This window comes from Pseudomonas sp. TE3899 (assembly GCF_056279105.1).
This window is the reverse complement of sequence record NZ_JBWBQR010000001.1, coordinates 4,645,154-4,857,500: the sequence shown is the minus strand read 5'-3', so window position 1 is coordinate 4,857,500 and position 212,347 is coordinate 4,645,154. Positions and strand designations below refer to the sequence as shown.

Sequence of the window (212,347 nt, the reverse complement as noted above, 5' to 3'; positions counted from 1 at the left end):
GAGGAAAAGAAATCAACCGAGATTCCCTTAGTAGTGGCGAGCGAACGGGGACTAGCCCTTAAGTGGCTTTGAGATTAGCGGAACGCTCTGGAAAGTGCGGCCATAGTGGGTGATAGCCCTGTACGCGAAAATCTCTTAGTCATGAAATCGAGTAGGACGGAGCACGAGAAACTTTGTCTGAATATGGGGGGACCATCCTCCAAGGCTAAATACTACTGACTGACCGATAGTGAACTAGTACCGTGAGGGAAAGGCGAAAAGAACCCCGGAGAGGGGAGTGAAATAGATCCTGAAACCGTATGCGTACAAGCAGTGGGAGCCCACTTTGTTGGGTGACTGCGTACCTTTTGTATAATGGGTCAGCGACTTATTTTCAGTGGCGAGCTTAACCGAATAGGGGAGGCGTAGCGAAAGCGAGTCTTAATAGGGCGTCTAGTCGCTGGGAATAGACCCGAAACCGGGCGATCTATCCATGGGCAGGTTGAAGGTTGGGTAACACTAACTGGAGGACCGAACCGACTACCGTTGAAAAGTTAGCGGATGACCTGTGGATCGGAGTGAAAGGCTAATCAAGCTCGGAGATAGCTGGTTCTCCTCGAAAGCTATTTAGGTAGCGCCTCATGTATCACTGTAGGGGGTAGAGCACTGTTTCGGCTAGGGGGTCATCCCGACTTACCAAACCGATGCAAACTCCGAATACCTACAAGTGCCGAGCATGGGAGACACACGGCGGGTGCTAACGTCCGTCGTGAAAAGGGAAACAACCCAGACCGTCAGCTAAGGTCCCAAAGTTATGGTTAAGTGGGAAACGATGTGGGAAGGCTTAGACAGCTAGGAGGTTGGCTTAGAAGCAGCCACCCTTTAAAGAAAGCGTAATAGCTCACTAGTCGAGTCGGCCTGCGCGGAAGATGTAACGGGGCTCAAACCATACACCGAAGCTACGGGTATCACTTAGGTGATGCGGTAGAGGAGCGTTCTGTAAGCCTGTGAAGGTGAGTTGAGAAGCTTGCTGGAGGTATCAGAAGTGCGAATGCTGACATGAGTAACGACAATGGGTGTGAAAAACACCCACGCCGAAAGACCAAGGTTTCCTGCGCAACGTTAATCGACGCAGGGTTAGTCGGTCCCTAAGGCGAGGCTGAAAAGCGTAGTCGATGGAAAACAGGTTAATATTCCTGTACTTCTGGTTATTGCGATGGAGGGACGGAGAAGGCTAGGCCAGCTTGGCGTTGGTTGTCCAAGTTTAAGGTGGTAGGCTGGAATCTTAGGTAAATCCGGGATTCTAAGGCCGAGAGCTGATGACGAGTGTTCTTTTAGAACACGAAGTGGTTGATGCCATGCTTCCAAGAAAAGCTTCTAAGCTTCAGGTAACCAGGAACCGTACCCCAAACCGACACAGGTGGTTGGGTAGAGAATACCAAGGCGCTTGAGAGAACTCGGGTGAAGGAACTAGGCAAAATGGCACCGTAACTTCGGGAGAAGGTGCGCCGGTGAGGGTGAAGCATTTACTGCGTAAGCCCATGCCGGTCGAAGATACCAGGCCGCTGCGACTGTTTATTAAAAACACAGCACTCTGCAAACACGAAAGTGGACGTATAGGGTGTGACGCCTGCCCGGTGCCGGAAGGTTAATTGATGGGGTTAGCTAACGCGAAGCTCTTGATCGAAGCCCCGGTAAACGGCGGCCGTAACTATAACGGTCCTAAGGTAGCGAAATTCCTTGTCGGGTAAGTTCCGACCTGCACGAATGGCGTAACGATGGCGGCGCTGTCTCCACCCGAGACTCAGTGAAATTGAAATCGCTGTGAAGATGCAGTGTATCCGCGGCTAGACGGAAAGACCCCGTGAACCTTTACTATAGCTTTGCACTGGACTTTGAATTTGCTTGTGTAGGATAGGTGGGAGGCTTTGAAGCGTGGACGCCAGTTCGCGTGGAGCCAACCTTGAAATACCACCCTGGCAACTTTGAGGTTCTAACTCAGGTCCGTTATCCGGATCGAGGACAGTGTATGGTGGGTAGTTTGACTGGGGCGGTCTCCTCCTAAAGAGTAACGGAGGAGTACGAAGGTGCGCTCAGACCGGTCGGAAATCGGTCGTAGAGTATAAAGGCAAAAGCGCGCTTGACTGCGAGACAGACACGTCGAGCAGGTACGAAAGTAGGTCTTAGTGATCCGGTGGTTCTGTATGGAAGGGCCATCGCTCAACGGATAAAAGGTACTCCGGGGATAACAGGCTGATACCGCCCAAGAGTTCATATCGACGGCGGTGTTTGGCACCTCGATGTCGGCTCATCACATCCTGGGGCTGAAGCCGGTCCCAAGGGTATGGCTGTTCGCCATTTAAAGTGGTACGCGAGCTGGGTTTAGAACGTCGTGAGACAGTTCGGTCCCTATCTGCCGTGGACGTTTGAGATTTGAGAGGGGCTGCTCCTAGTACGAGAGGACCGGAGTGGACGAACCTCTGGTGTTCCGGTTGTCACGCCAGTGGCATTGCCGGGTAGCTATGTTCGGAATAGATAACCGCTGAAAGCATCTAAGCGGGAAACTAGCCTCAAGATGAGATCTCACTGGGACCTTGAGTCCCCTGAAGGGCCGTCGAAGACTACGACGTTGATAGGTTGGGTGTGTAAGCGCTGTGAGGCGTTGAGCTAACCAATACTAATTGCCCGTGAGGCTTGACCATATAACACCCAAGCAATTTGCGTCGAAAGAGCAGATTGCGGTGTGTGAAGACGAAACGAACCGAAAGTTCGAAAGACTCACAAAACACCGAAAGCTATCACATACCCAATTTGCTGAAGCGAGGCCAGCTGGCCGCGACTCAGTACCCGAATTTCTTGACGACCATAGAGCATTGGAACCACCTGATCCCATCCCGAACTCAGCAGTGAAACGATGCATCGCCGATGGTAGTGTGGGGTTTCCCCATGTGAGAGTAGGTCATCGTCAAGATTAAATTCCGAAACCCCTATCTGCGTATGCAGGTAGGGGTTTTGTTTTAGTAGAAGTCACCTTTTTTGCTGGCACGTTGCTGCGGTAACGGGCTGGTCACAGAATTTCTTGACGACCATAGAGCATTGGAACCACCTGATCCCATCCCGAACTCAGCAGTGAAACGATGCATCGCCGATGGTAGTGTGGGGTTTCCCCATGTGAGAGTAGGTCATCGTCAAGATTGAATTCCGAAACCCCTGTCTGCTAACGCAGACAGGGGTTTTGTCGTTTTGGCGCCGACAAAATCTCAAGCGCCAGCAATGCCGATCCAGACGCTCAAGTACACCGTTCGGCGGGAAACTGGCGTGAATGTCATCCATTTCATACAAACCCCTAAGATTTCTCCTACTCGTGCCGAAAAACTGGTGAGACATGCGTGCACCAAAGTAGAGCGGCCTCAGAAAGCTGCCTGCGCTGTTACATGGAATGTTGCAATCCGGAACGCATCCCCACTTTTTGCATAAGAAGTCCCATGAAATGAATCTCAAGTTCAGCCATAAAATCCTGCTGGCCGCTTCAGGCGTCGTGGTGCTGGCTTTCGCGTTGTTCACTTTGTACAACGACTATTTGCAGCGAAACACCATCCGGCAGAATCTCGAATCCTCCGTGCAGCAAGCGGGCGACTTGACCGCCAGCAGCGTTCAGAACTGGATGAGCGGCCGCGTGCTGGTATTGGAGAACCTGGCGCAGAACGTTGCTCACCAAGGGGCGAATGCCGATCTGCCAGGACTGGTGGATCAACCCGCCTTCACCTCGAACTTCCAGTTCACCTACGTCGGCCAGGCCAACGGTGTATTCACCCAGCGCCCTGACGCGAAGATGCCGGATGGCTACGACCCACGTCAGCGTCCCTGGTACAAACAGGCCGTCGCTGCCGACAAGACCATGCTGACCCCGCCTTACATGGCCGCGGTCGGTGGCCTCGTTGTCACCATCGCCATGCCGGTGAAAAAGAACGGCGAACTGCTCGGCGTTGTCGGCGGTGACCTGAGCCTGGAAACCCTGGTGAAGATCATCAACTCGGTGGACTTCGGTGGTATCGGCCACGCATTCCTGGTCAGCACCGACGGTCAGGTGATCGTCAGCCCGGACAAAGATCAGGTGATGAAGAACCTCAAAGACATCTACCCAGGTTCCAGCGTACGCATCGAGAAGGGTAATCAGGACGTCACCCTGAACAAGCAGGACCGCATCCTCTCGTTCACCCCGGTGAGTGGCTTGCCGAATGCCGAGTGGTACATCGGTCTGTCGATCGATAAGGACAAGGCCTACGCACCACTGAGCCAATTCCGTACCTCGGCACTCATCGCGATGTTTATCGCCGTGAGCGCCATTGCCGTGCTGCTGAGCCTGCTGATCAACGTATTGATGCGCCCGCTGACCACTATGGGCCGTGCGATGAAAGACATCGCCCAGGGCGAAGGTGACCTGACCCGCCGCCTGGCCGTGGAAAGCAAAGACGAATTCGGCGAGCTGGGCGGTGCGTTCAACCAGTTTGTAGAACGGATTCACGCGTCGATTTCCGAAGTGTCGTCCGCAACCCGTCAGGTCCACGACCTGTCGCAACGCGTGATGGCCTCGTCCAACGCCTCGATCATCGGTTCCGATGAACAAAGCGCCCGCACCAACAGTGTGGCTGCCGCGATCAACGAGCTTGGCGCCGCGACTCAGGAAATTGCGCGCAACGCCGCCGATGCTTCGCAGCACGCCAGCGGCGCGAGCGAGCAGGCCGACGACGGTCGTCAGGTGGTGGAGAAAACCATTCTGGCCATGACCGAGCTGTCGCAGAAAATCAGCCTGTCCTGCACCCAGATCGAAACCCTGAATGCCAGCACCGACAACATCGGGCACATTCTGGATGTGATCAAAGGCATCTCCCAGCAGACCAACCTGCTGGCCCTGAACGCGGCCATCGAAGCGGCCCGTGCCGGTGAAGCCGGTCGTGGTTTTGCGGTGGTGGCGGACGAAGTGCGTAACCTCGCCCATCGCACCCAGGAATCGGCAGAAGAAATCCACAAGATGATCACCTCGCTGCAGATCGGTTCGCGCGAAGCGGTGACCACCATGAACGCCAGCCAGGTCTCCAGTGAAGAGAGCGTTGAAGTGGCGAACCAGGCCGGTTTGCGTCTGGTCAGCGTGACCCAGCGCATCGGCGAGATCGACGGCATGAACCAATCGGTTGCCGCGGCGACCGAAGAGCAGACCGCGGTGGTGGAAACCCTCAACGTCGACGTCAACCAGATCAACCTGCTGAACCAGCAAAGCGTGGCCAACCTCAATGAAACGTTGAAGGATTGCGATGCGCTGTCGTTGCAAGCCAACCGTTTGAAGCAATTGGTCGACAGCTTCAAAATCTGATCCAACGATGTACAAAAGCCCGCTGCGGATCATCTCCACAGCGGGCTTTTTCATGCCTTACGCAAACAGCTTCAGCACATTGTTCATCGCGTCATCGGCAAACCCCTGCACGAAGTCCTGGAACCCCGGCAGCGCCTCGGCGCCACCCTGGGCAGGTTCGGCGATGATGGTCCAGGTCGCCCGGGACTTGCCTGCCCCCAGGGATTCCACGTTCATCGCCGCCCACAAGTTGGCTACGCCTAGCGTGTTGTAGATGGTCGTCCAGGTCATGCTCAGCGCCTGGTCGTCCCGGGAGTTGAGTTGCTCGACCACCAGATTGCCGTCCTTGAAGACTTTCTTGCGCAGGGACGACACGCCTTCGCCGGTCATCTCGATGTGCGACAGCGCGGGGATGAATTTATCGAAGCCGGCAAAGTCGCCGACCACCGCCCAGACCTTCGAAGCGTCCGCCGGCACGTCCACCGAAGACGCCACGTGGCAGCCGTGTGGGTTTTGGATCAGGGTATCGGGTTGCAGGGTTTTCATGGTCTTGCTCCAGTTGGGTGGTTCAGATGAAGTTGATTTCTTTGAGGTAATCGCAGCCGCGACGCAGCAGCGCCGGGGACTTTTGCGGGTAGTGCGCGCCCATCTGCCGGACACCGGCCTGAGCGTTGTCGTGGCCGATCATCGAGATGTCGCCGATGTCTTCTTCAAAGCCGTTGAGGTAGAACCCCAACACACCGAACAGCGCGTTTTCGCTATCCACCCGGCCCAGTTGCTGCTGCCAGTCGGCGACGCTGACCATCGAGAACTCCCGACCGGCCTCGCGAAACGAATCCACGTAGGCATCCCAGCTCAGCGGTTCGGGGTTGTGCAGGTTGAACACCGCGTGTTCCGGCTGATAACGGCTGGCATGGAAGGCGATGAAGCGAGCGAGGAAGTCCACCGGCATCAGGTCGAAGTTCAGGGAGAACTCCGGCACCTGGCCGAGCTGGATCGAACCCTTGAGCATCAGCATCAAGCGATTCTTGTGCGGCTGGCAGACGCCGGTAAGGCTGTTGAAACTGATGTTGCCGGGGCGATACAGGTTGACCCGCACCCCCCGCTCCCGTGCCCGCTCCAGGATCCGCTCGCCAACCCATTTCGACAGGTTGTAGCCGTTCTTGATGTAGATCGGTGGCGTTTGCGCGGCGGGCAGTTCCAGCACCCGGCCATCGTCAGAAATCGTGCTGGAGGCCGAGAGCGTCGAGACGAAGTTGAAGATCTTCTTGCTGCGCCCTTCACACAAACGCAGGCACTCGAAAATCGGCTCGACGTTGTCCCGCGCCAGCGACTCGTAATCGAGCACGTGATTGACGTTGGCCGCGTTGTGCACCAGTGCGCCGAACTCTCGATCCAGGCGCTCGTAGACGTCCTGCGTAAGCCCCAGCAACGGACGCGTGATGTCCGCCGCGTAAACCCGCACCCGATGCAGGTCCAGATGCTCCAACCGGTTCTCGCGCAATGCTTGGGCGAAGCGCTCGGCCGCCGATTGCCCGCCGCCATCGCGCACCAGGCAAGCAACTTCAGTGGCGCCCCAGGCCAGCAACGCCTCGACGATGTGCACGCCGACAAAACTGTTGGCGCCGGTGACGATCACCTTGTGCACATCGCCCATGCGGCTGACTGGCAACGGCTGGATATCCAGTTCGCGGAAGGCATCGGCCATCGCCTGCTCGCTTAACACTTCTTCGGTGCCCGAGCCGCGCACCAACGTCGCCAACTTCGCAATCGTCGGCAACTCGATAAAGCGATTGATCGAAATGCTGCGCCCGAACTCCTCACGCAAACGCAGCAACATGCGCGACAGCAGGATCGAGTGGCCGCCGAGATTGAAGAAGCTTTCGTCGGTGGATATGTCGCTGGCCGGCAGCTCCAGCAACTCGGCCCAGATCTCCAGCAGCAACGCTTCATCGGCACTGGCCGGTAACCGACGCGCACTGTTCTCCAACACGGTCACCGGCAGCGCCAGCAGCGCCTTGCGATCAACCTTGCCGTTGCTGGCGAATGGCATGCTCGCCAGTTCGGTCCAGGCAACCGGTTGCATGTAGTCCGGCAGGAACTGCACGGCGTGGGCCTTCAACGCTTCGCGCGCGGCACCCGGTTGCTCTTCCTGCGGTTGGGCGAGGAACGCCAGGATCCGCCGCTGGCTGTCGATGACCACCGCCACCTGCCGGTACAGGTGACTGTCGCGCAGGCAGCGTTCGATCTCTTCCGGCTCGACCCGGAAGCCGCGGATCTTCACCTGATTGTCCCGCCGCCCACACAGCTCGATACCGTCGCCCGTCCACTTCGCCATGTCGCCGGTGCGGTAGGCGCGCAGGCTTTCACCGGTCGGCAGGCTCAGGTCCAGATAACGTTCGGCGGTCTGCTGCGGGTTGTTCAGGTAACCCAGGCACACGCCCGGGCCGACGATGTACAACTCACCGACGGTCTGTTCGGCGACGGGTTGAAAATCCTCATCGAGAATCAGCACCTGACTGTTGGCAATCGGGCCGCCGAGGGTGCGGTTGTTGTCGCCGGGCCGTAGTTGCCGCGCGGTGATCAGCACCGTGGCTTCGGTCGGGCCGTAGAGGTTGTAGAGGTTGCCCTGGCGGGTCAGTTGCTCGATGACGTAGGGTTCGCAGACGTCGCCGCCCGTCATGACATGATCCAGCACCTGCAACTGATCCAGCGGCAGAATGCTCAACAGCGCCGGCGGCAGGAAGGCGTGGCTCAGTTGCTGATGACGGATCAGTTCAACCAGTTGCAACGGATCACGGCGTTGATCATCGCTGGGCACGATCAGCTCGGCGCCCTGCAGCAGCGTCGGGAAAATATCGATCAGCGACGAGTCGAAACTCAGCGACGAGAACTGCAGCACTCGACTCTGTTCCGTCAGCTGCACGTAGTCGGCGTACCACGCGGTGAAGTGCGCGAGATTGGCCTGGCTGAGCAACACGCCTTTCGGGTGCCCGGTGGTGCCCGAGGTGTAAAGCGCCATGCAGGGCGCATCGAGGGAGGGTCGTCGGCGCATCAACGGTTGATCGAGATCCGCGTCAGCGATGTCGATACGGCTGATGTCCAGGCCTGGCACCTGACCCGCCAGGGGATGCTCGCCATCATGCAGCAGCAACACTGCCCCGGCGTTTTCCAGGATGTATTGCTGACGTTGCAGCGGATGGCTCGGCTCCAGCGGCAGGTACACCGCACCGCTGCCCAGAATCGCCAGGATCCCCGCGTACAACGCGCTGCTTTTCGGCAGGCAGATACCCACCACCAACGACCCTTGATGTTGATCGAGCAACGGCTGCAAACGCTGCTGGATCGCACGGCTATGGGCATGCAATTGACGATAGCTGAGCGAGGTGCCGGCGATGTTCAGCGCGGGGCGTTCGGCGCAGTGGATAAAGCGCTGTACAAGCCGCTCGATCATCGGGATCTGGCCCCGTTGCAGCAGCTCGGGATTCGTCGTGAGATTGAGTTGGTGGACGAAGGCCAAGTGCTCCAGAAACAGCAGGTTTTCCACGCGTTCGAAGTGCGCGGGTGCCGTCGTTTCGGCGAATTGAAAATACTCGGTATCCCGGGAAAAACGGCTGATCAGCAGTGCCACGTGGTCCACCAGATCCGCCACCGCACGCAAGCGTAACGCCTGTCCGTTACCGGAAGGTTCCTCGGCAATCGGTACGCGTGTGAACAGCGTCCTGCCGTAGGTGCACAGCAGGTCCAGAGTTGGCAGGCCCGAAGCCTCACCAACACCCAGCTGCAACGTCAATCGCGGCACTTCACCGAAGTCGGGAAAGGCCAGGCTGGCATCGTCGATCACCAAATCGACGCTGCCCAACCCTGGCTCGCCGACATCCGTCAGGCGTACCAGTGAATGTCCATGTTGTTCGAGCTCCAGCGCCAGGTCGGTCAAGGCCTGGCTCTGCCCTATAAGCACAATGTCGAGACGTCTCATGATGTTCTCCTCGTTAAACCAGGTAGTCGCTCAAGGCTTCTTGAACGCACGGCGAATCGAGCAGCGAACTGCTGCGGAAGAACCGCACGATGTTGGCGACCAGCGGGTGATGGCGATTGATCGGGAAGGCCAGCCCCGAAACTTCGCTCTTGAGTGCCCGGCGCGCGGCGTCACTGATCTGCAAGGACTCGATCAGGCGAAAGTCGAAGGACTTCTGAAGGTCGTTGGTCAGGTAATGGCCGATGAACACCGGCAGGATCCGGGCGATGCACTGGCGGTCGGCTTCGCTCGCGGTGTGCCAGTAGATGCGCACCAGACGCGCCCAAAAACTCGAGTGGCGACCCTCGTCCAGCAAGTGATCGGCCATCAGCCCCTTGATCGACTGCTTGACCGTGTCGTCCTTGGCGAACGCCGCCACGTCACCCGTCACGGTGTTCTCGGCGATGGCCACGCAGATCAGTTCCACGGCGCTGCGCAGGTGTTCCGGGGCCAGCGCCACCGCGGCCGGAATCGCCCGGCTCAGCTCGATTTCATCCGGCAATTCGATCGGCGTGATGCCGGTCATCGCCACGGTTTGCTGCATGAAATCCATCGCCACCAACGCGTGGTAATCCTCGTCTATCACCACAGTCATGGCGTCGTAGCGGCAGGCGAACGGGAAGGCCACGGTGAAGCGATTCTTGGCGATGCTGCGGGCAGTCTTGTCGACGATCTCGGTTTCGAAAATCACCACGTCGTTGATGAACTTGTAGAGCGTCTGCACCAGGGCGAAGTCCCGTTGTTCCGGGCATTCGCGCAGGAAGGTTTCGCTCAGCACCAAGGGTTGGCGGCTCAACGGATAGATCAGCCTGGTGTCGTTCTCCAGCACGCGCCGAGGGCGGGTGCGGATGGTGGCGCGGCTTTCCCAGGCGTCGGCGAAGGATTGGTAGTCGGCAGCGTTCATGCGCTCACCTCACCGACGGATTCACTCATGCTGACGCGCAAGCCATCCCACAGGGCGATGCGGCTTTCCACGGCGGCGATGGCGCTGGCGTACACGTCTTCCTGGCGTTGCGGGTCGCCATCGATCAGCCGGGCGAGGAGTTTTTCCGCTGCGGGGCCGTGGTCTTCGGAGTCGACTTCGATGTGGCGTTCCAGGTAGTAACGGAAGGTCGGCGCCTGTTCGATGCCAATGCCCCAGTCGTCGAGAATCCGCTGGAACATCTGCGGGATCACACTCTCGCGACCATGCAAAAACGCGGCAGCCACACTATGGCCGGGGGCATGCAGCGCGGTGTGCAAGGTGTCGCGCACAAACTGTGCGGCGGCGGGGTCGACGTCCACGCTTTGCAGGGCCACGTCGTAGCTCACGCCTTCCTTCTGCAGCGCCACGAAACGTTCCACCGCCGCGGTACTTGCACCGACTTCGCGCATCGCATCCAGGTACAACTCGAAATGGCTGTAGTGACCATTGGCGGGACGATCATCGGACTCTTCGCCGAGCACAATCTCGTTGATCAGTCGCGCTGCCTGCGGATCTCGCGGCGGCAGCCAGGGCAGTTGAACGCAGGTCAGTTCCTGTTGCAGGCGCTTGGTCAGCGACATGAAATCCCAGACCGCAAAGACGTGGGTTTCCATAAAGCGCTGCAGGATGGAAAGCGAATGTATTTCGCCAAAAATCGGGTGGGCGCTAAGTTCTGCTTTCTTTTGATTGAGACGGTCTTTAGTCGGTTTCATGGGCGAGCCTATAAGTTAGTGGGAATACCAAAGTGGGACGTAATCAATAAGCGACAGTGGGTTAATGTTTTCTGTTGGCGAGCGCGGGCCTCAATCGAATTGATGTGTTTAAGTAATGAAACAGTCTTTGCGGGCCTTGTGGAATCTGGCTTGCGCCTGGATCCAATGTCGGCGGAGAAAAACTAATACATCAATAAAGTTCCCGGCAAGTTATTTTTATATTATTTGAAAGCTCAACTTTCGCGGGCGCGACAAGTTCCGATAAAACTTCTGGCTCAAGTTTTATTTGGATGAAGTTGCTCCTTCCGGCTTATATAAGTCAGAATCGAATAAGAGAGTGAATGCCTCACTCAGAGCAACTTTAAAACTGCAATCGTTGGTGTGATCTGAGGGGATGGAAGTTGGCCGGGAGTACGCCGTTGACTTCCTTTCCCGTGGCAAGACTCCTTCCGTAGGTTCTTGGTGCGTTGACTGCGCCGTGGCTGCGGCGCGTCATCCGTCATTGTTGGGTTGGCAGGCCCAAGAGTGAGCGTAAATGGCGGCAGCCGCTATCGTTGGTGCGTCATTCGATGACTGCATTTATCGAGCTGGAAGGGGGCGTTGCAGGCGGGACTCAGGACTGGCAGGAACGGCATCGCACGGGCGATCAGAGATAAGTGAACAGGGGATTTGTAAGAAAGCTATTCGCCGAGTAACCCAGGACGGGTATCAGCCAGGCAAGGCGAGCGCAATGGCTCGCCCGCGCGCGGGGTGTCGTACTACTTCAAGGTTTTTTCTGGGCGACAGAGCTGGCGAGGTATTGGGTGATGACCTCGACACCGCGATTGAGGTGATGCTCCAGCAGTTTTACCGCGCGTTCGGTGTCCCGGTCTTCGACGGCTCGCAACAGGTCCCGGTGATCTTCCTGGGACAGCTTGCCCAGGCCCATCGCTTCGAGGTTGAAGCGCAGGAAGCGCTCTTCTTCGTTCAACCCGTCTTCCACCAGGCGCAATAACCGGCGATTGGGTGCCTTGTTGTACAAGGTCATGTGAAACAGCCGATTGAGCCGACCGAGCTCGGTGTAGTTGTGCTCGGTTTCCAATTCGTCGATGTAGCGGGCAGCCAGTTCGAAATCGGCGGCTTCAAGCAAGGGAATCGAGCGGCGCAGTGCTTCGGATTCAAGCAGGATGCGCAGTTCATAGGTTTCAGCGGCGTCGCCCTGAACCAGCGCGGCGACCACGGCGCCTTTGTGGGCGACCACATTGAGCAACGCTTGCGCCTCGAGCTGGCGCAACGCTTCGCGCACCGGCATGCGGCTGACACCGAACAGGTCGGCCAAGTCTTGCTGGCGCAGGGCGGTACCGCACGGGATGCGCCCGTCGAGAATGGCCGAGCGCAGGGTTTCTTCAATAACCGAACGCGCCAGATGAGCGGGTATCGGCCCGTTGACCTTGATGCTGTTTAACGGATTGGGCTTCTGTGTCACTACTACGCACCCTGAATGAATGAAGTTATTATTGGATCCAATGGACACTAGTGACTGTTATACACGTTGTCAAACCTTGTAAAAGAACGCTGCAACAATACCTCACGCCCGTCACTTTGTAGGATCTGTCTTGCGCGGCAATCTTTTTATGATCAGCCACATATCAAGTCTAGCGTGGCAACAGTGATTGCACCGTGCCATTGTCTTTTATCGAGCTAACCTTCACCATCAACCGATTCCCACCTGCCTACCCTGGATGCCTTGCATTGGCGGTACGTTTCGCGATCCCTCGGATGATGCGCTGGCTGTGCTGCGCGCTGCTGCTGGCCGGCGTCATGCTGGGCGGGTTGCATGCCGACTGGGATTTTTCCCTGATCAGCCGTCGCGCCCAGGCCATTTACGGGCCGTTGGGCGAGGGGCAGCAACGCATCGATGCCTGGCAGCGTTTGCTGGCGACCCAGAAGCAGGTCGGCGAGATGGAAAAGCTCAACGTGGTGAACCAGTTCTTCAACAAACAGATGCGCTACGAAGAAGACATCGACCTGTGGCACGAAGTCGACTATTGGGAAACCCCGATCGAAGCCTTGTGGAAAGGCGCCGGCGACTGCGAAGACTACGCCATCGCCAAATACTTCAGCCTGCGCCATCTCGGGGTGTCCAGTGACAAACTGCGCATCACCTACGTCAAGGCGTTGCGCCTGAATCGGGCGCACATGGTATTGACCTACTATTCGACGCCCGAGGCGATGCCGCTGGTGCTCGACAGTCTGATCAACGAGATCAAACCCGCCAGCCAACGAACCGATTTGCTGCCGGTCTACTCTTTCAATGCTGAAGGCTTGTACTTGCCCGGTGCCAAGGGCAACAAGAAAGTCGGCGACACCAAGCGCCTGTCCCGTTGGCAGGATGTGTTGAAGAAAATGCAGGCCGAAGGATTTCCGGTCGAGACGACTAACTAGGAGCACGCGCTCAGATGTCTTTGTTCAAACAGCTGTTGATCGCTATCTGCCTGTTCCTTGTGGTCGCCTTCACTGGCAGCTTCATGGTCAGCCTGGAGAGCTCGCGCACCCAGTACGTCAACCAGTTGCGCTCCCACGCCCAGGACGCCGCCACGGCGCTCGCATTGTCCCTGACGCCCAATATCGATGACCCGGCGATGGTCGAGTTGCTGGTCAGTTCGATCTTCGACAGCGGCTACTACGCGAGCATCCGCGTGGTCGACCTCAAGACCGACCAGACCATCGTCGAGCGCAGCGGTATTCCGGCGGTGAACAACGTGCCGGACTGGTTCGTCAAAATGATTGGCCTGGAGCCGGCCGGTGGTGATGCACTGGTCAGCCGGGGTTGGGAACAAGCGGCGCGGGTCGAGGTGGTCAGCCACCCGATGTTCGCCCTGGCCAAGTTGTGGCAGAGCGCGCTCGGTAGTCTCGGCTGGTTGCTGATCTGCGGCGCGGTGAGTGCGGTGTTGGGCGCGCTGCTGTTGCGTCGGCAATTGAAACCGCTGGACTACATGGTCCAGCAATCCCACGCCATTGCCCGTCGCGAGTTCCTCAGCCTGCCGGAACTGCCGCGCACCCCGGAACTGCGCCGGGTAGTGCAGGCGATGAACCAGATGGTCGAGAAGCTCAAGGCGCTGTTCCAGGAGCAGGCCGAGCGCAGCGAAAAACTGCGGGTCGAGTCGTATCAGGACAACCTCACCGGCCTCGCCAACCGGCGCTATTTCGAAATGCAATTGAACGCCCGGGTGAGCAACCCGGAGCAGGCCAGTTCCGGTTATCTGTTGCTGTTGCGAGTCAAGGACCTGGCCGGTTTGAACCAGCGCCTGGGCGGTCAACGCACCGATGATTTATTGAAAGCGGTGGGCGAGCAATTATCCCGCGAGTGCGCCAAGTACCCGGAAACCCAGAACCTCGTGACGCGGATTCGCGGCGGCGAATTTGCCGTGCTGGCGCCGGGCCTGGTGCGCGAAGAAGCGCTGCAACTGGCACAGAACCTCGACAGTGCATTGGCCAGTTTGCACGCGACCGGTGCCACCGATGTGGCGTCGGTGGCGTCCATCGGGTTGGCGCCGTTTGTTCATGGCGACTCGCCGCAAGCGGTGCTCGGCCTGGCGGATCAGGCGTTGGCGCAGGCCGAAGGCCAGGGCGAATCGAGCTGGGCGTGCCTGGACCACAGCGCCTCGGCCAGTGTCGGCGACGACCATCATGCCTGGCACAATTTGCTGGACGTGGCGCTGAATCAGCAGCGCTTCGAGTTGTACTTCCAACCGGTGGTGGCGGCACAAGACACCACACTGGTGCTGCATTACAAGGTGTTGTCGCGCTTGATCGATGATCAGGGTCAGACCATCCCCGCCGGACGCTTTCTGCCGTGGCTGGAGCGCTTTGGCTGGACCGCGCGGCTGGATCGGCTGATGCTGGAATTGGTGCTGGAGCAAATGGCCGGGCATGAAGAGTCCCTGGCGCTGAACCTGTCGTCGGCGACCCTGGCGGATCCGCAGGCGTTGAATCGAGTCTTCGAGATCTTGCGTCAGCACTCGAACCAGGGTGAGCGCCTGACCCTGGAAATCGGCGAAGAGCAATTGCCCGAACAAGCGGTGCTGGAACAACTGACCCGGCGTCTGCGCGAGCTGGGCTTCTCCCTGAGCCTGCAACGGTTTGGCGGGCGGTTCAGCATGATCGGCAACCTGGCACGGCTGGGGTTGGCGTATCTGAAGATCGATGGCAGCTACATTCGGGCGATTGACCAGGAAAGTGACAAGCGTCTGTTCATCGAGGCGATCCAGCGGGCGGCGCACAGCATTGATTTGCCGTTGATAGCCGAGCGGGTCGAGACAGAGGGGGAGCTGTCGGTGATTCGCGAGATGGGGTTGTATGGGGTTCAGGGGCAGTTGTTTGGTGAGCCCAAGCCCTGGAAGTAACCCGCTGATCGTTCCCGCGCTCTGCGTGGGAGTTCCTCCAGAGACGCTCCGCGTTCCAGCCTCACTGTCGGCATTGCGCCTGGCACCGTTGTGACGCAGAGCGTCACGGGCTGCATTCCCACGCAGAGCGTGGGAACGATCAACAAGGTTTGATTGCTTAGATCAACCCCGTCTCATCATCATCAATCAAATGGCTCAACCCACCCAACGCTTCCCGGGCCTGGGTCCGGTCCATCAGCTTGGCCTGGGCGGCGGCCGGCAGGTCGGTGACGCGGATCACGCCTTTGCTGGTCAGCACCTGGATCAAGTCGTCGAGTACCCGGATCATTTCCAGGTCGCTCTGCTTGAGCTGCTTGAGGCTGGTTTCCATCACTTCGTTGGCGTACCAGGCCTGAATCTCGTGATTGTCGGCCGGCAGTGTTTCCGTGGCCTCGGCGTAGGCCGCGGCTTCCACGCGCACCAATTGGCCTTGCGCATCGCGTTGCACGTAAAACATTGAGCATCCCTCAGAAATGGACCAGCGTCATGCTGTCAGCAGCATAGGCCAACTGGTGGCGAGTATGCGGTGCGGCGACGAAATCGTCACCGGTGACATAGGCGCAAACGTGACGGCCGCCCCATAAGGGCGGCCGTTTTACGTTGGATCAGCTGTTGTTGTGGTCGACTTTGATGGTCGGATCGCTGCCGGCAATCAACGAGTGCAGGTTGGCGGTGGACCAGTTGTTACCTTCCAGTTTGATCGTCACGTCCGGCGTCGCCGCCGCGGCATCCGCCGAGTTGAACTTGCCGGCCGAGCTGACCTGCAACGACGACACGCCGTCAACGGTGGAGATCTTCAGGAAGTTGTCGATGGTGCTGCCGGTTTCACCCTGCAACAGATCGCGCAGGTCGATACGGTCACCTTCGCTGGCCTTGAAGTCCTTGATCACGTCGCTGCCGGTGTCGCCCGCCTTCCACACGAAGGTGTCGGCACCCGAGCCGCCAATCAGGATGTCGTTGCCCGAACCGCCGATCAGCGTGTCGTTACCGGTGCCGCCGAGCAGGATGTCATTGCCTTTGCCGCCATCGAGCAGGTCGTTACCGCCCGAGCCGAACAGGATGTCATTGCCTGCGCCGCCCAGCAGTGTGTCGTTGCCGTCGTGGGCGCCGGACACGTCGAACGTGGTGTAGTGCTCGGTCACGAACTGATGCACGTTGCTGGTGGTGACTTTGCTGACGTCCACGCCGGTCTGCTGGGCGACGAATGCCTGCATGGCCTGGTAACCCTCGCCGGCGATGCCGTTGAAGCTCACCAGGTCGCCGAACAGGATGTCGTTGCCGTCACCGCCATTGACCGTGTCGGAACCTGGCAGCGTCGCTTCGGTGTGACCGATGATCGAGTTGGCCAGGTCATTGGGGTTGATGTTGGTTTGCGGCGTTTTGTCCGAGTCGTACGGCTTGAGGTCGTTGAGCGTGACATCGCTGTTCAGGCCAATGGCTTCGACGTTCGACAGGCTACCCAACAACGCGAAGCTGCTGCTGGCGTTGTCGATGGTGGTCTGGGTGGTGCTGCTGCCACTGCCCGCCAGCGCCGACAACTCGTAGGTGCCATCGCCCTGGGCGTGAACGGTGCCGAGGTTGCTGGAGTCCCAGCCACCCCACCAGTTGGCGGTTTTCAGCGTCGCGACGCCCGCACTGTTGATGTTCAGGATGTGCGTGCTGTCGATGGTCGTGGAGAACGTGTCGCCCGGTTTGTAGTTGCTGGTTTTCACCACGTCGTCGAGTTTCACGTTGCTGTACAGCGTCGGGTTGGTCTGCTCGCCGCTCTGGTAGTAGGTCGGCTTGCCGTCGGTGATGAAATACGTGAGGTTCTTCGCCCCGGTGTTGGCCACTGCATCGGCGCTCTGGAACCAGTTGGCCGTGGTCTTGAACACGTCCTCGTAGTTGGTGCCGCCGCCCGACGCCATCGAGTTCAGGACGGCCTTGAGCGAGGCCAGCGCGTTCGGGTCGTTCAGGTTGACCGACACCGACTTGTTGACCTGGGTATCGAAGTCCACCAGGAAGATGTTCACGGTGCCCGAGTTGCCGCCCATGCTCTGCTTGAGGGTGTTGAACACCGACGTCAGCGAGTCCTTGGCCGCGTTGATCGACGACGCGCTCATGCTGCCCGAGCTGTCGACCATGAAGGCGATGTTGTAGTTGGTGCCCGGCACCACGGTCAGGCCGCCGATGTCGGCGACGATGATGTCGTTGCCGTCGGTACCGGTGACGGTGTCGCTGGCCGAGGTGGCAGTGATCGCGTTGTACGTCGCCGGGAAAACGGTGACCGGGATCTGCGCCGTGCTGATGGCCGAACCGCCCAGGGCCTCGGTGGAGGTCGAGGTCACGGTCAGGTTGAACTGGCCGTTGTAGTACGGCGGCGGGGTCACGGTCAGGGTGCCGAGGTTCCAGCCGGTGACGTTGGCTTCGCCGACCGTCGCGGTGGCGGTGAAGGTGTGGCCGGCGCCATCGGTGAGGATCGAGCCTGCCGGGATGCCGCTGATTTTAACGCTCAGGCTTTCGGAGCCGTCGGTGTCGGTCAGTGCAGTCTTTATCGCGGACAGGTGAACGCTGGTGCCTTCGAAACCGGTATTGAGTTTGTAGCCGTCGTAGTAACCCTCACCGCCCGTGCCATGCAGGTCGGAGACGGTTACGCCGGACGCGGCCAGATCCGCCACGCCGGTGTACAACGGCACGCCCGCGCTGCTCAGATCGACCGGTGTCGCGCCATTGACCGACAGGTTGACGTCATAGCTGCCCGGGCCGCTCTGGTTGTGGTGGTAGATGTCGAGGGTGTAGTAGCCGCTGGCGGTCGGGGTGAACGAACCGCTCAAGCTGCCGCCCGCACCCCACAGGGCGGACGCGACGTTCTTGCCGCCAATGGTCACCAGCAGGCTGTCATCGCCAGAACCGCTGAAGGTGTAGGTCTTGCCGGCTTCGAGGTAGATCAGGCCGGAAGTTTTCGATGCCGTACCCGCTGCGACACTGCCGTCGGACTGCACGTTGGTCACGTTGGTGCTGGAGTTCGGTGTACCCGCCGCGTCGATCACCGACTTGAGCGTGCCAGTCGGCGCGCCGCTGCCGTCGGTGCCCAGGCCCGACAGACCGGTCCAGACTTCCTTGATCAGCCCGGTGGATTTGACGCTGTTGTCCGCAACGGTCAGGGACGGTGCATCGGCGACCGGCGTGATGTCGATTTTGATCGTGCCGGTGTTGCCCAGCAATTGACCGTCGGTTGGCTGGAACTTGATCTGCGCGTAGTCCGCCTGATTGTTACCCAGGCCGGTGCCGCCGTAGCCGTTGGTCCCGGATTCGTTAGCGTCCGGAGTGAAACGCAGCTTGCCGGCGTCAATGTCAGCCTTGGTGAAGGTCTGGTTGTTGGTGACGTCGGTCCAGGTCGAGCCATTCAGGTACTGCAACTTGCCTTCGCCCGGCAGGCCGGTGATTTTCACCCCCAGGCTCGCGGCCGGGCTGTCGACATCACTGACGCCGAAGGTCGACCAGCCGAGGATCAGCGGGGTGTCTTCGGTACCGGTGACATTGACTGGCGCAGCGGTCGGCGCATCGTTCACAGCGACCACGTTGACGGTGGTGGTTGCGACGTTCGAGTAGTTACCGCCATCGGTCACGGTCACGGTGATGATCCGCGGCACGGTGCTTGGGTCTTCACTGTTGTTGGTGAAGCTGATGTTCTTGATCGCCTGCATGTAGTCGGCCAGCGTCGCGTTGCCCGACAGGGTCAGCGTCACCGTGCCGTTGGTGCTGTTGGCATTGATGGTGATGCCGTTGACGCTGTTGCCCAGGTTCAGCGCATCGCCGTCCTGACGGTTGGTCAGTACCACGGTCGCGCCGGTCAGCATCGTGCTGTCCGGGTCGGTGATTTTCAGGTCGGTGTCGGCAATCGACACGCCCGCGCCCGGGGTGTTTTCGGTGAAGGTCACGTTGTAGTTGGCACCAGTGGCACCGCTGGAGTTGTTGGCATCCAGGTCGATGACCGGCGGCGCATCGTTGTCGATGATCGAGGTGCTGACGCTGCCATTGGTGGCGCTGACTGCGAGGTTCTCGAAGTTGCCGCCGGTGGCCGAGTCGATCTTGACCACGAAGTTTTCGGTGCCTTCGGTGATCTTGTCGTCAATGGTCGCCACGTTGAAGCTGGCGCTGCTGGCGCCGGCCGGGATCTTCACGGTGTACACACCGGTGAAGTCCGAACCGTCGGCGGCAGTGCCGCTGTAGACGATTTTCAGCGTCACGTCGGTTTGCGCCGGGTGCGTCAGACTGACGGTGTAGCTGGCGGTCTGGCCTTCGGTCACCGAGGTGCTGCCGGTGATGCTGACTTCGGTCTTGTCGATGGTGTCGGTGACAGTGGTCGAAACGACTGACTTGTTCGCGCCGATGGCTTCGAGGTTACCGCCGCTGGCGCTCTTGATCGAGTCAGTGACAGTCGGTGCGCCGATGTAGAAATCGTTGCCCGCGATGACCGGCAAGCTGCCGGAGCTCTGGCCAACGGCGATGGTGATCACTTTGCCGCTGTCCAGGGTGACGGTCACAGGCTCGTTGTGCGCGGTGACCAGGTTGCCTTTGGCGTCGGTCAGGGTCGCGGTGTAGGTGATGGTGCCGTTTTCATTCACCGTCGGTGAGGCGGTCAACGTCACGGTCGTCGTGTCATTGACGTCATTCACCGTAGTGGTGACCGGCGTTTTGTTCGGCGCAACGGCTTCGAGGTTGCCACCGGCCGCATCCTTGATGGATTCGGCCACGGTGGTCGGGCCTTTGTAGACGTCGTTGCCGGCCGCCACGGCCAAGATCCCGGCGCTCTGGCCGACGGCGATGGTGATCACCTTGCCGCTGTTCAGGGTGACGGTGACGGGTTCGTTGTGCGCAGTGACCAGGTTGCCTTTGGCGTCGGTCAGGGTCGCGGTGTAAGTGATGGTGCCGTTTTCATTCACGGTCGGCGAGGCGGTCAACGTCACGGTAGTCGCGTCATTGACGTCGCTGACGATGGTCGTGGCTGGCGTGGTGTTTGGCGCGACGGCTTCGAGGTTGCCACCGGCCGCTTCCTTGATCGACTCGGAAACGGTGGTTGGACCTTTGTAGACGTCGTTGCCGGCCGCCACGGCCAAGATCCCGGAGCTCTGGCCGACGGCGATGGTGATCACCTTGCCGCTGTTCAGGGTGACGGTCACTGGGTCGTTGTGCGCGGTGACCAGATTGCCTTTGGCGTCGGTCAGGGTCGCGGTGTAGGTGATGGTGCCGTTTTCATTCACCGTCGGCGAGGCGGTCAACGTCACGGTCGTTGCGTCATTGACGTCATTCACCGTAGTGGTGACCGGCGTTTTGTTCGGCGCGACGGCTTCGAGGTTGCCACCGGCCGCATCCTTGATGGATTCGGCCACGGTGGTCGGGCCTTTGTAGACGTCGTTGCCGGCCGCCACGGCCAAGATCCCGGAGCTCTGGCCGACGGCGATGGTGATCACCTTGCCGCTGTTCAGGGTGACGGTCACTGGGTCGTTGTGCGCGGTGACCAGATTGCCTTTGGCGTCGGTCAGGGTCGCGGTGTAGGTGATGGTGCCGTTTTCATTCACGGTTGGCGAGGCAGTGAGCGTCACGGTCGTTGCGTCATTCACGTCGCTGACGATGGTCGTGGCTGGCGTGGTGTTTGGCGCGACGGCTTCAAGGTTGCCACCGGCCGCTTCCTTGATGGATTCGGAAACGGTGGTCGGGCCTTTGTAGACGTCGTTGCCGGCCGCCACGGCCAAGATCCCGGAGCTCTGGCCGACCGCGATGGTGATCACCTTGCCGCTGTTCAGCGTCACGGTCACGGGTTCGTTGTGCGCGGTGACCAGGTTACCTTTGGCGTCGGTCAGGGTTGCGGTGTAGGTGATGGTACCGTTTTCATTCACCGTCGGTGAGGCGGTCAACGTCACGGTCGTTGCGTCATTGACGTCATTCACCGTAGTGGTGACCGGCGTTTTGTTCGGCGCGACGGCTTCGAGGTTGCCACCGGCCGCATCCTTGATGGATTCGGCCACGGTGGTCGGGCCTTTGTAGACGTCGTTGCCGGCCGCCACGGCCAAGCTCCCGGAGCTCTGGCCGACGGCGATGGTGATCACCTTGCCGCTGTTCAGGGTGACGGTGACGGGCTCGTTGTGCGCAGTGACCAGGTTGCCTTTGGCGTCGGTCAGGGTTGCGGTGTAGGTGATCGTGCCGTTTTCATTCACCGTCGGCGAGGCGGTCAACGTCACGGTAGTCGTGTCATTGACGTCATTCACCGTAGTGGTGACCGGCGTTTTGTTCGGCACAACGGCTTCGAGGTTGCCACCAGCCGCATCCTTGATGGATTCGGCCACGGTGGTCGGGCCTTTGTAGACGTCGTTGCCGGCCGCCACGGCCAAGATCCCGGAGCTCTGGCCGACGGCGATGGTGATCACCTTGCCGCTGTTCAGGGTGACGGTGACTGGCTCGTTGTGCGCAGTGACCAAGTTGCCTTTGGCGTCGGTCAGGGTTGCGGTGTAGGTGATCGTGCCGTTCTCGGCAACGCCTGGGGTCGCCGTCAGGGTTACCGTGGTGGCGTCATTGACGTCGCTGACGATGGTGGTTGCAGGCGTGGTGTTTGGTGCGACGGCTTCCAAATTCCCGCCCGAGGCATCCTTGATCGACTCGGAAACGGTGGTTGGGCCTTTATAGGCGTCGTTGTCCGCCGTGACCGGCAAGCTTCCGGAGCTTTCGCCCACAGCGATGGTGATGACTTTGCCGCTGTTCAGGGTGACGGTGACGGGTTCGTTGTGCGCGGTGACCAGGTTGCCTTTGGCGTCGGTCAGGGTTGCAGTGTAGGTGATGGTGCCGTTTTCATTCACGGTCGGCGAGGCAGTGAGCGTCACAGTCGTTGCGTCATTGACGTCGCTGACGATAGTGGTTGCAGGCGTAGTGTTTGGCGCAACGGCTTCGAGGTTGCCACCGGCCGCTTCCTTGATCGACTCGGAAACGGTGGTCGGGCCTTTGTAGACGTCGTTACTTGCCGTGACTGGCAGGCTACCGGAGCTTTCACCCACAGCGATGGTGATCACTTTGCCGCTGTTCAGCGTCACGGTGACTGGCTCGTTGTGCGCAGTGACGAGGTTGCCTTTGGCATCAGTCAGGGTCGCGGTGTAGGTGATCGTGCCGTTCTCGGCAACGCCTGGGGTTGCTGTCAGGGTTACCGTGGTGGCGTCATTGACGTCGCTGACGATGGTGGTCGCAGGCGTGGTATTCGGCGCTACCGCTTCCAAATTCCCGCCCGAGGCATTCTTGATGGATTCGGAAACGGTGGTCGGACCTTTGTAGACGTCGTTGTCCGCCGTGACCGGCAGGCTGCCGGAGCTTTCGCCCACAGCGATGGTGATCACCTTGCCGCTGTTCAGGGTGACGGTGACTGGCTCGTTGTGCGCAGTGACCAAGTTGCCTTTGGCGTCGGTCAGGGTTGCGGTGTAGGTGATGGTGCCGTTCTCGGCAACGCCTGGGGTCGCGGTCAGGGTTACCGTGGTGGCGTCATTGACGTCGCTGACGATGGTCGTGGCTGGCGTAGTGTTCGGCGCTACCGCTTCCAAATTCCCGCCCGAGGCATCCTTGATCGACTCGGAAACGGTGGTTGGGCCTTTGTAGACGTCATTGTCCGCCGTGACCGGCAGGCTGCCGGAGCTTTCACCCACGGCGATGGTGATGACCTTGCCGCTGTTCAGGGTGACGGTCACGGGCTCGTTGTGCGCGGTGACCAGGTTGCCTTTGGCGTCGGTCAGGGTTGCGGTGTACGTGATGGTGCCGTTTTCATTCACGGTCGGCGAGGCAGTCAACGTCACGGTCGTTGCGTCATTCACGTCGCTGACGATGGTCGTGGCTGGCGTGGTGTTTGGCGCAACGGCTTCGAGGTTGCCACCGGCTGCTTCCTTGATCGATTCGGAAACGGTGGTTGGACCTTTATAGACGTCGTTGTTCGCCGTGACCGGCAGGCTGCCGGAGCTTTCGCCCACAGCGATGGTGATCACCTTGCCGCTGTTCAGCGTCACGGTGACTGGCTCGTTGTGCGCAGTGACCAGGTTGCCTTTGGCGTCAGTCAGGGTCGCGGTGTAGGTAATGGTGCCGTTCTCGGCAACGCCTGGGGTCGCCGTCAGGGTTACCGTGGTGGCGTCATTCACGTCGCTGACGATGGTCGTGGCAGGCGTCGTGTTCGGCGCAACGGCTTCGAGGTTGCCACCGGCCGCTTCCTTGATCGATTCGGAAACGGTGGTCGGACCTTTGTAGACGTCGTTGTCCGCCGTGACCGGCAAGCTACCGGAGCTTTCACCGACCGCGATGGTGATGACCTTGCCGCTGTTCAGCGTGACGGTCACGGGCTCGTTGTGCGCGGTGACCAGGTTGCCTTTGGCGTCGGTCAGGGTTGCAGTGTAGGTGATGGTGCCGTTTTCATTCACGGTCGGCGATGCAGTCAACGTCACGGTCGTTGCGTCATTCACGTCGCTGACGATGGTCGTGGCTGGCGTGGTGTTTGGCGCGACGGCTTCAAGGTTGCCACCGGCCGCTTCCTTGATGGATTCGGAAACGGTGGTCGGACCTTTGTAGACGTCATTGTCCGCCGTGACCGGCAGGCTGCCGGAGCTTTCACCCACAGCGATGGTGATGACTTTGCCGCTGTTCAGGGTGACGGTGACGGGCTCGTTGTGCGCGGTGACCAGGTTGCCTTTGGCGTCGGTCAGGGTTGCGGTGTAGGTGATCGTGCCGTTTTCATTCACGGTCGGCGAGGCGGTCAACGTCACGGTCGTTGCGTCATTCACATCGCTGACGATGGTGGTCGCAGGCGTGGTGTTCGGCGCTACCGCTTCCAAATTCCCGCCCGAGGCATCCTTGATCGACTCGGAAACGGTGGTCGGGCCTTTATAGACGTCATTGTCCGCCGTGACCGGCAGGCTGCCCGAGCTTTCGCCGACCGCGATGGTGATCACCTTGCCGCTGTTCAGCGTCACGGTCACGGGTTCGTTGTGCGCGGTGACCAGGTTGCCTTTGGCGTCGGTCAGGGTCGCGGTGTAGGTGATCGTGCCGTTCTCGGCAACGCCTGGGGTCGCGGTCAGGGTTACCGTGGTGGCGTCATTGACGTCGCTGACGATGGTCGTGGCTGGCGTGGTGTTTGGCGCAACGGCTTCGAGGTTGCCACCGGCCGCTTCCTTGATCGACTCGGAAACGGTGGTCGGGCCTTTGTAGACGTCGTTGTTCGCCGTGACTGGCAGGCTGCCGGAGCTTTCACCGACAGCGATGGTGATGACTTTGCCGCTGTTCAGCGTCACGGTCACGGGTTCGTTGTGCGCGGTGACGAGATTGCCTTTGGCGTCGGTCAGGGTTGCGGTGTAGGTGATCGTGCCGTTTTCATTCACGGTCGGCGAGGCAGTCAACGTCACGGTCGTCGCGTCATTGACGTCGCTGACGATGGTGGTTGCAGGCGTGGTGTTTGGTGCGACGGCTTCCAAATTCCCGCCCGAGGCATCCTTGATCGACTCGGAAACGGTGGTTGGGCCTTTGTAGACGTCATTGTCCGCCGTGACCGGCAGGCTGCCGGAGCTTTCACCCACGGCGATGGTGATGACCTTGCCGCTGTTCAGGGTGACGGTCACGGGCTCGTTGTGCGCGGTGACCAGGTTGCCTTTGGCATCGGTCAGGGTCGCGGTGTAGGTGATGGTGCCGTTTTCATTCACGGTCGGCGAGGCGGTCAACGTCACGGTCGTTGCGTCATTGACGTCGCTGACGATAGTAGTTGCAGGCGTAGTGTTCGGCGCAACGGCTTCGAGGTTGCCACCGGCCGCTTCTTTGATCGACTCGGAAACGGTGGTCGGACCTTTGTAGACGTCGTTGTCCGCCGTGACGGATAGGCTACCGGAGCTTTCACCGACCGCGATGGTGATGACCTTGCCGCTGTTCAGCGTGACGGTCACGGGCTCGTTGTGCGCGGTGACCAGGTTGCCTTTGGCGTCGGTCAGGGTTGCAGTGTAGGTGATGGTGCCGTTTTCATTCACGGTCGGCGATGCAGTCAACGTCACGGTCGTTGCGTCATTCACGTCGCTGACGATGGTCGTGGCTGGCGTGGTGTTTGGCGCGACGGCTTCAAGGTTGCCACCGGCCGCTTCCTTGATGGATTCGGAAACGGTGGTCGGACCTTTGTAGACGTCATTGTCCGCCGTGACCGGCAGGCTGCCGGAGCTTTCACCCACAGCGATGGTGATGACTTTGCCGCTGTTCAGGGTGACGGTGACGGGTTCGTTGTGCGCAGTGACCAGATTGCCTTTGGCATCGGTCAGGGTCGCGGTGTAGGTAATGGTGCCGTTCTCGGCAACGCCTGGGGTCGCCGTCAGGGTTACCGTGGTGGCGTCATTCACGTCGCTGACGATGGTCGTGGCTGGCGTGGTGTTCGGCGCTACCGCTTCCAAATTCCCGCCCGAGGCATCCTTGATCGACTCGGAAACGGTGGTTGGACCTTTGTAGACGTCATTGTCCGCCGTGACCGGCAGGCTGCCGGAGCTTTCGCCGACCGCGATGGTGATGACTTTCCCGCTGTTCAGCGTCACGGTCACGGGTTCGTTATGCGCGGTGACCAGATTGCCTTTGGCGTCAGTCAGGGTCGCGGTGTACGTAATGGTGCCGTTCTCGGCAACGCCTGGGGTCGCGGTCAGGGTTACCGTGGTGGCGTCATTGACGTCGCTGACGATGGTGGTCGCAGGCGTAGTGTTCGGCGCTACCGCTTCCAAATTCCCGCCCGAGGCATCCTTGATGGACTCGGAAACGGTGGTCGGACCTTTGTAGACGTCGTTGTCCGCCGTGACCGGCAAGCTACCGGAGCTTTCACCGACCGCGATGGTGATGACCTTGCCGCTGTTCAGGGTGACGGTCACGGGTTCGTTGTGCGCGGTGACCAGGTTGCCTTTGGCGTCGGTCAGGGTCGCGGTGTACGTGATGGTGCCGTTTTCATTCACCGTCGGCGAGGCAGTCAACGTTACGGTCGTTGCGTCATTCACGTCGCTGACGATGGTGGTCGCAGGCGTGGTATTTGGTGCGACGGCTTCCAAATTACCGCCCGAGGCATCCTTGATCGACTCGGAAACGGTGGTTGGACCTTTGTAGACGTCATTGTCCGCCGTGACCGGCAGGCTGCCCGAGCTTTCACCGACCGCGATGGTGATCACTTTGCCGCTGTTCAGCGTCACGGTGACGGGCTCGTTGTGCGCAGTGACCAGGTTGCCTTTGGCGTCAGTCAGGGTCGCGGTGTAGGTAATGGTGCCGTTCTCGGCAACGCCTGGGGTCGCCGTCAGGGTTACCGTGGTGGCGTCATTCACGTCGCTGACGATGGTCGTGGCAGGCGTCGTGTTCGGCGCAACGGCTTCGAGGTTGCCACCGGCCGCTTCCTTGATCGACTCGGAAACGGTGGTTGGGCCTTTGTAGACGTCGTTGTCCGCCGTGACCGGCAAGCTACCGGAGCTTTCACCGACCGCGATGGTGATGACTTTGCCGCTGTTCAGCGTCACGGTCACGGGCTCGTTGTGCGCAGTGACCAGGTTGCCTTTGGCATCGGTCAGGGTCGCGGTGTACGTGATGGTGCCGTTCTCCGCAACACTCGGGGTCGCGGTCAGCGTTACGGTCGTGGTGTCGATCGAGTCGGTGATGGTGGTGACGGCCGCTACGTTGCTCGGCACCAGGTTCTCAAAATTCCCGCCGGTAGTGCCGGTAACGGTGATGCTGACGGTGCTGCCATTGTTGTAGACATCATTGGCTGGCGTTGGAACGTTCACGCTGCCGGTGGTCTGGCCGGCGCCAATAGTGATGGTCGAACCGTTGGACAGGGTCACAGTGACCGGCGTTTGTGCCGGGTTGGTCAATGTCGCGGTGTAGGTGATCTCGCCGCCCTCGACGACGGTGCCAGTGGCCGTGAGGGTCAGGTTGGTGGTGTCCACCGAATCGGTAATAGTCGTGACCGCTGGCGCTGGGTTTGGAGACAACTGTTCGAAGTTACCGCCGGTTGCACTGGTGATCGTGGTGCTGACAGTGCTGCCATTGTTGTAGACGTCATTGGCGGGCGTCGGAACGTTGACGGTGCCGGTGGTCTGGCCGGCGCCGATGGTGATGGTCGAGCCGTTGGACAGGGTGACGGTAACCGGCGTCTGCGCCGGGTTGGTCAATGTCGCGGTGTAGGTGATCTGCCCGCCTTCAGTCACGGTGCCGCCCGCCGTCAGGGTGACGGTGGTGGTGTCGATGGTGTCGGTGACTTGAGTCGTCGCCGGCACGGTCGGTGGGGTCACGATGATGCCGGCGCCGCCCGTGGTGCCGGTGACGGTCACGTCGATCTGGGTCGGGTCGTTATAGACGGTGTCGTTCGGCGCCAGCGGTACGTTGACGGTGCCGGTGGTTTGGCCAGCCTGAATCACGATCACCGCGCCGTTGGACAGGGTGATGGTCAGGTCGCTGGTCGGTGCCTGGGTCAGGGTCGCGGTGTAAACCAGAACGCCGCCGGCTTCGGTGATGGTTGGCGTGGCGCTCAGGCTCAGGGTCGAGGCCTGCACGATGTTGGCGTTGTTGGTGGTCTGGCCGCCGATGGTGTTCTGCGTGGTCGCTCCGGCAGCGCCGATGCCCGCGGTCGGGAAACCAATGGTCGGGTCTACCCGGCCAGCGGTGGCGTCCAACATCACGAAGCTATGGCCGCCACCGGCCGCGCCGCCTGTACCGGCAGCGGTCGGGCCGGCTGCGGTGGCTTCGAGGTCTGTGGTCGGGTCGGCGCCGGCAGCGATGGCCTGCTGCAGTTCTTCAACCGATGGCGCGGCTTGTGCAGTGGCTTCTGCCAGGTCGGTGCTGGAATCCGGAGCGCTGCCACTCCATTGAGTGTCGCGGCCCAGGTCCAGGGTCCGGCCATCAGCCAGTTCGAGCGTGACGGCGCCAGCGGCACCGGTGTCTACCTGATCGCCGACAAGCAGTCGATCGCCTTCAACGAGTACGCGGCGCACGCCCTCTGGGGACACCGCGAAAACCTGACCGACAATGCTTTTGACGATGGCAACAACACTGCTCATTGAAGACTCTCCGGGTGTCACGTTCAGTTGACTTCCATGGACCTGATGGCGAACTCGCCAAAGCAGTCTGGACGTACTTTTAAAAAATGTAGGGCATAAGCTTGACGCTGTAATCCGTCAACAATTTGGCTATATTTTTTCGCTATTTACTTTATGCCAAACTATTGACCTTATGGGTGCCATCCTAAACAATCGCCCCCGTAATGTCACATTGATATTTAAGCGGCGACCTGTCCTACAGCGTGTGATCCAGTTCCTGTTTTGAACTTTCCGACATACGGTCATTACTGTTGCCATCATCCGACGCAGCGCCCCTATTTGCTGTGACTCAAGACAAGAAGTTCTGGGAAATTTTCTTCATGCGTTCGTACTTGTTCAAAGCCTTACCCTTTGCCCTTGCCGCCAGTTTCGTACAAGCACAAAGCCTTCCAGAAGCCATGCAACAAGCGCTGGACGTCCATCCGGAGATCCAGGCAGCGGTTAATAGCCGATTGGCCGCGGATTATCAGTTAAAGGCAGCCAAAGGTGGATACCTGCCACGGGTCGATCTGCTGGGCGGTTACGGCCGCGAAGGCACGGATAACGTCACCACCCGCGCCGACACCGGCAGCAATCACTGGGAAACCCTGAACCGCAGCGAGTCAAGTTTGCGTCTGTCGCAAATGGTTTTTGACGGTTTTGCGACGTCCAGCGAAGTGGGGCGTCAACAAGCCACCGTTAACTCCCGCGCCTATTCCCTGCTGGGCACTTCCGAGCGCACCGCGCTGACCGTGGCCCAGGTTTACCTCGACGTGCTGACCCGCCGTGAATTCGTGCGCCTGGCCGAAGACAACCTCAAGAGCCACGAGCGCATCTTCGACCAGATCAAATTGCGCACCTCCCGGGGTGTCGGCAGCGGCGCTGACATGGACCAGGCCGAAGCCCGTATGGCCCAGGCCCGCAACAACCTGATCACCGAACAGACCAACCTGGCCGACGCCGAGACCAACTTCCTCAGCGCCGTCGGCCAGATGCCCGATCAGCTTGAGCGTCCTGCGCCATTCCTCGCCCTGCTGCCGGCCAACCTGAACGAAGCCCGCTCGCAGATGCTGGAAAACAGCCCGATTCTGCGCTCCGCCGAGTCCGACATTTCTGCGGCGGAAAAACAGTACGAAGCGGCCAAGTCGTCGTTCTACCCGCGTTTTGATGCCGAACTGGGCCGCTCTGCCGACAACGATGTCGACGGCCAGAATGGCCACAGCAACGAGTGGCAAGCCATGCTGCGCATGCGCTTCAACCTGTTCGCCGGTGGCAGCAACAAGGCGGACCTGGAATCCAAGTCGTACCTGTCAAACCAGGCGCTGGACATCCGCAACAACGCCTTGCGCGTGTTGAACGAAGAACTGGGCCTGGCCTGGAACGCCCTGAACAACGCCAACGCCCAGGTGCCGATCGCCCAGCAATATGTCGATCACAGCACCGCGGTACGCACGGCTTATCAGAAGCAGTTCAGCCTGGGTCAGCGCACCTTGCTCGACTTGCTCGACAGTGAAAACGAGTTGTTCACCGCTTCGCGCCGCCTGGCGGACATTAAAAACACTCAGTTATTTACTCAGTACCGAATCAAGGCGACCATGGGCGAGTTGCTCAAGAGCCAGGGAGTGGTCGCACCGTTGGCATCCGTTGTGCAGAACGACGTGAAGCCAAAGGTTCAATTGCCCGGTATGAATTGAGCAGGACCTTTATCGTTCAATTGTTAGCCAAGAGTGCCGAGCGTGGAATCAGAAGTCAGTCGAGTTCAACTCATTCATGATCCACGCGCGCTGCATGACGATCCGTTACTGGATGGTCTGCTGGCCCTGTGCACGCTGCACCAGAAACCCGCCAGCGCGGCGATGCTCACCACTGGCCTGCCGCTGCCCAAGCAACGCCTGAGCATCGAGTTGCTGCCCCGCGCCGCGGCTCGCGCCGGGCTGCAAGGGCGGGTGCTGCAGCGCAAGCTGGAAGATATTCCGACGATTGCGATGCCGGCGCTATTGCTGCTCAAGGACGGCCGCAGTGCGGTGCTGCTGGGCTGGCAAGGTGAAGACCAGGCTCGCGTGCTGCTCAGTGAAACCGATGGCGGCGAAAGTGTCGTCAACCGTGAACTGCTGGCCGACGACTACATCGGCAAAGTCTTCTTCGCCCAACCGCAACATAAATTTGACGTTAACCACGGCACGCTGATTCCCCGCGCGCGTTCGTGGTTCCGCGACACCCTCAAGCGTTCGCGCTGGCTGTACGCCGACGCCATCGCCGCCAGTTTCCTGATCAACATCATCGCCATGGCCGCGCCGCTGTTCGTGATGAACGTCTACGACCGCGTGGTGCCGAACCAGGCGGAATCGACCCTGTGGGTGCTGGCGATCGGCATCACTGGCGCCTACCTGTTCGACCTGATCCTCAAGAGCCTGCGCAGTCTGTGCCTGGACCTGGCCGGCAAGAAAACCGACCTGATCATCTCGGCCACGCTGTTCGAGCGCATCGTCGGCATGGCCATGAAGTACCGCCCGGCCCGGGTCGGCAGCTTCGCCCAGAACATCCATGAGTTTCAGAGCCTGCGCGACTTCCTCGCCTCGCTGACCCTGACCAGCCTGATCGACCTGCCGTTTACCCTGCTGATCTTCATGGTCATCGCCATTCTCGGCGGCCATCTGGTTTGGATTCCGGTGCTCGCGTTTCCGATAGCGCTGCTGATCGGCTACGCCTTGCAGAAGCCGCTGGTAGCGACCATGGAACGCACCATGGCTCTGGCCGCCGAGCGCCAGTCGAGCCTGATCGAAACCCTCGCCGGCCTCGATGCCGTGAAGGTCAACAACGCCGAAAGCGAACGCCAGTACCAGTGGGAACAGACCATCGGCACCCTCAGCCGCCTCGAGCTGCGAGTGAAAATGCTCTCCGGTCTGGCGATGAACATCACCCTGCTGATCCAGCAACTGGCCGGGGTGATCATGATTGTCTTCGGCGTGTACCAGATCATTGCCGGCAACTTGAGCATGGGCGGCCTTATCGCCTGCTACATGCTCAGCGGTCGTGCGCTGAGCCCGCTGGCCTCGCTTTCCGGCCTGCTGACCCGTTACCAGCAAGCGCGGGTGACCATGGTGTCGGTGGACCAGATGATGGAGTTGCCCCAAGAGCGCAACTTCGAAGAGCGCCCGCTGAGCCGCAAGGTCCTGCAAGGCGCCATCGAATGCCGTCAGCTGAACTTCACCTACCCGAACCAGCAAAACCCGGCGCTGAAGAACATCAACCTGATCATCAAGCCCGGTGAAAAAATCGGCATCATCGGTCGCAGCGGCTCGGGCAAAAGCTCCCTGGCCAAGTTGCTGGTGGGCCTCTATCAGCCGGACGACGGTGCCTTGCTGGTGGATGGCGTTGATATCCGCCAGATCGACGTCAGCGAACTGCGCCACAACATCGGCTACGTGCCTCAGGACATTCAATTGCTCGCCGGTACGCTGCGGGACAATTTGGTCTCGGGCGCGCGCTATGTAGAAGACGAACTGGTGCTGCAAGCCGCCGAATTGGCCGGCGTCCACGAATTCGCCCGTCTGCACCCGCAGGGTTATGAACTGCAAGTGGGCGAGCGCGGACAGAACCTGTCCGGCGGCCAACGGCAGAACGTGGCCCTGGCGCGTGCGCTGCTGCTCAACCCGCCGATCCTGCTGCTCGACGAACCGACCAGTGCCATGGACAACACCGGCGAAGAACGCCTCAAGCAACGCCTCGCCGCGGTGGTTGAAAGCAAAACCGTGGTGCTGGTGACGCACCGGGCGTCGCTGCTGTCGCTGGTGGATCGCCTGTTGGTGATCGACCGTGGGCAGATTCTCGCCGATGGGCCGAAAGCCGTTGTGATGGAAGCGTTGAAGAAGGGGCAGATCAGTGTTGCTTAAGTCGGGTTTCAAGGACTCTATCCGCCGCTACTTCAAAGGCTCTGCCTCGCTGCAAGGCCAGCCGTTGCCGGAAGTGAACAAGGCACTGATCGAAGATGCGCCGCGTGTGGTGCGGTTGACCATCTGGGCGATCATCGGCTTCTTCGTGTTCCTGATGCTGTGGGCCAACTTCGCCGTGATCGACGAAGTGACCAAGGGCGACGGCAAGGCGATTCCGTCGTCGAAGATCCAGAAAATCCAGAACCTTGAGGGCGGGATCGTCTCCGAACTGTTCGTCAAGGAAGGGCAGATCGTCGAGGCTGGCGCGCCGCTGATTCGCCTGGATGACACGCGATTCGCCTCCAACGTTGGCGAAACCGAGGCGGATCGCCTGTCGATGCTGCTGCGGGTCGAGCGCTTGAGCGCCGAGGTCGATGACCGTCCGCTGAATTTCCCGGCTGACGTGCTCAAAGCCGTTCCCGGCCAGGCGGCCAGCGAAGAGTCGCTGTACACCAGCCGTCGTCAGCAGTTGCACGATGAAATCGGCGGCTTGCAGGAACAGTTGATCCAGCGTCAGCAAGAGCTGCGCGAGTTCTCCTCCAAGCAGTCGCAGTACCGCAATGGCCTGGCGTTACAACGCCAGGAAATCAACATGTCCGAGCCGCTGGTGGCCCAGGGCGCGGTATCGCCGGTGGAAGTGCTGCGGCTCAAGCGTGCTGAAGTGGAAACCCGCGGGCAACTGGACGCGACAACCCTGGCCATTCCCCGCGCCGAATCGGCGATCAAGGAAGTGCAGCGCAAGATCGACGAGACCCGCGGCAAGTTCCGCAGCGAAGCCCTGACCCAACTCAACGAAGCCCGCACCGACCTGAACAAGGCCCAAGCCACCGGCAAGGCCCTGGAAGATCGCGTGAGCCGCACCCTGGTGACATCGCCAGTGCGCGGGATCGTCAACAAATTGCTGGTGAACACCATTGGCGGCGTGATCCAGCCGGGCGTCGACCTGGTGGAAATCGTGCCGCTGGACGACACCTTGCTGGTGGAAGCCAAAGTCCGCCCGCAAGACATCGCCTTCCTGCACCCGGGGCAAGAGGCGACGGTGAAATTCACCGCGTACGACTACACCATCTACGGTGGGCTCAAAGCCAAGCTGGAGCAGATCGGTGCTGACACCATTACCGATGAAGACAAGAAAACCACCTACTACATCATCAAGCTGCGCACCGATCGCAGTCACCTCGGGACCGATGAAAAGCCGTTGCTGATCATTCCGGGGATGGTGGCGTCGGTGGACATCATCACCGGCAAGAAGACGGTGCTCAGCTATCTGCTCAAGCCGATCATTCGGGCGCGAGCTGAGGCGTTGCACGAGCGGTAGATCTTCGCAGGGGCTGATGGCCTCTTCGCGGGCAAGCCTCGCTCCTACAAGGTTTGTGTCGTTCACATCATTTGTGTGCGACGCGGACCTGTAGGCGCGAGGCTTGCCCGCGAAGGCGTCCTCAAAAACACCACTTGCTGATCGTTCCCACGCTCTGCGTGGGAATGCCGCCATGGACGCTCCGCGTCCACCGTGACGCAGAGCGTCACGGGGTGTGTTCCCACACCGGGGCGTGGGAACAATCGGTGGCATATCGTTATTCATTAACGGTATTTAAATTTCAATTCTTATGACTATAAAGTCACTCTCCTGCGTACCTGCCGACCAATCGGCGCGCCGCACGACACGAACCAACACGGGACCTCCGTGAGTTTCTGATCGACGCGCGCGCCCTTGAGCGTGCCGTGCGTGGGAGTGATTTAAATGTCAGCCGTCTCTGCATCTCAAAGCATCGCGCCGCAAACCTTCGACATCCGCCCGTTCAGTGGTGCCGTCGGTGCCGAAATCATCGGCCTGGACCTGTCCCGCCCGATCAATGACCAGGACTTCGCCCGCATCCACCGCGCGCACCTGGATCATCACGTCGTTGTGTTCCGCGACCAGCGCATTACCCCCGAACAACAAATCGACTTCAGCCGCCGCTTCGGCGTGTTGCAGATCCATGTGCTCAAGCAGTTCCTGCTGGCCGGGCACCCGGAAATCCTCATCGTGTCCAACATCATCGAAAACGGCGTCTCCGTCGGCCTCGGTGATGCCGGCAAGTTCTGGCATTCCGACCTTTCCTACAAAGAGCTGCCGAGCCTGGGCTCGATGCTGCACGCCCAGGAACTGCCCTCCGAAGGCGGCGACACCCTGTTCGCCGACATGCACAAAGCCTGGGACGGCTTGCCCGGCGCGCTGCGAAAAGCCGTCGAAGGCCGCTCCGCCGCGCACTCCTACACGGCGCGTTACAGCGAAACCAAATTCGAAGGCAATTGGCGCCCGACCCTGACGCCTGAGCAACTCGCCCAGGTCGCCGAAGTCGTGCACCCGATTGTCCGCACCCACCCGGAAAACGGGCGCAAGGCGCTGTTCGTCAGCGAAGGCTTCACCACGCGCATCGTTGGCCTGCCTACAGATGAGAGCAAACAGCTGCTCGCCGAGCTCTACGCCCACAGCGTGTTGCCGCAAAACATCTACCGCCATCAGTGGCAGCCCCACGACCTGGTGTTCTGGGACAACCGTTCGCTGATCCACCTTGCCGCCGGCTGCCCCGGCTACCTGCGCCGCAAGTTGTATCGCACCACCATCCAGGGCGACGCGCCTTTCTGATTTGTCGGAGAACCACCATGTCCAAACGTCTTTCATTGGCACCGCTGGCTGCGGCCATCGGCCTGGGTTTCAGCCTGATCGCCAGCAGCCTGTTGGCGCCGACCGTGGCTCAGGCTGAAGGTGAAATCCGCATCGCCGAGCAGTTCGGTATTGTTTACCTGCTGCTCAACGTGGTCCGCGATCAAAACCTGATCGAGAAATACGGCAAGCAGGAAGGCATCGACATCAAGGTCGACTGGACCCAGCTCTCGGGCGGGGCGGCGGTCAACGATGCGTTGCTCTCCGGCTCCATCGACATAGCCGGGGCCGGCGTCGGTCCGCTGCTGACCATCTGGGACCGCACCCACGGCAAGCAGAACGTCAAAGCCGTCGCTTCGTTGGGTAACTTCCCGTATTACCTGGTGAGCAACAATCCCAAGGTTAAAACCATCGCTGACTTCACCGAAAAGGACCGCATTGCGGTGCCGGCGGTCGGGGTGTCGGTGCAGTCGCGCTTCCTGCAATACGCGGCCGCCAAGCAGTGGGGCGACAAGGAATTCAATCGTCTCGACAAATACACCATCGCCATTCCGCACCCGGACGCTACGGCGGCGCTGATCGCGGGCGGCACTGAGCTGACCGGGCATTTCTCCAACCCGCCGTTCCAGGATCAGGCGCTGGAAAACCCCAACGTGCATGTGGTGCTCAACACCTACGACCTGCTCGGCCCGAACTCGCCGACCGTGCTGTTCGCCACCGAAAAATTCCGCGACGAGAACCCGAAAACCTACAAGGCCTTCGTCGAAGCCCTGACCGAAGCGGCGCAATTCGCGCAGAACGATAAAGGCGCAGCGGCGGACACTTACCTCCGCGTGACCAAAGCTAAAATCGACCGTGCGGCGCTGCTGAAAATCATCGACAACCCGCAGTTCGAATTCAGCGTCACGCCGAAAAACACCTACCCGCTGGCCGAGTTCCTCTACCGCGTCGGCGCCATCAAAAACAAACCGGATTCGTGGAAGGACTACTTCTTCCAGGACGCCAAACCGCTGCAAGGGAGCTGATCGAGATGAATGCCCCTTTGCAAGGCCACACGGCCAGCAACCCGATCACGGCAGCCCAGGCGCTGCTGTCGGTCGATCATGTCAGCCTGGAATACCGCACGCCGCAGCGCGTTGTCCGGGCCACTCATCAGGTCAGTTTCGAGATCGATCCTGCGGACCGTTTTGTGCTGCTCGGCCCGTCCGGGTGCGGTAAGTCGACATTGCTCAAAGCAGTGGCCGGGTTCATCCAGCCTTGCGAGGGCGAGATTCGTCTGTTGGGGCAAACCGTCCACGCGCCAGGGCCGGACCGAATCGTGGTGTTTCAGGAATTCGATCAACTGCCGCCGTGGAAAACGGTGAAGCAGAACGTGATGTTTCCGCTGCTGGCCTCGAAAACCCTCAAGCGCAAGGAAGCCGAGGAGCGGGCGCTGCACTATCTGGACAAGGTCGGGTTGGCGGCGTTTGCCGATGCTTATCCGCACACCTTGTCCGGCGGCATGAAGGCGCGGGTGGCCATCGCCCGGGCATTGGCCATGCAGCCAAAAATCCTGCTGATGGACGAACCCTTCGCCGCCCTGGACGCGCTGACCCGACGCAAGATGCAGGAAGAATTGCTGCTGCTTTGGGAAGAGGTGCGCTTCACGCTGCTGTTCGTGACGCATTCCATCGAAGAGGCGCTGGTGGTGGGCAATCGCATCCTGCTGCTGTCGCCGCATCCGGGGCGGGTGCGGGCGGAAGTCCACAGCCATCAATACGACTTGCACAGCCTGGGTGGCGTGGCGTTTCAGGAATCGGCGCGGCGCATTCACCGGTTGTTGTTCGATGAAGGTCAATCGCCGGAAACCGAGCGCGAGCTGGATTTTTCTGACATCCGCATCGCTTATTGAGCCATTGAGAGGAGTGCCCGATGAGCCAGTTTTCATCCGCGCGTCAAGAATTCGAAACCGTATTAGAGCCCCTGACGAGCGTACCGCTGGAGCGAGAATTGCCCCTCGGCCAGCGTGTATGGCAACAAGGCTGGGTTCGCAAAAGCCTGATCCTGATCTTGCTCGCCGTGTTGTGGGAAGTGGTGGCCCGTCTCCAGAACAACGACCTGCTGCTGCCAAGCTTCCTGCAAACCAGCAGCGCGCTGTATGACGGCCTGCTCAGCGGCGAATTGCTGGGCAAAGTGTGGATTTCGCTGGTGGTTTTGCTCAAGGGTTACCTGATCGGCATCGTCCTGGCGTTTGCCTTGACCACCCTGGCGGTCTCCACGCAGTTCGGTCGTGATCTGCTGAGTACGCTGACCTCGATGTTCAACCCGCTGCCGGCGATTGCGTTGTTGCCACTGGCGTTGCTGTGGTTTGGCCTGGGGCAGAACAGCCTGATTTTTGTGCTGGTGCATTCGGTGCTGTGGGCCTTGGCCTTGAACACTTACGCGGGGTTCCTCGGTGTCTCGGAAACCCTGCGCATGGCCGGGCGCAACTATGGCTTGAAGGGTATGCGTTTCGTGCTGTTCATCCTGATCCCGGCGGCGTTGCCGTCGATTCTGGCCGGGCTGAAAATCGGCTGGGCCTTCGCCTGGCGCACGTTGATCGCGGCGGAGTTGGTGTTTGGTGCCACCAGCGGCAAGGGCGGGTTGGGGTGGTACATCTTTCAGAATCGCAATGAGCTGTACACCGACAAGGTGTTTGCCGGGTTGGCCGTGGTGATTCTGATTGGGTTGCTGGTGGAGAACCTGGTGTTCGATACGTTGGAGCGGGTGACGGTGAAGCGTTGGGGGATGCAACGCTAAAACACCCACCCCCGCCGTAGGAGCAAAGCTTGCTCGCGATAAACGATAACGCGGTCCACCTGATACACCGCGACGCTTCCATCGCGAGCAAGCTTTGCTCCTACAGTACGGATTCGCTGCTAGCATTGCGCCTGAATCAATCCTGATCAGCGATGAGTGCTCAGCATGCAACTCCCGGACATGAACCTGTTGGTCGCCCTCGACGCTTTGCTCGACGAGGGCAGTGTGGTGGGCGCCGCGCGGCGGATGAACCTCAGCCCGGCCGCCATGAGCCGAACGCTGACCCGCATCCGCGAAGCCATCGGCGACCCGATCCTGGTCCGCGCTGGCCGTGGCCTGGTGCCAACCCCTAAAGCCCTGGCGTTGCGCGAGCAAGTGCGTGATGTGGTCGAGCAAGCCGCATTACTATTTCGCTCGGCGGATGCGGTGGAACTGGGCACGTTACGCCGGCGTTTCAGCATCCGCGCCAATGACTTTTTCGTCGGCGTTTACGGCGGCAAGTTGTTCGACACCATGGAGCGCCAGGCCCCGCACTGCGAGCTGCGGTTCGTCCCTGAAGGCGATGGCGACGATGAGGCGCTGCGCGAAGGGCGAATCGACCTGAGCGTCAGCAACAATCGCCCGTCGATGCCGGAAGTGAAGATCCAGAACCTGTTTTCAACGCATTTCGTTGGTCTGGCGCGGGAAGATCATCCGTTGTTCGGTCAGGAGATCACCGCCGAGCGCTACGCCGGGTTTTCGCATATCAGCATGTCCCGGCGCGGGATTGCCCGTGGGCCAATCGACACGGCACTTGAGGCGTTGGGGCTGGAGCGTCGTGTGGCAGTGATTGCGCCGAGCTTTCATGCCGCGATGTTTGCCCTGCCCGATTCCGACCTGCTGCTGCCGGTACCCCAGGAAGCACTGCTGAGCGTACGGCGCCTGGGCCTGAAACTGCGCTCGTTCACGCTGCCGATTCCACTGCCGACGCTGATGCTGACCCAGGCCTGGCACCCACGCTACGACAAGGATCCGGCCCATCGCTGGATGCGTGAAACGCTGAAGGCGTGTTGCGATGAGACGTGGTTGGCCGCGCAGCCCATCTCAAGTTGATCACGGCCCCCTTGTAGGAGCGGGCTTGTGTGGTGAGGGGGCTTGCCCCCGTTGGGTCGCGAAGCGGCCCCAAAACCAAAGCACAGGGACTGCTGCGCAGTCCAACGGGGGCAAGCCCCCTCGCCACAAAAGCCTGATCCCGCAATTGTTGCGTCTGACGCACTTATAACCTGCCAACAAGTCAATTTTCGTAACGCCTCATCCTCCCTAAAATGCCCCGGTATTCACACCCCGGAGCTCGCAGTCCATGACTTCCCTCACGGCCCCGGCCCCTCTCGCCGTGGCCAGCCCTGCCGCCGTCACACCGCCGGTTTTCGGCCTGCGGATCATCATCGGTCTGGTGGGCGTGTTGCTGGCGGTGCTGGTGTCCGGTCTGAACGAGATGGTGACCAAAGTCGCCCTCGCCGACATTCGCGGCGCGTTGGCCATCGGTTACGACGAAGGCACCTGGCTGGTCGCCAGTTACACCGCGACGTCGGTGGCGGCGATGGCGTTCGCGCCGTGGTGCTCGGTGACGTTTTCCTTGAGGCGTTTCACCCTCTACGCCATCGGCGTTTTCACGCTGCTGGGCGTGCTGTGCCCATTCGCTCCGAGCTACGAAAGCCTGTTGCTCATGCGCATCTTGCAAGGTCTGGCCGGCGGGGCGTTGCCGCCGATGCTGATGACCGTCGCCCTGCGTTTCCTGCCGGCCAACGTCAAGCTCTACGGCCTGGCCGGGTATGCCCTGACCGCGACCTTCGGCCCCGGCCTCGGCACGCCGCTGGCCGGGTTGTGGACCGAGTACGTCGGCTGGCAATGGACCTTCTGGCAAATCATCGTGCCGTGTCTGATCGCGATGGCGGCCGTGGCTTATGGTTTGCCCCAGGACCCGCTGCGCCTGGAACGCTTGAAGCAATTCAACTGGCGCGGTTTGCTGCTGGGTTTCCCAGCGATTTGCATGTTGGTGATCGGCATCTTGCAGGGCAATCGGCTGGACTGGTTCGAATCGAGCCTGATCTGCTTTTTGCTTGGCGGCGGTTTGCTGTTGTTGGTGCTGTTTCTGATCAACGAATGGTCGCAACCGATCCCGTTTTTCAAGTTGCAGATGCTCGGCATTCGCAACCTGTCGTTTGCCTTGATGACACTCGCTGGAGTGTTGGTTGTGTTGCTGGCGGTGGTGATCATTCCGTCCAGTTACCTGGCGCAAGTCCAGGGTTATCGGCCGATCCAGACCGCGCCGATCATGCTGCTGGCGGCGCTGCCGCAGTTGATCGCGCTGCCGTTGGTGGCGGCGTTGTGCAACCTGCGCTGGGTCGATTGTCGCTGGGTGCTGGGGCTTGGCTTGAGCATGTTGGCGCTGTCCTGCCTCGGGGGTTCGCAGCTGACCTCGGTGTGGATTCGTGATGATTTCTACGTTCTGCAACTGCTGCAAATCTTCGGGCAACCGATGGCGGTGTTGCCGCTGTTGATGCTCGCAACCGGCAGCATCACGCCGATGGAAGGGCCGTTCGCCTCGGCCTGGTTCAACACCGTCAAAGGCCTGTCGGCGGTGATCGCCACCGGCGTCATCGACGCGCTGACCACCGCCCGCCTGCATTTCCACTCGACCATGTTGGTGGACAACCTCGGCAACTCGCCCCTGGCCGACAGCGACAGCGCCGGCCTTGCCCACCGACTGCACGAGCAGGCCGTGGTGCTCACGGCCTCCGATCTTTATCTGTGCATGGCGGGCGTCGCGGTCGCGCTGATCCTGCTGATTTTCTGGCTGCCGACGCGGATCTTCCCGCCCCGGGCGCCGACTTGAACGCTTCACTGAAACAGAAGGTTTTTATGACGACTTTTACCAAGCAAAAAGTGGCGGTTGGCGTGGCCGCCGCGATCGCGGTCGGCGTGCTGATTTACCTGGTCGCGCCGGGGCTGTTCGGCAAACGCACGCAACAGAGCACCAACGATGCCTTTGTCTCGGCGGACTTCACCCTGGTCGTGCCACGGGTCGCCGGGTTTATCAAAGAGGTGTTGGTGGAGGACAACCAGCAGGTCAAGGCCGGGCAGTTGTTGGCCTTGATTGATGACCGCGACCTGCGCGCCGCCGTCCAGGCTGCCGACGCCGAAACCCTGGTCGCACGGGCGCAACTGCAAAACGCTCGAGCGACTCTTGAACGCCAGACCTCGGTGATCGCCCAGGCCCAGGCCACGGTGGTCGCGGCCAAGGCGGAAATGGCCTTCGCCGAGCATGAATTGAATCGCTACGACCACCTCGCCGGCGTCGGCGCCGGTACGGTGCAGAACGCGCAACAGGCACGTACCCGCATCGATCAGGCGACCGCGCGGCTGGCCAACGCCACGGCGGTGCTGGCGGCGGAGCGCAAGCAAGTGGACATTCTCACCGCCCAGCGTGATGCCGCCGAAGGTGGACTGAAACGCTCGCAAGCGGCGCTGGAAATCGCCAGTTACGAACTGTCTTACACGCGCATCGTCGCGCCGCAGGATGGCATGGTCGGTGAGCGCGCGGTGCGGGTCGGCGCCTACGTGACGCCGGGCAGCAAGATTCTCGCCGTGGTGCCGTTGGCCCAGGCGTTTGTGGTGGCCAATTTCCAGGAGACTCAGCTGCGGGATGTGCAGCAGGGGCAGGACGTGCAGGTGCGCGTCGATAGTCTCGGCGGCGAGATGTTGAGCGGCCGCGTCGAAAGCATTGCACCGGCCACCGGGGTGACGTTTGCCTCGGTCAAACCGGACAACGCCACCGGCAACTTCACCAAGGTCGTGCAGCGGATTCCGGTGAAGATCGTCCTCGATCCGGGCCAGCCATTGGCGGATCGGTTGCGGGTGGGGATGTCGGTGGAGGCGCGGATTGATACGGCGACGCCAATGCATGAGGTGGCCAAGCGATGAACTCCGCTAATCACTCATCCCTGTGGCGAGGGGGCTTGCCCCCGTTCGAGTGCGCAGCACTCGCAGATTCTGGGTCCGCTTCGCGGCCCAACGGGGTGGTGCGGCATTCCGACAAGCCCCCTCGCCACAAAAGTTGCATGCAGCCAGTCGCTCTTGTGTTGAGCCTGTTTTTCCTGAGCGCCTGCACCGTCGGCCCGGACTTCCACAAACCCGAGCCACAACAGGTCACCGAATGGTCAAAACCGCAAAAGGCTGCCGAAAGCCAAGCGGTCACCCAAACCATGGACGAGAGCTGGTGGGAAGTGTTCCATGACCCGAAACTTTCGGCCCTGAGCCAACGTGCCCTGACCGATAACCTCGACCTGAAACTCGCCAGCAGCCGCTTGCAGCAAAGCCGCGCCGCACGCCAAGTCATCACCGCTGACCGCTATCCCACGACCGCCGCCACTGGCAGCTACGGGCGTGAACGCAACAGCGGCGAAGGCCTGAGCGATCCCTCAGGCAAAAACGGCAACTCAGCCTTCAACCTCTGGGACGCCGGTTTTTCCGCCTCCTGGGAACTGGATGTCTGGGGCCGCGTGCGCCGCGAAACCGAAGCTGCCGACGCCACCCTCGAAGTCGCCGAAAACGACCGTCGCGGCGTGCTGCTGTCGGTATTGGCCGAAACCGCCCAGGACTACATCCAGCTGCGCGGCGTGCAGAACACCCGCGCCGTCACCGAGCAGAACCTCGACGTCGCCCGGCACAGTCTGAAGCTCTCGCAACTGCGCCTGGCCGATGGCGTCGCCACGGACCTGGACGTCGCCGAAGCCGCCGCGCAAGTGGCGGCCATCGAATCGCGCCTGCCCGCGCTGGAGCAGCGCCAGTCACAACTGATCAACGCTCTGAGCCTGTTGATGGGCGAACCACCGCAAGCGTTGCACGCCGAGTTATCCACAGACGCGCCCGTGCCGCAGACCCCGCGCCAGGTCGCCATCGGCCTGCCGTCGCAACTGGCCGAACGGCGCCCGGACATCCGCCAGGCCGAAGCCCGCCTGCATGCCGCAACAGCGAGCATCGGTGTGGCCAAGGGTGATTTCTATCCGCGGATCACCCTGTCGGGCAACATCGGTTCCCAGGCCATGCAACTGAGCGATTTCGGCTCCTGGGGCTCGCGCTCGTTCGGCATCGGCCCGCAATTCAGCCTGCCGCTGTTCGACGGCGGCAGACTGCGCGGCATGCTCAACCTGCGCGAAGCCCAACAACAGGAAGCGGCCATCGCCTACCAGCAAACCGTACTGCGCGCCTGGCATGAAATCGACGACCAGTTGACCGCCTACAACGCCAGCCAACTGCGCCGCGACAGCCTCGCCGAAGCCGTGCGCCAGAACCAGATCGCGTTACGTACCGCGCAACAGCAATACGTGGAAGGCGTGGTGGATTTCGTCAACGTGCTGACGGTGCAAGGGGAGTTGTTGGCAACTCAGCAGCAGTGGGTTGAGAGTTCGACGGGCGTGTCGTTGGCGATGGTGGGGTTGTACAAGGCGTTGGGGGGAGGGTGGGAGTCGGTTTATCCGGTGGCGAAAGTCGCTACCAATAATCCGGTTTGATGGCTGGCGTCTTGCGGGTAGGGACCTTGTCTGGAAACTGGTGTGACTGGAGCTCTTCTGCGGAGATGGCGCGTCGCATCCAGTGTGAATGGTCTTTCAAGGAGCCGGGCGGAATTCGTTTGAGCCCTGTCCTGTAGGGAAGAACGATACCTATGGTTATGTGGGGAAAGTCTTCTCGGATAGCTTTCAGTGCGGGAGCCATGTCTGTATCCCCAGATACCAGAACGAGTTGCTGGATGCTTTCAGCTGCGGTGACCTTGGTTTGCCTGGCCGCTGTGCGGTACATGCTTATCGCGATATGGACGTCAGTTTCCTTTTCTTCCAGCTTCCAGATAGGCGTTGTGTCCTGCCGCGAGGCACCTATTTTCTTGTTGATGAAACGGGGCGCGCGCGCCGGTTCGAGTTGGTGGCGGCCATAGTGAACGTCAACTTTGTGAGCCCTCAGAGCCCGGACGTAAGTATCTTGAGCCTCCTTGGATGCGATGCCACGCGTAGCCAGTTCCGGTTTAACCGACGCAGTGAAGTAGTCGATTGAGGCGACAGCGCTTTGAGGGTTTTCAATGTGAGCGATATAGGCCAACAACTGCGGCAGGTTTAGCCATTTGTAAGGAGTATCAGCCAGCAACCCGTAGAACACGTTGTAGCCATCAACGAAGAACGCAGTGCGCACAAATCCAACCCTCAGAAACGAAAAAACCGGCCGAAGCCGGTTTTTTCACCCCAACTGCCAGAGAACTGAATCTCTGCGTACGGGGTTGAGTAGTGCGCAGATCCTAAATTGCATGTGTCATGCACGTCAACCATTGACGGATCAGGGCTCTACTCGACTGGATTCTTTCCAGCACCGGCAACCCAGTTTTGGACAGCTGCCAGGTTGAGGGTCAAGTCACAAATGGCTTCATCTGTTAACGATTGTTGCAACAGGCAAGCTGCGAAGAGGCGGATAGTGTGCAGGGGCGAAGCGTCCATCCCCCGCTTCAGTTTCGACTGAAGGCGAGTTCCCAATTTCGTGTGGGATTTTGTACCCGCCCTCATTAGGCGAGAGAGCAAACAAGCACTCTGAAAATTTTGTCCTTTTTGAAACAACACATTTCCACCCAATGCTGGCTATTTGCTTGACGCAACCCCCCGCTGTCGTAGACTCCGGTCATCCGTCAGGGAGTCACGGTTATGCCGCGTTTTGGAAGTTGGGTTATCGGATTGACCTTTGTAACGTGCGCAGTACAAGCGCAAACCCCTGCGCCAGACGATCCGTTGCTGGAGAACAGCGCGGCCGGTGGCACTGCCCAGGCCAGCAGTGAGGCCCGGGGTGTGTTGCGGGCGCGGGATCAGGCGGTGCTGGCCAGCGAGTTGCCGGGGCGGATTGTCGAGTTGCCGTTCAGCGAGGGCGAGTCGTTCAAGAAGGGCGATACCCTGGCCAAGTTCGATTGCTCGGGTTTTCAGGCCCAGCTCAATGCCGCGCAAGCCGCCAGCCGTGGCGCCAGTGAAGAGCTGTCGCACAACAAACAATTGGCGGCGTTGAATTCGGTCGGGCGTTTCGAAGTGGCGCGGGCCGAGGCCAAGGTCAGTGAGACTCAGGCGCAATCCCAGGTGTATCAGGTGCAGGTCAAACGCTGCAGCGTGCTCGCACCGTTCGATGGCCAGGTGGTCGAGCGCAAGGTCCAGCGTTATGAAAGCGTGGCGGCCGGTGCGCCGTTGCTGGATGTGGTCGATAACCGCACCCTGGAAATTCATTTGCTGATTCCGTCGCGCTGGATGGGCAAGCTCAAGCCCGGCCAGACCTTCAGTTTTGTCCCCGATGAAACCGGTCAACCGCTGAACGCCACGGTCAAGCGCCTGGGCGCGCGGATCGATGAAGGCAGCCAGACCTTGCTGTTGGTAGCGACGCTGCCGAACGCTGCAGGCCTGATGGCGGGTATGAGCGGTACGGCACGATTCGCGGAGCTTAAGTGAACGCCCCGGTGACCGGCGGGGCCGAGCAGGTCTTCGCCCGATTCCTCGACCTTGAACGTCAGACCCGCGCCGCTCGCAACCCGGCGCAACTGGCTTACAGCCTGGTCAATGACGGCCAGGCGTTGTTCGGTTTCCGCCACGCGGCGCTGTTGATTGCCGGCAAAGTGCAAGCCGTGACCGGTGTCAGCACCGTGGACCCGAACGCGCCGTTCGTGGCGTTTGTCGAGCAGGCGGTGGCGCAGTTGTTCAAGCTCGAGCTGTTGAAACAGGCGCGAGCGATTTCCCCCACGCTGCTAAGCGAACCGATTCAGGCCGATTGGAAAAGTCTGTCCAGCGCCCAGGTGTTTTGGTTGCCGTTGGTGGATCATCAGGGCGAGGTGTTTGGCGGTTTATGGCTGGCCCGCGACGTGGCGTGGAACCCACCCGAACAAATCCTGCTGTCGCAACTGGGCGACACCTACAGCCACGCCTGGCTGGCGCTGCAACCGCGCAAACCCTGGCGCCTGCGCTGGACCCGAAAACGTCAGGTCGCCTTGGTCGCCGTGTTGTTGCTGGGGTTGTTGATCCCGGTGCGCCAATCGGTGCTGGCGCCGGCGCAAGTGGTGCCGCTGGGTGGGCGCGTAGTGGCGGCGCCGCTGGACGGGGTGATCGCCGAATTTCTGGTCAAACCCAACCAAACGGTAAAAACCGGCGACCTGCTGCTGCGCTTCGAAAGCACCACCCTCAAGGCTCAGGCCGATGTGGCCGATCGTGCGCTGGGTGTGGCGGAAGCTGAGCTCAAGGCCAATTCCCAGCGCTCGTTCGCCGACACGGAGTCCAGTTCGAAGATTGATCTGTTGGCGGCGCGGGTCGAGCAGAAACGCGCTGAGCGTGATTACGCCCGCGAACTGCTCAAACGCAGCGAAGTCCGTGCCGAACGCGACGGCATCGCGGTGTTTGCCGACGCCGACCGCTGGACCGGAAAACCAGTGCAGACCGGCGAACGGTTGATGGAAATTGCCGACCCGAACCAGGCTGAACTGCGCATCGAACTGGCGGTGGGCGATGCGATTGCCCTGGCGCCGGGGGCGCAGGTCGCGTTGTTCCTCGACAGCGACCCCTTGCAGCGTCACTTGGCCAAACTCGAACGCTCAGCCTACGAGGCGCAGCCCACGGCGGGCGGGCAACTGGCTTACCGACTGGACGCCAATTTCGAAAATGCCCCGCCCCGAATCGGTTTGCGCGGCACCGCGAAAATCTTCGGCGACCGCGCGCCGCTCGCGTTGTACCTGTTGCGCCGGCCGCTGGCCGGGTTACGGCAAAGCGTGGGCCTCTAAATGACCTTGCCGAGCTTGCGGGCCGACCTGCAATTGTCGGCCGCCGCCCCAGCCCTCGACGGCTCGCCGCGCTGGACCCTGGCGGATCCGGTGCGCGGGCGCTATTTCAAACTCGGCGCGGCGGCGATGCGCTTGTTGCGGCATTGGTCCCTTGGCGATCCCGAGCAAGTGCTGCGTGCCGCCAACCGTGAGCCGGGTTTGCCGCTGGACGGTGCCGAGCTTGAGCAGTTGCTGGGTTTTTTGCGCAGCCACGATTTGATCACCGCACTCGATCCGCAACAACGTGCCAGCTACAGCCTGAAAGCCGCCGCTCAGCGCCGCAGCCTGTGGCAAATCCTGCTGCATCAGTACCTGTTTTTCCGCATTCCGCTGTGGCGCCCCGACGCGTTTCTCAATCGCGCCTGGCCGTGGCTGGAGCGGTACGGCCCGCGTGCATTGCGCTACGGGTTGCCGGCCACTTTGGGGCTGGGTGTGTTTCTGGTGTCCCGCGACTGGCAGCGCTTTATCGCGACGTTCCCGCACCTGTTCAGCCTCGGCGGCGCGCTGTCCTTCGGCGTGGCGCTGTTCTTCGCCAAGCTCTGTCACGAGTTCGGCCACGCGTTCATGGCCAAGCGCGCCGGTTGTCGGGTGCAGAGCATGGGTGTGGCGTTCATGGTGATGCTGCCGATGTTTTATACGGATGTGAGCGATGCCTGGCGGGTCAATGACCGTCGAGCCCGGCTGCTGATCGGTGCCGGCGGCGTGCTGGCGGAATTGCTGCTGGCCTGCATCGCGCTATTGGCTTGGTCACTGCTGCCGGACGGCCCGGCGCGCACGGCGGCGTTCATGCTCGCCAGCGCCACGTGGATGACCACGCTGGTGATCAACCTCAATCCATTCATGCGTTTTGACGGTTATTTTTTGCTCAGCGATTTTCTCGAAGTGGACAACCTCCAGGGGCGGGCCTTTGCCCTGTGCCGCTGGCGTCTGCGCGAGTTTCTGTTCGGCTATGGCGAAGCGGCGCCGGAGCCGTGGTCGCCGAAGATGCAGCGGCGTTTGTTGATTTGGGGGTATGGCTCATGGCTGTGGCGTGCGGTGTTGTTTTTCGGGATCGCGCTGGCGGTCTACCACTTGTTCTTCAAGGTATTGGGGGTTTTCCTGATGCTGGTGGAGCTCGTGTGGTTCATTTTTCTGCCGATCATGAGTGAATGGCGCCAGTGGTGGACCCGTCGTGAACAGGCCCACGGGTCGCGCGTATTGCTGAGTGGCCTGGCGTTGCTCGGGATGCTGCTGGTGCTGGTGTTGCCATGGCGCAGCGCGGTGGAGTTGCCGACGATGCTCGAGGCCGGACGCGCCAGTGCCTTGCATGCGCCGGTGGCATCGCGGGTCAAACGCGTGAATGTGCAGGACGGTCAGGTGGTTGCCGAGGGCGATGTGCTGGTCGAGCTGGAATCGCCGGACCTGGATTCGCGCCAGGCGATCGTGCGCCAGGAAATTCAGATCCAGCAGTTGCAGATGCGCCGTCAGGCCGGTCGCAGCGAAACCGCGGCGGACGCCACTATCGTTGAACAACGCCTCGCCGAAGCGGTGGCCGAATACCGTGGGCTGGCCGCTCAGCGCGAGCGCCTGCTGCTTCGCGCGCCCCACGCCGGCACAGTGCGCGATCTATTGCCGCAACTGGTGCCCGGTCGTTGGCTGGCCACCAAAGACGCGTTGGCGCGGGTGGTCGAAGACGGGGCGCGGTTGCGCGGTTATCTGGCCGAGGCTGATCTCTGGCGGGTGACGCCGGGCGCGCACGGGCGCTTTATCGCCGACGATCCGATGCACCCGGCCGTCGCCGTGCAACTGACCGACATCGATGCCAATGGCGTTGCTTATGTGGATCAGGAAGCGCTGACGTCCGACCATCACGGGCCGATTGCCGTGCGCCGTGATCAGTCGCAACGGGCGGAGCCGGTACAAGCGCAATACGGCGCACGGCTCAGCCTGCTCGACAATGCGTCGACACCGATGCAGCCCCTGCGCGGCATTGTGGTGTTGCAGGGCAGCGGTGAATCATTGCTGGGTAGGGCCTGGCGGCGCATGGCGGCGCTGGGTGTCAGGGAAAGCGGTTTTTAAGGGAGAGCAGCATGGCGAACAAGGGTGCAGTGGCGGCGGACGGTTTGGTGGTAAGGCCTTCGCGGGCCAGTGACGGACCTTTTCTGCAGAGCCTGTATCAGTCGGCCCGGCCGGATCTGCAATGGATCGACGGCGAGCCCGAGCGGGTCGAAGAATTGGTCGCCCAGCAGTTTCGGGTGCAGGAACAAGGCATTGAGGATGAATACCCCCACGCGATGCATTACGTGGTGGAAAAACTCGACACCCCCATCGGCGCGCTGACCACGGATTTCGGCCCCAATGAAATTCGCGTGTTGTACCTGGCGTTCATTCCTCAGGCGCGCGGCCAAGGGCATGGCCGCACGGTGCTGCAAGGGGTGCAGAAAGCCGCGCAGCAGATTCGCTGCCCGGTGGCGACGGTGGTGTGGGCGAGCAATCCGCATGCGCGTCGGCATTACCTGGCGTTGGGGTTTTCGGTTGAAGAGTGTAATCCGGCAGCGGAGCGGTTGGTCTGGTATCCGCGAGGTTAGAGCCCGAAAAAACGCTGCATAACCTGTGGGAGCGAGCAAGCTCCCACAGTGGAGATGTTGGCGGTTGGTCAATTAAACGCGATATAGAAATATCCCAACGCCGGATCCCGCCCCATCGCCGGCACGCGGGACACGAAAATATCCTGCACCGCCCCCAACCCCGGCAGGTCCAGCGCACATAATCCGTCCACAAACTCCGTCGGTTCGAGGCTGTTGAATCCCACACTAAACGGCACACGCTCGCTGTGGGGCAGTTGCGAGCGGGTTTTTTGTTCGAGGCTATCGATATGAATCGGCAGTTCACTGCCATCGGGCAGGCGCAACGTGGTGGTCTGGCCCAGCAGCGGTTGGAAGTGTTGGTCTTGAACCTGTTCCAGCATGGTGTCGCTCCAGCAAAGTGAGTGGCCGGGGGAGGCGAATCCCCCGGCGTGTTTTCAGTTGCGCGAAGGAAACAGGCCTTGCAGCGCGATGCTGAAGTTCAGCACCAGGAAGGGGTTCATGCTGGCCATCGGCAGGCCGGTGCCAGTGGGCGAAACGGTGCCGGACACGGTGGTGGTCGCACCTTTGAGCGCAACGGGCGATGCGCCCTGAGCGTCGGAATAGATCGTCGCCAGACCTGGCCCGCCACCCGAGGTGCCGAGATAGGCATTGGTCGCGGTCGGCACGCTGGCCGGGTTGCTTGCCGGGTTGGCCAATTGCAGGGTGGTGGTCGCGGTGATCCCGCTCAGGGTGTGGGTGTGGTTGGGCAGGTTGCTGAGGGTGGCGGTGATGTTTTCGGTGCCGGAGTTTTCCCCCATGACGCGGGTGGTCAGGCCCGGGCCGGTGCCTTGGCAGATCGGCAAGCGGCTTTGCAGGTTGGGCAGCCCGAATGTCTGGCTGCCGTTGCCGCCATAGACGGTCCCCAGCAGCGTAAACAAGGCTTGGTATTGCTGGATGTTCATGATCTGACCGTTACACAAAGCCCAACCGTTGGGCGCAAAGTTAAAGCCAAACGTCATGACGGTGCCCATAAATACGTCCATAAATCCTCATCCTTCAGGTAAATGTTCTGGCGGGCCCCGCGTCTGTGCGTGGCCAGGTCACGCCAAGGCAGAGCGTAGACCCGGATCGGCGGTGCTGCCGGATGTCGTGTCAGACAAGGCCAGCATCGACGGCTAACCCTGGCTGGCCTAAAGTGACGGCATGTTTCAGTGACCACACCGTCGTGAATTTACCGGCCCCGCAAGAGGAAGTAATGGAGGCGCGCAGAGAAACGCCGGTCGGCGACAGGCAAGATCCCCACGCAGCGCCAGGCGCCTGGATGGGCGCTCAACGATGGGTTCGCTGGGCCAAAGAACACTGGTTGTTGCCGATCATGGTGTTGGCGACGCTGGTGCGTTTCTACGACCTGACGGCCGCCGCGATCTGGGGCGACGAAGGTTCCAGCCTGCTGCTGAGTCAGAATTCGTTCAGCGACATCTGGGTCCATGCCGCCCACGACGTGCACCCACCGCTGTATTTCCTGCTGTTGCACGGCTGGATCGACTGGTTCGGCGACGGCATTTTTTCGATCCGCACCCTGAGTGCATTGCCGGGGATCATCACGGTCGGGCTGGGCGTGTGGCTGGTGGATTTGCTCGCCACCCGGCGCGCGGCGTTGCTGGCCGGGATCCTCCTGGCGCTGCTGCCCACGGCGGTGCGTTACAGCCAGGAAGTGCGCATGTACTCCCTGCTCGGCCTGCTCCTGATCGGCGCCACGATTGCGCTGGTTTACTGGGTACGGCAGCCCCGGCGTAACGGCTACCTGGTGGTCTATGCGCTGCTGATGGCGGCGGCGTTCTATACCCACTATTTCACTGCGTTGTGCGTGATCGGCCACTGGCTGTGGCTGGCCGTGGTGCGTCTGCAACCAGGTTATCGCCTGCGGCATGTCCAGCGTCCGGCCTGGTGGTTGGCGAACCTGGCGATTGTATTGTTGTACCTGCCTTGGGTGCCCAACCTGATCGATCTGGTGCAGCACATGGACGCGCTCAAGGCCAACGGTGATGTCGGCTGGGAAGACCCGGTCACGCTGAGCTCGTTGCCGTCGATGATCTGGTTGTTTTTTACTCAGGACGATGGAGGAACGTTACCAATCTGGTTGTTCATCACCTTGCCGCTGGCGTTGCTGGCGGTGATTGGCGTGGCGCTGGCACGGGATCGCAGCGTTTTCCGTGGCAGCGTGCTGTTGGCATTTTTCGGCGTGCTGCCGGTTCTGCTGGTCTTCGCGGTGTCGTTCATCTCGCCGGTGTTCATTGAGCGTTATTTGACCGCTTATGCGTTGGGCTTGCCGATGCTGGTGGCACTGGCGGTTGATCGCCTGTACGCCCACTTCCGGGTGCTGGCCCTGGCTATTCTGGTGTTGTTCATCGGCGTTGAACTGGTGGGGGTGAAGAACAACGCTTCGGCCAATCCGGATGAACAATTCAGCGTCATGGTCGACTACGTCAATCAGCACTTCGCCCCCGGTGACCAAATCGTGACGGGCGACATGCTCTGGTATCTCGTTTACGTCTATTACAACCGCACCGAGGCCAAGCCGCTGCTGTATACGCCGCCCCAGGCCGATGGAGCATCGAGCCGGCCGAATGCCTATGGCTTCGGTACATTGATGAGCAGCGATGTGTATGTAGACCGACTCGATGATGTGGTTAAAAACGGCGGGCGCGTCTGGTTGATTGGTTTGGCACAGATGCCGGATGAGTTCCCTTCGTTGCCTGCCGGCTGGAAAAACCTGAGCGAGAAGCGGGTGGGCGATATCCGGGCGAGGTTGTTTGTGCGGCCGTGAGGGGCATAGTGAAACCGCTGGTTGGCGGGTTGTGCAGGCGCCTCGGTAATCACGACGCAAGTCTCTGGACCAAGCTTTGATTCAACCCGTCGCTAAAAGTAAAGCCGCATGCCAACACAACCTACGAATCGAACCAGCATTACCGTTTGTCGGCCTCTTGAAAATCGCTTAAACGTTTCACCTGAAAAACAGTGACATTCACCGCAGTTCCCCGCCCGTTCAGCGCCAATTTGATATCAAAACACCACTAGTCGAAACCCCAGCCATAGACTACGCTTTGCCCTACAAATGGACTTATGACTAGGGTGAAGGGATTGCAGCAGTTCCACTTTATCTCCGGCTTGCCGCGCTCAGGCTCCACCCTGCTTTCTGCAATTCTTTTGCAGAACCCGCGTTTTCACGCCGGTATGACCAGCCCGGTCGGTTCTCTCTTCAGTAGTGTCCTTGATCAATGCAGCGCCGGCAGTGAGTTTGGCGCGGTAATCGATACCGACCTGCGCCGCCGTTTGCTTCGCGGGTTGTTCGACTCTTTCTATGCCGACAAGGCCGACAAACCGGTGGTGTTCGACACCAACCGGCTCTGGAGTTCGCGTCTGCCGGCCATCAACGACCTGTTCCCCAAAGCCAAGGTGATTGCCTGTGTGCGCAATGTCGCGTGGGTGATGGACAGCCTCGAGCGCATTTACCGCGCCAATCCTTATGAAAACACCAAGCTGTTTGTCGACGCCGCTGAGCGCAACACCGTTTACAGCCGTTGCGAAACCCTGGCCCAGCGCAATCGTTTGGTGGGTTTTGCCTGGGCGGCGCTCAAGGAAGCGTATTACGGCGAACAGGCCGATTCGTTGCTGCTGGTCGATTACGACCTGCTGACCCAGGCCCCGGAGCGAGTGCTGCGGCTGGTCTACGACTTTATCGACGAGCCGTGGTTTGAGCACGACTTCAACAACCTGGCGTATGACGCGCCGGAGTTCGATCAAGGTCTTGGGGTCGCGGGCCTGCACAAGGTCAAACCCAAGGTTGAACTGCAAACCCGACGCACCGTCCTGCCGCCGGATTTGTTCAAACAATACGCAGAGTTGTCCTTTTGGCTCGATGGCTCAGCCAGCGCCGCCAATGTCATTCGTATGAAAGCCGACGCCGCGATCAGTTGATCGCGGCGTTTTCAATGATGCCTCAAGAAAGTTCGAGTTCGGGTGAGCAGCATGTGGTGGAGCAAAGGCAAGTCACGGGTTACCGAAGGCGCACGGGCACTGGCTGCCCCCATGATCATTTCGCTGGAACCGCGCATGCTGTTCGACGGCGCGGTGGCAGCCACGGTGGCCGATGCCGCCCAGCCTGACAGCCATCCGACCACCGACGCCGCCAAAGCGCCGACTGCCGATCACCCGGTCGCCAGCAAGGACACCCACGGCCAGGCCGATGCGACACCTGCGCCGGCCGCCACGCCGGTTGCGGTGCCAGGGCAGACGGTGGTGTTCGTCGATTCGCGGGTCAAAGACTCGGACAGCCTGCTCAAAGGCGTCGCTCCCGGCACCCAGGTGGTGCAACTCGACGGCAGCAAGGACGGCTTGCAACAGATCGCCGATTACCTCGGCAGCCACCAAGGCATCAGCACGGTAGAAATCATTGCCCACGGCAACGCCGGGGATCTGTGGCTGGGCAGCACTTACCTGTCCGCCGATAACGTCGGCGAGCGCAGCGCGGTACTCGGGCAAATCGGCAAGGACATGAACGTCGGTGGCGACATCCTGATCTACGGTTGCTACACCGCCGAAGGTGATCGTGGCCTGAGTTTCGTCGACTCGATTGCCAGCATGACCGGCCGCGATGTTGCCGCGTCCACCAACCGCACCGGTGTGGGCGGCGACTGGAACCTGGAAATCGCAACCGGCAGCATCGAAAGCGTCAACGTGCTCTCGACCCAGTCCATGAGCGCCTACCAATGGGGCCTGGCGACCTGGACCGCGACCAATAACCTGGACAGCGGCGACAGTGCGTCCCTGCGCGGCCGACTGGCGCTGGCGCAGAACGGCGACATCGTCACGTTCAGCGCCAGCATGACCGTCAACCTGAACACCGAATTGCTGATCAATAAGAACGTCACCATCGACGGCGACCTGAACAACGACGGCGTGGCGGACGTGACCCTCAGCGGTCAATACAAAACCCGTGTCATCGAAGTCGCGTCCGGCAGCACCGTGTTACTCGACGGCTTGACCATCACCAAAGGCCTGGCGGCCGGCAATGGCGCCAACAGTGGTTTCACCGCTGCTGACGCCTTGGGCGGCGGGATTTCGAATGCCGGTAACCTGACCCTGAAAAACGTCACCGTGACGGCCAACGCGGCGTCCGGGGGCGGTGGCGGCGGTGGCGTGACGCCGATTTACGGCGGTGGTAGCGGTGGTGGTGGCGGCGGCGTTGGCGGAGCGGGCGGCGGTGCCGGCGGCAACACCACGGCACAGGGCCGGCCAACGTATTTCGGGACCGTGGGTGGTTCCGGCGCGGGCGGTATCGGCGGCAGTTATGACTCGATTCATCTCGGTGGTCGTGGCGGTGCCGTCAACGGTACCGGCGGTGCTGGCGGCACTTCCGGCACATCGGGCTACAGCGTTGGCGGCCATGGCGGTTCAGCCACCAACGGCACCATTACGGTCGGTGGCGGCGGTGGCGGCTCCGGTTGGGACAGGGTCGGCGGTATCGGCGGTTCAGCTGCGGGCGGCGTCTACAACTCCGGCACCTTGACCGTGATTGGCACCTCGCACATCACCGGCAACATCGCGGCCGGTGGCGGCGGTGGTGGTGGCGGCGGGATCGCCGGTGACGGCGGTAGCGCTGATCCCGGCGGTGCGGCCGGCCAAGGCATCGGCGGGATCTGGAACAAGGGCACGCTGATCATGACGGCGGCCAACTTCACGGCCCTGAACGGCAACGTCGGCGGCAGTGGCTCCGGCGGTGGTGCATCGGGCGGCGGCGCTGCGGGCAGCACGCCCTCGAACGTGACCAACCTGCGCAACGACGGCACCCTGATCAACAATTACATCGAGCCGCCCACCGCGACCATCGTCGTGGCCGACCCGACCTTAGGCATCGGCGAAACCTCCCTGGTGACCATCACCTTCAGCACCGCCGTGACCGGTTTCACCAACGCCGACCTGACCATCCCCAACGGGACGCTGAGCGCGGTGAGCAGCAGCGATGGCGGCGTGACCTGGACCGCGACGTTCACCCCGAGCGCATCGATCACCGACACCACCAACGTCATCACCCTGGACAACACCGGGGTGCAGAGCGTCAGTGGCAGTGTCGTGGGCATCGGCACCAGCGATTCCAACAATTACGTGGTCGATACCGTGCGGCCGACCGCGACCATCGTGGTCGCGGACAACGCGCTGACCGCCGGCGAAACCTCGCAAGTCACCATCACCTTCAGCGAAGCCGTGACCGGTTTCACCAACGCCGACCTGACCATCGCCAACGGCACGTTGAGCGCCGTGAGCAGCAGCGACGGCGGCGTCACCTGGACGGGCACGTTCACCCCGAGCGCCAGCATCAACGACACCACCAACGTCATTACCCTGGACAACACCGGGGTCAATGACTCGGCAGGCAATGCCGGCACGGGCAGCACCAACTCGAACAACTACACCGTGGATACCGTGCGCCCGAGCGCGACCATCGTCGTCGCCGACACCGCACTGGCCATCGGCGAAACCTCGCTGGTGACCATCACTTTCAACGAAGCGGTGACCGGTTTCACCACCGCCGACCTGACCGTGGCCAACGGCACCGTCAGCGGACTGAGCACCAGCGACGGCGGTATCACCTGGACCGCTACGCTGACCCCAACCAACGCGATAACCGACACCACCAACCTCGTCATCCTGGATAACACCGGGGTCAGCAGCCTGTCGGGCAACGCCGGCACGGGCACCACCAACTCCAACAACTACGGGGTTGATACCGTGCGGCCGACCGCCACCATCGTGGTCGCCACCTCCAGCCTCGCTATCGGCCAGACCTCGTTGGTGACCATCACCTTTTCCGAGGCAGTCAGCGGTTTCACCAACGCGGATCTGACCATTGCCAACGGCACGCTCACGGCGGTCAGCAGCAGCGACGGCGGCATTACCTGGACCGGCACGCTGACCCCGACCGCTTCGATCAACGACACCACCAACGTCGTGACCCTGGACAAAACCGGAGTCAGCGATCTGTCAGGCAACGCCGGCACGGGAACCACCAACTCCAACAACTACGTGATCGACACGGTTCGACCTACAGCGACCATCGTGGTCGCAAGCACCACGTTGGCCATCGGCCAGACGTCGCTGGTGACCATCACCTTCAGCGAGGCGGTCAGCGGTTTCACCAACGCCGACCTGACCATCGCCAACGGTACGCTGAGCGCGGTGAGCAGCAGCGACGGCGGCGTCACCTGGACGGCCACGTTCACCCCGAGCGCCAGCATCAACGACACCACCAACGTCATTACCCTGGACAACACCGGGGTCAGCGACTCGGCAGGCAATGCCGGCACGGGCAGCACCAACTCCAACAACTATGTCATCGACACGGTCCGACCTACGGCGACCATCGTCCTGGCCGACACGACCCTGAGTGCCGGCGAAACCTCGCTGGTGACCATCACCTTCTCCGAGGCGGTCACCGGTTTCACCAACGCCGACCTGACCATCGCCAACGGCACGTTGAGCGCTGTCAGCAGCAGCGATGGCGGCATCACCTGGACCGCGACCTTCACCCCGAGCGCGGGCGTCAACGATACGACCAACGTCATCACCCTGGCCAACGCCGGGGTGGCGGACCTGGCGGGTAATGCCGGCAGCGGCACCACCAACTCGGGCAACTACGTGGTCGACACCGTCGCGCCGAGCGCCACCATCGTGGTCGCCGACAACGCCCTGAAAATCGGCGAAACCTCGTTGGTGACCATCACCTTCAGCGAAGCGGTCAGTGGTTTCACCAACGCCGACCTGACCATCGCCAACGGTACGTTGAGCGCCGTGAGCAGCAGCGACGGCGGCGTGACCTGGACGGCGACTTTCACCCCGACCAGCGCGATCACCGACGCGACCAACCTGATCACCCTGGACAATACCGGCGTACAAGGCGTTTCCTCCGGCAACGTCGGCGTGGGTTCCAGCAATTCGAACAACTACGCCATCGACACCGTGCGGCCAACGGCTACCGTCGTGCTCGCGGATACCGCGCTGAAAATCGGTGACACCTCCCTGGTCACGTTCACCTTCAGTGAAGCGGTCAGCGGTTTCACCAACGCCGACCTGACGATTACCAACGGCACGTTGTCGGCGGTCAGCAGCAGCGACGGCGGCATCACCTGGACGGCGACCTTCACCCCGACCAGCGCCATCACCGACGCGACCAACCTGATCACCCTCGACAACACCGGGGTTCAGGATCTGGCGGGCAATGCTGGCAGCGGCACCACCGATTCCAACAACTACGCCATCGACACGGTCCGCCCGACGGCGACCATCGTCCTGGCCGACACCGCCCTGAGCGCTGGTGAAACCTCGTTGGTGACGATCACCTTCTCTGAGGCCGTGACCGGTTTCACCAATGCCGACCTGGCGATTGCCAACGGCACGTTGAGCGCCGTGAGCAGCAGCGACGGCGGCCTCACCTGGACCGCGACCTTCACGCCGAGCGTTGGCGTGAATGACGCGACCAACGTCATCACCCTGGCCAATACCGGCGTGGCTGACCTGGCCGGCAACGCGGGCACTGGCACCACTAACTCGGGCAACTACACCATCGACACCGTGCTGCCGACCGCCACCATCGTGGTCGCCGACAACGCGCTGAACATCGGCGAAACCTCGTTGGTGACGATCACGTTCTCTGAGGCCGTGACCGGCTTCAGCAACGCCGACCTGACGATTGCCAACGGCACACTTACGGGGGTGACCAGCAGCGATGGCGGCATTACCTGGACGGCGACGTTTACACCGACCAACGCCATCACCGACGCGACCAACCTCATCACCCTGGACAACAGCGGCGTGCAAAACGCCTCGGGCAACGCCGGCAGCGGCGTCACCAACTCAAACAACTTTGCCATCGATACCCAGCGTCCCACTGCGACCATCGTGGTCGCCGACGCGGCACTCGGCGTCGGTCAAACCAGCCTGGTGACCATCACCTTCAGCGAAGCCGTGACCGGTTTTACCAACGCCGACCTGTTGATCGATAACGCGACCCTGAGCAACGTCAGCAGCAGCGACGGCGGCATTACCTGGACCGCGACCCTGTCACCGTTGGCTGGCATCACCGACACCAGCAACATCATTCGCCTGGACAACACCGGCATTCAGGACCTGGCCGGCAACGCCGGTGCAGGCACCACCGATTCCAACAACTACGTGATCGACAGTCAGCGTCCGAGCGCCACAATCGTCATGGCTGATACCGACCTGCGGCCGGGCGAAACCTCGTTGGTGACCATCACCTTCAGCGAAGCCGTGACTGGTTTCGACAACAGTGATTTGAGCGTCGCCAACGGTACGCTGAGCAACGTCAGCAGCAGTGACGGCGGCATCACCTGGACCGCGACCTTCACCCCGACCGTGGGCGTGACCGATGCCACCAACCTCATCACGCTCAACAATGCCGGCATCAGCGACCTGGCCGGCAATGCCGGGACCGGTGTGACCAACTCAGCGAACTATGCGGTGGACACCGAGGTGCCAACGGCGACTATCGTGGTCGCCGACAACGCATTGAAAGTCGGGGAAACTTCAGGGGTGACCATTACGTTCAGCGAAGCGGTCAGCGGTTTCACTAACGCCGACCTCACCATCGCCAATGGCACCTTGAGCAACGTGACGTCGAGTGACGGCGGCATTACCTGGACCGCAACCTTCACCCCAACCGTCAACGTGACCGACACCACCAACCTGATCAGCCTCGACAACAGCGGCGTGACCAATGCCTCGGGCAACAGCGGCGTGGGCGTGACCGACTCCAACAACTACGCCATCGACACCGCGCGGCCGACCTCGACCATTGTTGTGGCGGACAGTCGCCTGGGCATCGGCTCGACCACCACGGTGACCATCACCTTCAGCGAAGCAGTCTCGGGTTTCGACCTGTCGGACCTCAGCGTGGCCAATGGCACCCTGTCCAACCTGCTCAGCAGTGACGGCGGAACCACCTGGACCGCGACCCTGACGCCGACGGCCAGCATCAACGACACCACCAACCTGATCATCCTCGACAACAGCAACGTGACGGACCTCGCCGGCAACACCGGCAGTACGATTGCGATCTCCAACAACTACATCCTCGACGCCACCCGGCCAACCGCGACCATCTCGGTCGCCAACCCGAACCTGGGCATCGGCCAGAGCACGCTGGTGACCTTCACCTTCAGCGAAGCGGTGAGCAATTTCGACCTGTCGGACCTGAGCGTGACCAACGGCGAGTTGAGCAACCTGGCGAGCACCGATGGCGGCAAGACCTGGACCGCGACCTTCAAGCCAACCGCCGGCGTGACCGACCCGAGCAACTTCATCGCACTCGATACCAGCAACGTCACCGACCTGGCCGGCAACACCGGCACGGGCGTGGCGGTGTCCAACAACTACGCCATCGACAGTGAACGGCCGACCGCCACGGTGGTGGTGGCCAACCCGAACCTGGGCGTGGGCCAGACCTCGCTGGTGACGTTCAGCTTCAACGAAGCGGTGAGCGGTTTCGACCTATCCGACATCAGCGTGGCCAACGGCACCTTGTCCAACCTGGCGAGCAACGACGGCGGCAAAACCTGGACCGCGACCCTGACGCCCACCAGCAACCTCAGCAACGCCAACAATGCGATCAGCCTCAACGTCGCGGGCGTGACCGATGGTTCGGGCAATGCCGGCAGCGGCACCAGCCAATCCAACGGCTATGCGATCAACACTGTGACCGCCCCGCCGACGACAGTCGTGGTGGTGCCGGCGGATCCGGAATTCCGCACGCCGGCACCGGTGATCGTCATCGATCAACCGCACCTGCCGCTGCAACCGGTGATCTTCGCCGCACCCACCGGCACGCTGGCCTCGCCACTGACCTTTGCGCCGTTGTTCGAAGATCGGGTGCTGGGCGACGGTATCCGGCCGCTGGGGGACATCTTCATCAACCGTGGCGCGCTGGCCCCGAGCTTCATCGCTCAGGTCTTTGCCAGCAGCGACAGTGCCGGCGATGGCTCGGGGCACGGTTTCCTCGGGTTTGGCGGCGGCGATGGCGGGGTGTTCGGCACCAGCACGTTGTCGAGCCTGTTCCATCAGGACAGTGGCGCCGAGCGCGATTCGCTGAATTCATTCGGCAATCATTCGATCCGTAGCGGCGATGTTTCCCAGGGACTGCGTGGCGTATTTGGCGCGCCGAGCCTGACCCAGCAATTACAAGAACTCAAAGACACCGAGCAGCGGCAGGTCAGCCTTCTGGCCGCAGCTTTGCAACAGGCCGGCATCAGCGAAATGCAGGCTTGAACACACACCTAATACAGTGCGGCACCTAGGGGCGATCCAGGGATGAAAAGAAGTCATAAGTTATTCGGCGCCAGCCTGCTGGCGCTTGCAATCAGCGGATGTGCCGTCAAAAGTGAGCCGATTGAACGCAGCGTGAGTGAGCAACGCGCCAAAAGCGATATGCAAACCATGTACACCGGCCAGGAGCCGCTCAATGGCCCGCTGACCTTGCACCAGGCCATGGCTCGCGCGGTGAAATACAACCTCGAAGGCCGGCTCAAGATCATGGAAGAGGCCCTGGCCAAGCGCCAACTCGACCTCGCCAGTTTCGACATGCTGCCGCGCATGGCCCTCGATGCCGGCTATGCCGGGCGCAGCAACCAGGGCGCCTCCAGCAGCCAAAGCGTGCTGACCGGCACCCAGTCCCCTGGAACCGTCGACCTCCCAGGACCGCGACCGTCGCGTCGCCGACCTGACCATGGTGTGGAACGTCCTCGACTTCGGCGTCAGCTACATCAGCGCCAAGCAGCAGGGCGACCAGCGTCTGATCGTGCAGGAACGCCGGCGCAAAGTGATCAACACCATCGTCCAGGACGTGCGCTCGGCGTATTGGCGCGCGGTGGCTGCCGAACGTTTGCTGACCCAGATCGACAGCCTGACGGCGCGGGTCGATACGGCGCGCAAAAACAGCCAGAGCATGAGCGATCAACGCATCGGCGATCCGGTGGTTGCGTTGGGTTACCAGCGCTCGCTGATCGAAGCGACCCGCCAGTTGCAGGAACAGCGCCGCGCGTTGTCCCTGGCCAAGACCGAACTGTCGACCCTGATCAACCTGCCGATGGGCACCGACCTGAAACTGGCGACCCCGGATGACTACACGATTCCGCAATTGAAAGTCGGCATGGCCAGCCTCGAGCACGAAGCCCTGGCCAGCCGTCCGGAACTGCGCGAGCAGGATTACCAGACCCGCATCAGCACCGCCGAAACCCGCAAAGCCATGCTGCGGCTGTTGCCAGGGTTGGAGTTTTCCGCTGGCGGGCATTACGACAGCAACTCGTTTCTGGTCAACGACAAGTGGGCCGACTACGGCGTGAAGCTGACCTGGAACCTGTTCAACGTGATCTCTGCCCCGGCGGCCATCAACGTGGCCAAGGCCGGCGAAGAAGTGGCCAAGGCGCGGCGTCAGGCGATGTCGATCGCCGTGCTGGCGCAGCTCTACGTGGCCAACGCCAACTACCAGGAAGCGCTGCATCAATTCCAGACTAACCAGGAACTGTCGAGCATCGACGGGCAGATTCTTGGCCAGTTGCGTAACCGCCATCAGGCGGCCGGCATCGGCGAACTGGATTTGATCCAGGGCGAACTCAACACCTTGCAGGCGGATTTGCGTCGGGACCTGTCCTACGCCGATCTGCGCAATGCGTACGGCCAGATCTTCGCCAGCGCCGGGCTCGACCCGATGCCGGACGAAGTGCAATCCACCGAAGTCCAGTCCATCGCCACCGCGTTGGCCAATCGTGAAGCCGCGTGGGCGTCGGGCAACATTGCGGTGCCGGTGGCGGCGCATGCCCCAGCTCAATAACCTGCGGGCGCCGACCGCCAGCATCAGCCGTGCCCAACGCGAGGCCCGCAACGGCCATCGCGGCACGGCGATTCTGCTCACCGGTTTGCCGGCGGCGGGCAAGTCGACCCTGGCCCAGGCGCTGCACGCCGAGTTGTTCGAACGCGGGGTGCAGAGCGTGGTGCTCGATGGCGACGGGCTGCGGGTCGGGCTCAATCGCGATCTGGGCTTTGCCGATAGTGATCGTCAGGAAAACATTCGCCGTGCCAGTGAACTCGCCGCGTTGCTGGTGGAGAACGGGCAGATCGTGATCCTGGCGATGATTGCGCCATTGGTGGAGTTGCGAGAAATGTTTGCCCAGCGCCTGGGCGAGGACTACCGCGAAGTCTGGTGCAGCGCCTCCCTGGCGGTGTGCGAACAGCGCGACCCGAAAGGTCATTATGCCCGCGCCCGGCGCGGCGATCTGGCGGGGTTCACCGGCGTTTCCGCGCCTTACGAAACACCACCGTGTGCGTCGCTGGTGCTCGACACCGGCGTGCAGTCGGTCGAGGCCTGCCTCGACCGCTTGCTGACCTGGCTCGGCGAATGCGCGGTGCTGCCAAAACGATGAGCCGAGCCGCGTTCTCGCGTTTGCCGGTGACGGTGGATTTGCCGTTGCTGTTGCAAGCGTTGGCGGCGGTTGGTGAGGACGAATGGCACGGGCATTTCAACACGGCTTACTTTGCGGGTGAGTGGAGTGGCGTGGCGCTGATTTCGGCGGCGGATGCGTTGACTGAATTGTCGCCGGGCCTGGGTGAGCCGCTGTTGCGCGCGCCGTGGTTGCGCGATGGCCGCTGGCAGCAAGCCTTGCGCGACCTGTCGTTGGAAATCATCTCGGCGCGCCTGTTGCGGCTCGGTCCGGGCGGGCACATTCATGAGCATCGTGACTATGACCTGGGCGCGCCGGGGGCGGATTTGCGTCTGCACATTCCGTTGCTGAGTCCGCCGCAGGTGGATTTTTTCCTCGATGGCCAGCGCATGCCGATGGCGGCGGGGGAATGCTGGTTTCTCGATTTGTCGCGGCCGCATCGGGTGGACAATCGCGACACTTCGGCGCGGGTGCATCTGGTGCTTGATTGCCGGCCCGGTGCGTGGCTGGAGCAGGCGATTATCGATGGGGGGCCGACGACGCCTGCGCCTGATGTTGGGGAGGGTGCTTTGCAGCAATTTCAGCGGTTGGTGGCGGGGGATGCCGGGCTTTCGAAAGCGTTGCAGGGCTTGGCCGACACCGAGGTTTTTATCGCTCGTACTTTAGAACTGGCGGCGGAGCGAGGCCTGGTGTTTTCCCGGGAAGAACTGCGGGCGGCGATGCGCAACGGCCGTCGCCAATGGAATGAACAATGGAACGCCTGAACCTGGAAGGGTGGTTGCCGATTCGGGTCTGGCAGCCGGCCGGCGAGTGGCAGGTGGATTGGTGCTGGTTTGGTGATACGCCGCTGCATCAGCCGTTTTTTCGCGAGGCCGTGGACGATGCGCTGCGGTTGCCATTCAACCAGGCGTTTCGTCGGCAAACGCCGTTGGCCGCTCTCGGTGAGTGGCAGGCCGAGAGTCCTGGGTTGGCGCCGAGTGCGTTTATTTTTCATGCGTCGCGGTGTGGTTCGACGTTGATCAGTCAGATGCTGGCCCGGCTCGATAATCACATCGTCATCAGCGAACCGCCGCCGCTGGATGCCTTGCTGCGCAGCGATTTGCCTGCCGTTGAACGGCGTGTCGCCATCGAAGGATTGCTGTCCGCCTATGGTCAGCGGCGTTGCGGTTCGGAGCAGCGGTTGGTGATCAAGCTTGATGCCTGGAACATTGCTGAATTGCCGTTGTTGCGGGCGTGTTTTCCTGAGACGCCGTGGATGTTTTTGTACCGCGATCCGTTGGAAATTGCCGTTTCACACCTGCGCCGTTCGGGCATGCACATGGTGCCGGGAATGATTGGCGCGAGTGGGCTGGATGACGAATTGCCGGTTGAGAGCCGCGAGGATTACATCGCACGGCGGTTGGGGCGGTTGCTGTCGACGGGGTTGGCGCATTGCCGGGAGTTTGGGGGATTGGTTGTTAATTACAGCGAATTACCGGACGCAATGGCGGGGCGGTTGGCCGGGTTTTTCGGGTTGGATGATGGGCAGCGCGAGCAGGTGTTTGCGGCGGTGGGGCGGCATGCCAAGCAGCCATCGGAAGTGTTTGTCGGGGACAGCGACAGCAAGCGTCGCGAGGCTTCGGCGTTGTTGATCGAGCGGGTGGAGCGTTGGGCGCGATCGCCGTACCAGGCGCTGGAAACGGGGCGTCAGGTCTGACGCCTTCGCGGGCAAGCCTCGCTCCTACGGGGCGGAGGTGTTTGCAAAATTTTCGTTGATCGTTCCCACGCTCTGCGTGGGAATGCCTCAAGGGACGCTCTGCGTTCCAGCTCCCGAATGGGACGCAGAGCGTCCCGGGCTGCATTCCTTTGCTGCGCGTGGGAACGATCAGGTGTAACGGCTAAACCTTGGCCTCAGCCTTCGCCTCATGGTGATCCAGCACCCGCTCCACCAACAACTGCACGCCATCGGTCAAACGGCTGATCGCCAGGGCCACCGAACGGAGTGAGCCTTCCACGTCGTCCGCCAGGCCGGCCGCGATGGCGCTGATGGACAGCAAGTCTTCGGACGCATTGGCCAGAAGGGCTTCGGGGTCGTCGATGTCCGGGGCGACGGTGAAGAGTTGGTATTTGCGGCGCTTGGCGGGTTTTGCATCCGCTGGGGGGAAGTAATGGGCGAAGGCGCGGTCGGCGGCTTCTTTCATTTTTATGGCGTCGAGTGCTTCGGGGGAATCGGTTCCAGAGTTATCTGGAGGATTCGGAGTAACTTTGTGCATATAAAAATCCTAAACAGTAAGTGGAGGCCGTCACCGTTCGCTTGCACGCGAATGGGGTGGCGGCCGAGCGCAGGTGTGCAAGACCGGGACTGTTTAGGACACCCAGCAGATCCGAGGATCTCCTGCGCGCAGCCGCCATAAAGCAGCGAACCGATAAAGGCTCGTTGGATACATAGCAGTTGCAACCTAAACAGTTTCGTCGGACTTGCACGTCCGTGTCACCGTTTATTCAGTGACAAAGCCAGACTAGACCTGGCTCCGGGCTGGAACAAGTTCACGAACACCACTACAACTTGAAGGAAATCTCCGACGGGATTGCCGGACGTTGGTGCCTGTAGGAAAGATCAGAAGATCGCAGCCTTCGGCAGCGCCTACGCGCCTGTGGGCGCCGCCGAAGGCTGCGATCTTTTAAGGTTTCGACGACAAATCCGCCATCCCCTTCAACAACTCAATCGGCAACGGAAAGACAATCGTCGAACTCTTGTCCCCGGCAATCGAACTCAACGTCTGCATGTACCGCAACTGCATCGCCCCGGGCTGACGCCCGAGCATTTCCGCGGCTTGCATGAGTTTTTCCGACGCCTGCAATTCACCCTCGGCGTGGATCACCTTGGCCCGCCGCTCCCGTTCCGCCTCGGCCTGTTTGGCGATGGCGCGGATCATCGATTCATTGAGGTCCACGTGCTTGATCTCGACGTTGGCGACCTTGATCCCCCAGGCGTCGGTCTGGGCGTCGAGTACTTGCTGGATGTCCACGTTCAGCCGCTCGCGTTCGGCCAGTAATTCATCGAGTTCGTGTTTACCCAACACCGCGCGCAGTGTGGTTTGGGCCAATTGGCTGGTGGCCATGAGGAAGTCTTCGACCTGGATAATTGCCTTCTGCGGGTCAAGCACGCGGAAGTACAGCACGGCGTTGACCTTCACCGAGACATTGTCCCGGGTGATCACGTCCTGGGGCGGGACGTCGAGGACGATGGTGCGCAAGTCCACACGCACCATTTGCTGCACCGCCGGAATCAACAGGATCAAACCGGGGCCTTTGACCTGCCAAAATCGCCCGAGCTGGAACACCACCCCGCGCTCGTATTCACGCAGGATGCGAAAGGTCGACCCCGCCAGTGCAATCGCCAACAGCAGTAGCGCGGCAAAACCCAGTTGCAAGCCCATGGTTATTCTCCACCCGGCGCCGCGTCAGCCGCGGCCACTTCCAGCAGTAATCCCTTGCGCGCCACCACCCGGACCCATTGCCCGGGTTGCAGCGGTGTGGCGCTCTGTACTTGCCACTGTTCGCCTTGCAGGTGCACCCAGCCGTTATAGGCACTGCCGGTCTGCAACGTCATCACCGGCGTGACGCTGCCCACCAGTCCGGCATCACCGCTGACGTTTTCGCGCGGTCGGGTTTTCAGGGCATGGATCACCAGGAACACCAGCAACAGCGCGCTGACCAGCCCCAGGCCGATCATCAACGGCACCGGCACGTCGGTGTTGGTCAGAATCACCGCGCCGGCCACAAACATCACCAGCCCGCCGAGGCCGATCACGCCGTAATTGGGCAACGTGGCCTCGGCCACCAGAAACGCGATGCCGAACACGATCAGCCACATACCGAGGGGATCGGGCACGAACAGCACAACGGCGTCCGCCGCGAAAACCGATCCGCTCAGGGCCAGCAGCAACGCCACCGCACAACAACGAATGTTCACGTGACCCTCCGGGAGAGTCGGGGTGCTCTGTCTACAGTCTAGCTGAGCCCTCAGTTGTACGAATTTTGACCAGTTATTGACGGTGTTCCGGCCAGCAGATTTCCCGCGCACTGACGCCAGCGGGCCTAGACTTTCAGGGGTGAGAAGCGGTTTAACCATCGTCCGCGAAACGTTGTTGCGGACACCGAGGTGCATCATGCGTATGGCAAGAACGGTGCAGGAGAGCCTCAACAAGGCTCACTGCGAATTCGACATCGTCACCCACCCGCACTCGGCCAGCAGCCTGGAAACGGCTCGCGTGGCGAATATTCCTGCCGAACGGGTGGCCAAATCGGTGATCCTCGACGACCACCACGGCCACTACCTGATGGCCGTCCTCCCCGCCAGCCGTCACCTGGACCTGAGCAAAGTGCGCGGCAGCGGCGAATGGCAAATCACCCGGGAAAGCACCCTGGCCCACCTGTTCACCGACTGCGAACGCGGCGCAGTCCCGGCGCTGGGCGAGTCCTATGGCATGGACATGGTCATCGACCCATTGTTGACCCGGCAGAAAGACATCTACCTGGAGGCCGGCAACCACAACAACCTGCTGCACATGAGCATGCCGGAGTATTTGAGGATGGTGCCGCATGCGGAGGTTTGTGAGTTGAGTCATTAGGTTTACGGTGTCAGTGATATCGCCTTCGCGGGCAAGCCTCGCTCCTACAGGGGACTGCGTTCTCCTGTAGGAGCGAGGCTTGCCCGCGAACAATTTTCCTACCACCCAGGAGCCCCACCATGGAATCCCCAACCCACAGCCTGCCGTCCCTGTTCAAACAACTCGGCCTGGACAACGATCCGGTCAGCATCGATAAATTCATCGCCACCCATTCACCGCTCAAACCCGAACTGCACCTGGCCGACGCGTTTTTCTGGAGCGAGAGCCAGGCGCAATTTTTGCGGGATGAAATTCTGGATGACGCGGATTGGGCGGAGGTGGTGGATCAGTTGGATGTGTTGATGAGGAAGGGGCGGGGGGTGTAAAAAAATCTGAGAGAAAATGGCGAAATGTAAAAAAAACTGGTGATTGGTAAAAAAATCTTAGGCTAAGGCTGTGCAGTAAGTTTTTTCTGAGTTGCTCGGCGGGGATCAATAGACCAGAATAACGACCTTAATTGAGGTCTTAATTATGCAAAATGTTCTGGCCGACATTGCTGTCAGCGTGTCCGAGTTGAAGAAAAATCCATCAGCGGTACTGAACGGCGCCCATGGCGGGCCCGTGGCAGTGCTGAATCACAATCGCGTCATGGGCTACATGGTTCCGGCCGATGTTTTTGAGTCCATGATGGAACGCCTCGATGATCTTGAGTTAGCCGAAATTGTTCGCTCACGCAGGCATGAAACCCCGATCCCGGTAAATCTGGATGACCTATAAGCTCGAATTCCTGCCGTCCGCACGCAAGGAGTGGGACAAACTGGGTCATACACTGCGCGAGCAATTCAAAAAGAAACTGGCCGAGCGACTTGAGCTTCCGCGAGTGTCGTCGGATTCGCTGCACGGCATGCCTGACTGCTACAAAATCAAGTTGCGGTCAGCGGGGTACAGGTTGGTGTACGAGGTTATCGATGAGCGTGTGGTGGTTTCCGTAGTGGCAGTCGGCAAGCGTGAGCGCAGTGCTGTCTACGACCGAGCAAAGCAACGCTAACAGGCCTGACCTATTGACTCTGCCGCTTGCGCCCGTCTCGCGGCAAATTCACTTTCGATTTCTTCATTGCTAAGGCCTTCGCCCTTCAACGATCGCCGTGCCGTGTCTACTTTCCGTTGCAAGAAGCTGACGTACTGCTTTGAAACTGCGAAATCCGAGGTGTTTTCGAGTTTTGATGCAGATCGTTTTGTCATTGATTCGATCCTCAGTCGGGTCGTAAAGCGTTACGGGATCCGAATGCTATGGCAATTTCTGACTAGGCCAGGCGTGATGCCCTCCCACGAATTTGTTTCAAAACTTGACCACCCTTTCCCTCGAATGCGATATTGATAGTTAGCAAACTAACAGTGTGTCATTCCCCCGTGCCAAAAAACCTCGACGCTCTCCAGATGAACATCAGCAGTGCCATGGTGGTGGCCGCCAGGCATTGGCGCAAGATCTGCCAGACCACGCTGGTCAATTATGGAATCTCCGAAGCCTGCGCCGTCCCGTTGTTGATGATCGGGCGTTTGGGGGAGGGTGTGCGGCAGGTGACGGTGGCGCAGGCGGCGGGGATGGAGAGTCCGTCGTTGGTGCGTTTGTTGGATCAGTTGTGCCATTCCGGGTATGTGCGCCGTACGGAAGACGCCCACGACCGCCGCGCCAAATGCCTGAGCCTGACCGACACCGGTCGCGAGTTGGTGCAAGCGGTTGAAGTCGAGTTGGTGCGTTTGCGTCATGAGGTGCTGGAAGGCATCGACCAGAATGATCTGGAAGCCGCATTGCGTGTGTTGCGAGCCTTTGAAGCCGCCAACCCACCGCTGGTGATCCACCCGTGAACGGTTTCTGGACAGGCGTTCCCCCGGCGCGGGACTGGTTCTACGGTGTGCGTACTTTCGCGGCGTCGATGATCGCGTTGTACATCGCCATGCTCATGCAGATGCCGCGCCCCTATTGGGCGATGGCCACGGTGTATATCGTTTCCAGCCCGTTTGTCGGCCCGACCAGCTCCAAGGCGTTGTACCGTGCGGTCGGCACGTTCATGGGCGCAGCGGCGGCGGTGTTTTTTGTGCCGATGTTTGTGCAGAGCCCATGGGTGCTGGTGGTGATCATCGCGTTGTGGACCGGGACGTTGCTGTTCCTGTCCCTGCATCTGCGCACCGCCAACAGCTACGCCTTGATGCTCGCCGGTTACACCTTGCCGCTGATCGCGTTGCCGGTGCTGGATAACCCGCTGGCGGTGTGGGACATCGCCGAGGCGCGCACCGAAGAAATCTTCCTCGGTATTGCCGTGGCGGCGGTGGTCGGTGCGATGTTCTGGCCGCGACGGCTGGCGCCGGTGTTCAACGATTCGGTGAATAAATGGTTCACCGACGCCTCGACCTACAGCCTGCGTTTCCTCACTCGCCAGGTGAAACCCGAAGAAGTCAGCGCCCTGCGCTCGGCGATGGTCACGACCTTCAACAGCCTTGAATTGATGATCGGCCAACTGCCCCACGAAGGCGCGCGGCCGCAAACGGTGCGTAATACCAAGGAACTGCGCGGGCGGATGATCCACTTGCTGCCGGTGATCGATGCTCTGGATGACGCGCTCTACGCCTTGGAGCGCCGCACCCCGGAGCTTGTGGATAAGTTCGCACCGCTGCTGACCGCGACCACTGAATGGCTCAATTACAAAGACGCCGACCTCAACCGCTGGCAAGCGCTGAAAGATCAACTCGAAGCCCTGCAACCGAGCGCCGAGGCGCTGGATGATCGCAAGCAGCTGCTGTTCTCCAACGCCCTGTATCGCCTCGGCGAGTGGATCGATTTGTGGCAAGACTGCCGCAGCCTGCAATACGCCATCCAGTGCGAAAACCAGGGCAGTTGGCGCGCGGTGTATCGGCACTGGCGCCTGGGTCGCCTGACGCCGTTTCTCGACCGTGGGTTGATGCTCTATTCGGCGTTGTCGACGGTCAGCGCGATCATCGTCGCCTCGGTGCTGTGGATCCTGCTCGGCTGGACCGACGGCGGCAGCGCGGTGATTCTGGCGGCGGTGGCGTGCAGCTTCTTCGCCTCGATGGACGACCCGGCGCCGCAGATTTTCCGGTTCTTTTTCTGGACCGCGATGTCGGTGTTGTTCGCCAGCCTCTATCTGTTTCTGGTGCTGCCTAACCTGCACGATTTCCCGATGCTGGTGCTGGCGTTTTCCGTGCCGTTTATCTGCATTGGCACCTTGACGGTCAAGCCGCAGTTTTACCTGGGCATGCTGCTGACGCTGGTGAACACTTCGTCGTTTATCAGCATTCAGGGCGCCTACGATGCGGATTTCCTCAGCTTCTCCAACTCCAACCTGGCGGGGCCGATTGGTTTGTTGTTCGCGTTTGTCTGGACCCTGATTGCCCGGCCGTTCGGCGCGGAACTGGCGGCCAAGCGCCTGACCCGTTTCAGTTGGCGCGACATCGTCAGCCTCACCGAACCGGCGACGCTCTCCGAACACCGCAAGCTGGGCGTGCAGATGCTCGACCGGTTGATGCAGCACTTGCCGCGTCTGGGTCTGATCGGCCAGGACACCGGCGTCGCCCTGCGGGAAGTACGCGTGGCGCTGAACCTGCTCGACCTGCTCGCCTACACCCCGCGGGTGCTCGGCGTGCCGCAAGTGCTGCTGCATCAAGTGGTGGCCGAAGTCGGCGAGTACTTCAAGGCCTGCCTCAAGGCCGGCGAGCGCTTGCCGGCGCCGAGCCCGTTATTGATGACCATGGACCGCGCCCGTCGCGCCCTCAACATCGAGTGCGATGACGGCGCCCGGCTACATTTGCTGCACGCCTTGAGCGGACTGCGCCTGGCGTTGTTGCCCGGGGTCGAATTCGTCGGCACACCACAACTTGAAGAACCACTGCCCCATGGCATCGATGGAGCGCCTTTATGATCGGTGATCTGGATATCAGCGGGGTGTTCCTGCCCACGCTGCTGGTGCTGATGGGCATTACCTACCTGTTTTACCTGTTGGTGCACGGGGTGCTCACGCGCCTGCACTTTTACCGTCTGGTCTGGCACCGGGCATTGTTCAACGTGGCTCTCTACGCTTTGCTGCTCGGCGCCGTGGACTCACTCAGTCGATACCTGATGACATGAAAAAACCTTTTTTGACCATTGGTCGCGTGCTGCTGACCTTACTGATCGTGTCCTTCGCCGTCGTCGTGGTCTGGCGCATGGTGATGTACTACATGTTCGCGCCCTGGACCCGGGACGGGCACATCCGCGCCGACATCGTGCAGATCGCCCCGGACGTGTCCGGGCTGATTCAGCAAGTGCAAGTGCGCGACAACCAGTTGGTGCAGCGCGGCCAAGTGCTGTTCAGCATCGACCAGGACCGTTTCAAACTGGCCCTGCGCCAGGCGAAAGCCGCCGTGGCGGACCGCGAAGAAACCCTGGCCCAGGCCCAGCGCGAGGCCAAGCGTAACCGTGGCCTCGGCAACCTGGTGCCCGGCGAGCAACTGGAAGAGAGCCTGTCGAAAGTCGCCCGGGCGCAGTCGGCCTTGGCCGAAGCGCTGGTGACCGTGGACAGCGCCCAGCTCAACCTCGACCGCTCGACCATCCGCAGCCCGGTGGACGGCTACATCAACGACCGTGCGCCCCGCGCCCAGGAATTCGTCACCGCCGGGCGCCCGGTGTTGTCGGTGGTGGACAGCAATTCGTTCCACATCGACGGCTATTTCGAAGAAACCAAACTGGACGGCATTCATGTCGGCCAAGGCGTGGATATCCGGGTGATCGGCGACCGTGCTCGCTTGCGCGGGCATGTGGAAAGCATCGTCGCCGGCATTGAAGACCGCGACCGCAGCAGCGGCAGCAACTTGCTGCCCAACGTCAACCCGGCGTTCAGTTGGGTGCGCCTGGCGCAGCGGATTCCGGTACGGATTGCCTTCGACGATGTACCGGCGGATTTCCGCATGATTGCCGGGCGCACCGCGACGGTGTCGATCATTGATGACAAAGACAAAACCGAGGAGCCCGCGAAATGAGCAAAGCCTCGGCTTTGGCGGTGGCCGGGTTAGGCCTGTTGCTGTCGGCGTGTCAGGTGGTCGGGCCGGATTATCACGTGCCGGACGACGCGGCCCTGCACCGTGAAGACTTGCAGGGCAACCTCGCGCCGAACGACAAAGACGTGGTGTCGGCGCCGGTGCCCAGCGACTGGTGGCGCTTGTATCAGGACCCGCGTCTCGACCAATTGGTGGAGCAGGCCATGGCCTCCAACACCGACCTGCGCGTGGCGGCGGCGAACCTGTCCCGGGCCCGGGCGCAGGTGGATGAAGCGCAAGCGGCGGGCGGCTGGAGCGGCGGCGTGAAGATGGGCGCCCAGCGTTTGCAGGAGTCCGGCGAAGCGTTCCTGCTGCCGGAAAAGGTGCCGGTGGCCAACGTCGGCGATATCGGCATTACCACGTCTTATCAATTCGACCTGTTCGGTACTTTGCAGCGCGGGATCGAAGCGGCCAAGGCCAATGCCGACGCCACCCAAGCCGCGGCGGACACGGCGCGCATCACCCTGGTGGCGGATGTGGTCCGGGCGTACACCCAGGTCTGCGCAGCGAATGAAGAACGGGAAATCGCCCAGCATTCCCTCGACCTGCAAGCCCAGAGCACCACGTTGACCCAGCGTCTGCGCGATGCCGGGCGTGGCGATGAAACCCAGGTCACCCGTTCGCAGACCCAGTTCAAATCCCTGCGTGCCGACATGCCTCGTTATGAAGCGGCGCGTCAGTCAGGGCTGTTCCGCTTGTCGATGCTGCTGGCCAAACCCCTGGATCAACTGCCGGCCGGCACTGACAGCTGCGCCGAACTGCCGAAGATTGCGCAATTGTTGCCAGTGGGTGACGGCGCCACGCTGCTCAAACGCCGTCCGGATGTGCGTCAGGCCGAGCGTCGTTTGGCTGCCGCAACCGCCGGTATCGGCATTGCCACCGGCGAGTTGTACCCGGACATCAGCATCGGCGCGACCGTCGGCACCGTCGGCCTGCTGGAAAACCTCGGCAAACCGTCGGCCAACCGCTGGGGCTTCGGCCCACTGCTGAGCTGGACCGTACCGTCCAACGGCTCCCGCGCACGAATCCGCGAAGCCGAAGCCTCGACTCAAGGTGCGCTGGCGCATTTTGACGGCGTGGTGCTCAACGCGATTCGCGAGACGCAAACCGGTCTGGCCCAGTACTCCGCGCTGCTGCAACGCCGGGATGCCCTGGCCGACGCCGAGCAGTCGGCACAACTGGCGGCGGACCAGACCCACCGCTTCTTCCAGGCCGGCCGCGCGTCGTTCCTGGCGGACCTGCAAGCCACCCGCACCTACACCGATGTCACCGCACAACTGGCCTCGGCCAACACCCAGGTCGCGATGAGCCAGATCGATTTGTTCCTGGCGCTGGGCGGCGGTTGGGAAAGCGGACGAACGCAAGCGTCACAACCCGGCAAACCCTGAGGCCGTTGCTATGCTTTGACTTGATGAGGTCGCGTGACGACTTCATCAGTCAAGGCTCGCGTTGGTCATGGGGACTCTAATAATGAAAAACCCTTATGCTCCCGGCTTCTGGTGCGCTATTGCGGCATTAGTCCTGCTGTCGGCCACCTATTTCTACGGCATCATGCTCGCCCACCAGATCGACAAGGCGCTGGTGTTCCTCGACAGCGCGGCGGCCTTGATTGCCGTGATGTCCATCGTCGTGGTCGCCTGGGCGTCGGTTCAGGGCACGCGCATCAAACGAAGACACCTCGAACAAGGCAAGACGCTGGTGCTGATTTGGGACACCAAAGTCGCGCTGCGTCGGGTCGAAACCGTGTTCGACCGCTATTTCTGGGGCAGCTACTGGCAACCGGGGCGCACGTTCCAGGAAGTCATGGGCGAACTCACCGGCACCCCGCTGGAAAAAAGCCTTGAAGCGCTGAAAACCCAATGCCTGGCGCTGGACAAGCAAGTCACCGAAGAAGGCTGGCACTGGCTCAACAACGCCCGCGAACTCTCCGACGTGGCCAACGCCATGGCCCGCGAACGCTATCAACTGGACTTCTGCGACCCGCGCGCGGAAATCACGGGCGGGGCGGTGATCAATCGGGATTTTGAAGTGTTGGTCTATACGTGGACGGCGCGGCTTAAGAGCTTTGATCATCAGTTGGATGAGATTGAAGTGCAGTATTCGTGAATCGTTGTTGTCTGGGCTGACGCCTTCGCGGGCAAGCCTCGCTCCTACAGGGGATCGCATCTCCCTTGTAGGAGCAAGGCTTGCCCGCGAAGGCGTTTTCATGAGCACTGAAACTCTCGACCCCCGCCACCTGTCCATAGACACTCTTTCACCTTTAAACATTGGGCCCTGCGCCCCCGCAAATGCTAATCTCCACCGCACTTTTGCGCAGTCGTGACCACGACCCGTCATGGGTTCAGGGAAGACGACCACTTTTTCAACAACGGACATTGATCGGGTAATTCATGAATAAATCAGCAGGCGTGCTTCTTGGAATTGTCGTCGCCATCGGTGCGATCAGCGCCGGCGGTGCCTGGTACACCGGCACTAAACTGGAAGGCGTGCTCAACGCCTCGGTTGCAGACGCCAACAAAGAACTGCAAACCGCGCTGGTAGGTTCCAATGGCACGGCGTCTCTGGAGCTGGTGTCCCTGGAACGTGGCGTGTTCAGCAGCACCGCGCATTACCGCCTCAAGGGCGAAGGCGAGATGTTCGGCGGTGCGCCGGTCGAGTTGCTCTTCGTTGATCGTGTCGAACACGGCCCGCTGCCGTTCTCGCGCCTGGCTTCGTTGAAATGGTTGCCGGTCATGGCCACCAACCACTTCGAGCTGGAAAAGACCCCGACCACGGAAAAATGGTTCGCCGCCGCCAACGGCCAGTCGCCGGTCAAAGGCGTGGTCAACATCGGTTACGACAACTCCACCAATGGCAATTTCGAATTGCTGCCGCTGGAAGTGGCGCTGGATGACAAGTCCAGCCTGAAGTTCTCCGGGCTGAACATGGACATCGCCGCCAACGCCCAGGCCCAGAAGGTCAAGGCCAACGGCTACATGGACAGCCTGAAGCTGACCACCGTGTCTGAAGATCAGGCGCCCGTGACGGTCGAGCTGAATGGCCTGACCCTGGCCAGCAACCTGGTGAAAAGCACCTATGGCTACTACACCGGCGAAAACACCCTCGAGCTGACCAGCAGCAAGACCACGTTCGGCGCCAAGCAGTCGATCGTCGGCGTCAACAAATTCGAAATGAAGAACCAGACCGAAGAATCCGGCACCAGCGCTTCCGGGCGTGCGGATTACAAGGTGGGCGAAATCTCGTTCAACGGCAAAACCGTCGGTTCGGCGCAGATGGCCATGAGCCTGAAGAACCTCGACATCCCGTCGACCATGTCGCTGATGCAGATTTACCAGACCAAGTTGCAGCCATATGAAAAAGCCGCCGCCGAAGCTGTCGCCGCCGGTCTGCCAGCCCCCGAGCTGAACCTGACGCCGGAAGAAGAAAAACAGGTCAAGGCCGGCCTGGAAAAACTGCTGGCCGCCGGTCCGCAGTTTGCGCTGGAGAACCTGTCGTTCAACACCGCCAACGGTGAAAGCCGCGCCAACCTGGTGGTCGACCTGACCAAACCAGCGTCCATGGACCTGCCACCGGATCAATTGGTCCGCCAGTTGATTGCGCTGCTGGACTTCAATCTGCAAGTGTCCAAGCCAATGCTCGTTGACCTGCTCAGCGTCCAGGCACAAGCCGATGGCCAGACCGACCCCAAGACCATCGTCGACCAGGCTACGGCTACCAGCGACATGTTCAGCAGCATGGCCGTTGGCACGCAATTGGCCAAACTGGACGGCACCAACGTCGTCACCAAACTGCATTACGCCAACAATCAGGTCGAATTCAACGGCCAGAAAATGACCGTTGAGCAGTTCGTCGGCTTCGTGATGGGCAAGCTCGGTGGTGCTGGGCAAGTCCAGTAACACCCCGGCAATACAGCGCAACGCCCGGCCTCTGTGCAACGCAGACGCCGGGCGTTTTGCTGTCTGGCGTTTGAGCGTGGCTGCAGCGTGACGCAGGGACCGTCACGAATCTGAATAAATATTGTGTTCTGAATAGTTGACCAAACTCGCGTGCAAGACTGCGCCCCGATTAACCGGATCTCCTCGATCCGGCCTTCCATTACGAATGGGCAAGGGGGCATCGCGACCCGGCTGGCCATGTAAGGATGCTGACAAATGCCGCGTTTTGCAGGTCCCTTTATTCATCGTGGTCTACGCCCCTTGTGGCGCGTGGCGTTGTGCAGCCAGTTGCTCTGGCCGACGCTGGCGTTTGCCGACACGCCGTACGACCAGATGGTTCGCGATGCCCGTGCGGGCAATTACGCGCCCGCGCTGACGGTGTTGCGCCAGGTGCCCGTGAGCCAGGCCACCACCGGCCAGGTCAGCGATCACTTGCAGATCGCCAGTTGGGCCGGGCTCGACGCCGAAGTGGTGCAGGTCTATGAAACCCAGGGCCGCAGCCGGGCGTTGCCGATCCAGGCGTTGACCGCCACGGCGCGGGCCTATCGCAACCTCAAGCGCTGGGAATCGGCGACCGAGGTCTACACCAAGGCCTTGGCGCTGGAGCCGCAGAACCCGGACCTGCAACTCGGCCTGGCCCTGACCCAGGCAGACGCCGGCAAACCCGACGACGCCGTGACCCGCACCAAAGCCCTGGTAGCCGCCAAACCGGACGATCCTGCCCGACGTCTGGCGCTGGCCTATGCCTTGACCCGCGCCGGCAAAAATTACGACGCACTGTTTGAATACGACCAGGCTTTCATCCGCTCCGGCAGCAAGCCGGACGTCGCCCGGGAATACGTGTTTGCCCTGCAACGTGCGCGCCTGCCGGAACCGGCCCTGCGCCTGGCCAAGCAGCGGCCGGGGCTGATCGATCCGGTGCATTTGCGCCTGATCGAAGGCGATCTGGCCGCCGAGCGTGTGCGTCTGGCGGAACTGGCCACCCGCAGCGAAAAAGAACGCTATGTCATCGCTGATCGAGCGCTGGCCGACTACGACCAATTGCTCGCCACCTGGACCCCGGACCCGGCGGCCCACGACGATGTCACCCGTTGGCGCATCGACCGCATGGGCGCGCTCAAGGCCCGGGCGCGCACCGCCGATGTGATCAGCGAGTACCAGAAGCTGATCGGCGAAGGCGGGAAGATTCCGACCTACGCCCTGCGCTGGGTGGCGTCGTCCTACCTGGACCAGCGCCAGCCGGAGATCGCCACGGACCTCTATCGCCAAGTGTTGATCGCGCCGGACGCCGATGTCGGTGATCGTCTTGAAGACAGCACCGCGCTCTATTACGCGCTGCTCGAAAGCGACAAGGCTGACGAAGCGCGCAAGGTCGCCGAGGACTTGGCCAAGGCCCAGAAACCACGGGTTGAACTCAAGGGTTTGCCGGTGGGCAATCCCAACGATGAGTGGATGGACGCGCAACAACTCGCCGCCCAGGCCGGGACCTACGGCGCCGATTTGCCGTCCGGCGAGCAGCGCTTGCAGACGTTGGTCGATCAGGCACCGGGCAACATCGGCTTGCGCCTGGCCCAGGCTGATCTGTACCTGGCCCGTGACTGGCCGCGCCGCGCCGAATTGCAGCTCAAGGAAACCGAAAGCATGGTCCCGCGAGACATGGGCCTGGAAGTGGCCCAGGCCCACACCGCCATGGATTTGCAGGAATGGCGGCAGATGGATGCGCTGACTGACGACGTGGCAGCACGTTTCCCGGACAACCGTCAGGTCCAGCGTTTGCAGCGCCAGCGCGCGGTGCATGACATGGCCGAGCTGCGGGTGCAGACCTACGGCGGCAAGAGTTATGGCGGTGGGGATAGCACGGCCGGTGCGGTCGCGGGCAGCAAGGATTTCGGGATCGAAACCGTGCTCTACAGCCCACCCATCGACGAAGACTGGCGGGTATTCGCCGGGGTCGGTTACGCCACGGGGGACTTCCAGGAAGGCACCGGGCGTGATCGCACGCAACGGCTTGGCGTGGAGCGGCGCACCCGCGACATGACCCTGGAAGCGGAAGTCTCCAATCACAACTTCGGCTACGGCAACAAGCAAGGCGCACGCCTGTCGATTGCCCGGGACATCGACGATCACTGGCAGTATGGCGGCAGCCTCGCTTACCTCTCGGCAGATACACCGCTGCGCGCGTTGAACAGCGACGTCACGGCCAACGGCGGCAGCGGTTTTATCCGCTGGCGCGCCAATGAAAGCCGCGAATGGAAACTGGCGGTCAGCCCCTCGCACTTCAGCGACGGCAACAACCGCGTCGAAGCGTTGCTGACCGGGCGCGAGGGCGTCTACACCGCGCCGAAGGTGCAAGTCGACCTCGGCCTGGAAGTCGGCACCAGCCACAACTCCGCGTCCGAGGACGTGCCGTACTTCAACCCCAAATCCGACTTCAGCGTGCTGCCGACAGTCAACGTCAACCACGTGCTGTATCGCCGCTACGAAACCTCCTGGAGCCAACAATTCCAGGCCGGCGCGGGCACTTACAGCCAACGCGACTTCGGCACCGGCGGCATCGGCCTGCTGGGCTACGGCCAGCGCTACAGCTGGAACGACGTGTTCGAGGTGGGCGGCTTGTTGACCGTGATCAACCGGCCTTACGACGGCGACCGCGAAACCGATCTGCGCCTGCTCGTCGACCTCACTTACCGCTTCTAGAAGAGTTTGAAGATGCCTTTTATCTCGCGTTTCATCCTTCTGCTGGGAGCGCTGCTGGTCAGCGCCTGCGCCCAGCAGGCCCCGGCGTTTACACCACCCGCCGAGCGCCCGGTGCCGGCCAACGAAAAACCGTGGCCGAAAAACCACGTGCTCGGCATCGCTTACCACGACGTCGAAGACCGCGACCCCGATCAAGCGGTGGTGGCGGTGCGCACCGAACGCATGATCGAGCAGTTGGCGTGGCTGCGGGAGAACAACTACAAACCGGTGACCGTCGACCAGATCATGGCCGCCCGCACCGGTGGCCCAGAGCTGCCGCCCAAGGCGATCCTGCTGAGTTTCGATGACGGTTATTCGAGCTTCTACACCCGCGTCATGCCGGTACTGCGCGCCTACAACTGGCACGCCTTGCTGGCGCCGGTCGGGGTGTGGATCGATACGCCGCTGAACCAACCGGTGGATTTCGCCGGCACACCGCGCCAGCGTTCGGACTTCCTGACCTGGGAGCAGATTCGGGAAATCTCCAAATCCGGGCTGGTGGAAATCGCCGCGCACACCGATGCCAGCCACAAAGGTGTACTGGCCAACCCGCAAGGCAACCTGCAACCGGCCGCCGCGACCCGTCGCTACGATGCGCTCGCGGGTCGCTACGAAACAGAAGCCGAGTTTCAGGCGCGGATGCGCGCCGACGTCGTGACCATCACCGAGAAAATCCGCAAGGTCACCGGTTACAAACCGCGTGTCTGGGTCTGGCCTTACGGCGCGGCGGACGGTACTTCGCTGCAAGTGGTGAGCGAGCAGGGCTATCAAATGGCCCTGACCCTGGACGACGGCCTCGATGCCCTCGACAACCTGATGAGCAGCCCGCGCTTCCTGGTGGCCTCGGACCCGGACGGTGAGCACTTCGCCAACAGCATCGTCTCGGTGCAGGCCGAATCGCCGATGCGCGTGGTGCATGTGGACCTGGATAACGTCTACGACGCCGACCCGGCGCAGTTGGAAATCAACCTCGGCAAACTGATCCAGCGCATGGCCGACATGGGCGCCAATACTGTGTTCCTGCAGGCGTTCGCCGACCCGAAAGGCGACGGCCTGGTGCATTCGTTGTACTTCCCCAACCGTCACCTGCCGGTGCGCGCCGATATCTTCGACCGCGTCGCCTGGCAGTTGCGTACCCGGGCTCACGTTAAAGTCTTCGCCTGGATGCCGGTGCTGAGTTTTGCCCTGGATTCCAAGCTGCCCCGCGTCACCCGTTGGGACCCGAAGACCGGGACCACGTCGGTGGACCCGGACCAATACAAACGCCTGTCGCCGTTCGACCCGAACGTGCGCCGGATCATCGGTGAAATCTACGAAGACGTGGCGCGCCTGACCTCGGTCGACGGCATCCTCTATCACGACGACGCCGTGCTGTCGGACTTCGAAGACGCCGGCCCCGAAGCGCTCAAGGTCTATGCCGCCAACGGCTTGCCGGGCTCGATAGCGGCGCTGCGCGATGACCCGGCCACGCTGCAACGCTGGACGCGGTTCAAGAGCCGTTACCTGATCGACTTCACCAAAGAGCTGACCGCCAAGGTCCGCGCCATTCGCGGCCCGCAGGTGCTGACCGCGCGCAATATCTTCGCCGAGCCGATGCTCAACCCCGAGAGCGAAGCCTGGTTTGCGCAGAACCTCGACGACTTCCTCGGCACCTACGACTGGACGGCGCCGATGGCCATGCCACTGATGGAAAAACAGAGCCTCGCGCAATCCGGGCCCTGGCTCGAAGCGTTGGTGGCGACGGTCAAGGCGCGTCCCGGTGCGCTTGAACGCACGGTGTTCGAATTGCAGGCCAAGGACTGGACCAAACAGACCGATGCCGACATCGACGGCGCGCAGCTGAGCGACTGGATGGGCCGCCTCAAGCGTCAGGGCGCCACCAGTTTCGGCTACTACCCGGACAATTTCCTAGAGAACCAGCCGGACCTGAAAACCGTGCGGCCCGCGCTCTCCAACAAGTGGAATCCATAACATGCTGGATAGACTGCTGGCCCTGCTGGTTCTGGCGATCGTCCTGGGGATTCCCCTGGGGCTGATCTTCCTGGTCACCGGGCAATTTCTGATGGACTTCGTGTTCTTTTATCCCCTGTTCATGTCCGGATTGTGGATCGCCGGCGGCCTGTATTTCTGGCTGCACTGGGAGCGGCACTGGCCCTGGCAGGACGATACTTTGCCGCCGCCGCTGGCTGGCGAGCCGCTGATTTCGATCCTGATCCCTTGCTACAACGAAGGTGACAACGCCGCCGACACCATCCACGCGGCGCTGGCCCAGCATTACCCGAACATCGAAGTGATCGCGATCAACGACGGCTCCAAGGACAACACCGCCGCTGTGCTCGACGCACTGGCCGCGCAAGACCCACGCCTGCGGGTGCTGCACCTGGCGGAAAACCAGGGCAAAGCCGTGGCCCTGCGCATGGGTGCCATCGCGGCGCACAGCGAATACTTGGTGTGCATCGACGGTGATGCATTGCTGGCGCCAAACACTGCGGCGTATCTGGTGGCGCCAATGCTCGATAACGCGCGCCTCGGCGCCGTGACCGGCAACCCGCGCATCCGCACCCGTTCGACGCTGGTGGGCCGGGTTCAGGTCGGTGAGTTCTCGTCGATCATTGGTTTGATCAAGCGCACGCAACGGGTGTTCGGGCGGATCTTCACCGTCTCCGGGGTGATCGTCGCGTTCCGCCGTTCGGCGCTGAACCGGGTCGGCTACTGGAGCCCGGACATGATCACCGAAGACATCGACATCAGCTGGAAACTGCAACTGGACCACTGGAGCATCTTCTACGAGCCCCGCGCCCTGTGCTGGATCCTGATGCCGGAAACCCTCGGCGGCCTGTGGAAACAGCGGTTGCGCTGGGCCCAGGGCGGCGCCGAAGTGTTGTTCAAGAACATCCGCGGCATCTGGCAGTACCGCCATCGCTACCTCTGGCCGCTGCTGTTCGAATACTGCTTGTCCACCGGGTGGGCCTTCACTTTCTTGCTGTCGGTGATCTTCTGGGGCGTGGGCAAGTTTGTCGAAATGCCTTCTGCAATCGCGGTGGACCATTTGCTGCCGCCCGCGTTTACCGGGTTGCTGTTGGCCATGGTCTGCCTGTTGCAGTTTGCGGTCAGCATCCTGATCGACCGGCGTTATGAAAAGGGCCTGGGCAAGACCATGTTCTGGGTCGTCTGGTACCCGTTGATGTTCTGGCTCATCAGTCTGCTGACGACGCTGGTGAGTTTTCCGAAAGTGCTGTTCGGCCAACATCAGAAACGCGCGCGCTGGGTCAGTCCCGACCGGGGCATCAAGCCGTTTGACGATGAGGAGGAAGTCATCAAATGAAAATCATCAGAACCCGGCAGCGACCGTTCCTGGTCGTGATCGATGCCTTTTTCACGGTGCTGGCCTGGATCGGCCTGCTCTATCTGCTGGTGCGCGGGTTGTGGCCGCTGATTGATACCCACGACGGGCCGCGTATTGATGCGTCGGTGTTCGACGCCCTCGGCACGTTGCAGATTTATTTGTGGGTGGCGGTGTTGAACGCGGTGATCCTGATTTCCTGGGCGCGTTATCAGCATCGCAAGAGCAAGAGCTTTGCCCAACGTCGCCTGCCTGCGCCGGTGGTGGATGACATCGGCTTGAGCAAAAGTTTCAAGTTGACCGGTGATCGTCTGGAGAAGCTGCGTACGCCGGGCTCGATGACCATTCACAACAATCAGGAGGGCGATGTGAGCCATGTGATCACTCACTACTTCCCGATTGAACCAGCGCTGCGATCGTCACCGCTGGCGCCGTTGGAGCATCCGTTGGTGATTCGATTGCCGGCCGAAGATGACGAAAACCGCGAACCGGTGATCCATCTCTAAATTCGACACAAATCCCTGTAGGAGCGAGGCTTGCCCGCGAAGGCGATTTTACGGACGCCATCGCGGGCAAGCCTTGCTCCTACCGATTTCAACGTCAATTCAGATCCCGCACCAACCGCCACGCCTCATCCACCGGCAACGGCTGTTTCATCCGCTCCGCCAACATCGCCATCGCTCGCTCCTCATCGCAGGCCACCGCCGCCACCACCACCCCGTGCTTGCCGAACAGGCCAATAAACGGCGGATGGTATGGATCACCCTTGAACTCCACCTCGTCCCAACTCTCGGCATGGCCCAGGTAGTCGTAGTTTTTGCCGAAATGCCAGGTCCAGAAATACGGCACATCGAGGTAATGCTCATCGCCACCGAGCATGTTCGCGGCCGCGATCCGCGCCTGTTGCTGCGCCAGGCGCCAGTGCTCGATCCGTTGCGGCTGACCGTTGAGCGGGAAGGTCGCGATATCACCGACGGCCCACAGTCCATCGCTCACGCGCATGCCGCCGTCGACTTTCAGCGACTGGTCTTTTTCCTTGGGCAGATCGGCAAACACGTCGGTGGCCGGGGTGACGCCGATCCCGACCAGCACCAGATCCGCCGGCAAGCGCTGGCCGTTATCCAGCAGCACTGCTTCGACCTTGCCCGAACCTTCGATGGACGTGGCTTCGCCATCGGTGTGAAAAACCACGCCGTGGGCCACATGCCGGGCGCGAATCGCCTTGCCGACGGTCTCGCCAAACTGCGCCGCGAACGGCACGGCGTGGCGGGCGAGCACGGTCACGTCCAGGCCATAGGTGCGCAGGGCCGAGGCCGATTCCAGGGCAATGAAACTGTCGCCGATGATCACGGCTTTCTGGCCGGGTCTGGCGGCTTCCAGAATCCGTGTTGCCTGGTCCTTCGAGCGCAGTAGAAACACCTGCGGCAGCTCGGCGCCGGGCAGTTCCAAAGGTTTGGGGAGGCCGCCGGTGGCGAGCAATGCGGCATCGTAGCTCAGGGTTTGGCCATCGGTCAGTTTCAAGGTTTTGTGTTGCGCGTCGAAGCTGGCGACTTCGCCGCGCAGGCGTTCGATGCGCTGTTTGCCGTAAAAAGCCTGGTCGCGCAGGGGCGGGACTTCGTCCGGCGGCATTTCCCCGGCGATCACGAATTTGCTCAGCACGGTGCGGTCGTAGCCGGCGTCGGCTTCCCGGTCGATCAGTTGGATTCGGCCGCCAAAGCCTTTTTCACGCAGGGCGGCCGCTGCGGCGGTGCCTGCGGCGCCCGCACCAATGATCACAAAGATGCGCTCATCGTCGGCGGGCGGCGTATGGGCGTCGACCATCGGCTGGTCGTCGACCCAAACCTCGTCGTCGCGCATTTCCAGCGGGTAGCGCATGAGACCATCCAGTGACGGTGGCTCGCACAGCGCACCGTCTTCGATGCGATAAGCAGCCTTGTGCCACGGACAGATCAGCCGCCCGTGACACAGCGCGCCCTCGGCCAGCGGCGCCCCGGCGTGGGGGCACTCGCCCTGGAAGGCGCGCAACTGATCGCCGACCCGCAGCAACACAATTTTGGTGTCGGCGATCTTGACTTCAAGACCCCGGTTTTCCGGCACATCGGCGAAACGGGCGACGCGATGCAGGGCCATGAGCGCTCTCCAGACAGGGGTTTCTCTATTGAGTTTGGCCCTTATCCCGAGGTTCAGCCCAATTCCTACTGCCACCGCGTCAACGGTACGGCTATAGTCTGCGAGCCGACGACGGCCTAATCCGCACAAGGTGCTCCGGTAATGACCCGATTGACCTCTCTGAACCCTTGGCTGGCGGCCGTTGCAGTCGCCCTTTGCGTGCAAATACCCGTGCAGGCCCAGGAGCGTTTCACCCTCAACATCCCCGGTGTCACGGACGATCGACTGTTTACGTCGGCGGCGGCCAGCGATGCGCCCAATTGTGGCGGGCATAACCAATCGCCGGCCCTGAACTGGAACGCCGGCCCGGCGGGCACCCTCAGCTACGCGATCGTCATGCACGACCCCGACGGCGGGAAAGGCCAGGGCGTCGATCATTGGGTGCATTACGGCATCAAGGCGAGCACCCACCAGATCCCGGCGGGTGTCGGCGCGAAAGGCGCCCTCGAAGGCGTCGGTGGCACCAACGTCAAAGGCACCACGACTTACGTCGGCCCTTGCCCGCCGGTCGGCGACAGCGCGCACCACTACATCATCCAGATCTACGCCCTGGACCTGGCCCCGGACGCCTTGCCCGCCGGCCTGACCCGCGCGCAACTGCTGGAAAAAATCAAGGATCACGTGCTGCGCAACAGCAGCGTGGTGCGGCGTTATCACCGCTGAAGATTTTTTTCTTAGCGGTTTAACCCGAATCTGGCGGGCTGCCCGTCTCAGAGGATGAATGGATCAATTTCCTCCTGAGGTCAGCCCCCATGTCCCTCCCTCTGCATTTTCTGCGTCCGGCCGCCCATGGTTTCGCCATCGGGTTGCTGCTGGCTGTTGCTGGTTGTGGTGTTTCGTCCAAGCCTGATTCCGCTGTAGTTGCGCCGTCGCCACCGTTGCCGTCATCGGCTCAAGGTGAGTTGAAGACTGAAGTCGCGGTCATGGCGGATGTCACGATGGCCAAGCGCAGTGTGCGTGCAGCGCCGATGGCCAGTTTTGCACCGATGTCTGAAGCCGCTCCGCCCGGCTATCAGGATGAGCAGCGCGAGCAGTATCAAGCGTTGGCCGATAACCCGATCCACAGCGTGGCCGAGGCGCCGGTCTCGACCTTCAGCGCTGACGTCGATACCGGCGCCTACGCCAACGTCCGCCGCTTGCTGAATCAGGGGCGCCTGCCGCCAGAAGGCGCGGTGCGGCTGGAGGAGATGGTCAATTACTTTCCCTACGATTACGCCTTGCCCACCGATGGCTCGCCGTTCGGCGTGACCACCGAACTGGCGCCGTCGCCGTGGAACCCGCATACCCGGTTGCTGCGCATCGGTATCAAGGCTTCGGATCGCGCAGTGTCGGAGCTGGCCCCGGCGAATCTGGTATTTCTGGTGGATGTGTCCGGCTCGATGGACCGCCGTGAGGGTTTGCCGCTGGTCAAAAGCACTCTGAAATTGCTGGTCGATCAACTGCGCGAACAGGATCGGGTGTCGCTGGTGGTCTACGCTGGCGAATCTCGTGTCGTGCTTGAGCCCACTTCCGGACGGGACAAAGCGAAGATTCGTACAGCCATCGACCAACTGACTGCGGGCGGCTCAACCGCTGGCGCATCGGGCATCGAACTGGCCTATCAAATGGCACAACAGGCCTTCATCCCCAAAGGTATCAACCGCATCCTGTTGGCCACCGACGGCGACTTCAACGTCGGCATCAGCGACTTCGACAGCCTCAAGCAAATGGCGGTGGATAAACGCAAGACCGGCATTTCCCTGACCACGTTGGGTTTTGGTGTGGATAACTACAATGAACACCTGATGGAGCAACTGGCCGATGCCGGCGACGGTAACTACGCCTACATCGACAACCTGCGTGAGGCGCGCAAGGTGCTGGTGGATCAACTCGGCTCGACCCTCGATGTAGTGGCGAAGAACGTGAAGCTGCAAGTGGAGTTCAACCCGGCGCAGGTCAGCGAATATCGGCTGTTGGGGTATGAGAATCGTGCGTTGAAGCGTGAGGATTTCAGTAATGACAAGGTCGATGCCGGGGAAATCGGTGCAGGGCATACGGTGACGGCGTTGTATGAAATTGTCCCTGTGGGCGAGAAGGGGTGGTTGGAGCCGTTGCGTTATGGTGATGCAGCGTCAGGCGCTTCCGGGAAATCCGCGGAAATGGCCATGTTGCGTGTGCGATATCAGTTGCCGGAAGGTGGGAATAGTCGCTTGATCGAGCGCCCGATTGCTTCGAGCTCGGCACCTGCCAGCGATGATCTGCGCTTTGCGGCGGCGGTGGCAGCGTTTTCACAGCAGTTGAAGGACGGCCGCTACACCGGCGATTTCAGCCTCAAAGACACCGAAGCCCTGGCCCGCGGCGCCCGGGGTGATGACCGCTTCGGCTTGCGCGCTGAGTTCGTGCAACTGGTCGAATTGGCCCAGAGCCTGCGGACTTCCACGGCCTCCAATCAACAAGCCCACGCCAACCGCATCGAGTGAAGGGGATCATCACCGATATGACCGCTCCTGAAATGAGCACCGACGCCAGCAGCGACGAATCGCTGCTGGCGCGCTATCGATCCGGCGACGGGCCGGCGTTCGAGATCTTGTACGCCCGCCACCGTCAGGGACTTTATCGATTCCTCCTCGGCCTCAGCGGCAAGGCTGAACTGGCCGAAGAGGTCTACCAGGACACCTGGCTCAGCCTGATCCGCAGCACCAGTCAGCCACAAGGCCGGGCGAATTTTCGTACCTGGCTCTACCAGATTGCCCGCAACCGACTGATCGACCACTGGCGCAAACATGGCATCCACAACCCCTTGCACGACAGCTACGACGAACAGGCCCACGCCGTGATCGACCACGCCGCCGACCCCGAACAACTGCTGAGCCTGAGCCGCGACACCCAGCGCCTCGAAACCGCCCTGCAAACCCTGCCCGCCGACCAACGGGAAGTCTTCCTGCTGCGCGCCCACGGCGACCTCGACCTGCCCCAAATCGCCACCCTCACCGAAACACCGCTGGAAACCGTCAAAAGCCGCTTGCGCTACGCCCAGCAAAAACTGCGTCGGCTGCTGGCCGAGGAGGTACTGACATGACTGACGCCCGCTCGAATAAAGAAGACGAAGTGTTGAAGCACTATCGTGAACACAGCAACGATGGCCCGCCGTCGCATCTCGACGCTTTCATCCTCGCCGCCGCCCATCGGGAAGCACCTGTACACAAACCGAACCTGTGGCAGCGCTGGGTCCAGGCCTGCCAGAAACCCCGTTGGCAGGTGGCGTTTGCCAGCCTGGTTGGCGTCGCACTGATGCTGGCACTGGTGCAACGCACGCCCGAGCAAGCGCCGCAATTCGACTCCGCCCCAGCGCCCAAAACGTCATCCTTTGCAGCCAAGAAAGAAGCCCCGGCACCGATTGCACGTTCGTTGTCCGCCCCGGCTGGCGCGTTATCCGCCCCTGCACCCGCCGCGCCGATGGCTGATTACGCCGCGCCCGCACAGAGCGAATCCATCAACGCGGAAATGGCTGACGAAGCCAAGGTCAGCAAACGCGCCGCTGCCCCGGTGAAAACCCTCGACGATCAACTGCATGAAGTCCTGCGCCTGCAAAACACCGGTCAAACCCAAGCCGCCGACGAACTGATGAAGACCCTGCACAAACGCTACCCCAACGAAAACCTCACCACCCGACTCAAGGCCCTGAAGAAAAACTGAGCCCCGGCCCTCCACCCATTTGGCAACCAGCCCCGAAAGCGCGCACTATCGGGGCATAGCCGATGCGTTGGAGGAAGCCGTGGCGAAAAAAATCGATCGCATCGCCCAAATGCTCAACTGCCCGAAGAAGGGGGAAGAGCTGAGGCGGGGGATAATTGAGAGTCGTAAGGAATTTCTGCTGAACAAGCAGGAAGCAGGCGTTCCCGAGGAAGACACCGTTGAGGATGAGGTGTTGGAGGATGGGGACGAGGATGATGAGGAATATGACGAGTTTGATTGGACGACTGAATGATAAAAAACCGCTTAGGCGGTTTTTTATTGGCTTCAGTTATTCGGCTAAGCCGAACAACTGAAACCTTCAGCATCTCGCTCATTCTGAGATTTACAGGACCCACAAAAAAGCCCCAAACCCTAAGGGCCTGAGGCTTTCTCGTTTCTTCTATATGGTGCCTAGGCGTCGTTTGAACTGGGCTCTGCGGGCCCCATTCTATAAGGGTTTGGTCAGTGGTGTTTCGGTTAGGCATACACGTGGGCATACACGGTCCATGCTGCTGGTAGGGTATTGGCTTGAAAACCTACCCCATGCAATGAGCTAGCACTGGTAGCGATCTTTAATGACTCTGTCGAAATACGACCCTTTGGAGCCTGCCGCCATCAAACCCTGATATACGCCTGATGGCACGCGGCAGAAGTCGTATGTGCGACCTTGTTTGAACGTGATTTTCATCCGTGCTGTGGTGGCGTCGTAGCCTACAGCCGTGATTGCCGACGAGTTCACACTAATCATATCCATAGTGCTTTCCCTAACTCTCACTGCCAACCGACCTGGTAGCTTGGCTTTTGATACTAGCCGATGACTGGCAGCTATGGGTCGAGAGGTACCCGTCATTCGGATAAAGATTGACCGCCAAATCTGTGTGCAATCGCCAAATGTTTGCAGACGCCTCCTATCCGCTGGTTTGTTCCCTCACTCACTATCAGTGGACTACTGACGCCTACGGCGACTACAGCAGTGAAGGGCGGGCAGGCTAAAATTTTGGGCAAGCGAGAGAAATAAGTTCAGATTTTTCCTAGAGACCGCCCACCATCACATGCGGTAACCTCGCGGCGCCTAAACAACGCTCTTGGCCTCCACTGACGGGGGTTTTTATGCACGACAAGGACGACGAATGATTTCCTCTGCTCGATTGGGTGACAAACATGTCTGCCCATTTACCGGGGCACGGTACTACCCCGATTGCCTCTGCCTCCGCTGACACAAACATCAACCTCATGGGTTCTGCTCGTGTGGGCGATACCTGTGGGTGTGGCGCTGTTATCACGACCGGGTTTCCGTCCATCCAAGTGAACGGGCGTCCTATGGTTCATTTGGGCAGTCCTACCAGTCACGGCGGAACCATCATTACTGGGTCAGGCGATGTCGGTGGCGGCTTTGTCATGGGGGATGCTGGCGGCGCAACAATCATCAACTTCATGGCACTCGGAGCATTTCGGCCCGACGGCACTGTGGACGATGAGAAAATGGCCACACTGCTGGCTGATCCGAAGCTGACAGAGAAGGCAACCGCTGCTAATGCTTTGGTAGATCCCAAGGCAGCTACTAAGCAGCCGGACGCGAAGCCCGGGCCTAAGCCAGAGGCGGAACCTGTTGCTTGCAACGACCCTGACGAAATGGAAGGGCTGGCTAACTATATCGCCGATGAGATGAACCGAAACATCTTGAGTTCGGAAGTTTTATCGATGCAAAGGCTTAATAACTATGATCCCGCCTCGCCGGACAGGACGCCCCGCTACTCAAAGGCTTGGGCGGGCCAGCTGCACGTGCGCTAAACAAGTACAGAGACATCGCTACATCGTGGGCAATCTGGACAAGTAAAGTGGGTCCCCAGATGGACTGGGATCATAAACCTAAGCTCCGTAAGCTGTTTGTTGGCGTCTACCACAAACAGGGGGCTTATGAATATTTCTACGACATCTGGTCGAACGTTCACTATGGATACGTTGGAATCATAGGGGGCATGTCGGAAAGCGAGCTACTGGATGGCGCAGGGGCTGCACAATTTTTGTGGGACGCTGCTACCAAAGGTGGACCACATAAAACGGCGAGCTCATGGACCGAACCGCGATCATGGGACGGTGTTGGCGATAGAGTATCGATTAAAATTGGGATGAAGCTCGCCAAACAGCACCCCACAGGTGGGGTAACCGCGAAGATGATCATGGACGAAGTGTTAGCAGTACCACCAGAGAACTGGGGAGAGGGAATCCGTGTCCACGAATGTAAGTAAGCGTCGGCCATGGTACATACGGCTACTGTGGTTACCTGTGCTGTATTTTGCGGTCACTCACTGGGATATAGCCCTGCCAACCGTAAATGTTCATTACTCTAAAGCAGGGAGAGATGAGTTTCGGTACATCTGGAACGTTCAAGACCGGATTTATAAAGGGGGAATGCTTCCCGGTGGTGGTGCGATTGATAATGGCGTGCTTTTTCCTGACGACGAGTTCTTCATGGAATTTTCGTGGTGGAGCAAAAAAGAAGGGCGTAATCATTGCATCAGCGTCACGCCGAAGTGGCCTAACACCGATATTTACCTAGACGCAGATGGCAACATTGATATGCGAAAAGAGAGCGGTACTGACGTAGACAGGTTGAAGGAGTGTCAATGGGACCGAGCCAAGCCTTAGACAGATGCCTGCGTTGCAGGCTAAATCATGCTGGTCGCGCGCTCACACCAAAGAACTGTCACTCTGCGCGGCGTAAAACGAACTGCGTGAACGAGTGACTTTTACAGTGCTGAATTTTTAGGTGGTTAAATATGAAGCTCAAGGCTGGCATGCGTAATTTTTTATTATGGGTTTTCATTCTTTTATTTATAGTCTCCACCAACACCTTGGTATACGTTTCATCGCTACTGAACTTCAAAGATAGTTCGCAGCTTATTTTCGTCTTTAGTTTGTATCTTCTTGTATATATTGTGGCTTTGATTTTATTAGTTTGGGTGTGGCAGTTTTTACATAAATTTCTAGCGGTTAAATCATTGCCAGGCCAAAAAATATTGGCCACTTATGAGGTGACTTTTGAAGAGTATGAAAAAATTAAAGTTTTTTTGGCTGAAGTCAGAGCCTAGATGTAACGCTCTAAAATAGGATTTTTTGCAGGTTTAACTGATGTGTTTGAGAACAGGGGGCGGGGAGCAATGGAGCCGAAGGTGCACTTGAGCCTAGCGCCTGCCCGCATACTCCTGTGGATTGTCGTTTCGGAAAAGAGGGACACGGAAAAGAGCGGAAAAGAGGGACAGATTTATTTTCTGAAAAGAGGGACAGATTTATTTTCTCGGAGCCCATCAGAATCCAAATGGATCATGGGTTTGCGCATAACTGAAACGAGACACCACAAATCCTTCTCTTCCGGATTTCCGAAAGCTGCTGGAAACTCGCGAGAGATGGTTCACGGCAGTTGTAAACTCTAAGTTGACAACTGCCCTACCGACCCAAGCCCCATTGATCAAACACCTGAATTGGCCACTTGGGATACCAGCACCCACAAAAAAGCCCCAGTCCCTACGGGCCTGAGGCTTTCTCGTTTCTTCTATATGGTGCACCAGGCGGGATTCGAACCCACGACCACTGCCTTCGGAGGGCAGTACTCTATCCAGCTGAGCTACTGGTGCAAGCGGGCGCCATGATACTCATAAGCGTTGCGGGCGTCCATGCTGCTGAATCGCCTGTGTTTTTCCAAGCTGTAACAGCCGTTTGCTACGTTGATCAGAAAAAATCCGCAAATGCGGCGTTTTCGTTCTTTTTTTCGAACGGGCTATTGTCCTTTCCCGGCATTGATCCTAGGATTCGTTCGAGATTTCAAACGCTCTTGTCTGGGTGCTGAACCGCACGAGTTTCGATCAGTGCGCTATTTATGTGCTTCAGCCCGGTGAATGATTTCCCTGACGGCAGCCTTTGAGGCGCCTTTCTACAATCATAATTCGCTCCGCGCTGGTCGCGGTGCTGTTAAGGAAAGCCGACATGCAGCTTAAAGACACCCAGTTGTTCCGCCAGCAAGCCTTTATCGATGGCGCTTGGGTCGATGCGGACAACGGTCAGACGATCAAGGTCAATAACCCGGCAACGGGCGAAATTCTGGGCACTGTGCCGAAGATGGGCGCTGCCGAAACCCGCCGTGCCATCGAAGCCGCTGACAAAGCGCTGCCGGCCTGGCGTGCACTGACCGCCAAGGACCGTGCGAACAAGCTGCGTCGCTGGTTCGAACTGATCATCGAGAACCAGGACGACCTGGCTCGCCTGATGACCCTCGAGCAAGGCAAGCCATTGGCCGAAGCCAAGGGCGAAATCGTTTACGCCGCTTCCTTTATTGAGTGGTTCGCCGAAGAAGCCAAGCGCGTCTACGGTGATGTGATTCCGGGTCACCAGCCAGACAAGCGCTTGATCGTGATCAAGCAGCCTATCGGCGTGACCGCAGCAATCACCCCGTGGAACTTCCCGGCCGCGATGATCACCCGTAAGGCCGGCCCGGCCCTGGCTGCCGGTTGCACCATGGTGCTCAAGCCTGCTTCGCAAACCCCGTTCTCCGCATTCGCTCTGGCTGAACTGGCCCAGCGTGCCGGTATTCCGAACGGTGTGTTCAGCGTGGTGTCCGGCAGCGCCGGCGATATCGGCAGCGAGCTGACCAGCAACCCGATCGTGCGCAAACTGTCCTTCACCGGCTCGACCGAAATCGGTCGTCAGTTGATGGCTGAATGCGCCAAGGACATCAAGAAAGTGTCCCTGGAATTGGGCGGCAACGCGCCGTTCATCGTGTTCGACGACGCGGACCTGGATAAGGCCGTCGAAGGCGCGATCATTTCCAAGTACCGCAACAACGGCCAGACCTGCGTCTGCGCCAACCGTCTGTACATTCAGGATTCGGTCTACGACGCGTTCGCCGAGAAGCTGAAAGTGGCGGTGGCCAAGCTCAAGATCGGCAACGGTCTGGAAGAAGGCACCACCACTGGCCCGCTGATCGACGAAAAAGCCGTGGCCAAGGTTCAAGAGCACATTGCTGACGCGATCAGCAAAGGCGCGACCGTTCTGGCGGGCGGCAAGGTCATGGAAGGCAACTTCTTTGAGCCGACCATCCTGACCAACGTGCCGAAAAACGCTGCAGTGGCCAAGGAAGAAACCTTCGGTCCACTGGCGCCGCTGTTCCGCTTCAAAGACGAAGCCGAAGTGATCGCGATGTCCAACGACACCGAGTTCGGCCTGGCTTCGTACTTCTATGCCCGTGACCTGGGCCGTGTGTTCCGTGTGGCTGAAGCCCTGGAATACGGCATGGTCGGCGTCAACACCGGGTTGATCTCCAACGAAGTCGCGCCGTTCGGCGGCATCAAGGCGTCGGGCCTGGGCCGTGAAGGCTCCAAGTACGGCATCGAAGATTACCTGGAAATCAAATACCTCTGCCTGGGCATCTAAGCTCGGCAGACGGGAATGCAATAAGCGGAAAGGGCACGAGAGCGCTGTCCCTTTCTGCGCTTCAAATGGAATTTTCTCTGTGGCCGGGAACGCTGTGACAGTCGATCATCGAATGCTGCCGTAGTTGCCTCCCCGCCGCATTTTCCTTGAACTACGCCGCCCGATGAGCGGTGAATGAGGACTTTATGAGCAAGACTAACGCTTCCCTGATGAAACGCCGCGAAGCCGCTGTACCACGCGGTGTTGGCCAGATTCACCCGATCTTCGCCGAGTCCGCGAAGAACGCCACCGTGACCGACGTTGAAGGTCGCGAGTTCATCGACTTCGCCGGCGGTATCGCCGTGCTGAACACCGGTCACCTGCACCCGAAAATCATCGCCGCCGTGACCGCGCAGTTGAACAAGCTGACTCACACCTGCTTCCAGGTACTGGCCTACGAGCCGTACGTTGAGCTGTGCGAAAAAATCAACGCCAAGGTGCCAGGTGATTTCGCCAAGAAAACCCTGCTGGTGACCACTGGTTCCGAAGCGGTAGAGAACGCCGTGAAAATCGCCCGTGCCGCCACTGGCCGCGCCGGCGTGATCGCGTTCACCGGCGCTTACCACGGTCGCACCATGATGACCCTGGGCCTGACCGGTAAAGTCGTGCCTTACTCGGCCGGCATGGGCCTGATGCCAGGCGGCATCTTCCGCGCGCTGTACCCGAACGAACTGCACGGTGTGAGCGTCGACGACTCGATCGCCAGCATCGAACGCATCTTCAAGAACGACGCCGAGCCGCGTGATATCGCTGCGATCATCATCGAGCCAGTTCAGGGCGAAGGTGGTTTCTACGTCGCGCCTAAAGAATTCATGAAGCGTCTGCGCGCCCTGTGCGACCAGCACGGCATCCTGTTGATCGCTGACGAAGTGCAAACCGGCGCTGGCCGTACCGGCACTTTCTTCGCCATGGAACAGATGGGCGTTGCTGCCGACCTGACCACCTTCGCCAAATCCATCGCTGGCGGCTTCCCGTTGGCCGGTGTGTGCGGCAAGGCCGAATACATGGACGCCATTGCGCCAGGCGGCCTGGGCGGCACCTACGCCGGTAGCCCGATCGCTTGCGCCGCAGCCCTGGCCGTGATGGAAGTGTTCGAAGAAGAACACCTGCTGGATCGCTGCAAGGCTGTTGGCGAGCGTCTGGTTACTGGCCTGAAAGCCATTCAAGCCAAGTACCCGGTGATCGGTGAAGTCCGTGCCCTGGGCGCCATGATCGCGGTCGAGCTGTTTGTTGATGGCGACAGCCACAAGCCGAACGCTCCAGCAGTGGCAGCGGTTGTGGCCAAGGCGCGCGACAAGGGTCTGATCCTGCTGTCCTGCGGCACCTACGGCAACGTTCTGCGCGTCCTGGTACCGCTGACTTCGCCGGACGAGCAACTGGACAAAGGTCTGGCCATCATCGAAGAGTGCTTCTCGGAGCTGTAATCGACCGAGTGTGACCTGATCGACAAAAAAACCCGCCTCGGCGGGTTTTTTCGTGTCCGCGGAACACATCGTGCTGTATCGAATGGCCAGCATTGACTAAGGTTCAGGCATTGCCATTGGAGTAGACGAATGACCGCTGTGGTGTTGCCCGCTGTTCCGCGAGTACTGATTGCCGAGGCCGATCCCTGGTCCCGCGACCTGCTCAAACAGGTGTTGTTGAATGTGCGCTGCGACGCACGGCTGGACCTGTGTGCCGACGGCCAGCAGGCGATGGAGCTGTTGGCAGAAGTGCCCTACGACCTGGTGATCGTTGACTGGGAGTTGCCGGGCATCGATGGCCTGACCGTTTTGCGCAGTGTCCGTCAGCGCAAACGTAATCCGCCGTTGCCGTTCATTCTGATGAGCAGCCGCAACGACAGCGCGAGCGTGCGCGAAGCCTTGCCCCTGGCGCCCACCGCGTACCTGACCAAACCCCTGGACATGGAAGGCCTGACCCATCGTCTGCAAGATTTACTGCTGAACGCCGGTGAAGAGGTGTCCTGCGAGGCGCCAACGCTGTCGCCGGGGATGACCTTGTCGGTGTACCTGGAGCGGCGACGTGAGTCGACAGACGGTGCGGCGTTGATGACCGACGTGCAGTTGGCGGTGAAACGCAGCCTCAACCCCAATGGCCTCGACCTGACGCTGCTGGAAGGCGAGATCCGCAATGACCCGCAAATCACGGCCGTGCTGATCGCCGCTGCCAACAGTGCGGCCCAGCATCACGGCGTGGCGGTGCAAACCCTGTCCCAGGCGTTGCATCGCCTCGGCACCGCGCAAAGCATGAACCTGATTTTGGGCTTGGCCCTCAAGCGTTGCGCGCGGCTGAGCGATCCGCAATTGGCGGACTACGCCGAACGTTATTGGGAACTGTCGCTGCGCACCGCCGAATATGGCCGGACTTTGGCGCGCTTGCTGGACCTGGATCAGGAGCGCTGCTATTGCGCGGGGATGTTGCATCGTCTCGGCGACTTGGCGCTGCTGCGCTGTTTGCAGGAGTGGAAGCAGGCCGGCGGTGAGCTGGATGAATGGGAAGAGGTGGGCGATGCGCTGGCCGAGTTTGGTGCCGGTTATGGTTCGGCGCTGCGCACGCGCTGGCGTCTGCCGCTGGAGTTGCGAGAACTGATTGCAGCGGTCTACCAGCTCGGTGGCGGGGTTTACTCCCGCGAAGCGCTGGTGATGAACATGGCTGCACAACTGGCGCGCCTGACCGAGCATGAGGGCATTGAGGAACTGTCCAAAAGCCGCACGGCGCGCTTGCTGAAGATTGGATTGCCGGAATTGATGCGCCTACGCAAAAAATAACGGTCCCTGTGGCGAGGGAGCTTGCTCCCGCTGGGGCGCGAAGCGGCCCCCTTTATCCCAAATGCTGAAGGGGACTGCTGCGCAGTCCAGCGGGAGCAAGCTCCCTCGCCACAGAGGTGCGTTGTCAGGCGGAGATGATGCGGTTCTTGCCCTGGCGCTTGGCTTCGTACATCGCCGCATCGGCGCGGGCGAACAGGCTGTCGAGGCTTTCGTCATCGTCGGTAAGGCTGGTGAGGCCCTGGCTGACGGTGATGCCGAAGGTCTGGTCATCATGGCTGAAGCTCAACCGCTGAATCTCCCGTTGCAGGCGCTCGGCCACTTGCATGGCCATGTCCGGCGCACAGCCGGGGAACACCGCGGCAAACTCTTCCCCGCCAATTCGCCCGAACAGATCCCCCCGACGCAGGGCCGCGCGACCGCTCTCGGCGATGCGTTGCAGCACGATGTCGCCGCCCTGGTGGCCGTAGGTGTCGTTGACCACTTTGAAGTCATCGATGTCCAGCAGCAGGAAGGCCATCGGCGCGCCTTGCAGCCGCGCCTGTTCGAATTCGCGATGGGCGCATTCGAAGAAGTGCCGGCGGTTGCTGCTCTGGGTCAATACGTCGGTGGTCGCCAGGCGTTGCAGCTCGGCTTCCATCTGCTTCTTTTCGGTGATGTCCTCGGCAATGCCGACGATGATCACCGGTTGCCCCGGTTCGGCCTGGCGGTTGATGAAGCATTTGTCGCTAAGCCAGCGCACTTGGCCGTCGGCCGCGATGATGCGGTATTCGCGGTCTTCGACGGCACCTTTGTCCAGTACTTCGGCCAGGCTGCGCTCGGCGTACTCCAGATCGTCGGGGTAGATGCTGTCGCGCCACTGGTTGTAGTCGGCCAGCAACAGGCCGGCGGATCGGCCGAAAATCCGTTCATAGGCGGGGCTGACGTACAGCACCTGACGGGTTTCCCAGTTGAAGGCCCAAAGCACGGCGTTGACGCTGACCAGCAGCGAGCTGAAGAGTTGTTCACGTTCGCTCAGGCGCGCGACTTCACCTTGGGCATGCATCAATGCCATCAGGGTTTGCGCGGCCTCGGGCCACTGCGGGTGGGATGAGTCTTGTAGGTTTTTGGTGACCATCGGCACAGATCTCAAAGGGCGTGCGCCGCTCGAGTGTCGAAAGCGGCCACTACGTGGGCCCCTTATCGATTATTTCTTGTGCCACAGCAGGCGCTGTCACGCTTTGGTGGGAAATAATTGATAACAGGTCTCGGCCCGCCTGGATGGCGAAGTGTCTTTGAGATAGGGGATTTGGAGCTTAGTTCCCGCTTGTGGTGGCGAGGGTGGTGGCTCCCGCCGGGCGGTAGTGGCGATTTGTCATTTCAGTTGAAACGTATTGCCCGGGGAAGCGACTGCTGCGCAGCCGAACGGGGCGGTGCGGCGATCCGACAAGCCCCCTCGCCACAGGCAGCGCCCTTGCCACAGGTTTGCCCCAATCCTGAGGCAAGCCTGTGATTGCAGGTCAGACAGCGGCAGCAGGACGCAGGGAGTAGGTTTTCAGCTGGTCGGCGAAGTCACGCAGGGATTGAATCCCGCTGGCTTCGGCTTCGTGTACCCAATCCTTGATGGCCGCGAGCATGTCGTGACCATTTGAGCTGGTCTTGACCCAGATCTGCTGCAAGGCCAGGCGTTTCTCGTAAATTACCTTCAGCGCCTGGCTGTGCTCGAGCATGTTCTGGATGCGGACATGGTGCTTGTCGTCCAGCAGGCTGGTTTCCCGGGAGAGCAAACGCTTGGCGCGGTGGAACTGGTGACGGACCGAGTGATCGACCTTTTCCAGCTCCTGCTTGACCAGCGGCGCGATGACCAATTTGCGGTACTGGGCCATGATCTGGAAGCGGTTGTTGAGGATGGCCATGGCGGTGTCCATGTCCAGGCTGCCTTTGCCTTCGACCCGGTGGGCGATCGGCGCAACACGCTGGACCTTGGCCAGGCGGAAGAAACTGAAGACTTGGATCCAGGCCCAGCCGAGGTCGAATTCCCACTTCTTCACCGACAGTTTTGCCGAGTTAGGGTAGGTGTGATGGTTGTTATGCAGTTCTTCGCCGCCGATCAGGATGCCCCAGGGCACCAGATTGGTCGCCGCATCGCGGCATTCGAAGTTGCGGTAGCCGATGGCATGGCCCAGGCCATTGACCACGCCGGCGGCCCAGACCGGGATCCACATCATCTGGATGGCCCAGATGGTGATGCCGATGGTGCCGAACAGCAGCAGGTCGATGACGCCCATGATCGCCACGCCCAACAGCGGGAAACGGCTGTAGAGGTTGCGTTCGATCCAGTCTTCGGGGCAGTTCTTGCCGTAGATGCGCAGGGTTTCCGGGTTTTCCGCTTCTTCGCGGTACAACTCGGCGCCCTTGCGCAGAACGGTGGAAAGGCCCTTGATGACCGGGCTGTGCGGGTCATCGACGGTTTCGCATTTGGCGTGATGCTTGCGGTGGATGGCGGTCCACTCGCGGGTGTTCTGCGCCGTGGTCAACCACAGCCAGAAGCGGAAGAAATGTTTCAGGCCGGCATTGAGCTCCAAAGAGCGATGGGCTGAATAGCGATGCAGATAGACCGTGACACCCACAATGGTCACATGGGTCATCAGCAGGGTGACTGCCACCAGTGACCAGGGCGACAAGCCGAGAAAACCTTCGTACCACATAGGCTATAGGGCCCTCGATTAATAAATAAACAGCCGATGCATTATCACTAAGCCCACAGATAAAACCAGTCGCCCTTTCAGATAAGAGTGGCCGGATGTTTCTTTGACCTATAATTCCAACCCTTTTGTAGGGACATGGACGGCCGAATGTCAGCCACATACCGCGATGCATTGCGTGCAGCGCTGCTTTACCTGGTGATTTCAGTAGTCTGGCTCCAGTTCAGTGGTTATTTATTGAACAGTTTCTTCGATAGCTCCCATGAACTGCTGCGATGGCAACTGATCAACGGTTACGCCTGGGTGCTGCTGAGCGCCGGATTAATCTTCCTCGCCCGGGCCAAGTTGTTCCGTTGCCTGGGCATCGGCGCCAAATTGCGTGAGCAAAATGACGACCGCGAACGCTTGCGCCAGGCCGCCGCCGTATTCGATTGCACCCGGGAAGGGGTGCTGGTCACCGACAGCCAAGGCCTGATCGTGCATGTGAACCGGGCGTTTATGGAAATCACCGGTTATCAGAGCGAAGAAGTCCTGGGGCAGCAGCCGAGCCTGTTCAAGTCCGGTCACCACCCGCCGGCGTTCTATCAGGCGATGTTCGCGATGCTCGGCAGCGTCGGCGAGTGGAGCGGGGAAATCTGGAACCGGCGCAAAAGCGGCGAGATCTACCCGCAATGGCAGACCATCCGCCTCATTCATGACGATCTGGGTCGGGTCAGTCATTACGTGGCGGTGTTTTCCGACATCAGCGCGATCAAGAACTCCGAACACGAACTGATGCACCTGGCCCACCACGACCCGCTGACCGACCTGCCCAACCGTCTGCTGTTCACCGATCGCGTCGAGCAAGCGCTGACCTCGGCGCAACTGCACAAGCGCGGCTGCGCCTTGCTGATGATCGACCTCGATCACTTCAAGATGATCAACGACAGCCTCGGGCACAACGTCGGCGACCAGTTGCTTAAAGCGGTGGCCGGACGTTTCCAGGGGCTGTTCGCACCGGGCGTTACCCTGGCGCGCCTGGGTGGCGACGAATTTGCGGTGCTTGCCGAAAACTGCCCGCAACTGGTGCAGGCGGCGGCACTGGCGCAGCGGATCATCGATGGCCTGAAGCAGCCGTTCGAGATCGACGGGCATCAGTTGTTCATCAACGCCAGCATCGGCATCAGCCTGTTCCCCAGCGACGCCTTGAGCGCCGAGCAATTGCTGCGCAACGCCGATTCGGCGCTGTTCAAGGCCAAGAGCACCGGGCGCGATGGTTACGCGCTGTACACCGAAGAATTGACCGCCCATGCCCAACAGCGGGTCGAGATCGCCTTTGAACTGCGTCGCGCGCTGGAGCTGCAGGAACTGCGGGTTTACTACCAGCCAGTCCATGACCTCAAAACCAGTCGCCTGATCGGCGTCGAAGCGCTGGTGCGCTGGGAGCACCCGCAACGCGGATTGATATCCCCGGCAGAATTCATCCCCGTCGCCGAACGCACCGGGTTGATTGCCGAGATCGACGCGTGGGTCATGCAACAGGCGTGTCAGCAGATGTGCCAATGGCAGCAGGCCGGGGTGGTGTTGTCGTTTGTCGCGGTGAATGTGTCTTCGCGCCTATTTGCCCGCCGCGAGTTGTATCAGCAGGTGGCGCACGTGCTGCACGAAACCGGGCTGGATCCGGCGTATCTGGAACTGGAAGTTACCGAAAGCGCGGTGATGGACGATCCGGAAGTGGCGCTGGAGCAGATGCACCGCTTGCGTGAGTTGGGCGTGCGCCTGGCTATCGATGATTTCGGCACCGGGTATTCGTCGCTGCTGCGGCTCAAGCGCTTGCCGGTGCAGAAACTCAAGATCGATCAGGGCTTTGTCGCCGGGTTGCCGTGGGATGAGGACGATGGCGCGATTGTGCGGGTGATTATTGCGTTGGCCAAAAGTATGGGGATGCAGGTGCACGCCGAAGGGATCGAGCAGGTAGAGCAGGCGGGGTTCCTGCTCGAACACGATTGCGATCTGGGGCAGGGTTATTGGTTTGGCCGTCCGGTGCCGGCTGAGCAACTGGATTGGGCACGGGCGCCGGTGATTGGCTGAGGCTCACGACCTGCTTTTGTGGCGAGGGAGCTTGTGTGGCTAGGGGGCTTGCCCCCGTCGGGTGGCGAAGCCGCCCCAAAATGTCTGATACACCGCGCTAGCAGAATTTACGACTGCTTCGCAGCCGAACGGGGGCAAGCCCCCTCGCCACAGGGTTTTGTGGGGAACGGGGGCAAGCCCCCTCCCCACAGGGGTTTTGTGGGGCTTTCGAAAATGTGAAAACCCCCGCAACCCCTTGTCCCATCAAATAATACTTTCTAGTTATATAAACATTCTTAAATAGTCTTTTTAAGAATATCAGCGCCTATCTACTATTGCCCTCACGCCGCAAGCAGTGTCGCCACTGCCAGGCAACCTCTCAGTCGAAGGAGCAGCACCATGAGCGCATCCCTACGTAGCGTTGACGGCCAGGACGAAGCAACCATTTTGCGTGAGATCCAGAGCGCCCTGCGCGATCTGCGTTTTGGCGCAGTGGAAATCACCGTGCACAACGCTCAGGTGGTCCAGATCGAGCGCAAAGAGAAATTCCGCTTGCAGAACCCGACCAACAAGCCGAGCTGAAAAGATCAAAAGATCGCAGCCTTCGGCAGCGCCTGCGGGGGATTGATGTGGGAGCTGCCGAAGGCGGCGATCTTTAAACAGGCAACCCGGTTTCAAACCATAAGAAAAGCCAACACCACCAGAATTCCAGGAGCTTTCACCATGTCGTCGATTCGTCATTTTGCTTTGGCCGCGCTGGCCAGCGCCCTTTTTGCGGGTTCCGCGGTTGCCAAGGATTACGAGCTGCTCAACGTGTCGTACGACCCGACCCGCGAGCTGTATCAGGACTACAACGCCGAATTCATCAACTTCTGGAAGAAAGACCACGCGGGCGACAACGTGAAGATCCAGCAGTCCCACGGCGGCTCGGGCAAACAGGGCCGTGCGGTGATCGACGGTCTGCGTGCTGATGTGGTGACCCTGGCCCTGGCCGGCGACATCGACGAAATCGCCAAACTCGGCAAAACCCTGCCAGCCGACTGGCAAACACGCCTGCCGGATGCGAGCACGCCTTACACCTCGACCATCGTGTTCCTGGTGCGCAAGGGCAACCCTAAAGGCATCAAGGACTGGGGCGACCTGGTCAAGAACGATGTGTCGGTTATCACCCCGAACCCGAAAACCTCCGGCGGCGCCCGCTGGAACTTCCTCGCGGCGTGGGCCTATGGCCTGAAAGCCAACGGCGGTGACGAGGCCAAGGCCAAGGAATATATCCAGACCCTGTTCAAACACGTGCCCGTGCTGGACACCGGCGCGCGCGGTTCGACCATCACTTTCGTCAACAACGGTCAGGGCGACGTGTTGCTGGCCTGGGAAAACGAAGCGTTCCTGGCGCTGAAAGAAGACGGCGGCGCCGACAAGTTCGAGATCGTCGTGCCTTCGCTGTCGATCCTCGCCGAGCCGCCCGTGGCCGTGGTCGACAAGAACGCCGAGAAAAAGGGCAACGAGCAGATCGCCGAAGCCTACCTTAAGCACCTGTACAGCCCGGCCGGCCAGGAAATCGCCGCGAAAAACTTCTACCGTCCACGGGATAAAGATGTAGCGGCGAAGTACGCCAAGCAGTTCCCGAAACTGGACCTTGTGACCATCGACAAAGACTTCGGCGGCTGGAAAACTGCCCAACCGAAATTCTTCAATGACGGTGGCGTGTTCGACCAGATTTACCAGGCGCAGTAACCTGCAGCAGCCATAAAACGAGCCCCGATTTAACCGTCGGGGCTTTGCGCGTTCTCAACCAAGGACTTTTATGTCGCGTCGTATCTCCCCCGTCATACCCGGCTTCGGGCTGACGCTGGGCTACACCTTGGTGTACCTCAGCCTGATTGTGCTTATTCCACTGGCGGCGATGTTCATCCATGCCTCCCAACTCACCTGGGATCAGTTCTACGCCATCGTCACCGCACCTCGGGTGCTGGCGGCGTTGAAGCTGAGCTTCGGCACGGCGCTGTATGCCGCGATCATCAACGGCATCATCGGCACGTTGCTGGCCTGGGTGCTGGTGCGCTACACCTTCCCGGGGCGCAAGATCATCGACGCGATGATCGACCTGCCGTTCGCCCTGCCCACCGCCGTGGCCGGTATCGCGCTGACCGCGCTGTATACGCCGACCGGCCTGGTCGGGCAGTTCGCTGCGGACATGGGCTTCAAGATCGCCTACACCCCCCTCGGCATCACCCTGGCGCTGACCTTCGTCACGCTGCCGTTCGTGGTGCGCACGGTGCAGCCGGTGTTGGCCGACATCCCGCGTGAAGTGGAAGAAGCCGCCGCGTGCCTGGGCGCCAAGCCGTTGCAGGTGTTCCGCTACATCCTGGTGCCCGCGCTGTTGCCCGCGTGGCTGACCGGTTTCGCCCTGGCGTTTGCCCGTGGTGTTGGCGAGTACGGTTCGGTGATTTTCATCGCCGGCAACATGCCGATGAAAACCGAGATCCTGCCGCTGCTGATCATGGTCAAGCTCGACCAATACGATTACACCGGTGCTACCTCCATTGGCGTGTTGATGCTGGTGGTTTCCTTCGTCCTGTTGCTGCTGATCAACTTGCTGCAGCGGCGCATCGAAACCCCATAAGGAGGCGCGAACCATGTCCCAATCGTCTATTGCAGCCGCCTCTTCGGCCAACGCCGCCCGCCGTGGCAGTGCTACGTCGCGGCGCATCCTGATCGGCTTGTGCTGGCTGGTCTTCACCCTGTTTCTGTTGTTGCCGCTGTTCATCGTGGTGTCCCAGGGCTTGAAAAACGGCCTGGGCGCGTTCTTCACCGCGATCTTTGAACCGGACGCCTTGTCGGCGCTGAAACTCACGGTCATCGCGGTGCTGATTTCGGTGCCGCTGAACGTCGTGTTCGGCGTCAGCGCGGCGTGGTGCGTGAGCAAGTACTCATTCCGTGGCAAGAGCATGCTGGTGACGCTGATCGACCTGCCGTTTTCGGTGTCGCCGGTGATCGCCGGTCTGGTCTATGTGCTGATGTTCGGCGCCCAGGGCCTGTTCGGGCCGTGGTTGCAGGATCACGACATCCAGATCGTCTTCGCCCTGCCGGGCATCGTGCTGGCGACGATTTTCGTCACCGTGCCGTTCGTGGCCCGTGAGCTGATCCCGCTGATGCAGGAACAAGGCACCCAGGAAGAAGAAGCCGCGCGGCTGCTCGGCGCCAATGGCTGGCAGATGTTCTGGCACGTCACCGTTCCCAATATCAAATGGGGCCTGATCTACGGCGTGGTGCTGTGTACCGCGCGGGCGATGGGCGAGTTCGGTGCGGTGTCGGTGGTTTCCGGGCACATTCGCGGGGTGACCAACACCTTGCCGCTGCACGTCGAGATCCTCTACAACGAATACAACCACGTGGCCGCGTTCGCCGTGGCGAGCCTGTTGCTGATCATGGCGCTCTTCATCCTGCTGCTGAAGCAGTGGAGCGAAAACCGTATTAACCGCCTGCGCGCCAGCGCCGCGGAGGAATAATTCATGTCGATCGAAGTGCGTAACGTCAGCAAGAATTTCAACGCGTTCAAAGCTTTGAACGACATCAGCCTGGACATCCACAGCGGCGAACTCGTGGCCCTGCTCGGCCCATCGGGCTGCGGCAAGACCACGCTGCTGCGGATCATCGCCGGCCTGGAAACCCCGGACCAGGGCAACATCGTGTTCCACGGTGAAGACGTCTCCGGCCACGACGTGCGTGATCGCAACGTCGGTTTCGTGTTTCAGCATTACGCCTTGTTCCGCCACATGACGGTGTTCGACAACGTCGCGTTCGGCCTGCGCATGAAACCGAAAAACCAGCGCCCGAGCGAAAGCCAGATCGCGGTGAAAGTCCACGAACTGCTGAACATGGTGCAACTGGATTGGTTGTCGGATCGCTACCCGGAGCAATTGTCCGGTGGTCAGCGCCAGCGGATTGCCTTGGCCCGCGCCCTGGCGGTGGAACCGAAAGTCCTGCTGCTCGATGAACCCTTCGGCGCTCTCGATGCCAAGGTCCGGAAGGAACTGCGTCGCTGGCTGGCGCGGCTGCACGAAGACATCAACCTGACCTCCGTGTTCGTGACCCACGACCAGGAAGAAGCGATGGAGGTCGCGGATCGCATTGTGGTGATGAACAAGGGTGTGATCGAGCAGATCGGCTCACCGGGCGACGTCTACGAAAACCCGGCCAGTGATTTCGTTTATCACTTCCTCGGCGATTCGAACCGTTTGCACCTGGGTGACGACAAGCACGTGCTGTTCCGTCCCCACGAAGTGTCGCTGTCGCGGCATGAGCTGGAGGACCACCACGCGGCTGAAGTGCGGGATATCCGGCCGCTGGGCGCGACCACGCGGGTGACGTTGAAAGTGGAAGGGCAGAGCGAATTGATCGAGGCGGAAGTGGTGAAGGATCACGACAGCCTGGTCGGGTTGGCCAAGGGTGAGACGTTGTTCTTCAAGCCCAAGGTTTGGCAGAAAGTCGCCAACATCTAAGGCAAAAGCTTCGCGGGCAAGCCTCGCTCCTACATTGGATTGTGTGATCCCTGTAGGAGCGAGGCTTGCCCGCGAATGCGATCTACGCAGCAGCACGCTTCGGATTGATTCTCACACCCCCGACCCGCGCCTCAATCTGCTCCTTGAGGTCGCGCCGCAACCCCAACAAAAACGCCAACTCCGCCACCACAAACAACGGCCCGACGATCAGCCCCGTCACATCATCGACAAACGCCGGTTTGCGCCCTTCGTAATGATGCCCGACAAACTGGATCGCCCAGCCAATCACAAACATTGCCACGCCGCTGCTCAGCCAGAGCATCGTGCTTTGCTGCGCGAGCACCTGCCCTGCCCAGACGCACAGGCCGAGCAACACCGTCATCAACACCCCGAGGCGCAGCTCCAGGCGCAGGTAAAACCACGCCGACGCCAGCGCCACCAGCACCGCCGGCGACACCCAGCCGCCGGCCCATTGCGGCCGCGACAGCAAAACCGCCACCGCCACCACAATCAGCGGAATACCGATAAAGTGGCTGACGATATTGCGCGGGTCACGGTGGTAGGCGGCGTATTGACTGAGATGGTCAACGAGGCTTTTCATTGTTATTCCTCCTGTAGGGTGAGGGATCATGCCCCGGGGCCGGCGTTCGCTCTGTCAGCCAGGCGACAATTTCCAGGAGTCTTCATGGACATGCAGGTTTGGCGTTCGCGCCTGATGAGCGGGCAGTGGTTCAGCCATTTACCTGTTCCTTTACAGGATAGTCTGCTGGCTGCGGCCCGGCTGCGGCGGTTGGCGCCTGGGCAGCGGCTGTTCAAGCGTGGCGATCCGCCGTGCGGGTTGTACGCGGTGCTTGAAGGTTCGGTGCGCATTGGCGCGGTGAGCGAGCAAGGCAAAGAAGCGTTGTTGAGCCTGGTCGAACCGCCGCACTGGTTTGGCGAAATCTGCCTGTTCGATGGCCAGCCCCGCACCCACGATGCGTTCGGCGCCGGGCAGTGCACCTTGCTGCACATCCCACAATCGGCGTTGCTGAAGCTGCTCGACGAACAACCGCTGTACTGGCGGCAACTGGCGCTGCTGATGAGCCACAAACTGCGCCTGACCTTCATCAACCTCGAACAACTGAGCCTGATGCCCGCCCCGGCGCGCCTGGCCCATCGCCTGCTGATGATTGCCGAAGGCTATGGCGAAATCGATCCGCCGCGCCGGGTGTTGCAACTGCCCCAGGAACAATTGGCGTCGATGCTGTCCTTGTCGCGCCAGACCACCAACCAGATGCTCAAGGAATTGCAGGGGCAGGGGATTATTGGCCTGGGCTATGGCGAGATCGAAATCCTCGATGCCGCGCGGCTCCGAGCATTAGCCACAATCTAACCTCCAACACAAACCCCTGTAGGAGCAGAGCTTGCTCGCGAAGAGGCCGGGCCAGTCAACAAACATTCGTCGACTGGCCGGGCCTCTTCGCGAGCAAGCTTTGCTCCTACAGGTTGTGCAGTCTTCGAAGTTTGTGGTGGGCAATCGACCCGAACACGCCTAGCCTGTACCCCTGATTAATCGAGGTGTGCCATGCGTGTCCTTTTAGTGGAAGACGAACCCGAAACCGCCAAACTCCTGGCCAACGGCCTGAACGAAGCGAGCTATTCGGTGGATGTGGCGCTCAACGGCATGGACGGCCGGCGCTTCATCGAGTCCGGCGAATACGACCTGATCATCCTCGACGTCATGCTCCCGGGCCTCAACGGCTGGCAGCTACAGCAACAAATCCGCAAACTCGGCGAAACCCCGGTGCTGTTCCTCACCACCAAGGACGGCATCGAAGATCGCCTGCGCGGGTTGGAATTGCATGAGGATGACTACCTGCTCAAGCCGTTCGCCGTAAGTGAACTGGTGGCGCGGGTGCGCAAGTTGTTGCGGCGGGATCGGGGGCGCTGAAAGATTTCTGTGGCGTCTGGGAAATCGCCTTCGCGGGCAAGCCTCGCTCCTACATTGGATCGCATTACCCCTGTAGGAGCGAGGCTTGCCCGCGAAGAGGCCTGTCCTGGCAACCCATTTCCAAAATCCGTCAGCGCAACCCATCCCGAAACTGCCCCGGCGTCATCCCCGTCCAGCGTTTGAACGCGCGGCTGAAGCTGCTTGTATCTGCAAACCCCAGCAGATAACTGATCTCACTCAACGAACACTGCGGATCACGCAGGTGCAGCAGCGCCAGGTTCTCGCGGCTTTCGTTGAGCAAGGTGTCGAAGCGGCACCCCTCGTCCGCCAGGTGCCGTTGCAGGCTGCGCAGGCTCAGGTGCAGGGTCTTGGCGATGTGTTCGGCGCTGGGTTCGCCTTCGGGCAGTTGTTCTTCGATGGCGTCGCGTACCTTGCGTTCCCAAGTCAGGGGTTTGAGCTGGGCGAGGGTGCGTTTGAGCACGGTTTCGTTGTGTTCGACCAGTTCCGGGTTGGCGTCGTCGAGGTGACTTTCGAAGTCCACCAGGGCGAATTCCAGTCGATCTTCGGCGGCGGCAAAGTACACCGGCGAGCGGAACACTTTGTGCCATTGGTGCGGGTCCGCCGGTTCCGGGCGGCGAAGGTACACCGCCAGCGGGGCGTAGTCGCGGCCCAGGCGATTGCGGCAGGTGCGCACGTAGATCGCGGCAAAGGCGTCGATGGCTTCGAAGGCCGGGGCCGGGTTGCCGGGCGGGACTTTCAGGCGAAAGCGGTAGCGGTCGTCGCTGCGGGTCAGTTCCAGTTCCAGGGCATCGCTGACCACTTGGTGATAACGCACGATGCGCTCGAACACCTCCCGCAGACTGCCGCTGGCCACCAGCGCATATCCGAGCGCATGGAAGGTGGTCGGGCTGACGAAACGCGACACCCGCAAGCCAATCGCCGGGTCGCCGCTGACTTGCACGGCGATTTCCCACAGGCGCGTGGTGCTGGACAACGGATAACGGGCGTTAGGGTCGTCCATCAACTGCGGGTCAAGCCCCGCCTGGTGGCACAGGGCGGTGCTGTCGAGGCCCAACGCATCGAGTTGCTTGCGCAGGGCGCGGGTCCAGCTGGCGAGGGAGGTCGGTTCAGTCATGCTGATTGGCGCTTCCGGTCAACAGGTTGGCGTTCACGGCTACCGTCTTGTGGGGCATCACAAGGCAGGATGTGACCATCAATAACCAGAGGATGGAAGCATGGACGGTACTTCTGCAAGTCCCCAGCGACTGAATGCAGCCCAACGATCAGCCCATATTCGCGAAGTGGTGCTGGCCAGAGGCGTTGAACTGCGAAAACGCTACCCGATTCTCAACCATCAAGACGCCTTGGGCGCCGGTATCCTGGCCTTCGCCCTGGCCGGGATGATCGGTTCGGCGGCGCTCTACATCACCGGGCACATGGCCGGGTGGGTGTGCTTGCTGCTCAATGCGTTTTTCGCCTCGTTGACCCACGAACTGGAACACGACCTGATCCACAGCATGTACTTCCGCAAACAACGCGTGCCGCACAACCTGATGATGGGCCTGGTCTGGCTGGCGCGGCCGAGCACGATCAACCCGTGGATTCGCCGCCATCTGCACCTCAACCACCACAAGGTCTCCGGCACCGAAACCGACATGGAAGAACGGGCGATCACCAACGGCGAGCCCTGGGGCATCGCGCGGTTGCTGATGGTGGGCGATAACGTGATGTCGGCGTTTATCCGCATGCTGCGGGCCAAGACCTGGGCGCACAAGTTCAGCATCATCAAGCGCACGTTGAAGGTCTATGCGCCGCTGGCGCTGGTGCATTGGGGCGCGTGGTATGTGTTTCTCGGCTTCCATGCCGCCAATGGCATCGCGTCCCTGATGGGCACGTCGATTGAATGGTCGGCGACCACGTTGTCGGTGATGCAGGTGATCGACATCGCGGCGGTGGTGATCATTGGGCCGAACGTGTTGCGCACTTTCTGCCTGCACTTTGTCAGCTCGAACATGCATTACTACGGTGATGTGGAATTGGGCAATGTGATCCAGCAAACCCAGGTGCTGAACCCGTGGTGGATGTGGCCGATGCAGGCGTTCTGCTTCAACTTCGGCAGCAGCCACGGGATTCATCATTTTGTGGTGAAGGAGCCGTTCTACATCCGCCAGATGACCGTGCCGGTGGCGCATAAGGTCATGCGCGAGATGGGGGTGAGGTTCAATGATTTCGGGACGTTTGGGCGGGCGAATCGGTTTGTGCGCAAGGAGGAAGTACAAGGGCAAACCGTCGAGGGTGTGCGGGTGTGATGATCGTTCCCACGCTCTGCGTGGGAATGCCTCACCGGACGCGTTGCGTCCGTATATGGACTCCTCCTCGTTGGGAAGCTTCCTTCGCTTTGGCGCCCGTGCCGACTGCACACGTATATTCGGCCTCTGGATACAGCATCGTTTCGATGCAGGGCCATGATGGGCTATTCGCGCGCCGGCTCCCAATCGCTTCTACGTGCTTCGCGCACTTGGACGCTTGAGGGGTTTGCCGACGCCGGTTCGACCGGTTTGCCATCGTTAGGGTTGCTTCGCAATCGTGGTAGGCAGTTTTTACTCGTTGGCGTTTAAGTCTGTGGGTCAGGCTGCGGCCCTGTCCGGTTGGTAATCAGTGTCATTGCGCAGCATTGCCCAAGCCATGCGTGCAGTTTTGTTGGCCAGCGCGATAGCGGCCACATTGGGATGTGATCGCTCGGCCAAACGGACGGCCCACTGGCTGAGCCGGTCGTCTTTGGATTTGGCCGTGCGCAGTGCTGATCGAGCACCATGGACCATCAACGTTCGCAAATAGGCATCTCCTCGTTTGCTTATGCCAAGTAATCGGTCCTTTCCGCCAGAACTGTGTTGTCTGGGTGTCAGCCCTAGTGAGGCCGCCAATTGTCGGCCATTGGCAAACTGGCGGGCATCACCGATAGCGGCGATGAGCGCGGTAGCGATCATTGGGCCTACACCGCGTAACTGCTGCAAGCGGACGGCCGTTGGTTCACTTGCCGCGATTGCAGATATCTCGCCATTGAGTTCGCTCACGCGCTCGTCAAGTGCGCGTAGGTCGTCCCACAAGCCATTCAGCAGACGACGAAAGCGTGCCGTCAAACCGTTATCTGCATCTTCCAGCCAGCAAGGTATTGCGCGACGCAGCATCAGTAATTCCTTCGGCGCAACGAGGCCGTACTCGGCGATCAGCCCACGAATCTGATTGGCTTTGGCCGTGCGCTGTTCGATTAAGCCGGCCCGGATGCGATGCGTCGCCTGAATATCCTGTTGTTCGATGGTCTTGACGGCGACGAAGCGCATGCTGGGGCGGCTCATGGCTTCGCAGATCGCCTCGGCATCGTTGGCGTCGTTCTTGTTGCTCTTGACGTACGGTTTGACGAACTGCGGCGCGATCAGCTTCACCCGAAATCCGCGTGCTTGTAGTTGCCGCGCCCAATGGTGCGCACCACCGCAACTTTCCATGCCGATCTCACAGCCGGGTTCGATCTTTTCCAGCACCGTTTGCAGCCAGCGATCGCGCGATAAACGCTGCCGCCAGACGGGTAGCTCATGACAATCCACGCCGTGGATCTGAAACACGTTCTTGGCCAGGTCGACCCCAATTCGCATAAGCTTCATGTGTGGACTCCTTCTCACCGTTGACTGTGGTTCGCACTTTCAGTCTGGCACTCAAGATGCCGAAGTGAGGAGGAGTCCATCCCATTGCTTCTGGGACGCGGAGCGTCCCTGGCTGCATTCCTTTGCTGCGCGTGGGAACGATCGGTGGTTAGTCGGGCTGAAACGGCGACTCACTCAAGATCACCCCGGTTTCATCCACATACCGCTGCCAATGCTCAATCAGCGCAGCCAGTTTGTCCGGCTGCAACAGCGCCAAATCATGAATCTCCCCCGGATCACTCCCCAGATCATAAAGCTGCCAGGTCGCCGGCCCCACCGGCCCGGGGATGTACACCGCTTTCCACTGCCCCTGCCGAATCGCCCGGCGCCCGAACAATTCCCACCCGGTCACCGTGTGTTCGTCATGCACTTGCGCCGTTTCACCGGACAGAAACCCCAGCCACGATTTTCCTCGCAGTTGCGCCACGTCCTTGCCACGCCAACGCTTGCCGGGATGGCGCACGCCGGCCAGGTCGAGAATCGTTGGCGTGATGTCCATCACCGTGCCAAACCCATGGCTGATCTGTCCCTTGAGCGGCAGTTGCGGGTAGTGCACCAGCGCCGGCACACGAATCCCGCCTTCAGTGGTGAAGGCCTTGAACAGCCGTGACGGTGCGGTCGCGACCTGGGCCCAACTCGGTCCGTACCAGACGTAAGAGTTGGCACGGCCAATGTTCTCCAGGCTGTTGTCGTAGTGCTGGTTCAGATAGGTCAGCAGCTCCGGACCGAATTTCGGAAAGGCTTCCAGCAATGCGCCTTCAGCGCCGTTATCGGACATGAACAGGATGAAGGTGTTGTCCAGTTGCCCCTGTTTGCGCAGGTAATCGACCACGCGACCGATGTTCCAGTCCATGCGCTCGACCATCGCCGCGTAAACCTCCATGGCCCGGGCGGACACCTGGCGTTGTTCTTCGCTCAAGGCATCCCATTGGGCGGTGAGCTGGATCAGCGGATGAGGTTCGACATCGGCGTCGATCAACCCCAATGCCTTGAGTTTTTCCAGTCGCTCCAACCGCAGCACTTCGGGACCCGCGTCATAACGACCACGGTATTTTTCAACCACATCGGCCGGAGCCTGCAACGGCCAATGCGGCGCGGAAAACGGCAGATAGGCGAAGAATGGCCGGGTCTGATCACGTTCCTTGAGGTACTGCAAAAGCTTGTCGCCAAAGGCATCGGAGGAATAGAAATCCTTCGGCAGTTCTTCGACAAAGGTGTCGTCTTCGATGTACAGCGCCGGGGTGGATTTCAGCAGGCCAGGCGTGTGTTCATCGTAGGTCGGCTCGAACCCGTAATGGTTGGCGGCGCCGGGCAGCAACGAGAACGAACGCTCGAAACCCCGTGCGTGCGGCGCCAGTTCAGCGGTCAGGCCCAGGTGCCATTTGCCGCTCATCAACGTCTGGTAACCGGCCTCGCGCAGCAACTCAGGCAACGCCACCACGCGGTCGTTGAGGTGACCCTCGTAACCCGGTTTGCCGATCAACTCCGGGGTCAGCGCTTCGGCCATGGTGCCGATGCCGGCGATGTGGTGGTCGGTGCCGGTCAGCAGCATCGAACGGGTCGGCGAACAGGTGGGTGCGGTGTGGAAATCGGTCAGGCGCAGGCCGTTGTTGGCCAGGGCATCGAGGTTCGGCGTGGCGATTTCACCACCGAACGCGCCGATATCGGAAAAGCCCAGGTCATCGGCCAGGATCACCAGAAAGTTGGGACGTTGCGGCATCAAAAATCTCCTGTTCAGCAGGCAATGAAGGACAGCGGCAGGTCACGGATCTGCACCGGCACGGTGGGTTGGTAGTGGTCGTCGCTGGTGAGTTCGTGCAGCAACTCTTCGCGCAATTGGTGGAAGTCGAAACTGCTGCGCTGGCGCGGATGGGGCAGGGCGATGTCGACCACTTGCTTGATGCGTCCGGGGCGCGGCTCCATCACCACCACGCGGTCGGCGAGGAAGATCGCTTCCTCGACGTCATGAGTCACGAGGATCGTGGTGATTTTTGCGCGACTGCGAATCGCCAGAAGCTCGTCCTGCATCTGCTGTCGGGTCAGAGCATCGAGGGCGCCGAAGGGTTCGTCCAGCAGCAGAATCCGTGGGCTGGCCACCAGGCCGCGCGCGATGGCGACTCGTTGCGCCATGCCGCCGGAGAGTTGATGCGGGTAGGCGCGGGTGAAGTCTTTGAGGCCCACCAGCTCGATGAAATCGTCGATGCGTTTTTGCTTTTGCTCGGCGCTCAAGGGTTCGTTGACCAGGCCCAGGCCGATGTTGTCGGCCACTGTCAGCCACGGGAACAATCGATGTTCCTGAAACACGATGCCGCGCTCGCCACCGATGCCGCTGACCGCTTTGCCGTCCACGGTAATCTGCCCGCGAAACTGCGTATCGAGCCCCACCAGCAGCCGCAGCAACGTCGATTTGCCGCAGCCGCTGGAGCCGACAATGGCGACGAATTCGCCCTCGGCAATTTCCAGGTTGAATTCGCGAATCGCCTCCAGTTCAAAGCCATCGACATCGAAGGATTTGCCCACGTGGTTGAAGCTGACAATCGGTGCGTTCATGCGTGTCTCCAGCGGGTCGCGCGGATTTCCAGGCGTTGGCCGATAAGGTTGAGCAGAGCGCCGGTCAGGCCCACCAGGAGCATGCCGGCCATGATCAGGTCCATGCGCAGCAGTTGTTGCGCGCCGATCATCTGGCTGCCGATGCCGCCGTTGGACGGCATGAAATATTCGGCGCCGATGGTGCCGAGCCAGGCGTAGATCAGGCTCAGGCGCAGGCCGGCGAAAATCCCCGGCGCGGCACCGGGCAGCACCAGACGGCGCAGGCGCTGGCCGAGATTGAGGCGCAGCACCTGCGCCGCTTCATTGAGCTGCGGCGAGAGGTTGGCGACGCTGCGTTGGGTGGCGATGAACAGCGGGAAGAACGCCGCGAGGGCGACGAACACCCACTTGGCCAATTCCCCCAGGCCAAACCACGCGGTGAGCAGTGGCACCCAGGCGAAAATCGCGATCTGGCGGATCGCCGCGAGGGTCGGGCCGAGCACCCGTTCACTGGTGCGCGACAGGCCCAGCAACAAGCCCAGCGCCAACCCGAGGCCGCCGCCCAGCAGCAGACCGCCGAGGGTGCGGCCCAGGCTCAGGGCCATACCGCCGAGCAACGTGCCGTCGAGCAAACCGTGCCAGGTGGTTGCCAACACGGCCAATGGGCTGACCAGAATATTCGCGTCGATCCACTGCTGATCCGTGGTCACTTGCCACAACGCCAGCAGCGCCAGCGGCAACAGCCACGGCTGTACCCGCTGCCACCCGGCATAGCGCGGGCCGCGACGAATTTCGGCAGTGGCGGGATGCGGCCAGTGCACGAGTTTTTTATCCAGCAGACCGATGCCGCGATCCATCGCCACACCGATAAAACCGATCACCACGATCACCACGAAAACGATGTCGAGCATGAACAACTGCCGCGCCCAGACCATCAGGTAGCCGATGCCTTCGCTGGAGGCCAGCAGTTCGACGGCCAGCAACGAGGTCCAACCGGCGGCCAATGCCAACCGTACGCCGGCCATGAAGGCAGGGAGGGCGGCGGGCAGGATGAGGCGACGGATCAACAAGCGAGTGGGCAGGCGCAGCACGGCGGCGGCTTCGCGCAATTTGGGTTGGGCATCCCGCACGCCAACCAGGGTGTGCAGGGTCACCGGCACCACGATGGCTTTGACCAGCACCACCAGTTTCAGCACTTCGCCGATGCCGAAAAACACCATGAACAATGGAATCCAGGCCAGGGTCGGCACTTGCGCCAACCCGGCGAACGTCGGGAATACCAGACGCTCCAGGCGCCGACTGAAACCCAGCGCCGCGCCGAGGATGGCGCCGGCGCTGACTCCGGCGAGCAAGCCCCAGAACAGGCGTTGCAGGCTGATCCACAGATGGCTCCATAACTCGCCCTGGGACAGTTCGACCGCGCTGCTCCACACCAGCGAGGGCGCCGGCAGGATCTGCTCGCTCATCCAGTGATTACGGCTGGCCAGCCACCAGAGGGCGAACAGACTGATGGGCAACAACCAGGGCAACAGGCGTTGGCTCAGGCTGGGCCAAAGTCGTCGACTGTTGAGCGGCGGAGCGGCCAGCGGCAGGCTGAGAAGGGAAACACGGGCCATGGATGACCTCCGTTTTTGACCTTTGTAGGAGCGAGGCTTGCCCGCGAAAGCGCAGTGTCAGTCACCATAAATGTTGGATGTACTAACGCCTTCGTGGGCAAGCCTCGCTCCTACAGGTCTTCGGTGTATGCGAAATCGATCTATAAAAAATTGAATCAATGCTATTGAGAGATAAGCCAAGCCATTTAAGGCTTCCAGCCCACACGCATCCAATGCATTCGAAGAATATTTTCGATGCTGTTTATGCATACCCGCCCAAGACACCCGCGTTGCCTGGCATAGATCTAAAAGCTATAAAAATGTGAATTTATAGTATTTAAGTGCTGGACCCGATTCAGCCTACGTTCTGCTCCTCAACGCCGTTACCACCAGGAGCCGCACCCATGAATCGTCCCTTCAAACGTGTCATCAGTCTGTTCGCCATCCCGGCCCTGGCGGGGTTGCTGGCGTTTACCGCCCACGCCGATGAACTCAAGGAAATCAGGATCGCCGTGCCCGACCTCAGTGCCGGTACCCAGCACAGCGGCGGCGGCATAGCGGATGTATTGCGCGACCAGCAGATCTACGAAAAAGCCTTCGCCGATCAGGGCATCAAGATTCAGTGGAGCTTCTTCAAGGGCGCCGGTCCCGTGATCAACGAAGCGTTCGCCAACGGTCAAGTGGACCTGGCTTACCTCGGCGATTTGGCAGCGATCATCGGCAAGTCCAACGGTTTGGACACGCGGCTGCTCAGCGCCTCCGCGCGCGGGGTGAAACAGTATCTGGGCGTGGTGCCCGGTTCGGGGATCAAGACCCTGCAAGACCTCAAGGGCAAACGCGTGGCGATCTTCCGTGGCACCGCCACGCAGTTGTCGTTCGATGCGGCGCTGGCCAGCCAGGGTTTGAGCGAGAAGGACGTGAAGGTGATCAACCTGGACTTTCAACGGTGCGGTGGCGGCGTTGGCGGCCAAGCAGATCGATGCGTCGTGGGGCAGCTCCGGGTTGACCGCGCTGCGGGCCAAGGGCTTGGCCGAGTTGCCGTTGAACACCAAAGATTTGGGCGGCGCCGGCAGTATCCAGAGTGTGCTGGTGGGCACCGGAAAGTTTGTCGACGAGCATCCCGACGTCGTCGCAAAACTGTTGAAAGCGCAGCAGCAAGCAGTGGAGTGGCTGACCCAGGACAGCAACAAGGACGCGTACATTCAGTTGGTGTCGGGGCTGGCGAGTTATCCACCGCTGATTCTGCAGCAGGATTTGCAGGATCAGAAATTGAGCGAAGTATTCCCCTCGACCCTGGACCCGGTATTCCTCGGGAAATTGCAGGATGCGGTGGATCTGGCTTCGCAACAGAAGCTGATTCGCAAGCCGTTCAAGGTGACGGATTGGGTGGTGCCGGAGTTGGCGGCTGCCGAGCTTTGATATGAACACCTGTGGCGAGGGAGCTTGCTCCCGTTCGGCTGCGTAGCAGTCGTATTCCGGTGATCGCTTTGCTTTGCGGGTCATCGCGTTGGCTGGTTTGGGGCCGCTTCGCGGTCCAGCGGGAGCAAGCGCCCTCGCCACAAATGCATTCAAACCGCGACGGCAATCTGCTGTTTATCCACCGCCACCAACGTCTCAATCATCGCCCGCGCCGCCGGCGACAACCGGAACCCGGTGCGGCTGACAATCCCGCATCGCGCGTTCATGCTCTCGACGTTCTGCGGCAAATTGCGCCAGTGCAGCAACACCAGCGAACCCTGGGCAATGTCCTCGACAAACGCCTCTTCGGTGCCAATGCCAATCGCATTCGACTGCAACACAATCTTCACCAGCGCCGGAAAGTGCTCGGTCTCGATGGTCGGTGAAAAATCCATCCGCCCACTGAGGTTCGCCAGCAGTTTGCGGATGCCCGGCGGGATCAATGTGGTCGCCAGCGGATAGTCGAACATGTCGTTGGTGGACAGGCTGTCCTTGACCAGCAGCGGATGCCCCGGCCGGCAGAAAAACACCCCGCGCTTAGGCGTCAGCGCCTGGGTCTGGAAGTTCGGGTCGGCCTCGAAATGACGGATGTCGGCGATGAAGAATTCGATCTCTTCCCGGGTCAATGCGCGGCTGAGTTTTTCCCAGTTATCCACCTGAAAACAGGTGCGCACTTTCGGGTGGGCGTTGATGAATTGCGCCACCGCATCCGGCACCAGTTTCACCGCCGGTGCCGGGCCGCAGCCGAAGCGCAGTTCGCCGGCGTCGAGCTTGGTCATCTGCGTCACTTCGGCGTTGAGCAACGCCGCGCCTTGCACCAGGGTCAGGGCATGTTGCAGCACCACCTGACCCTCGGGCGTGGGGCGCAGATCCTTGTTGCCTCGGTCCACCAGCACGCAACCGAATTCTTGCTCCAGCCCTTGGATACTGCGGCTGAACGCCGGTTGAGTGATGCCCATGGCGTCGGCCGCGCGGACAAAACTACGGTGCTCGTTAAGGGCGATGAAGTAGCGCAACTGGCGAAGATCCATATGCTTTTCCGGCATCCTAAAAATAGCTCGAAGGCATTTGCGACGAGGGTTGCTTGAGGTTTTAAATGCAAGCTCTTATTCCGTCAACGAAGCATGTGAATATCTATTAGACCTAAATTGAATATAGATAGAGCAATGTTTAGTTGCCGTTCAACCGTCAGCAGTCCGATCGAGGGTCTACCCATGAGCAATGCCGCTTTAGCTGTAAAACCTGCTGTTCACGCGCTTGAAATCCATCCGGTGGCCGGTCGGATCGGCGCCGAGATCCGCGGCGTGCAACTTTCCGGTGAGCTGGACGCCGGCACCGTCGAAGCGATCCAGCAAGCGCTGGTGCAGTACAAAGTCGTGTTCTTCCGCGAGCAGACCCAACTCGACGATCAGAGCCAGGAAGCCTTCGCCCACTTGCTCGGCGAACCGGTGGCGCACCCGACCGTACCGGTGCGCGACGGCACCCGTTACCTGCTGGAACTGGACGGCGCTGAAGGCCAGCGCGCCAACTCCTGGCACACCGACGTAACCTTCGTCGACGCCTACCCGAAAGCCTCGATCCTGCGCTCGGTAGTGGCCCCGGCGTTCGGTGGCGACACCTTCTGGGCCAATACCGCCACCGCCTACAACGAACTGGCGCCGGAGCTGCGAGAACTGGCGGACAAACTCACCGCCGTGCACAGCAACGAATACGACTACGCCGGGGCCAAGCCCGACGTGTCGGCGGAGAAGCTGGAGCGCTACCGCAAGATCTTCACCTCCACCGTCTACGAAACCGAGCATCCGGTAGTGCGCGTGCACCCGATCAGCGGCGAGAAGAGCTTGCTGCTGGGGCACTTTGTGAAGCGCATCAAGGGCTACTCCCAAGCGGATTCGGCACATTTGTTTGGCCTGTTGCAAAGCCATGTCACGCGCCTGGAAAACACCGTGCGCTGGCGCTGGAAGGCGGGTGATGTGGCGATCTGGGATAACCGTTCGACCCAGCATTACGCGGTGGATGACTATGGGACGCAGGACCGGATCGTGCGGCGGGTGACGTTGAAGGGTGAAGTGCCGGTGGGCGTGGCGGGGCAGCGGAGTCAGACCATCAAAGGGATTTGAGGCCGAGCACCTACTCTGTGGCGAGGGAGCTTGCTCCCGCTGGGCCGCGAAGCGGCCCCAAAAAAAGGGACTGCTGCGCAGTCCAGCGGGAGCAAGCTCCCTCGCCACAATATGGGTTACCACACGCCGATCTGCACCAACTTCTCGATCTGCGGCTCGCCATACCGAAACCGCTGCCCGCGCAGATCAATCTCCTGATGACTGATGGTGGTGCGCCGTTTCAACCCGCGCACCCACTCAAACAGATACCCCGCATGCTCTTCGCGAACGGCGGCAAACGCCGGGTCCGCGCCCAGATCGCGCAACTCCTGCGGGTCATTCAGCAAATCAAACAGCTGCGGCCGAAACCCGTCATACGCCAGGTATTTCCAGCGCTCGCTGCGCACCATGGTCATGCGGCAACGGTCGATGGGTTGCGCCAGACGCTCCCGCGCCGGGGCCTGGAAGGCGTAGTCGTATTCGCTGATCGCATAGCGGCGCCAGTCGGTTTCCACGCCATGCAGCAACGGGATTAGCGAGCGTCCTTCGAGCCGGTGATCCGCGCTCGGCAAACCCAGTGCCTCAAGAAAGGTCGGCAGCGCATCAATGGTTTCCACCAGCCGATCGTCCACCGATCCCCGGGTGCCATCCGCCGCCGCTCGCGGGTCGCGCACGATCAACGGAATCCCCACGGCCGGTTCCAGCAAAAACTCTTTTTCCCCCAGGTAATGATCGCCGAGGAAGTCGCCGTGATCGCTGGTGAACACGATCAGCGTGTCGTCCCAGCGCCCGTTGCTCTGCAGAACATCAAACAATCGCCCGAGCTGATCATCGACCTGTTTGATCAGCCCCATGTAGGTGGGCACCACGTTCAACCGCACCTCATCCCGGGAGAAATTCAGGCTCTCTTCGTGTTGGCGAAACGCGTTGTACACCGGGTGATCGCTCTCCTCGCCAAGCGCTGCGCGCACCGGTTCGATCACCTGCTCGGCGCCATACAGCGCGTGATACGGCGCCGGGGCGATGTAGGGCCAGTGCGGCTTGATGTACGACAGGTGCAGGCACCACGGCTGCTCGCCTTGCTCGGCGATGAAGTCGATGGCGCGGTCGGTGGTGTAGACGGTTTCTGAATGCTGCTCGGGGACGCGTGCGGGGAGATGGGCGTTGCGCATTTTCCAGCCGCTGAGGATTTCGCCCTTGGCGCCTTCGGCGGCGTTGGCCCAGTCGTGCCACGGATTACGACCGTCGAAACCGTGGTCGCGCAGGTAATGGGTGTAGGGCGCGGACTCGCGTTTGTCGTCGAACAGCGGGTCGTCGGGGAAGATGCCGTCGTGGCGGAAAAAGGCTTCGAAACCCACCTCGTTCAACACGTCGGCCTGCTCGCTGGAAGGATCGATCGCGAGCCGTTGCAAGGCATCCAGATTAGGTGTGGCGTGGGTCTTGCCCACCAGCGCGGTGCGGATGCCATGCGGGCGCAGATAGTCACCGATGGTCAGTTCTTCCAGGGGCAACGGCACGGCGTTCCACGCCACTTGATGGCTGCTGACATAGCGCCCGGTGTAGGCCGACATCCGCGACGGCCCGCAGATTGTGCCTTGGGTGTAGGCGCGGCTGAAACGCACGCCAGCGGCGGCCAGGCGATCGATATTCGGCGTGTGTAAATGCGGGTGGCCGTAGCACGACAGGTAATCGCGGCGCAGTTGATCGCACATGATGTACAGCACGTTGCGCACGGGGTTTTGGGTGTTGGGCATGGGGTTCACCGATCGGAAGACAGGCGAGGGTTTTCGCTGGTTGGACGGGGTAGAGGCAAGTGCATTTGAGGAATGGGTTTTATGCAGCGGGTGCATCAGGTCCGGGCGCGCCACAAACCCGTAGGAGCGAGTCTTGCCCGCGAAGAGGCCCGATCAGACAGCGAGATTCTCCAGCGAACACACCTCCTCATCCACCGCATCAATCGCCTTGATCTGCGCAATCATCGCCTCGGCCAACGGCGACAAGCGATACCCGGCGCGGCTGACGATCCCGTAGCGCGTGTACAACTCCTCCAGATCATCCGCCAGCCCATCGATCTTCAAACACACCAATTCACCTCTGGCCAAATGCAGCGCATCTGAATAAGCACCGACAATCCCGATGGCATCCGAACGCATCACCACGCTCAGCAAGCTGGAGCTGTTTTCACATTCCACATTCGGCGTGAAATCCGGGCGGCCACTCAGGTCGACGATGACTTTGCGCAGGTTTGGCGGGCGGATGGTCACGGCCATCGGATAGCTCATCAATTCCGCCGCGCTGACGCTTTCACGCCCCGCCAAAGGATGCCCGGCGCGGCAGCAGAAATGCCATTTGCGCGGGCGCAGGCGTTGAGTCAGGTAGTCCGGGTCGGCTTCGAAATAGCGGGTGTCCGCGACAAAGAATTCGAACTCCTCGCTCAGCAATCGCTTGCTCAGGCTCTGCCAGTCGTCCACCTGAAACTGCACCCGCGCTTTCGGATAGCGCCCGATAAAACTGCCGATGGCCCGGGGGATCAACCCCGCCGCCGGTGCAGGGCCGCAACCGAAGCGCAACTCCCCGGCCTCCAGGCCATTGAACTGGCTGATCTCGTTGGCCATCTGCTGCGCGCCGCTGACCAGGCGCCGTGCATGTTCGAGCAATACCTGGCCCTGTTTGGTCGGCGCCAGGTCCTTGCGGCCGCGATCCACCAACTGACAACCGACGCTGTGTTCCAGGGCCTGGATGCTGCGGCTGAACGCCGATTGCGAGAGGTTCACCGCCAAGGCGCCCGCGACAAAACTGCGCTGGTCGGCGAGGGCGATGAAGTGGCGGAGTTGGCGCAAATCGATATGCATTTTTCACATAAAAAATATCGGGCGAATGCATTGGATATGCATCGGGTGGACTCCTTATAAAGGCAATCTCTTATGCAGTAAATCTTTGTAAAAACATAAATAAATAACTTAAAAGAATATGCACTGCTGAATGTCACTGCGTGTTTTTTGACCAGGAGCCGCCCCATGAGTCCGTTGAACCTTGCCTCGCCCTTATCGCCCCGACGGCTCAAACGCCTGCCCCTGGCCCTGTTGCTGGCGGGCAGTGCCCAGGCCTATGCGGCCGACAGCACAACGCCCGAAGCGGCACCTGCCAGCAAACCCACTGCCGACAGTTCGCAACTGGAAACCGTGACCGTCACCACCCGTCGCCGCGAAGAAAGCTCGCAAGACGTGCCAACACCGATGAGCGTCGTCAGCGGCCAGGCCCTGGAAACCCAGCGGGTCTATCGCATTCAGGATTTGCAGCAACTGGTGCCCAGCGTCAACGTCGCCTACATGCATGCGCGCCAGTCCAGCGTGTCGATCCGGGGCCTGGGCAACAACCCGGCCAGCGATGGCCTGGAGGGCAGCGTCGGGCTCTACATCGACAACGTTTACCTCGGGCGGCCGGGCATGGCGGTGTTCGACCTGATGGACATCGAACAACTCGAAGTGCTGCGCGGTCCCCAGGGCACGTTGTTCGGCAAGAACACCACCGCCGGGGTGATCAACATCAGCACCCGCGCGCCCTCGTTTACCCCGGAACGCAGCATCGAAACTTCGGTGGGCGAGGACGGTTACTTCCAGACCAAGGGCACGATTTCCGGGCCGCTGAACGACGAACTCGCCGGGCGCTTTTCCGCGTATCGCACCCGCAGCGACGGCGACATCAAGAACGAATTCAACGGCCACGACTTGAACGGTGGTTCTCGCGAAGGCTTCCGTGGCCAGTTACTGTTCAAGCCCAACGAGTCGTTCAACCTGCGCTGGATCGGCGATTACAACGAAGAGGATTCCAGCGCCGGCACCCGCGTGCTGTACAGCACCGGGCCGACCATCAATGGCGTCAATCTCTACGAATCACGGGCCGCTGCGGCGGGGGCGACGCTGGTCAACGGCTCCCACCGCAAGGTCAACCTGGACAACGATCAACACGTCACGGTGCATCAGGGCGGTACGTCGGTGGAGGCTAACTGGACCTTGCCGAGCGACTTCACCTTGACCTCGGTCAGCGCCTATCGCTGGTGGAATTTCACCCCGCGCAATGACGACGGCTTGAACGTACCGGCGAGCTACAACGCCGGGGTCTCGGTGGAAGATAAGCAGTACTCCCAGGAGTTTCGTTTGGCGTCGCCCAAGGGCGAATTCTTCGACTACGTGCTCGGCGCCTACTACTTCGGCTCGGACCTGGACAACAAATCCTTCGCCTACTACGGCCCGCAAGCCGACATCTGGAACGGCACGCCACGGGGTGCACTGGCCAACGTCGACAGCGTCGGCAACGGTCATATCGAAACCAACAGCTTTGCGTTGTTTGCCCAAGGCACCTGGCACCTCACCCCACGGCTGGACTTCACCGCCGGGGTACGTGGCACCTACGAAGAGAAAAACGCCTGGGTCACTCGCGATGCACCGGTGGGTGGCGCGGCGGTGACCGGGGCGGCGGCGACGGCCAGACGTGGTCGCACTGGCGCCTACGATTCCGGCGATCTGAATCAGTACAGCTCCAGCCCTTCCGGCCTGCTGAACCTGAGCTACCGCTTTACCGATGATTTGCTCGGTTACGCGACCTTGTCCCACGGCGAAAAATCCGGTGGCGTGAACCTCGCGGTCGGCTCCGCACCCACCGCCGGCGCCGACTCGCTGTTGATCGGCACCGAGCGCGCGAACAACGCCGAACTCGGTTTCAAAAGCACCCTGTGGGACCGTCGTTTGCAACTCAACGCCAATGTGTTCTGGACCCAGGTCAACGCCTACCAGACCAACGCTTACGACGACGTCAACCGCGTGCAATACCTGACCAACGCCGGCTCGGTGCGTTCGCGCGGTGTGGAAGTCGAAAGCACGATCATCCCGTTGCGCGGCCTGACCCTGAACCTCAACGGCTCCTTCAACGACGTCAGCTACCTCTCCTACAAAGATGCCCCGTGCCCGCCGGAAGTCAGCCAGCGTCCAGGCGCACCGGCCTCTTGCGACCTCAGCGGCCACCAGGTGGTCGGCGCCTCGAAATGGATCGGCAACGCCAACGGCGAATACAAATGGAACCTGAGCAACGGCTTCGAAGAATACGTCACCGCCAGCTACGCGTTCCGCTCCAAAGCGGTGGGCACGGTGGAGGATTCCGACTACGGGCAGATCCCGAGTTACGCGGTGGTCAACTTATCCACAGGCCTGCGCGGCGACTTCAACCAGGGGCAGTGGGATGTGTCGCTGTGGCTGAAAAACGCCTTCGACAAAACCTATTACACAACGCTGTGGACGGGCGGCAATGGTGGTTATGAAGGGTTGCTCGGTACGCCGCGCACCCTCGGCCTGACCGGTCGCTACGACTTCTGATAAGCGACCTAAGGCTTCTAAAGCCATTCGGTTATTGCAGGACTCGATAGCAGTAGGGCGTCTCGCACTTTTGCCTATCAATCTGGATGACCTCCATTTGGCCTTTGACAGTGAAGCCTGAATCAAGGATGCCGTGGATTGTCGCTTTTCCATCTTTCGGGATCGTTACCCAGGACGAATCTCCTGCTTTGTGAACCGTAATATTGGAAGAGCTTGCGTTGAAGATTTCAAAGTCAGGGGTCGAGTGTGTGTTTTTGTCGGATTTTTTGCCGTCGGCGGCGTTAGCCGTTTCGGAGTCGGACATCGTGATACACATCTCTTTGGTGCAGCCTGTCATGGCAATAGAGACAAATTTGAATTTGTTGCTCGGTGAAGCGTTGAACAGGCCACCTGCTGTTGGGAAAGAAGTGACAGAAAACGTGCGTCCAGGGAGTAGTGAAGTGTCCGGCTGACCGTGAACGCGTATGCCCATTGTGATTGTCTTGGAATCATTCTTGATCTCGGTACTGTAATAGGGCGTTTTAATTTCTTCTGCTGCATAGAGGTGTGATGCACAAAGCATAACGAGCGCGGCAATAAGGGTTTTGGTGTTCATGGTGTTTCTCGCCATCCTGAATGGGTGTGCGACTAGTTGAAAGCTTTTTATAAAGAGGCGCTACTGTCAGAAATTACAGTTCCTTCGACTGTTTAATAGCATTTTTGAATTTTCAGGCGATTTTTAATCGCGATTAATCATGATTTTTCACGTTCGCAGCAATTGGGTAATTGTTGGTTGAGCGTAGGTATCACTGAGTGCCAACAGAAGCAGGAGTAAAGCTGTTTTGAATTATTTATAGTCACTCAACCAACCACCACCAAGCTCATCGGCTGAAGGGCAGCAGTGGTTTTCAAACAGGGTCGTTGTTTTCACCTGACCACAATGACAAAAAAGTTCGTGCGGTGGGTTCGAGCACCAACTTTGATGGCGAAGTAGTAGGTCTGGCTGGAGAGTTAATCAAGCAATAATCAGTGCTGTAACAAGCAACAGGCTAATGCATTGAACATGCATCAGCCTGTTTTTGTTTGTGGGCGATATACGCTGTAGTTAGTTGTAACTGCTATGACTTTCCCCCTGAATCGATGCCTTCCACGAATACTTTTGATGCTCGCAAAGCATCGTTTTTTCGATGCTGCGCTGTAAGCCTTGTACAGCGTGGCTTTGGCGAAATTGACCGTTTCACATATACGATCTGGGTCTATCCATAACTTCAAAGATTACTTTAAGAGATAAGCGTCTGGCCCAATGATTGGCCCATCGATACACCGCGCGGGGGATTCAGTGCGGGGTGTCATCGGGTTATTCGCAAAGAGACCGCAGGGAGTTAATCAATGGGCAATGTCCAGACCGCCGCCGGCGCACATGAGCTGCTCTGGCGCCAGGCGCCGAGTGGCGAGTTGGTCGACCTCGGCCGGGTGCATCGCGTGCCGTTGGGCCAGTTGCGTTTGCAGCGGGCGCCCAAGGGCATCCTGAGCCGGCGCGAAGCGATCCTGCTCGGTGTACTGGCGTTGCTGGTGCATGGCGCGGTGATCTATTGGGTCAACCAGCAGCCGATCAAGGAACTGCCGATCGTACCGCCGGAAATTCCGCCGATGACTATCGAGTTCTCGCGCCCGGCGCCGCCCGTGGTCGAGACGCCACCGCCACCACCTCCACCGGTTCAACAGGTGGTCGAGCCTCCGCCGCCGGTGGAAGACGAGCTGGCCGTGAAGCCGCCGCCACCGAAGCCGATTCCTAAACCAAAACCGGTCGCCAAACCTGTACCGAAACCGGCACCTAAAGCCGTTGAACAGCCACCGGCGCCGCCACAACCGACAGCGCCTGTTGCCGCTCCGGCACCGCCTGCACCACCGGCGCCCGCGCCAGTGACCCCGGCCTCGGCCAATGCCGCGTACCTGAAGAACCCGGCGCCGGAATACCCGTCCCTGGCCCAGCGCCGCGGTTGGGAAGGCACGGTGTTGTTGCGAGTGCATGTGCTGGCCAACGGCAAGCCCGGCGAAATCCAGATTCAGAAAAGCAGTGGTCGCGATCAGCTCGACGAGGCCGCGCTCAACGCGGTGAAGCGTTGGAGCTTCGTGCCGGCCAAGCAAGGTGATGTCGCCCAGGATGGCTGGGTCAGCGTGCCCATCGATTTCAAGATTCATTAAACCGAAACCAATTTCGCGCAAAAAATTTACACGAGGGAATACATCATGACGTTACTGGCCTCTCCACTTGAATCCATCGAAGGCGCGGTGATCTGGCTGCTGGTGGTTTTTTCCGTTGCCACCTGGGGGTTGGCGTTGCTCAAGGGCGTGCAGTTCGGTCGCCTGAAAGCCCAGGATCGCAAGTTTCATAAACAGTTCTGGGCGGCGTCGAGTCTTGATTCGGCGGCCGAGTTAAGCGAAACCCAACCGGGTGCTGCGGCCCGTGTGGCCCAGGCCGGTTATGCGGCGATCCAGGTGGGTGAAGCGCCGCAGGCCAATGATTTGAGCCAGGCGATCAATCATCAGGATCGTCTGGAGCGCGCCTTGCGTCAGCAGATCGTCCGCGAACGTCGTTCGCTGGAAACCGGGCTGGCGGTGGTCGCGAGTATTGGCAGCACCTCGCCGTTCATTGGTTTGTTCGGCACGGTGTGGGGAATCATGGAAGCGTTGAAAGGCATCAGCGCGGCGGGTTCGGCGAGCCTGGAAACCGTGGCCGGGCCGATTGGTGCGGCGCTGGTCGCCACCGGTGTAGGGATCGCCGTCGCGGTGCCGGCGGTGCTGGTTTACAACTACTTTTTGCGTCGCCTGAAACTGACGGCGGCGGACCTGGATGACTTCGCCCACGACTTCTACAGCCTGGCGCAGAAGAGTTCGTTCCGCCTGTTGATTCATCCGACCTCGCACAAGGTGGTGGCCCAGGGTGGCGCGCAGAAAGTGAAGGAGGCGTCCTGATATGGCCTTCTCCACGCAAGACAGCGATGAGGTGCTGAGCGAGATCAACGTGACACCGCTGGTGGACGTGATGCTGGTGCTGCTGGTGGTGTTTATCGTCACCGCGCCGCTGCTGACCAATGCGATCCCGATCAACCTGCCCAAGACCGAGGCCGTGGCCCCGGTGGAGCAGAAAGACCCGCTGGTGGTCAGCATCGACGGCGCCGGCAAGCTGTTTATCAACAAGGATGAAATCCAGCCGGACTTGCTGGAATTCAACCTGAAATCGGCGAAGGCCAAGGACCCGGAAGTGCGCGTGCAATTACAGGCGGACGACGGGGTGAATTATGGCGAAGTGGCACGGGCCATGGCCTCGATCGAGCGGGCGGGGATTACCAAGTTGTCGGTGATTACCGCGCGGTAGGTTTTCTACAGTTTTCCGGGGCCGTCTCCTTGGCAGGGTGCGGCCCTTTTTTTTGGCGTAAAGATCGTTCCCACGCTCTAACGATCGTTCCCACGCGCAGCAAAGGAATGCCGCCCGGGACGCTCCGCGTCCCTTCCAATGTCGTGACGCGGAGCGTCACAGGATGCATTCCTTTGCTGCGCGTGGGAACGATCAGTATCCGGCTTCATATTCTTTATAGGTCTTAATAAATAGCTTCTTATTCCTTAACGAATATAACTCTCGTCCCTATACTCGATCAGGAACAGACACGCAGCAGGAGAGCTCCCCCATGCGCAACGAATCAATTCGCTACCTGATTGTGCCGGGCTGGCAAGGATCGCCGGAAGATCATTGGCAAAGCCATTGGCAGAACAGTCTGCCGAACAGCGCACGGGTGGAGCAGGCCGATTGGCTGACGCCACGCCGTGAAGACTGGGTCGCGGCGCTGGCCGAGGCGATCGCCGCCGACAGCACGCCGGTGATCCTGATCGCCCACAGCCTGGGTTGCATCACCGTGGCCCATTGGGCCGCCACCGCGCCGGTGCAGTTTTTGCGGCAAGTGCGCGGCGCCTTGCTGGTCGCGCCGGCGGACGTCGAACGCCCGGCGTGCTCGCCAGCGTTGCGTAATTTCGCACCGATTCCGACCACCCTGTTGCCGTTCCCGAGCCAGGTCGTCAGCTCCGACAACGACAGCGCCGTCAGTGCTCCCCGTGCAATGGAGCTGGCCCGCAATTGGGGCGCCGAGGCGGGAATTCTCTCGGGTGCCGGGCACATCAACGTCAAGTCCGGTCACCAGCGTTGGGAGCAGGGTTTTGCCTATCTCTATCGCCTGCAAAACCGCATGGAGCATCACGCCCTGCGCCGCGCCTGATTTCTATTTTTTCAACGCCCCCGTCTCCCGGCGGTTTTGGGCGGGAGTCTGCCATGAGTTTTGAAGCCTTCGGTCAGCCGCTGCTGACCTTCCCCGACGCCGAAAAAAGCCCCCTGAGCATCCGCGCCAAAGCGCTGGTGTTCGTCGATCCACGCTCGCGGCAGTTGCGCCAGGAATTGGAGCAATTGGCCCCACGCGCCATTTCCGTATTGATTCGCGGCGAAACCGGCAGCGGCAAGGAATTGCTCGCGCGCCACATTCATCGCGCCAGTGATCGCGGCGGCTTGTTCGTCTCGGTCAATTGCGGCGCGATCAGTCCCACTTACGCCGACGCCGAATTGTTCGGCTACGCCGCCGGCAGCTACACCGGCTCGGCCAGCAGTCGCGCCGGCTGGTTTGGCTCGGCCAATGGCGGGACGCTGTACCTGGACGAGATCGGCGACTTGCCGTTGCCGATCCAGATCAAGTTGCTGTCGGCCCTGGAAAACCACGAAGTCACCCGCGTCGGCGCGCCCCAGCCGAGCCCGGTGGACGTGCGCCTGGTCGCCGCCACCAGCATCGACCTGGCCCAAGCCGTGGCAGCGGGAAAATTTCACGAACGGCTTTATCACTACCTCAGCGAAGGCCAGCTCGAATTGCCTGCGTTGCGTGAGCGGGTGGGCGACATTCTGTCCTTGGCGGAATATTTCCTCGGCATCTACAGCCAACGCCTGGACCTGCCCGTGCCGCTGATCAGCGAAGCCGCGCAACAGGTACTGGAGGCTCACAGCTGGCCGGGCAACACCCGGGAGCTGGAGAACGTCATTCACTTCGCGCTGCTGGTGAGCACCGGGGATGAGATCTTGCCGGAGCATTTGAATTTGCCGGAGGTGCCTATTTCATTGGTGCAGATTGAGAGTCAGATCAAACAGATTCTCGGCAATGGATCTGTGGCGGAACAAACAGCCTTGAAACAACTGCTAAAAAACGCCGCACTCCTGTAGGAGCAAAGCTTGCTCGCGAACCAGACGACGCGGTGTGTCAGAAAGAACGCTATCGCTGTAGGAGCAAAGCTTGCTCGCGAACCAGACGACACGGTGTATCAGGAAGAACGCTATCGCTGTAGGAGCAAAGCTTGCTCGCGAACCAGACGACACGGTGTGTCAGAAAGAACGCTATCGCTGTAGGAGCAAAGCTTGCTCGCGAACCAGACGACACGGTGTGTCAGAAAGAACGCTATCGCTGTAGGAGCAAAGCTTGCTCGCGAACCCAGACGACGCGGTGTGTCATGAAGGACGCCTTCGCGGGCAAGCCTCGCTCCTACAGGTAACGTGCGGGCTAGAGCTGTATGAACAAAATGGAATATCAAAGTGAATAAAAGATATTGTTCGGGAATAAAAAATCCCGGTATTGTCCGCTTCACGCCAGCGATAGCACTTCACTGGCACTCGTACTAATAGCCGTCGCCATAAGCGACCGTGATTTCCGATAAGGACACTGCATGAAAAAGGTTCTGTTGTTCACCGCATTGGCGGCTGCCCTGACTGCAAGCCTGGCCCAGGCTGGCGAGAAACTGGTGGTTGCGGCGACCCCGGTCCCACACGCCGAGATTCTGGAACTGATCAAACCGACCCTCGCCAAAGAAGGCGTGGATCTGGAAATCAAAGTCTTCACCGACTACGTTCAGCCGAACGTGCAGGTCGATCAGAAGCGTCTGGACGCCAACTACTTCCAGACCCTGCCGTACCTGAAAAGCTTCAACGAAGGCAAAGGCACTAACCTGGTGACCGTGATCGGCGTGCACGTCGAACCGTTCGGCGGCTACTCGAAGAAAGTCAAAACCCTGGCTGAGCTCAAGGACGGCGCCACCATCGCCATCCCTAACGAAGGCAGCAACAGCGGCCGCGCCCTGATCCTGCTGCAGAAGGCTGGCCTGATCGAGTTGAAAGACCCGAAAAACGCCCTGGCCACCCCGAAAGACATCGCCAAGAACCCGCACAACTTCAAGTTCAAGGAACTGGAATCGGCCATGCTCCCGCGTGTGCTGGACCAGGTCGACCTGGACATGATCAACACCAACTACGCGCTGGAAGCAGGCCTGAACCCGGCTAAAGACGCGCTGGTGATTGAAGGTGCCGATTCGCCGTACGTGAACTTCCTGGTGGCTCGTCCGGACAACAAGGACAGCGACGCTATCCAGAAACTGGCCAAAGCCCTGACCAGCCCGGAAGTGAAAGCGTTCATCGCCAAGAAGTACAACGGCGCGGTATTGCCAGCGTTCTGATTTGACGCCGCTTTAAACCCCTTCAAGGTTTCGAACGCCGACGGCTGATGCTAGCGTCGGCGTGATCGTTCCCACGCTCTGCGTGGGAATGCCTCAACGGACGCTCCGCGTTCGGCTTTGGATGTGACGCGGAGCGTCACGGGCTGCATTCCCACGCGGAGCGTGGGAACGATCAAAGCGCTCTTCAGGCCGCCTGCGCCTTCAACGCCCGGCGCAACGCCACCAACAACTTCACGATGTCCTGCGGGTCCAGCCGCTGCGGTGCTTTTACGTCAGCCATATTCTTCTCTTCCTTGTGATGGGTTTGGCCGGGAGTCTGGCCAAAAGCTGTGCGTCCTTGGAGGGGCTTTTTGAAAAAAAGATCCTTCCTACAGCGAAAAGGAAAATAGCCGTCATCCGTTGTTGCCGCAAATCCACGAGATAGTTTTTTGTGTGATATCAATATGCTTTAACGGTATTTAAATTCCTCTTTTTATACCTTTAAAGTCGGTGCCTGCCGGACGGTTATCCACCGTTCATGGACTGCACCACCGTCGCTTACCGAGCGACGTCCAGGATGTTCAATGAACTTCGATTACGCTTTTATCCTCAGCACCCTGCCGGCGTTTCTCAAAGCCGTGGGCGTGACGCTGCAGGTCGGCTTCATCGCCATCGGCACCTCGCTGCTGGTGGCGCTGATCAACGCGACGATCCTGGTGTTTCGCACGCCTTACTTGCAGCGCCTGGTCGGGTTGTATGTGGAACTGGCGCGCAACACCCCGTTGTTGATTCAGTTGTTCTTCGTCTACTTCGCCCTGCCAACGCTGGGCATTCGCGTTTCCGGATTTACCGCAGCGATCATCACCATGACCTTCCTTGGCGGCGCGTACCTCACGGAAGTGCTGCGTGCGGGTGTGGATGCGGTGCCGCACGCGCAACTGGAATCGGGCCGCTCCATCGGCCTGTCCCACGGGCAATTGCTGCGCTACGTGATCCTGCCGCAAGCCGGGATCCTCAGCCTGCCGTCGCTGTTCGCCAATTTCATTTTCCTGCTCAAGGAAACCACCGTGGTTTCGGCGGTGGCGGTGCCGGAGATTCTCTACACCACCAAGAGCTACATCGCGCTCTACTACAAAACCTACGAAATGCTCGCCGTGCTGACGCTGATTTGCGTGCTGCTGTTCTTGCCGCTGTCGCTGCTGCTCAGCCGTCTGGAAAGGAGGCTCCAGCATGGCCAGTTCGGGTCTTGAATTGCTGTGGGTGTCGTTGCCGCAACTGGGCAAGGGCGCCGCGCAAACCTTATCGATTTCCTTTCTGAGCATCGCCATCAGTACCGTCGGCGGCGTGCTCTACGGCGTGCTGCGCACGCTGAATTCGAAATGGCTGAACGCGTTCCTGCGGGTCTATCTGGAACTGTTCCGCGCGATCCCGGTGTTGGTCTGGCTGTACCTGATGTTTTTCGGCCTGCCGATTTTCTTTGGCCTGAGCATTCCGAGCTTCTGGTGCGCGGTGCTGGTGCTGTCGCTGTGGGGCGCCAGCGAGGTGGGCGAAGTGGTGCGCGGCGCGTTGTTGTCGTTGCCTCGCGGCCAGCGCGAAGCGGGGTTGTCGATTGGCCTGGATGGCCCGCAACTCTACGGCTACGTGCTGCTGCCCCAGGCGCTGAAACGCATGACGCCGCCGACCATCAACGTCTACACGCGAATCATCAAGACCAGTTCCCTGGCGGTGCTGATCGGTGTGGTGGACGTGATCAAGGTCGGCCAGCAGATCATCGAACGTACCTACGAATCGGTGCTGATCTACGGCGCACTGTTCCTGTTTTTCTTTTTCATCTGCTACCCGCTCTCGGCCGCCTCGCGCGTGCTGGAGCGGCGCTGGACGCAAGCATGAGCGCATTGATCGAGTTCAAGGGTTTCAACAAGTTTTTCGGCGAGCAGCAGGTGCTCAAAGAGATCGACCTGCAAGTAAAACCAGGCGAAGTCATCGTGATCCTCGGCCCCAGCGGCTGCGGCAAAAGCACCTTGCTGCGCTGTCTCAACGGCCTCGAAGTCGCCCACAGCGGCAGCCTGACCTTCAACGGCCGCGAGTTGCTGGACAAGGGCACCGACTGGCGCGACGTGCGTCAGCAGATCGGCATGGTGTTCCAGAGTTATCACCTGTTCCCGCACATGAACGTGCTCGACAACGTGCTGCTCGGCCCGGTCAAAGTACAGAAACGCGATCGCCGCGACGCCCGCGCCCAGGCAGAAGCGCTGCTCGAACGCGTCGGTCTGCTGGACAAGCGCGACGCCTTCCCACGTCAGCTCTCCGGCGGCCAGCAGCAACGCATCGCCATCGTCCGCTCGCTGTGCATGAACCCTAAAGTGATGCTGTTCGATGAAGTCACCGCCGCCCTCGACCCGGAGATGGTCAAGGAAGTGCTGGAAGTGATTCAGGGCCTGGCCCGCGAAGGCATGACCTTGCTCATCGTCACCCACGAAATGGCCTTTGCCCGCGCCGTGGCTGACCGCATTGTGTTCATGGATGCCGGGCGCATCCTCGAACAAAACCCTCCCGAGCTTTTCTTTACGAACCCGCAAACCGCACGAGCGCAGCAGTTCCTGGAGAAATTCTCCTACGTCGAAGCCCTGCCCAAAAAGACTCAAACAAAGGAACTGGAACCGCTATGAAAACTGCCAAGTCTTCACTCTTTTTACTGCCGCTGCTCGGCCTCGCACTGCTGGCCGGTTGCAACAAAACCGAAGAACCGCCGAAGCCGAAAGTCGCCAGCGAAAGCGCCGCGCCGGCCGGCTACCTGGACAAAATCAAGGCCCGGGACAAGCTGATCGTCGGCGTCTTCACCGATAAGCCACCGTTCGGTTTTGTCGATGAGGCCGGGCGCTACGTCGGTTTTGATACCGACATCGGCCGTCAATTCGCCAAGGATCTGTTGGGCGATGAGAACAAAGTCGAATTCGTCGCCGTTGAACCGGCGAGCCGGATTCCGTTCCTGCAAAGCGACAAGGTTGACCTGATCCTGGCCAACATGACCGTCACCCCGGAGCGCAAGGAAGCGGTGGAATTCACCAACCCGAACCTCAAGGTCGCGGTGCAGGCCCTTGTCCCGCAGGGCAGCTCGGTGAAAAACCTCGATGACCTCGCGACCCGCACCACCATCGTGACCACCGGCACCACCGCCGATATCTGGCTGACCAAGAATCACCCGGACTGGAAACTGCTCAAGTTCGAGAAAAACTCCGAGTCCCTGCAAGCCCTGGCCAATGGTCGTGGCGATGCTTATGCACAAGACAACCTGGTGCTGTTCAGCTGGGCCAAGCAGAATCCTGGCTACCGCGTGCTGGCCCAGACCCTGGGCGCCGAAGCACCGATTGCGCCGGCGGTGAAGAAGGGCAACCTCGAACTGCGGGACTGGGTGAACACCGAGTTGGCGAAGTTGGGTGAAGAGAAATATCTGCTCAAGCTGTACGACCAGTACGTGCGTAAAGAACTGAGCGATGACACCAAGCCTGAGAGCGTGATTGTTGAAGGTGGGAAGTGGCAGGGGTGATTCGCTGACCTGATCGTTCCCACCTGTGGCGAGGGAGCTTGCTCCCGCTGGGGTGCGCCGCACCCCCAAGACCTGAGTATGCGATTTGTCTGAGTTAACGCATCGATGGTTTTACGGCTGCTGCGCAGCCGAGCGGGAGCAAGCTCCCTCGCCACAAAGCGTGGGAACGATCGGTGTACTTCAATCCGGCCAATTCCACGCCGGCTCATCCAGCACCCGTTGCCCGACGATCCCGGTCTGGCCCAAGGTCTTCTCCAGCACAATGCAATTGCACTCCAGGTCTTCCTGCAACGCCGAGATCAAGCGCCGGGCATGGGACACCACCCACACCTGACATTGCTCGGACGCACGGATGATCAACCGCGCCAACGCCGGCAACAGGTCCGGGTGCAGGCTGGTTTCCGGCTCGTTCAGCACCATCAGCGTCGGCGGTCGAGGCGTCAGCAAGGCGGCGACCAGCAGCAGATAACGCAGCGTGCCATCCGACAACTCCGCCGCCGACAACGGCCGCAACAACCCTTCCTGATAAAACTCGATGGCGAAGCGTCCACCCTGCAACGGTGCGATGTTCAAGCGCGCGCCGGGGAACGCATCGCTGATGGCGGCCTGCAACGCTTCGGGATCGCCGATTTCGCGGATGGTCTGCAACGCTGCCGCGAGGTCGCGACCGTCGTGGTGCAGCACCGGCGTGCGCGTACCCAACTGCGGTTGACGCACCGGGGCGTCGGCGTCACTGCGAAAGTGATCGTAGAAGCGCCAGCGGCGGATGAACTCGCGCAGGTGCATGACTTCCGGGGAGGTGCGAAAACTGCCGACCTGATCGAACAGGCTGTCGAAATTCGGCGTGTGTTGAGCCAGTACATCCCAGTTGCGGCCCTCGCGGGCGCGGATCATCGGGCCTTCGCGATCCACCAGCAGGCTGGCCGGGCGGTAGAGCGGCCCGGCCCAGATGCATTCTTTTTTGATTTCCGGGTCGAGGGCAAAGTAAGACTCGGTCGGCGCCGGCAAACCCAGGGCAATCGAATAGCTGAAGTCTTCGCCGGCAAACCCCAGGCGCAGGCGTTTGACGCCCTGGCGCACGGTGGCTTCGATCGGCACTTCGCCGTTACGCATGCGCCGGCTGATGTTCTCCGGCCCGGCCCAGAACGTTGAATCCAGCCCGCCCTCACGGGCCAGCGCATTGACCACGCCGCCCTGGGCCGTTTCCGCCAACAGGCGCAAGGCGCGATAGAGGTTGGACTTGCCGCTGCCGTTGGGGCCGGTGATCAGGTTCAACCGACCCAGCGGGATCACCAATTTATTGATTGAGCGGTAATTGGCCACCGCGAGGGTTTTGAGCATGGGGAGCTTCCTGCTGCGTAGGCGGCCAGTTTGCCTTATTGTCGGCCATGAGTAGATCCCTGTGGCAAGCGAGCATTTGTGGCGAGCGAGCTTGCCTGTGGCGAGGGGGCTTGCCCCCGTTGGGCTGCGAAGCGGCCCCGCTGTTTTCTCAGATACACCGCATCTGCAGCTATTGCGACTGCTGCGCAGTCGAACGGGGGCAAGCCCCCTCGCCACAGGTTATTCACTGGGCCCCAGGGTTTGCAGCAAACCTGCACGCCCGTTGAACCCTGTTCTAAGCTCACAGTCGTATCGTCACTTGCACGTTCGTACAAGGAAAAGGAGTCTGCATGGCGGGTACCGGGTTGAAAATAATAGTGGGGCTGGGCGTCTTCGCCCTGCTGACCGCCTGTGGCGATAAAAAACCGGTCGAGAAAGACCTGCCGCGCGTCTTCGTGCAAGCGGTCAAGCCTGCGGATTACGCCGCTTCCGTGACCCTTACCGGCGACGTCCAGGCCCGGGTGCAGACCGAGTTGTCGTTCCGCGTCGGCGGCAAGATCATTCAGCGCATGGTCGATGTCGGTGACCGGGTTTCGGCCAAGCAGGTACTGGCCAAACTTGACCCGAAGGACCTGCAGACCAACGTCGATTCCGCCCAGGCCCAGGTCACCGCCGAACAGGCCCGGGTCAAGCAGACCGCCGCCGCGTTCGTGCGCCAGCAAAAACTCCTGCCCAAGGGCTACACCAGCCAAAGCGAATACGATGCGGCCCAGGCTGCACTACGCAGTAGTCAAAGCGCCCTGACCGCCGCCCAGGCGCAATTGGCCAACGCCCGGGAACAACTGAGCTACACCTCACTGATCTCCGAAGCGCCGGGGGTGATTACCGCGCGCCAGGCCGAAGTCGGCCAGGTCGTGCAGGCCACCGTGCCGATCTTCAGCCTGGCCCGGGACGGCGAACGCGACGCCGTGTTCAACGTCTACGAATCGCTGCTGGCCGAGCCGCCCTCGGACAAATCCGTGGTAGTCAGCCTGCTCGACAACCCGGCGATCAAAACCACCGGCACTGTCCGGGAAATCACGCCAGCGGTGTCCGCGCAGACCGGCACCGTGCAAGTCAAAGTCACCCTCAACGGCCTGCCCGACGGCATGCAACTCGGCTCGGTGGTCAGCGCCACGGCCAAGGCGCCGGGCAAATCCGCCGTGGAATTGCCCTGGTCAGCGCTAACGAAAAACCTCAACGAACCCGCCGTGTGGCTGGTGGACGCCGACGGCAAGGCGCAACTGCACAACGTCACCGTCGGCCGTTACCTGACGGGCAACGTCATCATCAGCGACGGCCTGGACGGTGGTGAAAAAGTCATCATCGCTGGCGGCCAGTTATTGCACCCGGGAATGAAAGTGGAAATCGCCGAGAACACCTACAAGGATCTGGCGCCGGGAGCTGAACAATGAAGCGCCTGATGCTGTTGACCACCGGTTTGCTACTGGTCGCCTGCTCGAAAAAAGAACCGCCGCCGGAGCCGGTGCGCCCGGTGCTGTCCATCGAGGTCAAAGCGTTGAGTCAGGAAGACCTCGGCCGTTTCGCCGGCAGCATCCAGGCGCGCTACGAAAGCAATATCGGCTTTCGGGTGCCGGGCCGGATTGCCAGCCGTAACGTCGATGTCGGCGCCGAAGTCGAGAAGGGCGCCTTGCTCGCGACCCTCGACCCCACCGATCAGCAGAACCAATTGCGCTCGGCCCAGGGCGATCTGGCGCGGATCCAGGCGCAGCTCATCAACGCCCAGGCCAGCGCTCGCCGGCAGCAGGAATTGTTTGATCGTGGGGTCGGCGCCCAGGCGCAACTCGACATCGCCCAGACCGACCTGAAAACCACCCAGGCGTCCCTCGATCAGGCCAAGGCTTCGGTGGATCAGGCCAAGGACCAACTCAACTACGTGCAATTGCGCACCGATCACAAAGCCATCGTCACCGCGTGGAATGCCGAAGCCGGGCAAGTCGTCACCGCCGGCCAGCAAGTCGTGACCCTGGCGCAACCGGACATCAAGGAAGCGGTGATCGACCTGCCCGATACCCTGGTCGATCAGTTGCCGGCGGACGTGGTGTTTCAGGTGGCCGCGCAACTGGACCCGAGCATCACCAGCACCGCGACGATCCGTGAAATCGAGCCCCAGGCCCAAAGCGCGACCCGCACCCGTCGCGCACGCCTGACCCTGACCGACACGCCAGCGGGCTTTCGCCTCGGCACCGCGATCAGCGTGACCCTCAGTTCCGCGATCAAACCGCGTCTTGAATTGCCGCTCAACGCCCTGCAAGAGGTCGATGGCAAAACCCGGATCTGGGTGGTCGACCCGCAGACTCAAACCGTTTCCCCTCGGGATGTGAGCCTGATCAGCCGCACCGATTCAACGGTGGTGCTGGCCGACGGCGTGAAGTCCGGCGAGCGCGTGGTCAGTGCCGGTGTAAACAGCCTGAAACCCGGGCAGAAAGTCAAAGTCGATGAGGGCAGCCCGCAATGAAAGGGAGTTTCAACTTATCCGAATGGGCCCTCAAACATCAGTCGTTTGTCTGGTATTTGATGTTCGTCGCGCTGCTGATGGGCGTGTTCTCCTACATGAACCTGGGCCGCGAGGAAGACCCCTCGTTCACCATCAAAACCATGGTCATCCAGACCCGCTGGCCCGGCGCGACCCAGGAAGAAACCCTCAAGCAGGTCACGGACCGCATCGAGAAAAAACTCGAGGAACTCGACTCCCTCGACTACGTGAAAAGCTACACCCGACCCGGTGAATCAACCGTGTTCGTGTACCTGCGCGACACCACCAGCGCCAAGGACATCCCGGAAATCTGGTACCAGGTGCGCAAGAAGATCAACGACATTCGCGGCGACTTCCCCAAGGGCCTGCAAGGGCCGGGGTTCAACGACGAATTCGGCGATGTGTTCGGCTCGGTGTATGCCTTTACCGCTGACGGCTTGTCGATGCGTCAGTTGCGCGACTATGTGGAACAAGTGCGGGCGGCGATTCGCGATGTGCCGGGGCTGGGCAAGGTCGAGATGATCGGCGAGCAGGATGAAGTCCTGTACCTGAATTTCTCCACGCGCAAACTCGCCGCGCTCGGCATCGATCAGCGCCAGGTGGTGCAGAGCCTGCAATCGCAGAACGCCGTGACCCCGGCGGGTGTGATCGAGGCAGGTCCCGAGCGGATTTCCGTGCGCACCTCGGGCCAGTTTGAGTCCGAGAAAGACCTGGCCAACGTCAACCTGCGGCTCAACGACCGCTTCTATCGTCTGGCCGACATCGCTGAAATCAGCCGTGGCTATGTCGACCCGGCCACCCCGCAATTCCGTTTCAACGGTCACTCGGCCATTGGCCTGGCGATTGCGATGAAGAAGGGCGGCAACATCCAGGAGTTCGGCAAGGCCCTGCACCAGCGCATGACTGACCTGACCGCCGATTTGCCGGTGGGCGTCGGCGTGCACAACGTGTCCGACCAGGCCGCGGTGGTGGAAAAAGCCGTTGGCGGCTTCACCAGTGCGTTGTTCGAAGCGGTGGTGATCGTGCTGATCGTCAGCTTCATCAGCCTTGGCGTGCGCGCCGGGCTGGTGGTGGCGTGCTCGATACCGCTGGTGCTGGCGATGGTTTTCGTCTTTATGGAATACAGCGGCATCACCATGCAGCGGATTTCCCTCGGCGCGCTGATCATCGCCCTCGGCCTGCTGGTGGACGACGCGATGATCACCGTGGAGATGATGGTCACGCGCCTGGAAATGGGCGAGACCAAGGAGCAGGCGGCGACGTTCGCCTACACCTCGACTGCATTCCCGATGCTCACCGGTACGTTGGTGACGGTGGCCGGTTTTGTGCCGATTGGCTTGAACGCCAGTTCCGCCGGTGAGTACACCTTCACCCTGTTTGCGGTGATCGCTGTGGCGATGCTGGTGTCATGGGTGGTCGCGGTGCTGTTCGCCCCGGTGATCGCCGTGCACATTCTCAGCACCAATGTGAAACCGCATTCCGCCGAGCCGGGTCGCATCGGTCGGGCGTTCAATGGCGGCATGTTCTGGGCCATGCGCAACCGCTGGTGGGCCATCGGCATCACTGTCGCGTTGTTTGTGGCGTCGGTGTTTTCCATGCAGTTCGTGCAGAACCAGTTCTTCCCGTCCTCGGACCGGCCGGAAATCCTCGTCGACCTCAACCTGCCGCAAAACGCCTCGATCGACGAGACGCGCAAGGCGGTGGACAAGCTCGAAGCGACGTTCAAGGACGACCCGGACATCGTGCGCTGGAGCACCTACATCGGCGAAGGCGCGATCCGTTTCTACCTGCCCCTCGACCAGCAATTACAGAACCCGTATTACGCGCAATTGATCATCGTCAGCAAAGGCCTGGAATCGCGCACCGCGCTCAGCCAGCGCTTGCGCGAGCGGCTGCGCAAGGACTTTGTCGGCATCGGCAGCTACGTCCAGGCCCTGGAAATGGGCCCGCCGGTGGGGCGGCCGATCCAGTACCGGGTCAGCGGCAAGGACATCGATCAGGTGCGTAAACACGCGATAGAACTGGCCACCGAACTGGATAAAAACTCGCACATCGGCGAGATCATTTACGACTGGAACGAGCCGGGCAAAGTCCTGCGCATCGACATCGCCCAGGACAAGGCGCGGCAACTGGGGCTGTCCTCGGAAGACGTGGCCAACCTGATGAACAGCATTGTGGTGGGTTCGCCGATCACTCAGGTGGACGATGACATCTACCTGATCAACGTGGTTGGTCGTGCTGAAGACGCCGAACGCGGTACGCCGGAGACCTTGCAAAACCTGCAAATCGTCACGCCGAGCGGTACGTCGATTCCGCTGCTGGCCTTCGCCACGGTGCGGTATGAGCTGGAGCAGCCGCTGGTCTGGCGCCGCGACCGCAAACCGACGATTACCATCAAGGCTGCGGTGCGCGACGAAATCCAGCCGACCGATCTGGTGAAACAACTGCAACCGACCATCGACCACTTCGCCGCCGGTTTGCCGGTGGGCTACAAAGTCGCCACCGGCGGCACCGTCGAGGAAAGCGGCAAGGCCCAGGGGCCGATTGCCAAGGTTGTGCCGCTGATGCTGTTTTTGATGGCGACGTTCCTGATGATCCAGCTGCACAGCGTGCAGAAGCTGTTCCTGGTGGCCAGCGTCGCGCCGCTCGGGCTGATCGGCGTGGTGCTGGCGCTGATCCCCACCGGCACGCCGATGGGCTTCGTGGCGATCCTCGGCATCCTGGCGCTGATCGGCATCATCATCCGCAACTCGGTGATTCTGGTGACGCAAATTGAGTCGTTGGAGAAGGAAGGCCTTGAACCGTGGGACGCGGTGGCGCAGGCGACGGAACATCGTCGCCGGCCGATTCTGCTGACGGCAGCGGCGGCGAGCCTGGGGATGATCCCGATTGCGAGGGAAGTGTTCTGGGGGCCGATGGCTTACGCGATGATTGGCGGGATCATCATCGCGACCTTGCTGACGCTGCTGTTTTTGCCGGCGCTGTATGTGGCCTGGTACAAGATTCGCGAGCCGAAAAAAGAGTCCGCTTAATGATCGTTCCCACGCTCCGCGTGGGAATGCCTCCCGGGACGCTCCGCGTCCCTACGGCGGTGACGCAGAGCGTCACGGGCTGCATTCCCACGCAGAGCGTGGGAACGATCAGTCGGCGCGGCGCCAAACGCTGGCCAACCAAGGCTGCTGCTCCCGGGGCAACCCCGCTGGTCGGTAGTAATGCTCCAGCTCCACAAACCCCGCCTCGGTCAGCAACGCCTGCCACGCCTGCAAATCGTGATACGCGCCATAACGCGGCCCGTTCCAGCCTTCCTGATTCTCCCCGCGCGGATTGGAACTGAACAACACCCCGCCCGGTTTCAACGCGGCGTACAGCTCCTTCAACACCCGAGGCAATTCCTGGCGCGGGATGTGAAACAGCACCGCGTTGGCAAAGATCCCATCGAAGCGTTCTGATGGTAAATCGAGCTTCAGGAAGTCCTGCTGCCACACTTCGCAACCACTGTCCTCCCGGGCCATCTGCGCAAACTTTTCCGAGCCATCAAGCCCGACAGCGATGTGCCCCATGCGCGTGAAGGTCTGTAGATCCCGGCCGGGACCGCAGCCAAAATCGAGAATGCTGAACGGCGCCTCACCCTGGATGTGCCGCAGCAGCGCGTCGATGTTCTGGCTGACATCGTGATCGCGCGTCCCCTCGCGAAAGCCCTCTGCCACGGAGTTGTAATGGCCCAGGGTGGTGGCGGTGATCTGCTGGAGGTCGTCGGGGGTCTGTTTCATGGTGGGCTGCGCAGGCAATGGGGATTTGCCGAATATACGCCATGAGCCTAAGGACGGGGTGGCAACGTGGGTGGCGGCTGTACGCAGGTTAGTAGGCCGGTCAATAGGAAAACCGGTGCACCCGAGAGTGCCCTGTGTACAGCCGCCAAATCTTCAGCCCTGCTTCATCCCCAGGCAATCAATCGAACGATCAACCATGGCTTTGGCGATCTCCAGCAAATGCCAAACCGAAAACACCATGGCGCGGTCCGCCCCTTTGAGCTGATCGCCACACTGATACGCCGTGACTGAGGCACAACGCAGCAAGTCAGCTACATAGAGTTGGGTGTCTTCAAAGCTCACATCGTCACTGACGTTGTAGAAACGCAGTTCATCGGGCGCCGAAGGCTGTTCGCCAGTGAGGTAGAAATCGATTGCCCGATAGAGCGCGGATCGGTCTCTGAGCGGGGCGTCGGCTTCAGGTGCGTTGGAGGGTGGATCGGGAACGGATCTTTTCATGGGTAAAACTCCTGATATTGATTGGAGCCGACCGATATCGCGACTAAACGAACAGAGGTGGCGGCTGCGCGCAGGTTAGTCGACCGGTCACCAGGCAATACCGGCGCACCCGAGGGTGCCCTGCGCACAGCCACCATAAATTACAGGCGATAAAACACCTGAGATGAGGTGGCGCTGTGCGCCCGGTAATCCGGGCGACTAAACCCGATCACTGATAAGCAGTGACGGGCCGAAGACTAGCCACGGGATTTGGCAGGCGCAAGCGTGCGAAATGATCTAGGAAATGTCCTGCAAATGAAAGGGAACGGGCCTGCTGGCACTCTGATTTTCTTGTACGAAAACTTCCCTTCACAGGTCGGTGATGACTTACGGCAGACGAGCTTTTGTGGCGAGGGGGTTTACCCCCGTTGGGCTGCGAAGCAGCCCCCAGCCATTCAAAGAGGTGTGTCAGGCAAAACAGGTCGGCAGGTTTTGGGGCCGCTTCGCAGCCCAACGGGGGTAAACCCCCTCGCCACAAAAGCCCCTTCCCCCGCATTAGGTGTTCGCAACTTGCCTAGCGTTTGTTGAGGCCCCGTGCGAGGCGATCCCCACCCAATTGGATGATGGCCACCAACACCACCAGCAACACAATCACCGTCAACATGATCTGGCTGTCAAAGCGCTGATACCCGTACCGATACGCAATGTCCCCCAGCCCACCGGCGCCAATCGCCCCGGCCATGGCCGATGAGTTGATCATCGTCACCAAGGTAATGGTGAAACCGCCGACAATCCCCGGCAACGCCTCTGGCAACAGCACATGCCAGACGATATGCCAGCGCCGGCAACCCATCGCCTGCGCCGCTTCGATCAAGCCGTGATCGACCTCGCGCAAACTCACCTCGGCGATGCGCGCAAAGAACGGTGTCGCGGCAATGGTCAGCGGCACGACCGCCGCCCAGACACCGTAAGTGGTCCCAACGATCAGCCGCGTGAACGGGATCAGCGCCACCATCAGAATCAAAAACGGAATCGAGCGGAACAGGTTCACGAACGCCCCCAGTGCACGGTTCAGCACGGGCGCCTGGTAGATGCCGCCCTTGTCGCTGGTGACCAGAATCACGGCCATCGGAATCCCCGCCAGCAGCGCGATGAGCGATGAGACACCCACCATCAAAAACGTGTCGATAAAGCCCTGCAGCAAGCGATCAAACCACATAACCCAGCACCTCCACCTGTTGCGCCCAGTGGCCGGCGCGCTGACGCAGTGCCTCGGCGCCCAGGGACGAACCTGTCACCGCCAACAGCAATTGCCCCAGCGCATGCCCCTGAATCCGTTCCACGCCGCCCTGAAGCAACCTCACGCGGCCACCGAGGGCGGCAAACAATGCCGCCAGGTCCGGTTCGTCGGTGGCGCTGCCGGTGAATTGCAAACGCAGCACCACCGCGGCGTCCGAGGATTGCGGCTGTGCCTGTAGGCGACTCTGCAATTCCTCCGGCAACGCGTGTTGCAGCGGCGCGAGCAACGTCTTGCTGACCTCATGCTGCGGATTGCCGAAGACTTCCCACACCGGCCCTTGCTCGACGACACGTCCGTGCTCAAGCACCACGACCCGGTCGCAGATATCGCGGATCACCGCCATCTCGTGGGTGATCAGCACGATGGTCAAACCCAGGCGCCGATTGATCTCGCGCAACAGGCCGAGGATCGACTGGGTGGTCTCAGGATCCAGCGCCGAAGTCGCTTCGTCACACAGCAGGATTTCCGGGTCATGCACCAATGCGCGGGCGATGCCGACGCGCTGCTTCTGCCCGCCGGAAAGCTGTGCCGGGTAGGCTTTGTGCTTCTCTTGCAGGCCCACCAGTTCCAGCAGTTCGCGGACCTTTTTCTCGCGCTTGTCCTTCGGTACTCCGGCCACTTTCAGCGGCAACTCAACGTTCTGCCAAACCGTCTTGGCCGACATCAGATTGAAGTGCTGGAAGATCATGCCGATCCGCCGGCGCAGCGCCACCAAGCGGTCTTCATCGAAGTCGCCGATGTCCACTTGATCGATCAATACCCGCCCGGTGCTCGGTTGTTCCAGGCGATTGATCGTGCGGATCAGCGACGACTTGCCGGCGCCGCTGCGGCCGATGATGCCGAACACCTCACCGCGCTGAATCGCCAGGTCGATGCCGTGCAACGCCGCCACCGGGCCTTGCTGGCCGTTGTAGGTTTTGCCCAGGCCGATGAAGCGCACATGGGCGCGATTGAGGTCCGGGCGCAGTTCGGTGTGTTCGGCTTTCTGGGGCTCTGGAATCTCCAGTCGCCGTTGGATCGCGGCCGTCATGCTTAGCTTTCCCAGCCGGCTTGATAGAGCTTGCCGTGGGCTTTATCCAGCGCTGCACGAACGGCGGGCGAGTGCTGGTAGATGTCGACGAATTTGATCAGGCGCGGGTCGGTTTTGCTCTTGGGCTGGATCACGAACTGAATCACGTATTCCTTGTGATCGAGGCCGTCGAACAGCAACGCCGAGCCGGCATCGAAGGTCTTCGACAGACGAATGTAGGCCGGGTAGCCCTGGACCAGATCAGCGTCGTCGTAGGCGCGAACCAGTTGCACGGCTTCAACCTGGAGGATTTTGATTTTCTTCGGGTTGGCGATGATATCTTCTTCGGTGGCCTTGTAGCCCACGCCCGGCTTGAGGGTGATCAGGCCCGCCTTGGCCAGCAGTTGCAGGCCGCGCCCGCTGTTGATCGGGTCGTTGGCGATGGCCACGCTGGCACCCTCTGGCAGCTCGTCGAAGCTTTTGTATTTCTTCGAGTAGAGGCCGACGTTGTTGATGATCCCCGGCGCGAACGGCACCAGGTCAAACCCGGCGGCGGCCTTGGCGTTTTCCAGGAACGGGATGTGCTGGAAGTAATTCACGTCGATGTCGCCGGCGGCGAGGCTGACGTTCGGGGCGATCCAGTCACTGAACTCGACGAGTTCGACTTTCAGGCCTTGCTTGGAGGCCTCTTCGACGGCGGCTTCCAGCGGGATTGCGAACGCGGCGGTGGTGCCGACTTTCAGCGGCGCGTCGGCGGCGAACACCACCGAGCTGAAGAGGCCGAGGGCCAGGGCCAGTGCTTTGACTGGGTGAGAGAGGTAGTGCTTGGTCATGATGGTTATTCCAGTCAGGGCATTGAAGTTTGTGGATCGTTCCCACGCTCTGCGTGGGAATGCCTCCCGGGACGCTCCGCGTCCCTGCGGCTGTGACGCAGAGCGTCACTGGCTGCATTCCCACGCGGAGCGTGGGAACGATCAGGTATGGGGTTGGTATCGGTAGTGGGCGCCGGTGTGTTGCTCCGGCAAGTGCGCTTCACCGTGAAACAGCTTCTCGCGCAGGCTGCCGCTGTCGTAGGCGGTTTTGTACGACCCGCGACGCTGCAACTCAGGAATCACCAGGTCGATGAAATCCACATAGCTTTCCGGCGTGACAATCCGCGTCAGGTTGAAGCCATCCAGCCCGGTTTCGGCGATCCAGGATTCCAGTTCATCCGCCACTTGCTCAGGCGAACCCACCACGGTGATGTAGCGGCCACCGAGGGCGTGTTGTTCGAGCAATTTGCGCCGGGTCCAGTCGTTGTTTTGCAGGTTCTTGGTCGCCGACTGGATCGCGTTGCTTTTCACGTACTGGATCGGCTCGTCGATTTCGTACTGGGAAAAATCGATCGCCGTGGACGCCGAAAAATGCGCGACACCGGCCTCGGCGCTGGCGTAGCTCAGGTACTCGGCGTGCTTCTTCCAGGCAAGCTCCTCGGTGGCGCCGACGATCACGTTCAAACCCATGAACACCTTGATGTCCTCAGGATTGCGCCCGGCCTCGACCGCGCTGGCGCGGACCTTGTCCACCTGGACTTTGGTCGACGGTTTGTTCTGGCCGCTGATGAACACGCACTCGGCGTGACGCCCGGCGAACAGCAAGCCGCGATCCGAACTGCCGGCCTGGAACAGCACCGGCGTGCGCTGCGGCGACGGCTCGCAGAGGTGATAACCCTCGACCTGATAGAACTCGCCCTTGTGCTCGACCTTGTGCACTTTCTCCGGTTGGGCGTAGATCCGCTGCTTGGGATCGTTGAGCACCGCGCCGTCCTCCCAACTGCCTTCCCAGAGTTTGTAGAGCACTTGCAGGTATTCATCGGCCTGGTCGTAGCGGCGGTCGTGCTCGACTTGCTCGCTCAGGCCCATGGCCTTGGCCGCGCTGTCGAGGTAGCCGGTGACGATGTTCCAACCGACCCGACCGCGACTCAAATGGTCGAGGGTCGACATGCGCCGGGCGAACAGGTACGGCGTTTCGTAAGTCAGGTTGGCGGTGAGGCCGAAACCGAGATTTTTCGTCACCGCCGCCATCGCCGAGACCAGCAGCAACGGGTCGTTGACCGGCAGCTGGATCGACTCTTTCAGCGGCACGTCCACCGAGTTTTGATAGACGTCATACACGCCGACGATGTCGGCGATGAACAAGCCGTCGAACAGTCCGCGCTCCAGCAGTTGCGCCAGTTCGGTCCAGTATTCGATGGTTTTGTACTGGGTGGACGTGTCCCGCGGATGGGTCCACAGGCCATGGTTGATGTGCCCGATGCAGTTCATGTTGAACGCGTTGAGCAGGATTTTTTTCTTCGCGTCGGCCATCAGAGGGTCCCCCGCAGCGGCGGGTTTTCATCGTTGAGGTAGTAATTGCCTACCGCGTGATACTTCCAGCGCACCGGGTCGTGCAGGGTGTGCACCCGAGCGTTGCGCCAGTGCCGATCCAGACCGTGTTCGATCAGGGTGGCCTGGCTGCCGGCGAGTTCGAACAGCGTGCTGCCGGCGGCGAGGGAGATTTCGGTGCTGATGGCCCGGGCTTCGGCGACGGCAATCGACGCAGCGGCGACGGTCTCGGCGTTCATCTCGGCCTGGGCCTTGTCGAGAAATTCGCCGGAGCGTTCGAGCAAGGCTTCGGTGGCGTGCAGGCGAATCGCCAAATGGCCGAAGCTCTTGATGGTCAGTGGGTCGTCGACGGCTTTTTCATGGGTGGCGTCGATCCACGGCCGGGTCTTGGTGCGCACGAAGTGCAGGGCATCTTCGTAAGCGGCGCGGGCGATGCCGGTGTCGATGGCGGCGTGAAGGATCTGCGCCAGCGGGCCGACGGTGGTCGGGCGTTCGAAAGCGCTTTGGAACGGGATCACGTCTTCGGCGGCGACGTACACGTCTTCAAACACCACCGAACCGCTGCCGGTGGTGCGCTGGCCGAAGCCGCTCCAGTCGTCGATCACCGTCAGGCCTTTGCTGTCACGCGGCACGAAGGCGAGTTGCTGCACGCCGTGTTCATCCACCACCGAAGTCGGGATGCGCTGGGCATAGATCGCGCCGGTGGCGTAGAACTTGCGACCGTTGATGCGATAGCCATCACCGTCGCGTTTGAGGCTGGTGACGCGGTCATGGGCGGTTTTGGTGCCAAGTTCGGCCAGGGCATTGCCGAAACGCTGGCCGGCCAGGACTTCGGCGTACAGGCGCTTTTTCTGGTCTTCGCTGCCATTCACCCGCAGCACTTCGAGGGCGTAGAAATGGTTCTGCGGGATTTGCCCGAGGGAGCCGTCAGCCTGGGCAATCAAGGCAATGACCTTGGCCAGGGTGACGTTGGACACGCCAGCCCCGCCGTATTCTTTTGGCACGCTGATGCCCCAGAGGCCCGAGCGGGAAAACACTTCGAGTTCCGGGTGTGGCAAACGGCGTTCGCGGTCGCGCAGGGCGCTGTCGCGTTTGAAGTCGTCGGCCAGGTCACTGGCGACGATCAGGGCTTGCTCATCGCTGGTTATGACCGCGACGTGGTGAGAAAGAGTCATGTGTTTCTCCAGAGATCTGGTCAAAAGTGTTCTGGTCGTTAGATCCAGGAGTGACGAGCGGGTAGCGTGCCGTTCAGGTGATAAGCGCCGACAGCGTGGTACTTCCAGCGAACGGGGTCGTGCAAGGTGTGCACGCGGGCGTTGCGCCAGTGACGGTCGAGGTTGAATTCGGCGAGGGTGGCGCGGCTGCCGGCCAGTTCGAAGAGCTTTTCGCTGGCCAGCAACGAGATCTCGGTGGTCAGCACTTTGGCTTCGGCCACGGCAATCGAGGCGCGAGCGGCGGATTCGGCGGTGAGCGGCGCGGCGTTGACCTGATCGAGCACTTGCCCGGCCTTGCGCAGCAGCGCTTCGGCGGCGTGCAGTTCGATTTTCAGTTTGCCGATGTCGGCGATCACATACAGGTCATCGCTGGCCCGTTCGACCTTGGCGTCGATCCATGGGCGGGCGCGGGTTTTGACGAATTCGATGGCGTCGTCGATGGCGCCACGGGCGATGCCGGCGTCGATGGCCGCCTGGATCAATTGCGACACGGCGCCCTGGATGTTCGGGCTGTCGTTGATCTTCCAGTTATCCACCACCAGCTCGGCGTCGACCCGCACGTTGTTGAGCAAAATGGTGCCGCTGGCGGTGGTGCGCTGGCCGAAACCGGACCAGTCATCGACGATGCGCAGCCCCGGCGTACCACGGCGGACGAAGGCCAGCACTTGCTTGCCGTCATCGTTCAAGGCCTTGACCGCGACCCAGTGGGCGAACAGCGCGCCGGTGGAGTAGAACTTCTGGCCGCTGATGACAAAACCGTCACCATCCGCCGTGATCCGCGCCTTGAGTTCGAGGGTGTTCTTGGTGCCGCGTTCCGGCCCGGCATTGCCGATGCGCCAGCCTTCGAGCACGCTTTTGAACAGCTGCTTTTTCTGCGCTTGCGTGGCGCTGCCGAGCACCAGATTCAGGATGCCGAACTGGTTCTGCGGGATTTGCCCGAGTGCCGGATCGGCCGCGGAAATGATCGCGAACACATCGGCAATGGTGACGAACGAAACCTGCGGGCCACCGTACTCGCGCGGGATGGCAATGCTGCCCAGGCCGCTACGGGTGAACTGTTCGATTTCCGACCACGGCAACTTGCGCTGCTGGTCACGTTTGGCGGCTTGCAGGCGGGCGACTTGCGCCAGCTCATGGGCGGCCTTGATGGCTTGTGCGTCGTTGCGCAAAACCTGCGCGGGCAACAACAGGGGGGCGATATCCAGGTCACTCTGGATAGTAGCTTCTGCCAGACTGGACATCAGTGCCGCTCCTTGGCTGCACGCAATGCCCTGGCGATCTGCACTGGGGTGATTGTGTTCCGGACCATACCTACCTCACATCTCATGAAAAACGCCGCGAGGGTGGCGGCGAGCGAAAAACAAGAATGTCCGGTGGTCCGGTGCATATACCCTAAGCGTGTATAAAAAATTAATAAACTAACTTTTGGGAATATGTATAGAAGGGCGTCTGTCCGTGGGGCAACAGTTGTTTGTGGAGCAACAGTCGACGCGTGGGCTGGGGTGGAGAGGGGCTCCTTTGGGAGGGGGCTTGCTGTGGTGAGGGGGCTTGCCCCCGTTCGACTGCGCAGCAGTCGCCAACCCCTTCACCGCGATTAATAGATAAATCGCAGTTGTAGATTTGGGGGCGCTTCGCGCCCCAACGGGGGCAAGCCCCCTCGCCACAAAGGCCCTCCAGCCACAACGGTGGCTTCACTTCTTGCGGGGTTCTGCGGCTTTGAGTTCTTCTTTCAACGCCACTTTCAGGTAGGGATTGGCGCAGCCGATCCTGAGCATTCGCGGCGGCGCCCAGCGCGAGTTATTGCCGACCCGGTCGAGGATGCAGTAGGTCACTTCCAGCCTCAGGTCTTCGCCGGCTTCAAGAATGATCGCCGGCGGCACCCAGACCTGGATCGGCTGGCCAATATCTCCGGCCTTGAGCTTGGGCAGGTCCATGCGCACATCGCCCCACTGCAGGGTGATTTCGTCGTCGACGGCCATGTTCAGGTAGGGCTCGATGGTCAGCGGCACACCGCGTTTGATCTGGTTCGGGTTGACCCCGTGACGGCGAATGGTATCGGGGAGGTTGACCGGGGCCAGCCCCTGGTTTTCGTCACCGGACACCGCGGGCGCCTGGCCGCCGGGGCAATCGAGTTTGATCTGCAACCGCGTGGTCAGCGACAGCGCCGGGTCCTGCCCGACCTGCATGACGCGGTAGTGGACGTGGGAGGTGCCATTGACGACAAAGCTCTCGGGCACGCGCAGTTGCACGGTTTGATTGACGTCGTCGACGATCAGGGCTTTTGAAGCCACGTAGCAGTCGTCCCAGTACAGTTCGATCAGATCGCCTTCGTCCATCCCGGGGTAGGGCGCTACAGCGATCAGCAAGTGGGCGGCCGAGGTGATGTTGATGCCACTCCTGTGGGATTGCGCCAGGGTCGGGGCCGCAAGTTCGGGTTTGTTCGAGGTGCTTGTCATGGTTCTCTCCTTGAAGCCTTGCAGCGAAGTCCGTTTCTGGAAGTTCAATAGGCGTGAATTACCGGGCAACAAAAAGTTCGTAGTGATAACGAATGCGTCGGGATAATTGGCGTCTGTTGCAGACTAGATAAGAGCGCGCCGGAATAGGTGTCAATAGAGTTTGTTAGTTGGATGATGGATTCAGTGTTATTCAGAAATTTCCTACACGGTGCAGTTAATAAGCTGCAGCGTGCTGTCGAACTTTACCCACGTTTTCTCCCGGTTTGACCCGTCGGGTACGCAGACCCGTTGAGCCGGGTGGTTCGGGTTAATGGCGAATTTTAGGCAGGAGGATTCTGTTGCAGAACATATATATGTACCGCATTCAGGCCGGCGAAGTTATATAGGCTTGATTCGAGAGAGGGGTGTTTGAAGCGGAAGGTAACTGTCACTTCCATCCATGGAAGTTAACAAGTTTTAAATCATCTTTCAGTTGTGCGAGTTGTTCAGAAACTTGCTGAGGAACTGTTGGGTCCGTTCTTCTTTAGGATTGGCAAACAGCGCCTTCGCGTCACCTTGCTCGACGATCACACCCTTGTCGAAAAACACCACGCGGTTCGCTACGTCACGGGCAAAGCCCATTTCGTGGGTGACGATGACCATGGTGCGGTTCTCTTCGGCGAGGCTGCGGATGGTCGACAACACTTCACCGACCAGCTCGGGGTCGAGCGCAGAAGTGGGCTCATCGAACAGGATCACTTCCGGCTCCATCGCCAGCGCTCGGGCAATGGCCACGCGCTGTTGCTGACCACCGGAGAGGCGTCGCGGGTAAGCGTCTTCCTTGCCCGCCAGGCCAACCCTGGCCAACAGCTTTTTACCCAGGGCCACGGCTTCGGCGTGCGGGATCTTCTTTACGATGATCGGGCCTTCGATGACGTTTTCCAGGGCGGTGCGATGGGGGAACAGGTTGAAGTTCTGGAACACGAAGCCCACGTGCTGGCGCAAACGTCGCACCAGGCCTTGCTGCTGGTTCAGCGGGCGGCTGCCATCGATCTCGATGTCGCCGACCTTGATCCGGCCGCTGGTGGGTTCTTCGAGGAAGTTCAGGCAACGCAGGAACGTGGTCTTGCCCGAGCCGCTGGGCCCGATAATCGCCACGACCTCGCCTTCTTTCACTTCCAGATTGATGCCGTTAAGCACCACTTGACCCTTGAACTGCTTTGTCAGTTTTTCCACGACAATCATTGGGTCAGGACTCCTGGTCGTGCCGATTGACCCGCGCTTCCAACTTGTTCTGCAGGTGCGAGAGCACCGTGGCCAGAATCCAGTAGATCAGCGCGGCGGCCAGATACATGGTGAACACTTCGAAGGTGCGGGCGGTGATCAATTGCGCCTGGCGGAACAGCTCCGGCACCTGGATGGTGGCGGCCAGCGCGGTGTCCTTGACCAGGGAAATGAAGCTGTTGCCCAGCGGCGGCAAAGCCGTGCGCATCGCTTGCGGAATGATGGCCCGGCGCAAGGTCTGCGCGCGGGTCATGCCGATGCTCGCGGCGGCTTCCCATTGGCCACGCTCGATGGAACTGATCGCGGCACGCAGGATTTCGCAGGCGTAGGCGGCCATGTTCAGCGAGAAGCCGATCAGGGCTGCCGGCAGCGGATCAAGTTCGACCCCCAATTGCGGCAAGCCGTAATAAATCACGAACAGTTGCACCAGCAACGGCGTGCCGCGAAAGAACGACACGTAGATGCGGGCGAGCCAGCTCACCGATTTGAACCGCGACAGGCGCATCAACGCCAGGCCGAAGCCCATCACCAGGCCGAAGAACATCCCGCCCAGGCTCAAGATCACCGTGTAGTACGCGCCCTTCAACAGGAAGGGCGCGGAGTCCAGTGCGAGTTGGAAAGCTTCTTCCATTATTTGGTGACGTCAGTCTGGAAGTATTTTTCCGAGATCTTGGCCAGTGTGCCGTCGGCGCGCAGCTCGTCGAGGGCCTTGTTCACTGCAGCCAGCAGTTCAGGTTCGCCTTTACGCAGGGCAATCCCGGATTCCTGACGGGAGAATGCCTGGCCGGCAGCCACGGTTTTCGGGGCTTTCTTGGCGTATTCAAGCGCCGCGAGGCGGTCGATCAGGATGGCGTCGGTACGGCCGTTGTTCAGGTCGGCGAACTTGGTCGGATCATCGTCGTAGGTGCGCACGTCAGCGCCCGGCACGTTGGCGCGGACCCACTGTTCGTAGTTGGTACCCAGGCCTACACCGACTTTCTTGCCGGTCAGGTCAGCGGCGGTCTTGATGTTCAGCGCGGCTTCCTTGCTCTTCAGCACCAGCGCTTGAATCCCGGAGATGGTGTACGGCTCGGAGAAGTCATACTTCTTCTTGCGCTCGTCGGAGATGGTCACCTGGTTGACCACCAGGTCCAGGCGCTTGGATTCCAGAGCGGCTAGGATGCCGTCCCACTTGGTTGGCTGAATCTTGGCTTTAACGCCCAGCTTTTTGGCCAGGGCTTCGGAGAGCTCGACTTCGAAGCCGGCCAGTTTGCCGTCGGCGTCGACGAAACTGAACGGTGGATAAGTGCCTTCCAGGCCGACGTTGATCACGCCTGCGTCCTTGATTTTTTGCAGCTGCTCACCGGCAACCGCTTGCCCCAACAGGCCGGCGCTCAATGCCAGGCCCAGCGAACCTACCAGCAGGTTGCGACGTAGTGCGGAAAAATTCATGACAAGCCCCTGTGTTTTCTTATGGAAGACGCTATTAGGAATGTTGGCAAAATCGGGATTTGAACGATTGCGATATCCTGCCCTAAAGCAGCTTATGCGTCTCGCGCCAAATTCGCCTGCGGCGCGACTATATGATGATGGCGTTAGATAGGAAAATACTAAATATCAATTTTGTTATTCGTTTATAGAATATGCGGCCGACGCAGTTGATCGTTCCCACGCTCTGCGTGGGAATGCAGCCCGGGACGCTCCGCGTCCCATTGGAACGCAGAGCGTCCCTTGAGGCATTCCCACGCGGAGCGTGGGAACGATCTGTCTGCGTGGGAACGATCGGTCAAAGAAAGTCTTTATAGGCAAACAACGCCGGCGCCCCACCGGTGTGCAGGAAGATGATCGGGCCGTCATCAAACCGCCCACGGCCAATGCCATCGAGCAACCCGGCCATGGCCTTGCCGGTGTACACCGGATCCAGCAGCAAACCTTCCTGACTCGCCAGCAACTTCACCGCCGACAACGTCCCGGCATTCGGCTCGCCATAACGCGGGCCGAAGTATTCATCCCACAACTCGACTTTGAACGATGACGGCAAACTCACCCCCAGCAACTCCGCCGTGCGCTCGGCCAGGCCCTGGACTTTCGGTCGCTGATCTTCCTCGCTACGGGACACCGTCACGCCAATCACTGGCAAATCCGGGAGTGCTTCATTCAAGGCCAATGCCAGGCCACTGTGGGTGCCGGCACTGCCCGACGCCAGCACCACGGCCGCGAACTTCAGGCCGGTGTCCTTGATCTGTTCTGCCAATTCCAGCCCGGCGCGAACGTAACCCAGCGCACCCAAGGCGTTGGAGCCGCCAATCGGCACCACGTACGGATGCTTGCCGTTATTGCGCAGGCGATCGGCCAAGGCTTGGAGTTGGTCGTCGGCGTTGTCGAGGTTCTCCACCAGCTCGACCTTGGCATCGAACAAATCCAGCAACAGCCGATTGCCGTTGCCAACATAGTTGGCGTCATCCGTGCCCAGCGGATTTTCCAGCAGCGCCACACAACCCAGGCCCAGTTTGGCGGCGATGGCCGCAGTCTGGCGTACGTGGTTGGATTGCAGTGCGCCGGCGGTGATCAAGGTGTCGGCGCCTTGGGCCAGCGCATCGGCGGCCAGGTATTCGAGTTTGCGCAGCTTGTTGCCGCCCATGGCCAGCGGTGTCAGGTCGTCGCGTTTGACGTAGACATCGCGGCCCAGCCAGGTGGACAAGCGTTCGAGTTTTTCCAGAGCGGTAGGGTGGCCAAGCAGGTCGAGGCGGTTAAAGCGGGCAAGCGATTGTTTGATCATGGGTCCGTACTGGCGGAGGAGGATGTCAGGACTATAGGCACGGCTATTTGTGCGAGCAACCGCCAATCGCTTATATCCGAATGTGCTGAACACAGCACAATTGGTTCTTAATTCGGCTCCGAGCCCTTGCCGTAAAGTAATCGCCGTCAGCGCGGCCAGACAGTCCGGCCGCCCGTGTGGAGTTTTTACCGTGAGCGAGCGTTCCAGCCATTGGCAATTGCAGACCATCGTCAGCCAGCTGCGCACGGCACGTGATCAATGGCGTGCACAAAACGGCCGCGCCAGCGGCGAGCAGGGCGGTCGCGAGTTGCCGTCCCGGGCGGCGATGGCGGAGATTCTTGAAGCCTTGTGCGGGGCGTTGTTCCCGATGCGTCTGGGGCCGGTGGATTTGCGTGAAGAGAGTGAAGACTTCTACGTCGGCCATACCCTCGACGTGGCGCTGAACGCATTGCTGGCCCAGGCGCGACTCGAACTGCGTTACGCCGCCCGGCACAGCGCCGAGGTCGACACCGAAGTCGAGGCCAAGACCATTTCCATCATCCAGGACTTCGCCCTCGCCTTGCCGGGGCTGCGTAGTCTGCTCGACACCGACGTGCTGGCGGCCTATCACGGCGACCCGGCAGCGCGCAGCGTCGATGAAGTGCTGCTGTGCTATCCGGGGATCCTGGCGGTGATTCACCATCGCCTCGCCCACCATCTGTACCGCGCCGGGTTGCCGTTGCTGGCGCGGATCAGCGCGGAAATCGCGCACTCGGCGACCGGCATCGACATTCATCCGGGGGCGCAGATCGGCCGCAGCTTCTTTATCGATCACGGGACGGGTGTGGTGATTGGCGAAACGGCGATCATCGGCGAGCGGGTGCGGATCTATCAGGCCGTGACGTTGGGTGCCAAGCGTTTCCCATCGGATGAGGACGGCCAGTTGCAGAAGGGCCATCCGCGGCATCCGATTGTCGAGGACGATGTGGTGATCTATGCCGGGGCGACGATTCTGGGGCGGATCACCATCGGCAAGGGCTCGACCATTGGCGGCAACGTATGGCTGACCCGCAGCGTACCGGCGGGGTGCAACCTGACGCAGGCGAATTTGCAACATGATGATGGAACGCAGAAGTAAGGCCCGAGATCTGGGCTGACTGAACTGGCCTCTTCGCGGGCAAGCCTCGCTCCTACAGGTTATGCGCGATTTTTCGAAATTGCGCGGACCTGTAGGAGCGAGGCTTGCCCGCGAATGGTTTCAAGCCGAACCGCGATAATGGCAATCCGCCAATTTCCCAGTGAACGAATCCCCCTACCCCCACGTCATACCCTTCCTTGAGCTAGCGTAGGAAAGCGACCGCCGAGCCCTGCGATTAGTCCTTAGCACGCTATTCATGTTTAACTTGAACGCTCATTCAAGTTAAACCGCCGGTTTGCTGCCCGCTCACAACAGGAGGCTTGCCCTTGCCGAGTCCGTTTCTGATTGCCCTGTTTCACCCCCTTGAGGTGCGCTGTTCATGAGTGCACCGTCCACCCCTGCAAGCGGCCAAGTCCGCATGAATCCACCGGTGTTTTACTTCGCGGCGGGTTTCATCCTGTTGTTCGGCATCGTTGTCATGGCCTTCCCCAAGCAGGCCGGTGCCTGGCTGCTGGAAGCGCAAAACTGGGCGGCCAATACGGTCGGCTGGTATTACATGCTCGCGATGACCCTGTATCTGGTCTTCGTGGTGGTCACCGCGTTATCGGGCTACGGCAAGATCAAGCTCGGTGCCGACCACGACGAACCCGAATTCAGTTACCTGTCCTGGGCCGGCATGCTGTTCGCGGCCGGGATCAGTATCACGCTGTTTTTCTTTTGTGTGTCCGAACCGCTGACGCACCTGGCGCAGCCGCCCCAAGGCACCGCCGGCACGCCGGAAGCGGCGCGCCAGGCGATGCAGATTCTGTTTCTGCACTGGGGCCTGCATGGCTGGGGCGTTTTCGCCTTTGTCGGTATGGCGCTGGCCTACTTCGCCTATCGGCATAACCTGCCGCTGGCCCTGCGTTCGGCGCTGTACCCGCTGATCGGCAAGCGCATCAATGGCCCCATTGGTTACGCGGTGGATGGCTTCGGCATCATCGCCACGGTGTTCGGCCTCGGCGCGGACATGGGTTTTGGCGTGTTGCACCTCAACTCGGGGCTCGACTACCTGTTCGGCATCGCCCACACCCACTGGATTCAGGTGGGCCTGATCACGCTGATGATGGGCGCGGCGATCATCGTTGCCGTCTCCGGCGTCGATAAAGGCGTGCGGGTGATGTCCGACATCAACATGCTGCTGGCCTGCGCGCTGCTGCTGTTCGTGCTGTTTGCCGGCCCGACCCAGCACCTGCTCAACACCTTGATCCAGAACATCGGCGACTACCTCGGCGCGTTGCCGATGAAGAGTTTCGACCTCTACGCCTACGATAAACCCAGCGACTGGCTAGGCGGCTGGACGGTGTTCTACTGGGCCTGGTGGATCGCATGGTCGCCGTTCGTGGGCCTGTTCATCGCGCGGATTTCCCGTGGCCGGACCATCCGCGAATTCGTCTTCGGCGTGCTGTTGATCCCGCTCGGTTTCACCCTGGCGTGGATGTCGATCTTCGGCAACAGCGCCATCGACCAGGTGCTCAACCACGGCATGACGGCGCTCGGTATGTCGGCCATCGATAACCCGTCGATGACCCTGTACCTGCTGCTGGAAACCTATCCGTGGAGCAAGACTGTGATCGCGGTCACGGTGTTTATCAGCTTCGTGTTCTTCGTCACCTCCGCTGACTCCGGCACCGTAGTCCTGTCGACGCTGTCGGCCAAGGGCGGCAATCCGGATGAAGACGGGCCGAAATGGCTGCGGGTGTTCTGGGGCGCGATGACGGCGCTGGTGACCAGCGCGCTGCTGTTCTCCGGCAGCATCGATGCGCTGAAGTCGGCGGTAGTGCTGACCTCGTTGCCGTTCTCGATGATCCTGCTGCTGATGATGTGGGGGCTGCACAAGGCCTTCTACCTGGAGTCGCAGAAGCAGATTGCGCAGATGCACTCCCTGGCGCCGGTCTCCGGTTCCAAGCGTGGCGGCTGGCGTCAGCGCTTGAGTCAGGCGGTGCATTTCCCGTCGCGGGATGAGGTTTATCGCTTCCTAGAAACCTCGGTGCGTCCGGCGATTGAAGAAGTGACGGCGGTGTTTGTCGAGAAGGGCTTGAGCGTGGTTGCTCAGCCAGACCCGGCCAACGACAGCGTCAGCCTGGAAATTGGTCATGGCGAGCAGCATCCGTTCATCTACCAGGTGCAGATGCGCGGCTACTTCACGCCGTCCTTCGCCCGTGGCGGTATGGGTTCCAAGCAACTCAACAACCGTCGCTACTACCGCGCCGAGGTGCATCTGAGCGAGGGCAGTCAGGACTACGATCTGGTGGGTTACACCAAGGAGCAGATCATCAACGACATCCTCGACCAGTACGAACGGCACATGCAGTTCCTGCACCTGGTGCGTTGATCGAGCGCCGGTGGCGGCTAGGCTTTGTTCAACACCATGAACAACACCAGCGCCGCCACCGGCACACTGAACACCACCGTGCCGACCACCAGCTCCGAACTCACGGGCTGGTTGGCCGTGACCACGCCCACCGCGCCGTTGATCACCGTCAGTGCCAGCCACAGGACGACGAAGCTGTAAGTCAGTGTCTGGCGGCTGAAGCCGACTCGCTCGCCGATGTAGAGCATCAGTGCGAGCAGGACCAGGCCGAAGAAGATGATGATGGTGGTGTGCATATGTGCTCCGCCTGTCGATAGGTGTTGCCTGTCCGACCGCCATCGCGAGCGAGCTCGCTCCCACAATTGATCCTTGTTGTTCACCAGTTTAGTGGTCGCTGGAGATCCAGTGTGGGCGTAGTGCATGTCGATCCGGGATGTGTCTTTCGCTCGGGTGTTCCCGCGTCCGGACTCTCCATCCCCCTTCGCATCGTCGCCAGCCGGGCGGTCTCCCGTGTGAGCGAGTAGTCCCCAAGGACGAGCGCTGCGCCCGGAGCGATTTCCAGTCCATGACGCGCTCAGACCACGCTGAACCCTTGACTTTGCAGGTTGTATCGAGCGCCCTGAACGGGCGCTTTGGGCCTGGGTGTCATCGCTGTACCCCCTATAAAAATGCATGCCATGTAGTACGAAATATTGCCTCGCCACGTCAGTTTCAGAGTGGCGCTCGGCCCGTGATCTGACCGTTTTGTACCGAAGTTGTCGAGGTTTCGTTGTGCAGGTAGCGCTGAGGTTCGCGGTACATACTGCTTCTCGGGAAAGTACACATTTGGGCGGCGGCGGTGGGCACCACCGACTCGGAGGGTCGTTGAATGTGGCGCTCATCCAAAGGGTAGTCGGTGATCGTTCGGGCCGCACGCGTGCAAGCCGAGAGCCGCGTGTGGAAGAAGTATGAAACGTTTCAGCAATTAGTCGCAGCCAGGGTTGGCGGCGCATTACTTGGGCGTATGCTGGTCAACTTCGACGTATCGAAGTCACTGAACATTAGAAGACGGGCCTCTCTCGCAAGCGAGTTGGCCCGGGTAGAAATCGACACCATTTCAAAACAGACAAGAGAGGATTCGATGACTTACACCGCTGCCGAAAACCGCTATGAGTCCATCCCTTACCGCCGCGTAGGTCGCAGCGGGCTGGTGCTGCCGGCACTGTCCCTGGGGCTGTGGCACAACTTCGGCGACAGTACGCCGATCGACACCCAGCGCTCGTTGCTGCGCACGGCGTTTGACCTGGGCATCAACCACTTCGACCTGGCCAACAACTATGGCCCGCCGTACGGCAGCGCCGAAATCAACTTCGGTCGCTTGCTGCGTGAAGACTTCAAGCAGTACCGCGACGAACTGATCATCTCCAGCAAGGCCGGTTGGGACATGTGGCCAGGCCCGTACGGCCAGGGCGGCGGTTCGCGCAAATACGTGCTGGCCAGCCTCGACCAGAGCTTGCAACGCCTGGGCCTGGACTACGTGGACATCTTCTATTCCCACCGCTTCGACCCGGACACCCCACTGGAAGAAACCGCCAGCGCATTGGCCACTGCCGTGCAGCAGGGCAAGGCGTTGTACATCGGCATCTCGTCCTACTCCGGGGTGAAAACCCGCGAAATGGCCGCGCTGCTGCAAGAGTGGAAAGTGCCACTGTTGATTCACCAACCGGCCTACAACCTGCTCAATCGCTGGGTGGAAAAAGATCTGCTGGATGTCACCGATGAACTCGGCGCTGGCGTGATTGCGTTCACCCCGTTGGCCCAGGGTTTGTTGACCGACAAATACCTCAACGGCATTCCGAAGGATGCGCGGGTCAACCGTCCGGGCGGTGGTTCGTTGCAGTCGGCGCACCTGTCTGAAGCCAACATCGCCCACGTGCGCGGGCTCAATGAGATTGCCAAGCGGCGTGGCCAGAGCCTGGCGCAACTGGCCTTGGCCTGGACCCTGCGTGACCCGCGCGTGACCTCGGCCCTGATCGGCGCGAGCCGGCCGGAGCAGATTATCGAGAACGTCGGGGCGTTGCAGAATCTGAGCTTTAGCGCGCAAGAGTTGGCGGAGATTGATCGGTTTGCCCAGGAGGGCGGGATCAATCTTTGGGAGAAGCCTTCTACCGCTGAGTAACTGAGTAACTGAGTAACTGAGTAACTGAGTACTGATCGTTCCCTCGCGCAGCAAAGGAATGCATCCCGTGACGCTCCGCGTCACAGCGGACGCGGAGCGTCCATGGCTGCGTTACCACGCGGAGCGTGGGAACGATCGGTTCACCGGAAAAACGGCACATCCCCCAACACCGTCGCCCGCTGCATCACCCGCCGCGCCGGGCGGTAATCATCCACCGCGTAATGCTGAGTCACGCGGTTATCCCAGAACGCCACGTCGTCCTTCTGCCAGCGCCAGCGAATGGTGAAATCCGGCCGTGTGGCGTGGGCGAAGAGAAACTTCAGGATCACCTCGCTCTCGGTCTCCGACAGCTCATTGATCTTCGACGTAAACCCTTCATTGACGAACAGCGACCGGCGCCCGCTCACCGGGTGTGTACGAATCACCGGGTGCGACAGCGGCGGGTTCTTGCGTCGGGCTTCCTCCCACTGCGCTAATGCTTCCGGCGTGTTGCCGTAGCGCTCCAGCGGGAATGAACGGGTGAAATCGTGAGTCGCGGTCAGCCCTTCGAGCAAGGTTTTCATCGGCGCCGACAACGCTTCATACGCCGCAATCCCGCTGGCCCATAACGTGTCGCCACCAAACTCCGGCAGTAACTTGGCACTGAGTACCGCGCCCATCGCCGGGGTCGGCAGGAAAGTGACGTCGGTGTGCCAGATCGCGTTGTCGCGCACGTCGGTGACGGCGGTGTCGAGGATCAGCACTTCCGGCTGTTCCGGCACGTTCGGGTAGATCGGGTGAATGTGCAGGTCGCCAAAATTCGCGGCGAACCGTGCCTGTTGTTGCGGCTCGATCGGTTGGTCGCGGAAGAACAGCACCTGATGCTTGAGCAGCGCCTGTTCGATGGCGTCACGCTGTGGCGGGGTCAGCGGCTGACTGATGTCGATGCCGCTGATCTGCGCGCCGAGGGCCGAGCTTAAAGGGACGATGGTCAGGTGGCTCATGGTGGTTCTCTTCAATCCGGGGCGCCGAGTTGTCGGCGTAGTCAGTGACAAATCTTCAGTGCGCCTGGCCGTGCCACGGCACCAGTTTGCGTTGCAGGGCGCGCAGGCCCATTTCCATGGCGAAGGCAATCAGCGCGATCACCAGAATCCCCAGCACCACCACATCGGTGACCAGGAATTGCGCCGCCGACTGCACCATAAAGCCCAAACCGCTGGTGGCGGCGATCAATTCGGCGGCGACCAGCGTCGACCATCCCACGCCCAAACCAATCCGCACGCCGGTCAAGATATCCGGCAGCGCGCTCGGCAGAATCACATGCCGAATCAACTGCGCCCGGGTCGCGCCCAAGGACTGCGCGGCGCGCAACTTGGCCGGATCAACCGTGCGCACGCCGGTGGCGGTGGCGATGGCAATCGGGGCGAAGATCGCCAGGTAGATCAGCAAGACTTTCGACAGCTCACCGATGCCGCACCAGATCACGATCAGCGGCAGGTAGGCCAGCGGTGGAATCGGGCGGTAGAACTCGATCAGCGGATCGAGAATGCCGCGAGCGATGCGGTTGTGGCCGATGGCAATCCCCACCGGCACGGCGGTGAGCACCGCGAAGCCGAGGCCCAGGCCGATACGGCTCAGGCTCGCGCCCAAGTGCTGCCACAAGGTCGAATCCATGTAGCCGGTGGTCGCCAGCAGCCAGCCTTTTTGCAGCACGGCGGACGGCGGTGGCAGGAACAGCGGCTCGATCATGCCGGTGGCGGTGACGGCCCACCAGATGAACACCAAAGCGAACAACGTCAGCACGCTGATCCAGCGCGTGCTCACACTGCGCCGCACCGGAATCACCGTCGAACCGGGTTTCACCGTCACGGCCGGAATTTCATAGCTGCTCATGCGCGCTCCTGCCGCGTGGCGGCGCTGCGTTGGGAGAACACTTTGGCGAGCACGTGTTCGCGGGTTTCGATAAAGCGCGGGTCGGATTTGATCGCCCGTGCCGACTCACCGGCGGCGTAACGCTGGCCGAAGTCCAGGCTCAGGCGCTCGACGATTTGCCCGGGGTTGGGCGCCAGCAGAATCAGGTCAGTGGCGAGGAACACCGCTTCTTCGATGTCGTGGGTGATCAGGAACACCGGTTTGGCGGTGCGCTGCCAGACTTGCAGCAACAGCTCCTGCATCTGTTCGCGGGTGAAGGCATCGAGGGCGCCGAAAGGCTCGTCCATCAGCAACACACGCGGGTCGGCAGCAAGGGCGCGGGCGAGGCCAACACGTTGCTTCTGGCCGCCCGAGAGCTGCCAGATGCGCCGGTTTTCGAAACCGGACAGGTCCACCAGTGCGAGCATTTCCCTGGCGCGGATCTCGCGTTTTTCTTTCGACACACCGGCCAGTTCCAGACCGAAACCCACATTGGCCAACACGTCCTGCCAAGGCAGCAGGGCGTCGTCCTGGAACACCACGCCGCGTTCGGCACTCGGGCCTTTGACCGGCACGCCATCGAGGGTGATGCGTCCGGCGCTGGGTTCGACGAAACCGGCAATCAGGTTCAACAGCGAAGTCTTGCCACTGCCGGACGGGCCGAGGGCCACCAGCAATTGCTGGGGCCCCAGGCTCAAGGAAATATCCGTCAGTACCGGTTCCGGACTGCCGGGGTACTGTGCGCTGATGCGCTCCAGCTGTAGCAAAGCCATCGCGGTTAACTCCGATCAGTTGGTGATGTATTTCGCGCTGACATACGGGGCGTAGTCCGGCAGCACGGCCTCGACCTTGCCTTGTTCTTTCAGGAACGCGGCGGTGTCGGTGATGGCCTTGGTGGTCGGTGCGCCGAGGGTGATCACTTGATCAGCCGCCAGTGGGTAGACGTTGCCTTGCAGCAGCAATGGAATGTCAGCCGCTTTGGCGCCGGACAGCTTCACCAGTTTGTCGACGTTGCTTTGGTTGGCGAGCCAGGTTTTTGGGTCTTTGCGGTAGTCGGCGTAGGCGTCGAGGGTCACTTTGGCGAACGCGGTGACGATTTCCGGGTGCTTCTCGGCGAAGTCTTTACGCACGATCCAGGCATCGAAAGTCGGCGCGCCGAACTTGGCCAGTTCGCCAGAGGTGATCAGCACTTTGCCGTTTTCCTTGGCGACGCCCAGAGCCGGGTCCCAAACGTAAGTGGCGTCGATATCACCGCGTTTCCACGCAGCCACGATGGCCGGCGGCGCGAGGTTGAGGATGGTGACTTTCGACGGGTCGATGTTCCAGTGTTTGAGCGCGGCCAGCAGGCTGTAGTGGCCGGTGGAAACGAATGGCACGGCGATTTTCTTGCCGATCAGGTCTTGCGGGGTCTTGATCCCGGAACCGTCGCGAGCGACCAGGGCTTCAGCGGCGCCGATCTGGGTGGCAATGAGGAAGGTTTCCACCGGGACTTTGCGAGTGATGGCAGCGGTCAGGGGGCTGGAACCGAGGTAGCCGATCTGCACGTCGCCGGAAGCGATGGCGGCGATGATGTCGGCACCGTTGTCGAATTTGCGCCAGTCGATCTTGGCGTTGGTGGCTTTTTCGTATGCGCCGTCAGCCTGGGCGACTTTGGCCGGGTCGACGGTGGTCTGGTAGGCGACAGTGACGTCAGCCGCCTGGGCAAAGAAACTCGCCGCAGCCAAAGACGCGGCCGCCAGGAGGCGAAGAGGGAAATTCATTTTCATTGAGAGAAGCTCCTATCAGGCGACCGAGGATCGGCGTGAAAGGAGACTAAATGATATAAGAATCCGAAAATAAATAACTTTTTCGAATTAGCTTATGAGCGGAAAATTCTAAGCGCGTCACCAGATCGTTCCCACGCTCTGCGTGGAAATGCAGCCCATGACGCTCCGCGTCACTGGGCGCAGAGCGTCCCTTGAGGCGTTCCCACGCGGAGCATGGGAACGATCAAGATCGTCGTTTAGTTACTGATCGCCAGAATACTCGCCTGATACGACCCGACAAACACATCGAAATCGCCGACTTCGTTCTGTTCCAGTTCCGCCTGATCAGCCAGCGACTTGCGCGCCAGCTCCTCAAACTTCGCCTGCTCTTCAACGCTCAGCGGTTCACTGCGAAAGTACTCCGCATGAACCCGGCTCTGACGCAGGGAGAACTGGGCAAAGGTTTCCTTATGCTCGGCCATCGCCGCCAGCACCATGGCCGAAGGCGTCCGGGACGGGTCCTTGATCTTCTCCAATTGCACGTCCAGCGCCTTGCTGTGCGCCTCGCCGCCATGGCTTTGATCAAGCAACGCGGCCAGCGGGGCAATCTGCTCCAGCAACTCGGTGGCCCATTCCTTCATGTCCACCGGTTGGCCGTCACGCTGCAATTGCAGGCCCGGGCGGCGACCTTCCTTGACCACGCTGAGGAAGTTGGTCGTGGCATTGGTGCAGGTGGTGTTGGCCAGCAACGGGCTTTCATTCAACGCGCAGTACAGCAGGAACGCATCGAGGAAGCGCGACTCGGTCAGGTCGATGCCCATCGGCAGGAACGGATTGATGTCCAGGCAACGTACTTCGACGTACTGAATGCCACGGGCCACCAGCGCCTGGATCGGCCGCTCGCCGGTGTAAGTCACGCGTTTGGGGCGGATGTTGGAGTAGTACTCGTTTTCGATCTGCAGGATGTTGGTGTTGAGCTGAATCCACTCACCGTCCTTGTGCGTGCCGACTTCAACGTACGGGGCGTAAGGCGTGGCCACCGCTTTGCGCAGGCTGTCGGTGTAGCTCGCCAGGTCGTTGTAGCAAGGCGTCAGGCCGGCCTGAGCGTTGCTTTGATAACCGAGGTCGCTCATGCGCAGGCTGGTGGCGTATGGCAGGTACAAGGTGTCCGGGTCCAGTTGCTCCAGTTGATGGGAGCGGCCGCGCAGGAAACCGGCATCCAGCGCCGGCGAGGCACCGAACAGATACATCAGCAGCCAGCTGTAGCGACGGAAGTTGCGAATCAGCGCGATGTAGGCCGACGACTGATAGTCGCGGTCGGTGCCGACAAAGCCTTCAGCCTCTTTGAGCAGCGGCCAGAGCTGTTCCGGCAAGGAGAAGTTGTAGTGAATCCCGGCGATGCACTGCATGGTCTTGCCATAACGCAGGGCCAAACCCTTGCGGTAGACGTACTTGAGTTGACCGATGTTGGACGTGCCGTAATAGGCGATCGGGATATCTTCCTCGGCCGGCAACGGGCACGGCATCGATGGACTCCACAGGTACTCGTTGCCGAGCTTGCTGTAGGCAAAACGGTGAATGCTGTCCAGGCTCGCCAACGTGTCTGCCGGGTCGGGCAGGGCGGGCGTGATGAACTCCAGCAGCGATTCGGAATAATCGGTGGTGATTTTTTCGTTGGTCAGCGCGGAACCCAATTCTTCCGGGTGCGGCGTTTGCGCCAGTCGACCTTCATCGGTCACGCGCAGGCATTCACGTTCGATGCCGTGAAGGCACTGTTCGAGCAGAGAGAGGTTAGCGCGCTCGCCGAGCAGAGCCAGGCGGCGGTTGAGAAGTTCGCTCAAGTTGGATTCCTTCACGCGTCAGTCGCCCCAATATGGGGGTGGGCAAGACGGTCTACAAGGGTGAAGTTAAAACTGGCGTTTTCGCCTGGTTCTTGAGCCATATCGGCCCGTACTGAAATGCCAACTTCACTCCCTGAATCTGGCTGTCGCGCACGCGGAAAAGTTCGACGCCGCAGTCGTAGCGCCGAAATTAACTCAAATCGAGGGTGGGGAGCTATAGGACAGCGAACGTGCCTTGCGCTTTTGCGACCAATTTGTCGCCTTGCATCACGTCGGCTTCGACCACCAATGTGCGGCGGCCCGGATGGATGACCCGCGCCGTGCACATCACTTCACCGTCAGACACGGCGCGAATGTAGTTGATCTTGCATTCGATGGTCGCGCTCTGCTGGTCAAAGCCGTGGGTGCTGGAACAGGCCAGCCCCATGGCAATGTCCACCAGACTGAACAACGCCCCGCCGTGCAGCTTGCCGCCGCGATTGCGCAGTTCTGGCGCCAGCCCCAGGGCGACTTGCGCCACCCCGGTTACCAGACTGTGCAAACGACATCCCAGCAACTTGAAAAAAGCGCTTTCGGTCAGCCCGGCAGGGATGTCCATCAGCGTTTCTTCAACTGCTTGGCATTGGCGAACAGCGAAGCCATGGCGTTGTTGGCCGGGGCCGGCGCCGTGGTTTCCTTGCGCGGTGCAGTGTTCTGGGATTGGCGCGAAGACGAGCCCGGGCGTGCGCCACGGGCGCCGTCGATTTTCTCGCCCGGCGTGTCGCTCATGCGCATCGACAGGCCGACGCGTTTGCGCGGGATATCGACTTCCATGACCTTCACCTTGACCACATCACCGGCCTTCACCGCTTCGCGCGGATCCTTGATGAACTTCTCCGAAAGCGCGGAGATGTGCACCAAACCGTCCTGATGCACGCCGATGTCGACGAACGCGCCGAAGTTGGTCACGTTGGTCACCACGCCTTCGAGGATCATCCCCAGTTGCAGGTCCTTGAGGTCTTCGACGCCTTCCTGGAACTCGGCGGTCTTGAACTCGGGACGCGGATCGCGACCGGGTTTTTCCAGTTCTTGCAGGATGTCGGTGACCGTTGGCAGACCGAATGTTTCATCGGTGTACTTCTTCGGATCGAGGCGCTTTAGGAAGCTCGCGTCGCCGATCAGCGAGCGGATATCTCGGTCGGTTTCAGCGGCAATGCGCTGGACCAGCGGATAGGCTTCCGGGTGAACGGCGGACGAATCCAGCGGGTTGTCGCCATTCATGACGCGTAGGAAACCGGCAGCCTGTTCGAAGGTTTTTTCGCCCAGACGCGCGACTTTCTTCAGCGCCGCACGGGTTTTGAACGCGCCGTGCTCGTCGCGGTGGCTGACGATGTTCTGTGCCAGGGTCGCATTGAGGCCGGAGATGCGGGCCAGCAGCGCCACGGAAGCGGTGTTCACGTCCACGCCCACGGCGTTTACGCAGTCTTCGACCACCGCGTCCAGGCCGCGCGCCAGTTTCAGCTGCGACACGTCGTGCTGGTATTGGCCGACACCGATGGATTTCGGGTCGATCTTCACCAACTCCGCCAGCGGATCCTGCAAGCGCCGAGCAATCGACACCGCGCCACGGATCGACACGTCGAGGTCCGGGAATTCCTTGGACGCCAGTTCCGACGCCGAGTAAACCGATGCACCGGCCTCGGACACCATGACTTTGGTCATCTTCATCGCTGGGTATTTTTTGATCAGCTCAGCAGCCAGTTTGTCGGTTTCACGGCTGGCGGTGCCGTTGCCGATGGCGATCAGGTCTACCGCGTGCTTGGCGCACAGGGCGGCGAGGATCGCGATAGTCTGGTCCCACTTGTTGTGCGGCACGTGCGGGTAAACCGTGGCGTGATCCAGCAGCTTGCCGGTGGAATCGACCACGGCGACCTTGCAACCGGTGCGCAGGCCCGGGTCGAGGCCCAGGGTGGCGCGCGGGCCGGCCGGGGCCGACAGCAGCAAGTCGTGCAGGTTGTGCGCGAACACGTTGATCGCTTCGGTCTCGGCGCCGTCGCGCAGTTCGCCCAGCAGATCGGTTTCCAAATGCGTGTAGAGCTTCACTTTCCAGGTCCAGCGCACCACTTCGCCCAGCCATTTGTCGGCGGCGCGGTTCTGGTTCTGGATGCCGAATTGTTGGCCGATCATGCCTTCGCACGGGTGCATGGTGCCCGGCAACTCGTCGCCGACTTTCAGCGCCGAACTCAGGATGCCTTCGTTGCGGCCACGGAAAATCGCCAGCGCGCGGTGCGACGGCATGCTTTTGAGCGGTTCATCGTGTTCGAAATAGTCGCGGAACTTGGCGCCTTCCTCTTCCTTGCCGGCGATCACGCGGGCACTGAGGGTGGCTTCCTGCTTGAGGTAGCTGCGCAGCTTGTCCAGCAGGCCGGCGTCTTCGGCGAAGCGTTCCATGAGGATGTATTTGGCGCCTTCGAGGGCGGCCTTCACATCGGCCACGCCTTTTTCGGCGTCGACGAAGCGTGCGGCTTCGGCGTCTGGCGTCAGGCTCGGGTCGTTGAACAGGCCGTCAGCCAGCTCGCCGAGGCCGGCTTCCAGGGCGATCTGGCCCTTGGTGCGGCGCTTCTGCTTGTACGGCAGGTACAAGTCTTCGAGGCGGGTCTTGGTGTCGGCGAGTTTGATGTCGCGCTCGAGTTGCGGGGTCAGCTTGCCCTGTTCCTGGATGCTGGCCAGGATGCTGATGCGCCGTTCGTCGAGTTCTCGCAGGTAGCGCAGACGCTCTTCCAGATGCCGCAACTGGATGTCATCGAGGCTGCCGGTCACTTCTTTCCGGTAGCGGGCGATGAAGGGAACGGTAGAGCCCTCATCGAGTAGCGCGACGGCCGCTTCGACCTGTTGTGGGCGTACACCGAGTTCCTCGGCGATGCGGCTGTTGATGCTGTCCATAAAACCACCTGACAAATTGTGAAAGCAGGCTCGCAGGCGCAGGGATAAAGGCCCGGCGAGTCTGGTTGAGCGGCCTGGCCTGCGCCGCTGCCTGGGTCAAAAGGCATTCCGTTGACCCGTGAAATCGAACAATTACTGCGCAAGCCGTGAAAATAAAAAGCGGCCACCCACAGTGACGATCAGACGTTGCCTGACACAAAACGCCGCGCATTATAACCAGCGTTCTGTCATTCGGGGGCATTGCACCCTGTAGGCAGAAATACCGGTTTTCTGGCGATGAAGGAAAAATCTGCTAACAATGCACACGGTGCGTATAACGGCAGCTACGCCATAATGCGCGCCGAGCTAAAAGGAGCATCTAATGAGCAGCACTGCAAACAATGCTGAAGGCGAAAAAATTCTGATTGTTGATGACGATCCAGGGCTGAGCAGCCTGCTGGAACGCTTTTTCGTCAGCAAGGGCTACCGCGCCCGCGCCGTACCGAACACCGAACAGATGGACCGCCTGCTGGCGCGTGAAGTGTTCAACCTGGTCGTCCTCGACTTGATGTTGCCCGGCGAAGACGGTTTGACCGCCTGCCGCCGCCTGCGTGGCGCGAACAACCTGATCCCGATCATCATGCTCACCGCCAAGGGCGATGAGCTGAGCCGCATCAAGGGCCTGGAACTGGGCGCCGACGATTACCTGGCCAAGCCGTTCAACCCGGACGAGCTGATGGCCCGGGTCAAAGCGGTCCTGCGTCGCCAGGCCGCACCTGTGCCGGGTGCGCCGGGCAGCGAAGACGAAAGCGTGACCTTCGGTGACTACGAACTGTCCCTGGCCACCCGCGAACTCAAGCGCGGTGACGAAGTACACATGCTCACCACCGGTGAGTTCGCGGTACTCAAAGCCTTGGTCATGAACGCCCGTCAGCCGCTGACCCGCGACAAGCTGATGAACCTGGCCCGTGGCCGCGAATGGGATGCCCTGGAGCGTTCCATCGACGTGCAGATCTCCCGTCTGCGCCGGATGATCGAGCCCGATCCGTCCAAACCGCGCTACATCCAGACAGTCTGGGGCGTGGGTTACGTGTTCGTTCCGGACGGCGCCGCCACCAAGTGATCGGCGATTTGTAGGAGCGGGTTTGCGGACGAAGTTGTCCGCAGACTCGCGATCCGCAATATGCGAGCATCGCTCGCTCCTGCAAGTGTGTAGCGGTTATCCATGAAAACCCCCGTTTGGTTCCCCCAGAGTTTCTTCTCCCGCACCCTGTGGCTGGTGCTGATTGTCGTCCTGTTCTCCAAAGCGCTGACCCTGGTTTATCTATTGATGAACGAAGACGTGCTGGTGGACCGCCAATACAGCCACGGCGTCGCCCTGACGCTGCGCGCCTATTGGGCCGCCGATGAAGAAAACCGTACGAAAATTGCAGATGCCGCGACCCTGATTCGGGTCGTGGGCGCCGGTGTGCCGGAAGGCGAACAACACTGGCCGTACAGCGAGATCTACCAGCGGCAAATGCAGGCGGAGCTGGGCGCCGACACCGAGGTTCGATTACGCATGCACTCCCCGCCAGCGCTGTGGGTCCGGGCGCCGAGCCTGGGCGATGGCTGGCTGAAAGTGCCGCTGTACCCGCATCCGTTGCGTGGCCAGAAAATCTGGAACGTGCTCGGCTGGTTCCTCGCCATCGGCTTGCTGTCCACCGCTTCGGCGTGGATCTTCGTCAGCCAGCTCAATCAACCCTTGAAACGCCTGGTCTATGCCGCACGGCAACTCGGCCAGGGCCGCAGCGTGCGCCTGCCGATCAGCGACACGCCGAGCGAGATGGCCGAGGTTTACCGCGCTTTCAACCAGATGGCCGAAGACGTCGAGCAGGCCGGCCGCGAGCGCGAATTGATGCTGGCCGGGGTGTCCCACGACCTGCGCACGCCGCTGACCCGTTTGCGTCTGTCCCTGGAATTGATGGGCGACCACAGTGATCTCAGCGATGACATGGTGCGTGACATCGAAGACATGGACGCGATTCTCGATCAGTTCCTGGCGTTCATTCGCGACGGTCGTGACGAGTCGGTGGAAGAGGTGGACCTGACGGATCTGGTGCGGGAAGTGGCTGCGCCGTACAACCAGAACGAACAGAAAGTCCAGTTGCGCCTGGAGCCGATACAGCCGTTTCCGCTGCGTCGAGTCTCGATGAAGCGCTTGCTGAACAACCTGATCGGCAACGCCTTGAACCATGCGGGCAGCAGTGTCGAAGTCGCGGCCTATGTGTCCGGCGACATCAGTGCGCCGTATGTGGTGCTGAGCGTCATGGACCGTGGCGCGGGGATTGATCCGTCGGAGCTGGAGGCGATCTTCAACCCGTTTACCCGCGGTGATCGGGCGCGGGGCGGGAAGGGCACAGGCCTGGGCCTGGCGATTGTGAAGCGGATTGCTTCGATGCATGGCGGGAATGTTGAGCTGCGTAACCGTTCGGGTGGTGGACTTGAGGCGCGGGTGCGGTTGCCGCTGGGGTTGATGCTGCCGCGGGATGCGGTCTGACGACAGCTGCGAGTGGCAAGCTGCAAGCCCCAAGTGAAAAGCAAGTCCAGCGTTAAGCCGCCGTCGCTTTTCCCTTGCAGCTTAAAGCTTGCCGCTTAAAGCTGCTTCTATCCCTTGCCCTTGGTGCGCGTCATGTTCGGCCCACCATTCTTCTCCAAATGCTCAATGATGATCCCCGCCACGTTCTTACCGGTGGTGGTCTCTATCCCTTCCAGACCCGGCGACGAGTTCACTTCCATCACCAGCGGGCCGTGATTGGAACGCAGGATATCCACACCGGCCACCGCCAAACCCATCACCTTCGCGGCACGCAACGCGGTCATGCGTTCTTCCGGCGTAATCTTGATCAAACTGGCACTGCCGCCGCGATGCAGGTTGGAGCGGAACTCCCCTGGCTTGGCCTGACGCTTCATCGCCGCGATTACCTTGTCGCCGACCACGAAGCAGCGAATGTCCGCGCCACCGGCTTCCTTGATGTACTCCTGAACCATGATGTTCTGCTTCAGGCCCATGAACGCTTCGATCACCGACTCTGCCGCGGTGGCCGTTTCACACAGCACCACACCGATGCCCTGGGTGCCTTCCAGTACTTTGATCACCAGCGGCGCGCCGTTGACCATGTCGATCAGGTCGGGAATGTCGTCCGGCGAGTGGGCAAACCCGGTGACTGGCAAACCGATGCCCCGGCGCGACAGCAATTGCAGCGAGCGCAATTTGTCCCGGGAACGGGCGATGGCCACCGACTCGTTGAGCGGGAACACGCCCATCATTTCGAACTGACGCAACACCGCGCAGCCATAAAACGTCACCGACGCACCGATCCGCGGGATCACCGCATCGAAACCCTCCAGCGGCTTGCCGCGGTAGTGGATCTGCGGTTTGTGGCTGGCAATGTTCATGTAGGCGCGCAGGGTGTCGATCACCACCATTTCATGGCCACGCTCGATACCGGCTTCGACCAGACGACGGGTGGAATACAGACGCGGGTTTCGCGACAGCACAGCGATCTTCATGCAACACCTGTGGAAGAGGTAGATACCGGGAACACCGGCTTGTCTTGTACGTATTTGATCCCCGGATTGACCACCAACTGGCCGTCGATCAGGGCTTTGGAACCGAGTAACAGGCGATAACGCATGGACTTGCGGCAGGCGAGGGTGAACTCGACCCGCCAGACCCGATCACCGAGGGCCAGGGTGGTGCTGACCACGTAGCGCATCTGCGCGTGGCCGTTGGAGCTCTTGATGGTTTTCATCGTCACCAGCGGTGCCTCGCAGCGGCGGTGGCGCAGTTGCACCACCGTGCCCAGGTGCGCGGTGAAGCGCACCCATTCCTGCCCGTCCCGCTCGAAGGTCTCGATGTCGGTGGCGTGCAGGCTGGAGGTGCTGGCGCCGGTGTCGATTTTTGCCCGAAGGCCCGCGACTCCCAAATCCGGGAGCGCCACCCACTCGCGCAGACCGACAACGGTCAAATGGTCAAATGTCTTCAATAGGAAAAACCGGCGATTAACGCATCCACGCCTCAGGGGGTACCTGGGGCAATGCCTTGAATGCAGGTTTGGCGAACCAGAAGCCCTGCATCAGAAATATTCCACAGTCCGCCAGGAAATCCCGTTCACCGGCGCTCTCAATGCCTTCGGCAATGACTGTAACGTTCAACTCCGCACACATTGTGACAACCCCCCGAACGATAGCCTGACGAACACGGTCGCGATCGACATTGCGGATCAGCGCCATGTCGAGTTTGATCAGGTCCGGTTGGAAATCAGCCAGCAGATTGAGCCCCGAATAACCGGCACCGAAATCGTCGATGGCGGTCTTGAAGCCGAATTCGCGGTATTCACGCAGAATATTGGTCAAATGGCGATAGTTATCTACGTGTTGGCTTTCCAGGGTTTCGAAAATCAGTCGGTCGATCGGAAAATTGTGTTCCTTCGCCGCCGCCAGGGTGCTGCGAATGCATAGTTCTGGACGATAGACCGCGTTGGGCATGAAGTTGATCGACAAGTGTGTCTGCATATTAAGATTGGCCGCACCTTCGATCGCGCGGGTCCGGCAGCGCTGGTCGAAACGGTAGCGGTTCTCTTCTGTAACCTGATCTAACACGGACAGCGCGCCTTCACCGGCCAGGCCACGGACGAGGGCTTCGTGGGCGAACACCGATTGGTCCCGCAGGTCGACGATGGGTTGGAAGGCAAAGGCAAAATCGAAGCCCAGCGGCTCGCTTTGCTGGCAGCCCTTGCAAGCGTTTTGGGGCGAAGTTAATGAAGACGGAAATATAGTCACTCGATCACTCCATGCCGGAGATCCGGCCGAGACCAGATTCTAGCTGGCAGACCCGGTTCTTGCGCCCGACAGAATCAGTAGTACAGTTCCGACTATTGGCAGAAAGAGGAATTCGTATGGCACAAAAACAGGAAGAGGACGACAAGGTCCGTCTCGACAAATGGTTGTGGGCCGCGCGTTTTTACAAAACACGGGCCTTGGCCAAGTCGGCCATCGAGAGTGGCAAGGTGCACTGCCGGGGAGATCGCTGCAAGCCGGGCAAGGAGCCGCGCATCGGCGATGAGTTCCAGATTCGCATCGGGTTTGAGGAAAAGACCATTGTGGTCCAGGCGCTGTCGATCGTGCGCCGTGGCGCGCCAGAAGCGCAGACGTTGTACGCCGAGACCGAGGCAAGCGTCGCCAAGCGTGAAGCGGCCGCGGCGATGCGCAAGGCCGGGTCGTTGGGCGTGAGCACCGATGGCAAGCCGAGCAAGAAACAGCGACGGGATTTGTTCAAGTTTCGCGGGAGCAGTAACGACGAGTAGTCCAAGGATCGTTCCCACGCTCTGCGTGGGAATGCCTCAATGGGCGCTCCGCGTCCGCTTTGGGACGCGGAGCGTCCCGGGCTGCATTTCCCACGCAGAGCGTGGGGAACGATCAATTACCGAACTGAAACGCTACGCACCACACTCATCCGCCGAAAGCACCGGCAATTTCCCCAGCAGCCCGAACACCGGCGCCGTCACCTTCAGGAAAAACCCCGAAACGTGATACGCAAAGGGCGTGTAGTAACCCCAGCCCAACGCCCACACCGCCAGCAGTACGCCGCCGATGTAATCGTCCTGGCCCCAATGCGCGCCCGCCACCAGTCGCGGCATCATGAACAGCAACGCCAGGCCCCAGATCGTCAGCGTCTGCCCGGTTCCACGGCTGAACACCGTCATGAACAGTGCCCAGATCAACAGAACAGACGCATGGTCACCGGGAAAGCTCTGGCTCGATCGGTCCTTCAATTCCCACGTCTTCTCAAGCCCGGGGAAGTAATCGCTCATCTGAATCGCGCCGTTGATCATCATCGACGGACTGCTGTGCTGCCAGCCCATGTGATCGGCAAGTTTCGAAAACAGCATGCGGATAAACAGCAGCAACAACAGGATCGCCAGGAAGCCGAAAAACGCCCGGCGGACATCGATGGCGTCGAACACCCAATCGCCCTTGATCAGCAGTGTCAGCAAAATCACCCCGACCACCGCGTCGAACGGACGCAGACTTGCAATTGCCCAGATGTGGAGCCATATCGGGTTGCTGGCCAACGGAGCATTGAGCAGGTGAAACAGCCACTCGTCGAAAAACACGCACAACATCTGACCCGTAGGCCATAACCAGAATGCCAGCAGTACCAGAGGCACGAAATTGCACAGCACCAACCGGCGGAGGTTCCACCTTGCTTGGAACAAACCCGGATTGTTCATAAAATGCCTCCAATGGCTGAACATCGCGCACCAAAACGGTGCCGCAAAGCGTAATTGTCACTACTTGTAACTAAATTGTCATCACTTCAGATACCCAGACCTATGACCGATCTACCGGATTCCGACTTCACCCAACGCTTCATCTTCGATGACAGCGACACCCGCGGCGAGCTGGTGGCGTTGGAACGTAGCTATGCCGAAGTGCTGGCCAAACACCCCTACCCAGAGCCGGTTGCGCAACTGCTGGGCGAACTGATGGCCGCCGCCGCGTTGCTGGTGGGCACCCTCAAGTTTGATGGGCTGCTGATCCTGCAGGCGCGTTCCGATGGCCCGATCCCTTTGCTGATGATCGAGTGTTCCAGCGAGCGCGAAATCCGTGGCCTGGCCCGTTACGAAGCCGACCAGATTGCCCCCGACGCGACCCTCGCCGACCTCATGCCCAACGGCGTGTTGGCGCTGACCGTCGACCCGACCCAGGGCCAGCGTTACCAGGGCATCGTCGACCTCGACGGCGAAACCCTGTCCGAGTGCTTCACCAACTACTTCGTCATGTCCCAGCAAGTCGGCACGCGCTTCTGGCTGTACGCCGACGGCCGTCGCGCCCGTGGCCTGTTGCTGCAGCAATTGCCTGCCGACCGTCTGAAAGACGAAGAAGAACGCGCCGCCAGTTGGCAGCACATCACCGCGCTGGGCAGCACCCTGACCGCCGACGAATTGCTGAGCCTGGACAACGAAACCGTGCTCCATCGCCTCTACCACGAAGAGCAGGTGCGCCTGTTCGATGTGCAGAAACTGCGCTTCCGTTGCAGTTGCTCGCGCGAACGTTCTGCCAATGCGCTGGTCAGCTTGGGTCTGGAAGATGCCCAGTCGCTGGTGATCGAACACGGCGGCCACATCGAGATCGATTGCCAGTTTTGCAACCAGCGCTACCTGTTCGATGCCGCGGATATCACTCAATTGTTCGCCGGCGCGGGTGTCGATACGCCGTCAGATACCCGGCACTAAAACGGTTCAGCGCAGGTAAATTCACTGGTTAGCGCCGGAATAACGCCGTTACGACGGGAGGGCCCTACTATTTTTGGGCGTTTCTGGCATAATCCGGCCCACTTTTTGTCGCGGTAGTAGTGCACGACTTTCTACTACAAAACGTTTGGAGCACACTCGGCCACTGGCCGACGGGGAATCTCATGACGCAAGCCAATAACGCCGTGTACACCGATCTGAGTGTTGATGATCTGGTAAAAGAAGCCTTGAATCGCGGTGAAGGCGAGCTTGCCGATACCGGCGCGCTGGTTGTTCGCACCGGTCACCGCACCGGCCGCTCGCCAGTTGATCGTTTCATCGTTGACGAGCCGTCCACTTCGGCTTCCATCGCCTGGGGCCCGATCAACCGCAAGTTCCCGGCCGACAAGTTCGATGCCCTGTGGGCTCGCGTCGAGGCGTTCAACAACGCGCAAGAGCATTTCGTTTCCCACGTGCATGTAGGTGCGTCTGAAGACCACTACCTGGCTGTGAAGATGACCACCCAGACTGCCTGGCAGAACCTGTTCGGTCGTTGCCTGTTCATCAACCCGGAAAAGTACAACCCGGCCGGTCGTGACGAATGGCAAGTGCTCAACGTGGCCAATTTCGAGTGCGTGCCTGAGCGTGACGGCACCAACTCCGACGGTTGCGTGATCCTGAACTTCGCACAGAAAAAAGTGCTGATCGCCGGCATGCGTTACGCCGGTGAAATGAAGAAAGCCATGTTCTCCGTGCAGAACTACCTGCTGCCGGCTTCGGACGTGCTGCCAATGCACTGCGCCGCCAACATCGGCGAAGCAGGCGACGTGACCCTGTTCTTCGGTCTGTCCGGCACCGGCAAAACCACCCTGTCCGCCGACGAAAGCCGTTACCTGATCGGTGACGACGAACACGGCTGGGGCGAAGGCGTTGTCTTCAACATCGAAGGCGGCTGCTACGCCAAGTGCATCGACCTCTCCGAGAAGAACGAGCCGGTCATCTGGAAAGCCATCAAGCACGGCGCAGTCCTGGAAAACGTCGTCATCGACGACGCCAAGCACGCCGACTACGCCGATGTCAGCCTGACCCAGAACAGCCGCGCCGCCTACCCGCTGGAGCACGTTGCCAAGCGTTCCGAGAAGAACCTCGGTGGCGAGCCAAACGCTGTGATCTTCCTGACCTGCGACCTGACCGGCGTGCTGCCGCCAGTCTCGATCCTCAGCGAAGAACAAGCGGCCTACCACTTCCTGTCCGGCTACACCGCACTGGTGGGCTCGACCGAAATGGGTTCCGGCAGCGGCATCAAATCCACCTTCTCCACCTGCTTCGGCGCACCGTTCTTCCCGCGTCCGGCCGGCGAATACGCAGAACTGCTGATCAAACGCATCCGCGGCTTCGGCTCCAAGGTCTACCTGGTCAACACCGGTTGGACTGGCGGCGGCTACGGCGTCGGCAAACGCTTCAACATCCCGACCACCCGTGGCGTGATCGCAGCGATCCAGAGCGGTGCGTTGATTGGCGTTGAAACCGAACACCTGGACACCATCAACCTGGACGTGCCGTTGGCTGTTCCTGGTGTTGAGACTGGCCTGTTGAACCCGCGTAATACCTGGGCTGACAAGGCTGCTTACGATGAAGCGGCTAAAGCGTTGGCTGGGTTGTTTGTTGAGAACTTCAAGAAGTTTGAAGTGAGTGATGCGATTAAGGCGGCTGGGCCTAAGTTGTAAGGCTTGGGTTTAGCGAAATGAAAAAGCCGCCCTTTTAGGGCGGTTTTTTTGTGGGCGAAAGAAGAGCAGTAGAGGGTCATTTGGCGGACAGGCGAAACGCTGAAGCCATATTGTCTTGTTCACGCTTCGACAATCCCGCCGCGCTAGCCACTTTTGGCCACTGGCTCACCACGTCTTGGAAACGCTCAATAATCTCTTCCGCCTCATCACGGCTAACCCGAAAGATTTCGGCCACTTCGCGAGCGAGTTCGAGATCCAAGGCGTTGTCGGCATCGGTAATGTTGAGCTTCAACCCATCGGCATGTGCCACCGGATTCATGTCGTAGGCATCAGACAAGCGCCAGCCACGACCAGGATCAAGAAGAAAGCCATGGTTGCGCATGTGGTCGTCGGTATTGGAGACCAGGATGTTGAATACGATCCGCGACCACAATTCGCGTAGATCTTCGTCGGGCTCTGAGCCGTGCCGCACGAGTACTTCAGCCAGCTCAAGGTAACTGGCGCCTACCGACGCATCGTCACTGTCCACGCGGTCAGTCATGGTCATGGCTGAGGCGAAATGCAGCCTCCCATTCGTTGCGGTGCGGTCGAAGCGTTTGACCATGAAGCAGTGGTGGTCGCTCGCATAGCGTTGCGCCATTCCCCTGGCCACTCGCAGGCCACACTGGTCTGCCAAGGCGTTCACCACGAATTCCCAGCCACCGACGTCGTAGTCGTCACGAGTGCTCGGGAATTTGGCGATCCACAGATGACCGTTCTTGTCGGCTACGCTGGCTTTGGGTCTGGCGCCACCCAGTGAGCCACCGGGTGCGATCAACATTCTCAACCACTCGCGTCCATCGAGTGAGGTGTTGTCGGGGTCGTTTTCCAGTGCACGGCTTGCCTGCTCCAACGCGCGTAGTTCGGTAAAGGGCGGTGCTGCCAAGTTATCTCGATCGTCCAGGAAACTGCCTTCGTCATTCAACTTGTAGCGGATAGCTCCGACTCGATAGAGGTCATGAACGCCTAGCAGGTAATCGGACTCGTAGAGCTTTGTGCCTTTTGGGACCAAGCCTTCGCGGATGTCTCGTTCCAGTCGGCGCTTCATCAGCAATTGTCCCCAGCGATCCGGGCTTGAGTCGGCAAAAACGCCGAAGCGGGTCTGGTGTTGCCCAGGGAACTGTCGTCCTTCGAAGAGCCCGATGCGGGGATCCAGCGTCGTGAAGTTCAACTCGGGATCGGCCAAAGCGGCAGGGTCGTATTCGAACTCGAACACGTTGGTGGAGCGAGCCTTTCGGGCATGGAGAAACCCAAGACGCCTTGGTCCGTTCAGGGTTTCCCAATCGGCATACACCGCGATCAGTGTCATTTTCAATCCGTCTCAGGTTTGTTTTTTTTCGTGGTAAACAACTTGGAAAACGAGTGAGTGTTCAATGGGAAGTCGACCTCAATATCCGAATCGGAGATGGGGCTTTGCGACGCTTCCTCCGTCCTGTCGCGAATCGGTGACGACGCCTTTGTGGAGGACATGTTGCGCACTCGTTGGCGTTTACTGGCTACCGCGTTCGCCTGTGGAGTTAATCGCGCGTCTTGCAGCTGGCGTCCCAACTCATCGGTTGCAGCGAGCTTGTTCAAGTCTTTCTCCAAGCCCAGAACCTGCATCACAGACATGTACGCCCCTATCGTCACGCCTGAACCGCCGGACTCCAGAGAGCGAAGCGTTGTCAGCGACATGCCTGCCCTTTCGGCGACTTGCTTTGCGGTCAGCCTGCGGCGTAATCGAGCGAGTTTCAGGCGTTCGCCAAACTCCGCGAGCAGTCTGGATGCGGATGGCATGAGCGGCGCTGTTTTCTTAGCCATGTGCCATTATTCCTTCATTTTTGGCTATTAACTGCCAGAATAATAGCACTTATGTTGTGGTTTGCTGGGTGGCTTCAACGCCGCCTAACAGTACGTCGCTGTGTCAGTGAATGCTTATAACAGCCATTATTCCAACTGAATCGGAAACAAACAGCCAGAATATTACCACTTATAAGTTCGTTAGAGACCTTCCAGAGATTGCGTATCCCAACGCTGCACTTGGACCGCTTGGTACAGCATGCCGATGGTCAGCGGGACTTTGTCGCCGCGCCCCTTGGCTCTGCGCTTGAGATGTACATCGAATCCTTCCGGCTGGAAGTAGCGATAAGCGTCGTAGTCGATGAAGTCGATCCCGAACTGTTCTTCCAGCGCTTCCATCAGGTTTCTGGCATCGGTGCCGTCGCAGCCGAGGTCGAAGTTGATCGAGGTGGTGAGGCTGATGGTTTTGCGTTCGGGCAGGCCGAGTTCTTCGTGCAATAACTGCATGAGCAGGTGCATGGCATGGTCGTCGGGGAAGTTGGGGGCGAGGTTCATGGTGCGTCTTCCGTCAGGGGCATTTCGATGAGGTGGATTAAGCCTGATTTCGCGGCGTGTTAGGTGTTGATCAAATTTTGATCGTTCCCACGCTCTGCGTGGGAATGCAGCCCGGGACGCTCTGCGTCCCAAGAGCCGAACGCGGAGCGTCCGCTGAGGCATTCCCACGCGGAGCGTGGGAACGATCTTCGCACGGTGTCAGGTGGGTGCTTTCCAGCCCATCATGCGTTGTTGGGCGACTTTGAGTAGGTCGCAGCCGTCCTGGCTGAGCAGGTACAGCGCGTGGGTGATGTGGGGGATGTCTTCGACGTCGCCGTGTTTGAAACAGGTGCAGTGCAGGGTTTTGAGGAGGTCGCTTGAGGCTCGGATTCGCTGGAGGGCGGCTTCGAGGATGTCCTGTGGGTCGGCCTCTGTGTCGATGATCAGGGGGAGGGAGTCGGTGAGGTTGGTTTGGAGTGGGCGGTATCGATCGGTGAACAATGTCGTCATTGTATTTATCCTCAAATGCATCAAATGATGCCGCCGCCATCGTGACCAAGCGATGGGAGGCGGACTGTGTTCGGGTTGGTCAACCGGTGAGGATCAATACGCATTACCCGGCACGCCCGAAGGCGTCCCAAACACAGCCACCACATAGCGTGCAGACACTTGAGGTGCCGGCAGCATACATCGGAGGCTGACGCGTATCTATCCGGGTGACCAAGCCCGAGTCGCTGATTTGGCAGCGACAGTCACAACTATAGAGATGGGCTACGGGGCTGCGATAGAAGACAAGGAGTCTTCGCTTGTAGGAACGGGACGAAGCTTTGATAGGCCGTTCCTACGGATTCGCCAGTCTTTTAAACACGTCGTGTCTTTCGACCTCGCCCACCGTCTCGGTAAACAGGGTTCTTGTTATCAAATTTAGTCGAGCCGGTACCACAAAAGACTTGATGGATTATAAGAGTCTGCAGACCAGTTTTAGTCGGATAAATAATAAAGCAGTGAGTTATTGCCGGTTTCGTATCAGGGTTTTATTCGTGTTGTTGCAACTTCCAGAAGTTGGTGCCCGTCCTGGGTTAATAAGTAAAGTGCATTAATGATATGTGGAATGTCCTTGATATCCGCTTCATTGAAACTCTGGCAAATAAAGCGTTTCGAGCAGGTCGTTGGCGGCGCCGATGCGTTGGCGGGCGGCGTCGAGGATTTCGTGCGGGTCGGCTTCGGTATCGATGACCAGCACCGGGGTGTCGCTGTAGCTGGACTTGAGAGGGCGATAGCGGTCGGTCTGTGATTGGAGCGTGTTCATCAAGGTTCGTCCTGTGCGAAATCACGGCAGGCCGAGACACTGATTCAGCCGCGCCAAAGACTATAAAAGGGCATCACACGGCGCGGCTATAGGACCGCGATGGACAGGATTCGTAGGGGTTTTACCCGTGTTTTAGGACTTGGCCTACGCGTTTGCCGAGGGTTTTTATGGAAAAACCCTTACGGGTTAAATTTCCCACGGGTTTGTCAGGCATTGCGCGGCAAACCTCTGTATGGTGCGCGCCAGAATCTGTAGGACGTTTCCAAACGTCTGACACACGCTTAAAGGGAATTAGGTATGCATTGGCTACGTATGGCCTCGATGGTGTTGTTGTGGGCCGGTGTCTGTCGTGTGGCGGTCGCCACTGACGCGGGTGGTTCGATGGTGCAGGCCAATATGGACCGCACCGGCTGGCCGGACGCCCTGACCACTCAGGCTGAAGTCGATACCGCGTCCCGCGCCGAAGTGCTGATGATTGGCAAGGCGCTGCTGGACAGCGAAGCGCTGGACGAACCCGGTCTGAAACAACGACTGGGCGTGCAGGCGGTGAAGCTCAAGTCTGTGCGACAAGTGCGTGACGGCTTGTGGGATCGCTTGCTCACCACTTACCGCAATGCCAGCCAGAACTGCGATGGCGAACTCTTCTGTCCGCGTGCGCGCAGCGTTGCTGATTTGCGTCAGTTGGCAGCGGCGTTCACCGGTGAAATCAGCCCGGCTTATGCCGCCTGGGCGAGCAAGAGCCGGGTATTTCATGAGCAGGCGCTGAATGAGCAGCTGAGAGTGGCGGTGTTGATTCCTTAAGCAGCTTGAATCAATTATTCATCCGCTGTGGAGGCTGGCGCGATGCAGCATCAAGGTCCAGCAGCCCTCTGCCATAGGCTTCACTGTTGGCGTAGATGCCGGTTCGATTGGCGGTCGCCAACAGGTGATCGCGCACTTGCTGGGCGCTGAGCTCGGGATAATGGCTTTGCAGGGCTGCCAGTGCGCCGCTGACCAGTGCAGTGGCAGGCGATGTGCCCGCGGTTTGTACGTATTTGCCGTCCTTGCTGGTCGTCAGCAAGCCATTTTCTTCGCCCGCGTCGCCACCCGGTGCGGCGATGCACCAGTCTGCTGCCACGCCGCAGTAATTGGATTTTGCATTGATGGCGCTGCCGTCATTTTTCAGCGCGACCACCGCCAGCCATCCCTTCTCCAGCTCGGGTGATGCGATGGGCAAACCGGGCTCGGCCAACGGTTCTCTTTTCAGTTCGTTGCCGGTCGGAAACACAAACACCGCGCCTTCCTGCACAAGCTTTTGCGCGGTCGTCATCGATTTGGGCATTACCTGGCGATAGCGCGCCTCATTAATCTCAGTCGCCGGGATGGCATTGGCCCATGAGTTACTGAGGATTCGTGCGCCCTTATCGAAACCTGACTGCCAGGAGCGCGCGATTTCATTGTCGAAAAAAAACGGCTCATTGTCGTCGCCGAATCGGAAGGGGATCAGTTGCGCGTTGTACGCGACGCCGTGCATGCCCTGATCATCCTTGTTGGCCGCGAGAATACCGGCCATTTGAGTGCCGTGACCGATCCGGTCAATGGTGCCGACCTTTTGCTCGACGTAGTCGAATCCCGGGTCACGGACCCGCCCTTGAAACTCCGGCAGCAGGCTGTTCAGGCCTGAGTCGACCAGCGCAACGGACACGTCCTGACCGGTGCCGCCGCGTGCGTAGAGGCTTGCGGCATTAATCACTGCCAGGCCTTTCTGGGCCTGATATTCCGGGGTTTCGAACGTGGCGAGGAGCGGTGGATCTTCGGGGAGCTGCATACAACCGGTGAGCAGCAGAGAGGCAAAAGCTATTGGATAAAGTGGTGTGGGCAGCATGGTCGTTCCTTCGTCTGGATCCGCGCGCATCAGGCGTCCTGCCATGATGGGAGGTGCGCGGACAGTGGTTTTGTGAGGGCGAACATTACCTGCAGATCGGCTGGTGCCGCGAGAGCCTAAAGTGTTTCGTTTGTTTCATTCTGTGGCAAAAGCCCTGGGCGGCGAAGGCTGTATCATCTCGTATTGTTTTGGCCCCCGACCTTTTCTCGACTCGCTGCAATCGCCGGCTAGGCTTTTGGCATCGCAGCAGTCAACGGAGTGACAGCTTATGCACAACACCCTGGAACAGGTTTTCGGTTATCCACAGTTTCGGCCCGGCCAGGAGGCAGCGGTCAGCGCGGTGTTGGCCGGGCGCTCGGCGGCGGCGATTTTCCCTACCGGCTCGGGCAAGTCCCTGTGTTATCAATTGCCGGCGCTATTGCTGCCGCACCTGACGTTGGTGGTGTCGCCACTGCTGGCGTTGATGCAGGATCAGTTGGCGTTCCTGCAACGCCATGGCATTTCGGCGGGCAGTATCGATTCGGCCCAGAGCCGCGACGACGCCAGTGACGTGATGGCCCGGGCCAAGTCGGGCGAGTTGAAGATTCTGATGATTTCCGTGGAGCGCCTGAAGAACGAGCGCTTCCGCAATTTCTTGCAGCAGGTGCCGATCTCGCTGCTGGTGGTGGACGAGGCGCACTGCATCTCGGAATGGGGCCACAACTTCCGCCCCGACTACCTCAAGCTTCCGGACTATCAGCGTCAGTTCAACATCCCCCAGGCCTTGCTGCTGACCGCCACGGCGACGCCCAAAGTCATCGCGGACATGGAGGCGAAATTCGCCATCGCTCCCGAAGACGTAGTGACCACTGGTTTCTATCGGCCGAACCTCAACCTGCTGGTGGAACCGGTGCGCGGCCAGGACAAACGCCGACGTCTGGTTGAGTGGATGAGCCAGCGTCCCGGCCAGCCGAGCATCGTCTACGTCACCCTGCAGAAAACCGCCGAGCACATAGCCGAGCATCTGGGCCGCAACGGCATTCAGGCCGAGGCCTATCACGCCGGTTTACCCCATGAACAACGGGAAGGCATTCAGAAGCGCTTCATGGGCGGGCAGTCGAATTGCATCGTCGCCACCATTGCATTCGGGATGGGCATCGATAAAAGCGACATCCGCAACGTCGTGCATTTCGACCTGCCCAAATCCATCGAAAACTACAGCCAGGAAATCGGTCGCGCCGGGCGTGACGGGCAGCCCTCCGACTGCCTCGTCTTAGCCAACCGCGACAGCCTCAATGTGCTGGAAAACTTCGTCTACGGCGACACGCCGGAACTGGATGGCATTCGCTGCGTGCTCGACGAGTTGCAAGCGGCTGCTCCCGAAGGGCAATGGGAGTTTCTGCTGGGGCCGTTGGCGGATCAGAGCAACATTCGTCAGTTGCCGCTCAAGACCTTGCTGGTGCAATTGGAGCTGCGCGGAATCATCGCTCCGCGCTATGCCTATTACGCGGAATACCGTTTCAAATATTTGCAGGAACCCGAGGCGTTGCTCGCCCGTTTCGAGGGTGAGCGCAAGGATTTCGTCGCGGCGATTATCCAGACCTCCACCCGTGCGCGGACCTGGGCGACGGTGAATTTCGATGCGCTGTACGAGCAGCATTCGGCCGAGCGCAATCGGGTGGTCAAGGCGCTGGATTACTTTCAGGAGAAGGGCTGGGTCGAGCTTGAAAGCAAGCAGATGACCGAGGTCTACAGCCTGCTGCAAACCGGTTTTGATGCCCAGGCCCTGAGCGAAGAGCTGCACGCCTACTTCACTCGGCATGAGCAAACCGAGATCGCGCGGATCCACGCGATGCTCGATCTGTTCGCCACCGATCACTGTCTGGGTTATCGCCTGGCCGAATATTTCGGCGACGAAAACGCACCCCGGCAGTGCGGGCATTGTTCGGTGTGTCACGGGGATGTGGCGCGGCTGCCGGCACCGCCGGAGTTGCCAGCGCTTGTGGATAAAAACTTTGAAGCGCTGTGTGGTGACTTTATCCACAGGCATGAGCAGCACACCGGGCATTTTCCGTCGGCGGAGCGGGTGACGCGGTTTCTGTGCGGGATCAGTGTGCCGTTGTTTACCAAGCTCAAGGCGCGGTCGATTCCGGGCTCGGGTGCGCTGGAGGATTATCCGTATGCCGATGTGCGGGAATGGGCGCAGGCGCATCTCTGAGCCTTGGGGCGCATCCATCCCCTGAATGTCTCCCATCACACGAATAAATTTCAAAAACGTGCGATGGCTGACTATGGTGAAGGCTGTCCCTGAGCCGCCAACAAGAGAACAACAATGAGCCAGACGCCGTTCAATATTCAGCGCGCCGCCGTGATCGGCGCGGGCACCATGGGCCGAGGCATTGTCATGTGCCTGGCCAATGCCGGGGTGCCGGTGCAGTGGGTCGATAACAATCCGCAGATGCTGGAACAGGCGCTGGCCGCCGTCGCTGAGACCTACGCCAATAATGTGCGCCAGGGCCGGATCGATCAGGCTGAAGCCGATGCTCGTATTGCGCGGATAAAATCGGCTGCCGATTACGCGGCAATCCGTGATGTCGATCTGGTGATTGAAGCGGTGTACGAAAACCTCGAATTGAAGCAGAAAATCTTCCGTGAACTGGATGGCCTGCTTAAGCCCGAAGCGATCCTGGCCAGCAACACGTCGGCGCTGGACATCGACGCGATTGCCGCCGCCACTCGCCGGCCGAAACAGGTGCTGGGCCTGCACTTCTTCAGCCCGGCGCACATCATGAAACTGCTGGAGATCGTTCGCGGTGCGCAAACCGCTCCGGCGGTGCTCGATGCCGCGCAGGATCTGGGCAAGCACATGGGCAAGGTCAGCGTCGTGTCGGGCAACTGTCACGGTTTTATCGGCAATCGCATGCTGCATACCTACGTGCTCGAGGCGCGCAAGATGCTGCTCGAAGGGGCTTTCCCCTATCAGGTGGACGCGGCGCTGCAAGGCTTCGGTTTCGCCATGGGGCCGTTTCGCATGTACGACGTGGTCGGCATCGATCTGGAATGGCGGGCCCGCGAACTGGCCGGTAAAGGTCAGGATGCGCCCGAGGTTCAGATCGACAATCGCTTGTGTGAGTTGGGACGGTTTGGCCAGAAGAGCGGCAACGGTTATTACCACTATGAGCCGGGCAGCCGGCAGGCTGAGCACGATGTGGAGGTCGATGCGCTGGTGTTGAAGGTCAGCGAGGGTTTGGGCTTCCAGCGGCGTGAGATCGGGCCTGAGGAGGTGCTGGAGCGTTGTTTGCTGGCGCTGGTCAACGAAGGGGCGAAGATTCTTGAGGAAGGCATTGCCGCATCAGCCCATGACATTGACCTGGTTTACCTCAATGGCTATGGCTTCCCGGCGGACAAGGGCGGGCCGATGGCCTGGGCGGATCAGCAGGGATTGGCGGATATTCATCAGCGGTTGCTGGCGTTGGAAACCCGGCAGGGCGATCAGTGGAAGCCGGCGCGGTTGATTGGGGAGTTGGCGGCGGTGGGTAAGGGGTTTGCCGACAGGTAGACTCCGCCTGTTTGATCGTTCCCATGCTCCGCGTGGGAACGCCTCCATGGACGCTCTGCGTCCGCTGTTGGGACGCGGAGCGTCCCGGGCTGCATTCCCACGCAGAGCGTGGGAACGATCTTCGAGAACCCCATGAACCAACGCACCGACTACCCGCACTTCCAGCCCATCACCACCCGCTGGCATGACAACGACGCCTACGGTCACGTGAACAACGTCACCTACTACAGCTTTTTCGACACGGCCGTGAACACCTACCTGATCGAAGTGGGCGGGCTGGATATCCATGACGGCGAAGTGGTGGGTTTTGTGGTGAGCTCGGCGTGCGATTACTTTGCGTCCATCGCTTTCCCGGATCGCATCGAGATCGGCCTGCGGGTTGGCAAGTTGGGCAACAGCTCAGTGCAGTACGAACTGGCCGTGTTCAAGCAAGGTGAAGAGGAAGCCTGTGCGGCTGGGCGCTTTGTGCATGTGTTTGTGGATCGGGCGTCGAATCAGCCGGTGGCGATTCCAGCCGGATTGCGCGGGGCGCTGGAACGGTTGGTGGTTTGACAGGCCAAAAAAAATCGCAGCCCTGGGGCTGCGATTTCTGATCTACCTGACCGCGAAGCCGTGCCGGCCTCAGCGATCACGATAGTATCTGTGATGCTTGCGGTGGCCGTAGGCATGACCGCGACCCCGGTGGTCGTCACGGTAGTAACGACGGTCATCACGACCCCGATACGAACGACGATCGTCATCCTCATTGCTCTTGTTGCCCATGTAGTTACCCAGCGCGCCACCGGCGCCACCGCCGGCTGCGGAGCCGATCAGGCTGCCGGTGCCGCCACCCAGGCTGCGACCGACCACGTTACCGCCGGCTGCGCCCAACGCACCGCCAATGGCGGCTTCGCCACGGCTGCGTTTGTCGGCGCCGACGGCACTACCACCCGCGCCGCCCAGGGCCGCGCCAATGGTGGAACCGGTATTGCCGCCTAGTGATTGACCGACGACCGAGCCCAAAACCCCGCCCAATGCGCCGCCCACACCTGCTTCGGTGGTGCCTCCGGCAGAAGCTAAGCCACTGGCCAGGCTAAGGGACAACAAGAGAATCGAGGAGAACTTCATAGAGGAACCTCAAGGGGATGACGGCGCGATCCTGAGGCTGTGTCCTGATTGTGACAATCGAAATCCGACGAGTAACACGACTTGTACACAATTCTATAAGTTACTGTTTTTTTAGCGGAACTTAAGGGTTTTTCGCCGGTCTTTAGCTACTTCGGACAGGCCGTTTCTTTGCAGAAACGGCCTTTTTTGTGGGCGATTGGAAAGTGAATTACCGCTGAAATCAGAGGTGAACATCATCCTGTGGCGAGGGAGCTTGCTCCCGCTGGGTCGCGAAGCGGCCCCCAAAAAGCAGCAAACCCAATCTACCAGATAGATTGGGTTGGCCGGATTTGCGACTGCTGCGCAGCCGAACGGGAGCAAGCTCCCTCGCCACAGTGGTATGTGCGTTACGCCGACTTCGCGAAGATCAACCCCGTCTCACTGGCCATTTCCAACCGGATCGCCACAAATTTCGATGTCGGTGTATGGCTGCCATCCCCCGTGCTTTCCAGCGGCACCAGCGGATTCACTTCCGGGTAATACGCCGCCGCCTGGCCCGCCGGAATATCAAACGCCAGCAGCGTAAAGCCTTTCACCCGACGCTCACGACCATCGTCCCAGATCGACACGATGTCAGCCTTCTGCCCCGGTTTGAAGCCCAGGCGAATGATGTCCGCTTCGTTCACGAACAACACATCCCGCTGACCCTTCACCCCGCGATAACGGTCATCCAGACCATAAATCGTGGTGTTGTACTGATCGTGGGAACGCAGCGACTGCATGATCAGGTCCGGCAACACACCCGTGGCACGCGCGCGTTCGTGCACCAGGTCTTTCGGCAAAACGTTTGCACGGAAATTAGCCCGTCCCGACGGCGTGTTCCACTTGCGCGCACCGGCACTGTTGCCGAGGTAGAAGCCGCCCGGATTTTTCACCCGCTCGTTGAAATCACGAAAACCCGGGATGGTGTCGGCGATCAGGTCGCGGATGCGGTCGTAGTCGGCCACGAGCCAGTTCCAGTCCACCGGTTTGCTGCCCAGAGTCGCGGCGGCGATGCCGGCGATGATTGCCGGCTCCGAACGCATCTGCTTCGACAGCGCCTGCAACTGACCGTTGGAGGCGTGGACCATGCTGAACGAATCTTCCACGGTGACGGCTTGCGGGCCTTCGGTCTGGATATCGATGTCGGTGCGGCCCAGGCACGGCAGGATCAGCGCTTCTTTACCGTGGGCCAAGTGGCTGCGGTTGAGCTTGGTGCTGATTTGCACAGTCAGGTCGCAATTGCTCAGGGCCTGAAAGGTGCGCGGGCTGTCCGGGGTGGCTTGGGCGAAGTTGCCGCCCAGGCCGATGAAGACTTTGGCGCGACCATCGGCCATGGCATGGATCGCTTCGACCACGTTGTGACCGTTGTCGCGCGGCACCTTGAACTGGAAGCGACGTTCCAGGGAATCGAGGAACGCCACCGGCGGACGCTCGTTGATGCCCATGGTCCGGTCGCCCTGCACGTTACTGTGACCGCGCACCGGGCACAGACCGGCACCCGGCCGACCGATGTTGCCGCGCAGCAGCATCAGGTTGGCGATTTCCTGGATGGTCGCCACCGAATGGCGATGCTGGGTAATGCCCATCGCCCAACACATGATGACGTTCTTGCCCTTGGCGTACATGCGCGCCGCTTGCTCGATTTCCACCAGCGGCAGGCCGGACTGCTCGACGATCTGCTCCCACGGCGTGTCGTCGACGATGCCCAGGTATTCCAGCACGTTGACGCTGTGCTCATTGAGAAAGTCGTGGTCGAACACCGCAGGCTCACCGGCCTTCTGTGCATCGCGCTCCCATTGCAGCAGGAACTTGGCCATGCCGCGCATGATCGCCATGTCGCCGCCCAAGGCCGGACGGAAGTACGCGGTGTTGGTCGGCTTGTCGCTGTTGGTGAGCATTTCGATCGGGTGTTGCGGGTGCTGGAAGCGTTCCAGGCCACGCTCTTTCAGCGGGTTGATGCACACCACCTGAGCGCCGCGTTTTACCGCTTCGCGCAGGGGTTCGAGCATCCGTGGGTGGTTGGTGCCCGGGTTCTGGCCCCAGACAAAAATCGCATCGGCGTGTTCGAAATCGTCGAAGGTCACGGTGCCTTTGCCGACGCCAACGCTCTGCGCCAATGCCACACCACTGGCCTCGTGGCACATGTTCGAGCAGTCGGGGAAGTTGTTGGTGCCGTAGCTGCGCACGAACAATTGATAGAGGTACGCCGCTTCGTTGCTGGCACGGCCCGAAGTGTAGAACTCGGCCTGGTTCGGGCTCGACAGGCCCTGCAAATGTTTGGCGATCAAGGCGAACGCCGCGTCCCAGCTGATCGGCTTGTAGCGATCGGTTTCGGCGTCGTAGCTCATCGGCTCGGTCAAACGGCCTTGATACTCAAGCCAGTAATCACTCTGTTCCAGCAAGGAGCTGACGCTGTGTTTGGCGAAGAATGCGCCATCGACACGACGTTTGGTCGCTTCCCAGTTCACTGCCTTGGCGCCGTTCTCGCAGAACGCCACCATGCCGGCTTCATTGGAGTCGCCCCAGGCGCAACCGGGGCAGTCGAACCCGCCGTTCTTGTTGGTCTTGAGCATCATGCGCAGGTTTTTCAGTGCGTTGTCACTGGTCAACCAGGCCCGGGCCACGCTGGCCAGTGCGCCCCAACCACCGGCCGGACCCTTGTAAGGCTTGTAACGCGGAACGGGTGTCTGGTCGGCTTGATTGTGTTGACTCACGCTTGATTCTCCAACGCAGGGCTGTAGACCCGCGGCGCACTTTTTTGCGGCAGGTGGATGAGGTTGAGGTTGTGCCGACGGGCCCATTGCACGGCAAGGCCGGTGGGCGACGACAGGCTGACCAGGGTTTGAATCCCGGCGCGCAGCACTTTCTGGATTAGTTCGAGGCTGCAACGGCTGGTGACAATCGCCACGCCGCCCGCAGTCGGGATGTTCTGGCGGATCAAGCCGCCGATGAGCTTGTCGAGGGCGTTGTGCCGGCCGATGTCTTCGCGACCCATCAACAATTCGCCTTGGCCGTTCATGAACACCGCCGCATGCACGGCGCCGCAATGCTGGCCCAGCGGCTGGAAGGCGCCGATGCGCTGGCGCAGGCCATCGAGCCATTCGGCGGGCGGCAACGGCGCGCCGGGCAGCACTTTGAGGTCGGGCAACGCTTGTTCCACCGCTTCCACGCCACAGAGCCCGCAACCGCTGGTGCCGGCCAGTTGCCGACGTTGCTGCTTGAGGTTCCAGAAGGCGCGGTTGGCGATGGTCACTTGCGCGTATTGCGCCGAACCCTCGCCGGTCAATTGCAGGTCATAGATGTCGGTGGCGTCTTCGATGATGCCGCTGCCGAGGCTGAAACCGACGATGAAGTCTTCAAGATCGGTTGGCGTGACCAACATGACGGCCTGGCTGATGCCGTTATAGGCAATCGCCAACGCGACTTCTTCGGCCAGCGCGGTGCTGTCCGAATCGGTGTATTGAAGGTCGCTGTAACTGTAAGTCTGGCTTGCGTCTGGCGCGGGCGTTTCGAGTGCGGGCGCCGCGCTCGCAGGGCGCTTGGCGTTCATGGCATCACCAACGGATTGATCAGTTGTAAGACTAGGCGCGTCAACATGTCGCGTCTAATCACTAGTACTGATGTACCGATAGATGACGTCGATCAAGAACCTGTCGGCGATTTCTGATAGATCGCAAAACAGGCTTCCGCCAAGGCGGAACGGGGAGCGCTACGACGCATGATCAGCCCCAGCCGGCCGAGGGTTTGCGCGTTTTCGATGGGTTGCAGGCGTAGATGGTCGGTGAGATTTTCCAGGCCGCCCTCCAGAGGCATCACCGCGCAACAGAAGCCGCCATGCACCGCTTGTAATAACTGGTGGACTGCGTCGGTTTGCAGCAACGGTTGGGGCGTCAGTCCGCGACTGTGGAAGTTGTGGTCGATGGACTGGCGAAAGTGCATGCCGCTGGTGAGCATGCCCAAGGGCAATTCGATCAGTGATTCCCAACTCAGCGGCGCCTCGCCGAAGGTGTAGAAACGTTGGTCGTAGAGCAGGCCCATGCGGGTTTCGCTGAAGGCCAGGGAATCGAAGCGCTCGCCGTCGAGGCGCTCCAGGTAGGACACGCCGAGGTCCAGCCGATTGTTCGCCAGTTGTTCGAGGATCTGCTCGGAACTCAGCGCCGACAGTTCGAAGCGCAGGTTCGGGTGTTCGGCGTGCAGGCGTTGCATCAATGGCAGTGGGTCGAAGCTCGACAGCGGCACCACGCCCAGGCGCAACGTCCCCACCAGATTGCCGCGACACGCCGCCGCCTCGGCCTGCAACCCGTCGTAAGCCGCCAACACCGTGCGCGCCCAGGCCAGCACCCGTTCGCCCGGCGCGGTGAAGCCTTCGAAGCGCTGGCCTCGATTGACCAGCGGCAGCTCCAGTTCTTCTTCGAGGCTGCGCAGGCGCATGGACAGGGTTGGCTGGGTGATGTGACAGCGCGCGGCGGCTTGGCCGAAGTGCCGGGTTTCGTCGAGGGCGATGAGGAATTTGAGCTGCTTGATGTCCATCTTCGCTCCAGGGCGCGGGCAGGGTTTGCGATTCTAGCGCTTGCGCGGGGTGGGGTCATTGGTCGGGTTGGAACCAGGGCTTGCAGGCTTGGTCTAGTCTTTTGCGTCTGGACCCTTATCCCATGGAGAGAACACGATGAGCCTTTTCAGCTTTTTAAAAGATGCCGGTGAAAAAATCCTTGATGCGCTGACGCCGGACAAGGCCGAGGCCAACAGCGAGGCGCTGACCAAGCACGTCAAGGAAGCACTGACGGGCATCGATACTTCCAAGATTCAAGTGAAGGTCGAAGGCGATAAAGTCATTGCTACAGGCGAAGCAGCGACACAGGAAGAGAAAGAAAAAATCCTGCTGTCGCTGGGTAACGTAGCCGGTGTCAGTGGCGTTGATGATCAGATCACTGTGACGGGAGGAGTGGCCACGCCAGCGAAATTCGTCACGGTCGAGAAGGGCGACACGCTCAGCGCGATTTCCAAGCGTGTGTATGGCGATCCGAACAAGTACGACAAAATCTTTCAGGCCAACAAGCCGATGCTCAAGGATCCGAACAAGATCTATCCGGGGCAGTCGTTGCGGATTCCTGAGTAAGGCTCAAGACCTGTGGCGAGGGGGCTTGCCCCCGTTCGGCTGCGAAGCAGTCGTAAAGATTTTAGGGTCGCTTCGCAACCCAACGGGGGCAAGCCCCCTCGCCACAATTGATCGTTCCCACGCTCAGCGTGGGAGTGCCTCAACGGACGCTTCGCGTTCGGCTTTGGATGGGACGCGGAGCGTCCCGGGCTGCATTCCCACGCAGAGCGTGGGAACGATCAGAACAAAATCTTTCAGGCCAACAAGCCGATGCTCAAGGATCCGAACAAGATCTATCCGGGGCAGTCGTTGCGGATTCCTGAGTAAGGCTCAAGACCTGTGGCGAGGGGGCTTGCCCCCGTTCGGCTGCGAAGCAGTCGTAAAGATTTTAGGGTCGCTTCGCAACCCAACGGGGGCAAGCCCCCTCGCCACAATTGATCGTTCCCACGCTCAGCGTGGGAATGCCTCAACGGACGCTCCGCGTTCGGCTTTGATGGGACGCGGAGCGTCCCGGGCTGCATTCCCACGCTCAGCGTGGGAACGATCAGAAATGGCGCAAGACCTGTAGGAGCGAGGCTTGCCCGCGAAGCAGTCGACGCGGTTTCAGAGGCCTGCAATCAACTCGCGATAATCGACCACCGCCGCAAACTCCGCCGTGTCCTTCGGCCCTTTGCGGCTGTCCGGCTCGCTCACGGCCAACAGATGCGCCACGCCAAATTGGCGCGCACTGCGCAGGATCGGCAACGTATCGTCGATAAACAGGCTGCGCGCCGGATCGAAACCGATGTCCGCCTGCAAGGCATCCCAGAACTGCGGGTTTTCCTTGGCAAAACCATAATCGTGGGAGCTGATCAAACGCTCGAAATACGGCGCCAGCTCAATCCGTTCCAGCTTGAGTGACAGCGAATCGCGATGGGCGTTGGTGATCATCACCACACGCTTGCCGGCCTGCTTGATCGCCGCCAGAAAGGTATCGGCATCCGGGCGCAGGGCGATCAGGTGCGCGGTTTCGAGTTTCAGTTCGCGTACCGGGATATTCAGCTCGGCGCTCCAGAAGTCCAGGCAGTACCACTGCAACTGGCCGGCATTGCGCTCAAACAGCGGCTGCAATTCCATTTCCGCCATGGCCCGGCTCACTCCGTGCAACTCGGCATATCGCTGGGGCAGGTGTTCCATCCAGAAATGGTTGTCGTAGTGCAGGTCCAGCAGCGTGCCATCCATGTCCAGCAGAACGGTGTCGATGTCGCGCCAGGGCAGCAGGGACATAAAAAACTTCTCCAGCTGTAAAAAAGATATCCGGCTCAAACAATCAGGATAGGCCGGGTATAGTAACGCGTTCACGCCAAGGAGCCGTCTATGCGCCAGAAACCCACTGTCCTCGCCCGCGAGATCGTCGCCACCAGCCGTTTATTCTGCGTCGAAGAGCTGAAGCTGCGCTTTTCCAATGGCGTGGAGCGCACCTACGAGCGTCTGGTCGGCAAGGGCGCCGGGTATGGCGCAGTGATGATCGTGGCGATGCTCGATGCGGACCACGCGGTGCTGGTCGAAGAATATTGCGGCGGCACCGATGAATACGAATTGTCGTTGCCCAAAGGCTTGATCGAGCCGGGCGAAGACGTGCTGGCTGCGGCCGAGCGCGAGCTCAAGGAAGAGGCCGGGTACGGCGCGCGGCAGTTGGAGCATTTGACCGAGCTGTCGTTGTCCCCCGGTTACATGAGCCAGAAGATCCAGGTGGTCCTGGCCACCGACCTGTACGAAGAACGCCTGGAGGGCGACGAGCCTGAGCCGATGGGCGTGGACAAGGTCAACCTGCGCGAGTTGTCGGGCCTGGCCCAGAACCCAAAATTCACCGAGGGCCGCGCCTTGGCGGCGTTGTATCTGGCCCGTGACTTACTGACCCAACGTGGGGTGTTTTTGCCATGAAGTTGAATTTCCCCCATCCGTTGATGGCGCCGGTGGTTGAGCTGGCATTGAAGGCAGGCGATGCGATCCTGCCGTTCTGGCGCACCGGCACGGCCGTGACCGCGAAGTCTGATGATTCGCCGGTGACCGCCGCCGACCTGGCCGCCCATCATCTGATTCTGGCAGGGCTGACGGCACTGGATCCGAGCATCCCGGTGCTGTCCGAGGAAGACGCCGACATCCCCCAGAGCGTGCGCGCCGGGTGGCAGCGCTGGTGGCTGGTGGACCCGCTCGACGGGACCAAGGAATTCATTTCCGGCAGCGAAGAATTTACCGTCAACATCGCGCTGATCGAACAGGGTCGCGTGGTGTTTGGCGTGGTGTCGATGCCAACCAACGGGCGTTTCTACGTCGGTGGCGCCGGGTTGGGTGCATGGCGCGGTGATCAAGGCGAAACGCCGTTGCCGATTCAGGTGCGCGACGTGCCGGCGGCCGGCGAGGCGTTTACCGTGGTGGCCAGTCGTCGGCATTCCAGCCCGGAGCAGGAGCGCTTACTGGCGGGGCTGAGCGAAAGCCTGGGTGAACTGCAACTGGCGAATTACGGCAGCTCGCTGAAATTTTGCATGGTCGCCGAAGGGGCGGCGGATTGTTATCCACGCCTGGCACCGACTTCGCAGTGGGACACGGCGGCGGCGCAAGGTGTGCTGGAAGGGGCGGGCGGTGAAGTGCTGGATTTGAGTGGTGCGCCGTTCAGCTATCCGGCGCGGGAATCGTTGCGCAATGAGTTCTTTTTGGCGTTGCCGGCGAAGGCGGCGTGGCGGGAAAAACTGCTGGAGCTTGCACGCGGTTAAGATCGTTCCCACGCTCTGCGTGGTAACGCCTCAAGGGACGCTCCGCGTCCAGTGACGCGGAGCGTCACGGGCTGCATTCCCACGCAGAGCGTGGGAACGATCAATGTCAGCCCGGCTCAGCGGTGCAGGACGTACTGCCCGCTAAACGTCACCGCATTCTCCTCGCTCCCCACATTCACAATCCGCGACTGCAGCGTCAACCGCGCCCGGCCATAACGCTTGTACATCGCCACAAACTTCTTCCAGGTCACCGCGCCCGGTGCCTGGCATATGGCGATGGCATCGGTGGTCACCGGCAGCGGGTAATGGATCTGGCCTTCCTGAATCACGATGTGCCCGTCCTCAATCCCTTCTTCACGCAAGCGCAAATGCAGCCAGCCCCAACCCGCCAGCACCGCGCCGCAATACAGGCTGCCGCCGAACATGGTGCTTTTGTGATTGACGTTGGCCTCCAGCGGCAAGTGCAGGCGCAGTTGCTGGTCGTGCCAGTCGAGCACCCGGAGGCCCATGTCCCGCGTGAGGGGGATGTCGTGGTGCAGGATCGATTCCAGGTGACGACTGTCGCGGCTCATGCACGGTTCTCTTGTTTGAAGATGATGATGGGACGGTAGCTCAATCGAGGTCATCGGTGTGGCTGTGGGCGCCGCCGTCGGCGAAGTTCAGCCCGTGCTTGCGCAGTTTGTCGTGCAGGGTCTTGCGCGGAATGCCCAGGGCTTCGGCGAGGCTGCGCACCGAGCTGTGGGAGCGCGCCAGCTCGGCGGCAATCAGGGTTTTTTCGAAGTTTTCCACCTGCTCGCTGAGCCCGCCGCTGACCACTTCGACCGTGGTGCTGACGCCGCCGTCCGGGGCGCTGTTGTCCAGGGCCAGTTCCAGGCCGAGAGCAAAGCGTTCGGCGGCGTTTTGCAGTTCGCGTACGTTGCCCGGCCAGGTGTGGCGCAGCAGTAAAGCCCGTTGCCCCGGTTGCAGTTCGTGAGGCGGCAAACCGTGGCGGGCGCTGGCTTCGTCGGCGAAATGCTGGAACAGCATCAACGCATCTTCACCGCGTTCGCGTAGCGGCGGAATGCGTAAGGGCGCGACGTTCAGCCGGTAATACAAGTCGGCGCGGAAACGTCCCTGATCGGCGGATTGGCGCAGGTCTTCCTTGGTGGCGGCGATGACGCGGATGTCCAGCGGGATCAGTTGATTGCCACCCAACCGCTCGACCACGCGCTCTTGCAACATGCGCAGCAATTTCACCTGCACATCCAGGCTCATGCTCTCGATCTCATCGAGAAACAGCGTGCCGCCGTTGGCGAATTCGAACTTGCCGATGCGGCGTTTTTGCGCGCCAGTAAACGCGCCGGGTTCGTGACCGAACAACTCGCTTTCCACCACCGATTCGGCTAGGGCCCCGGCGTTGATCGCCACGAACGGACCGTTACGACGGCTCGACAAATCGTGCAGCGCCCGCGCCACCACTTCTTTGCCGGCACCGGTTTCGCCGAGGATCAGCACGTCAGCCTTGGTCGCCGCCAGGGCGCCGATTTGCTCGCGCAGGCGCAGCATCGGTGCCGATTGCCCGACCAGTCGGGCGCTCAGTTCATTGCGGTCGCTCAGGGCCAGGCGCAGGCTGCGGTTGTCCAGCACCAACCGGCGCAAGGCCAGGGCGCGGCGCACGCTGTCGAGCAGGGCGTCGCTGGCGAAGGGTTTTTCCAGGAAGTCATAGGCCCCGGCGCGCATCGCTTGCACCGCCAGCGGCACATCGCCGTGGCCGGTGATCAGCAGCACCGGCAGCTCCGGGTCCTGGGCGTGCAGTTCGGTCAGCAGGTCGAGGCCGTCCATGCCGGGCATGCGAATGTCACTGACCACCACGCCCGGCCAGTCGCGCTCCAGTTGCCCGGCCAGGCCCTTGGCTTCGGCCAGGGGCAGGATTTTCAGGCCGGCCAGGTCCAGGGTCTGGCTCAGGGCCTGGCGCAAGTGCGGATCATCGTCGATCAACACGACCTGGATGCGGTTATCGATGGTCATGCACTTCGGTCCTCGGACGGTTGCAGGCTCACGCCGGGTGCGCCGGCGCGCAGCTTCAGGGTAATCAGAGCGCCACCCTCCTTGTGGTTGGAGAACGACAATTCACCACCGAAGGCGCGCATCAACGTGTCGCAAATCGCCAACCCCAACCCAAGGCCCTGGGTGCGGGTCTTGGTGGTGTAGAAAGGTTCGCTGGCGCGACCCAGGGCTTCCATGCAAAACCCCGGGCCGTTGTCGCGAATGTACAGGTTGACGCCATCGGCGGTGGATTGGGCACTCAGCCAGAGTTTACGCGGCGGACCTTTTTCGGTCAGGGCGTCGAGGGCGTTGGCCAGCAGGTTGCCGAGCACCTGGCGCAACCGGGTTTCCCCGGCCTCGACCCACAACGTGGCCGCCGGCAGGTCGCGGATCAGCTCGACCTCCATGCTGCGCCGCCGCTTGGCCAGCAACGCCAGGGCATCGTCCAGCGCCGGTTGCAGGGCCACGCTTTCCGGGGCGTGGCGATCGCGGCGGGCGAAGGCGCGCAAGTGGGCGATAATCGAGGCCATGCGCCCGGTCAGTTCGCTGATCAGCTTGAGGTTGCCCCGGGCATCGTCGGTGCGCTGGTGATCGAGCAATACTTCGGCGTTTTCCGCGTAGCTGCGGATGGCCGCCAGCGGTTGATTGAGTTCATGGCTGATGCTCGCGGACATCGTCCCCAATGCTGACAACTTGCCGGCCTGCACCAGATCGTCCTGGGCGCGCACCAGTTCCTGCTGGGCGTGTTCGCGCTCCAGCACTTCCTGTTTCAGGCGCCGGTTGAGGCCTTCGAGGTCGCTGGTGCGCTCGGCCACCCGGCCTTCCAGCTCGCGGCGGGCCTTGGCTTCGAAGGCGATCCGCTCCAGGTAATGGCGACGGCGCTGCATCATCAGCCCGAGCAGCAACATCAACACCAGCAAGGTGGCGCCACCGATGGCCACGACCGTACGCACCGGGCGGTCGATCAGGGTGCGTGGCGCGAGGATGCTGACGTTCCAGCCGGTTTCCGCAATCGACTGGGTCTGGGTCAGCCAGGCATTGGGATTGAGCTTCAACGGCTTCGGATCGCGGGTCGGGTAGGGCTGGATCGCGCTGATGGCTTTGTTCTCGTCATCACTCAACGCGCGGGTGGAGCGAAAACGCCACTCGGGCCGCGACGTGAGAATGACCACGCCGTTGTTATCGGTCAGCAGCAGTTGTTCCGGGGTTTTGCCCCACAGGCTTTCGGTGTGATCGAGATCGACCTTGACCACCAACACGCCGATGACTTTTTCGCCTTCGCGCACGGCGGCGGCGAAGAAGTAACCGCGCTTGGCCGAGGTGGTGCCCAAGCCGAAAAAGCGTCCGAGTCGCCCGGCCATGGCTTCACTGAAGTACGGCCGGAAGGAGAAATTGCGCCCGACGAAACTGTCGTGTTTGTCCCAATTGGACGCGGCGAGGGTCTTGCCGCTGGTGTTCATCAGGTACATGACTTCGGCGCCGGTCTGGGCGCTGATGTTTTTCAGCAGGCGGTTGGCGTTGCCTTGGGTGACGCCATCGTCAGGCGCCCCGAGCACGGCGCGTAAAGCGGGGAGGTCGCCGAGGATTTGCGGCAATACTTCATAACGGTGCAGGGTGCCCAGCAGGTTGGCGACGTAGAGGTCGAGGGTCTGACGATTCTGCCCGGCCAGTTCACTGCGGTAGTAGCGCTCCGCCAGATGCTGCAACGGCCACAGCAACGGTGCCAGGCACAGCGCGAGCAGGGCCAGGCTGCGCCAACGGGGTCTGCGGGGAAGGGTCGGAGTCATGGGCATCGAGCGCCTGGGGGGACAGGCGCATTATGCCTAGGGTTGCGGGCGCAGTCTGCGCAGCTGCGGCACCGCACGGCTGAAGTGAAGATTCAGGCAGGGTTTCAGGAAAAGACGTCAGCGTCCTTGAAGAACGCCGCCGCTGCATCCTTGCCCGACAGTTTTGGCGCCTCATCCAGTTGCCAGTCGATGCCCAGGTCCGGATCGTCCCAGCGAATGGCGCGTTCGGCCGACGGGGTGTAGTAGTCGGTGGTTTTGTAGAGGAATTCGGCGAACTCGCTTAGCACCACGAAGCCGTGGGCGAAACCTTCCGGGACCCACAGTTGACGATGGTTGTCGGCGGACAGGCGAACGGCGACCCATTTGCCGAAGTGCGGCGAGCTGCGGCGAATGTCCACCGCCACGTCGAGCACTTCACCGGCGGTGACGCGCACCAGTTTGCCCTGGGTATTTTCCAGTTGGTAGTGCAGGCCGCGCAGCACGCCTTTTTGCGAGCGGGAATGGTTGTCCTGAACGAACTGCGTGTTCAGACCGGTCGCTTCTTCGAAAGCCTTGGCGTTGAAGCTTTCGTAAAAGAAGCCACGCTCGTCACCAAATACCTTGGGCTCGATGATCAGGACACCGGGCAGGTCGGTGGTGACTACGTTCATGGGTTTTCTCCAGCGATAGAAAAGATGGGGGACATTCTTGCGCAAAGTGCTGGCGGGCGCGAGTGCGGCGATGTCTTTTGCCTTGTGCCGATCAGGGGCGGGGGTTGCGTATCGGCCGCAGCGGTGGCGATATAAGCGCCTAATAAAATCTCAGGGGTCGTTGTATGCCGCTCGCCACGTTGATTCATCGCGCCAGTTTGCCCAGCCCGCAAGTGTCTGCGGAGCAAGCGTCAGCGCTGTTGCAGGCACATTACGGGTTGAGCGGGACATTGCAGGCCCTGGGCAGCCAGCAGGACCTGAACTACCGCGTCGACAGTGAACGCGGTCGTTTCGTCCTGAAAATCTGCCGGGGTGATTACTCGGCGCTGGAGCTGCAAGCCCAGCACGCGGGGCTCAAACATTTGGCCGCACATCCCGATCTGCACGTGCCGCGCGTGATTGCCGCGAACAACGGTGCCGATCTGCTTTCTCTGGACATCGACGGGCAAGCGGTGCATGTGCGCCTGCTGGATTACATCGAAGGCCGGTCGCTGACTCACCTCGAACACTTGCCGGGTTCGGTGGTCGCCGGTTTTGGTCGGCTCTGTGGCGAAATGGATCTGGCGCTGGCGGGCTTTGACCATCCGGGGCTGGAGCGCACGCTGCAATGGGACGCCCGCCATGCCAATGCCTTGATCGCCCACCTGTTGCCAGTGATTCAGGATGATCGGCAGCGCGGGTTGATTGCCGCCGCCGCCGAACAGGCCGAACGACGCTTGCTGCCGTTAGTGGCGAAACTGCCGGTGCAGGCGATTCACATGGACATCACCGACGACAACGTGGTCTGGCAGCGGGATTCGCAACGGCAATGGCAATTGCAGGGTGTGATCGATTTCGGCGACTTGATCCGGACCTGGCGCATTACCGATCTGTCCGTGACCTGCGCGGCGCTGCTGCACCACGCCGATGGCGACCCGTTCTGCATCTTGCCGGCGGTGCAGGCCTATCACGCGGTCAATCCGCTGCAGCATGAAGAGTTACAGGCGTTGTGGCCGTTGATCGTGGCCCGTGCGGCGGTGTTGGTGCTCAGCGGCGAGCAGCAGGTCAGCATCGATCCGGGCAATGAGTACAGTCGTGACAACTTGACCCACGAATGGGAAATTTTCCGCGTCGCTACCTCGGTGCCGTTAGAACTGATGGAAGCGGCGATCCTGACCACCGTCGGCCACAGCTTGCCGAGTATCGGCAGCGAAGGTTTCGCACCGTTGCTGCCGAGCCTGGTCGGCCGTGAATTTGCCTTGATCGATTTGGGCGTACTCAGCCCGCATTTCGAGGCCGGTAACTGGGAGCAAGAAGGGATCGATCAGCGCCTGCTGACGGAGGCCGCAACGGCCCACGGCCTGGCGGCCAGCCGTTATGGCCAATATCGGTTGTCTCGTACCCGACCGGACAGTGCCGACGAACCCGATACTTGCCCATTGCACGTCGAGTTATGCGTGCCACACGGCACGGCGGTTGAATCGCCGTTTGCCGGGGTGGTTCACCAGCCATCGGCGGGGGTGTTGCAACTCGACGGTCCGCAACTGAGCGTGCGCCTGTGGGGTGTGACCCCGTCGCTGCACAGTGGCGCGGCGCTGGTCAAAGGCCAGGTGCTGGGTTCGGTCAGCGGGCCGCTGAGGGTGCAGTTGTGCCGAGGCGCTGCGTTCGATGCGCCATTGTTTTGCACGCCGTCCCGCGCCTTGGCCTGGCAGGCGTTGTGCCCGTCACCCGCGGTGCTGCTCGGGCTGGCCTGTGACGCCGAGGAGGAACTTGATTCGAAGACGTTGCTGGCACGTCGCGAGGCCAGTTTCGCCCGCACCCAAAAACACTATTACGTCGACCCGCCCCGCATTGAGCGCGGCTGGCGTAATCACCTGATCGACATGCAGGGCCGCTCCTACCTCGACATGCTCAACAACGTCGCGGTGCTCGGCCACGGTCATCCGCGCATGGCCGCCGTCGCCAGCCGCCAGTGGTCGCTGCTCAACACCAACTCGCGGTTCAATTACGCGGCGGTGGCGCAATTCTCCGAACGCTTGTTGAAGTTGGCGCCGGATTCCATGGACCGTGTGTTTCTGGTCAACAGCGGTAGCGAAGCCAACGACCTGGCGATTCGTCTGGCGTGGGCGTATAGCGGCGGGCGCGACATGCTCAGCGTGCTTGAGGCGTATCACGGCTGGACGGTGGGCTCGGACGCGGTGTCGACCTCGATTGCCGACAACCCCAAGGCCTTGAGCAGCCGTCCCGACTGGGTGCATCCGGTGATTGCGCCGAACACCTATCGTGGCGAATTCCGTGGCCCGGACAGCGCGCCGGATTACGTGCGCAGCGTCGAACACAACCTGGCGAAAATCGCCGAACAGAAACGCCAGCTCGCTGGGTTCATCTGTGAACCGGTGTACGGCAATGCCGGCGGCATCTCGCTGCCGCCTGGGTATTTGCAGCAGGTTTACGCAATGGTCCGCGCTCAGGGCGGCGTGTGTATCGCCGATGAAGTGCAGGTCGGTTATGGCCGCATGGGCCACTTTTTCTGGGGCTTCGAAGAGCAGGGCGTGGTGCCGGACATCATCACCATGGCCAAGGGCATGGGCAACGGCCAGCCGCTGGGCGCGGTGATCACCCGCCGGGAAATCGCCGAGGCGCTGGAAGCCGAGGGTTACTTCTTCTCCTCGGCCGGGGGCAGTCCGGTCAGTTGCCAGATCGGCATGGCGGTACTGGATGTCATGGAAGAAGAAAAGCTCTGGGAAAACGCCCAGGTCGTCGGCGGTTACTTCAAGGAACGGCTGGAAGCGTTGATCGACATTCATCCGTTGGTGGGTGCGGTGCATGGTTCCGGTTTCTATCTGGGGGTCGAGCTGATCCGCAACCGCGACACCCTGGAACCGGCGACCGAAGAAACCACGGCGCTGTGTGACCGCTTGCGTGAGCTGGGGATTTTCATGCAGCCGACGGGGGATTTTCTGAACGTGCTCAAGATTAAGCCGCCGATGGTGACTTCGCGCCGGAGTGTGGATTTCTTTGTCGACATGCTTTCGAAGGTGTTGGGGGAAGGGTTGTAGGATTTGAGACCGCATTCGCGGGCAAGCCTTGCTCCTACAGGTCGGTGGCGTTTACAAACCTGTAGGAGCGAGGCTTGCCCGCGAAGGCGTCCTCAAAACCGACACAGAATATCGATTATTATCGGCTTTTGATGGGTCTATTCAGACGAAAGGCGTTCAAGTAACTTTTAAAGCCGATATTTATCGGCTATAAAGTCGCCATTGCCTACCTATAAAAAAGACCCAGGAGATGATTCATGAGCCGTATCGTTACCGTCGCCGCTACCCAGATGGCTTGTTCCTGGGACCTTGAAGCCAACATCGAGACCGCCGAGAAGCTGGTCCGCGAGGCCGCGGCCAAAGGTGCGCAGATCATCCTGATCCAGGAATTGTTCGAGGCGCCGTACTTCTGCCAGAAGCCGAACCCGGATTACCTGCAATTGGCCACGACCGTTGAAGACAACGTCGCGATCAAGCATTTCCAGAAAGTCGCCCAGGAGCTGCAAGTGGTGCTGCCGATCAGCTTCTACGAACTGGCCGGCCGCGCCCGCTTCAACAGCATCGCGATCATCGATGCCGACGGTTCCAACCTCGGGATTTATCGTAAAAGCCACATCCCGGACGGCCCGGGCTACCACGAAAAGTATTACTTCAACCCGGGCGATACCGGCTTCAAAGTCTGGAACACCCGTTACGCGAAAATCGGCGTCGGCATCTGCTGGGACCAGTGGTTCCCGGAGTGTGCCCGCAGCATGGCGTTGCTCGGCGCGGAAATCCTGTTTTACCCGACCGCCATTGGCAGCGAACCCCATGACAAGACCATTTCGTCCCGCGATCATTGGCAGCGTGTGCAGCAGGGCCATGCCGGCGCCAACCTGATGCCGCTGATTGCCAGTAACCGCATCGGTAATGAGGAGCAGGACGGCTACGACATCACCTTCTACGGCTCGTCGTTTATCGCCAACCAGTTCGGCGAGAAGGTGCAGGAACTCGATAAAACCGAAGAGGGCGTGCTGGTCCACAGCTTCGACCTCGACGAACTGGAGCACACCCGCAGTGCCTGGGGCTCGTTCCGTGATCGTCGTCCGAACCTATACAATGCGCTCAAAACCCTCGACGGTTCCCTGGAGTCCTGATCCCAATGACCACTTTAAACAGCACCCCGCGCGCCGATGGCTTCTACATGCCCGCCGAGTGGGCGCCGCAAACCCAGACCTGGATGATCTGGCCCGAGCGCCCGGACAACTGGCGCCTGGGCGGCAAACCGGCGCAAGCCGCGCATGTTGCGGTGGCCAAGGCCATCGCGCGTTTTGAACCGGTGACCGTTGGTGTTTCTGCCGGCCAGTACGAAAATGCCCGCGCCCGTCTCGACGTGCCGAATATCCGCGTGGTCGAGATGTCCAGCGACGACGCCTGGGTTCGCGACACCGGCCCGACCTTCGTGATCAATCACAGCGGCGAAGTCCGTGGCGTGAACTGGGACTTCAACTCCTGGGGCGGTTTTGACGGCGGTCTGTACTCGCCGTGGAACCGTGATTCCCAGGTTGGCGGCAAGATCCTCGAGATCGAGCGCAGCCAACGCTACCGCACCGAGGGCTTCGTGCTTGAAGGCGGGTCGATTCACGTCGATGGCGAAGGCACCCTGATCACCACCGAAGAATGCCTGCTCAACCGCAATCGCAATCCGCACCTGAACCGTGCCGACATCGAAGCGGTGCTCAGCGCGAATCTGGCTGTGGATAAGATCATCTGGCTGCCGGACGGTCTGTTCAACGACGAAACCGACGGCCATGTGGATAACTTCTGCTGCTACGTGCGTCCGGGCGAAGTACTGCTGGCCTGGACCGATGACCCGCAGGACCCGAACTACCCGCGCTGCCAGGCGGCCATGAAGGTGCTGGAAAGCAGCACCGACGCCAAGGGTCGCCCGTTCACGGTGCACAAGATGCCGATTCCGGGGCCGCTGTATGCCACCGAGGAAGAGTGCGCCGGTGTCGATCCCGTGGACGGCACTCAGGAGCGCAATCCTACCGTTCGCCTGGCGGGTTCCTACGTGAACTTCCTGATCGTCAACGGCGGCATTATTGCGCCGAGCTTCGACGATCCGCTGGACGGCCCGGCCAAGGAGATTTTGCAGAGCCTGTTCCCGCAGCACGAAGTGGTGATGGTGCCTGGCCGCGAATTGTTACTGGGAGGCGGTAACATCCACTGCCTTACCCAACAACAGCCCGCGCCGCACAACGAGTGAGTGCCGTTGTAACAGCCTGAGTTGATTGCAAAATCAGTCTCGCAAACGTTTTCCCGTTTCGCCTTACAGAAAGCCCGCAGCCCGTCAGGACCGCGGGCTTTTTTGTATCCGCTCATCGACAGGTCCGAAACATTGGCACAGCTCTTGTATCTGTCATGGGGCAAAACAGGGAGGGGAGAACGGCGACGTTCTGTCATAAACCTTGGATAAGTTAGCCGCTCACAAACCGGGAGAGAGCGCTGAAATGAACGCCGAAGTGAATGTGGTGAGCGAGCGGACATTGCATCCCCTGGCAGTCAATAGCGAATCGCTACAGATCCTTGCGCACTGGTTGAAGTCCAATGGAACGCGTCAGATCAGGGAACCTGATCCGCGCCGGATGATGATCGAGCGCTACCCCGCTGGTTTATTCAGCGAAGCGGAGCTGGAAGCGTTGTGGGATGTGATGGAAGGATAAGAAGAACAACAACGGATTGATAAAAGCGCTGCCGGGAAGGCGGCGCTTTTTTTTGGGCGCTGATCGTTCCCACGCTCTGCGTGGGAATGCCTCAACGGACGCTCCGCGTTCGGCTTTTGGGACGCAGAGCGTCCCGGCTGCATTCCTTTGCTGCGCGTGGGAACGATCATCAAATAGCTGTAGGAGCGAGGCTTGCCCGCGAAGGCGTCAGAACATCCAACTTATTCGTCGGCTGTTATACCGTCTTCGCGGGCAAGCCTCGCTTCTACATTGATGGTGTTTAGAAACTGTAGGTCCCGGTCACGACCAGGCTACGCGGCTCGCCCGGCTGAATCTGATACTGGCTGGTGGACGACGCGTAATAGGTCTTGTCGCTGATGTTGTTCAACGCCGCGCGCAAGTCCCAATCTTTCTGCCGGAACCCGGCCAGGGCATCCCAACGCCCATAACCCGGCAGGACCGTGGTGTTGAGGTTGTCGGCATAACGCTCGCCGACCAGGGTCAGGCCGGTTTCGGCGTACCAGCCCATTTCCGGTTTCCAGGTCAGGAACAGGCTGCCGTTGTGCTTGGCCACGTTGCTGATGCGTTTGCCTTCAAAGCCATTGTTGTCTTTGACCACGGTAGCGTCCTGCACGCCGACGCCACCGCGCACGTACCAGTTGCCGCCGAGCTTGCCGGTGCCGGTCAGCTCGATACCACGGGAGCGTTGTTCGCCGGTGAGCAGGGTAACGGTCGGGTTGAGCGGATCACTGGTGCGGCGGTTGTTGAGTTCCAGTTCGTAGATTGCCAGGGTGGTGCTCAAGCGATCGTCGAGCCAGTCGCTTTTCACCCCGATTTCCTTCTGCTTGGTCAGCTCCGGGCTCAGGTCGTTGCTGTTACCCGCCACGCCAGGCGTGATGCCGATCAAGCCACCGCCGACCGGCGAGAAGGTCTTGGTCCAGGAGGCGTAGAAGGAATGATTCTGCAGCGGCGTCCAGACGATGCCGACACGGGGGCTGGTGCTGTGGCTGTCACGGTCTTCGGAAAGGTTGCGCAGCTTGTTGGTCGACTCGATATCAAAGGTGTCGTAGCGCAAACCGGCGAGCAGTTGCCATTGATCGTGCAGGCGCAGTTGATCCTGCACGTACACCGCACGGCTTTCGACTTCGGTGTGGTTGTCGCTGGACACCTGCATGCGCCCGGTGTGGCGCAGATCGCGGTTCGGGTTGTACAGGTCCAGCGCCGGCACCGGCGAACTGCCCGGCCCGGACGTTGCGGCGTTGGACAGCTTCGGGTCGCGACGCTGGCTGCCGATCTCGATGCCGGTCAGCAGGCGGTGCTCCAGGCCCAAGGTATCGAAACCACCTTCCAGCTCGACGTTGTTGTAAACGTTGCGGGTGGTCAGGTCCTGTTGCCAGTGCTGGCGGGTGACTTTTTGGGTCGCCGGGGTGTAACCCGTGAGGTAGGTGTTATCGAAATCGCTGTCGAGCTTGAACACACCGAGGGTGTGGCGCAGTTGCCAGTTGTCGCTGAGTTCATAGCTGAGTTTGGAGCGTAGGGATTGTGACTTGTCGTCGATGAAGTCGTGATCGTTGCCGTAGGTCGTATCCCGGCCTACGTCCGCCGGGCGTCCATTTACCCCGGGGATACCGCGATCCGGCGTACGGTTGTAGCGGCTGTATTCGTACTGCACCAGCCAGTTCAGGTCCGGCGTCAGTTGCCAGCTCATGGACGGCGCGAACAGTTGGCGGTTGCCGCTGACGCCATCGCGGAAGCTGTTCTGATCCATGTTGCCCATGTTCAAACGCAGGCTGATGTTCTCGCTCGGGTCGGTGCTCAGGTCCGCATAAAGACTGCGCAAATCATCGCTGCCGCCTTGGGCTTCGATGGTCGAGCGGCGGCCGAACTCTGGCAGCTTGCTGACCCGATTGACGATCCCGCCCTGGCTGCCACGGCCATACAACACGGCGGCCGGGCCTTTGAGCACTTCGATGCGTTCGATGTTGTGCAGGTCGCGCACGTACTGGCTGTCGTCACGGATGCCGTCGAGGTAGAAGTCGTTGCTGGCGTCGAAACCGCGGATGCGCAGGCTGTCGAAACGCGTGTCGGCGCCGCTGCTGACGTTGGGGATGCCACTTAACGCAGTGCCCAGGTCGTTGGTGCCGTAGTCCGAAATGTTGGCGGTTTTAACCGAGTCGATGGCTTGCGGCACATAGCGCACCGGGGTTGCCGTGCGGGTAGCGGTGCTGGTTTCCTTGACGCGCGGGTCGTCCGCTTCGGATTCGGCGCTGATGGAGGTTTCGGGTAATACGGTGGTCGCGGCGCCGGCGAAACCGGCAGACAACAAAGCAGAAAGGCCAAGGGTGACGGGCGTGAAGCGGAACGGGGCAGGCATCTGAAGCGCATCCGAAAGGGTGGAAGAATTCGATGGTGCGAATGGTAATGCTTGCTATTTACTTTCGTTAACTATTCCTAAAGGGTTCCCTTGAATGATTGTTTCAACTTGTGTCGAGGTTGATACGCAGCGCATTCGCCCGATTCCCGAAACAGTCTGAAAGCCATTCCAGCGTTTTTCCGCAACGGTCTGAGGACTAGTCTGCCGGCATCGATTTTTCCTACCTTTTTGCCGGAGCCTTCCTATGACTCTTCACTACATTTACGACCCGTTGTGCGGCTGGTGCTACGGGGCCAAACCCCTGGTGCAAGCCGCACAAGCCGTGTTGCCCGTGATCGCCCACGGCGGCGGCATGATGACCGGTGCCAATCGCCAAACCGTTTCACCACAGCTGCGCAACTACGTGATGCCCCACGACCGGCGCATCGCCGAATTCACCGGTCAGCCGTTTGGTGAGGCGTATTTCGAAGGTTTGCTGCGCGACGAAACAGCGGTGTTCGATTCCGCGCCGCCGATTGCCGCTGTGTTGGCCGCCGAGCACATGGCCGGTCGTGGATTGGAGTTGCTGGGCCGTTTGCAGACGGCTCACTACCAGGAAGGACGCCGCATCGCTGACGAAGCGGTCCTGTTTGAGCTGGCGAACGCCATCGGGCTCGATCCGCAGGCTTTCCAAAGCGCTTTCCACGAGGCCGACACTGAGCGGCATATCAAGGAAAGCCGCGCATTGCTGGCCAATGTCGGCGGCCAAGGCTTCCCGACTTTCGCCCTGGAACACAACGGCCAATTCACCTTGATCGACATCGGCCCGTGGCTCGGCAAACCGGAAGCCTTCGCGGCGTGGCTGCGTCAATCGCTGCCCGCCCAAGCCCCGGCGTCCGGGTTTCAAGCCTGCGGCCTCGACGGCTGCATCCACTGAATTCCCGTGAAACTTTGCAACTGGCGCTCGCCTATCAGAGATTCTTAGACGATTTTTGCCTATTCTCAGACGATTCATGAAATTGACACACGGTGAAGGGCGCGGATAGGATCCACGCCAACGCCTGTGGCTAACCGCCATGACTCACAAAACAATAAAAAGGCCCGCCGCGATTTTTCGTGGGCGGGCCTTTTTGTTTCGGGGTGAAAAAAGAGCGCAATAGCGCCATTTCAGCCGTTCGGCACAGCGCGTATCAACCCGTAATAAGGAAAACAAAATGTTGAATAAGCGAATCAGCCTGATCGCTCTGGGGATGTTGAGCGCTACACAGGCCATGGCTAACGACCAGGCCGAAGCCAAGGGATTTGTTGAAGACAGCAGCCTCAAAGTGCTGCTGCGCAATGCCTACATCAATCGTGACTACAAAGACGGCAACGACGATAAATCCGAGTGGGGCCAAGCGGCCATCGGTACGTTCTCGTCCGGTTTCACCCAAGGCACCGTCGGTGTCGGTGTCGACGCTTTTGGTCTGTATGCCCTCAATCTGGAGCGCAGTGAAGACCGCAGCGGTGCCCAGGGCATCGACTTCTTCAAGAAGGGCGACAGCGGCCACCCGGCCAACGACCTGTCCAAGGGCGGCGCCGCCGTCAAATTCCGCCTGTCCAGCACCACGCTGACCTACGGCGACCAGATGCCGGAATTGCCGGTGCTGAACTACGACAACTCCCGCCTGCTGCCAGAAAGCTACACCGGCACCCTGATCACCTCCAAGGAGATCAAAGGCCTGGTCCTGAACGCCGGTCGCTTCACCGCCGAATCGCGTAAAAGCGCGGAAGGCCGTGACAGCGGTGGCTTGAAGTCGATCAACGTGTTGGGCGGCAGCTACCAGTTCACCGAGCAGTTCAAGGCAGCGGTCTACGCGTCTGACGTCGAAGATGTGCTGAAGAAGCAATACGTGAACGCCAACTACGTGTTCCCGATCGACAAGGATCAGTCCCTGACCCTGGACTTCAACGGCTACCGCACCAAGCTGGACAATTCCTACGTCCGCGAAAACGGAATCACCGGCGACGACAACAAGATCTGGAGCCTGGCCGCAACCTTCGCCACCGGCCCGCACTCGTTCACCATCGCGCACCAGCGCAGCACCGGCGACAGCAACCTGGGCTACGCCTACGGCGGCTATCAGAAAGACCAGGGTCGTGTCGGCGACGGTGGCAACACCATCTACCTGGCCAACTCCTACTGGTCCGACTTCAACGCCGAAGACGAACGCAGCTGGCAGTTGGGCTATGGCCTGGACTTCAGCACCTTCGGCATTCCGGGCCTGAGCTACAACGTGGCTTACGTGCGCGGCGACAACATCACCACCTCCACCAGCGAGGGCGGTACCGAGCGCGAAATCTTCAACCAGTTCAAGTACGTCGTGCAAAGCGGCCCGGCCAAAGACCTGAGCGTGAAGTTGCGCAGCTCGATCCTGCGCGTGTCGCAGAAATCCAGTGAGTACAACGCCAGCGGTAACGAACTGCGTGTGTTCGTGGACTACCCGATCAACATCTTCTGATGATCGGCTGAGTTAAAAAACTCAATAAAAAACCCCGACTGGCTCGGGGTTTTTTTTTGCTGTTTTCTGATGAAAACGCTCTAAAAGCTCTTTTTTTGGCATAAAAATGTCGATTCAAGTGATCTTTTTATGGCGCTTCAAGCAATGCTTGAGATGCCTGAAATTCTTTCTCATGGACGCAAATCCTGCACCTAATAGATTAGGCCGCTCAATGCAGCGGAGACTAGTAATGATCGTGTTAAACAGAGAAGTTGGCGAATCGCTACGGCGCGACAAATTTGTCAACGTCCAGGGTGGTGACTTCAACCTCTACGGTCATTTCGCCGACTTCGTCCGCCTGACCAAAAGTTGGGAAAACATGGAGCCGGACAGCTACTACGGCCAGGCCGAATCCGGCATGCGTTTCCGTCGTTACAGCGACTTCGAATACAACCCGGTAACCCGCGAACTGACGCAGCTGGAACACCGCGCCTATGTGCAATCCAAGGCCAACAACAGCTACGTCGGCGGCATGATTCGGCACTTCCAGGACTTCTCCGAAGAAGTGATCAATTCGCCGGTGATGCGCAGCCTGATCGACATCGATTTCGAAGTGTATAAAAACGTGCTGCCGCCGGAGTTGCACGATGAAATCTGGCAATGCCAGATCCATCAGATCCGCATCGAGATCAAACCGGGCAAGCAACTGGAAATCACCCCTGAAGGCATTCATTGCGACGGTTATCCGTTCAGCGGTGTGCACTTCTGGGGCCGCAACAATGTGGACGGTGCTGAAAGCCGCCTCTACAGCGCCCACGAAGAGCAACTGGCGTCGACGACGTATCAGGAAATCCTCGACACCACGTTCTTCCTCGACCGCGACATGCGCCACTACGTAACCCCTGCCCGCAATACCCATTCCCACGACATGGCGTATCGGCAGATCCTGGCGATTTCCTTCTCGCGGCCCGGGACCGCTTTCGACATTGTTCGCTGAACAGCTCGACCCCATGGACAGCCCCGCCACATCCGTGATGATGTGGCGGGCCAATGCAAAGGATGCCGTGCGCCTGGAGCGCTTTTTTCGGCAGTTCGACGAGGTGTCGTTTTGCGAGTGGCAGGACGCCAAATGCCTGCGTGGTGTGTTGGTGCAAAAGACCACCACCGCGTACCTGGCGCTCGACCTCAGCGGCGAAGTGGTCGGCGCGGTGCTGGGCGGTATGCT

The 212,347-nt window shown here is 60.6% G+C and carries 163 protein-coding genes, 1 tRNA gene, 3 rRNA genes and 6 pseudogenes (2 of these 173 cut by a window edge); 103 read left to right on the top strand and 70 right to left on the bottom strand.

All coding sequences use genetic code 11. From position 1 onward, the window contains the following. From ACZ89E_RS22020 to ACZ89E_RS22005, 4 genes are all read left to right on the top strand, one after another. Positions 1 to 2,681, top strand: a 23S ribosomal RNA gene (locus ACZ89E_RS22020) (it extends 211 nt beyond the left edge of the window). A gap of 153 nt (positions 2,682 to 2,834) precedes the next feature. Next, positions 2,835 to 2,950: ribosomal RNA gene (gene rrf / locus ACZ89E_RS22015) — 5S ribosomal RNA — on the top strand. 107 nt (positions 2,951 to 3,057) lie between these two features. After that, positions 3,058 to 3,173 (top strand): 5S ribosomal RNA (rrf, locus tag ACZ89E_RS22010). 296 nt (positions 3,174 to 3,469) lie between these two features. Continuing rightward, complete coding sequence (locus tag ACZ89E_RS22005) at positions 3,470 to 5,350, top strand: methyl-accepting chemotaxis protein (protein WP_476256449.1); 1,881 nt, start codon at positions 3,470 to 3,472, stop codon at positions 5,348 to 5,350. A gap of 57 nt (positions 5,351 to 5,407) precedes the next feature. Here ACZ89E_RS22005 and ACZ89E_RS22000 read toward each other — a convergent pair whose 3' ends face one another. From ACZ89E_RS22000 to ACZ89E_RS21980, 5 genes are all read right to left on the bottom strand, one after another. Then, on the bottom strand, positions 5,408 to 5,875 hold the full coding sequence (locus ACZ89E_RS22000) for an SRPBCC family protein (RefSeq protein ID WP_463259006.1): 468 nt from the start codon (positions 5,873 to 5,875) through the stop codon (positions 5,408 to 5,410). A gap of 22 nt (positions 5,876 to 5,897) precedes the next feature. Further along, positions 5,898 to 9,308, bottom strand: coding sequence for an amino acid adenylation domain-containing protein (locus ACZ89E_RS21995; protein WP_476256448.1), 3,411 nt, complete (start codon positions 9,306 to 9,308; stop codon positions 5,898 to 5,900). A 13-nt stretch (positions 9,309 to 9,321) separates the two neighbouring features. Continuing rightward, positions 9,322 to 10,251, bottom strand: a complete 930-nt coding sequence (locus tag ACZ89E_RS21990; RefSeq protein WP_476256447.1) for a diiron oxygenase — start codon at positions 10,249 to 10,251, stop codon at positions 9,322 to 9,324. Further along, complete coding sequence (locus tag ACZ89E_RS21985) at positions 10,248 to 11,024, bottom strand: DUF3050 domain-containing protein (protein WP_149661512.1); 777 nt, start codon at positions 11,022 to 11,024, stop codon at positions 10,248 to 10,250. The genes ACZ89E_RS21990 and ACZ89E_RS21985 overlap by 4 nt, the downstream gene beginning before the upstream one ends. Before the next feature lie 763 nt (positions 11,025 to 11,787). Further along, a complete protein-coding gene (locus tag ACZ89E_RS21980) occupies positions 11,788 to 12,489 on the bottom strand; it encodes a GntR family transcriptional regulator (protein WP_149661513.1) in 702 nt (233 codons plus the stop codon). 266 nt (positions 12,490 to 12,755) lie between these two features. Between ACZ89E_RS21980 and lapG the strand changes: the two genes are divergently transcribed. Both lapG and lapD read left to right on the top strand, forming a co-directional pair. Further along, positions 12,756 to 13,448: a cysteine protease LapG gene (gene lapG / locus ACZ89E_RS21975; RefSeq protein WP_476256446.1), complete on the top strand. Its 693-nt coding sequence runs from the start codon at positions 12,756 to 12,758 to the stop codon at positions 13,446 to 13,448. A 14-nt stretch (positions 13,449 to 13,462) separates the two neighbouring features. Then, the gene (gene lapD, locus ACZ89E_RS21970; protein WP_149661515.1) at positions 13,463 to 15,409 is read left to right on the top strand and encodes a cyclic di-GMP receptor LapD; all 1,947 of its coding nucleotides are present in this window, start codon (positions 13,463 to 13,465) and stop codon (positions 15,407 to 15,409) included. 157 nt (positions 15,410 to 15,566) lie between these two features. Here the strand turns inward: lapD and ACZ89E_RS21965 are convergent, their stop codons facing one another. After that, complete coding sequence (locus ACZ89E_RS21965; protein ID WP_054050336.1) at positions 15,567 to 15,905, bottom strand: hypothetical protein; 339 nt, start codon at positions 15,903 to 15,905, stop codon at positions 15,567 to 15,569. 148 nt (positions 15,906 to 16,053) lie between these two features. Further along, positions 16,054 to 28,500 carry a retention module-containing protein gene (locus ACZ89E_RS21960; protein ID WP_476256445.1) on the bottom strand — a complete coding sequence of 4,149 codons (12,447 nt, stop codon included), beginning with the start codon at positions 28,498 to 28,500 and terminating at the stop codon, positions 16,054 to 16,056. Between the two features lie 359 nt (positions 28,501 to 28,859). On the opposite strand from ACZ89E_RS21960, the gene ACZ89E_RS21955 reads away from it, so the two are divergent. From ACZ89E_RS21955 to ACZ89E_RS21905, 11 genes are all read left to right on the top strand, one after another. Further along, positions 28,860 to 30,212 (top strand): TolC family outer membrane protein, encoded by a 1,353-nt coding sequence (locus ACZ89E_RS21955; protein WP_169372230.1) that lies wholly within the window; start codon positions 28,860 to 28,862, stop codon positions 30,210 to 30,212. A 42-nt stretch (positions 30,213 to 30,254) separates the two neighbouring features. Further along, on the top strand, positions 30,255 to 32,411 hold the full coding sequence (locus ACZ89E_RS21950) for a type I secretion system permease/ATPase (RefSeq protein ID WP_476256444.1): 2,157 nt from the start codon (positions 30,255 to 30,257) through the stop codon (positions 32,409 to 32,411). After that, entirely contained in the window at positions 32,401 to 33,768 is a 1,368-nt protein-coding gene (locus ACZ89E_RS21945; protein WP_149661519.1) for an HlyD family type I secretion periplasmic adaptor subunit, read from the top strand. Before ACZ89E_RS21950 ends, ACZ89E_RS21945 begins: the two co-directional genes overlap by 11 nt. A gap of 423 nt (positions 33,769 to 34,191) precedes the next feature. Further along, complete coding sequence (locus ACZ89E_RS21940) at positions 34,192 to 35,079, top strand: TauD/TfdA dioxygenase family protein (protein WP_476256443.1); 888 nt, start codon at positions 34,192 to 34,194, stop codon at positions 35,077 to 35,079. A 17-nt stretch (positions 35,080 to 35,096) separates the two neighbouring features. Then, on the top strand, positions 35,097 to 36,122 hold the full coding sequence (locus ACZ89E_RS21935) for an ABC transporter substrate-binding protein (protein ID WP_463259014.1): 1,026 nt from the start codon (positions 35,097 to 35,099) through the stop codon (positions 36,120 to 36,122). 5 nt (positions 36,123 to 36,127) lie between these two features. Next, positions 36,128 to 36,988, top strand: a complete 861-nt coding sequence (locus tag ACZ89E_RS21930) for an ABC transporter ATP-binding protein (protein ID WP_463259015.1) — start codon at positions 36,128 to 36,130, stop codon at positions 36,986 to 36,988. A 20-nt stretch (positions 36,989 to 37,008) separates the two neighbouring features. Beyond that, complete coding sequence (locus ACZ89E_RS21925; RefSeq protein WP_149661523.1) at positions 37,009 to 37,875, top strand: ABC transporter permease; 867 nt, start codon at positions 37,009 to 37,011, stop codon at positions 37,873 to 37,875. A 165-nt stretch (positions 37,876 to 38,040) separates the two neighbouring features. Then, positions 38,041 to 38,967 (top strand): LysR family transcriptional regulator, encoded by a 927-nt coding sequence (locus tag ACZ89E_RS21920; protein ID WP_476256442.1) that lies wholly within the window; start codon positions 38,041 to 38,043, stop codon positions 38,965 to 38,967. A gap of 247 nt (positions 38,968 to 39,214) precedes the next feature. Then, positions 39,215 to 40,750 (top strand): MFS transporter, encoded by a 1,536-nt coding sequence (locus tag ACZ89E_RS21915; RefSeq protein WP_476256441.1) that lies wholly within the window; start codon positions 39,215 to 39,217, stop codon positions 40,748 to 40,750. Between the two features lie 26 nt (positions 40,751 to 40,776). Then, on the top strand, positions 40,777 to 41,838 hold the full coding sequence (locus ACZ89E_RS21910; RefSeq protein ID WP_476256440.1) for an HlyD family secretion protein: 1,062 nt from the start codon (positions 40,777 to 40,779) through the stop codon (positions 41,836 to 41,838). Then, entirely contained in the window at positions 41,835 to 43,427 is a 1,593-nt protein-coding gene (locus ACZ89E_RS21905) for an efflux transporter outer membrane subunit (RefSeq protein WP_476256439.1), read from the top strand. Before ACZ89E_RS21910 ends, ACZ89E_RS21905 begins: the two co-directional genes overlap by 4 nt. On the opposite strand, the gene ACZ89E_RS21900 is transcribed toward ACZ89E_RS21905, so the two are convergent. Beyond that, a complete protein-coding gene (locus ACZ89E_RS21900; protein ID WP_476256438.1) occupies positions 43,408 to 44,097 on the bottom strand; it encodes an NYN domain-containing protein in 690 nt (229 codons plus the stop codon). The genes ACZ89E_RS21905 and ACZ89E_RS21900 overlap by 20 nt on opposite strands. Before the next feature lie 500 nt (positions 44,098 to 44,597). Here ACZ89E_RS21900 and ACZ89E_RS21895 point away from each other — a divergent pair, with 500 nt between their 5' ends. The 4 genes from ACZ89E_RS21895 to ACZ89E_RS21880 are packed head-to-tail and all read left to right on the top strand — an operon-like array spanning position 44,598 to position 49,302. Next, entirely contained in the window at positions 44,598 to 45,380 is a 783-nt protein-coding gene (locus ACZ89E_RS21895; RefSeq protein ID WP_149661527.1) for an efflux RND transporter periplasmic adaptor subunit, read from the top strand. Beyond that, positions 45,377 to 46,696, top strand: coding sequence for an efflux RND transporter periplasmic adaptor subunit (locus ACZ89E_RS21890; protein WP_476256437.1), 1,320 nt, complete (start codon positions 45,377 to 45,379; stop codon positions 46,694 to 46,696). The genes ACZ89E_RS21895 and ACZ89E_RS21890 overlap by 4 nt, the downstream gene beginning before the upstream one ends. Continuing rightward, a complete protein-coding gene (locus ACZ89E_RS21885; protein WP_476256436.1) occupies positions 46,697 to 48,793 on the top strand; it encodes a site-2 protease family protein in 2,097 nt (698 codons plus the stop codon). Between the two features lie 11 nt (positions 48,794 to 48,804). Further along, positions 48,805 to 49,302 carry a GNAT family N-acetyltransferase gene (locus ACZ89E_RS21880; RefSeq protein ID WP_149661530.1) on the top strand — a complete coding sequence of 166 codons (498 nt, stop codon included), beginning with the start codon at positions 48,805 to 48,807 and terminating at the stop codon, positions 49,300 to 49,302. A gap of 68 nt (positions 49,303 to 49,370) precedes the next feature. On the opposite strand, the gene ACZ89E_RS21875 is transcribed toward ACZ89E_RS21880, so the two are convergent. Beyond that, positions 49,371 to 49,682 carry a DUF6916 family protein gene (locus tag ACZ89E_RS21875; protein ID WP_149661531.1) on the bottom strand — a complete coding sequence of 104 codons (312 nt, stop codon included), beginning with the start codon at positions 49,680 to 49,682 and terminating at the stop codon, positions 49,371 to 49,373. A 54-nt stretch (positions 49,683 to 49,736) separates the two neighbouring features. Next, positions 49,737 to 50,324, bottom strand: coding sequence for a phage tail protein (locus ACZ89E_RS21870; RefSeq protein ID WP_149661532.1), 588 nt, complete (start codon positions 50,322 to 50,324; stop codon positions 49,737 to 49,739). Between the two features lie 212 nt (positions 50,325 to 50,536). Here ACZ89E_RS21870 and ACZ89E_RS21865 point away from each other — a divergent pair, with 212 nt between their 5' ends. The 7 genes and pseudogenes from ACZ89E_RS21865 (at position 50,537) to ACZ89E_RS21835 (ending at position 64,485) form a co-directional block, all read left to right on the top strand. After that, the gene (locus tag ACZ89E_RS21865) at positions 50,537 to 52,108 is read left to right on the top strand and encodes a glycosyltransferase family 39 protein (RefSeq protein WP_476256435.1); all 1,572 of its coding nucleotides are present in this window, start codon (positions 50,537 to 50,539) and stop codon (positions 52,106 to 52,108) included. 305 nt (positions 52,109 to 52,413) lie between these two features. Then, entirely contained in the window at positions 52,414 to 53,259 is an 846-nt protein-coding gene (locus tag ACZ89E_RS21860) for a sulfotransferase family protein (RefSeq protein WP_149661570.1), read from the top strand. Positions 53,260 to 53,310: 51 nt separating this feature from the next. Further along, entirely contained in the window at positions 53,311 to 60,621 is a 7,311-nt protein-coding gene (locus ACZ89E_RS21855) for an Ig-like domain-containing protein (RefSeq protein ID WP_476256434.1), read from the top strand. A 42-nt stretch (positions 60,622 to 60,663) separates the two neighbouring features. Then, positions 60,664 to 62,182 (top strand): annotated as a pseudogene (locus tag ACZ89E_RS21850) (TolC family protein). Next, the gene (cysC, locus tag ACZ89E_RS21845) at positions 62,166 to 62,771 is read left to right on the top strand and encodes an adenylyl-sulfate kinase (RefSeq protein WP_463259026.1); all 606 of its coding nucleotides are present in this window, start codon (positions 62,166 to 62,168) and stop codon (positions 62,769 to 62,771) included. Before ACZ89E_RS21850 ends, cysC begins: the two are co-directional and overlap by 17 nt. Beyond that, a complete protein-coding gene (locus ACZ89E_RS21840) occupies positions 62,768 to 63,553 on the top strand; it encodes an aspartyl/asparaginyl beta-hydroxylase domain-containing protein (protein ID WP_476256433.1) in 786 nt (261 codons plus the stop codon). The genes cysC and ACZ89E_RS21840 overlap by 4 nt, the downstream gene beginning before the upstream one ends. Next, the gene (locus tag ACZ89E_RS21835) at positions 63,541 to 64,485 is read left to right on the top strand and encodes a sulfotransferase family protein (RefSeq protein ID WP_476256432.1); all 945 of its coding nucleotides are present in this window, start codon (positions 63,541 to 63,543) and stop codon (positions 64,483 to 64,485) included. The genes ACZ89E_RS21840 and ACZ89E_RS21835 overlap by 13 nt, the downstream gene beginning before the upstream one ends. A gap of 181 nt (positions 64,486 to 64,666) precedes the next feature. Here the strand turns inward: ACZ89E_RS21835 and ACZ89E_RS21830 are convergent, their stop codons facing one another. From ACZ89E_RS21830 to ACZ89E_RS21820, 3 genes are all read right to left on the bottom strand, one after another. Then, complete coding sequence (locus tag ACZ89E_RS21830) at positions 64,667 to 65,041, bottom strand: DUF6124 family protein (RefSeq protein ID WP_476256431.1); 375 nt, start codon at positions 65,039 to 65,041, stop codon at positions 64,667 to 64,669. 408 nt (positions 65,042 to 65,449) lie between these two features. Next, complete coding sequence (locus ACZ89E_RS21825) at positions 65,450 to 66,208, bottom strand: slipin family protein (protein WP_133840018.1); 759 nt, start codon at positions 66,206 to 66,208, stop codon at positions 65,450 to 65,452. A gap of 2 nt (positions 66,209 to 66,210) precedes the next feature. Next, positions 66,211 to 66,744, bottom strand: a complete 534-nt coding sequence (locus tag ACZ89E_RS21820) for an NfeD family protein (protein WP_476256430.1) — start codon at positions 66,742 to 66,744, stop codon at positions 66,211 to 66,213. Between the two features lie 196 nt (positions 66,745 to 66,940). Here ACZ89E_RS21820 and ACZ89E_RS21815 point away from each other — a divergent pair, with 196 nt between their 5' ends. The 15 genes from ACZ89E_RS21815 (at position 66,941) to pgaD (ending at position 82,989) form a co-directional block, all read left to right on the top strand. Beyond that, entirely contained in the window at positions 66,941 to 67,402 is a 462-nt protein-coding gene (locus ACZ89E_RS21815) for an aminoacyl-tRNA deacylase (RefSeq protein ID WP_149661540.1), read from the top strand. A gap of 119 nt (positions 67,403 to 67,521) precedes the next feature. Next, positions 67,522 to 67,767: a DUF2789 domain-containing protein gene (locus ACZ89E_RS21810; protein WP_463259033.1), complete on the top strand. Its 246-nt coding sequence runs from the start codon at positions 67,522 to 67,524 to the stop codon at positions 67,765 to 67,767. Between the two features lie 145 nt (positions 67,768 to 67,912). Then, the gene (locus ACZ89E_RS21805; RefSeq protein ID WP_133840022.1) at positions 67,913 to 68,158 is read left to right on the top strand and encodes a type II toxin-antitoxin system prevent-host-death family antitoxin; all 246 of its coding nucleotides are present in this window, start codon (positions 67,913 to 67,915) and stop codon (positions 68,156 to 68,158) included. Beyond that, positions 68,148 to 68,429 carry a type II toxin-antitoxin system RelE family toxin gene (locus ACZ89E_RS21800; protein ID WP_133840023.1) on the top strand — a complete coding sequence of 94 codons (282 nt, stop codon included), beginning with the start codon at positions 68,148 to 68,150 and terminating at the stop codon, positions 68,427 to 68,429. The genes ACZ89E_RS21805 and ACZ89E_RS21800 overlap by 11 nt, the downstream gene beginning before the upstream one ends. 389 nt (positions 68,430 to 68,818) lie before the next feature. Beyond that, positions 68,819 to 69,247, top strand: coding sequence for a MarR family winged helix-turn-helix transcriptional regulator (locus tag ACZ89E_RS21795; RefSeq protein WP_149661544.1), 429 nt, complete (start codon positions 68,819 to 68,821; stop codon positions 69,245 to 69,247). Beyond that, positions 69,244 to 71,316: an FUSC family protein gene (locus tag ACZ89E_RS21790; protein ID WP_149661545.1), complete on the top strand. Its 2,073-nt coding sequence runs from the start codon at positions 69,244 to 69,246 to the stop codon at positions 71,314 to 71,316. The genes ACZ89E_RS21795 and ACZ89E_RS21790 overlap by 4 nt, the downstream gene beginning before the upstream one ends. Further along, positions 71,313 to 71,522 (top strand): DUF1656 domain-containing protein, encoded by a 210-nt coding sequence (locus ACZ89E_RS21785; RefSeq protein ID WP_054050271.1) that lies wholly within the window; start codon positions 71,313 to 71,315, stop codon positions 71,520 to 71,522. Before ACZ89E_RS21790 ends, ACZ89E_RS21785 begins: the two co-directional genes overlap by 4 nt. Further along, positions 71,519 to 72,412: an efflux RND transporter periplasmic adaptor subunit gene (locus ACZ89E_RS21780; RefSeq protein WP_149661546.1), complete on the top strand. Its 894-nt coding sequence runs from the start codon at positions 71,519 to 71,521 to the stop codon at positions 72,410 to 72,412. Before ACZ89E_RS21785 ends, ACZ89E_RS21780 begins: the two co-directional genes overlap by 4 nt. Continuing rightward, a complete protein-coding gene (locus ACZ89E_RS21775; protein WP_476256429.1) occupies positions 72,409 to 73,857 on the top strand; it encodes an efflux transporter outer membrane subunit in 1,449 nt (482 codons plus the stop codon). Before ACZ89E_RS21780 ends, ACZ89E_RS21775 begins: the two co-directional genes overlap by 4 nt. A gap of 82 nt (positions 73,858 to 73,939) precedes the next feature. Further along, positions 73,940 to 74,575 (top strand): NADH:ubiquinone oxidoreductase subunit N, encoded by a 636-nt coding sequence (locus ACZ89E_RS21770; protein ID WP_149661548.1) that lies wholly within the window; start codon positions 73,940 to 73,942, stop codon positions 74,573 to 74,575. Positions 74,576 to 74,859: 284 nt separating this feature from the next. Continuing rightward, positions 74,860 to 76,365, top strand: a complete 1,506-nt coding sequence (locus ACZ89E_RS21765; protein WP_149661549.1) for a YdgA family protein — start codon at positions 74,860 to 74,862, stop codon at positions 76,363 to 76,365. Positions 76,366 to 76,620: 255 nt separating this feature from the next. Next, positions 76,621 to 79,101, top strand: a complete 2,481-nt coding sequence (gene pgaA / locus ACZ89E_RS21760) for a poly-beta-1,6 N-acetyl-D-glucosamine export porin PgaA (protein ID WP_476256428.1) — start codon at positions 76,621 to 76,623, stop codon at positions 79,099 to 79,101. A gap of 12 nt (positions 79,102 to 79,113) precedes the next feature. Further along, complete coding sequence (pgaB, locus tag ACZ89E_RS21755; RefSeq protein ID WP_476256427.1) at positions 79,114 to 81,111, top strand: poly-beta-1,6-N-acetyl-D-glucosamine N-deacetylase PgaB; 1,998 nt, start codon at positions 79,114 to 79,116, stop codon at positions 81,109 to 81,111. A gap of 1 nt (position 81,112) precedes the next feature. Further along, positions 81,113 to 82,465 carry a poly-beta-1,6-N-acetyl-D-glucosamine synthase gene (gene pgaC, locus ACZ89E_RS21750; protein WP_149661552.1) on the top strand — a complete coding sequence of 451 codons (1,353 nt, stop codon included), beginning with the start codon at positions 81,113 to 81,115 and terminating at the stop codon, positions 82,463 to 82,465. Further along, positions 82,462 to 82,989: a poly-beta-1,6-N-acetyl-D-glucosamine biosynthesis protein PgaD gene (gene pgaD / locus ACZ89E_RS21745; protein ID WP_149661553.1), complete on the top strand. Its 528-nt coding sequence runs from the start codon at positions 82,462 to 82,464 to the stop codon at positions 82,987 to 82,989. Before pgaC ends, pgaD begins: the two co-directional genes overlap by 4 nt. A 94-nt stretch (positions 82,990 to 83,083) precedes the next feature. Here the strand turns inward: pgaD and ACZ89E_RS21740 are convergent, their stop codons facing one another. After that, complete coding sequence (locus ACZ89E_RS21740; protein WP_476256426.1) at positions 83,084 to 84,613, bottom strand: FAD-dependent oxidoreductase; 1,530 nt, start codon at positions 84,611 to 84,613, stop codon at positions 83,084 to 83,086. Positions 84,614 to 84,754: 141 nt separating this feature from the next. Here ACZ89E_RS21740 and ACZ89E_RS21735 point away from each other — a divergent pair, with 141 nt between their 5' ends. From ACZ89E_RS21735 to ACZ89E_RS21715, 5 genes are all read left to right on the top strand, one after another. After that, complete coding sequence (locus ACZ89E_RS21735; protein ID WP_476256425.1) at positions 84,755 to 85,315, top strand: YbhB/YbcL family Raf kinase inhibitor-like protein; 561 nt, start codon at positions 84,755 to 84,757, stop codon at positions 85,313 to 85,315. 89 nt (positions 85,316 to 85,404) lie between these two features. Further along, the gene (locus ACZ89E_RS21730; RefSeq protein ID WP_476256424.1) at positions 85,405 to 87,111 is read left to right on the top strand and encodes a vWA domain-containing protein; all 1,707 of its coding nucleotides are present in this window, start codon (positions 85,405 to 85,407) and stop codon (positions 87,109 to 87,111) included. A gap of 17 nt (positions 87,112 to 87,128) precedes the next feature. Further along, entirely contained in the window at positions 87,129 to 87,710 is a 582-nt protein-coding gene (locus tag ACZ89E_RS21725; RefSeq protein WP_476256423.1) for an RNA polymerase sigma factor, read from the top strand. Beyond that, complete coding sequence (locus ACZ89E_RS21720) at positions 87,707 to 88,327, top strand: hypothetical protein (RefSeq protein ID WP_476256422.1); 621 nt, start codon at positions 87,707 to 87,709, stop codon at positions 88,325 to 88,327. Before ACZ89E_RS21725 ends, ACZ89E_RS21720 begins: the two co-directional genes overlap by 4 nt. Positions 88,328 to 88,346: 19 nt before the next feature. Further along, complete coding sequence (locus tag ACZ89E_RS21715; protein WP_476256421.1) at positions 88,347 to 88,619, top strand: hypothetical protein; 273 nt, start codon at positions 88,347 to 88,349, stop codon at positions 88,617 to 88,619. 300 nt (positions 88,620 to 88,919) lie between these two features. Here ACZ89E_RS21715 and ACZ89E_RS21710 read toward each other — a convergent pair whose 3' ends face one another. Next, positions 88,920 to 89,114 carry a KTSC domain-containing protein gene (locus ACZ89E_RS21710; protein WP_476257068.1) on the bottom strand — a complete coding sequence of 65 codons (195 nt, stop codon included), beginning with the start codon at positions 89,112 to 89,114 and terminating at the stop codon, positions 88,920 to 88,922. Between the two features lie 382 nt (positions 89,115 to 89,496). On the opposite strand from ACZ89E_RS21710, the pseudogene ACZ89E_RS21705 reads away from it, so the two are divergent. The 3 genes and pseudogenes from ACZ89E_RS21705 (at position 89,497) to ACZ89E_RS21695 (ending at position 91,458) form a co-directional block, all read left to right on the top strand. Further along, positions 89,497 to 90,615: pseudogene (locus tag ACZ89E_RS21705) on the top strand (polymorphic toxin type 44 domain-containing protein). Beyond that, the gene (locus ACZ89E_RS21700) at positions 90,596 to 91,015 is read left to right on the top strand and encodes a hypothetical protein (protein WP_463259047.1); all 420 of its coding nucleotides are present in this window, start codon (positions 90,596 to 90,598) and stop codon (positions 91,013 to 91,015) included. The pseudogene ACZ89E_RS21705 and the gene ACZ89E_RS21700 overlap by 20 nt, the downstream one beginning before the upstream one ends. Positions 91,016 to 91,146: 131 nt before the next feature. Next, positions 91,147 to 91,458 (top strand): hypothetical protein, encoded by a 312-nt coding sequence (locus tag ACZ89E_RS21695; protein ID WP_476256420.1) that lies wholly within the window; start codon positions 91,147 to 91,149, stop codon positions 91,456 to 91,458. 466 nt (positions 91,459 to 91,924) lie between these two features. On the opposite strand, the gene ACZ89E_RS21690 is transcribed toward ACZ89E_RS21695, so the two are convergent. Further along, positions 91,925 to 92,001: transfer RNA gene (locus ACZ89E_RS21690), tRNA-Arg, on the bottom strand. Positions 92,002 to 92,350: 349 nt separating this feature from the next. On the opposite strand from ACZ89E_RS21690, the gene gabD reads away from it, so the two are divergent. The 3 genes from gabD (at position 92,351) to ACZ89E_RS21675 (ending at position 96,600) form a co-directional block, all read left to right on the top strand. Beyond that, on the top strand, positions 92,351 to 93,793 hold the full coding sequence (gene gabD, locus ACZ89E_RS21685) for an NADP-dependent succinate-semialdehyde dehydrogenase (RefSeq protein ID WP_054050229.1): 1,443 nt from the start codon (positions 92,351 to 92,353) through the stop codon (positions 93,791 to 93,793). Between the two features lie 185 nt (positions 93,794 to 93,978). Beyond that, complete coding sequence (gene gabT / locus ACZ89E_RS21680) at positions 93,979 to 95,256, top strand: 4-aminobutyrate--2-oxoglutarate transaminase (protein ID WP_123515981.1); 1,278 nt, start codon at positions 93,979 to 93,981, stop codon at positions 95,254 to 95,256. 129 nt (positions 95,257 to 95,385) lie between these two features. Beyond that, positions 95,386 to 96,600 carry an HDOD domain-containing protein gene (locus ACZ89E_RS21675; RefSeq protein WP_149658981.1) on the top strand — a complete coding sequence of 405 codons (1,215 nt, stop codon included), beginning with the start codon at positions 95,386 to 95,388 and terminating at the stop codon, positions 96,598 to 96,600. A 124-nt stretch (positions 96,601 to 96,724) separates the two neighbouring features. On the opposite strand, the gene ACZ89E_RS21670 is transcribed toward ACZ89E_RS21675, so the two are convergent. Together ACZ89E_RS21670 and desA are read right to left on the bottom strand one after the other, a co-directional pair. Next, on the bottom strand, positions 96,725 to 97,714 hold the full coding sequence (locus tag ACZ89E_RS21670) for a GGDEF domain-containing protein (RefSeq protein ID WP_149658982.1): 990 nt from the start codon (positions 97,712 to 97,714) through the stop codon (positions 96,725 to 96,727). Between the two features lie 382 nt (positions 97,715 to 98,096). Continuing rightward, positions 98,097 to 99,284 carry a delta-9 fatty acid desaturase DesA gene (gene desA / locus ACZ89E_RS21665; RefSeq protein ID WP_133840048.1) on the bottom strand — a complete coding sequence of 396 codons (1,188 nt, stop codon included), beginning with the start codon at positions 99,282 to 99,284 and terminating at the stop codon, positions 98,097 to 98,099. A 147-nt stretch (positions 99,285 to 99,431) separates the two neighbouring features. On the opposite strand from desA, the gene dibA reads away from it, so the two are divergent. From dibA to ACZ89E_RS21635, 6 genes are all read left to right on the top strand, one after another. Beyond that, positions 99,432 to 101,351 carry a phosphodiesterase DibA gene (gene dibA / locus ACZ89E_RS21660; RefSeq protein ID WP_476256419.1) on the top strand — a complete coding sequence of 640 codons (1,920 nt, stop codon included), beginning with the start codon at positions 99,432 to 99,434 and terminating at the stop codon, positions 101,349 to 101,351. Positions 101,352 to 101,729: 378 nt separating this feature from the next. Beyond that, on the top strand, positions 101,730 to 101,912 hold the full coding sequence (gene oscA, locus ACZ89E_RS21655) for a sulfur starvation response protein OscA (protein ID WP_054050217.1): 183 nt from the start codon (positions 101,730 to 101,732) through the stop codon (positions 101,910 to 101,912). A 141-nt stretch (positions 101,913 to 102,053) separates the two neighbouring features. Then, a complete protein-coding gene (locus ACZ89E_RS21650) occupies positions 102,054 to 103,067 on the top strand; it encodes a sulfate ABC transporter substrate-binding protein (protein ID WP_149658984.1) in 1,014 nt (337 codons plus the stop codon). A 70-nt stretch (positions 103,068 to 103,137) separates the two neighbouring features. Beyond that, the gene (cysT, locus tag ACZ89E_RS21645) at positions 103,138 to 103,956 is read left to right on the top strand and encodes a sulfate ABC transporter permease subunit CysT (RefSeq protein WP_463259051.1); all 819 of its coding nucleotides are present in this window, start codon (positions 103,138 to 103,140) and stop codon (positions 103,954 to 103,956) included. A 13-nt stretch (positions 103,957 to 103,969) separates the two neighbouring features. Continuing rightward, positions 103,970 to 104,842, top strand: a complete 873-nt coding sequence (gene cysW / locus ACZ89E_RS21640; protein ID WP_054050211.1) for a sulfate ABC transporter permease subunit CysW — start codon at positions 103,970 to 103,972, stop codon at positions 104,840 to 104,842. A 3-nt stretch (positions 104,843 to 104,845) separates the two neighbouring features. Next, on the top strand, positions 104,846 to 105,835 hold the full coding sequence (locus ACZ89E_RS21635) for a sulfate/molybdate ABC transporter ATP-binding protein (protein ID WP_149658986.1): 990 nt from the start codon (positions 104,846 to 104,848) through the stop codon (positions 105,833 to 105,835). 82 nt (positions 105,836 to 105,917) lie between these two features. On the opposite strand, the gene ACZ89E_RS21630 is transcribed toward ACZ89E_RS21635, so the two are convergent. Next, positions 105,918 to 106,436 (bottom strand): Mpo1 family 2-hydroxy fatty acid dioxygenase, encoded by a 519-nt coding sequence (locus ACZ89E_RS21630; RefSeq protein ID WP_476256418.1) that lies wholly within the window; start codon positions 106,434 to 106,436, stop codon positions 105,918 to 105,920. A gap of 84 nt (positions 106,437 to 106,520) precedes the next feature. Between ACZ89E_RS21630 and ACZ89E_RS21625 the strand changes: the two genes are divergently transcribed. Both ACZ89E_RS21625 and ACZ89E_RS21620 read left to right on the top strand, forming a co-directional pair. Then, positions 106,521 to 107,207, top strand: coding sequence for a Crp/Fnr family transcriptional regulator (locus tag ACZ89E_RS21625; RefSeq protein ID WP_476256417.1), 687 nt, complete (start codon positions 106,521 to 106,523; stop codon positions 107,205 to 107,207). 192 nt (positions 107,208 to 107,399) lie between these two features. Further along, on the top strand, positions 107,400 to 107,765 hold the full coding sequence (locus ACZ89E_RS21620) for a response regulator (protein WP_149658989.1): 366 nt from the start codon (positions 107,400 to 107,402) through the stop codon (positions 107,763 to 107,765). A gap of 130 nt (positions 107,766 to 107,895) precedes the next feature. Here ACZ89E_RS21620 and ACZ89E_RS21615 read toward each other — a convergent pair whose 3' ends face one another. Next, on the bottom strand, positions 107,896 to 108,900 hold the full coding sequence (locus ACZ89E_RS21615) for an AraC family transcriptional regulator (RefSeq protein WP_476256416.1): 1,005 nt from the start codon (positions 108,898 to 108,900) through the stop codon (positions 107,896 to 107,898). Positions 108,901 to 109,000: 100 nt separating this feature from the next. On the opposite strand from ACZ89E_RS21615, the gene ACZ89E_RS21610 reads away from it, so the two are divergent. Continuing rightward, complete coding sequence (locus ACZ89E_RS21610; protein WP_476256415.1) at positions 109,001 to 110,074, top strand: fatty acid desaturase; 1,074 nt, start codon at positions 109,001 to 109,003, stop codon at positions 110,072 to 110,074. 318 nt (positions 110,075 to 110,392) lie between these two features. Here ACZ89E_RS21610 and ACZ89E_RS21605 read toward each other — a convergent pair whose 3' ends face one another. The 4 genes from ACZ89E_RS21605 to ACZ89E_RS21590 all read right to left on the bottom strand — a co-directional run bounded on the left by ACZ89E_RS21605 (position 110,393) and on the right by ACZ89E_RS21590 (position 115,608). Next, positions 110,393 to 111,424, bottom strand: a complete 1,032-nt coding sequence (locus ACZ89E_RS21605) for an IS110 family RNA-guided transposase (protein WP_463259842.1) — start codon at positions 111,422 to 111,424, stop codon at positions 110,393 to 110,395. A 148-nt stretch (positions 111,425 to 111,572) separates the two neighbouring features. Continuing rightward, positions 111,573 to 113,183 (bottom strand): arylsulfatase, encoded by a 1,611-nt coding sequence (locus tag ACZ89E_RS21600; RefSeq protein ID WP_476256414.1) that lies wholly within the window; start codon positions 113,181 to 113,183, stop codon positions 111,573 to 111,575. A gap of 14 nt (positions 113,184 to 113,197) precedes the next feature. Next, on the bottom strand, positions 113,198 to 114,013 hold the full coding sequence (locus ACZ89E_RS21595) for an ABC transporter ATP-binding protein (protein ID WP_476256413.1): 816 nt from the start codon (positions 114,011 to 114,013) through the stop codon (positions 113,198 to 113,200). Then, positions 114,010 to 115,608: an ABC transporter permease gene (locus ACZ89E_RS21590; RefSeq protein WP_476256412.1), complete on the bottom strand. Its 1,599-nt coding sequence runs from the start codon at positions 115,606 to 115,608 to the stop codon at positions 114,010 to 114,012. The genes ACZ89E_RS21595 and ACZ89E_RS21590 overlap by 4 nt, the downstream gene beginning before the upstream one ends. 383 nt (positions 115,609 to 115,991) lie before the next feature. On the opposite strand from ACZ89E_RS21590, the pseudogene ACZ89E_RS21585 reads away from it, so the two are divergent. After that, positions 115,992 to 117,006: pseudogene (locus ACZ89E_RS21585) on the top strand (ABC transporter substrate-binding protein). Between the two features lie 149 nt (positions 117,007 to 117,155). On the opposite strand, the gene ACZ89E_RS21580 reads toward ACZ89E_RS21585, so the two are convergent. After that, the gene (locus ACZ89E_RS21580) at positions 117,156 to 118,076 is read right to left on the bottom strand and encodes a LysR family transcriptional regulator (RefSeq protein WP_463259067.1); all 921 of its coding nucleotides are present in this window, start codon (positions 118,074 to 118,076) and stop codon (positions 117,156 to 117,158) included. 183 nt (positions 118,077 to 118,259) lie between these two features. On the opposite strand from ACZ89E_RS21580, the gene ACZ89E_RS21575 reads away from it, so the two are divergent. Further along, positions 118,260 to 119,165 (top strand): TauD/TfdA dioxygenase family protein, encoded by a 906-nt coding sequence (locus ACZ89E_RS21575; RefSeq protein ID WP_149658997.1) that lies wholly within the window; start codon positions 118,260 to 118,262, stop codon positions 119,163 to 119,165. A gap of 116 nt (positions 119,166 to 119,281) precedes the next feature. Here the strand turns inward: ACZ89E_RS21575 and ACZ89E_RS21570 are convergent, their stop codons facing one another. Next, entirely contained in the window at positions 119,282 to 120,898 is a 1,617-nt protein-coding gene (locus tag ACZ89E_RS21570; RefSeq protein ID WP_476256411.1) for an alkaline phosphatase family protein, read from the bottom strand. A gap of 153 nt (positions 120,899 to 121,051) precedes the next feature. Then, positions 121,052 to 121,996: a LysR family transcriptional regulator gene (locus ACZ89E_RS21565; protein ID WP_476256410.1), complete on the bottom strand. Its 945-nt coding sequence runs from the start codon at positions 121,994 to 121,996 to the stop codon at positions 121,052 to 121,054. A 165-nt stretch (positions 121,997 to 122,161) separates the two neighbouring features. On the opposite strand from ACZ89E_RS21565, the gene ACZ89E_RS21560 reads away from it, so the two are divergent. After that, complete coding sequence (locus tag ACZ89E_RS21560; RefSeq protein ID WP_476256409.1) at positions 122,162 to 124,513, top strand: TonB-dependent receptor; 2,352 nt, start codon at positions 122,162 to 122,164, stop codon at positions 124,511 to 124,513. Positions 124,514 to 124,544: 31 nt separating this feature from the next. Here ACZ89E_RS21560 and ACZ89E_RS21555 read toward each other — a convergent pair whose 3' ends face one another. Then, positions 124,545 to 125,108 carry a hypothetical protein gene (locus ACZ89E_RS21555; RefSeq protein ID WP_476256408.1) on the bottom strand — a complete coding sequence of 188 codons (564 nt, stop codon included), beginning with the start codon at positions 125,106 to 125,108 and terminating at the stop codon, positions 124,545 to 124,547. A 773-nt stretch (positions 125,109 to 125,881) separates the two neighbouring features. Between ACZ89E_RS21555 and ACZ89E_RS21550 the strand changes: the two genes are divergently transcribed. The 10 genes from ACZ89E_RS21550 (at position 125,882) to ACZ89E_RS21505 (ending at position 134,552) form a co-directional block, all read left to right on the top strand. Beyond that, positions 125,882 to 126,697, top strand: a complete 816-nt coding sequence (locus ACZ89E_RS21550; RefSeq protein ID WP_463259073.1) for an energy transducer TonB — start codon at positions 125,882 to 125,884, stop codon at positions 126,695 to 126,697. Positions 126,698 to 126,742: 45 nt separating this feature from the next. Then, positions 126,743 to 127,468 (top strand): MotA/TolQ/ExbB proton channel family protein, encoded by a 726-nt coding sequence (locus ACZ89E_RS21545; protein WP_149659003.1) that lies wholly within the window; start codon positions 126,743 to 126,745, stop codon positions 127,466 to 127,468. Between the two features lies 1 nt (position 127,469). Continuing rightward, a complete protein-coding gene (locus tag ACZ89E_RS21540) occupies positions 127,470 to 127,871 on the top strand; it encodes an ExbD/TolR family protein (RefSeq protein WP_003220570.1) in 402 nt (133 codons plus the stop codon). A 310-nt stretch (positions 127,872 to 128,181) separates the two neighbouring features. Continuing rightward, entirely contained in the window at positions 128,182 to 128,763 is a 582-nt protein-coding gene (locus ACZ89E_RS21535; protein ID WP_133840072.1) for an alpha/beta hydrolase, read from the top strand. 53 nt (positions 128,764 to 128,816) lie between these two features. Beyond that, on the top strand, positions 128,817 to 129,746 hold the full coding sequence (locus ACZ89E_RS21530) for a sigma 54-interacting transcriptional regulator (RefSeq protein ID WP_149659004.1): 930 nt from the start codon (positions 128,817 to 128,819) through the stop codon (positions 129,744 to 129,746). A 497-nt stretch (positions 129,747 to 130,243) separates the two neighbouring features. Beyond that, positions 130,244 to 131,026: a MetQ/NlpA family ABC transporter substrate-binding protein gene (locus tag ACZ89E_RS21525; protein ID WP_149659005.1), complete on the top strand. Its 783-nt coding sequence runs from the start codon at positions 130,244 to 130,246 to the stop codon at positions 131,024 to 131,026. A gap of 563 nt (positions 131,027 to 131,589) precedes the next feature. Next, positions 131,590 to 132,255 carry an amino acid ABC transporter permease gene (locus ACZ89E_RS21520; protein ID WP_149659006.1) on the top strand — a complete coding sequence of 222 codons (666 nt, stop codon included), beginning with the start codon at positions 131,590 to 131,592 and terminating at the stop codon, positions 132,253 to 132,255. Next, positions 132,236 to 132,895, top strand: a complete 660-nt coding sequence (locus tag ACZ89E_RS21515) for an amino acid ABC transporter permease (RefSeq protein ID WP_149659007.1) — start codon at positions 132,236 to 132,238, stop codon at positions 132,893 to 132,895. The genes ACZ89E_RS21520 and ACZ89E_RS21515 overlap by 20 nt, the downstream gene beginning before the upstream one ends. Continuing rightward, positions 132,892 to 133,674: an amino acid ABC transporter ATP-binding protein gene (locus ACZ89E_RS21510; RefSeq protein WP_476256407.1), complete on the top strand. Its 783-nt coding sequence runs from the start codon at positions 132,892 to 132,894 to the stop codon at positions 133,672 to 133,674. Before ACZ89E_RS21515 ends, ACZ89E_RS21510 begins: the two co-directional genes overlap by 4 nt. Next, complete coding sequence (locus tag ACZ89E_RS21505; protein ID WP_149659009.1) at positions 133,671 to 134,552, top strand: transporter substrate-binding domain-containing protein; 882 nt, start codon at positions 133,671 to 133,673, stop codon at positions 134,550 to 134,552. Before ACZ89E_RS21510 ends, ACZ89E_RS21505 begins: the two co-directional genes overlap by 4 nt. A gap of 180 nt (positions 134,553 to 134,732) precedes the next feature. On the opposite strand, the gene ACZ89E_RS21500 is transcribed toward ACZ89E_RS21505, so the two are convergent. After that, on the bottom strand, positions 134,733 to 135,893 hold the full coding sequence (locus ACZ89E_RS21500; protein WP_476256406.1) for an AAA family ATPase: 1,161 nt from the start codon (positions 135,891 to 135,893) through the stop codon (positions 134,733 to 134,735). 329 nt (positions 135,894 to 136,222) lie between these two features. Between ACZ89E_RS21500 and ACZ89E_RS21495 the strand changes: the two genes are divergently transcribed. From ACZ89E_RS21495 to ACZ89E_RS21485, 3 genes are read left to right on the top strand one after another with little or no spacing between them, the layout of a single operon-like run. After that, a complete protein-coding gene (locus ACZ89E_RS21495; RefSeq protein ID WP_463259077.1) occupies positions 136,223 to 137,326 on the top strand; it encodes an efflux RND transporter periplasmic adaptor subunit in 1,104 nt (367 codons plus the stop codon). After that, on the top strand, positions 137,323 to 138,390 hold the full coding sequence (locus ACZ89E_RS21490) for an efflux RND transporter periplasmic adaptor subunit (RefSeq protein WP_476256405.1): 1,068 nt from the start codon (positions 137,323 to 137,325) through the stop codon (positions 138,388 to 138,390). The genes ACZ89E_RS21495 and ACZ89E_RS21490 overlap by 4 nt, the downstream gene beginning before the upstream one ends. Further along, complete coding sequence (locus ACZ89E_RS21485; protein WP_149659014.1) at positions 138,387 to 141,440, top strand: efflux RND transporter permease subunit; 3,054 nt, start codon at positions 138,387 to 138,389, stop codon at positions 141,438 to 141,440. Before ACZ89E_RS21490 ends, ACZ89E_RS21485 begins: the two co-directional genes overlap by 4 nt. Before the next feature lie 108 nt (positions 141,441 to 141,548). Here the strand turns inward: ACZ89E_RS21485 and ACZ89E_RS21480 are convergent, their stop codons facing one another. The 13 genes from ACZ89E_RS21480 to ACZ89E_RS21420 all read right to left on the bottom strand — a co-directional run bounded on the left by ACZ89E_RS21480 (position 141,549) and on the right by ACZ89E_RS21420 (position 155,018). Beyond that, positions 141,549 to 142,178, bottom strand: coding sequence for a class I SAM-dependent methyltransferase (locus ACZ89E_RS21480; RefSeq protein ID WP_463259080.1), 630 nt, complete (start codon positions 142,176 to 142,178; stop codon positions 141,549 to 141,551). Between the two features lie 153 nt (positions 142,179 to 142,331). Then, complete coding sequence (locus ACZ89E_RS21475) at positions 142,332 to 142,676, bottom strand: DUF6124 family protein (RefSeq protein ID WP_476256404.1); 345 nt, start codon at positions 142,674 to 142,676, stop codon at positions 142,332 to 142,334. A 553-nt stretch (positions 142,677 to 143,229) separates the two neighbouring features. Continuing rightward, positions 143,230 to 143,874: a methionine ABC transporter permease gene (locus tag ACZ89E_RS21470; RefSeq protein ID WP_463259081.1), complete on the bottom strand. Its 645-nt coding sequence runs from the start codon at positions 143,872 to 143,874 to the stop codon at positions 143,230 to 143,232. Beyond that, positions 143,864 to 144,985, bottom strand: coding sequence for a methionine ABC transporter ATP-binding protein (locus ACZ89E_RS21465; protein ID WP_476256403.1), 1,122 nt, complete (start codon positions 144,983 to 144,985; stop codon positions 143,864 to 143,866). Before ACZ89E_RS21465 ends, ACZ89E_RS21470 begins: the two co-directional genes overlap by 11 nt. 2 nt (positions 144,986 to 144,987) lie before the next feature. Continuing rightward, complete coding sequence (locus tag ACZ89E_RS21460; RefSeq protein WP_476256402.1) at positions 144,988 to 145,797, bottom strand: MetQ/NlpA family ABC transporter substrate-binding protein; 810 nt, start codon at positions 145,795 to 145,797, stop codon at positions 144,988 to 144,990. A gap of 141 nt (positions 145,798 to 145,938) precedes the next feature. Next, entirely contained in the window at positions 145,939 to 147,309 is a 1,371-nt protein-coding gene (locus tag ACZ89E_RS21455) for an LLM class flavin-dependent oxidoreductase (protein ID WP_476256401.1), read from the bottom strand. Continuing rightward, entirely contained in the window at positions 147,309 to 148,502 is a 1,194-nt protein-coding gene (locus ACZ89E_RS21450) for an SfnB family sulfur acquisition oxidoreductase (RefSeq protein WP_476256400.1), read from the bottom strand. The genes ACZ89E_RS21455 and ACZ89E_RS21450 overlap by 1 nt, the downstream gene beginning before the upstream one ends. Positions 148,503 to 148,540: 38 nt before the next feature. Next, a complete protein-coding gene (locus ACZ89E_RS21445; protein WP_149659022.1) occupies positions 148,541 to 149,782 on the bottom strand; it encodes an SfnB family sulfur acquisition oxidoreductase in 1,242 nt (413 codons plus the stop codon). 450 nt (positions 149,783 to 150,232) lie between these two features. Further along, the gene (locus tag ACZ89E_RS21440) at positions 150,233 to 150,997 is read right to left on the bottom strand and encodes a hypothetical protein (RefSeq protein ID WP_149659023.1); all 765 of its coding nucleotides are present in this window, start codon (positions 150,995 to 150,997) and stop codon (positions 150,233 to 150,235) included. 468 nt (positions 150,998 to 151,465) lie between these two features. Next, positions 151,466 to 152,221, bottom strand: a complete 756-nt coding sequence (gene tcyN, locus ACZ89E_RS21435) for an L-cystine ABC transporter ATP-binding protein TcyN (protein ID WP_149659024.1) — start codon at positions 152,219 to 152,221, stop codon at positions 151,466 to 151,468. Positions 152,222 to 152,225: 4 nt separating this feature from the next. After that, on the bottom strand, positions 152,226 to 152,891 hold the full coding sequence (tcyL, locus tag ACZ89E_RS21430; protein ID WP_178129110.1) for a cystine ABC transporter permease: 666 nt from the start codon (positions 152,889 to 152,891) through the stop codon (positions 152,226 to 152,228). Continuing rightward, positions 152,891 to 153,691, bottom strand: coding sequence for a cystine ABC transporter substrate-binding protein (gene tcyJ / locus ACZ89E_RS21425; protein WP_123402703.1), 801 nt, complete (start codon positions 153,689 to 153,691; stop codon positions 152,891 to 152,893). Before tcyJ ends, tcyL begins: the two co-directional genes overlap by 1 nt. 334 nt (positions 153,692 to 154,025) lie before the next feature. Next, on the bottom strand, positions 154,026 to 155,018 hold the full coding sequence (locus ACZ89E_RS21420; RefSeq protein ID WP_149659027.1) for a D-cysteine desulfhydrase: 993 nt from the start codon (positions 155,016 to 155,018) through the stop codon (positions 154,026 to 154,028). Positions 155,019 to 155,208: 190 nt separating this feature from the next. Between ACZ89E_RS21420 and epsC the strand changes: the two genes are divergently transcribed. Both epsC and betT read left to right on the top strand, forming a co-directional pair. Next, positions 155,209 to 156,135 (top strand): serine O-acetyltransferase EpsC, encoded by a 927-nt coding sequence (gene epsC, locus ACZ89E_RS21415; RefSeq protein ID WP_149659028.1) that lies wholly within the window; start codon positions 155,209 to 155,211, stop codon positions 156,133 to 156,135. A gap of 418 nt (positions 156,136 to 156,553) precedes the next feature. Then, on the top strand, positions 156,554 to 158,509 hold the full coding sequence (gene betT, locus ACZ89E_RS21410; RefSeq protein ID WP_178129121.1) for a choline transporter BetT: 1,956 nt from the start codon (positions 156,554 to 156,556) through the stop codon (positions 158,507 to 158,509). A 17-nt stretch (positions 158,510 to 158,526) separates the two neighbouring features. On the opposite strand, the gene ACZ89E_RS21405 is transcribed toward betT, so the two are convergent. Beyond that, a complete protein-coding gene (locus ACZ89E_RS21405; protein ID WP_463259086.1) occupies positions 158,527 to 158,784 on the bottom strand; it encodes a hypothetical protein in 258 nt (85 codons plus the stop codon). A gap of 824 nt (positions 158,785 to 159,608) precedes the next feature. Here ACZ89E_RS21405 and mgrA point away from each other — a divergent pair. Further along, entirely contained in the window at positions 159,609 to 160,646 is a 1,038-nt protein-coding gene (mgrA, locus tag ACZ89E_RS21400) for an L-glyceraldehyde 3-phosphate reductase (protein ID WP_149659031.1), read from the top strand. A gap of 140 nt (positions 160,647 to 160,786) precedes the next feature. Here mgrA and tauD read toward each other — a convergent pair whose 3' ends face one another. The 7 genes from tauD to ACZ89E_RS21365 form a co-directional block, all read right to left on the bottom strand. Beyond that, positions 160,787 to 161,629, bottom strand: coding sequence for a taurine dioxygenase (gene tauD / locus ACZ89E_RS21395; protein WP_149659032.1), 843 nt, complete (start codon positions 161,627 to 161,629; stop codon positions 160,787 to 160,789). A 55-nt stretch (positions 161,630 to 161,684) separates the two neighbouring features. Further along, positions 161,685 to 162,518, bottom strand: a complete 834-nt coding sequence (gene tauC / locus ACZ89E_RS21390) for a taurine ABC transporter permease TauC (RefSeq protein WP_169372122.1) — start codon at positions 162,516 to 162,518, stop codon at positions 161,685 to 161,687. Beyond that, complete coding sequence (gene tauB, locus ACZ89E_RS21385; RefSeq protein ID WP_149659034.1) at positions 162,515 to 163,309, bottom strand: taurine ABC transporter ATP-binding subunit; 795 nt, start codon at positions 163,307 to 163,309, stop codon at positions 162,515 to 162,517. The genes tauC and tauB overlap by 4 nt, the downstream gene beginning before the upstream one ends. Positions 163,310 to 163,324: 15 nt before the next feature. After that, the gene (gene tauA, locus ACZ89E_RS21380; protein ID WP_149659035.1) at positions 163,325 to 164,302 is read right to left on the bottom strand and encodes a taurine ABC transporter substrate-binding protein; all 978 of its coding nucleotides are present in this window, start codon (positions 164,300 to 164,302) and stop codon (positions 163,325 to 163,327) included. 236 nt (positions 164,303 to 164,538) lie between these two features. Next, positions 164,539 to 166,122 (bottom strand): glutamate--cysteine ligase, encoded by a 1,584-nt coding sequence (gene gshA, locus ACZ89E_RS21375; RefSeq protein ID WP_476256399.1) that lies wholly within the window; start codon positions 166,120 to 166,122, stop codon positions 164,539 to 164,541. Between the two features lie 214 nt (positions 166,123 to 166,336). Further along, entirely contained in the window at positions 166,337 to 166,720 is a 384-nt protein-coding gene (locus ACZ89E_RS21370) for a PaaI family thioesterase (protein WP_476256398.1), read from the bottom strand. Next, on the bottom strand, positions 166,720 to 169,044 hold the full coding sequence (locus tag ACZ89E_RS21365) for a Tex family protein (protein WP_476256397.1): 2,325 nt from the start codon (positions 169,042 to 169,044) through the stop codon (positions 166,720 to 166,722). The genes ACZ89E_RS21370 and ACZ89E_RS21365 overlap by 1 nt, the downstream gene beginning before the upstream one ends. Positions 169,045 to 169,405: 361 nt before the next feature. On the opposite strand from ACZ89E_RS21365, the gene ompR reads away from it, so the two are divergent. Then, the gene (gene ompR, locus ACZ89E_RS21360; protein WP_123402686.1) at positions 169,406 to 170,146 is read left to right on the top strand and encodes an osmolarity response regulator transcription factor OmpR; all 741 of its coding nucleotides are present in this window, start codon (positions 169,406 to 169,408) and stop codon (positions 170,144 to 170,146) included. 102 nt (positions 170,147 to 170,248) lie between these two features. Next, a complete protein-coding gene (locus ACZ89E_RS21355; protein ID WP_133837757.1) occupies positions 170,249 to 171,562 on the top strand; it encodes an ATP-binding protein in 1,314 nt (437 codons plus the stop codon). Positions 171,563 to 171,669: 107 nt separating this feature from the next. Here the strand turns inward: ACZ89E_RS21355 and rimK are convergent, their stop codons facing one another. Genes rimK through rimA form a run of 3 tightly spaced genes read right to left on the bottom strand, consistent with a single transcriptional unit; the run spans position 171,670 to position 173,847 of the window. Continuing rightward, entirely contained in the window at positions 171,670 to 172,575 is a 906-nt protein-coding gene (gene rimK / locus ACZ89E_RS21350; RefSeq protein WP_054047778.1) for a 30S ribosomal protein S6--L-glutamate ligase, read from the bottom strand. Further along, on the bottom strand, positions 172,572 to 173,051 hold the full coding sequence (gene rimB, locus ACZ89E_RS21345) for a retropepsin-like aspartic endopeptidase RimB (RefSeq protein WP_054047776.1): 480 nt from the start codon (positions 173,049 to 173,051) through the stop codon (positions 172,572 to 172,574). The genes rimK and rimB overlap by 4 nt, the downstream gene beginning before the upstream one ends. Positions 173,052 to 173,067: 16 nt before the next feature. Then, on the bottom strand, positions 173,068 to 173,847 hold the full coding sequence (rimA, locus tag ACZ89E_RS21340; protein WP_476256396.1) for a S6 modification regulatory phosphodiesterase RimA: 780 nt from the start codon (positions 173,845 to 173,847) through the stop codon (positions 173,068 to 173,070). 116 nt (positions 173,848 to 173,963) lie between these two features. Here rimA and ACZ89E_RS21335 point away from each other — a divergent pair, with 116 nt between their 5' ends. Then, positions 173,964 to 174,371: an RNA-binding S4 domain-containing protein gene (locus ACZ89E_RS21335; RefSeq protein WP_149659039.1), complete on the top strand. Its 408-nt coding sequence runs from the start codon at positions 173,964 to 173,966 to the stop codon at positions 174,369 to 174,371. A 116-nt stretch (positions 174,372 to 174,487) separates the two neighbouring features. Here the strand turns inward: ACZ89E_RS21335 and ACZ89E_RS21330 are convergent. After that, positions 174,488 to 175,298, bottom strand: a pseudogene (locus ACZ89E_RS21330) (phosphatase PAP2 family protein). A gap of 102 nt (positions 175,299 to 175,400) precedes the next feature. On the opposite strand from ACZ89E_RS21330, the gene hslO reads away from it, so the two are divergent. Further along, positions 175,401 to 176,303: an Hsp33 family molecular chaperone HslO gene (gene hslO / locus ACZ89E_RS21325; RefSeq protein ID WP_123515852.1), complete on the top strand. Its 903-nt coding sequence runs from the start codon at positions 175,401 to 175,403 to the stop codon at positions 176,301 to 176,303. A gap of 182 nt (positions 176,304 to 176,485) precedes the next feature. Then, entirely contained in the window at positions 176,486 to 178,027 is a 1,542-nt protein-coding gene (locus ACZ89E_RS21320) for a phosphoenolpyruvate carboxykinase (protein WP_149659042.1), read from the top strand. Between the two features lie 76 nt (positions 178,028 to 178,103). Here the strand turns inward: ACZ89E_RS21320 and ACZ89E_RS21315 are convergent, their stop codons facing one another. The 5 genes and pseudogenes from ACZ89E_RS21315 to ACZ89E_RS21295 form a co-directional block, all read right to left on the bottom strand. Further along, entirely contained in the window at positions 178,104 to 179,375 is a 1,272-nt protein-coding gene (locus ACZ89E_RS21315; RefSeq protein ID WP_476256395.1) for a type II toxin-antitoxin system HipA family toxin, read from the bottom strand. Positions 179,376 to 179,377: 2 nt separating this feature from the next. Beyond that, on the bottom strand, positions 179,378 to 179,866 hold the full coding sequence (locus ACZ89E_RS21310) for a helix-turn-helix domain-containing protein (RefSeq protein ID WP_476256394.1): 489 nt from the start codon (positions 179,864 to 179,866) through the stop codon (positions 179,378 to 179,380). A gap of 180 nt (positions 179,867 to 180,046) precedes the next feature. Then, positions 180,047 to 180,400 (bottom strand): DUF1493 family protein, encoded by a 354-nt coding sequence (locus tag ACZ89E_RS21305; protein ID WP_476256393.1) that lies wholly within the window; start codon positions 180,398 to 180,400, stop codon positions 180,047 to 180,049. A 198-nt stretch (positions 180,401 to 180,598) separates the two neighbouring features. Continuing rightward, on the bottom strand, positions 180,599 to 180,889 hold the full coding sequence (locus ACZ89E_RS21300) for a hypothetical protein (RefSeq protein WP_476256392.1): 291 nt from the start codon (positions 180,887 to 180,889) through the stop codon (positions 180,599 to 180,601). A 516-nt stretch (positions 180,890 to 181,405) separates the two neighbouring features. Then, positions 181,406 to 181,688, bottom strand: a pseudogene (locus ACZ89E_RS21295) (hypothetical protein). Positions 181,689 to 181,985: 297 nt separating this feature from the next. Between ACZ89E_RS21295 and ACZ89E_RS21290 the strand changes: the two are divergent. Further along, positions 181,986 to 182,489 carry a polysaccharide deacetylase gene (locus ACZ89E_RS21290; protein WP_476256391.1) on the top strand — a complete coding sequence of 168 codons (504 nt, stop codon included), beginning with the start codon at positions 181,986 to 181,988 and terminating at the stop codon, positions 182,487 to 182,489. 10 nt (positions 182,490 to 182,499) lie between these two features. Here ACZ89E_RS21290 and ACZ89E_RS21285 read toward each other — a convergent pair whose 3' ends face one another. Next, positions 182,500 to 183,552, bottom strand: a complete 1,053-nt coding sequence (locus ACZ89E_RS21285; protein ID WP_476256390.1) for a S8 family peptidase — start codon at positions 183,550 to 183,552, stop codon at positions 182,500 to 182,502. Positions 183,553 to 183,820: 268 nt separating this feature from the next. On the opposite strand from ACZ89E_RS21285, the gene ACZ89E_RS21280 reads away from it, so the two are divergent. From ACZ89E_RS21280 to ACZ89E_RS21270, 3 genes are all read left to right on the top strand, one after another. Beyond that, on the top strand, positions 183,821 to 185,749 hold the full coding sequence (locus ACZ89E_RS21280; RefSeq protein WP_476256389.1) for a RecQ family ATP-dependent DNA helicase: 1,929 nt from the start codon (positions 183,821 to 183,823) through the stop codon (positions 185,747 to 185,749). A 114-nt stretch (positions 185,750 to 185,863) separates the two neighbouring features. Beyond that, positions 185,864 to 187,090, top strand: a complete 1,227-nt coding sequence (locus ACZ89E_RS21275) for a 3-hydroxyacyl-CoA dehydrogenase (RefSeq protein WP_476256388.1) — start codon at positions 185,864 to 185,866, stop codon at positions 187,088 to 187,090. A 132-nt stretch (positions 187,091 to 187,222) separates the two neighbouring features. After that, positions 187,223 to 187,642 (top strand): acyl-CoA thioesterase, encoded by a 420-nt coding sequence (locus ACZ89E_RS21270; protein ID WP_149659050.1) that lies wholly within the window; start codon positions 187,223 to 187,225, stop codon positions 187,640 to 187,642. Between the two features lie 69 nt (positions 187,643 to 187,711). Here the strand turns inward: ACZ89E_RS21270 and ACZ89E_RS21265 are convergent, their stop codons facing one another. The 4 genes from ACZ89E_RS21265 to ACZ89E_RS21250 form a co-directional block, all read right to left on the bottom strand. Next, a complete protein-coding gene (locus tag ACZ89E_RS21265; RefSeq protein WP_149659051.1) occupies positions 187,712 to 188,197 on the bottom strand; it encodes a glycine zipper domain-containing protein in 486 nt (161 codons plus the stop codon). Positions 188,198 to 188,583: 386 nt separating this feature from the next. After that, positions 188,584 to 190,932, bottom strand: coding sequence for an FdhF/YdeP family oxidoreductase (locus ACZ89E_RS21260; protein WP_149659052.1), 2,349 nt, complete (start codon positions 190,930 to 190,932; stop codon positions 188,584 to 188,586). Beyond that, a complete protein-coding gene (fdhD, locus tag ACZ89E_RS21255; RefSeq protein ID WP_149659053.1) occupies positions 190,929 to 191,768 on the bottom strand; it encodes a formate dehydrogenase accessory sulfurtransferase FdhD in 840 nt (279 codons plus the stop codon). Before fdhD ends, ACZ89E_RS21260 begins: the two co-directional genes overlap by 4 nt. A gap of 92 nt (positions 191,769 to 191,860) precedes the next feature. Further along, positions 191,861 to 192,748: a LysR family transcriptional regulator gene (locus ACZ89E_RS21250; RefSeq protein ID WP_149659054.1), complete on the bottom strand. Its 888-nt coding sequence runs from the start codon at positions 192,746 to 192,748 to the stop codon at positions 191,861 to 191,863. A 136-nt stretch (positions 192,749 to 192,884) separates the two neighbouring features. Here ACZ89E_RS21250 and lysM point away from each other — a divergent pair, with 136 nt between their 5' ends. Both lysM and ACZ89E_RS21240 read left to right on the top strand, forming a co-directional pair. Further along, positions 192,885 to 193,334, top strand: coding sequence for a peptidoglycan-binding protein LysM (lysM, locus tag ACZ89E_RS21245; protein ID WP_476256387.1), 450 nt, complete (start codon positions 192,885 to 192,887; stop codon positions 193,332 to 193,334). Positions 193,335 to 193,547: 213 nt separating this feature from the next. Further along, a pseudogene (locus ACZ89E_RS21240) lies at positions 193,548 to 193,640 on the top strand (LysM peptidoglycan-binding domain-containing protein); the annotation flags it as partial. A gap of 276 nt (positions 193,641 to 193,916) precedes the next feature. Here the strand turns inward: ACZ89E_RS21240 and yrfG are convergent. Next, positions 193,917 to 194,579, bottom strand: coding sequence for a GMP/IMP nucleotidase (yrfG, locus tag ACZ89E_RS21235; RefSeq protein WP_463259099.1), 663 nt, complete (start codon positions 194,577 to 194,579; stop codon positions 193,917 to 193,919). Between the two features lie 90 nt (positions 194,580 to 194,669). On the opposite strand from yrfG, the gene nudE reads away from it, so the two are divergent. Next, on the top strand, positions 194,670 to 195,236 hold the full coding sequence (nudE, locus tag ACZ89E_RS21230; RefSeq protein WP_133837780.1) for an ADP compounds hydrolase NudE: 567 nt from the start codon (positions 194,670 to 194,672) through the stop codon (positions 195,234 to 195,236). After that, positions 195,233 to 196,066, top strand: a complete 834-nt coding sequence (cysQ, locus tag ACZ89E_RS21225; RefSeq protein ID WP_149659057.1) for a 3'(2'),5'-bisphosphate nucleotidase CysQ — start codon at positions 195,233 to 195,235, stop codon at positions 196,064 to 196,066. The genes nudE and cysQ overlap by 4 nt, the downstream gene beginning before the upstream one ends. 116 nt (positions 196,067 to 196,182) lie before the next feature. Here cysQ and ACZ89E_RS21220 read toward each other — a convergent pair whose 3' ends face one another. The 4 genes from ACZ89E_RS21220 to rfbC form a co-directional block, all read right to left on the bottom strand. Next, positions 196,183 to 196,638, bottom strand: coding sequence for a YiiD C-terminal domain-containing protein (locus ACZ89E_RS21220; RefSeq protein ID WP_463259101.1), 456 nt, complete (start codon positions 196,636 to 196,638; stop codon positions 196,183 to 196,185). 40 nt (positions 196,639 to 196,678) lie between these two features. Then, positions 196,679 to 198,073 carry a sigma-54-dependent transcriptional regulator gene (locus tag ACZ89E_RS21215; protein WP_476256386.1) on the bottom strand — a complete coding sequence of 465 codons (1,395 nt, stop codon included), beginning with the start codon at positions 198,071 to 198,073 and terminating at the stop codon, positions 196,679 to 196,681. After that, positions 198,070 to 199,878 carry a sensor histidine kinase gene (locus ACZ89E_RS21210; RefSeq protein WP_476256385.1) on the bottom strand — a complete coding sequence of 603 codons (1,809 nt, stop codon included), beginning with the start codon at positions 199,876 to 199,878 and terminating at the stop codon, positions 198,070 to 198,072. Before ACZ89E_RS21210 ends, ACZ89E_RS21215 begins: the two co-directional genes overlap by 4 nt. A 104-nt stretch (positions 199,879 to 199,982) precedes the next feature. Continuing rightward, entirely contained in the window at positions 199,983 to 200,528 is a 546-nt protein-coding gene (rfbC, locus tag ACZ89E_RS21205; protein WP_149659061.1) for a dTDP-4-dehydrorhamnose 3,5-epimerase, read from the bottom strand. Positions 200,529 to 200,692: 164 nt separating this feature from the next. Here rfbC and ACZ89E_RS21200 point away from each other — a divergent pair, with 164 nt between their 5' ends. The 4 genes from ACZ89E_RS21200 to ACZ89E_RS21185 all read left to right on the top strand — a co-directional run bounded on the left by ACZ89E_RS21200 (position 200,693) and on the right by ACZ89E_RS21185 (position 206,289). Continuing rightward, positions 200,693 to 203,605 carry an aminotransferase gene (locus ACZ89E_RS21200; RefSeq protein ID WP_476256384.1) on the top strand — a complete coding sequence of 971 codons (2,913 nt, stop codon included), beginning with the start codon at positions 200,693 to 200,695 and terminating at the stop codon, positions 203,603 to 203,605. Positions 203,606 to 203,841: 236 nt separating this feature from the next. Next, positions 203,842 to 204,720, top strand: coding sequence for an N-carbamoylputrescine amidase (gene aguB, locus ACZ89E_RS21195; protein WP_149659063.1), 879 nt, complete (start codon positions 203,842 to 203,844; stop codon positions 204,718 to 204,720). A gap of 5 nt (positions 204,721 to 204,725) precedes the next feature. Continuing rightward, complete coding sequence (aguA, locus tag ACZ89E_RS21190; protein ID WP_149659064.1) at positions 204,726 to 205,832, top strand: agmatine deiminase; 1,107 nt, start codon at positions 204,726 to 204,728, stop codon at positions 205,830 to 205,832. A 244-nt stretch (positions 205,833 to 206,076) separates the two neighbouring features. After that, positions 206,077 to 206,289: a hypothetical protein gene (locus ACZ89E_RS21185; RefSeq protein ID WP_123598111.1), complete on the top strand. Its 213-nt coding sequence runs from the start codon at positions 206,077 to 206,079 to the stop codon at positions 206,287 to 206,289. A 280-nt stretch (positions 206,290 to 206,569) separates the two neighbouring features. Here ACZ89E_RS21185 and ACZ89E_RS21180 read toward each other — a convergent pair whose 3' ends face one another. Further along, the gene (locus ACZ89E_RS21180; RefSeq protein WP_476256383.1) at positions 206,570 to 208,663 is read right to left on the bottom strand and encodes a TonB-dependent receptor; all 2,094 of its coding nucleotides are present in this window, start codon (positions 208,661 to 208,663) and stop codon (positions 206,570 to 206,572) included. Positions 208,664 to 208,907: 244 nt separating this feature from the next. Here ACZ89E_RS21180 and ACZ89E_RS21175 point away from each other — a divergent pair, with 244 nt between their 5' ends. The 4 genes from ACZ89E_RS21175 to ACZ89E_RS21160 all read left to right on the top strand — a co-directional run. Next, entirely contained in the window at positions 208,908 to 209,579 is a 672-nt protein-coding gene (locus tag ACZ89E_RS21175) for a DsbA family protein (RefSeq protein WP_149659066.1), read from the top strand. Positions 209,580 to 209,856: 277 nt separating this feature from the next. Continuing rightward, complete coding sequence (locus ACZ89E_RS21170; protein WP_476256382.1) at positions 209,857 to 211,143, top strand: OprD family porin; 1,287 nt, start codon at positions 209,857 to 209,859, stop codon at positions 211,141 to 211,143. Between the two features lie 229 nt (positions 211,144 to 211,372). Then, a complete protein-coding gene (locus ACZ89E_RS21165) occupies positions 211,373 to 212,119 on the top strand; it encodes a 2OG-Fe dioxygenase family protein (RefSeq protein ID WP_149659068.1) in 747 nt (248 codons plus the stop codon). A gap of 13 nt (positions 212,120 to 212,132) precedes the next feature. Further along, positions 212,133 to 212,347: the beginning of a GNAT family N-acetyltransferase gene (locus ACZ89E_RS21160; protein ID WP_178129123.1), read on the top strand. It continues 223 nt past the right edge of the window; 215 of the gene's 438 nt are visible here — the first part of the coding sequence; its start codon is at positions 212,133 to 212,135; its stop codon lies beyond the right edge, outside the window.

Excerpts from the sequence above, each read along its gene's own strand:
- ompR (WP_123402686.1), top strand. The coding sequence starts at position 169,406 with ATGAGCAGCACTGCAAACAATGCTGAAGGCGAAAAAATTCTGATTGTT.
- mgrA (WP_149659031.1), top strand. The coding sequence starts at position 159,609 with ATGACTTACACCGCTGCCGAAAACCGCTATGAGTCCATCCCTTACCGC.
- ACZ89E_RS21580 (WP_463259067.1), bottom strand. The coding sequence starts at position 118,076 with ATGGATCTTCGCCAGTTGCGCTACTTCATCGCCCTTAACGAGCACCGT.
- cysT (WP_463259051.1), top strand. The coding sequence starts at position 103,138 with ATGTCGCGTCGTATCTCCCCCGTCATACCCGGCTTCGGGCTGACGCTG.
- ACZ89E_RS21985 (WP_149661512.1), bottom strand. The coding sequence starts at position 11,024 with ATGAAACCGACTAAAGACCGTCTCAATCAAAAGAAAGCAGAACTTAGC.
- ACZ89E_RS21565 (WP_476256410.1), bottom strand. The coding sequence starts at position 121,996 with ATGCATATCGATTTGCGCCAACTCCGCCACTTCATCGCCCTCGCCGAC.
- ACZ89E_RS21990 (WP_476256447.1), bottom strand. The coding sequence starts at position 10,251 with ATGAACGCTGCCGACTACCAATCCTTCGCCGACGCCTGGGAAAGCCGC.
- ACZ89E_RS21445 (WP_149659022.1), bottom strand. The coding sequence starts at position 149,782 with ATGTCCAGTCTGGCAGAAGCTACTATCCAGAGTGACCTGGATATCGCC.
- ACZ89E_RS21595 (WP_476256413.1), bottom strand. The coding sequence starts at position 114,013 with ATGAACGCACCGATTGTCAGCTTCAACCACGTGGGCAAATCCTTCGAT.
- ACZ89E_RS22005 (WP_476256449.1), top strand. The coding sequence starts at position 3,470 with ATGAATCTCAAGTTCAGCCATAAAATCCTGCTGGCCGCTTCAGGCGTC.
- nudE (WP_133837780.1), top strand. The coding sequence starts at position 194,670 with ATGCGCCAGAAACCCACTGTCCTCGCCCGCGAGATCGTCGCCACCAGC.
- tauD (WP_149659032.1), bottom strand. The coding sequence starts at position 161,629 with ATGAGCCACCTGACCATCGTCCCTTTAAGCTCGGCCCTCGGCGCGCAG.
- ACZ89E_RS21455 (WP_476256401.1), bottom strand. The coding sequence starts at position 147,309 with ATGGCCGACGCGAAGAAAAAAATCCTGCTCAACGCGTTCAACATGAAC.
- ACZ89E_RS21530 (WP_149659004.1), top strand. The coding sequence starts at position 128,817 with ATGAGTTTTGAAGCCTTCGGTCAGCCGCTGCTGACCTTCCCCGACGCC.
- ACZ89E_RS21840 (WP_476256433.1), top strand. The coding sequence starts at position 62,768 with ATGAGCCGAGCCGCGTTCTCGCGTTTGCCGGTGACGGTGGATTTGCCG.
- ACZ89E_RS21290 (WP_476256391.1), top strand. The coding sequence starts at position 181,986 with ATGCATTGGCTACGTATGGCCTCGATGGTGTTGTTGTGGGCCGGTGTC.
- gabT (WP_123515981.1), top strand. The coding sequence starts at position 93,979 with ATGAGCAAGACTAACGCTTCCCTGATGAAACGCCGCGAAGCCGCTGTA.
- ACZ89E_RS21785 (WP_054050271.1), top strand. The coding sequence starts at position 71,313 with ATGATCGGTGATCTGGATATCAGCGGGGTGTTCCTGCCCACGCTGCTG.
- ACZ89E_RS21630 (WP_476256418.1), bottom strand. The coding sequence starts at position 106,436 with ATGAAAAGCCTCGTTGACCATCTCAGTCAATACGCCGCCTACCACCGT.
- tcyN (WP_149659024.1), bottom strand. The coding sequence starts at position 152,221 with ATGATTGTCGTGGAAAAACTGACAAAGCAGTTCAAGGGTCAAGTGGTG.
- ACZ89E_RS21800 (WP_133840023.1), top strand. The coding sequence starts at position 68,148 with ATGACCTATAAGCTCGAATTCCTGCCGTCCGCACGCAAGGAGTGGGAC.
- tauC (WP_169372122.1), bottom strand. The coding sequence starts at position 162,518 with ATGAGCAGCTATGAAATTCCGGCCGTGACGGTGAAACCCGGTTCGACG.
- ACZ89E_RS21170 (WP_476256382.1), top strand. The coding sequence starts at position 209,857 with ATGTTGAATAAGCGAATCAGCCTGATCGCTCTGGGGATGTTGAGCGCT.
- ACZ89E_RS21275 (WP_476256388.1), top strand. The coding sequence starts at position 185,864 with ATGAGCCAGACGCCGTTCAATATTCAGCGCGCCGCCGTGATCGGCGCG.
- ACZ89E_RS21615 (WP_476256416.1), bottom strand. The coding sequence starts at position 108,900 with ATGACTGAACCGACCTCCCTCGCCAGCTGGACCCGCGCCCTGCGCAAG.
- ACZ89E_RS21895 (WP_149661527.1), top strand. The coding sequence starts at position 44,598 with ATGCCGCGTTTTGGAAGTTGGGTTATCGGATTGACCTTTGTAACGTGC.
- pgaA (WP_476256428.1), top strand. The coding sequence starts at position 76,621 with ATGCCGCGTTTTGCAGGTCCCTTTATTCATCGTGGTCTACGCCCCTTG.
- ACZ89E_RS21590 (WP_476256412.1), bottom strand. The coding sequence starts at position 115,608 with ATGGCCCGTGTTTCCCTTCTCAGCCTGCCGCTGGCCGCTCCGCCGCTC.
- ACZ89E_RS21575 (WP_149658997.1), top strand. The coding sequence starts at position 118,260 with ATGAGCAATGCCGCTTTAGCTGTAAAACCTGCTGTTCACGCGCTTGAA.
- fdhD (WP_149659053.1), bottom strand. The coding sequence starts at position 191,768 with ATGAACGCCAAGCGCCCTGCGAGCGCGGCGCCCGCACTCGAAACGCCC.
- pgaC (WP_149661552.1), top strand. The coding sequence starts at position 81,113 with ATGCTGGATAGACTGCTGGCCCTGCTGGTTCTGGCGATCGTCCTGGGG.
- ACZ89E_RS21925 (WP_149661523.1), top strand. The coding sequence starts at position 37,009 with ATGAGCCAGTTTTCATCCGCGCGTCAAGAATTCGAAACCGTATTAGAG.
- cysC (WP_463259026.1), top strand. The coding sequence starts at position 62,166 with ATGCCCCAGCTCAATAACCTGCGGGCGCCGACCGCCAGCATCAGCCGT.
- ACZ89E_RS21815 (WP_149661540.1), top strand. The coding sequence starts at position 66,941 with ATGCGTATGGCAAGAACGGTGCAGGAGAGCCTCAACAAGGCTCACTGC.
- pgaD (WP_149661553.1), top strand. The coding sequence starts at position 82,462 with ATGAAAATCATCAGAACCCGGCAGCGACCGTTCCTGGTCGTGATCGAT.
- pgaB (WP_476256427.1), top strand. The coding sequence starts at position 79,114 with ATGCCTTTTATCTCGCGTTTCATCCTTCTGCTGGGAGCGCTGCTGGTC.
- ACZ89E_RS21545 (WP_149659003.1), top strand. The coding sequence starts at position 126,743 with ATGACGTTACTGGCCTCTCCACTTGAATCCATCGAAGGCGCGGTGATC.
- dibA (WP_476256419.1), top strand. The coding sequence starts at position 99,432 with ATGTCAGCCACATACCGCGATGCATTGCGTGCAGCGCTGCTTTACCTG.
- ACZ89E_RS21865 (WP_476256435.1), top strand. The coding sequence starts at position 50,537 with ATGGAGGCGCGCAGAGAAACGCCGGTCGGCGACAGGCAAGATCCCCAC.
- ACZ89E_RS21355 (WP_133837757.1), top strand. The coding sequence starts at position 170,249 with ATGAAAACCCCCGTTTGGTTCCCCCAGAGTTTCTTCTCCCGCACCCTG.
- ACZ89E_RS21625 (WP_476256417.1), top strand. The coding sequence starts at position 106,521 with ATGGACATGCAGGTTTGGCGTTCGCGCCTGATGAGCGGGCAGTGGTTC.
- ACZ89E_RS21520 (WP_149659006.1), top strand. The coding sequence starts at position 131,590 with ATGAACTTCGATTACGCTTTTATCCTCAGCACCCTGCCGGCGTTTCTC.
- ACZ89E_RS21670 (WP_149658982.1), bottom strand. The coding sequence starts at position 97,714 with ATGGTCACCAAAAACCTACAAGACTCATCCCACCCGCAGTGGCCCGAG.
- ACZ89E_RS21250 (WP_149659054.1), bottom strand. The coding sequence starts at position 192,748 with ATGGACATCAAGCAGCTCAAATTCCTCATCGCCCTCGACGAAACCCGG.
- ACZ89E_RS21495 (WP_463259077.1), top strand. The coding sequence starts at position 136,223 with ATGGCGGGTACCGGGTTGAAAATAATAGTGGGGCTGGGCGTCTTCGCC.
- ACZ89E_RS21450 (WP_476256400.1), bottom strand. The coding sequence starts at position 148,502 with ATGACTCTTTCTCACCACGTCGCGGTCATAACCAGCGATGAGCAAGCC.
- ACZ89E_RS21710 (WP_476257068.1), bottom strand. The coding sequence starts at position 89,114 with ATGATTAGTGTGAACTCGTCGGCAATCACGGCTGTAGGCTACGACGCC.
- ACZ89E_RS21725 (WP_476256423.1), top strand. The coding sequence starts at position 87,129 with ATGACCGCTCCTGAAATGAGCACCGACGCCAGCAGCGACGAATCGCTG.
- ACZ89E_RS21405 (WP_463259086.1), bottom strand. The coding sequence starts at position 158,784 with ATGCACACCACCATCATCATCTTCTTCGGCCTGGTCCTGCTCGCACTG.
- ACZ89E_RS21735 (WP_476256425.1), top strand. The coding sequence starts at position 84,755 with ATGACCCGATTGACCTCTCTGAACCCTTGGCTGGCGGCCGTTGCAGTC.
- ACZ89E_RS21570 (WP_476256411.1), bottom strand. The coding sequence starts at position 120,898 with ATGCCCAACACCCAAAACCCCGTGCGCAACGTGCTGTACATCATGTGC.
- ACZ89E_RS21720 (WP_476256422.1), top strand. The coding sequence starts at position 87,707 with ATGACTGACGCCCGCTCGAATAAAGAAGACGAAGTGTTGAAGCACTAT.
- ACZ89E_RS21165 (WP_149659068.1), top strand. The coding sequence starts at position 211,373 with ATGATCGTGTTAAACAGAGAAGTTGGCGAATCGCTACGGCGCGACAAA.
- ACZ89E_RS21185 (WP_123598111.1), top strand. The coding sequence starts at position 206,077 with ATGAACGCCGAAGTGAATGTGGTGAGCGAGCGGACATTGCATCCCCTG.
- tauA (WP_149659035.1), bottom strand. The coding sequence starts at position 164,302 with ATGAAAATGAATTTCCCTCTTCGCCTCCTGGCGGCCGCGTCTTTGGCT.
- ACZ89E_RS21200 (WP_476256384.1), top strand. The coding sequence starts at position 200,693 with ATGCCGCTCGCCACGTTGATTCATCGCGCCAGTTTGCCCAGCCCGCAA.
- ACZ89E_RS21500 (WP_476256406.1), bottom strand. The coding sequence starts at position 135,893 with ATGCTCAAAACCCTCGCGGTGGCCAATTACCGCTCAATCAATAAATTG.
- ACZ89E_RS21175 (WP_149659066.1), top strand. The coding sequence starts at position 208,908 with ATGACTCTTCACTACATTTACGACCCGTTGTGCGGCTGGTGCTACGGG.
- ACZ89E_RS21335 (WP_149659039.1), top strand. The coding sequence starts at position 173,964 with ATGGCACAAAAACAGGAAGAGGACGACAAGGTCCGTCTCGACAAATGG.
- ACZ89E_RS21740 (WP_476256426.1), bottom strand. The coding sequence starts at position 84,613 with ATGGCCCTGCATCGCGTCGCCCGTTTCGCCGATGTGCCGGAAAACCGG.
- ACZ89E_RS22000 (WP_463259006.1), bottom strand. The coding sequence starts at position 5,875 with ATGAAAACCCTGCAACCCGATACCCTGATCCAAAACCCACACGGCTGC.
- ACZ89E_RS21485 (WP_149659014.1), top strand. The coding sequence starts at position 138,387 with ATGAAAGGGAGTTTCAACTTATCCGAATGGGCCCTCAAACATCAGTCG.
- ACZ89E_RS21180 (WP_476256383.1), bottom strand. The coding sequence starts at position 208,663 with ATGCCTGCCCCGTTCCGCTTCACGCCCGTCACCCTTGGCCTTTCTGCT.
- ACZ89E_RS21825 (WP_133840018.1), bottom strand. The coding sequence starts at position 66,208 with ATGGGCTTGCAACTGGGTTTTGCCGCGCTACTGCTGTTGGCGATTGCA.
- tcyJ (WP_123402703.1), bottom strand. The coding sequence starts at position 153,691 with ATGAATTTTTCCGCACTACGTCGCAACCTGCTGGTAGGTTCGCTGGGC.
- ACZ89E_RS21305 (WP_476256393.1), bottom strand. The coding sequence starts at position 180,400 with ATGAACCTCGCCCCCAACTTCCCCGACGACCATGCCATGCACCTGCTC.
- yrfG (WP_463259099.1), bottom strand. The coding sequence starts at position 194,579 with ATGTCCCTGCTGCCCTGGCGCGACATCGACACCGTTCTGCTGGACATG.
- ACZ89E_RS21775 (WP_476256429.1), top strand. The coding sequence starts at position 72,409 with ATGAGCAAAGCCTCGGCTTTGGCGGTGGCCGGGTTAGGCCTGTTGCTG.
- ACZ89E_RS21635 (WP_149658986.1), top strand. The coding sequence starts at position 104,846 with ATGTCGATCGAAGTGCGTAACGTCAGCAAGAATTTCAACGCGTTCAAA.
- ACZ89E_RS21280 (WP_476256389.1), top strand. The coding sequence starts at position 183,821 with ATGCACAACACCCTGGAACAGGTTTTCGGTTATCCACAGTTTCGGCCC.
- ACZ89E_RS21935 (WP_463259014.1), top strand. The coding sequence starts at position 35,097 with ATGTCCAAACGTCTTTCATTGGCACCGCTGGCTGCGGCCATCGGCCTG.
- ACZ89E_RS21620 (WP_149658989.1), top strand. The coding sequence starts at position 107,400 with ATGCGTGTCCTTTTAGTGGAAGACGAACCCGAAACCGCCAAACTCCTG.
- gabD (WP_054050229.1), top strand. The coding sequence starts at position 92,351 with ATGCAGCTTAAAGACACCCAGTTGTTCCGCCAGCAAGCCTTTATCGAT.
- ACZ89E_RS21920 (WP_476256442.1), top strand. The coding sequence starts at position 38,041 with ATGCAACTCCCGGACATGAACCTGTTGGTCGCCCTCGACGCTTTGCTC.
- ACZ89E_RS21915 (WP_476256441.1), top strand. The coding sequence starts at position 39,215 with ATGACTTCCCTCACGGCCCCGGCCCCTCTCGCCGTGGCCAGCCCTGCC.
- ACZ89E_RS21910 (WP_476256440.1), top strand. The coding sequence starts at position 40,777 with ATGACGACTTTTACCAAGCAAAAAGTGGCGGTTGGCGTGGCCGCCGCG.
- ACZ89E_RS21810 (WP_463259033.1), top strand. The coding sequence starts at position 67,522 with ATGGAATCCCCAACCCACAGCCTGCCGTCCCTGTTCAAACAACTCGGC.
- ACZ89E_RS21315 (WP_476256395.1), bottom strand. The coding sequence starts at position 179,375 with ATGACACTGATCGCGGTGTATGCCGATTGGGAAACCCTGAACGGACCA.
- ACZ89E_RS21555 (WP_476256408.1), bottom strand. The coding sequence starts at position 125,108 with ATGAACACCAAAACCCTTATTGCCGCGCTCGTTATGCTTTGTGCATCA.
- ACZ89E_RS21730 (WP_476256424.1), top strand. The coding sequence starts at position 85,405 with ATGTCCCTCCCTCTGCATTTTCTGCGTCCGGCCGCCCATGGTTTCGCC.
- ACZ89E_RS21220 (WP_463259101.1), bottom strand. The coding sequence starts at position 196,638 with ATGAGCCGCGACAGTCGTCACCTGGAATCGATCCTGCACCACGACATC.
- aguB (WP_149659063.1), top strand. The coding sequence starts at position 203,842 with ATGAGCCGTATCGTTACCGTCGCCGCTACCCAGATGGCTTGTTCCTGG.
- ACZ89E_RS21465 (WP_476256403.1), bottom strand. The coding sequence starts at position 144,985 with ATGACGGCCGCGATCCAACGGCGACTGGAGATTCCAGAGCCCCAGAAA.
- ACZ89E_RS21490 (WP_476256405.1), top strand. The coding sequence starts at position 137,323 with ATGAAGCGCCTGATGCTGTTGACCACCGGTTTGCTACTGGTCGCCTGC.
- ACZ89E_RS21480 (WP_463259080.1), bottom strand. The coding sequence starts at position 142,178 with ATGAAACAGACCCCCGACGACCTCCAGCAGATCACCGCCACCACCCTG.
- ACZ89E_RS21765 (WP_149661549.1), top strand. The coding sequence starts at position 74,860 with ATGAATAAATCAGCAGGCGTGCTTCTTGGAATTGTCGTCGCCATCGGT.
- ACZ89E_RS21535 (WP_133840072.1), top strand. The coding sequence starts at position 128,182 with ATGCGCAACGAATCAATTCGCTACCTGATTGTGCCGGGCTGGCAAGGA.
- ACZ89E_RS21770 (WP_149661548.1), top strand. The coding sequence starts at position 73,940 with ATGAAAAACCCTTATGCTCCCGGCTTCTGGTGCGCTATTGCGGCATTA.
- ACZ89E_RS21855 (WP_476256434.1), top strand. The coding sequence starts at position 53,311 with ATGTGGTGGAGCAAAGGCAAGTCACGGGTTACCGAAGGCGCACGGGCA.
- ACZ89E_RS21780 (WP_149661546.1), top strand. The coding sequence starts at position 71,519 with ATGAAAAAACCTTTTTTGACCATTGGTCGCGTGCTGCTGACCTTACTG.
- ACZ89E_RS21525 (WP_149659005.1), top strand. The coding sequence starts at position 130,244 with ATGAAAAAGGTTCTGTTGTTCACCGCATTGGCGGCTGCCCTGACTGCA.
- ACZ89E_RS21265 (WP_149659051.1), bottom strand. The coding sequence starts at position 188,197 with ATGAAGTTCTCCTCGATTCTCTTGTTGTCCCTTAGCCTGGCCAGTGGC.
- ACZ89E_RS21805 (WP_133840022.1), top strand. The coding sequence starts at position 67,913 with ATGCAAAATGTTCTGGCCGACATTGCTGTCAGCGTGTCCGAGTTGAAG.
- hslO (WP_123515852.1), top strand. The coding sequence starts at position 175,401 with ATGACCGATCTACCGGATTCCGACTTCACCCAACGCTTCATCTTCGAT.
- ACZ89E_RS21870 (WP_149661532.1), bottom strand. The coding sequence starts at position 50,324 with ATGGACGTATTTATGGGCACCGTCATGACGTTTGGCTTTAACTTTGCG.
- lysM (WP_476256387.1), top strand. The coding sequence starts at position 192,885 with ATGAGCCTTTTCAGCTTTTTAAAAGATGCCGGTGAAAAAATCCTTGAT.
- ACZ89E_RS21880 (WP_149661530.1), top strand. The coding sequence starts at position 48,805 with ATGGCGAACAAGGGTGCAGTGGCGGCGGACGGTTTGGTGGTAAGGCCT.
- ACZ89E_RS21955 (WP_169372230.1), top strand. The coding sequence starts at position 28,860 with ATGCGTTCGTACTTGTTCAAAGCCTTACCCTTTGCCCTTGCCGCCAGT.
- ACZ89E_RS21515 (WP_149659007.1), top strand. The coding sequence starts at position 132,236 with ATGGCCAGTTCGGGTCTTGAATTGCTGTGGGTGTCGTTGCCGCAACTG.
- ACZ89E_RS21210 (WP_476256385.1), bottom strand. The coding sequence starts at position 199,878 with ATGACTCCGACCCTTCCCCGCAGACCCCGTTGGCGCAGCCTGGCCCTG.
- ACZ89E_RS21370 (WP_476256398.1), bottom strand. The coding sequence starts at position 166,720 with ATGGACATCCCTGCCGGGCTGACCGAAAGCGCTTTTTTCAAGTTGCTG.
- betT (WP_178129121.1), top strand. The coding sequence starts at position 156,554 with ATGAATCCACCGGTGTTTTACTTCGCGGCGGGTTTCATCCTGTTGTTC.
- ACZ89E_RS21610 (WP_476256415.1), top strand. The coding sequence starts at position 109,001 with ATGGACGGTACTTCTGCAAGTCCCCAGCGACTGAATGCAGCCCAACGA.
- ACZ89E_RS21470 (WP_463259081.1), bottom strand. The coding sequence starts at position 143,874 with ATGTGGTTTGATCGCTTGCTGCAGGGCTTTATCGACACGTTTTTGATG.
- ACZ89E_RS21795 (WP_149661544.1), top strand. The coding sequence starts at position 68,819 with ATGAACATCAGCAGTGCCATGGTGGTGGCCGCCAGGCATTGGCGCAAG.
- ACZ89E_RS21285 (WP_476256390.1), bottom strand. The coding sequence starts at position 183,552 with ATGCTGCCCACACCACTTTATCCAATAGCTTTTGCCTCTCTGCTGCTC.
- ACZ89E_RS21560 (WP_476256409.1), top strand. The coding sequence starts at position 122,162 with ATGAGTCCGTTGAACCTTGCCTCGCCCTTATCGCCCCGACGGCTCAAA.
- ACZ89E_RS21905 (WP_476256439.1), top strand. The coding sequence starts at position 41,835 with ATGAACTCCGCTAATCACTCATCCCTGTGGCGAGGGGGCTTGCCCCCG.
- ACZ89E_RS21600 (WP_476256414.1), bottom strand. The coding sequence starts at position 113,183 with ATGCCGCAACGTCCCAACTTTCTGGTGATCCTGGCCGATGACCTGGGC.
- ACZ89E_RS21885 (WP_476256436.1), top strand. The coding sequence starts at position 46,697 with ATGACCTTGCCGAGCTTGCGGGCCGACCTGCAATTGTCGGCCGCCGCC.
- ACZ89E_RS21320 (WP_149659042.1), top strand. The coding sequence starts at position 176,486 with ATGACGCAAGCCAATAACGCCGTGTACACCGATCTGAGTGTTGATGAT.
- ACZ89E_RS21875 (WP_149661531.1), bottom strand. The coding sequence starts at position 49,682 with ATGCTGGAACAGGTTCAAGACCAACACTTCCAACCGCTGCTGGGCCAG.
- ACZ89E_RS21940 (WP_476256443.1), top strand. The coding sequence starts at position 34,192 with ATGTCAGCCGTCTCTGCATCTCAAAGCATCGCGCCGCAAACCTTCGAC.
- cysQ (WP_149659057.1), top strand. The coding sequence starts at position 195,233 with ATGAAGTTGAATTTCCCCCATCCGTTGATGGCGCCGGTGGTTGAGCTG.
- lapD (WP_149661515.1), top strand. The coding sequence starts at position 13,463 with ATGTCTTTGTTCAAACAGCTGTTGATCGCTATCTGCCTGTTCCTTGTG.
- ACZ89E_RS21605 (WP_463259842.1), bottom strand. The coding sequence starts at position 111,424 with ATGAAGCTTATGCGAATTGGGGTCGACCTGGCCAAGAACGTGTTTCAG.
- tauB (WP_149659034.1), bottom strand. The coding sequence starts at position 163,309 with ATGGCTTTGCTACAGCTGGAGCGCATCAGCGCACAGTACCCCGGCAGT.
- ACZ89E_RS21540 (WP_003220570.1), top strand. The coding sequence starts at position 127,470 with ATGGCCTTCTCCACGCAAGACAGCGATGAGGTGCTGAGCGAGATCAAC.
- ACZ89E_RS21995 (WP_476256448.1), bottom strand. The coding sequence starts at position 9,308 with ATGAGACGTCTCGACATTGTGCTTATAGGGCAGAGCCAGGCCTTGACC.
- ACZ89E_RS21310 (WP_476256394.1), bottom strand. The coding sequence starts at position 179,866 with ATGGCTAAGAAAACAGCGCCGCTCATGCCATCCGCATCCAGACTGCTC.
- rfbC (WP_149659061.1), bottom strand. The coding sequence starts at position 200,528 with ATGAACGTAGTCACCACCGACCTGCCCGGTGTCCTGATCATCGAGCCC.
- ACZ89E_RS21960 (WP_476256445.1), bottom strand. The coding sequence starts at position 28,500 with ATGAGCAGTGTTGTTGCCATCGTCAAAAGCATTGTCGGTCAGGTTTTC.
- ACZ89E_RS21550 (WP_463259073.1), top strand. The coding sequence starts at position 125,882 with ATGGGCAATGTCCAGACCGCCGCCGGCGCACATGAGCTGCTCTGGCGC.
- ACZ89E_RS21505 (WP_149659009.1), top strand. The coding sequence starts at position 133,671 with ATGAAAACTGCCAAGTCTTCACTCTTTTTACTGCCGCTGCTCGGCCTC.
- ACZ89E_RS21300 (WP_476256392.1), bottom strand. The coding sequence starts at position 180,889 with ATGACGACATTGTTCACCGATCGATACCGCCCACTCCAAACCAACCTC.
- ACZ89E_RS21270 (WP_149659050.1), top strand. The coding sequence starts at position 187,223 with ATGAACCAACGCACCGACTACCCGCACTTCCAGCCCATCACCACCCGC.
- ACZ89E_RS21510 (WP_476256407.1), top strand. The coding sequence starts at position 132,892 with ATGAGCGCATTGATCGAGTTCAAGGGTTTCAACAAGTTTTTCGGCGAG.
- tcyL (WP_178129110.1), bottom strand. The coding sequence starts at position 152,891 with ATGGAAGAAGCTTTCCAACTCGCACTGGACTCCGCGCCCTTCCTGTTG.
- ACZ89E_RS21830 (WP_476256431.1), bottom strand. The coding sequence starts at position 65,041 with ATGCACAAAGTTACTCCGAATCCTCCAGATAACTCTGGAACCGATTCC.
- ACZ89E_RS21675 (WP_149658981.1), top strand. The coding sequence starts at position 95,386 with ATGACCGCTGTGGTGTTGCCCGCTGTTCCGCGAGTACTGATTGCCGAG.
- ACZ89E_RS21365 (WP_476256397.1), bottom strand. The coding sequence starts at position 169,044 with ATGGACAGCATCAACAGCCGCATCGCCGAGGAACTCGGTGTACGCCCA.
- ACZ89E_RS21650 (WP_149658984.1), top strand. The coding sequence starts at position 102,054 with ATGTCGTCGATTCGTCATTTTGCTTTGGCCGCGCTGGCCAGCGCCCTT.
- rimK (WP_054047778.1), bottom strand. The coding sequence starts at position 172,575 with ATGAAGATCGCTGTGCTGTCGCGAAACCCGCGTCTGTATTCCACCCGT.
- ACZ89E_RS21695 (WP_476256420.1), top strand. The coding sequence starts at position 91,147 with ATGAAGCTCAAGGCTGGCATGCGTAATTTTTTATTATGGGTTTTCATT.
- ACZ89E_RS21460 (WP_476256402.1), bottom strand. The coding sequence starts at position 145,797 with ATGACCAAGCACTACCTCTCTCACCCAGTCAAAGCACTGGCCCTGGCC.
- ACZ89E_RS21475 (WP_476256404.1), bottom strand. The coding sequence starts at position 142,676 with ATGAAAAGATCCGTTCCCGATCCACCCTCCAACGCACCTGAAGCCGAC.
- ACZ89E_RS21420 (WP_149659027.1), bottom strand. The coding sequence starts at position 155,018 with ATGATCAAACAATCGCTTGCCCGCTTTAACCGCCTCGACCTGCTTGGC.
- desA (WP_133840048.1), bottom strand. The coding sequence starts at position 99,284 with ATGTGGTACGAAGGTTTTCTCGGCTTGTCGCCCTGGTCACTGGTGGCA.
- ACZ89E_RS21965 (WP_054050336.1), bottom strand. The coding sequence starts at position 15,905 with ATGTTTTACGTGCAACGCGATGCGCAAGGCCAATTGGTGCGCGTGGAA.
- ACZ89E_RS21215 (WP_476256386.1), bottom strand. The coding sequence starts at position 198,073 with ATGACCATCGATAACCGCATCCAGGTCGTGTTGATCGACGATGATCCG.
- oscA (WP_054050217.1), top strand. The coding sequence starts at position 101,730 with ATGAGCGCATCCCTACGTAGCGTTGACGGCCAGGACGAAGCAACCATT.
- cysW (WP_054050211.1), top strand. The coding sequence starts at position 103,970 with ATGTCCCAATCGTCTATTGCAGCCGCCTCTTCGGCCAACGCCGCCCGC.
- ACZ89E_RS21440 (WP_149659023.1), bottom strand. The coding sequence starts at position 150,997 with ATGACAAGCACCTCGAACAAACCCGAACTTGCGGCCCCGACCCTGGCG.
- ACZ89E_RS21835 (WP_476256432.1), top strand. The coding sequence starts at position 63,541 with ATGGAACGCCTGAACCTGGAAGGGTGGTTGCCGATTCGGGTCTGGCAG.
- aguA (WP_149659064.1), top strand. The coding sequence starts at position 204,726 with ATGACCACTTTAAACAGCACCCCGCGCGCCGATGGCTTCTACATGCCC.
- ACZ89E_RS21930 (WP_463259015.1), top strand. The coding sequence starts at position 36,128 with ATGAATGCCCCTTTGCAAGGCCACACGGCCAGCAACCCGATCACGGCA.